This window comes from Sphingomonas cremea, assembly GCF_021502585.1.
Classification (GTDB): Bacteria; Pseudomonadota; Alphaproteobacteria; order Sphingomonadales; family Sphingomonadaceae; genus Sphingomicrobium; species Sphingomicrobium cremea.
Genome location: NZ_JAKFGM010000002.1, coordinates 164,375 through 365,000 on the forward strand (window position 1 = coordinate 164,375; position 200,626 = coordinate 365,000).

Genomic DNA, 200,626 nt, shown 5'->3' on the forward strand with positions numbered 1-200,626 from the left:
CCGCTGGTCTTCGGATTTGGCGTGATGACCTTGATGCCGGGACGGGCGAGATCGTCCCAATCCTTGATGCCTTTCGGGTTCCCCTTCCGAACCAGGAATACGATCGTCGAGTAATAAGGCGCGCTGTTGTTCGGCAGGCGGCTTTGCCAGTTGGGAGCAATCAGCTTCGCCCGCTGCGCGATTTCGTCGATGTCGTAGGCGAGGGCAAGGGTGACGACATCCGCCTGAAGGCCGTCAATCACCGAGCGGGCCTGCTTGCCGGAACCGCCATGGCTCTGGCGAATGACAATCTTCTGCTTGGTTTGGGCTTCCCATTGACGTGTGAAGTTCGCGTTGATGTCGCGATAGAGCTCACGGGTAGGGTCGTAGGAGACGTTGAGCAGTTGGACCGATTGAGCCGGAGCCCGGTTTGGAATGGCCAGTGAAAGAGCGAAAGCTAGGCCGAGGAGTGTGCGAACCTTGGTCATGACGTTGCCCCTGTCATTGCCCAGATTGGTTATACCCTAGTAATTAGATAGACAATATAATGAGCAGTCGAAATGTCGCAGCTTGCCCTCCGTTCGTCGCTGTTTTGTGGATCAGATTTGCCAGTCGGCGGCGAGCGGGTCGCCGCTATGGCTATTGTCGGCGTCAGAATCGGTGAGCCTAAGCTCCCATCGGGCGCCGTCCTCAAGGCTGACGGAATTGAGTACGTCGATGCTGCGGTCGCGGACCAGGACAAACAGCCGCCGGATGGCGCAAGTGGCTTCATCATGGCAGTCGCCGCAACGCTTGTAGAAATTGACGCTGGCACAAGGCACCAGCGCAATTGGCCCTTCAAGGCCGCGGATGACTTCACCGAACGAAATGCCTCTTGGATGACGGGTTAGTCGATAGCCGCCCTTGGGGCCACGCACGCTTTTGACGATGCCTAGTGCCTTTAGGTCCAGCATGATGAGCTCGAGGAACTTGCGAGGGATTTTCTGCGTCTCGGCTATCCGCGGCAGTTGGACCGCATCCCCATGACCTTCTTCGATCAGGTAGAGAAGGGCGCGAAGCGCATATCGCGTCTTCTGGGTAAGCATGGGGTAATCTTGGTCGGTAGGGATACGCGGCGCAAGCGCCGGCACTTTAATGACCGCAATGGGTCGAAAGCGGCCATAAGAGCCGAACACAATTTAGTGCTCCGCGATGGCATTTCGCGTGGCGCGAAAGCACCAACCGTTTCCGCCCAGCGAGTCCAAAGCCAACGATCCCCGATTGCAGCTTCCAGGGGCTTGGTTAGGTCGCCCGATCGGTCTTCGATGACTGATCGTCGAGCGCTTGTTTTAGGCGCTTTGCTTGCGCCTCCAGGTCCTGGACGGCCCAAATCAGTTCTCGCCGCTGGTACCCGTCGCAGTCGTTGGCAAGCTCGCGGTATCGGGCCGCCTGCTTCATCAGCCTGTCATACTCTTCCATTTCACAACTCCTTCCTCAGATTGGGATCGTCCAGCTTGCGATAGTGGGGCGAGCGCCGGGCAAAGGCCTCGGCCAGGTCAGTGAGGCAGATCCGGTGCTTCTGCTCGAACCGTGGTTCGCCGAGCCGATGCTGCTCGGCATGGTGGAAGCGGCACAGGCTGATGCACCAGCGGTCGGAGGGCTTGAGCGCGGTGCCGCCATCGGTGCGGGTGCGGACATGGGCGCACTCGATCGGCAGGCGCCTGCAGCCGGGTACACAGCAATGATGGCGGCGGACCCAGGCGCGGTGAGCCGGGCAGGAGCGTGACGGATCACGCCGCCTTTCGGTCCGCACCCGGTCGGGCAGGCGAAGACTAGCCATCGACCGGTTCCATGGCCTGCTTCGCGGCGGGTTTCGGCTTCGGCCTTGGCGCGGCCAGCTGCTGGCCGCGATCGGCAAAGCCCGCGCCGATCCGGGCATAAAGCTCGGGCCGCTCGCGCTTGAGCGCCGCCAGCAGCTGGCCCTGACGGGTTCGCACCCGGTCCAGCGCGTCGAGGCTCTCGCACACCTTGATCATGTCGAGGATATCGTCGCTCCACGCCGGCCAGCCCTGGACTGGCTCGACCGCGCGGGCAGCGGCCTTCACGCGATGGCTCGAGGCATCGGCATCCTCGCCGGCGACGGGGACGCAGAACAGCTCGAGCATGGCGCTCTTGTAGGCCGCCGACATCGCCTTGGCGGTGCCCTTGTCGCCCGCATCGAGCGCCTCGCCCCAGCTTTGCACCACGTGGCTGCTGCCATCACGCGCGCTGACCAGGTCGAACGCCACCTTGAGCCGCACGCTGACCAGCACGGCGTCATGGTCGCCGGCCCGGTCCTCGGCCTGGCGCCTGAGCACTCGGGGCAGCACGCACAGCCGGTGCCGGGCCAGCAGCGGCGCCAGCCGGTTGAGCACGTCGTCGATCGAGCGATACTGGTATTGCTCAATAAGATTGGTGTGGGCCTTGGCGATGCCGGCCCGGGCGAAGTCGGCGGTGATCGCGTTGATGGCGCGATAGACATGGGGGGCGGTGATGGCCCGGGTCATTGGCCAAGCTCGCGGATGGTGATCGCCCCGGCCTTGCTGCGCCTGGCCTCGATGCCATGGCCAAAGGCGCGGGCGACATCGGGCTCGACCAGCTGCTTGAGCTCGTTGGTGGCGCTGGCATGGAGCCGGGCCGCATCGCGGTTGGCGAGCCAGTCGGCCGCCGCCGCGGCCCAGGCGTTGTTGCCTTCAAGACAGACCTCGCGCACCCCGATCGGCTTCGGCGGGGTCGGCGGAACGGCAGGGACCGGTTCGCGCCCGGTCTGGACGCAGTCCCAGAAGTCGACCTCGGCCTGGAGCAGCTCGATCTGATAAACCCAGTCGGACGCCACCTCGAACAGCTCATATTTGTGGTTGCCGAAGATCACCGACAGGATCGCCCGCTCGACCCGGGCCAACGCCATGTTGTGCTGGAGCTGGGGCATGTAGCGCTCGAGCACCTCCTCGGCCTTGGCGAACGCGTTGCTGTGCTTGGCCTCCCAGATGGTGTCGCTATCGACGATGTAGCCGTCGAGCGTGCAGCGCCGCCACGGGTTGGTCGGGCAGGTGAGGGCGACCGCCAGCCGGTCGACCCGCTGGCCGGTGAGCTTCTCGTACCACAGCCGGTTGAACGGCTCGGTCCAGCAGCCGAGCATCACCGCCAGGTTGGCGCCAAGGTCAGGGCCCTCGGCCTCGCCGCGCTTCTCCCGCCACAGCGCGAGGATCCGGTCGCGGTCGCCCGACAGGATGATGTTGGCATCGCTGCCGCCGATCCCGGCCAGCCGTCCCGCCCGTTCCCCCTCGTCCAGTCCCAGCTGCTCGAGGCGTGGCCAGTCGAGCAACGGCCGCGAGGCCTGCTCGCGCCGCTCCCCGGCAAACAGGGCCTTGAGTTCGATAATATCGCCCATGCGTCCCTCCCGTCATCAGCCGCATGGCTCACCCGCGCTCCTCGAGGGCCTCGGCCAGCCGGCGCAGCTGCTCGACCAGCAGCTGGCCCCGGCAGGTCCGGTCCACCCCCGCCCGGCGAAGCTCGGCTTCCGCGTAACGGAGGCAGCTTTGGGCCAGGGCCACGACCCGCCTCAGCGACTCGGGTGCCATGCGTTCATGGCCGCTGTCTGCTCCTCATCGCGGCCGATTTGAAGTCGAAAGCGAACGGAGTTACGAGTAATTACAGCCACTTAGAACGTACCGTGGCCAAGGCCGGGACAATGTATGACCATCTAACCATGGCGGAGCTGAATGACGGCATAGTATCGGGCGAGATCAGCCTTGAAATGCTGCCCAAGCACTTGCAGACGGCATGGTATGCGTGGGAGCCCGAGCCCATCGACTTGACCGTCTATGCTCTGGCCAACGACGAGCACCGCCGCGAATTTCTCGCTCAATACTGCTGGCAGGGCGAATCGGTGCTGCTTGTCGCCGTCGCCCATATCTGGGGTTCGCTCGCCGAGCCCAGGCAAGCCCGCTGCACCCGAATGGGCCAAGCCTGTGGTGCCGGCGGCAAGGGCAAGATGGCGCTGGTGCGGATGCTGAGGCAGCTGCTGGCCGAGTGCCTCGAATATCCGCCGATGCCACGGCCCGACCAGTTCGACAGCCTCGAAGCCTGGCACCAGGCTTCAATGCAGGCCTTCGCCGCCGAGGCGCAGCGCGAGCAGGACCTCTATGCCCGCTATGCCGCGATCCTCGACGGTCGCCCGGACCCGGCGGAACCTGCCGCCACCGCCACGGTGATCACCGGGCCATGGCAGCAGCCATGAGCGGGTCACTCTCATACGCGCTTCCAGTAGGAATCGTCGGTGGGGCCCAACAGATCGTGGCGCGGGTCGGGGTCGGGCTAGGGCTTCGCGGCTACTGGAGCCGGAGCGGGCGCCGGTGGGTCGTCTGCCCACGACGGCCGCACAACTTTGACAAACTTGTCTCCGGCCTTTTCGTAGCCCGGGTGCACCATATGTTCGACCTTCGCGACTTCGAGCCACTCTGCTCGGATCACCTGGCGGTGGGCCTCCGAGACCTCGCAAAAGGGCCCGCGCTGCGCACGCAACGCAGCCTGCCGCTTTCGCAGTTCGCGAAAGGTGCGCCCATGCATGCCCCTGAGTCGCCTGCCCCCAGGAATCCTGGCATCGATCTCGGCGAGCTCTTCCCGAACACGCACTTGAGGATCGATCAGCTTGCTTCGGTAGCCCAGCCCATGACAATCGCAGCACCGCCAGACTCCCCGTTTAAAGGCAAGAATGGCGCGGCCTTGCTTGCAGTCGTCGCAGCCGAAGAGCTGCCGCGTCGGGTCGATCCCGTTTGGCGCCGCCACCAGGGACAGGGAAATAAGGTCTCTCCCCCGCAGATACTCCGGACCGTGAAACCAATAGTCGATTGCGACGGTGCTCTCGGTCCGCGCCAGGATCACCAACTCGCCTACGCATCTTCCTGGGCCCCAGAACCGGCATAGCCAGCGGTCGAATTCGACCTCGTTCACCCGGTTGCTGAGCCCGGCCTCGAACACGCTAAGCCGGGGGTATGCTTCCCGGTAAATCGGATCTTGCATGGCAGCCCTCCCACGCGCGCGCGTCTTTTTTTTATAGTCGGACATCCAACTATTGGAGAATTCCCGAAATACTTGGGGAATTTCCTCTCACTCTAACCGATTCTAGCCGCCCAAGGGCGTTTGCATAGTCAGCGCATTGCAAGGGGATGCGGGCAAATTTCCAAGGATTGTAAAAAGGGTTGGCGTTCAAAAACCCCTAGGCTGAACGCGCGCCGCCCGAATTTCGATCACATTAGCGGCGCAAACAGCTCCCTGAACCGCTCCCAACTGCCGCCAACGTCACTCTGAATCGCCGCAGAGGCTTGATTCCTTGTCGTGGCAATAATCGACGAACAGGAGCGTCGTGACTCCGATCGCGGCCAGGACTCCAATCCCAACCCACGCTCCAGTGGAAAGCCCCATCTTGTTATTGTCACCGGGCCGCCGCGATCCCGACATGCCCAATGCTCGATCGGCCCGAACGCCCGCCAGGGTTAGTGTCGGCTTGGAATTGGAGGTGAAGTCCAGGGCAATGCCCTCACCAATGTCGGTGCGGACCATGCCTCGGCTCGATACTCGGGTTGAGGTTGGAGCAAGCGCCAAAACGGCTCGCGGCTTGGCGGCCGTTCTGCCGCCCAGCGATAGCTTGAATTGCGCACCCACAAACAGGCCAGCCTGCGTTTCAGTAGCCTTATATTCGGCAAAACCGGCTTGCGCGGGCGCGGCTAACAGACCGCTGGCGACCAAGCCCGCAATGATCCTAGACAACACAGCGATACTCCCTTCCTCCCAGCGAGGCGGGCGCAGATTGTTCGAGGCAAATGGCGTGGGAAGCTGGTTGCAGATGAACGAGCGATTCGTGTGGGCGAACAGCTGATATGCCGACGCTGACTGAACAGAATAGAAGGTGGCGATTCTGGGTGAGAGGCGGCCAATTGGCCCTTGGGTGAGCTCACCCCTTCGGCTGGGCCGGCGGCGCCTGGGTTCCGATGGCCATCAGCTGGGCGAGCCGCGCCTTGAACCGCTCTAGCTGCTGGCCTTCGAGCAACGCCCGGCTGGCGAACCTCACACCGAGCGGATTGACCGCCGCTCCATTGCGAAGAACTTCATAGTGAAGATGCGGGCCGGTCGACAGGCCCGACGAGCCGACATAGCCGATCAGCTGGCCCTGGCGGACGAAGCTGCCGGGCGCGGCGATAATCCGGCTCATATGGCTATAGCTGGTTGAAATCCCGCCGGCGTGGGCAATGCGGACCTGCTGGCCGTAGCCGCCCGCCCAGCCCGCGCCCGTCACTCGTCCATCGGACGCGGCGACAATCGGGGCGCCATAATGGGCGCCGAAATCGATTCCGCGGTGGAAGCGGGCGAAACGCAGTATCGGGTGGATCCGAATTCCAAAGCCCGAAGTGATGCGCGCCGCCACCGGCCAGACCATCGCCGATACCTGGCGGCCCGCGTCATTGGCATCGACCCAGTCGGTGCGGCCATCGACGGTCCACTTCATCAGCTTGACGTCGCTGGCCCCGGCGCGCTCGATAGCGGCAAAAAGCAAGGGGCCTTCCTGGCTTTCCCCAGTCGCGGCGCGGCGGTTGGAGATGATCAGGTCGAAGCGGTCGTCAGGCCCGACCTGGCCGCCAACATCGATCTGGCTGGCCAGGGCGCGCAAATATTCGCCGGCAGCCTGCGGGGAGACCCCCGATGCCCGGAGCGCCCAATAGAGACCATCGCCAACCCGGCCGCGAATCCGAAGCGGGGTATTGTCGATCGCGATTCGGGTGGTAGTCAGCTTGAAGCCGTCTGCTCCGGCCGTCAGGGCAACATTTAGGTCGAGCCCGGCACGAAGCGCGATCCGCTCGATCGGGCGAACGCCGCTTGGACTTCGGCGGCCCAGCAGAATCGCAAAGCTGGTGCCGGGAATGACTCCGCCCGGAACGGCGGAGCCGATCAGCCGCGCAGCCTCACCGGCCTCGGCGTAGGATACGCCGGCGCGGGCGAGGAGGCCGGCGACGCTGTCGCCGCTTCCAAGCTTTGCGAACAATTCGATGTTGGGGCGGTCAGGTGCCTGGGACAGTGGCTCGACCAGCCCATTGGCCGCCATTCGCCCGCCGGTGCGGGATCCGGCACCCAGCGGCGATATGGCGATGTCGCGATATTGCATGGCGTCGGCGGCGCTGACCCGATCTGCGGGTGCAGCGGGCAGCGGCTCGAACGGAGCGGGGGCAATGAAAGCAACCGTCGCACACAACAGGGTAAGCGTGGCTACACCGCGCCACCAGCGGCGCGAAAGTACGTCCTCGCCTAGGTCGACGACAAGATCGATGTCGCGCCAGCGTCGACGGCGGCGGCCAAAGCCGGGCCCAGAGGATCGCACCGGCGCCAGGGCCGCGGCCCCGCCTACGTTCCTCCACTCAGCGCGCATGTCCAGCAAGGCACTGCCCCCGTCCAAGAAGTCGACCCCGCGCGACTCCTCCGCGACGGGTGCCATTGTCATGGTTAAAAAGGGTTAAAGTCAAATAAATGGGGCCGTTGATGCTTGCGCTTCCCGGCGCCTGTGCCAAATTGGCCCCATGTCCGCCCCGCGCGACAGCCTTGTACGGGCCATTCTCGGCCCAACCAACACCGGCAAGACCTATTTGGCGATCGAGCGCATGTGCGCCCACTCCTCGGGCGTCATCGGCTTCCCGCTGCGCCTGCTGGCCCGCGAAGTCTATGACCGGGTGGTCCAGATCAAGGGCGCCAACCATGTCGCGCTGATCACGGGCGAGGAGCGGATCGTGCCCCAGGGGGCACGCTACTTCCTCTGCACCGCCGAAAGCATGCCGGTTCAGGGAGACCCCAGTGACGACCGGGAGTCCGGCCGCGATTTCGCCTTTGCCGCAATCGACGAGGCACAGCTGGGCATCGACCCGGAGCGCGGCCATGTCTTCACCGATCGGATGCTCCGCGCCCGCGGCCGCGAGGAAACGTTGATCCTCGGTTCGGACACGCTCAAGCCACTGATCCGGAAACTTCTGCCAGAGGCCGAGATCGTCAGCCGCCCGCGCTTTTCGACTCTTCGCTACGCCGGCGCCACCAAGTTGTCGCGCTTGCCGCCGCGAAGCGCTGTCGTCGCCTTCTCCGCCGAGCAGGTCTACGCGTTGGCCGAGATGCTGCGCCGCTTCAAGGGCGGAGCGGCGGTGGTCATGGGCGCGCTGTCTCCGGCCACCCGCAACGCCCAGGTCGCCATGTTTCAGCGGGGAGAGGTCGATTACCTCGTCGCGACCGACGCGATTGGCATGGGCCTCAACATGGATGTTTCCCATGTAGCGTTCGCGGGCCTCGAAAAGTTCGACGGCCGCCGCGACCGGCGCCTGACCATCGCCGAGATGGCGCAAATTGCCGGTCGCGCCGGGCGCCACCAGCGCGACGGGAGTTTTGGCACGCTGGGATTGGGGGGCGAGACCGGCCCCGCCTTGTCTGACGAAGAAATCAATGCGATCGAGGAGCATCGCTTCCGCCCGCTGGACCATCTTTACTGGCGCAGCGCCGACCTCGATTTCACCAGCGTCAACGACCTGATCGCAAGCCTCGAGGCACGCAGTGACGACCCCTTGCTCCGACCCGCCCCGTTGGCGATCGACCTTGCGGTGCTGAAGCTGCTCGCCGAGGATCCGGCGATCGCCGCTACGCGAGGATCCAGGGCACGCAAGCTGTGGGCGGTGTGCGGGCTGCCCGATTTCCGCAAAGTCGGACCGATGCATCATGCGCGTATGGTGCGCCGGCTGTTCAGCTATATCGGCGAGGGCGGGCATATTCCGCACGAATGGTTCGCCGCCGAGGTCGCCCGGCTCGACAATGTCGCAGGGGATATCGAGGCGCTGGCCGACCGGCTCGCCGGAATCCGCAGCTGGGCCTATATCGCCCAGCGCTCCGACTGGCTCGCCGATCCGGCGAAATGGGCCGAGCGCACACGCGCGGTCGAAGCCCGGCTGTCGGACGCGCTTCATGAGCGGCTAACCCAGCGCTTCGTCGACCGCCGCACCGCGGTGCTGGTCCGCGACATCGGAGCGCGCGGTGCCGATGCGCTGCCCGTGACCGTTGCCGCCGATGGCGAGGTCAGCGTGGGTCCGGAGCCAATCGGACATCTGGCGGGCTTCGAATTCAGGGTCGACCCAACGGCGCGATTGGCCGACAAAAGGCTGTTATTGGCCGCTGCGGAGCGACGTCTGGGCGAGGAGCTCGACCGGCGGGCGGCGGCCTTGTGCCAGGCGCCCGACTCCGAATTCCGGCTTGTGGAAGAAGATGGCGGGCTCGCCATCGGCTGGGATGGGCATATTCTCGCCAGGCTTGCCCCAGGTCGCTCGCTGCTTGAGCCTGCGGTGCGAACTGCGCGCGCGCTCGACCGCCTGTCTGCGGGCCGCCGCACCCGGCTTCGCGCCCGATTGGAGCAATGGGTTGAGGCCCAGGTAGCACGCCATCTTCCGGCCCTGAAGGAATTGGCCAAGGCAGCAGCTGACCCTGCCGCAAGCCCGGGAGTCCGTGCACTCGCCGCAATGTTGGTCGACGCGGGCGGGCATTTGCCCCGTCGCGCCATTGCCGCGCAGCTGGCCGCGCTCGACAAGGCCGACCGTCACGCCGCGCATCGGCAACGCGTCCGCCTCGGCGCACTCGATGTCTATATCCAGTCACTACTCAAGCCCGCTGCCCAGCAATGGCGAGCGGCGCTGCTTGCAGTGCGTTCCGGCCAATCGATGCCACGCTTGCCGGCTCCGTCTGCTGCAACCCTAGACGGAAGCGCTGATCCGCGCGGCGCGGCACTGGCCTTTCGCCGCCTCGGCACCGAATGGCTGAGGATCGACCTGGCCGACCGGCTTGCGACCCACGCACATCATGTTCGCGCACATCGCGGAGAGGATCCCGTCGATCAAGCGTTGGCTACTAGCCTCGGCCTTGACGAGGCTACTGTCCGCCACTTGATGGCCGAAATCGGCTTCGTTCCCGCGGGTGAGGCGTGGGCCTGGCGCGGTCACCGTCGCCCGCGCCGCCGCGAGCCACAGGGGCCGCGCCCCGGCAACGCCTTCGCGGCGCTGGCTGGCCTGAAGCGCTGAATTGCGTCTCGACCGCTACCTGTTCTTCATCCGCCTGGTGAAGAGCCGGACGCTTGCGCAAGGGCTGATCGAGGCCGGGTATGCCCGCATCGACGGCAGGCGCGCCATCAAGACCGCCGACGAAGTGCATGTGGGTTCGGTCATTGCCCTGCCATTGCGAGGCCGGGTGCTCGTGCTGCGCGTTATGGCCCTGCCTGCCCGGCGTGGGCCCGCCAGCGAAGCACGCCTTGCGTATGAGGAGATTGACGAGGGCGGCGGCGCGACCTAGCGAACGGCAGGAAGAGGGAGCTTTTCACCATGACTTACGTCGTCACCGACGCCTGCATCCGCTGCAAATATATGGACTGCGTCGAGGTCTGTCCGGTCGACTGCTTCTATGAGGGCGAGAATATGCTCGCCATCAATCCCAACGAATGCATCGATTGCGGCGTTTGCGAACCCGAATGCCCGGCCGAAGCGATCCTGCCCGATACCGAAGGCGGGCTCGAAAAATGGCTCGAGCTCAACTCGACCTTCTCGGCCCAATGGCCCAACGTCACCCGCAAGAACGACCAGACTCCTGCGGATGCCGACGAGCACAAGGGCGAGGAAGGCAAGTACGACAAATATTTCTCGCCGGAGCCCGGCAAGGGCGATTGACGGGCGGCGCTTGGAGCTGGCCCAATCAAGAGCGCTGGTGATGTCACGCATCATCCTGGCACTGGCGATCCTCGCTATTCCTGCAATGACTAGAGCGCAAACCGGCGCCATCAAACCGATCCCGCGCGCGCAGTTCATTGCCGAAATGGACAGCCAGTTTCGAACGATAGACACCGACAAGAATGGACAACTGAGCCGAGCCGAGATCGAGCAATATCAGAAAGCTTCAGCCGACGCCGATGCAAAGGCACGCAACCGCGCCCTGTTCGCCGAGCTGGACGCGAACAATAATGGCCAGCTCAGCGCATCCGAATTCGCCAAGCTGACGGCGCCTGCCCCCGCCGCCGATGCGCAGCCGATGCTCATCCAAGAAGATAGCAATCGCGACGGTCAGATCAGCATGGTCGAGCATCGATCGGCCACGCTCGCCAATTTCGACCGGCTCGACACGGACAGGAACGGAGTGGTGACCCCTGCCGAAATGAAGGCCGCTGGAATCTCGCGCTAGCCGCGGGCCAGCAAAGTCTCGACGATTTTTTCCGCTGCCTGTTCGGCACTGAGTTGAGTCGTATCGATTCTCAACTCGGGATCCTCTGGCGCCTCATAAGGGCTGTCGATTCCGGTGAAATTGGGCAATTCGCCGGCGCGGGCCTTGGCATAGAGGCCCTTGACGTCGCGCCGCTCGGCTTCGCCCAACGGAGTGTCCACGAAGATTTCGAAGAACTCGCCATCAGGCACCATGTGCCGAACCATCTCCCGCTCGGCGCGGAATGGCGAGATGAAGGCGGTGAGAACGATCAGGCCGGCATCGGACATCAACTTCGCAACTTCGCCCACCCTGCGGATATTCTCGATCCGGTCGGTCTCGGTGAAGCCCAGATCCTTGTTGAGCCCGTGGCGAATATTATCGCCATCAAGCAGGAATGTATGGCGGCCAAGCGCCGCCAGCTTCTTTTCGACTAGGTTGGCAATCGTCGACTTGCCCGCGCCGGAAAGGCCGGTGAACCAAAGCACGGCCGGCCTCTGGCCTTTCAATCGCGCATGGGTTTCCCGGCCGACATCAAGCGCCTGCCAATGTACATTTTCCGCCCGCCTCAACGCGAAATGCAGCATTCCGGCGGCGACAGTCGCGTTGCTGAGCTTGTCGATCAGGATGAAGCCGCCAAGCGCGCGATTGGGCGCGCCGCCATGATCGTCGCGATAGGGCTCAAACACCAGTGCGCGGTCGGTAGTCACTTCGGCGACCCCGATCGCGTTCAGCTCGAGTGTCTTCGCGGCCAACTCCTCAAGCGTGTTGACGTTGAGTTGGTGCTTGGGGTGGGCCACCGTTGCCGTTGCGGTTTGCGTTCCGAGCTTCAGCCAATATCCGCGACCGGGAGTCAGCGGCTCGTCGGCCATCCAAACGATCGTCGCTTCGAACTGGTCGGCGGCGTGCGGAGGGTCCTTGGCGGCTGCGATCACGTCGCCGCGTGAACAATCGACCTCGTCGGCCAAGGTCAGGGTAACCGACTGGCCGGCGACCGCTTCCTGCAAATCCCCATCCATTGTCACGACCCGGGCCAATTTGGTCATGCGCCCGGACGGCAGAATCCTGATGGCATCGCCCGGCGCGATGCGCCCGCTTGCAACCTGACCGGCAAAGCCGCGGAAATTCTGGTCGGGCCGGTTGACCCATTGCACCGGCATTCGGAACGGTTTGACCTCGTCCGCCGCACTATCGATCGGCACCGTCTCTAGATGCTCGAGCAAGGTCGGACCTGAATACCATGCCATGGCGCTGCCCGGCGCGGCGACATTGTCCCCACCAAGGCCTGACACGGGGATGGCGATCCACTCCGCGATCCCGATCTTCTCCGCGAAGGCCCGGTAATCGGCAACGATCGCATCGAACAAGTCGCGGTCATAATCAACCAGGTCCATCTTGGTCACTGCCAACACCAGCCGGCGAATGCCGACCAGATTGGCCAGGATCGAATGGCGCCGGGTTTGCTCCAGCACGCCCTTGCGCGCGTCGACTAACAGCAGCGCGAGATCGGCCGTCGACGCGCCAGTGACCATGTTGCGCGTATATTGTTCGTGACCGGGGGTATCGGCGACGATGAACTTGCGCTTGTCGGTGGCGAAGAATCGATAGGCGACATCAATGGTGATGCCTTGCTCGCGCTCCGCGCTGAGACCGTCGACAAGCAGCGCAAAATCGATCTTCTGCCCCTGCGTCCCGACTTTGCGGCTGTCGGCTTCGAGCGCGGCCATCTGGTCGTCGAAAATCTGACGCGTCTCGTAGAGCAAGCGGCCGATCAAGGTCGACTTACCATCATCGACGCTGCCGCAGGTGATGAAGCGTAGCAACTCCTTGCTCTTCTGCCGCTCCAGATATGCAGCAATATCGCTGGCAATGAGGTCGCGCTCGGCGGCTAGGTGGAGGGTCATCAGAAATAGCCCTCCTGCTTCTTCTTCTCCATCGAGCCGTCGCCGGCGTCACGGTCGATGATCCGGCCCTGCCGCTCGCTGGTTGTCGCCAGCAGCATTTCCTGGACGACCTTCTCGATCGTATCCGCCTCGCTTTCGACCGCGCCTGAAAGCGGGTAGCAACCAAGCGTCCGGAACCGCACGGAACGGGTTTCGACCTTCTCTCCGTCGCGAAGGCGGAAGCGATCGTCGTCGACCATCAGTAACAAGCCGTCACGCTCAACCACCGGCCGCGGTGCCGACAGGTAGAGCGGAACAATCTCGATGCCTTCGCGCATTATATATTGCCAGACGTCGAGCTCGGTCCAATTGCTGAGTGGGAACACCCGCATTGACTCGCCCGGCGCCTTGCGAACATTGTAGAGCGACCAGAGTTCGGGCCGCTGACGCTTGGGATCCCAGCGGTGGCTGGCTGAGCGGAATGAGAAGATGCGTTCTTTCGCCCGGCTCTTTTCCTCGTCGCGCCGGGCGCCGCCGAACGCAGCGTCGAAGCCGAACATGTCGAGCGCCTGTTTCAGCCCTTCCGTCTTCCACAGATCCGTGTGCAGCGGGCCATGGTCGAACGGGTTGATCTCGCGAGCCTCGGCCTCCGGGTTTTTATGGACGATCAGCTCGATACCGTCCTCGCCCGCCACCTTGTCTCGGAGCGCGTACATGTCGCGAAACTTCCAGGTGGTGTCGACATGGAGCAGCGGGAACGGGAGCGGCGCTGGATAAAATGCCTTCTTCGCGAGGTGAAGCATCACCGCGCTATCCTTGCCGATCGAATACAGCATCACCGGACGCGCCGCCTCGGCGACGGTTTCACGCATGATGTGGATGCTCTCGGCCTCAAGCCGGTCGAGATGGGAAAGCGCTCGCATTCAGTTACCCAGACGGAAGACCGATTCCTCCGGTTGCCCTGCGCTTAGCCGTCCTTGCCCGCAATTGCATCCGCCAGCGGCTTCAGCCCGTCACCATATTTTTTCCAGCGCTTCACCGCGGTTTTGTAGATCGGCTTGCGCACCTGGGCGACGCTAGCGGTTTTCACCGGCCGGTCGGACTTGTGGAACTCAAGGCATTTGTCGTTCCAGTCGAGGCCGATGAAGTCGATCAGCGCCTTTGCCTCCTTCTCGGTGTCGGCAATGACATTCTCGTAGACGACGGTATGGATCGTCCCCTTGGGAAGAACCTTGTCCCAATATGCCATCAACTCGCGGTATTTCCGGTAATAGCGGCCCAGCTCGGCGAGGTTATAGCTGTGCGGCATGTCGTCCTTGAACAGCTTGGTGAAGCCGCTGAGGCACGTGTCCACCGGATCGCGGGCGGTGTGGATGAACTTCGCCTTCGGGTAGAGAAGGTGGATTAGCCCGACGAAGAAATAGTTAGTCAGAAGCTTGTCGGTGATGCGCTTGGCATCGCCGGCGCCGTTGCTCAGCGCCACCAGGTAATTCTTGGCGACGATGTCGAGCTGGGCCGGGGTGATCTTCTCCATCATCTGCGGATATTTTGGCAGCGAAGGGAAGCGATCGCGCAGCTGCCCAAGGGCGCGGCTCAAATACTTGACTTCCCCGGCGCCATAAACGTCCGGATGGCTGGACAATATCTGTTCGACCAGGGTCGACCCGGATCGCGGCATTCCGATGATGAAGACGGGACGCTCATCCTCGATTCCCGCAAACTTGCGATTGGCGAACGCTTCCTTCGGGAAGGCCGCGCGAATATTGTCGAAGAAACCGAAGGTCTCGGTCTCATTATAGTCGAGCTGGGCGCGCTTCATGCGTCCGCCGACGATGTAATGATCCAGCGCCTTGGCATGCTGGCCGCGGTCCTCAAGTGCCTTGGCATAGGCAAAATGCAGCGGAAGGAGGTGCTCGGCTTCAAGATTCGAAGACGCCTCGAAGATCGCATCCATGCGGTTGAACAGCTCGTCGCCAATGTCTTTCGAGAAATCGACCAGGTCGTTGAGGTTGGCGTAGGCGCCGTACATCGTGTCGTTGAGCTTGAGCGCCTTCAGGATGAATTCGCGCGCCTCGTCGAGGCGTCCGACCGACTTCAACGCCACGCCGTAGAAGTTGAGCGCCTCCGGATTGTCGGATTTCTGCTCGACCGCCTTGGCGAGCACCTGGATCGCCTCGTCGTAGCGGTCAGTCTCGTGTAGGACCTGACCAAGCAGGGTCAAAGCCTCGGCATTGTTCGGATCGCGCTTGAGTACGGCCCGCGTCGCCTGCTCGGCCGCCTGATGATTGTTGCGCCGGTTCTGGATGCGGGCGGTGATCAGCAATGTCTGGGGATTTTCGGGAGCGAACTTCAGCGCATCGCCAAGAATGCGTAGCGCATCGACCTCCTTCTTCTGCGCCGAATAGAGCAGGGCGAGATTGTTGTGTGCTTCGACATAGCGCGAGTTCTGCCCAATGGCCTTCTTCAGCGCATGCTCGGCTTCATCAAGTTTCTTATCCTGCTGCAACAGCGTGCCGAGGTTGTTATACGCCTCCGGATAAATTTCCCGGTGGGTCAGCGCTTCCTGATAGGCCTGCATCGCTCCATCAATGTCGCCCGTCATGCGCAACGCATTGCCAAGATTGTTCAGCGCTTCCGCCATCGTGGGGCGATTAGCGACCGCTCGGCGGTACAGTTCGACCGCTTCCTCATATTTCCCCTGATCGTATCGGATGATCCCTAGATTGTTCAGCGCCTGGGAATTGTTGGGATCGATCTTGATTGCGGCCTCAAGCGCCTTGGCGGCTTCCTTCTGGTCCCCGCTCTGGCGAAGAACTTCTCCCAAGTTGGCGTGAATGCTCGCCGCTTGAGGCGCCAGTTTCACGGCACGGCGAAGCGACGCGATTGCCTCCTTCGACTGCCCCAGGGCATTCAGGCAAACCCCGATGATATTATGGGCGTCGGCATTGGCCGGTCTCGCCTCGATAATCTGGCGGCATACCCGCTCCGCCTGGCGATATTTCCCGTCACTGAACAGCTTCCCAGCCATGGCGATGGCCTTGGCCGGGGTCACGTTCACCCGGCCTTGCTGGGCCTTGGCAATCGTCTGATCGAGGGGACTGCCGCCGGGGATGGCGGCTTTCGGGGTGGCTGGTGACGCGCCTTGCGGATTGCGCTGTGCCGTCTTGGTGTTGCTCATGGTTTTGAACTCTAATCAAAAATTCGCAGGCCCCAAGAAAAAAGAAGAGGGAATTGCTTCCCTCTTCTCTTTTCTGACTAACTGCCCTGCCTGTTGCCGATCAGTCCATTCGTCACTTCCCGATCGGCTTCAGACTGGCTGCTCGTTCGCTTAACCGCGTTCCGGCTCCGGCGGAGGCGGCGGAGGCGGCGGAGGCGGCGGCGGCGGCGGGCAGGTATCCGTCGCCAGGATCACCGAACCGTCCGGGCAAGTCTGCGTCGCCGGTGGAGGCGGCGGCGGCGGCGGCGGCGGAGGCGGAGGCGGAGGCGGAGGTGCGCCGAAGGCCAACGCTATCGACCCGTAAACCGCATGGTCCTTATACTCGCTGTTGAATTGTCCCAGGTAGCCGATCCGGCCAGAGACATTCGACCCAAGCGCTCCGGCAAGGCTGAGGCCCGCCATGAAGGCACCATTCTTGCGATTTTCTTCCTTGCGGAAGTCGCTTCCGGACGGGGCGTCCGCGAACTCGGCATCGACGCCGAGATCGCCGCCAAAGTTGTTGCGGTAAGCGATCTTCGCTTCCGGAATGATGCCGTTGTAGTTGCCGGTCCACTTGACGCCGATCACGCCGGACGTCTGGCTTTCGGTCTGACTGCCGAAGTGGAGATCCGCGCCGGTTCCGCCGTTTTCGGTGAACGACTGCAGCTTCATGCTGGTGTAGTCGATCGCCAAGTACGGCGTCACCCACGACGATGACCCGACATTGAAGCGGTATCCGCCCTCACCATAGAAGGACCAGACATTGACGTCCGGATCGCCCTTGGCCGAGCCTTCGATCGTCCCGATCGAAATGTCTCGGGTGCTGTTGCCGTCAAGGCTCGAGTAGCTGCCGATGCCGCGGACATACCAGGTGCCCACATCATAGGCGGCCGTCAGGCCAAGCTGCCAACCCTTGCCCTTGATCTTGCTGTCGACAAGGGCATCCGGGTAGTCGACATCCAGGTGGCGGTAACCGACGAACGCGCCGATCGTGAAGTGGCCCATCCGGTATTCACCGCCGAGCGTGCCCGCCCAGTGATTGCCGTCGTAGCCGATGGCGTTGTTGTTGCTGTCAAGCTTACCCCAGTTGTAATCGCCCATGAACCAGACACGACCCTGGTAGGTAGGATCGCTGCAATTCTCGATTCCGCGCAGGTCGATCGCGCAGTCGAGCTGGTCATTGACGAAGGTGTTCTGGACGAACGTGTTGTTCCGAACCGCGTGCAGGTAGTTCGGATACTCAACGCCGCTCAGCTGGTCATAGGCATCGAGCAGGTTGCCCAGATTGAGCGTGAACAGCTCGGCAACGAGATTGCCGAACGGACCGGTCAGACCGACACCGTATACATTCTCGATCGCAGCCGCGACGGCTTCCTCGTTGTCCGTCAGCCCGGCGACCGCGTCGAACGCAGTGCGCGTAAGGCCGAGGTCGACGTTCTCGGTTGCGTCGTAGGTGCAAGTCAGGCCGAGCAGCGGCGAACTGCCGTATGCTCCGCCCAGCGTGCAGCTGTCGAACGTGCCGTTGAGCGTGTTGGCGTCAATGACGTTGTTCCAGAAGTAGCTATTCGCGAACAAGCCATTCGGCGTCGTGATCCGTGCAACCAGGTTGCCGTCGATGTTCGCCGTGTTGGCGAATATCTGCGGATATGTGCCGATCGCCTGTGTTCCGCCAGCCGCTGGCTGCAGTTCGTAGATGATCGTTCCGCCGGCGGCCTGGTTATAGGTGTCGACGAACACATAGGACGGACCGTCATAGGTGTTGGCAGGGCCGGAGACCCGGCGATCGCGCAGGAACAGCGCACCGTCGCCGGTGATGTTCATCGTGCCCTGGCCACAGGAGCTGGCTGCTCCATCGAACACCGGCGGCATGCACTCTGGGTTGACGATGCCGTCGAAGCTTGTCTCGCCATTGTCGACGTTGATCACGTCGCCCGAGACGATGTCGATGTTACCGTAGATGTTGCCGCCGCCCAGCAGGTTGAGAACGCTGTTGTTCGGCGCGGATGCGACATCAACCGCCATCCCGCGATGCCACGTGGCGCCGCCGTCACCCGACACCCGGACGATGATGTCGCCCGAATTGTTGAGGGTGAAAAGGTTGGCACCGCCGTTGCTCGTGCCATTGTTGGTGACGAGGATGCCGTTGGCGGATGCGTAACCACCCGGCGAAAGCGGATCGGTGACCGAGTCGCCATTGGCCGTGATCGCATCGACGTTGATCGATCCCGAGTTGTTCACGGTCATCGTATTGCCGGCGGACTCGAGGTAGATGCCGGTAGCCGTCGCATTGCTCAAGGCACCGACAAGCGTCGTGGCCGTGGTTCCGACACCGACAACCGTCGTGTAAGTCCCGCCGGCTGCGCTGGCGATCGCTGAAATGCTGCCGCTGTTGTCGATGGTGCCGGTGAGGATCGCCCCTGCCGTGCCGTACGCCTGGCCCGAGACGGCGACCGCGAAGGCGTTTGCGGTGCCGGGCGAGACCGCAATCGCCGAGGCTGCGAAATCGCCGCTATTGTCGAACTCGATCTCGCCACCGACGCCGCTATTGAAGTCGATGTCGTCAGCGTAGACTACGGCACTGGCAAAACCGGTAGCTCCGCTCGCTACGGCCGTCGCTGCGGCGGTAAAGCTGCCGCTATTGTCAACGTTCACCAGCTGCGTCCCAAGACCGTTCATGTTCTGGTAGATGCCGGTGACCGTAGCGGTTGCCTGGCCATATTCATCGCCAGTCGCATTGGCGACCGCGTTCAACGAAACGCTGCCGCTGTTGGTGATGTTCGATACACCTGCGGCGGTGCTGTTTATGTTCTGCCCGAAGCCAGCAACATAGACCGTCGCCGTGGCGCTGTTCGCGGTGCCAACTGTGCCGGCCACGGCGGTGGCTGCGCCGGTCGCGGTGATCGAGCCGCTGTTGTCGATCGTAGCGGTCTGTGTCGCGCCATCCATGTCCTGCGAAACTACCGTGCCGCCTGCAGTTGCAATTGCATCGTCAGCCCCGCTCGCAAAAGCCGCCGCGTCAATCGTCAGCGTGCCGCTATTGTCGACCGAGGCAATCCCGACCGGTGCGGTGACATCCTGGGCAATCAACGAGAACGCCGAGGCGGAAGCCTGGGCATCATTTGTCGCCGCGATCGCGTTGGCTGCGACGTTGGCCGTGATGTCACCGCTGTTGGTGACAGAAGCCGTACCAGCCGCAGTCCCGCTAACGTCCTGGAGCAAGCCGTCGTTGACAGTCGCCTGCGCTACGGCCGATGAGCCGCTGGCATTGGCACTCGCGTCGAACGTGACCGTGCCGCTGTTGGTGAAGCTTGCGCTAGCAGTCGCGCCGGTTGCTGACTGGTAAATACCCGTAATCGCCGCCGTCGCCGAAGCGAAGGTCGATGCCGTCGCATTGGCAACCGCATCCATATTGATCGTGCCGCTGTTATCCAGCGTCACGGTCGAGCCATAGGCTCCCTGGAAAATACCAGAGTCGATATGTGCGTAGGCAAGGGCCGTCCCGCTCGCGCCGACTGCATCGGCGAAGGCGCCGATATTGATCGTGCCGCTATTGGTCAGAGTGACCGAGGCATCACCGCCGCCGGTTGCACTTGCCGTCTGGTAAATGGCGCTCTCAGCCTCTGCCGAAGCCGATGCTCCGGTGCCGCCGTGGGCAACCGCAGTCGCGGTATGGTCGAGGGTGCCGCTATTGGTCAGCGTTACCGTGGCATCACCGCCGCCGAAGGCTTGTGCCGTCTGCGACAGGCCGCTGTCGACTAGCGCTGAGGCGTCAGCATAGCCGAACGCCGCATTGGCGGACGCCACGGCATTCAGGGTGACAGTGCCGTTGTTGACTAGGTCTGCCGACGCGTTGCCGCCAGCCGATGCCGAGGCAAATTGCTGGATGCCTTCGCTAGCAGTAGCCACCGCAGTTGCGTTTCCTGCTGTCGTATTGGTGGCGTTGGCTACCGCCGATGCAGCAAGTGAGACCGAACCGTCGTTGGTGAGCGTAATGACCGCATCGCCGGTGTTTGCGGACGCATCTTGCGAAATACCGCCGGTGATGCTGGCTGCCGCGTTAGCGTTGCCCAAGGTAGCCGTCGCGCTTGCGACCGCGCTTATGTCGATTACACCGGTGTCGCTATTGGTGAAGGACGACGTCGCGTTGCCCGAGCCATTCGCGCTAGCCGATACTTCGACTGCGCTGAACACGGAAGCGTCTACGTCGGCGCTGGATCCGGCGCCGTGAGCGACTGCAGCCAGCGTGATCGTGCCGCTGTTGGTCAAGCTTGCCGACGCGTTTCCGCTGCCATTGGCCGTGGCGCTGAGGTCGAAGCCGTCATCAACTTCGACGCTGGCATCCGCAAAGGTGACGGCAGTTGCGTTACCAGTCGCCGACATGTTGATCGAGCCGCTATTAGCGAGCGCGACACTGGCATCGCCGGCGCCCGACGCGACAGCAACCATGTCAATCACATCGGAAACCGTGGCTTGGACGTCAGCCGAGCCTTGTGCATTTCCGGTTGCCAGAGCTGAGAAGGTCAACGTTCCGTCGTTGGTCAGGGCAACGCTGGCATTGCCGTCGGCCGCCGTCGCATTTTGGCTGATGCCGGTGTTGATCGAGGCGGATGCAAGTGCGTCGGCGGTGTTAAGGGTGGCATTAGCCAGCGCATGGACCGAGAAGTCCATCGTTCCGCTGTTGGTCAGTTCGACCGACGCGGCGCCCGTGCCGCCAGTCACCGAGGCAGTCTGATTGATCGCCGAACTGATCGTCGCTCGGGCACTGGCGCCGGCGCCGCCCTGGGCGGTCGCGTCGAGTGCGACATCGATCAAGCCGCTGTTGGTCAGGTCAACGGATGCCGATCCGCCGGCATCCGCGCTCGCATATTGGCTGATGGCCGCCTCAAGCGTGGCGCTGGCCGAAGCCGTTCCCGTGCTGACCGCGTTCGCGCCGAGCTCTACGGCGATCGTGCCCTGGTTGTCGATGCTGGCGCTCGCTGCCCCGCTCTGGGCGTTTGCGCTCTGGTCGAGCAGGACTGATGCGTACGCAGTTGCATTAGCAATGGTTACGCCATGGGCCGTAGCATTAACCTGCGCACTGAGTACGCCAGAGAAAGCGGCGGTTCCCGTTCCGCCGGCCGCATTGACGAGCGTTAGAGAGGCATTTCCAGTGCCAGTGGCATTTGCTTCCTGGACGATGATATTCGTCGCGGAAGCATAAGCATTCGCCGTGTCGCCTTCTGCTGAGGCAATGGCCGTCAGGCCGATGCTGCCGTTGTTGGTCAGCGACGCCGAGGCGTTACCATCAGCCGTCGCGGAAGCATATTGTGCAACGCCGTCGTAGGCGTAGCCGTTTGCGTTGGCCGATGATCCGTCGGCATTGGCGCTGCCGCCAACTGAGATGTCGCCATTGTTGGTGAGCGTCGCGGAGGCATTGCCGTCGTGCGCAACGGCCGACTGGTATACGCCGTAGGCTGTTGCCGTCGCATTGGCCGTGGCGCCGATTGCGCCGGCTACTGCGTCGACGTCGATCGCTCCGTCATTGGTAATCGACGCTGTGGCGTCGCCGCTTGTCGCGGTTACATCCTGGTCGATGGCCGAAGAGACCAAAGCATACGCATTTGCGGCCGAGGAGGCGACTGCGTTCGCGACTGCGTCGATATTGAGTGTACCGACATTGGAGATGCTCGCGCTCGCATTGCCATCTGCCGCAGTGACATTCTGGACAAGGCCATCGTTGACCGTCGCATTGGCGTTCGCGTTGGTGGCGGAAGTGCCGCTCTTGGTTCCATGGGCACTCGCATCGGCCAGCACGTTGATCGTACCGTCGTTGGTGATCCCAGCGACTGCATCGCCGATCCCCGTCGCGCTGGCATTCTGGCTGATCGCATAGCTTACGTACGCATTGGCGTTCGCCGTGGCGTAGGCGCCCGCGTCGGCAAGGGCTGAAACGTTGAGCGTGCCATTATTGTCATAGCTCGCGTCGGCAGACGTCACGCCTGTCACATTCTGCTGGACGCCGTCAGCATTGGCGTTCGCCGTTGCGACCCCGCCGATGCCAGTGGCGGAAGCATTCGCAGACGCGTCAAAGCTCACCGTGCCGTCGTTGACCAGGGAAGCGCTGGCAGAGATGCCGCTCGCGTTCTGCACGAGGCCCGGTACGCTGGCGCTCGCCAATGCAGCGAGGGTGCCGGCGGCGCTGGCGATCGCAGCGACGTCGATCGTGCCCGCGTTCGTCAGGCTGACGCTGGCCGAAGAGCCAACTGCAGTTTGCGCAATGACGAGACCGGCGTTGGCAATGGCGTGGGCAGTGGCCCCTGACTTGGCAAGTGCGACTGCGCTCTGATCGATTGAGCCGTTGTTGGTGAGCGAAGCGGCTGCTGTTGCACCAACCGCGCCGGATTTGATCCCCGTGGCAACATGCGCGGAGGCGGAAACAAACCCGGCAGTGCCGACTGCAGCCGCGAAAGCATCAATGCCAATGTCGCCATCGTTGGTTAGCGAGACGCTTGCGCTCGAACCCAGTGCGTAGTGGCCGATTCCGGTGCCGACGGTCCCATGCGCGAACACGGATGCACCGCCAACGGCGGTCGCACCCGCCGAAATATCGATAGTTCCTGCATTGTCGAGTGCCGCAGACGCGACGCTCCCCGACGCATTCTGCGAAATGCCGACTCCGACGCTTGCGGAGGCAAAGGTGCCGAAAGACGAGCCGTTTGCGGATGCGTCGGCGCCGATATTGATCACGCCGCCGGCCAGGTTGCTAAGCGTAATGGCTGCCGCGCTTCCGGCATTTGCGTCCTGGACAATACCGAAGTTTACGGTGGCGAAGGCATCAGGGGATGTGCCTATCGGAGCTGTCGCGAGGGCATGAATATCCAGGGAACCGGCGTTGGTTAGGTCTACCGACGCATTGCCTACTGCATTGCCTTGCTCGAACACACCGGTCTGCACAAGTGCGTTGGCGGTATTGGTTCCTGACGTCGCTTCGGCAGCAATCTGTACGGAGCCGTCGTTGATGAGGCTCATGCCGACGTCCCCGGCGAACGTTGGCTGCGGCCCGACTGCTGTCGCGACATATCGAACTTCGCCGGTCAGGACACTGTTGACAGTGGAGGCAGGGAAACCTCCGCCGCTATTGTAGACGCCAAAGTCGAAGTCGTCGCCAATGTTGCTGATGACGAGCGTATTGTTGGTGACATTCGGCCCGACAATTAACGCGCCGATGCCTGGTTGGGTCGCAGCTTGTGCCGGCAACGCCGCGCCAAGTGCTGAAATGGATGCGCCCGTGAAAAGTGCAATGCGGCGGTTGAAGCTCGTCATCTTTAATCCCCTGTTTGACCTGCCCTCGAAGGCCCACACAGCACGCGCTCCCAAAGGAATGCCGAGACGCACAGCAAACGATCGCAAACGCGATTCGCCGGCCGCAAGCCACAGCAGCCCCACCGAGCAGAGGGCGCTTGCCAATGATGTTTGATAATCACGCATGTGGGCAAACGTCAAACGAAACTTGCGGAAATAAACAATCCAGATTGCAATCAATCCTTAACTGTTGCTGTTAGGCGCCGCCTGCAGCATGGGTCGGCAGGGATTGCCGGAAGCATCCCCAAAAGCATCGACGTCTTGCCAAGGCTGCTCTATCCAAGGGCCTGCTCGACGCCATAGTTTCGGAGGTCAACGTGTTGCATCGTACCGCTTTTCTTCTCGTCATGAGCTGTTCGGCAGCCCTCGTTTCGGCCCCGGCGGTCGCCGCCTCGCAGGCCGCCCCGGCTACCGCAGCGCCGTCGACGCCTTCAAATTCAGGAGAGGCCAAGTCGGTCACCCGGAACCAGCTTTCGACCCAGCTCGACAACAGCTTCAAGACGCTTGATACCAATGGCGACAAGACGTTGAGCAAGTCGGAGGTCGAAGCAGCGCAGGCGCGCTCCGTCGCCCAGGTCCAGGCCGCCGCGGCCAAGCGCATCGAAACTGAATTTACCAGGCTGGACACCAACAAGGACGGGCAATTGAGCCTGGCGGAAGTCAAGGCGGGGGCACCGGCTCCACATCTGGCCGGATCGGCCGAGATGATCCAGAAGCTGGATGTGAACAAGGACGGGAAAGTGAGTCAGGACGAATTTCGCGCGACCCCGCTGGCAAACTTCGACCGGCTCGATACCGATAAGGACGGCGCCTTAAGCCCCGAGGAACAGCGAGCTGCGTCGACGCCCCGATGACAAATCTCGCCGCGGTTGCGCGGCGCATCGCCACCCATGCAATTTTGATGGAGAGTTAGTGTGAACAGACAATTGCTGATGATTGCGATCCTCGCCTCCGCCACGGGCCCCGCCTTTGCCCAGGCCGCAGCCAAACCGGCGGCGCCGCAGCCGATCACCAAGGCAGCCTATATCCAGCGCGTCGACCGTAGCTTTTCCGCGAACGACACCAACAAGGACGGGTTCATCGACAAGTCGGAGATCGAGGTTGCGGAAACCAAGGCCATCGGGACCCGCAAGGCCCAGATGATCAACCAGCGCGAGGCCGCCTTCCGTCAAATGGATACCAACAAGGATGGCTCGCTGTCCCTGAAGGAATACAATGCGCAGTTGGTCGCGCAGCCGCTGCCAAAGCCCAACGCCGCGCCGATGCTTGCTCGCCTCGACACCAACAAGGATGGGAAGATCAGCGCAGCCGAAAGCCGCGCACCCGCCGTCGCCCAGTTCGATCGCGCAGACACCAACAAGGACGGTACGCTGAGCGTCGAGGAGCAGCAGAAAGCCCGCGCCAAGAAATAGGCGCCGCCTCCAGTCGATTCTTCGAAAGCACCGCCCGTGGCGAACTATCAGACGATCATGCGCCTTCGCCCAGAAGTGCGGGAATTCATCCGCAACCGCCGATGGGTCCATCGCGGCGACGTGATTACGTACGGACCCAATATCCGCTGCGATTCCTTTTCGACGGACGCCGCGGGCTTTCGGCACAGCGTCTTCGGTGGCAAAGCGCTGTCGGCCCATGACTGCCTCCAGAGCGAACGCTATGGGCTCGTGCTCGGGCCGAGCAATGTTTACGGGTTCGGCCTTGCCGGCAACGAGAACACGATGCCCTCGTTGCTGGCCGAGCGCTTCGGCTTCCCGTTCGCGAACATCGGCCTGCCCGAAGGCAACAGCCGCAATCTCTTTGCGATCCTGACCGCCTTTATGGCGCGGGCGCCGCGCCCGCCCGCCGCTGTCGTCCATATCAGCGGCGGGGACTTTACCAACTTCTGCTACACCTCTGTCGCCGATCCGATCTTCGGCTCGCCCAACCTCCTGCAGATGCGGCAGGTGATCAAAGAGCGCGGCGGGCGGACCTCACCCGATGCGCAGATCAAGCCCCTGCTGGCGTTCACAGCCCTGTGGATCGGGGCGATCGCGCGGCTTTGTCGAATGAACAAGGTTCCGCTGGTGCTTGGCGACGACACGACCTTTTTCGAAAAGACCGAACCGAGCGCAACCGACCTTGAGTGTGAACTCGGCAAGGCGATCAACGCCGCGCAGGAGCGGCAGTTCGCCATCCACAAGAAGTTCGTCGGCGATTATTCCGATCGGCGGATTTCCGTCGCGAAGGCGCTCGGCGTCCCGCTGGCCGGCCCAGGCCGAACCAACAACATCGGCTTCATCGACGAATTCCACTACGATCGCGATGGCACCCGCGCGCTGTGCGACGACTTCGCCGAAGCGATCCAGACGCTGCTGTAGCTCCCGCTCGCGCTCTGGCGTTCCGGCGCCGCCTCGCCTATTGGGCAGTCATCCCCGGGGAGCCGATAGCGGCTGAGAGGCAGTTCATGACTGCGACCCGTCGAACCTGATCCGGATCAAACCGGCGTAGGGAGGGAAGTCGCCATCGGCGCCATCCCTCCGCTTATGGAGAAGACGATGGCCGACATTCCCGCCCGCACCGAACTCAAGGTCACCACCGGCCCGATCCGCGGCAGCCGCAAGATTTACGTCGGCCCGAACCGCGTCGCCATGCGTCAGGTCGATCTCGAGCCTTCCTCGGGCGAGCCTCCGGTCACCCTCTACGACACCAGCGGCCCCTACACCGACCCCGAAGCCCGCATCGACATCATGGCCGGCCTGCCCGAGCTTCGCCGCGACTGGATCCGCGCGCGCGGCGATGTCGAGGAAGTGACGCAGCGCGACGTCCGGCCGGAGGACAATGGCCTCTCCGGCCCCGACCGCTCCGGCGGGGTTCAGCCCTTCCCCAACGTCCGCCGCCGGGTCTTGCGCGCGCGCGCGGGGAACAATGTTAGTCAGATGCACTATGCCCGCCGCGGCATCGTCACCCCCGAAATGGAATATGTCGCCGCCCGCGAGAATCTCGGCCGCGAGGCCGCCCTGGCCGGTCCCCGCGACGGCAACGACTGGGGCGCGTCGATCCCCGATTTCGTCACCCCCGAATTCGTCCGCGACGAGGTCGCCCGCGGCCGCGCGATCATCCCCAACAACATCAACCACCCCGAGTCTGAGCCGATGGCGATCGGCCGCAACTTCCTGGTCAAGATCAACGCCAACATCGGCAACAGCGCGGTCGCCAGCGACGTCGCGCAGGAGGTCGAGAAGATGGTGTGGGCGATCCGCTGGGGCGCCGACACGGTCATGGATCTTTCGACCGGCCGCAACATCCACGACACGCGCGAATGGATCATCCGCAACTCGCCCGTGCCGATCGGCACGGTGCCGATCTACCAGGCGCTGGAGAAGGTCGGCGGCATCGCCGAGGACCTGACCTGGGAGATCTACCGCGACACGCTGATCGAACAGGCCGAGCAGGGCGTCGACTATTTCACCATCCACGCCGGGGTCCGCCTGCCTTACGTCCCGCTGACCGCCAAGCGGGTCACCGGCATCGTCAGCCGCGGCGGATCGATCATGGCCAAATGGTGCCTAGCCCATCACCGGGAGAGCTTCCTCTATGAGAAGTTCGACGAGATCAGCGAGATCATGAAGGCCTATGACATCGCCTATTCGCTGGGCGATGGCCTCCGCCCCGGAAGCATCGCCGACGCCAATGACGAGGCGCAATTCGCCGAGCTCTACACGCTGGGCGAGCTGACCAAGCGTGCCTGGGCGCAGGATGTGCAGGTGATGATCGAGGGCCCCGGCCATGTGCCGATGCACAAGATCAAGGAGAATATGGACAAGCAGCTGGAGGCATGCGGCGAGGCGCCCTTCTATACGCTTGGGCCGCTGGCGACCGACGTCGCGCCGGGTTACGACCATATCACCAGCGGCATCGGCGCGGCGATGATCGGCTGGTTCGGGACGGCGATGCTTTGCTACGTCACGCCCAAGGAGCACCTCGGCCTGCCCGACCGCGACGACGTCAAGGTCGGCGTCGTCACCTACAAGCTGGCCGCCCACGCCGCAGACCTGGCCAAGGGCCACCCGGCCGCGAAGCTGCGCGACGACGCCCTGAGCCGCGCCCGCTTCGACTTCCGCTGGCGCGATCAGTTCAACCTCTCGCTCGATCCCGATACCGCCGAGGAATATCACGACCAGACGCTGCCAGCCGAAGGTGCAAAGACCGCCCACTTCTGCTCCATGTGCGGCCCGAAATTCTGCTCAATGAAGATCAGCGCCGAAGTCAGGGAATTCGCACGGCTCCAGGAGCAAAACTCATCGGTCCGTCCTGAGCTTGTCGAAGGGCGCGTGCAGGAAGCCGAGGCCGGAATGGCTCAAATGAGCAAACGCTTCCATGACGAGGGCGGGGAGATTTACCTGCCGGCAGAATAACACCTATTGCGAGACTTGAATTTTATTTTCGCTCTGCAACGATGCTTATCTCATGATTGGTGTCGAAGAATTCAAACAACGCTTGCAAGCGGATAGCCTTCAAGAACTGGCCGATGAGTTCTTACTGGCGGATGGCGCAGCTCACGTAACTGAGGACCAATTCAACCTTATTCGTCAAAAGCTTGCAGATTCATATGGCTTAGACGACGAGGCCATCAAAATCATTGTAACTGGGTCTGCTAAGCTGGGGTTTTCGTTGATTGAGAAGCGCGACGAGGATGGCAATGTTCGTCCACGTTTCCGTCCGTTCAGCGTAGAATCTGACATAGATGTGGCCGTCCTCTCACCTCAAATTTTCGATTTAGTCTGGTTCGAACTGTCTGCATTTGCAGCGAACCGCCCTTGGTTTCCTTTGGCGCACAAGAAGCTCGGACCATATCTCGTGAGCGGATGGCTAAGGCCAGACCATTTTCCTAATTCGGGTGCACTGATGAACTGCCGCAAATGGTTCCCCATTTTCGCTGGCTTATCAGCGGATATTAGGTTCGGCAGGCGGAAGGTTAGAGCGGGTCTTTTTTACTCGCTTGAGCAACTTCGACAATATCAAATGCGTAGCCTACGCGATGCATTATCCGGAGCGGACTTATGAAAACGTCCCCAACCAATTGGAAAATTCGTCAGCTGATCACGATGGTTAAAGAGGAAAAACTAATCCCTCGACCTGAGTTTCAGCGGCGCCTTGTATGGAAGATTTCAGATAAAAATCACTTTTTGGATTCCATTATTGAGGGATATCCGTTTCCAGAAATTTACGTTGCTGATGGCGACGTCAACCTAGAAACGGGCGAAGGAACCCAACTGTTGGTTGATGGCCTGCAGCGGGTTAGCACTATTACTCAATATTTTGATGCAGACCCTGATTTGAAGTTGACAACAGTCCCTGCTTATAGGGATCTTTCCCCAGAGAAAAAGACTGCTTTCCTTCAATACGATGTTGCCGTTAGGGACCTGGGTGCGGTCAATGCTGATCAGCTCGTCGAAGTTTTCCGAAGAATTAACGCGACAAGCTACTCACTGAGAGACATCGAAATTCATAACGCACGTTTTCGCGGCGAACTTAAGGAATTTGCTGACCGTTTCTCTCAAATAAATTTCTTTTCAGATCATCGCGTCTTCAATGCAGCAGACTACCGCAGAATGGGAGATTTGCGGTTTGCTCTGTCAATTATAATAGCATGTATGGCGGGCTATTCTAATCGAGATGATCTATTTGAGAGGATGCTTGAGTTTTATAACGACGAACTTCCAAATTCGGCAGAATTAGGAAGTAATCTGGATAATGTTGCGTCTTTCATCGAGGAATGCGGATTCGATAAGCACAGTCGCGTCTGGCGCAAGGCGGATTTGTACACGCTATTCGTGGAGCTGTATTTGGCCCAGTGCAAAGAGGAGCTGGAACTCCAACCGAGTAACGTTATCAACGTACTGCAGCCGTTTTTTGAGACAGTTGACCGCGGCGACTTCGAGGGAAACCGGCTAGCGGCCACGTACTATAAGGCTGCTCTTCAGGCGTCGAACGATCGGGTAAACAGAGTGCGTCGTGGGGCTATTGTTGGCGGATTGATCCGAGGGGTTGGATCGGACGAATTGGAGGCGACGCTAATCCAAGCCGAAATGCTCTAGAAGATGACAGCTGTCCAAACTTGGCAACCTGTCATTGGGTACCTTCTGGGCATCGTGACGGTTCTGGTTGCCGCATTAGTGGGATTCCGCCTGAACCGGGCGCGCGACGAGCATTTGCGCTTGCAAGAGGTGAAGTCGATCGCTGCAGCCCTATACGCCGAGATCATCATGCTTCGCGTACAGGCAGCCAAGATGGCTAACGTAGTTGCCAAGAGATTTGTCCAACACGGAATGGGCCGTCGAGACAGGCCCTTTGACGAACATCTCTTTGAGATGATTCCAATGCCTTCTGCGCCCATTTATGAGGGCCTCTCATCTCAAATCGGGAAATTGCCCGCCCACCTATTACTTGGGATCGTGCAATTCTACTCGGCTTACGAGGACGCTCGCTATTGGCTGCCTCGACTTGAGGAAAAGGAAGAGCGCCCGTTCACGTATAGCGTTCTTACCGTCCTTCACCCGGCTCTTGATGCCGTTGAGGGAATCCAGGACACTCTCATTTCGATTGAAGCCCTTGTCGGCATTTCGCCGAACTCAGAACTTCCCGATCTCAAGCAAGCAAAAGAGGTTGCGGAGTGGGAAGAAGAGCAATGGGCCGAAATCCGTGAGCAGGGCGACTAGCCCCTGAAATCAGCTCGTCCTGAAACGGTTTGGTCTCCGGAGCCAACCTTCAAACGTACAGCAACAATGGAAGAGATGAAGGGCATCGCCCGGGTCAATTTCCTCCCCCGCAAGGCGGAAGAACGGAAGCGGCTGGCGGCTGGGGCGATGGAGACCTAGTTGCCGGCGGCTGAGTAGCGTCGGCTACCGACCTGCGATAAATCCCTGCCATCGCTGTTTCGCGATTAGAGGGAGTCCCATGAGATCGACGCTTGCAAATGCCGCTGCTTCCGCGCTGCTTGTCCTCGCTCCGGCCGCCGCCATGGCCGAGCCGCCGCCCGCGACCAGCGGTCCGGTTGATGGCCTCATTTCCTCCCCGGACAATTTCAAGCTCCTGCTCGAAAACGACCAGGTGCGGGTGCTGCAATATACGCTGCCGCCCGGCGCGTTGGACCATTGGCACACGCATCCGCCACGCGTCGGCCATGTCCTGTCAGGCGCGAAGATCCGCGTGACCGAGGCGGACGGCTCTCAGAAGGATTATGACGAGAAGGCCGGCGACACTTATTGGGGCGAGTTCTCCCCGCTCCACGACACGCTGAACATCGGCACCACGCCCTACATCGCGCTGCTGGTCGAGGTGAAAGGCGCGCCGGGTGCGACGGCGAAGAGCGCTGCAATGGAGGCAGCACATGCCATTGCGGCCCAGATGTCTGCGCCGGGGCTGGCGCAGCGGCCATGATCGATCGAAAAAACTTGTGGCTCACCCTGGGATTTGTGGCGGGCCTGCTGCTGACCGGCGTCCCTTATTGGCGGCTGCCCTACAACGCCGACTTTTTCTCGGACCCTTTGGTGCTGGCCGGCTTCGTGGGCCTTGGCGCGGTGACCGCGATGCTGGCGGCGTCGGGCATCGCGCGCCTGTCGCGGATTTTCTGGATAATGCTGGCGGCCTTCCCGGCGGCGGTGGCGATCCGCGTCGTGGTCGAAACGGCACAGGACCCAACGGATCATAATCTCTGGCCGTTCGAACTGATCCTTGCCGCGCTGTTTTCGTTGGTCGCGATCGTGCCCGGACTGCTGGTTGGCGCGCTTGTGCGGCGACTGGGGCGGTGATTTGGGGGGAAGAAGCGGGCCGCGCCTCCTGACAGGCGCGGCCCTCGTCAAATCAGCAAGCGCAATTCTTGCAGGTGCACGGCTTGCACTGGCAACCGCCGCGGGTGTCGCGCTTGGCGGCCTGGAGCTGCTGCTTGGTGAGGTGGGTCACGGAAATCATTGAAATTCTCCTTCTGTCCAAAAGCGGACTAAAGGCCTATTAGCTTCCGTACCATGGTACGGAATCAAGCGAAAAGTTCGGACAGGATCAGGCCGCCACGCCCCACAGGCGCCTCAGTTGCGCTTCGCTTCCGTTGAACTTGTCGCGATCGCAGCGACCGATGCCGCTGACCCGGTGCGGCACTGGCCCAGCGGCCCCATCCGTATATTGCCACATCGTCCATGTCGGCCAGTTGGGCGGCACCACCGGCGTCGGACCATATTGGGCAACCCAAAGCCAGCTCTTGGCAAGCACTGGATCGGAATGGGTCCCAAGTAGTTCCTTTAAATAATGACCGGCATAAAGCCCCGGCCATTGTTGGGTCTGTCCGAAAACGTGGGTATTGAATGCCCGCGCTTCCTCAAGTGACATTGATGGTCCCGACGGGTTCGGCTCGAAATCGAGCACCAGGAGCGTGTCGGTAATATCCCCCACGGTATTGAGGAAATGGACCGCCTGTTTCACGCCGTCGGAACCGGTCGCGAAATGATAGGCCCCCCACAACAGGCCGGCTGCGCGCGCCCGGTTGCGGTTCGTCCGGTACATGGGGTCGACGTTCGCCTGCCCCTGCGACGCCTTGTGGATGACGCCTATGATCCCTTCAGCCTTTGCCTTGGCGAAATCGAGGCGGGTGCCATTATGATGGGAAATATCGATGACCGCGTTAATCGCCATCGCGAGACTCCTCGGAGAATGCGATTCGGCGGCCATTTACTTAGCGGAAATCTGACGCACTGTTGAGTGGCGGGTTGGGCCCAACCGCTTGCAGTACAATGGATCCGCCGCTATGTTTTCCGTACCATGGTACGGCAAGAAGCGAGAAGTTCGGACACGATCGGGGGCCTCGCGAAAGCAGCGGGCGTTGGCGTCGAAACGGTCCGCTATTACCAGCGGCGCGGACTCCTTATCGAGCCCGCCCGCCCGCCGGGCGAGGTCCGGCGATACGGTGACGAAGATGTGCGCCGACTGCGGTTCATCCGCCGCGCTCAGGCGGCCGGCTTCACGCTCGAACAGATTGGCGAGCTGCTCGCACTAGACCGAACTGACGACCGCGTCCGCGTCCGAGCGCTGGCGACCGAGCGACTCGCCGCGCTCGACGATCGTATTGCCGAACTGGAGCAATCCCGCGCCGCGCTCGAACGGCTCCGCTCCACCTGTGCTTCCGGCAAAAAGGGGCCCTGCCCGATCCTCGACGCGTTCGACGGCACTTAACCGCCTAGCCGCACCAACGCCTCATCCAGCGCCTGCAGGAACCGCGACCGGTCCGCCTTTGCGAACGGCGCCGGGCCGCCGACCGCATCACCCCCCGCCCGCAGGTCCGCCATGATCGCCCGCGTCGCGATTGCAGTGCCGATCGACGCACCGGTGAACGGCTTTCCATTGTGGCCTATGACCGCCGCCCCGGCCTTCAGGCAGCGGTCGGCGAGCAATATGTCGCCGGTGATCACCACCGTTTTCGCGTCGGCCTGCTCGACGATCCAGTCGTCGGCGGCGTCGAACTTGTCGCTGACCACCACCCGCTCGATCAAGGGATGGGCGGGAAGGCGCAAATAGCTGTTGCTGACCACCCGCACCGGAACCTCGCGGCGATAGGCGACGCGATATACTTCATCCTTCACCGGGCAGGCGTCGGCGTCGACCAGGATGCGGATGGCGCTCATCGATTCTCGCATGGCATCGGCGGGGCATGACACGTCCCGGGCGAAAAAGCTGTCCTATCCAGTCGAAATTTGCTCCAACCTCGAGTGTATTCTTCGCGGTCCGACGGTTGGGGCACCAGCGCAATGACCGAATTCGAATTCGTCTTTCCCCTGTTCGCACTTCTCATCGGCCTTTCCGTAACCGAGATGCTGGCCGGCCTCGCCCAGGCGCTCAAGAGCAAGCGCGATATCCACATCGGATGGCTGACCCCGCTCCTCGGGACGCTGATCCTCATCAACCTGGCCATGTTCTGGCAGGGATCGTGGGAAATCCGCCATTCGATCACGGCGACCAGCGCGTCGTTGCTGCTCGTCCTGGTGGTCGGCGCAGCCTATTTCCTCGCTGCCTCGATGGTCTTTCCGTCGTGGGGCTCCCACGTCCGGGATCTCGACGATCATTTCATGGACAACCGGACGGTGGCGTTGCTGGCGATCGCGGCGTGCAACCTCGTCTATTTCATACGGGTCGCGCTGATAACCCATGTGGCGAGCGCCTGGTGGTGGGTAGCCAATGGCATATTCATCGGCCTGCTACTGGTCGCCGCCCTGGAACGGCGCCGACAGATCATCGTCGCCGCGCTATGGGCCCTGATCCTGGCGCACGGGGCACTGCTGGTGGCCGGCCGATGAGGCGGGCATCGGCCGAGGGCGGCTGCCTGTGCGGGGCAATCCGATATCGCGTTACGGGCGACCCCGTCGCGGCGACGCTGTGCCATTGCGGATCGTGCAGGCGGGCAAGCGGCGGGACCAATGTCGCCTGGGCGGTGTTCGAAAAGGACAAGTTCGAATGGCTGGCCGAGGAGGCCACGGCCTACTCCTCCTCTCCCGGTATCGACTGGATCTTCTGCGGCAAGTGCGGAAGCCTGGTCGGCTACCGCCGTTCCTCGCGCCCCGATCATATGGACATCACCACCGGCACGCTCGACGATGCCGACTTTTTCCCGCCCGGCGTCGAGATCTGGCTGGAACAGAAGATCGGCTGGGAAACGCTCCACCCCGACCTGCCCAAGCGCCAACAAAGCAGCCTAAACGCGCCCGAATGACCGGATAGCCGCCGACCGCCCTTGGTCGAGCCACCGCTTGCGTCCGTCGAAGGCGGCTCGCGAGAAGTGTATTACATGCGCAAGGCGGCGACCGATTATTTTGGAGCGCCCCTTCCATGCTTAGCCTGACCATCTTTGCTGCCGCGGCAAGCGCCGCCGCGCAGCCAGCACCCGCCGCCACCGCGCCGGCCGAGCCGCCGTTCGCTCGCCGGCCGGAAAATGTCGTCATGCCCGATCGGCCAGAGGTCCGGAAATTCTTCACCGAATGGGGTTTTGCCGAAGCGGTGATCGACGGCGACCGGGTGTGGCTGTCGGGCGTTGTCGCCGGATTGCGCAAGGGCGAAACCATGGCCGACGCCGAAGCCGCTTACGACAGGGCGTTCAAGATGCTCGGCGATGTGCTCGACCGCTCGGGCTCCAGCTTCGACGGAGTTGTCGACATGACCACCTTCCATACCGACCTGCCGGCGCAGTTCAACGGCTTCCGAAAGGTCAAGGACCGTTACATCCGTGAACCTTTCCCTGCCTGGACCGCGATCGACATCGACCGGCTGGTCCCTGACAACGGACTGGTCGAAATCAAGCTGGTCGCGCGCCGCAAGCCGTAGCGCGTCGAGAAGCTACCGCTTGCGGACGAACTCCGCGCGCAGCACCAGGCCCTTGATGCCTTCATATTTGCAGTCGATTTCCTGAGGATCGCCGGTCAGGCGGATCGACTTGATCAGCGTCCCGCGCTTCAACGTCTGGCCAGCGCCCTTGACGGTCAGGTCCTTGATCAGGGTTACCTGGTCGCCGTCGGCCAATATGTTGCCGACCGCATCGCGCACGACGACACCCTCGTCCGCGGCGGGCGGCGAGGCAAGCCGAGAGCGGGGAATCCATTCTCCGCTCGCCTCGTCATAAACATATTCCTCGTCGCTCATGCGGCGACGCCGTCAGTTCTTGAAATTCTCAAGGCCCCGGACGACGCCCTCTCGCGACGGGTTGGCGGCGATGGACTTCTTCTTCTCCGCCTTGGGTTTGCGGATTTCCTTGTTCGACTTTTTCTGACCCTTGGCCATGTCCGTCTCCCGGCAAGGGCGGTATGCCCTGACGTTGCCTTAGCCCTTCGCTACGCTGCCGGCATCAACTTTCGAACCGCCGGCCGAAGAGAGGACTGCAGCGAACAGCGGCTCGTCAGGAACCGCCTCCGCGAATATCGCCATCGACGAGCGCAGCTTGAGCGCGTCGACGGGGCCGAGAATCTCTTCCGGGCTCGACATCGAAAGATGCGGCAAGATCGCTTCGGCGCAAAGGCGCAGCCGCTCACCCAGTAGCGGATGGGCCGCATAGGCCCGCGCCTCCTCAATCCCGCTCAGCCCGTAGAATTTTGCGGTCGAGCTGCGGCCGAGGTCGCGGTGCTGGGGAAAGATGAACCACATCCAGTGGCTTCGCTTGCGGCCGTCCAGAAGCTCGGCCAGCGCCTGCTCAAAGACTCCGTCCGCCTGCGCGGCGCCAAACCGTTCGAGATCAAATGGATCGCCTGCCATGCCGGCGCCTATAGCGAGACGCAGCCCTTATTTCGCCCTGGGCTTCGTGTTCGCGCTGGCGACCCGCGTTCCAACCCGGCGGCCATGGATCCAGCTCATCCCCTGGCCAAGGGTCATGATTGGCGTGAAACGGCTATTCTGCGCCGGCGTCTGCACCCCATCGCGATCGTCAAGGGCGAACCAGCCGGCGGCCGTGCGCGCCAGGAGCAGGATGTGAGCTCCGCGCGTCGAATGGCGTCCGATGCTGATATAGAGGTCCTTGGGATCAAATCCGGCCGCCTTCAGCACCTGCATCTTGGCGATGGCGATGTCCTCGCTGTCGCCGGTCCCGCGGCGAAGTGTCTCGCCGGCGTTGGCCCAAAAATCGGCGACGCCCATATTATCGAGATCATGCGCCCAGTGAACGCGCTCGTTGATTTCCTGCTGGACCAGCCGGAGCTTGCCCAAAGAATCAAGGCTGGCGGCCCCCGCCGCCAGCTGCTGCACCAGCGGGTCCCTCGCATCGGTCGCTGCTACCCGCCGGAAACGCGCATCGTAAAAAGTCACCCCAGCATTTAGCGCGACCGTGCCGAACACATCCGGGCTAGCCGGGCGCGAAAGGATCAGTGGATGCGCAACTGCTTTTGCCGGCGCCGCCGTTCGGTCGAGAATCAGCGGACGATAGGCGTCGGACTTTGACGGGGTGGCCGCGGCCTCGACGCCAAACGCCGTCGCAGGCGCCGCGGCCGCCATACAGGCGCCGGCGACTGCAACTCCGAACCAGCTTCTTATCAAGGACATTCCCGTCATCCCCAAAAAAGAGTCGTTAGGGTGACTCTCTTTGTTCGTTAACGGAAGAGGTTAACGACAGGAGACTGAAATTAACCGAAAACTGTGCCTGCACAGTAACTTAGACGGTTAACTTTGAGTAGGGCTTGTGCTGAAAAAGGACAGAATTGCGCCACAAGCACAAATCCCGACTCGGCGGCATAACCGACGCCGGCAGGTCCGGAATCGCCGTATCGGTTAACCGAATTGGTCCTGCTCAGACATAAGTTTTCCGCAGGCCGATGAATTTCCGAAACGTGTTTAGCGCTGAAGCTCGCGTACCGCGGCCAGCGACTTTGCGACGTGGTCTTTCCAATCCAGTTCAGAATGAACCATTACAATCCGGCCGCCGCGGTCGATGACATAGCTGGTTCGATCGGAAAGTTCGGGCTTCTGCTTCAGCACCACATCATATGCTTTGATCGTGGCCGGGGAAGCACTGGCGACGGGAAAGGCGCTGCGGCAGGCCTCGGTCGAGAAGCGCTTCAAAGTGTCCAGGTCGTCGGCGCTCATGCCTATCACCCTGGCGCCTGCCTTGCGAAACTCCGGCATTGCGTCGGCGAACGCCTTGGCTTCGAGCGCGCATCCCTGAGTGAAGGCTTTGGGATAGAAATAGAGGACGACCGGGCCATGGCGAAGCTGTTCCTTCAGGTTGAGCTTGAAGGTTTTCCCGCCAAGCGCGCCCATCGTGCGGATCTCCGGCGCCTTCGCCCCGACCGGAAGCGCGGCCGAAAGCGGTTGAGCCAAAGCGGCCACGGCGAGCAAGAATAGGGAGCTGTAGGCACGCATCGGTCGTCTCCTGCGCTACGATGATTGTTACGCTAGCCCTTAGCAGCCGTCGGGGAAAGCGGCCCGTTCGGGATGGCGCGGGACAAGCGTTCGAAAGAAAGCGAAGGCAGGCTTCAAATCCTTCTCATAATCCCCGGTTGGGCGGATGACGGGGCCAAACACACCGTGCTTGGATGGATAATCGGGCCCCGCGCAGACGATCGGTACGCCCGCCTTCAGCGCGATCTGATAGAAGCCGGTCTTCCACTTTTTGGTCGCCGAGCGAGTGCCTTCGGGCGCGATTACAAGGATGAAGTCATCGTTCGCATTGAACTGGGCAACGATTTGGCTGACAAGGTCCTGGGGCGCCCTCCGGTCGACCGGAACGCCGCCCAGTGCGCGCATGAATCCCCCTATCGGCCATTTGAACAGGCTGTGCTTGCCGATGAAACGTATCTGTCGGCCGATCGCGTGCACCGCGCCGAGGAACACCAGGAAGTCCCAGTTGGAAGTGTGTGACGCGCCCATGATGACAAATTTGCGATCGGGCGGAAGGGAGCCGGAGATGGTCCAGCCGCTTCGGCGGAACCAGCCAATCAATAACCAGCGGATGAACCGTTCGAGCGGATTGAGCAAAGGAGGGGGGGCAGGAGCGGCCGCGACGGTCATGATGTTCGGAATGGACGATGCCGCGCATGCCTGTCCAGCGGCAGGTCTGCGGGCCTAGTGGAGAACCGAGCCGAGTATCCAGATAAGCGACATTGCAATCACGACCAGCAGCAACGAAAATCCAAGGACATAGCGAACGCCCTGAGCTTTCACGCCAGCGGTCGCTTCCGTTTCGTTGAGATGAACTTCGTCGCCTTGTCGTTCCATCGCGAAACTCCAGTCGCAGGCGATGTTGCCACAGCTGGGGTAAGAAAAACAGATGTTAAGGGTGGCTGGCCCGGCCGCTTAGCGGTCGTCGTTGGCCAGCCAACCCGTGAGAATGTAGATCAGAACCGCGACCGGGCCGGTCACCAGCGTGGCGATGATGACGCCGAGGCGAACGACGAGGACATCGACGCCCATCCAATCGGCGAGGCCGGCGCATACGCCCATGACCTTGGCGCGGGCGGGGTTGATCATAAAACGACCGTTCATGGCCTTGTCTTTCTTAAGGTATGGCACTTCAGGCGATCGGCAGCGAGGTTGCGGCGCTCACGAACAGAAGCGAAGTGATGAAGGCGCCGGCCAGGCTGACTGCGAGCTGGCGGCTGTCGACGAATGAGAAGGTCATTGCTGTTACTCCCTTTTTTGAACCCCCGATTGGGCTCGCAATCTTCATTGCAGGGAGTGTGCCAATTGACTTTTATCGTTATTTATCAATAATGCTGAGGCTGGATGCGCACGATCTGCCGGTGCGAAGCGCGAATAATTAGTGAATATTCCCAACTTGGCCGTCGGCAATTTCGCCGGAATCAGCCTTGGAGCGAGCCCTTTGGCGCGCGAGCTGGCAAGTGCTCGGCCGCAGGGGCCTTGGCAGGCCGGCATTGGGCAAGCAGGGTCGGGAAGTCGAAATCATTGTTCGCCGCCAGCGCCGGACCAGTCGCAGCGAGGCATGCGTCACGGCTTTCGTAGCGGGTTGGGATCGTCGCTACCGGAGCGCAGGCAGCCGAACCATCGGCGCACCCAAGAATGGCGATCACATAGAAACCCGGACCCATGTCATGTCTCCGTTAGGACGTGAGTCGATAACGGCGAGGAAACCGCCCTGTTCCAATCGGTTCGTCGCATCCGTTGCGGATGGGGGCGCCGGCCCCTACCTCATGACGCGATGAGAGACGCCCCGCCCCAAACTGAAAAGCCCAAGGGCGGTTTCGCGGTCTTGTGGCGCTTCCTGCCGATGCTCTGGCCTAAGAACGACATGGAGCTTCGCCTGCGGGTCGTCATCGCCGTCGTTCTGGTCCTGGCCGGCAAGGCGATTACGCTCGCAATGCCCTTCGCCTACAAGGCCGTAGTCGATGCAATGAGCGGTGAGCGCGCAGCCTGGATGGCGGCGCTGATGCTGGTAATAGCTTACGCCGGTGCCCGCTTCGGGGGCGTACTTGCCGACAATCTTCGCAACGCCCTGTTCGAAAAGGTCGGGCAAAATGCCGCACGGCGTTTGTCGGCTCGAGTGTTTCGCCATGTCCATTCGCTGTCACTTCGGTTCCACCTCGAACGGCGGACCGGAAGCCTGACCAAGATCGTCGAGCGCGGAACGAAGAGCATCGACATGATGCTTTATTTCCTGCTGTTCAATATAGCGCCGACGGTCATCGAGCTGGTCGCAATATGTGTCATCTTTTACCTGAAGTTCGGTGCCGGGCTGGTTGCCGCTACACTCCTGATCGTGGCGATCTATATTGCCTTCACCCGCAAAGTTACGGACTGGCGCACCCACTTGCAGCGCGAGATGAACGACGTCGACAATAAGGCGATCGGGCGGGCGGTCGACAGCCTGCTGAACTATGAGACGGTCAAATATTTCGGCGCCGAGGAACGAGAGGCACGGCGTTACGACCAGGCGATCGCGCAATTCACCCGCGCCGCTGTGCGCAACGAAGTAAGCCTCGCGTGGCTCAATATCGGCCAAAGCCTGATCACCAATTTGATGATGGCCGGCGCGATGGGCTTTACCGTCTGGGGCTGGAGCCAGGGCCGCTTTACGCCCGGCGATGTGGTGCTGGTGAATAGCTTGCTGATGCAACTGTTCCGGCCGCTCGACATGCTCGGCTGGGTCTATCGCTCGATCCGCCAGGGCCTGATCGACATGGAGGCGATGTTCGATTTGACCGACACGCCCGCCGAAGTGGTCGACGTGCCGGGGGCGCAGGCGCTCGTCGTCACTGACGGACATGTCCGGTTCGAGGACGTCGCCTTCGGCTATGAACCCGAGCGGATCATTTTGAAGGGCGTGACGCTCGACGTTCCGGCGGGAACCAGCATGGCGGTGGTAGGTCCGTCGGGCGCGGGTAAGTCGACACTCGCCCGGTTGCTCTACCGTTTCTACGACCCGACCGCCGGGCGGATCACCATCGACGGGCAAGACATAGCGAAGGTTCGGCAGGACAGCTTGCGCGGCGCGATCGGCATCGTTCCGCAGGACACGGTGCTGTTCAACGACACGATCGGCTACAACATCGGCTACGGCCGCGAAGGTTCGGATCAGGATGAGATCGAGGAGGCAGCACGCGGCGCCTCGATCGACCATTTTATCGCCGCACTTCCACAAGGCTATGAATCGATGGTTGGCGAACGAGGCCTGAAGCTGTCCGGTGGCGAGAAGCAGCGTGTCGCAATCGCCCGTACTTTGTTGAAAGATCCGCCGATCCTGATCCTCGATGAGGCCACGTCGGCTCTCGACAGCCGTACCGAAGAAGCGATCCAGTCGACGCTCGACGGGGTCGCCCGCAACCGCACTACCATCGTCATCGCCCATCGCCTGTCGACCGTCGTTGGCGCTGACCAGATCGTGGTTCTCGATGCCGGCCGCGTCGCCGAGCGCGGCACACACGCGGAACTGCTCGCCAAGGGAGGGCTTTACGCCGAACTGTGGACGCGGCAGGCGGCGGAGCGGGAGCTGGAAGAGGAAGAAGCAAAGTAACTCCTCTGTTCGCAACGAGTGGAAAGCGACGTGACCGAGGCTAGGATTGAAATATGGGTCGACCTTTATCCGTCGCACGATCAGCAATTTGGGCCGCCATCGCCACTGCTATTGCGCTTCTGGCCGTCATTGCGTTCCTGAGGGATCAATATCCGAAGGATTGGACGGCCTGGGCGGTGGCAGGAACGACCGTGGCCGGCGTGGCCGGTGCATTCATTGCCTTTAAGCGAGAGAGCCTCGGACGGGCTTTGGTGTGGCTCGCGTCACTGATCGTCGTGGCGTTTCTCGTCATCTTCGACCTGCTGGACGCCATCGTCGATCCATTCATCGACGCCGACTGGCCCGTCGCGGCCATGGCTGTTCTATTGGTCATTGGGCTGGGAACGTTTCTCAGCATATTGGTAGCTGACGACGAGTAGGGCGACATCCGGGGATGCTCGGCGGGGGAAATGGACGCAGCAGCCTACGCCGAGGCAGTGGCCCAACCCAAGCGGGGAATCGCTATCGATCGTTTGCCGGAAAGATCGACGCGGCTGACAATCAGCTCGCGGCTCTCGATATACTGCAGCAGGCGCCGGGCGCGGCCAAGCGAAGCCGTACCATAGCTTGCCGCAATCGCTTCGTCCGACGGGCAGGGTGCGCCTTCACGGGCGGCCCGAGCGACCAGCAGGAACGGACCCAGCATGTCGTCGGGAAGCGAGCGCGCGGCTTCGAGTGCAGGCGCCCAGCTTTCGTCACCTCCATCGAAAATGCCGGCGCGGGCCATCGACAGGCGGCGTGTGAAATCGGCGAGGTCGAGTGGCGGACGGGCGAGCCCAGCCATTCGGCAGCGGACGGTGAAATCCTGGAGCAGGACCGAAGCCGACCGGGCGGCGCTGTGGACATCCTCAACGATTGCACAAAGGACCTGGGCGATGATCGCCGCGGCTTCGTCGGCACTTTTCTCGGGCATTGGTTCGGCCCGTGTCGGCATACCGGATGCCATGGCCTGAAGCAGGGCCTCCGAAGGTAGTGGGCGCGGCTCCGATGCGACGATTGGCAGCGGTGGAGCCGGTTCGTCAGCGCTGGAAAACAATAGTTCCTGCAGATTTTCCACGGGAGCATTGAGCGGGGTCAATTTGGGGCTCATTGAGCGTGCCCTGGTTTCGACCTCGCCGATCGCCACCGCCACCGGGCGGCGGGCAATTGCGGGACCAAGGGCCAGGAACGTTCCGCGCGGGAGATCGCGGATCGCCTCGGCCTGGCGCCGCTCCATACCGAGCAGGTCAGCGGCCCGGGCCATGTCGATATCGAGGAAGGTGCGGCCCATCAGGAAGTTTGAAGCCTCTGCCGCGACATTCTTGGCCAGCTTGGCGAGCCGCTGCGTCGCGATCACGCCTGCCAGTCCGCGCTTGCGGCCGCGGCACATCAGGTTGGTCATGGCCGACAGTGAGGCGCGGCGGACTTCCTCCGCAACCTCCCCGCCACCCGACGGGGCGAATAGCTGCGCCTCGTCGACTACCACCAGCGCCGGATACCAATGGTCGCGCGGGGCATCGAACAGGCCGCCCAGAAATGCGGCGGCACAGCGCATCTGCCCTTCGGCTTCCAGCCCCTCCAGGCTGAGCACCACGGACGCCCGATGTTCGCGGATTCGGCCGGCGAGCCGGACGATGTCGCTCTCGCTATGGTCGGCGGCCTCGACCGGCACATGGCCATAGCGTTCGGCCAGCGTGACAAAGTCGCCTTCGGGGTCGATCACCACTTGCTGTACCTGACCCGCGCTTCGTTCGAGCAGCCGCCGCAGCAAGTGCGACTTGCCGCTTCCCGAATTACCCTGGACGAGCAGGCGGGTCGCGAGAAGCTCCTCCAAATCGATCGAGATGGCGTCGCCCTTCCCGTCGACGCCCATATTTACGCGCACCGTCACAATTTCGTCCATGGCAGGCGGAAGAGTCGCCGCGCAAGCTTGCGTGTCGCCTGATGCGCAGCAATGGTGTTTCTGTGACCAGCGTGCATCAGCTTCTCCACGACCGTTTCGGCTTTTCCCACTTTCGCGGCGTGCAGGAGGCGGTGATCGAGCGCGCGATCGGGGGGCAGCACACCCTGGCCGTGATGCCGACCGGCGCTGGCAAGTCACTCTGCTACCAGTTGCCGGCATTGGCCCGGCACGGCACCGCTGTCGTTATCTCCCCGCTGATCGCGCTGATGCAGGACCAGGTGCGAAGCGCCGACGGCTTCGGCTTTCGTGCCGCCGCGCTGACCAGCGCCAGCGAGGATCCGCGGGCCATCCGCGATGCGCTACGCGATGGCCAACTCGACCTGCTCTACGTCGCGCCCGAGCGAGCCACGACCGATGTTTTCCAACGGCTGTTGCAGGAAGCCGACATCGCTCTGTTTGCGATCGACGAGGCACATTGCGTTTCCGAATGGGGCCATGATTTCCGGCCTGATTATCGACTGCTGCTGCCCCTGCTCGACCAGCATCGCGACGTGCCTCGGCTGGCGCTCACTGCGACAGCCGACAAGCGCACTCGCGCCGACATTCTGGTGCAGCTCGGCATTCCCGAAGATGGGCTGATCGTCGCCGGCTTCGACCGGCCCAATATTCGTTATCATGTCCGTCCCCGCGACGGCGCGACCAAGCAGGTCAAGTCGCTGATGACCGCCCAGTCGGGACCAGGGATCGTCTATGTGCCGAGCCGCAATGCGGCGGACAAGCTGGCTGAACAGCTCGATTCACCGCATCGGCGCGTGCTTGCCTATCATGCCGGGCTCGATCCCCAGATTCGCCAGCGCAACCAGGCCGCCTTCGTCGACAGCGAGGAAATGGTGATGGCCGCGACGATCGCCTTCGGAATGGGCATCGACAAACCCGACGTCCGCTTCGTGGCCCATGCCGGCGTGCCGAAGTCGATCGAAGCTTATTACCAGGAAACGGGCCGTGCCGGGCGCGACGGCGACCCGGCCGAAGCCTGGCTCTTCTGGGGCGCGGAAGATTTCGCCCGCGCCCGCCGCCGCATCGAGACCGAGGTTGAACCCGAACGCCGACCGCAGGAGCGCGAGCGATTGAATGCGCTGGCCGCCTTCGTCGAAACCGCGACTTGCCGCCGTGCGATTCTGTTGCGTCACTTCGGCGAGGAGCCGCCCGAGCGCTGCGGCAATTGCGACAATTGCCTCGAGCCGCCGGCAACGATCGATGTGACCACCGTGGCGCAGAAGTTGCTCAGCGCCGCGTTTCGGACGGAAATGCGGTTCGGCGTCGCCCACCTAGCCGCGGTGCTTGGCGGCGATGACAATGAAAAGGTCCGCCAGTTCGGCCATGATCGCTTGTCGGTGTTCGGAATCATGGATGCGGACGAGCTGGCGCTGGTCCGGCCCGTGGCACGATCGTTAATGGCCCGCGATGCGCTGCGTGCAGACGAATATGGCGGGCTAAGCTTCGGTCCGGGGGCCAAGTCGATCCTGAAGGGTGACGAGCGGCTGGTAATCGCCGTCCCGCCAAAGCGGGTGCGGCGGGCTCGCTCGAGCAGCCCCGAGTTGCCGTACGATCCATTGTTCGAGGCACTGCGCGAATGGCGGCGCCACCGCGCCAAGGAGCAAGGCGTGCCGCCATATGTCATTTTTCACGATTCGACGCTGCGCGAAGCTGCAGCCCGAAAGCCGTCGTCGTTGAACGAGCTTTCCGCCATCGAAGGGATCGGCGATACAAAGCTGGAACGTCACGGCGAGTCGCTACTGGAAGCGATCGCTCTGGCGAAGGAGGTCGAACATGCACCGGCAGCTTGACGAAAAGACGCTGGTCAACGGGCAGATTAGCCCCGGGGATGTGCCTGCGCTCAAGCAGCTTGGCGTGACCTTGATTGTGAATAATCGTCCTGATGGGGAGGATGTCGGTCAGCCGTGTGGAGACGAGATCGAAGCCGCGGCAAAAGCGGCCGGGATCGAATATCGACATGTCCCGATCGCACGAGGAATGGGGCCGTCCGACGTCGAAGCGATGCGGGAGGCCATTCATTCAACCGGCGATGGCAAGCTGTTCGCCTTCTGCCGGTCTGGCAATCGCTCTGCGCTGGCGTGGGCTGTGGCCAAGAGCGAGGACGGCATGTCGCGCGATGAACTTAATCGCCTGGCCGGAGAGGCCGGGTTCGACCTGGGGCCGGTAGCGCATTTGCTACGGGACTAGGAGCGCCTGTCGTCGGCCAAAAGTGCCGTCGCGTCATCGAAGTCGTCTGCCAGCACCATCAACCGGACGCTGATCAGCCCGCCTCCGCCGAAAAAGCTGTTCGCCTCGGCATCGAAAATAACCGCGTCGATCCCTTCTGCTTCAAGCGCGAGCCGGGCAAGTTCCGCTTCCACGCGCGTGCCGTAGCGGGCGAGTTCGACCAGGCTCACGCGGCGGTGCCGCCGACCGTCAGTCCATCGATCAAAAGGGTTGGCTGTCCGACACCCGCCGGAACCGACTGCCCTGCCTTGCCGCAGATGCCGACGCCTTCGTCGAGCGCCATGTCGTTGGCGATGCCTTTGACGCGGGTCAGCACGCTTGGCCCGTCGCCGATCAAAGTTGCACCCTTGATCGGGGCGCCCAACTTACCGCCCTCGATCCGATAAGCCTCGGTGCAGGAAAAAACGAATTTGCCGCTGGTAATATCGACTTGCCCGCCGCCGAAGCTCTTGGCGTAAATGCCGTCCTTGACCCTCGTTATAAGCTCCGCAGGATCGTCCTTTCCGCCGAGCATGAAGGTGTTGGTCATTCGCGGCATCGGCGCATGGGCAAAGCTTTCGCGCCGGCCGTTTCCAGTCGGCTCCATGCCCATCAGCCGGGCGTTCAACCGATCCTGCAGATAGCCCTTGAGAATACCGCCTTCGATCAGAACGGTACGGCCCGTCGGCGTGCCTTCGTCATCGATGCTGAGCGAGCCGCGGCGATTTTCGATTGCGCCTTCGTCGACAACCGTGACCCCTGGAGCTGCGACCCGCTCGCCGATCCGGCCGGAGAAGGCCGACGTGCCCTTACGATTGAAGTCCCCCTCCAGGCCATGACCAACCGCTTCGTGCAGCAGCACACCGCACCAGCCAGGGCCTAGCACCACCGGCATCTCTCCCGCAGGCGCAGGCACGCTCTCAAGGTTGACCAGCGCCTGGGCGAGTGCCTCGTCGATCGCGCGGTTCCAGGTCGCTGGATCGAACAGCTGGTCATAAAGATGGCGCCCGCCGATCCCAAACGTGCCGGTTTCGCGACGGTCGCCCTGCTTGGCGACAATCGAAACGTTGAGCCGGACCAGCGGCCGGATGTCGGTCGCGGCGAATCCGCCGGCCCGGACGATCTCTACCACCGACCAGCTGCCCTGCAATGCCACGCTGACCTGCGCCACCCGTGGATCGCGGGCGCGTGCCGCTGCATCGATTGCCTGGCACAGCTCGACCTTCTTCGCGAACGGGATCGCCGATAGCGGATCGTCGTCGCCATACATTGCCCGATTGGTACGCGGCGGTGGTTCCGATGGTGCGCCCTTTGCCGGGTCGAGAAGCTTCAACGTTTGCGCTGCTCGCTCGATCGCCGCAGCGCTGATCTCATTGGCGTGGGCGAAAGCGGTGGTCTCTCCCGTTACTCCGCGCAGGCCGAAGCCCGATCCGGTGTGGAAGTCGGCAGTCTTTAGCCGGCTGTCGTCGAAACCAAATGCCTCGGTCACTCGATACTGAAGATACAGCTCGCCATCGTCGTGGCGCGACAAATGCCTGGTCGCAAGCGCCGCGGCCTCGGCGGGATCGATTCCGCGATAAAGAAGCTCGCGCGGGGCGCCGGTCACGAGGCCTGCGGCTCGTCTGCCGGGCCGCCCTCGAGGACGAATCGGCGGTCGCAATATCCGCAATCGACAAAGCCCAGAGCCTCGTCGATCACATAATAAACGCGTGGATGTCCCAGGGCAGGAGGAACCTGCCCGGAACCGTCGCAGGCGACGCGGTGGTGCTTGGTGCGAATGACCTCTGGCGGGGGAATGTCGGACATGATCCCGCCCTAGCAACGCCGGTGCGCGGCTTCAATTGGACTCAGAGATATTCGGCGGTGACGTCGAACTGCGCCGAGTAGAGGCCTTCTGCCTGGTTGGCGTTGATCTGCAGGATCCCACCGACGTGAAAGAAGTAGGCGCGGGTCGTCGGGTCAATCGTCCGGATCGGCGAGCCGTCTAGTGTCAGCGCCAGGATCGTGACCGTGTCGCCAAGCCCGTTGCTGAGCGTGCCGGGATTGGTCGCGTTGATGATCACCAGCCTGCCGGGCGAACCAGCTCCCGCAAACCGGGCGCGCAATCCGGGGTCCGAGGGTACCAGCGTCACGCCGCCGGCGGCGGAGCGTGCGCTTCCGTCCGCCGGAATCACGACCGTCCCTGAAATTGGCGACGAAATGACCGTTCCGAAATCAAGGTCGTCGACCTTGGTCAGGGTCAGCGGGACCAGGATCAGCGCCTGGGCCTGCGCCGACGGCGATGCCGCTACAGGGGCGGCCTGTGCGGGAGCGGCCAGTGCCATGACTGCGCCAATCGCCAATGGCGGGATGAATTGCTTCACGATTTCCGGTCCTTCCCCACGCCGCCGATTTTGCGGATCGTGCAGACAATGGCCCAAAGGAATGACCGTCGATTCAATGCATTGCGTTGCCTGGAAATTAACCAGCGAAATTTATCCTATTGGCCGTCAGGGATATTGGACCGTAACGTCGATCTGCCCCGTATAAAGCCCTTCCACCGTGCCCGCCGGCACCGCGATCTGCGCGCCCACCGCGAAAGTGAAACTCTGCTGCTGCGCCAATATCTTCTTGTCCTGGCCATCCAGGGTGAAATTGCTAACGCTGAGCGTCTCGGTGCCGCCGACTCTCCGGATCAGCACGGGTGCTTTGGGGACCTTAATATTGACCACCGTCTGTTTAGATGCAGCCCCGGAATAGCGCGCCGGTGAAGGCGTTCCGCCAAGGTGGATCAGGCCCCCGGTAACGGACATGGCGCCTGTCACAGGGTCGATCGTCGCGGTGCCGCCGGTCGTCACGCCCAGCAGCGCGAAATCCATGTCGGCTGTCCGCACCAGGGTAAGCGGCCGCACCAACACGACCTGGGCGCTGGCCGTCGGCGAAGCTTGCACGGGCGCAGCCGCCGCCGCTGCTGGAAGCGACACGGAAAAGAGGCTGATTAGCGCCGAAACTCGGGCCGCACGGAACATGCCCGGATGTTTATCAAGGTTAACTAAAAAAAGAGGATGATGAGTAAGGTAAATAAGTCATTCACCAGTTCGGCTTTCGCGCCCGCTCACGCGCGGCTATGCGAATCGCCATGACCGGCACGCCCGAACCCGCGATCCGCATCACGGAACTGTGCAAGACCTATCGGTCCAAGGGCAGCCCGCCGAAGCAGGCGCTCGACCAGGTCAGCTTCGATGTGCCGCGGGGTCAGATCTTTGGATTGCTCGGTCCCAATGGCGCGGGCAAGTCGACTTTGATCAACATCCTCGCCGGGCTGGTGGTGAAATCGGGCGGCAGCGCTACCGTCTGGGGCTTCGATATCGATGAACATCCACGCAACGCGAAGCGGTCGATCGGCATCGTGCCGCAGGAGATTTTGTTCGATCCTTTCTTCACCCCGCGCGAAGCGCTGGAAATCCAGGCGGGCCTGTACGGAGTTCCCAAGCCGGAACGGATCACCGATGCGCTGCTTGCCGCGGTCCATCTGACCGACAAGGCCAACGCATATGCCCGTACCCTTTCGGGCGGGATGAAACGCCGCCTGCTGGTGGCCAAGGCGATGGTCCATTCGCCGCCCATCCTGGTGCTCGACGAGCCAACCGCGGGAGTCGATATCGAGCTTCGCCAGCAGCTGTGGGATTATGTCCGGGGCCTCAACAAGCAAGGCGTCACGGTAGTTCTCACCACCCATTACCTCGAGGAGGCCGAGCAGCTGTGCGACCGGATCGCCATCATCAACCACGGCCGGTTGATCGCCAACGAACCGACCCGCGAGCTGATTGCCAAGGCGCAGGACAAGGCTGTGGTTGTCGAGGTCGATCGCGACCTTGACGGTCCTCCAGACGCCGCGTGCTTCGAACGGATCGACATTACCGGACCGCGGACGATTGAAATCACTTACCGCAAGGACAAGGTGAATGCCGGCGATGTGCTTGCCGCCCTGCAGCGTGAAGGGCTTGGAATCATCGACGTTTCAACCCGCGACCCGGACCTTGAGGATGTGTTCCTGAGCCTGACGCGGGAGGCCGCAGCTTGACCGCGCTTGCCTTTGACGTGCTCGTCGTCGGATCGGGCGCGGCGGGATTGACGGCGGCGATTAACCTTGCCCCCACGCTCAGGGTCGGAGTCATCGCCAAGGGCAAGCTCAACGAAGGCGCGACCGGCTGGGCCCAGGGCGGAATCGCCGCAGTACTGGAGGCAGGCGACAGCTTCGAAGCGCATGTTCGCGACACGATGATCGCCGGGGCGGGGCTCAACAACCTGGCGATCGTCGAACATGTCGTGGGCGAAGCGCCGGCGGCGATCGCCCGGTTGACCGAACTGGGCGTTCCCTTCGCCACCGAAAATGGCGGACTTCACCTTACCCGCGAGGGCGGACACAGCCACCGGCGGATCGTCCATGTCGCGGATGCGACCGGCTGGGCGGTTCAGCAGGCGCTGGAAAAGGCCGCCGCGGCCCATCCCAACATCACCCTCATTCCCGACATGGTCGCGATCGACCTCATTACCGGCCGGCACGCCGCCGATTTCACCACGAGCGGGGAGGTACATGGACTTTATGCGTTTAATCGGGGGACCGGGCGCGTTGATTCGCTGGTGGCACGTGCCACCGTGCTGGCGACCGGCGGAGCCGGCCGCACCTACCTCTATTCAACCGCGCCGAGGGGCGCGACCGGTGACGGAATCGCCATGGCGTGGCGTGCGGGCTGCCGCATCTCCAACATGGAATTCATGCAGTTCCACCCGACCTGCCTGTACAATCTTGAGGTCAAAAATTTCCTGATCACCGAGGCGGTGCGCGGCGAAGGCGGGATATTGAAGCATCCCGTAACCGGGCACCGCTTCATGCCCGACTATGATGAGCGCGGCGAACTGGCCCCGCGCGACGTCGTCGCCCGCGCCATCGATCATGAAATCAAGCGAGACGGCCTCGACTATGTCCATCTCGACATCAGTCATCGCGAACCGGAGTTCGTGAAGGGTCACTTCCCCAATATTTACGAAAAGCTGATCGGCCTCGGCATCGATATCACCAGTGAGCCAATCCCGGTCGTACCCGCGCAGCATTACACCTGCGGTGGCGTCGTCGTGGACATCGACGGAAAGACGGACGCGCCTGGGCTCTATGCAGCAGGCGAAGTTACCCAATCGGGCCTGCATGGCGCCAATCGCCTGGCCTCCAACTCGTTACTTGAATGCCTGGTGTTCGGCGAGGGTGCAGCGAAGCACATCCTCGCTCATTGGGACGAGTTGCATGAACCGCCGGCAATCAGGGCCTGGGATGAAAGCCGGGTAACCGACAGCGACGAGGAAGTGGTGATCCAGCAATGCTGGGGGGAAATCCGCCGCTTCATGTGGAACTTCGTGGGCATCGTCAGGACGACCAAGCGGCTGGAGCGGGCCAAGCGGCGGATCGACATGCTGCGCCTGGAAGTCACGGAATATTATAAACATTTCCGCGTGACTCCTGACCTGATCGAGCTCCGTAACTTGCTGGAGGTCGCTGACCTGATCGTCCGTTCCGCCCTGTCGCGCCATGAGAGCCGCGGGCTTCACTACACGCTCGATTATCCGGACATGGCCGCGGAGGCGGTCGATACTGTGCTGGTGCCTTAGGTCCCTACCGGCGACAGATTTGCGTTGAAGCCGGAGTTACAGGTAACAACCGGTCAGTCGCGTTCGAGTACTTCGAAAGGACGATGGATGGACTATTTCCTTGATCGCCGAGAGGACGCGGTCATCGTCGCCGTCCATGGCCGCGTTGACGAGGCCAGCTGGGAGTCATTCGGGGCCGGACTCAGCGAAGCCATCCAACAGGCTCAGCAGTCCGGCCTGGGCGACGTGATCATCGACCTTCAGAAGCTGGACTATATGTCATCGCGTGGCCTTCGCGTGCTGACGGTCGCAAAGCGCCAGGGCCAGGAAGCCAGCGTAACCATTTCGCTTGCTTCACCTAACGAAGTGATGCGGGAAATCCTCGCGATCAGCCGCTACGACAAATTGTTCACCATCACCGAGACGATAGAAATTCGACGATAGCCAAGGGGGCGGGTCCAAATGCTTGTGCGATTCTGGGGTACTCGCGGGTCGCTCCCGGTCGCGCCCACAGCGATGGCGATCAGGCACAAGATCGCCAACGCCTTGGTCGCCGCCGATGGACGTCGGTTCGAAAACAGCGCCGACGCGGAACGTTTCGTCGATCGGGAATTAAGCTTCGCGGCAGGCAGCCATTATGGCGGGGCAACGTCATGCGTCGAGCTGGAAGCCGGAAACGGATCCTATTTCATCTGCGACATGGGCAGCGGACTAAGGTCGTTCGGGCTGGATTCGATGCGGAGGAACGCGGCCGGGCACAAGAAGACCTACAACTTCTTCCTGTCCCATTTGCATTGGGACCATATCATGGGCTTCCCCTTTTTCGCGCCTTCGTTCGACCCCGAAGCGACGATCCGAATTCACGCCGCCCATCCTGACGCCGAGCAAGCGCTTCGACGCCAGCAGGAGGAAATCTCATTCCCGGTGCCGTTCGACTGGCTGCGCGCCAATATCGAATTCGAGCAGTTGACCCCTGGCAAAAGCCATGAGGTCGACGGCGTGCGGATCGAGACGAAGCTTCAGCAGCATTCGCACGACAGCTACGGATACCGCTTCACCGATGCCGATGGACGGGCCGTCATCTACAGTACCGATAGCGAGCATAAATTGGACAAGATGGACGTCGAGGCGGCGTTCATCGAATTTTTCCGCAATGCCGACCTGGTAGTTTTCGACACCATGTATTCGCTCGCCGAAAGCGTCTCGATGAAGGAGGACTGGGGCCATTCGAGCAACATGGTCGCCGTCGACCTGTGCCATGAGGCAGGGGCCAAGAAGCTTGCGCTGTTCCATCATGAGCCGACCTACGAGGATGAAGATATCCAGCGGATGCACGAGGAGAGCATCCGCTATGAGGAGCTGACCCGCGAAGGATCACCGCTGGAAGTTATTTGTTCCTATGACGGGCTTGAAGTCCGCGTCTAAGCGCAAACTGACGGGGCGCCGGGTCTTCCTGACCTGGTTGGCCATGAGCCTTATTGCGGTATTCATCACCCTTACGCTCGGCGAGCGCATGCAGCGCGGCGTCTTCGACAGCTGGCAGGAATTCCGGCCGCGCGACCTTTCGCAGTCCGACGTACGTGTCGTGCTCATCGACAACGAAAGCATCGAAATGGTCGGTTCCTGGCCCTGGTCCCGCTATTACCTTGCCCGGCTGACCGAAGAGCTTGCGGCCAGGAAGGCCAAGGTCATCGCCTTCGACATCTTTTTCCCGGAACATGACCAGCTAGGGCCAGCGAACTTCGTGTCGCTCTACCCGGAACTCAACCCGGACATCGCGGCCAAGGTCCGCGCTCTGGAACCGATGGACCAATTTTTCGGCAAGGTCATTGGCGCGGCGCCGGTCGTGCTCGGTCACGCCGGGGTAGACGAGGCGCCAGAGGGTCAAGCGCCCATTGCCGATGCCCCCATTGACGGCACGCTTCCCAAGGCCGTCGACAGCTGGCCGGCAGAGCTGGCCGCCATACCCGAGTTGGATGACGTCGCGCTTGGCCATGGCCTGGTGAACGTCAAGCCGGAGAGCGATGGAATAGTCCGCAGCATACCCCTGGTGATGCGCGCCGCCGGCAAGCCGCGGCCAGGGTTCGCCCTTGAAATTGCGCGCGATGCGTTGGATGCCGAGACCATCGCGGTGGCTGGGAGCAGTATCGGCTTGGATAGCCGTCGAATCCCCATGGACCACCGAGGCCGAATGCGCCTTCACTTCGGTGCCTTTCCGGCGGACAAGATCATCTCCGCCGCCGACGTTCTGGGGGATGCAAAGCACCTCAAGCCCGACACATTCGCTGGCAAGGCGGTGCTCATCGGCCTGTCCGCGGACGGCACTTCGGACATCGCAGCGACTCCGATCGGGGCCGAGGAATTTGGACCGCTGGTGCAGGCGCAGGCAGTGGATGCAATCCTGCGGGGAGGATGGCTTGAGCGACCGGCCTGGGCCGGCCCGGCGGAATGGGCGGCGGCGGCACTGCTCGCGCTGCTCGCCCTGGGAAGCGCGATTTTCGGCAGGGCATATCGAATCTTCGTTGCCGCCATATTCCTGTCCGTGCCGATCCTCAGTTGGTTTGCCTTTGCAAATGCCAAGCTCCTGCTCGATCCCGCACGCCCCCTGCTGGTTGGGGGCGGGGCGGTCGCCGGCGTTGCATTAGGCCTTTTCGCACTGGCACGGATCGACCGGGAGCGGCTGCGCGACACCCTGGTCCAGGAGCGGATTGTCGCGGCCGAGAACGAAGGCGAGCTGCACGCCGCCCGGGCCATCCAGATCGCCATGGTGCCGCCCCGCTCCCGGCTCAGGAACCTCGATCCGCGGGTCGATATCGATGCCTTGCTGGAACCCGCCAAGTCGGTTGGCGGCGATTTCTACGATGCCATGAAGATCGCCGACGACCGGATCGGCTTTGCCATCGCGGATGTCACGGGAAAGGGCGTTCCGGCAGCCTTGTTCATGGCCATGTCGAAAGCACTGACCAGTGCCGCGCTTTCGCGCATGGAAGCCGATCCGGTCACCATGGCGGAAGCTATCAATGCCGAGCTGCTCAAGGACAATAGCGAGGCAATGAGCGTCACCATGATCCTCGGCATCCTGGACCTGGCGACGGGAGAGGTGCGGATGGTTTGTGCGGGCCATGAAGACCCGCTGCTAATCTCTGCCACCGGGGAGGCGACCCGTGTGCGCCTGGATGGTGGGCCACCCTTCTCGATCACCGAATTCCCCTATCCCCGGGAGGCGTTGAAGCTGCGGCCCGGCGAGACGCTGGTGCTGGTGACCGACGGCGTGACCGAAGCACAAAATGCACAAGGTGCGCTATTCGGCAGCGACAGGATCCTGTCGGAAATCCGGGCGAAGACCGGCAGCGCGGTCGAGATTTGCGAGAATATCCGGGTGAAGGTTCGTGAGTTCGAGGATGGGACCGAAGCCACCGACGACCTGACGGTCATGGCGGTGCGTTACCTTGGCTAGCGGACGATAACCTCTACGCGGCGATTGATGGGGCTGTCGAAATTGTCGACGGACGGCTCCTTCAATTCGCGCTCGCCGCGGCCGACCGCGGACATGATCGAGCGGTCAAAGCCCTGGGAGGCCAGCCAGTTCAACACTTCTTCCGCCCGCCGCATCGACAATATGTCATTATCATCCGCGCTGCCGACCGTGTCGGTATGCCCGATAACCTCAACCTCCGGCCCCGACCGGCCCGCGATCTCGGCCCGGAGCGCGTTCAGCACGGTCGTCGACTGGGGCGTCAGCGTAACCGTGCCCAGTTCAAAGTAGAGCGTGAAGCTGCGCGCCGGCGGTGGCAGGCCGGTAAGCAAGGCGGCCTCCTGCTCCTTCAGTCCTTTGTTGCCGAGCGGCTTGGCGGTCGGCGACTTGTTGCCCAGCGCGGTGCGGCTGTTGCCGTCCGCGATGACGGCGTCAGTCGGCTGGCCTTTGACCTCCAGCACGGCAACCGACCCCTGGTGACCCTCATCGTCCGGAAGAAGGACGAGCGACGAAGTCGCGCATCCGCCGAGCAGCAGGCCGGCAAGGGCGATACCGGCGCGCATCAATCCGGAACCTCGACGATGAACTTGGTGCCCCGGACGCCGAGCAACGTATTGGGCGTCCGGACCTTCATCGCGTCGCGATTCGACTTGGCGACCTTGCCCGAAACGACGGCCAGGGAGCCACGGTCGACCTGGGTGACGAACGATCCCGTCTGGCGGGTTCGGTCATATTGAAAATCGCTGACCGAGACCTGGCTGTTGGGCCCGACCGCGAACCGCGTATTGTCGACAAAGGTAAGGCTCATCCGGCCATCCTTGCCGGTGACCAGCTTGTCGCCGGCCAGCAGCTGCAGTCCCGGCGACGCCTTCAATTGCTGGGCGCCCCGTTGGACGGAAGCGGCGCCGCTGCTCTGCTTGATGCGGGCGATTTCCGCCATGGCCGGCGTTGCGGCCATTATGGCGATCAGTCCAATCCCAATGGATGAGCGAAGCACAGTGGGCCTCCCAACCGTTTCGGTAACGTGACATAGCGAATCCGATGAACAAGCGCGAATCCAATTCGGGCCCGGTCAATTGCCGGCTGAAAGGCCGTAATGCGGTCCTGCAGGCGGTGGGAGCGGCGCGGGCCTTCGGCGAGGCGCAATCGTTGACGCACGACAATTGCGCCCGGCTCTGCATCGTAATCGAGGAACTGGTCGCCAACCTTTACGAACATGGCGGACTGACGGACGAGGACAGGGTGGAGTTGAGCATGGCTCGGGCGCCTGAAGGTACCCGAGTCACTATTGTCGATCCCGGCCACCCTTTCGACCCGCGTTCCGCGATACCTCGAGGGGAGCGGCCTGAAGGCGGTGGTGGCGCCGGACTAGACATCGTCCGGTCATGGGCGCGAATCTGCGATTATTCGGCGACGCCGGAGGGCAATCGACTGGAGCTGCTGCTGCCCGACCGGTGTCCCTGACTGCTGCTTCCCCGCGCCTTCGCTGCAGGTGGCAATGACTTAGCTTGTGTCCGCTTTGGGTGGAAAACGGCCATTAGCGTTTCGGCAGTTTCGTTCCGCACCAGGGACAAAAGGCTATTGAGATGACGGAGCAACCCCCGTCGTGAATGATTAAACCATACCCGCCCGTTCGCTGGCCGTAGTTTACGAGAGCGTCGGGACATTCAAATCTATCGGGATGCAGGTCGCACTCGTTCTCAACGTTGGACCGCATCATTTCGCAACAATGGTCTGCCATGGGGTCGTTTCACACGCCTTCTTAATGACCGCAATGGGTCGAAAGCGGACATTCGGCCTATGGCTGGAATGGGTCGAAAGCCTGCGTCCCGTCGTTCGCGCATACGACGGAGGAACGACCAATCGCTTTCGACGTTCGGTGGGGATGGAACGAACGTCAAAACTATTGGCCCTTGGTGGTATTGGGCTGGCAGCCATCGGCCTAGCGGCATGCTCGACCCTTGTTTCCCGGCACCCAGTCGGAAACCGTTCCGTTCCTCAGCCCAATAAGTCAGTCGATCTGCAGAAATATCTCGGCCGCTGGTACGAAATTGCCCGGTACGAGCAGAGCTTCCAGCAAGGGTGCGAAGGCGTCACCGCGGATTATTCGCTCCGGGCGGATGGCAAAATCGACGTGCTCAACCGGTGCCGGAAGCCTGGCGGCAAGTCGAGCGAGGCACGCGGTCGTGCCAAAGTGGTTGATGGCGAAACCAAGGCCAAGCTGAAAGTCAGCTTTTTCGGTCCCTTCTACGGAGACTATTGGGTGCTCGATCACGCCGACGACTACGGCTGGTCAATCGTGGGCGAGCCGTCCGGGCGTTATCTGTGGATACTGAACCGCGAAGCCACGCCGGAAGAAGCGGAAATCCAGAAGCTGATCGATCGTGCGAAGGGCCTAGGCTACGACACGTCGATGCTGCTTCGCACCAAGCAACCCTGAGGCGGCGTCTATTGAAGTTACCGGCGCACAAGCGTTTGCAGTGGCTAATGACCGGAATGGGTGGAAAGCGGTCGTTAGGCGATGAAGCAATCGACCGGTGCACGACTGGGTCCCATTGCCAACCCCTCGACATGGGGTACTGCTGAGAGCAATGGATAATCTCAACTGGGTCTTCTCGTTATATGCCGTCGTTCTTGGCCTAACGCTGGCTGAGATACTAACGGGTTTCGCCAGGTCGATCCGACGCCGACATAATGCCGCCCTGGACGGTTATAAGGACGTTCGGCTAGGCCTTCTGACTCCGCTCCTCGCCATTTGGCTCATGTTCGACATTTCCAGCTTCTGGCTCGTGGCCTGGACGCTGCAAGATGCGATGTCGGTCAATCCCCTGACGCTTGCATTCGGGCTGTTAGTATCCAGCTTTTACTATGTTGCAGGCAGTTGGATTTTTCCTGAGGGAGATGCGGCAAGGACCGATCTGGACAATCATTACTTCCGCCAGAAAAGCTTCGTCTTCGGTCTCGTGCTTGCGTCAAACCTACTCACATACCTGGGCCGAAGCTGGCTGATGGGAACCTTCGGCATTCGCGGCTTCGGGCAGTATGATTACTCGATGTTCGTCCTTTATTTTTTGCTGCAGTTGGCCGGGATTCTGATCAGGGGGAGAATGGCTAACCTTGCCGTCTTGGTCTGCCTGCTCCTGCTCACCATCGACTTCAACTTGGGACTTGGGATCAGGATCGTGAACGCGATATCCTAATGTCCGCAATGGGTCGAAAGCTGCCATTAGAACCCCAATAAGGCGAAAGCCCCTGTCCGCGCCCTTGGGGGCGAACTGGATGCAACTTCCGCGAACCATTTGTTCACTCTTCCTGCTTCACAATGGACGAGGAGTGAACTCGCCATGGCTCAACAGCTTGAAGGACGGACTGAACGCAGGCGCGCGGACAGGACTGCGCTGCACCTGAGCGCGACGATGCGCGACGGTGTTCGCAAGGCGCCGGCCCGGGTAATCGACATGTCCATCCATGGATGCCGCATCGAATGTTCGACCGTGGTCACCGACGACAAGATGGTATGGCTCGCCATCGCCGGCATCGAGGGCCAGCACTGCCGGGTCGCCTGGCACTGTGAGGAATTCATCGGCCTGGAATTCGAAACGCCCCTGTCCCAGGCGGTGTTCGATCGACTTGTGCAGGATCAGCAGCAGCTGCCCGACGCGGCTATTCGCGAGCTGCGCTCCATCGCGAGCCGGACCAATTGGCTGGCAAGGAAGGCCAGCGATGAGGATATCGCCATCCTCGCGGATATTTCGCGCCAATGCGCCGAAAATGCGGTCGTCGAGGGGCTGCGCCGAAGCGCGGCGCCAAAGGCGCGACCGGCCAACAAATAATTCAGGCCTCAAATCTTGGTCGCGGCCTCACGAAGGTCGCGACACTTGCTCCAGCAATTCCGAAATCCCGCCCGCCTGCTCGATCTGCGCGGCAAGCGAGCCGCGCGGCAGCTCTTCTTTTAACGCCCAGGCGAGGACGGCTTCGAGGTCCGCGGTGGTGGCGGCGTCGTATGAGTCGCCGAAGGTCAGCTTGACCACCGGCGCCATCGGGGCGCGAAGCTGAATCTTCAGGCCCTGCGCCTCGACCAGCCGCAGATATTCTTCCGGGCTGCTTTCGGCATCGATTGCGAAATCATAAGCGGCGCTAAGGCCTTCATGCATCGCGGCAATGGCGCGCAACCGGGCCATTCGAGCCTCGTCGGCCATGGCCCTGACTTCTGACAATTTGCTCTGCAACTGTCCCTCCAATGTTGGTGGCGCGGGTTCATGTTCCTGCGCCGGTTCCTCAACGTCCGCCGGTGCGGCTTCCTCTGGTTCGTCGAACGGCTGTTCGACGGCCGAAGGTTCGCTGGGCGGCAGGTCAGCCTCGACGACCGGGTCGATCTTTACTCCCTGGCCGTAGAAACCGGTCAGGTTGCCGAAGTCGTCGAGCAGTTTCGCGAACCCCGGCTTGGTTTTGGCTTCCGGAGGCTCGACAAACTCTTCCGCCACCGCTTCGTCACCGCCATCGACAGCCTCAACCGGCGCGGCGGTTTCTTCTGGCGGATCGATAGGTTCTTCGATCGCGAAGGGAATTACGCCGTCCGCCGCTTCGGGCTCTTCGACCGTGGCGTCCGCTTCGGGCTCCTCAACGGTGGCGTCCTCTGCGACCTCGGTTTCATCTGAAACTACCTCTGGTGCCGGCTCATCTACCGGCGGTGCTTCTTCGGCATCGGCGACTTCGACGGGCTCGATGTCCTCTCCGTCGATCGCCTCGACGCTGACGAAGGCATAAACATAGTCGACCCATGAACCGCAGGAGCTGAGGGGCAGCAGGGTCACCCAGCAGCGTGTCGTTCCGGCCGAGCTGCTGAAACTGTCCTCGAAGGCCAGGAAATCGCGTGAGATGGCAACGATTGGGAGCTTCCTGGCGATGCAGGACAGGAGCGAGGGGTTGGGAGCGTCGATGATTCGATCGACGGTGACATGCTCGCGCAATGCATCCCCGAGATGACGAATCTCGGCGTCCTGCCCGCCCCCGATGAGCTCGAGGAGAATCGAACAAGGCCCGGCATCGGTAATTTCCAGCGGGTCGAGATCGTGAAGCGGAGGAAATTCCTTGTCGCCGCGAATGGAAAGCCAATAGTCGAGCATGTTCTCATGCTTCAGCCGGTCGGCAGTGCCGATCGTCCTGAACGCGGTGAGCAGCGTTTCAGCCGTCGGCTGCTCGGCCGCTTGCATGCCAGAATCGGGCGCGCCCATATCAGTCTCCGTTCGTTGTCAACGAACAGGTCTGCGCTCGTCACTCTTAGAAAAGGTTAACTTGGCTGCCCGTGCGGTTGGAAGCTGCCGCGGGATGAGCGAATGCGGCGGTCAATGGAGCGTGCGCGCCTAGCGCAGCTTGCTCACCTTCAGCCCGTCCTGTTTGGCCCGCGCCTGGATCGATTCCTCGCTACGGGTCATTGCCTTGCTGATCGCCTTCAGGCTCATTCCCTTGCCGGCAAGCCGGTGGAGTTTCTGGATTTCGTCGCTGGTCCACGGCTGCCGGTGGCGTTCGAATTTCTCACCCATGGTCAATACTCCCGCACAGGCTGGCATCGCGCGTTTACCCTGCTAGAGCAGGCGCGCACATGGCAGACCAGAACCACCTCTATCTCGTCGACGGATCGAGCTATATTTTCCGCGCCTACCACCGCCTGCCGCCGCTGACCAACCGGCATGGCGTGCCGGCCGGCGCCGTCTACGGCTATACCGCAATGCTGTGGAAGCTCGCGGACGGGCTGCACAAGGCGGACGGCCCGACCCATATGGCGGTGATCCTAGACGCGTCGGAGGAAACCCACCGCAACAAGATGTACGACCAGTACAAGGCCAACCGGCCACCGGCGCCCGAAGACCTGGTCCCGCAGTTCCCGCTTATCCGGACCGCGACCCGCGCCTTTTCCATCCCTTGCATTGAGGAGAATGGGCTGGAAGCGGACGATATCATCGCCTGCTACACCTATGCCGCCGTTCGCGCCGGCTGGAAGGTGACCATCGTCAGCTCCGACAAGGATCTGATGCAGCTGATCGACGACGACCGCGTCGACATGCTCGACACGATGAATGACCGGCGCATCGGCCGCGACCAGGTGCTGGAGAAGTTCGGCGTGCCGCCGGAAAAGGTCGGCGACGTGCTGGCGCTGATGGGCGACAGCGTCGACAATGTGCCTGGCGTTCCCGGTATCGGCCCCAAGACCGCGTCGCAGCTGATCCAGCAATATGGCGACCTGGAAACGGTCCTCGCCTCGACCGACCAGATCACCAAGCCGAAGCTGAAGCAGAACCTTATCGAACATGCCGAATCCGCAAGGCTGTCCCGCAGGCTGGTCGAGCTGATTTGCGATAGCCCGTTGCCCGAACCGCTCGAGGACCTCGAACTGAAAGGAATTCCGCCGGAGCCGCTCAAGGAGTTCCTGGAGGATATGGGGTTCAAGTCGCTCTTGAACCGCGTCGGCGGCGGTGGCGCGTCGAGCGGCGGGGCGCGGCCAATTGACGTCATGGCGTCACGATCAGCGCCTTCAGCAAAGCCGTCCGAGACGGAGAAGATCGTCGTCGACCGAACTCAATATGAGTCCGTCGTCACCGAAGAAGCGCTGGATCGCTGGATCGCGGAGGCAAGGCACCAGGGCTATGTCGCGATCGATACCGAGACCGACAACCTCGACAATATCACCGCCAGGCTGGCGGGGATCAGCCTCGCCACCCAGCCGAACAGGGCCTGCTACATTCCGATCGGCCATGTCGGCGGCGACCTTTATTCGGATGCTCCCTCGCAGCTTTCGGCCGAGTTGGTCCTGGGCAAGCTGAAGCCGCTGTTCGAGGATCCGGCAGTGCTGAAGATCGCCCATAATCTGAAATATGACTGGGTCATGTTCGCCAAGGCTGGAATCAACGTGTCGCCCTATGATGACACGCTGGTGATGAGCTTCGACCTTGACGCCGGTAAGTCGAACCATGGGCTCGACGAACTCGCCCAGGCCCATTTCGAGCATGAGTGCATCAGCTTCAAATCGGTCTGCGGGGTTGGGGCCAAGCAGATCAGCTTCGATAAGGTACCGCTCGACGCGGCGACCGAATATGCCGCCGAAGATGCCGACATTTGCCTTCGACTGTGGCTGCGCCTGAAGCCGCGAATGACGACCGAGGGATCGACCCAGGTCTATGAGATGGTCGACCGCCCGTTGATCGCCACTGTCGGAAAGATGGAACGGCGCGGGGTCAAGGTTGATCGCGACTATCTGGCAAAGCTGTCGGGCACTTTCGCCACGGAAATCGCAGCTCTCGAACAGAGGGTCTATGAAGCGGCGGAGGGCCCTTTCACGATCGGATCGCCCCAGCAGCTTGGGCAGGTCCTGTTCGACCGGCTCGGCCTCAAGGGCGGGCGCAAGGGCAAGAGCGGCCAATATTCCACCGATGTCACCGAACTAGAGCGACTGGCTGCAGAGGGAGTGCCAGTGGCGCGGCTGGTGCTCGACTGGCGGCAGCTGACCAAGCTCAAGTCGACCTACACCGACGCGCTTCAGGCCCAGATCAACCGCGAAACCGGGCGGGTCCATACCAGTTACAGCCTGTCGGGCGCGCAGACCGGCCGGCTGGCGTCGACCGAGCCCAACCTTCAGAACATCCCGATCCGCACCGACATTGGCCGCCAGATCCGCGACGCGTTCGTCGCCGAGCCCGGTCATGTTCTGATGAGCGCCGACTATAGCCAGATCGAGCTGCGCCTAGCCGCTCACATGGCCGATGTTCCCCAGTTGAAGGATGCTTTCGCCAAGGGCGAGGACATCCATGCCCTGACCGCGCAGGAACTGTTCGGGTCCGTCGACCGCGACACCCGGGGCAAGGCCAAGACCGTCAATTTCGCCATCCTCTATGGTATTTCGAGCTGGGGCCTCGCCGGACGGCTCGGTGTTCCGCGGGAAGAGGGCAAAGCGATCATCGACCGCTATTTCACCCGCTTCCCGGGTATCCGTGATTACATCGACCAGACGCTGGCCTTTGTGCGCGAACAGGGTTTCACCCGCACCCTGTTCGGGCGGAAGACCCACTTCCCCAATATCCGGGCGCCGAACCCCCAGTTTCGTGCGGGTGCGGAGCGCGCGGCGATCAACGCACCGATCCAGGGGACCAGCGCGGACCTGATCAAGCGGGCGATGAACCGGATGGACGCGGCATTGGCAGACGCGGGCCTGAGCGACGTCAAAATGCTGCTCCAGGTCCACGACGAGCTGGTGTTCGAAGTGCCCGAAGGTAAGGAAGAGGTCGCGGCTGAAGTTGTCCGCCAGACGATGGCCCATGCCGCAGAGCCGGCGATCAAGCTTGACGTGCCTTTGGATGTGGAGGTTGGCTGGGGCCTCAACTGGGGCGCGGCGCATTGAGCCAGGCTACTGTGATCGACACGGCTCCGTCAGCCGACCTCGCCGCGCTGGCGAGAGGCGGGCGGATCAACTTCTTTGGGTTCGTCCTGCGCCTGATGGCGCGACTGCCATTCCTTTTTATCGCGGGCCGAATCTATGGCGCGGCAGCACTTGGCCGTTTCGCCTATGCCGTATTGATCGTCGAATTTGCCGCGCAACTGGCGACGCTTGGCCTTAAGCGCGGTCTCGCCCAGCAGCTGGCGAAGACCGACAAACCGCACGTCTGTGTCGTATGGGACGCCTTGATCGTCGCCGCAGTCGGATCGGCAATTGCCATGGCGATCCTGATGACTTTCCCGCAGGCAATGTTTCCCAATAGCGAGATAACGGGATTGGAATGGCTGCTTCCGGTGACCGTGATTGCACTGGCCTGGTCGGACATCAGTCTGGCCGCGCTAGCCTATCGCCATGACGTCGCTTCGACGGTCCGCGCCCGAGCGGTCGTCGAGCCATGGACCATTTCCATCGCCGCCTTCGTATGGTCGTTCATTTCAACGAGAGACGGCCTGATCATTTCCTATGTCCTGTCGATGGTCGGGGCTTCAATCGCGTCGATGATCCCGTTTCTTCGCAACTACGGCCTGCCCCGAGATTGGCACCCGGAGCCCGTCGCCCTGTGGCGCATGGCACGGCGAAACCTGCCGGTCGCCGCGGCCGACGCCGTCGAATGGGGTTCGCGCCGTGTCGATATTGCGGTGATGGGGCTGTTCTTTTCTCCGGCAGTGGTCGGCATTTATTACGTGGCCCAGCAAGTAACGTCGCTGCCGGCCAAGTTGAAGACGAGCTTTGACCCGATCCTTGGACCGGTAATCAGCCGCAACCTGGCTGAGGGCGACAAGGCGGCGGTCGCCAAGCAAATCCGGCAAGTCGGTTTCTGGGTTATCGCCGCCCAGAGTGCAGTAGCCTTGGCGTTGGGGATTCCCGGTGAAGCAGTGATGGGCCTGGTTGGCGCCGGCTTTGTCGCCGGAACCGCGGCCCTCGGCTTCCTGCTTGCGGCCGAAGTCGTCGCCGCCACGGCCGCAGTCAGTGAGGCTGCTTTGATCTACACCGCCCGCCATAGAAACATGATGATCAGCCTATCCATGATCCTGCTGGAGGCTGGTCTGGCGGCCGGGCTGATCCTGCTGATGCGCCACTGGGGTTGGCCGGTGATGTGGCAGGCCACGGGGCCGGCCGTTGCTCTCATGCTGTCGCTGGGTTTAGCTGCGATCATCAAGTCTCGACTCCTCAGCCACATACTCGGCCATCGAGTGTCCGGCTGGCGCTGGCCGCTGGTCTGGGCAGCCGCGGCGGCGGTGGCCGTCGGCGAGATTGCCATTCGACTTCCCGAGTGGGCCGAACTGATTTTCGGCATCCCCGCCATTCTCTCCGCTTTCGGCGCGGTGCTGTGGTTCAAGGGATTCGGCCCCGAGGATCGCGAGCTGTTCCGAATGAAGAAAGCAGATATCGAGAATCTTTCGCTGCCCGACCCATCGACCGGGGGCGACGCGCCCCTTTGAACGTGCCTTCCTGCGGGTAAGCAAAATCAGTGGCGAAAGTGACGCATTCCGGTGAACAGCATCGCAAGGCCCGCCTCATCGGCGGCAGCGATGACCTCGTCGTCGCGGATTGAGCCACCGGGTTGGATCACTGCCGTCGCTCCGGCTTCAACCGCCGCAAGTAGCCCGTCAGCGAAAGGGAAGAACGCGTCAGAGGCCACAGCCGAACCAACCGTGTGTGATTCAGGCCAGCCATGGGCTTCGGCGGCCTCTCGCGCCTTGATTGCCGCGATCCGCGCCGAATCTCGCCGGTTCATCTGCCCGGCCCCGATCCCCGCAGTCGCGCCATCCTTGGCGTAAACAATTGCGTTGGACTTGACGTGCTTGGCGACAGTCCAGGCGAAGAGGCAATCCTTCAGTTCCTGTTCGGTCGGCGCGCGCTTTGATGCTTGCCTCAACATGTCTGGCGTCAGCATGCCGTTGTCGCGATCCTGAACCAGGATCCCGCCGGCAATTACAGCCACTGTCTGCCCGGTACGAGCCGGGTCGGGCAAGCCACCGGTCAGAAGCAAGCGCAGGTTCTTCTTGCGGGCAAATGCGGCGATCGCCGCGTCATCCGCATCGGGCGCTACCACAACTTCGGTGAAAATCGAGCAGATCGCATCGGCCGTCGCTCCGTCGAGCCGCCGGTTGACCGCCACAATCCCGCCGAACGCTGAGACGTTGTCGCAGGCCAAGGCCTGGTTCCAGGCGTCAAGGAGGTTCTCGCCACTGGCGACCCCGCACGGGTTAGCATGCTTGACGATCACCACCGTCGGCGGGCCGTCGCGAAACTCTGCGACAAGCTCCAAGGCGGCATTGGCGTCGCTGAGATTGTTGTAGCTGAGGTCCTTGCCCTGGACTTGTCGCGCCTGCGCTATGCCGGGCCTGGTAGGCCCCATTGGCAGGTAAAGCGCCGCTTTCTGGTGCGGGTTCTCACCATATCGCAACTCCTGCACCTTCCTGCCGACGATGAAGCGCATATCGGGATAAGACTGTTGCTGGTCGGCGAATGCGAACCAGCTGGCGATCATCGAATCATATGCGCCGGTTAGCGCATAAGCCTTGGCAGCCAGCTTGCGGCGGAAGGCGAGGTCAGTACCGCCTTGGCGTTCGAGCTGATCGAGCAGCTCGGCATAGTCGGCCGGGTCAGTTACAATCGCCACCGAGTCATGGTTCTTGGCCGCCGAACGGACCATCGACGGGCCGCCTATGTCGATATTCTCGATGATCTCGTCGCGCGGCGCGCCCTTCGCCACGGTCACTTCGAACGGATAGAGGTTGACCACTACCAGGTCGATCGCACCGATGCCGTGCTTCGCCATGGCCGCAACATGTTCCGCATTGTCGCGTACCGCCAGCAGGCCGCCATGGACCTTGGGGTGAAGCGTCTTGACCCGTCCGTCCATCATCTCCGGAAAACCGGTAAGTTCACTAATTTCACGGACTGCGAAGCCATTTTCGCGAAGTTTAGCCGCCGTTCCTCCGGTCGAGACCAGTTCGACTCCGGCGTTGGCTAGGCCGGTTGCCAGTTGGTCGAGCCCGCTCTTGTCCGAAAGCGAAATGAGCGCCCTGCGGATGGGCACGATATCGGTCATTTGAAGATCCTTAGCTCGAGCGGCGGAACTGCCAGGCGATTTCGCCGCCAATAGCGGATACTTCCCCGACGACAACCAGTTGCAAGGTCGGGACCGGACGACCATGGCCATCGATGAACAGGCTGTCCTCGACCTGAAGCATCGCTCCACGGCAGCGGAAATTCCATGGTGGCGCGCCTGACGAACGCAAGATCGCACCCATTCCGTCGGCGGTGACGGTTGCTTCGACACCCGGCGCCAAATGGAAGCGAATGGCGAAGGGCGCTGCCTCGCGGATCTTGCGACGCCCCTTGGGCGTGAGCCGATCCTCACCGCGCACTTCCTTCCCGTCGTTGCCTAGGCTGAGGCGGCGCTGGTGGATCAGGCCGAAACCCTTCACATAGCCGTCATGACTGGCCTCGATGCGCGAACAATCATTGTCCTCGCTGCGCTCGATCACCACGTCGGCGACGCCCTTGCCGAGACTTCCATCCGAAAGGATCGCGGTCGAATTTGTGTCGTCGAGCACCAGCGTCGAATGCGCCGCAGTAGTCCTTAACGCCTCGACCAGTTCGGGGGGCAATTCCGTCGGCACAGGGCCGGGGCCACCACAATTGACCACCAGTCTCTGGGCGCCATCGCTCATCTCGATTGCCAGGGTGGAAGCGCACCCCGTGGCCGCCATCCGCGGCGGAGGCGGGGGTGCGGCGTCGACAACGATGATCGTGCCTAATGCGGATAGTCGCTGGTAGCCCCAGCCGCGCGCCTGCCGGAGCGGCCGTGCGCGGAGGCCGCAACCATCGACCAGTGCCGTGAGTCGCGCCGGATCGCCCGGGTTCCCGCCCTGCCAACTGGACAGTGCGTTATCGCCCATGGTGACCCCATGAAGCGCCGCCAGGGCCGCGGCCGCGGCATTCTCCAACGCGTCGGGCAGGGTCTGCTTGGCCGCGAAATAGGCCGCCCGGACAAGGCCCAGCCGATCGACGAGCAGCATTTGTTCCTGCGGGCTACGGCTCATCAGCCCGCCATCCTCGAACTGCGCCGCGGCGAGCGCTCGCATCAGCCCGGATTCCGAGTGCGAAAGGCGCTTTTGCGCGCCCTGTAAGGTCAGCGAAGCCGTCAGGGCCCCCGCCCAGGCGGTAATGCGTGGCAGGCCTGGAGGAGCCTTGTCGGCGCCAGCATCGAGGTGCTTTGCGCCGCGAGCCAGCGTGTTGAGTAACGCCGAACGATAGCCCGCATCACGGCTGGAGAGGATGTAAGGCGCATAGGCCGTCCAAAAGAGAATCCGCTCGCCCCACAGTTCAGGTGCCCAGGCCTCGTCGACGCGCGTCCCATGAGCGATGAGCCAGCGTCCGGCGATGGCCTCCGCCATGCGCGCGCCCTTGTCCCGGCTTGCCGAGGCAGCCAAATCGCGCAGCCAGGCAAAGCTCTGCATCTCCCGCGCTAGGGGGTCGCGAGTGCCTATGGCAGCAAAGTCGATGTCGGCCAGGGCCAATTCTTCGCTGCCGAGCACATGCCGGCCCGCGACCAGCGCATCGCCCCTCGCACGGTCTCCGAGCACATGGTCGCGCGGTACCGCAACTAGCCTCAGCGGCGCGCGGCCCGATCCGAACAGGCGGGAAAGAAGCGAGCCTTTGGCGAGCCGGCCGACGACGTCGTCGCTCATGCCCCTCCCCGAAGCGCGGCAATGTTTGCGGCGTAATTTTCGGGGCCGCCTCGAAAGGCCGCAGTGCCGGCGACCAGCACGGTCGCGCCAGCTTCGATCGCTTGCGGCGCAGTGGCGGCGTCAATCCCGCCGTCAACCTCGATGTCGACAACCAAATCCTTCTTGGCGACCTGATTTGCAATCGATTCGATCTTGCGGAGCTGGCTTGCGATGAACTTTTGGCCTCCAAAGCCGGGATTGACGGTCATCACCAGCACCAGGTCGATTTCTTCCAGGACATAATCGAGCATCTTGGCCGGTGTCGCAGGGTTAAGAGATACGCCCGCCTTCTTGCCCAGTGCCTTGATTCGCTGGATCGTGCGATGAAGGTGTGGCCCAGCTTCGGGATGGACCGTAATGATGTCGGCGCCGGCGTCTGCGAATGCATCGATGAAATTGTCGATCGGCGAAATCATCAAATGGACATCGAACGGCTTCGCACTGTGTGGGCGCAGCGCCTTCACTACGCCCGGGCCGATCGTGATATTGGGCACGAAATGCCCGTCCATCACGTCGATATGAATCCAGTCGGCGCCAGCCGCATCGATCGAGCGCACCTCATCGCCCAGCTTGGAGAAATCTGCGGAAAGGATCGAGGGCGAGATCAGGGTGCGGGCCATGGGCCCGATTAGACGGGATTAGGCGTGCCGGACAAGGTGCGCCGTAAAGAAGCCGTCGAGCCCGCCTGCCGATTCAATCATACCGGGTAGAACCCGAAGCCAGCCACGAGAATGTGGCGTCACGCCGTCGACCAATGTCGAGGCAGGTTCGATCCGGAAATCGGCATGGGCGGCGAGAAAAGCCTCGATCTGGTCCTCGCCTTCATGCGGCTCGAGGCTGCAAACGGCATAGACGAGGCTTCCGCCGCCGGGCCGAACCCAGCTTGCCGCTTGGCGGAGCAGTCGCGCCTGCATCGCTGCACATTGTTCGATGATAGCGGCGCGGGCCCGGTACAGCACTTCGGGATGGCGACGGAACGTGCCGGTGGCCGAGCAGGGTGCATCGAGCAGGACGGCGTCGAATTGAGCATCCACCGTCCATTCCAAGGCATCCGCTACTACCGTCACGGCCTTGAGATCGGTGCGCGTAAGATTGTCGGAAAGTCGGGCCAGACGACTTTCGGATCGATCCAGAGCGGTTACGTCGTGACCGGCGGCGGCCAATTGCATTGTTTTGCCACCCGGCGCGGCACAGGCATCCAATACACGCTTGGCGTTGGCTGGAACCAAACGCGCGGGAAGCGACGCCGCGAGATCCTGGACCCACCAGCCGCCCTCGCCAAAACCGGGCAGGCCGGCGACGGCCCCGGCATTTGCAATGCGTCGATGGCGCGGGGCAAGCGATACGCCTTCGGTAAAGGCGGCGCAGACCCCATCGCTCGCAAAGCTCAGGTCAAGTGGTGGGCGATGACCGATGGCACGTCGCGCGGCTAGGACGATTTCCTCACCCCAAGCGGCTCCCCAGCGAAGCTCGACGGAATCGGGCAGGCGGGGCGCATCCAGCGGCGGCAGGCCCTTCCGAAGCAGGGTTCCGAGGACCCCATGCACCAGTCGCCGCGGACCTCCGTCGACCAGCGGTAGCGCGGTCGCGACCAGCGCATGATCGGGCGTTCCAAGGCCAATCTTCTGCGCCAGCGCCAGCCTCAATACTGCCCGCGCCTTGCTGTCGTCGGGCAGAGGCTGGCGGGTCGCTCCGTCGATGAGCGCGTCGAGATCGGGCAAGCGGCGCAGCGTCTCCCCAGCGATGGCTGAGGCCAGGGCGGCGTCGGCAGGTGGCAGCCCGCGCCCTGCCTGTGCCGCATTCTCCATCGTCTGCCCACGCCGGAGCACCGCATCGAGGATGCGCAAAGCAGCTTGACGCGCGGGGAGGCCTTCAGGGCTTGGCATGGCGCCACTTAGGCATCATTTGCAAAGCATGAAACGGCCAAAGCATGTGAAGCCCCCGGCCTATCTCAGCAAATCGCCGCCTGTGCCGGCACCAATGGCGGTTGAATCCGACAAACCGGCCGGCGAAAACGAACGACTTGACCCCACCCGCTATGGTGACTGGGAGAAAAAGGGGATCGCCATCGATTTCTGAGCGGGCGATCAATCCTCCTCGTCGCCCGGCGGGCGGCTGAGCATCGTCTTCAACAATTCGTCGACGCTTACTTTGCCGCTGAGCAGTTCGACGACAGCCGCCACAAGCGGCATGTCGATATTCCGATCCATGGCAATTCGATGAAGCACCGGCGCCGTGTGCGCCCCTTCCGCGACCGTGCGGCGGTCCTTCATCAACTCCGCCGCGCTCTTCCCCTCTCCAATTGCCTTGCCAAGCGAAAAATTTCGGCTGCTGGTCGATGAGCAGGTGAGCACGAGGTCGCCCAGGCCGGACAGTCCCGCCAGCGTCTCGCGCCGCCCCCCCATCGACAGCCCGAATCTGGTCATTTCGGCAAAGCCGCGCGCGATCAGGGCGGCGCGGGCATTTTGGCCTAACCCCCGCCCTTCGGCCACGCCGCAGGCGATCGCCAACACATTTTTGACCGCTCCGCCTACCTCCGCTCCAGCAACGTCGTCGGTGCAATAGGTGCGGAAGGCGGGAAGGTTGATCCGGCTTCGCAGGGCTTCGCCCAAATCCCTGTCCTCGCACGCAAGAGTTACCGCAGTCGGAAGGCCAGCTGCCACCTCATGAGCGAAGGTCGGCCCGGACAGCACCGCCACAGGCGAGGTCGGGCATACTTCGCGCGCGACCTCGTGAAGCAATTTGCCCGAGCTTTCCTCAATTCCCTTGGAGCACAGCACCAACGGCATCTTCGGGCAGGGCGAGCGGCCAAGCACCGCGCGCATATGTTGGGCCGGGGTAACGACGATCCAGGCATCAGCCTGCTTCAGGTCGGAAAAATTGCTGGTCGCGCGGATTGCAGCGCTCAGTTTCAGTCCCTTGAGATAGATCGGATTCTCATGGATCTTGTTTACGGCGGCGACGACATCGTCCTCGAATGCCCACAGTAGCGTTTCGCGCCCGCCAGTCGCGGCGACCTGTGCCAGCGCGGTTCCCCAGGCTCCCCCGCCGACAATCGCCAGCTTTTCGATCGTCATGCCTTTACCCCCGCGCCCCGCACCTTTTCGCCTTCAGGATCGAGCGGCCAGCGCGCCCGCGCCGGAACGTCGAGCCCGTCGACCAGTCCTGCAGCGAACCGCTCCGCCCCGGCCCAGCCGATCATCGCCGCATTGTCCGTGCACAGCCAGCCGGGCGGTACGGAAAAGCGACGGCCATGGTCTTCCGCCAACTGCCGAAGCGCTGAGCGAACCGCGGCATTGGCCGCGACACCGCCAGCCACCACCAGGCTCGGCGCGTCCGAAGCATCGAGCGCTCGCTTGGTTCGGTCGACAAAGCAGTCGACAACCGCTTGCTGGAAACTGGCTGCAATATCCTCGGGTCGATGTTCGTTGCTGGCCACCGCACGCTGCACCGCGGATTTTAGCCCCGCAAAACTAAAGTGGGGTTCTTTTGTCCCCACAAGCGGCCGTGGCAGCGGCACCGCCTGCGGATCGCCATCTTTTGCCAAGGCTTCGATGGCCGGGCCACCCGGATATGCGAGACCAAGCAGCTTCGCAGCCTTGTCGAACGCTTCGCCCGCGGCATCGTCGATCGTCGTGGCGAGGCGGCGATAATCGCCCACCCCCCGCACTTCCAGCAGCTGACAATGGCCGCCGCTGGCTAGAAGCAGAAGATATGGAAATTCCAGCCCTTTATCGACCAGACGGGGGCTCAGGGCATGCCCTTCAAGGTGGTTGACGGCGATCAAGGGTTTGCCGGCCGACAGGGCCAGTCCCTTGCCCGCAAGCAATCCTACCATCACTCCACCGATCAGTCCCGGGCCGGCGGTCGCGGCGATCGCATCGACCTCTCCAATGGCGATGTCGGCTTCATGCAGTACCTGTCGAATAAGGCCGGGGAGTATCTCCACATGGGCTCGGGCAGCGATTTCGGGAACCACGCCCCCGAATGGACGATGGACATCATTTTGCCCCACTACCGCCTGGGCCAGGATCTGCCGGTCGCTGCCGACCAGAGCGGCAGCGCTATCGTCGCAGGAGGATTCTAGGGCGAGGATCAGTGCCATTCCGCCAAGCCTTTGCCTCAAACCCCCGCTTTGCGCTAGCGCGGCAAAGATGACCCAGCACACCCTTACCATCGGCACTCGCGGATCGCCGCTGGCATTGGCCCAAGCGCATATGGTCGCGGCAGCGCTGGAAAAGGTCCACGGCTGGCCGACCGGATCGGTGGTCATTATGCCGGTGAAGACCAGCGGCGATCGGCTTCAGGACCGGCCGCTGGCTGAGGTCGGCGGCAAGGCACTCTGGACCAAAGAACTCGATCTCACGCTGCTGGCTGGGGAAACCGACTGCTCGGTACATTCGATGAAGGATGTCGAAAGTGAGCGGCCGGAGACATTGGTAATTGCCGCCATGCTCGAGCGCGCCGATGTGCGCGATCGTCTGATCGGCGCGGGGTCCATCGGCGATTTGCCGGAAGGAGCGGTGGTCGGCACCAGCTCACCGCGACGAAGTGCCCAAGTCAGGCGACTTCGACCCGATATCCGCACCACGTCGATCCGCGGGAATGTCGATACCCGGCTGGCCAAGCAGGCGTCGGGCGACATTGACGCAACCCTGCTTGCGGCGGCTGGCCTCGACCGGCTGGGGCGCAGGGAAGTGGGAGCGGCGGTCGAGGTTTCGGACTTGTTGCCAGCGCCGGCGCAAGGAGCGATCGGCATCGAATGCCGTGCCAGTGACGCCATGACGGCAGCCTTGCTGAAGGCGATCGACCACCGCGACACTCATCTTGCGGTGCTGGCCGAGCGTGCCTTTTGCCGCGCGCTAGGCGGAACCTGCCACTCGCCTGTGGCCGCTTACGCCCAGGTCGAGGGGAATCAGATCAACTTTGGCTGCGAGATACTCAGCGTGGACGGCCGCCATCGAATTGCGGAAGCGGCCCATTTTGCGGTCGGCGACCTGGAATCGCCTGCATCGCTTGCGCAGGCGATGCTCGAACGGGCACCGCCTGAGATTCGCCGCTTGTTCGAGGGACAATGAGAACGTTACTCCTGCTACGTCCCGAGCCTGGCCTATCGGCCAGCGTGGAGCGGGCGAAAGCAATGGAGCTGGACGTCGTGCCCTGTCCACTGTTTCGCGTAGAGCCTGTCGATTGGATCGCGCCCAACCCAGCAGGCTATGATGGCCTACTTTTAACCAGTACGAACGCAGTCAGGTACGGCGGAACCGGCCTTGAAGCGCTAAGACATTTACCGATCCATGCCGTCGGCGCCGCGACCGCGGCCGCCGCCCGGGGCGCGGGCTTTCACGTCCGATCGATTGGGAGCGGAGATCTAACCGACTTGCTTGCCGGCCTTCCGACGTCGCTAAGGTTGCTGTGGCTGGCAGGCGAAGATCGGCGGGAGGTACAATCCCGGGAGGGGATTGCTATCCGAATTGTCTACAGATCGATCCCCATCCAGGCACCCGCCCTGCCTTCGCTCGAAGGAATGGTCGTGGCGGTGCATAGCCCTCGCGCCGGGTCCAGGCTTGCGGAGCTCGCAGGCAGGCGTGCTCGCACCGCAATCGCCGCAATCAGTGCCGCTGCCGCGGAGGCTTGCGGGACCGGCTGGGAGCGGATCGAAATTGCGGTGCAGCCAGACGATTCGGCAGTGCTGGCCCTCGCTGCAATGCTGTGTCACACAATGCCGCCACAATGACCTCTGCTCATCCTCGTCAAGCAACTTCCTGGACCGCGCGCTTCGCCTTGGGATTATTGTTGCTCATTGCCGGCGCCGCACTTGCGACCTGGGGCCTGTCGCGCTGGGAAGAAGGCGCGCGCTTTTTCGGGATCACACCGCGACAGCCGCTACAAGTGGTCCGTCAAACCCCGCCACCGCCCGCGACCGCGGTCGTCGCCGACCCGCTGGCGGCCGCGGACTCCGCCCGTATCGCGAGCATCGAGTCACGATTAGGTGCGATTGAAAGCCAAGCTCAGGCTGCGGCCGGATCAGCCGGCCGGGCCGATGCAATGCTCGTCGCTTTCGCCGCACGCCGGGCAATCGACCGCGGCGTGGCGCTCGGATATCTTGAGCCCCTGCTGGTCCAGCGCTTCGGAACAGCCCACCAGGCGGCAGTGGCTACCATCGTCACTGCTTCGCGCGACCCGGTTCGGCTCGACAGCCTGGTCGCGGAATATGAGGCATTGGAACCGGCGCTGCGCGGCGGCGGGCCAGAGGAGGGTTGGTGGGAAGCGTTTCGACGCGAATTGGGCACGATTGTTTCCATCCACCGCGCTGACACGCCATCACCCCAACCACAGGCTCGGGTCGATCGGGCTTTGGCGCGGCTCAAGGCTGGCGAAGTCGATGCCGCGCTGGCCGAGACGATGCGCTTGCCCGGGGCAGCCAATGCCGACAAATGGATCGTCCGTGCCCGCCGCTATATTACTGTTCACCGGGCGCTGGATGAGATTGAATCGGCGGCACTTTTGGGCAGCCCCTCCTTGCCGATTCCGCCAATTCCACCGCGTTAACGGGGTTGGCAAGCGGCCTTCTATTTGCGAATCTGCAGGCAAGCTTTGGTTCAGCCCGGTTGATCTAAAGCATTGGCGACATTGTCGAAGTTCAAGGGGGTTTTGAAGCCATGACGTCGCATTTGTGCCGCTTCCTGACCGGTGCGGGCCTGGTTGCCTTGACCGCCCTTGCGCATGGCCAGCCGTCCAATGGCGATCCACTTGCGCCCCTTCCTCCTGACACCTCCAAGCCGCAGTCGACGGTTCAGCAACCTGCCCTGCGGCAGCTTCCGCCCCGTATTGCACCCGCCGCGCTCCGCGACAGAATCACCAGCCTTGGCCGTTCGTTCAATGGCATCGCGGGGATTTCGGTCGTTTCGATGACCGATGGCTGGCAAGCCGATTATAATGCCACCACTCTCTTCCCCCAGCAAAGCTGTTCCAAACTTTGGGTGGCGATCACGGCGATGGATGCGGTCGATAAAGGACGGATCAGCCTGAACGACCGAGTTACCCTGCGTCGCGACGATCTCACTCTGTTCCACCAGCCCATCAGCACCAAGATTCTTGGCGGCGGCCACACCACGACGCTCGGCTCCCTATTGTTCACGGCCATTACAGAGAGCGACAACACTGCCAACGACAAGCTGATGCGGTCGGTCGGCGGACCCCAGGCGGTGCGCGATATGATCGCGGCAAAAGGTTTGGGTTCCATCCGTTTCTATGAAGGCGAAAGGGCGCTCCAATCGAAGATAGCGGGCCTGATCTGGAGCCAGAGCTATTCCATTGGCGACGCGTTCTACAAGGCGCGCGGCGCACTTCCAGCTTCGGTTCGGCGCGCTTCGTTCGAGCGATACATTGCCGATCCCTATGATGGTGCGGCACCGCATTCGGTCGCGTTGGCGCTGGCTCGCCTGAAGAAGGGTGAATTGCTATCGCCCGCATCCACCCAGCGACTGTTGGCTACGATGGGCTCGACCAAGACAGGCGCGCTCCGAGTGCGAGCTGCGCTCAAGCCGGGATGGAAATGGAGTCACAAGACCGGTACCGGCCAGGACTTCCAAGGGCGGGTCGGAGGCATCAACGATATCGGCATCCTCACTGCGCCGGATGGAACCACCTACACCATGGCGATCATGACGGTCCCCAATAAAGCCGATGGCGCGTCACAAGATCTGATGCAGGCAGTGACGCGAGCTGTGATGGCCAGTCACGAGGCGCGCCGTACCCTTTAAACTTCGTCGCAAAACACGTCAGCCAACGGAGCCTTCGGCGCCCATCGCGCCAACCCCCCGCATACGCGGCATTCGAAGGTCGTCTGCGATGCGGTCGGCGGTCCTTAGTGCGAGGGCGAGAATGGCCAGCGTCGGATTGGCCCATCCGCCCGTCGGAAAAAGCGAACTGCCGGCAATGTGCAGGTTGGGGATGCCATGCACCCGGCCCCAGCCATCGGTGACGCCACGGCGCGGGTCGGCCGCCATTCGGGTCGTGCCCATGTGGTGGAATCCACCGATTGGATGAGCGCTGATCAGTTCGTCACTGGCCCAGCGTTTTTCCGATGCGGCCAGCCAACTCGCGGGTTCGACAGTGCCGAGACCTAGCCGGCGCGACTCCCGACCGAGCGCAGATACCAAACCGGCGACGCTGTCGACATCGATTGCGGATAGCCGCCAATCAAGTGTCACCCGCGGCATGCCTGTCGCATCCTTGTCTCCGTTGAGCTTTACGCGACTGTCGGGATTGGGAGCCTGTTCGGCTCGTACTACCAGCGCCAAGTCCAGGTTGCTCAGCCGCTTCATCAGCCAAGGGTGCAGCGGTCCGGCAAGACCCGTATAATTTCGAACCAGTCGCTTCGTGGTGCGCCACAATGAGCGACCGCGACGATTTGGTGCGGTGCGATGCTTCACATGAAGATAAGCACGTTTGGCCATGGAGTGGCTGCCCGATTCGGGCTGACGGACCGCGACGGCAATCGAGCTATTGAGCAGCCCTTCTCGCTTCTGCAACGATTCCGACGGGGTTAGCGCGGGGGCAACTTCAATGCCGTTGATCCGCCGCTTGGCGAACGCGGACAACCAGTTCCAGTCGGCATGGCCGATGACGCGGCCGCCACGAGCGTGCGGGTGTTCCAAGAAATATCGACCGACCAGATCATAGGCATTGCCGATACCATTTGCCGTAACCGAGTTGGAGGCGAGCAATATGCGGGGGTTCTCGATACCGCCCGCCGCGAGGAGATAATGGCGAGCACGAATATCGATCGACCTCCCCGCGGCGGTGCGGACCTCCAGGCGCTCGACCGAGCTGGCATCGCCCGCCAGCATCACTTCCCTCACCGTAGCATGGACCAGGAGCGTGCAGCGCGGATCGGATTGCAGATCCCCGGCCCGATCGATCGTGAAGCGATCGAAGGCCGGGTCGAAACTCCACCAACGAACGTCCAGCTCTTCGTTTGACAGTCGCTGGAGCAGTGGCGGACGCGGCACCCGGGCGTTGTCGACATCCCTGACACCAAGCAGTGCGCGCGCTTCGACAAGGTAGCTTTGAATTTCGGCCGGACCGAATGGCCAACCGCTGTGCGGCACCCATTCGCGCCGCTGATAATCTATTGCATCCAACTGGGCGCAGCGCCCGCCCCAGATGGCGGTCGTGCCTCCGAAGAAGCGCAGGCGGCTATGTTCAAGCGGGTGGTAGGGCTGACCTGCAATGTCACCACGGTTAAGGTCGGCTGCTGCCTCGTCATGGTCGATTCCACCGCTCTCGATCAAAACGACGCTGCATCCCCGTGCCAGCAGGCGGCGCGCGGCGGCCTGCCCAGCGGCGCCCGATCCAACGATGGCGACGTCCGCGGTAACCGCCTCCGGCGCAACCCTGGCGCAATCGATCAGCATTTGCCCCTGCTCCGCATTGGTTGCGGCGTGCGAGGAAAACTACAGCTTTTTGTTATCTGTTGTTAGCATTTCGAGCGACGAATCTGGCTGATCAGATCTTGCAGTGCCGTTTCGGCCACAGCCTTTAGCCGAGATCGCTGGCGGGTAACCCTTCGCGAAGCTTTACTGGAATTCGCAAATAGCGCACGCCGCTGGTCTCCGCTGGTGGAAGCCGGCCCGCGCGCATGTTGACCTGTATCGATGGGATCAACAGCCGCGGCGTCGACAGGCCTTTATCCCTCTCCAGCCGCATGGCGACAAATTCATCCTCGCTGACGCCGTCATGAATATGCTTGTTGGCGAGGCGCTGGTCTCCGACGGTGGCCTCCCAAGCATATCGATCGCGGCCAGGCGCCTTGTAGTCGTGACACATGAACAGACGGGTTTCGGCCGGAAGCGACAATAGCTTGTGGATGGAACGGTAAAGCAGCCGTGCGTCTCCACCAGGGAAATCGGTCCGAGCGGTGCCGTAGTCAGGCATGAACAATGTGTCGCCGACGAACACGGCGTCGCCGATCTTGTAGCTCACGCAGGCCGGCGTATGGCCTGGCGTATAAAGCACGTCGATTGCGAGGCCGCCAACCTCGAGCCGGTCGCCGTCCTTCAGCAGCCGGTCGAAATCGCCACCTTCGGCCTTCACATCCTCGGCGCCGAAGATCGGGCGAAAGATATTCTGCACTTCGCGGACATGCTCGCCGATCGCGATCCTGGCCCCGGTCCGAGCCTTGATCAGCGGCGCGCCTGACAGGTGATCGGCGTGGACGTGGGTTTCGAGGATCCATTCGATGGCGATCCCCTGCTCCATTGCCGCCCGGAGCATTTCGTTGACGGAGCCGTCATCAACCACCCCGCTGGCCGGATCGAAGTCCAGAACCGGGTCGATCACCACTCCACGTAGCGTAGCTGGATCCCAGACGAGATAGCTTACCGTATTGGTCGGCTCGTCGAAGAAGGCCTGAATCTTGGCATCAGCCATTGCTTTTGAATCCCTTTGGCATTGACTTTATATTAGTCATATCTAAATTAGCAAACATGGAAATACAAGAAGCACCCCTACCTGTCGTGGATATCGAGGCGCTGGCCCTTCAGTCCACAAAGGCTGCAACTTTGCTGCGTGGACTGGCCAATGAGCAACGCCTCCTCATCCTATGCCATCTTGCGGCGGCAAGCGAACTGAGCGTGTCGGCGCTCGGCGAACGGATGACGCTGAGCCAATCGGCCCTGTCGCAACATCTCGCCCGCTTGCGTGAAGAGGGCATCGTCAACTTCCGCCGGGAAGCACAGACTTTGTTCTACCACATTGCCGACGAGAAGGCGGCCCGCCTGCTCGCGCTGCTCCATGACCTCTATTGCCCCGATTTATGAGGATCGAACTGCAATGACCATCAAGACAATTTCCCCCGCGGCAGCACATCGGCTGATTGATGCCGGCGCCTCGCTGATCGACGTCAGGGCGCCTGACGAACATGCGCGTGAACGCATATCGGGAGCGCTGAACGTCCCGCTGGACCGCCTTTCGCCGAACGCGGCGACAGGGGACGTGCTGATCTTTCACTGCCGTTCCGGTATGCGCACCGGGCAGGCCGCGCCGGTACTCGCTGAAGCGGCCGGCGGAAGGGACTGCTACATTCTTGAGGGCGGCATTTCCGCCTGGGGCAACGCCGGCCTTCCGGTCGAGAAAGCTCGCGGCGCGCCGATCGAGATGCAACGGCAAGTGATGATCGCGGCAGGTTTGCTCGTGCTGCTTGGTACGCTCTTATCGATTCTGGCCTCGCATGCCTGGATCGCACTCGCAATTTTCGTCGGCGCCGGGCTGACCTTCGCGGGGATCACCGGCTTCTGCGGCATGGCGCGCCTGCTCGCATTGATGCCCTGGAACCGGCGCACGGTGAATGGCTGATTCGATGCTGCTCCTAGCCGCCTTTGGCGGCGCGCTGGTCGGGTTCAGCCTGTCGCTAGTCGGCGGTGGCGGATCGATCCTGGCAGTTCCGATCCTGGTCTATCTGGTTGGCATCAAGGACCCACACCTTGCCATCGGCACAAGCGCCGTCGGAGTCGCGGCCAATGCGCTGATCGGGCTAGTTGGTAAGGCGCGGGCCGGGCTGGTCAAATGGCGCTGCGGGCTGGTCTTTGCCGCCGCCGGTGTTGCCGGCGCGGCGCTGGGATCGATCGCGGGCAAGGCATTCGATGGCCACGCCCTGCTGGCATTATTCGCCGGGCTGATGGTCGTGGTCGGCGTGATGATGCTCAGGCGAGGCGAAAGCCATGGTGACCCGCATGTCGCCTTGGGCCGTGAAAACGCCCCCAAACTGGTGATGTTCGGATTTGGCACCGGCCTGCTGTCAGGATTCTTCGGCATTGGCGGCGGCTTCCTGATTGTGCCCGGCCTCGTCGCCGCGACCGGAATGCCGATTTTCAACGCGATGGCGACGAGCCTGGCCGCGGTCACCAGCTTCGGCGTGACGACCGCCACAAGCTATGCGTTGTCGGGCCTGATCGACTGGCCGGTCGCGGGAGCCTTCATAGGCGGCGGATTGATCGGCGCGGTCGGCGGAGGGCGGCTCGCCGCGCACCTTTCAACCCGGCGCGGCGCACTGACCCGACTGTTTGCAGCCCTGATCTTTGCGGTAGCCGGCTACATGCTGTGGCAGTCGCTGCCCGCGACCGGCCTGTTTTAACGAATCATTCCGTCGCAGGAGCGCTGAGCGCGCCGATGGACCAAATATGGCCGAACGGATCGCGGAGCTGGCCATAGCGGTCGCCCCAGAACTGGTCGGCCAATTCGATGACAACACCGGCTCCGGCCTCGACCGCGCGATTCCACCACAGGTCGGGATCACCGACCTGCAGGTGGAGCATGACCCCGGCCGGGTCGGGCAATTGCTGACCGCCGTGATGCTCGGCGAAATGGTCGTGCATCATCAGCGAATGGCCGTTGACCTTCAAATGGGCGTGCATCAACCGGCCGTCATCGGCGGCGTGGCGCATCAACTCCTCGGCGCCGAACGCGCGCTTGTAAAAGTCGATCGCTGCAGCGGCTTTGCCGCCGCCAATGGCCAGATGGGGCGTCAGGCCGCTAGTCGGCTCCTGGAGCTCAAGATCGTCCATTCGACTCACTCCTTGCCTTCGCCGGGCCCTGCCCTTATAGGCGCCCGGCATTCCAGATTGTTGGAAAAACGAACGGCCCGGCCAGTTAGGGCTGCCGTGGCAGTTCGATAACGTCGCCCCCCCAGGGAAACTTGCGCGGGCAACAAGGAGACGAAAATGCCCAAGCTCAAGACCAAGAGCGGCGTAAAAAAGCGCTTCAAGCTCACGGCAACCGGCAAGCTCAAGCACGGCGTTGCCGGCAAGCGCCACCGGCTGATCAGCCACAACAGCAAATATATCCGCCAGAACCGCGGCACCGAAGTCTTGTCCGGCGCAGACACGCCCCGGGTGAAGCTCTGGGCCCCCTACGGCCTCAATTAAGGAGTAGCGGAACAATGGCACGCATCAAGCGCGGCGTTACCACGCGCGCCAAGCACAAGCGCATCCTGGAAAATGCGAAGGGCTATTACGGCCGTCGCAAGAACACGATTCGCATCGCCCGCCAAGCCGTCGAGAAGGCCGGGCAATACGCCTACCGCGATCGCAAGGTGAAGAAGCGGAGCTTCCGGGCTCTCTGGATCCAGCGCATCAACGCGGCGGTTCGCGCCGAGGGGCTGACCTATGGCCAGTTCATCCACGCGCTGAAGCTGGCCAATATCGACCTCGACCGGAAGGTCCTGGCCGACATTGCGATGCACGAAGCCGAAGCGTTCAGCGCGATCATCGCGCAGGCCAAGGCGGCGCTGCCCAAGGCGGCGTAAGCTTTAAGGCTACGAGAAAAGGAAGGGCGTCGGGAGTGATCCTGGCGCCCTTTTTTATTGAAGAGAATCGTAAGCGGGCAAGGTAATGAATTCCTCGAACTCGTCGGCCGTGACAAGCTCGTGCAAAAGGCGCGCGGCGGGTTTGACGTTGGGCGGGTCGCCGAGCGCGGCCAGCTCGTCGGCCAGCCAATCCTCGAACAGGTCGCGGCTGAAGCGGCTCCCGTCATCGAACGGCGCCTCAAATCGCAGCCATTGCCATATTTGAGCGCGGCAGATCTCGGCCGTCGCGGCATCCTCCATCAGATTATAGAGCGGAACTGCGCCGCGTCCGCCAAGCCAGGCGGCAATATATTGGACGGCGACGCGGATATTCTCGCGCGCGCCGGCCTCGGTTCGCGGGCCCTGATGGAGTTCGAGCATTTCGTCTCGGCCGGGGATGTGCGCAGGGATTTTCGACAGCTGGCTCGAGTCGGTCATCGCGGCAAAGGCTTCCATCGCCACCGACACTAGTGTCGGGTGAGCGACCCAGGTGCCGTCATGGCCGTTGATGACTTCACGCAGCTTGTCGGCGCGGACCTTGTCGAGCGCTGCCTGGTTTGCTGCCTCGTCGCCCTTGACCGGAATGAAGGCCGACATGCCGCCCATGGCGAAGGCTCCGCGGCGGTGACAGGTGGCGATCAGGCGCAGCGAGTAGGCGGCGAGGAAGGCCTTATCCATGGTCATCGCCGAGCGGTCCGGGGTCAGCCGGTCAGGCGAGCGGCCGAGCCGCTTGATGTATGAAAAAATATAGTCCCAGCGGCCGCAGTTGAGCCCGACGATGTTGTCGCGAAGCTCGTAGAGAATCTCGTCCATCTCGAACGCAGCGGGCAGCGTTTCGATCAGCACGGTCGCCTTGATGGTGCCGCGCTTCAGGCCGAGCCGTTCTTCCGAAAAGGCCAACACGCCGCCCCATAGCGCGGCCTCATGCCGGCTCTCGAGCTTGGGCAAATAGAAATAGGGACCGGAGCCCGCGTCGAGTGCCAACCTGGCGCAATGCCAGAGGTAGAGTCCGAAATCGAACAGCGCGCCGGCAACGGCCGAGCCATCGACGCTGACGTGCCGCTCAAGCAGATGCCAACCGCGCGGTCGGACCATCAGCACGGCGGGGGTAGGACCGACGCGATACTGCTTGCCGGTGTCGGGATCGGTGTAGTCGAGCTTGCCCAGCCAACGGTTGCGCAGGTTGATCTGGCCCTGGATGAGTTCGTCCCAAACCGGTGAGGTCGCGTCTTCGAAATCGGCCATGAAGACTTTGGCGCCGCAGTTCAGCGCATTGATCACCATCTTGGCATTGGTTGGCCCCGTGATCTCGACGCGGCGGTCCTGTAGATCAGCTGGGATCGGCGCGACGGTCCAATCGGATTCGCGGATGTCCCGCGTCGCTTCCGGGAAATCCGGCAGCTCGCCGGCATCGAACCTCTTTTGCCGCTCGATCCTCAGCGCCAGCAATTCCAGCCGCCGCGGATCGAACCGCTGGTGAAGTTCCGCGACGAAGCCAAGCGCCTCTTCAGTCAATATTTCGGCCGCGCCGTGGAGGGACGACGGCGCGGCCACGGCCTGCGGCCGATCGATCACCTCATTCACACGCGCGCTTCCTGCGTGATCACATAGCGCGTCGTGGCCTGGCTTCGGTCGCGGAAAGTCAGTCGCTGCCATTCGGTTCGTGCTCGAACGGCATCAGGGAACGGCCCGCTTATCTCTTCGGTGCCGGGTACGACTTCATCGAATTGGCAGTTGCGATATTCGCCGCCAATGACCCAGTAACGCTGTCCCATCTGCTCCTCCTCTATTCGGCCGCAATGAACTGCGCGGTTTCGGTCGATTCCTTGAGCGCCACGGTCGATGCCTGGCCGGCCGAGATGGCGGTGGCGATGGCGTCGAAATAGCCGGTGCCGACCTCGCGCTGATGACGGGTGGCGGTATAGCCTCGCTCTTCCGAAGCGAATTCGGCCTGCTGCAATTCGGAATAGGCCGCCATGCCATGGTCGCGGTAGCCCGACGCCAGTTCGAACATGCCATGGTTGAGGCTGTGGAAGCCCGCCAAGGTTACGAACTGGAACTTGTAGCCCATCGCCCCCAGCTCCCGCTGGAACTTGGCAATGGTGTCGGCGTCGAGCTTGGCCGCCCAGTTGAAGCTGGGGCTGCAATTATAGGCGAGCAGCTTGCCCGGATATTGGCGATGCACCGTCTCGGCGAAAATTCGCGCGTCGCCCAAGTCGGGATGGCTGGTTTCCCACCAAAGCACATCGGCGTGCGGTGCGAAGGCTAGCCCGCGGGCGATGCAATGGTCGAGGCCGCTTCCTTCCTTCAATCGGAAGAAACCTTCGGGCGTGCGCTCGCCGGTCAGGAATTGCCGGTCGCGCTCGTCGACGTCGCTGGTGATCAGCCTGGCGCTCTCGGCGTCGGTGCGGGCGACGAGGACCGTCGGCACGCCGCAGGTATCGGCTGCCAGCCGTGCGGCATCGAGGTTGCGGATCGCTGCCTGCGTCGGGATGAGCACCTTGCCGCCAAGGTGGCCGCACTTCTTTTCCGACGCGAGCTGGTCCTCGAAGTGAACGCCCGCGACGCCTGCCTCGATATAGGCCTTCATGATCTCGAAGCAGTTCAGCGGCCCGCCGAACCCTGCTTCGGCATCGGCGACGATCGGAGCGAACCAGTCGCGCTTCGCGCCGCCTTCCATATGTTCGATTTGGTCGGCCCGGCTCAGCGTGCGGTTGATCCGCCGCGCCAGCTCCGGCCCGGTATTGGCCGGATAGAGGGATTGGTCGGGGTACATGGCGCCAGCGGTGTTGGCGTCGGCCGCAGCCTGCCAGCCCGAAAGATATATGGCTTCAAGGCCGGCACGGACCATCTGCATCGCCTGGTTACCGGTCACTGCTCCCAAGGCACGGACCGGTTCATCGCGGTGCAGCAGCTCCCACAATCGCAAAGCACCCCTCCGCGCCAAACTATGCTCGACTGGCACCGATCCCCGAAGGCGAAGCACGTCGTCCGGGCTGTACGGGCGTTCGATCCCGTCGAAGCGGCCTGGAGGGGCCGGGACATATTGGTCAAAACTTGTCATCGTAGCTTCACTCCGGCGCGGTCGCGGTTCGATGGTGCAATGCAACACAGAAGCGCGCCGGGCACACCGGCAAAAAGCGTCGACTTGTCATAACTTGACTTGTGATGTTTGGGATAGATTGACAGACTCGGCCTTATGTCCACGTCGAAACTCTTTCTTGGGCCGCGCCTTCGCCGCCTCCGTCGCGACAGGGAAATGTCGCAAACCGACATGGCGATTAGCCTCGGGATTAGTCCAAGCTATCTCAACCATCTCGAGCGCAATCAGCGGCCGGTGACGGCGGCGCTGCTGCTGAAGCTGGCCGACAGTTACGAGATAGACGTACGCTCGTTCGCGTCCGGTGGTGGGGCACGAACCGGGCCTGACGAATTAGGCGAGATTTTTTCCGATGCGCTTCTCAATGATCTGGATGTCCCCCGCTATGAGCTTGCAGAGCTTGCGCACAACGTCCCCGCGGTGGCCGACGCCATTGCGCGCCTTTATGCCGCGCTGAAGGAAGCCGGGCGCAACCCTAGCATCGCCAGCGCCGGCGATGTCCGGGCGCTGGTGACGCCCGAGAATTGGGTGCGCGATTACATCCAGCAGCATCGCAATCATTATCCGGAACTGGAGGCGTGCGCCGAAACTTTGGGCGGCGCTCTTAGCGATCCTCTGTCGATGTCGGAGCCAATGCGGCGGCGGCTGAAAGAAGCTTGGGGAATCGCCGCCAGGGTGGTCCCGCAAGACGAGCTGGGCAACATCAGCCAGCTGTATGATTCTGACCGTCGGCAATTCCTGATCTCATCGCAACTGCGCGCCGAAAACCGTACATTCGCACTCGCCTATCAGCTGGCTCTCGTAGAGTTCGCGCAGGTTCTCGACCGAATGGTCGCCGAGGCGGCCCCGCCCGACGACGGCGTCGCCCAGTTGCTGCACATGAGCCTTGCCAACTATGCAGCCGGCGCAATCATGATGCCCTACGGCCGCTTCCTCAAAGCATGTGAGGAAATGCGCTATTCGATCGACCGGTTGTGCGGCGAATTCGGCGCGAATGTGGAGCAAGTGGCGCACCGCTTCACCACGATGGGCCGGCCCGGGGCGCGAGGCGTCCCCTTCTTTATGCTTCGAGTGGACCCCGCGGGTAATATCTCCAAGCGTTACGCCGGCGACCAATTTCCATTCTCTCGTTTCGGCGGCACTTGTCCGCGCTGGAATTTGCACGCCGCTTTCCAGGCCGCCGGGCAGGTCGTCACCCAGTTGATCGAGACGCCCGACGGACACCGCTATTTTACGGTGGCGCGGACAATCGAGCGGCCGATCAAGAGCGACTTGTCGGGCGGGCTGCTCGCGATCGGCTTGGGCTGCGATATTCGCCATGCGCATAAATTGTCCTGCGCCGAGGGCTATGACCTTACCAATGCGCCGGTAACTCCCGTCGGCCCAGCCTGCGCCATTTGCCCACGGCTCGACTGTGGCTATCGCGCGACCGCCCCGGCGGGGAGGATGCTTGCCGTCGACCGACTGAAGAAGACTATTTCGCCCTACCCGTTCGTGCCCGCCTAGCTTGCTCGCCCATCTTGCGCAGCTGCGCGGCCTGCTCAGACGCTCCCCCGGACGGAGCTGCGCCAGCTAGGGAGCGACCGGTTCCCGCTCCAGCGCAATTCGGTCCCAGCCGGCGAGATTGGCTGCGGCATCGTACGTCGACTGCAAGAACGAGGTGAGCGCCGCATCGGGATCAGCGGCAGCGCGGACCGCCTCATAGGGCAGAACGAACTCTCCGAGCGTTTCGTCGAACCGAGCAAGGGCCGGCGTGATGATCGCGCTCCGGAAGCCGTCTGGCTCAGGATAGGCATAGCTATAGAAGATTGGTTCGGCGGCGGTAACTCCGCCCGGCCAGAATCCCGCGCTAGACACCTCATGGCTATAGGCTTCTCGCGTGACCCGGTCAGGCAGGCCGGGGATGCCGCCGGGGTGGGGCGGCGCAGAGCGCCCCGAAAAGCGCGTTACAGCCAGGTCGAAGCTTCCCCAGAAGAAATGCACCGGGCTGGCCTTACCGGCAAAACCGGCGCGGAACCGTTCGAAGATTGGAACGATCCGCGCAAGCGCGTCGCGTAGCCGCTCAGCAGAATTGCGATCGTAAGAGCGCTGCAGATCGTCTTCGGCAAAGGGAATTGCATCGGCGACCTCGTTCGGACGGCCGTTGAAATTCGACGGAAGCCCGTGACGGTCGAGCATGTCGATAAGATCATGGTGCAAGGCGGCGATGCTCGTCGACTGAAGCGGAAGCTTGTCACGAACGCCCTTGCTGGTGCGAAGGGCAATGGCGTGCGCGCAAAGATCGATGATCAGTTCGAACCGTTGGCCCCCGGCGGCAATCGGCGGCATCGCCAGACCTTCGGCAACTGGCAGCAGTGTCACATGCCAGCCGTGGTTGGCCCACGGCGCATGGGCAACGCGCAGCTTGCCCAGCATCTGGCTGGCAAGGTGAAGCAGCGCAAAGGTCGGCGCATCGCGCTCGACATCGAAGGCAGGCCATTCGTCGCTCATCTCGCACCTCCTTGCGTTCAGGCCCCTTTCCCTGCTTAAGCCCGCCAACGCTTCAGCCCAAGGAATCTTACGTGTCCCTCCACCCGCTCCAGGCCCGTTTTAGCGAAGAAATCGCCGCAGCCACCGACCTTAACGCGCTGGATGCGGTGCGCGTTGCTGCGCTGGGAAAGTCGGGCGAGGTCACCGAGTTGCTGAAGTCTCTCGGAAAGATGGATGCCGATACTCGCATGGCCGAGGCACCGAAAATCCATGCCTTGCGCGAAGCTGTGACGGAAGCCATCGCGACGAAGAAAGCCGCATTGGAAAATGCGGAGCTTGATCGACGCCTGGCGACCGAGCGGCTCGACCTGTCGCTTCCGGCACGTGAAAATCCCAAAGGTTCAGTCCACCCCGTCAGCCAGGTAATGGACGAGCTTGCCGAGATTTTCGCCGACCTCGGCTTCGCAGTCGCCGAAGGTCCCGAGATTGAGGACGACTGGCACAATTTCACTGCGCTCAACATTCCCGAAACGCATCCGGCGCGGGCGATGCACGACACATTTTATGTGGCGGGCGAGCACGAATGGCCGATGGTGCTTCGCACCCATACTTCACCGGTTCAGATACGGACGATGCAGAATGGCAAGCCGCCGTTCCGGGTGATCGCTCCGGGCCGCGTCTATCGCAGCGACAGCGACGCCACCCATACCCCCATGTTCCACCAGATCGAGGGGCTGGTGATCGACAAGGCGATCACCATGGGCCACCTCAAATGGACGCTGGAGACATTCCTCAAGGCCTTCTTTGAACGCGACGACATCGTGCTCAGGATGCGGCCGAGCTACTTTCCCTTCACCGAGCCGTCAGCCGAGGTCGACGTCGGCTGGTCGATCGAGAAGGGCCGCCGCGTAGTCGGCGGCTGTGAGGGCTGGATGGAGGTGCTGGGCAGCGGCATGGTCCACCCTCGCGTCATCGCGGCGTGCGGGCTCGACCCCAATGAGTGGCAGGGCTTCGCATTTGGCACCGGCGTCGATCGGCTGGCAATGCTCAAATATGGAATGGACGACCTGCGCGCCTTCTTCGACGGCGACCTCCGTTGGATGAAGCACTACGGGTTCAGCTTCCTCGACGTGCCTACGCTCAGCGGCGGAGTAGGCGCATGAAATTCTCCCTCTCGTGGCTCAAGGATCATCTCGACACCGACGCCGATGCGGCGACGGTCGCCGAGACGCTGACTCGCATCGGGCTCGAAGTCGAAGGCGTCGAAAATCCCGCGGAAGCTCTGAAGCCGTTCCGTATCGTGCGCGTCGTCACCGCGGAGCGCCATCCGCAAGCCGACAAGCTGCAGGTTCTAACGGTCGATGCCGGCGATGGGGAAGCGCTGCAGGTCGTGTGCGGCGCACCCAACGCCCGCGCCGGCCTGGTCGGCGTGTTTGGCGGGCCGGGTACTTATGTTCCGGGCAGCGACTTCGTCCTGAAGAAGGCGTCGATCCGCGGGGTCGAAAGCAACGGCATGATGTGCTCGGCGCGCGAGCTCCAGCTGGGCGAGGATCATGATGGCATCATCGAACTGCCGTCCGATGCACCGGTGGGTATCAGCTTTGCCGATTATGCCGGGCTCGACGATGCGGTGTTCGACGTTGCGATCACCCCCAATCGCCAGGACTGCATGGGCGTTCGCGGTATCGCCCGCGACCTAGCCGCGGCGGGCCTGGGGAAGCTGAAACCACTCAATGTCCCAGCAATCGAAGGCAGCTTCGATAACCCGGTCGAAATCCGTATCGAGGACGCGGAAGGTTGCCCGGCCTTCTTCGGGCGCACGGTGCGTGGGCTGACCAACGGCGCGTCCCCGGAATGGATGCAGCGCCGGCTGAAGGCGGCCGGACAGCGGCCGATCTCCGCGCTGGTGGACATCACCAACTATGTGATGCTTGACCTCGGCCGGCCGAGCCACGCCTATGACCTCAAGGAACTCAAGGGTGCGATTGTCGCCCGCCGTGCCAAGGACGGCGAGAAGGTCATGGCGCTCAATGAGAAGGAGTATGAGCTCAATTCGTCGATGACCGTCATCGCCGACGAAGCCCAGGTCCACGACATCGGCGGAATCATGGGCGGCGAGCATTCGGGGGTCAGCGAGACGACCACCGCGACGCTTCTCGAAGTCGCTTATTTCACTCCCGAACCTATCGCCCGCACGGGCCAGAAGCTCGGCCTTACGAGCGACGCACGCAGCCGGTTCGAGCGCGGCGTCGACCCCGCCTTCCTCGACGATGGATTGGCGATTCTCACCAGCCTGATCCTCGACATCTGCGGCGGCGAAGCTAGCCGCGTGACCCGCGCGGGCCAACCGCCGGTCGAGGACAAGCAAGTCACCTTCGATCCCGAGCGCACCTCTGCGCTTGGTGGACTCGACGTACCGGCCGGCCGACAGGAAGAGATACTCGAGAGCCTTGGATTTCGGATCGATGGCGGCAAAGCGACGGTGCCCAGCTGGCGCCGCGACATCGACGGCCCCGCTGACCTGGTCGAGGAAGTGACCCGGATTGTAGGCTATGACGCCATTCCTTCGACTGCGCTTCCGCGCCAGGAAGGCGTCGCCAAACCGACCGCGACCCGATCGCAGCTGGTCGAGCGCCGGGTTCGCCGTGCGGCGGCGGCGCGCGGCCTCGACGAAGCAGTGACCTGGAGCTTCGTCAGCGAAAAGGAAGCGGCACTGTTCGGGGGTTCGGCCCACATCCTCGCCAACCCAATCAGCGAGGAAATGAAGCACATGCGGCCTTCGCTGATTCCCGGCCTAGCCGCCGCGGCAAGACGCAACGAGGATCGCGGCGCAACCAGCATTCGATTGTTCGAAGTCGGGCGTCGCTACCTTTCCGACGCCGAACGCCCGACCGTCGGCCTGCTGCTTGCCGGCGACAGTCAGCCGCGCAATTGGCAGTCCGGAAAGGCCAGGGGCTTCGATGCCTTCGATGCAAAGGCCGAAGTGATCGCTTTGCTGGAAGCGGCCGGCGCGCCGGTTGCCAACCTGCAGCTCGTAATGGGCGCGGGCGAGACATGGCACCCCGGCCGATCGGCGACGCTAGGACTTGGAAAGAATGTCCTCGCCGCTTTCGGAGAACTGCACCCGCGGGTCGCAAGGGAATTGGACACGCCAGCGGGAACGGTGGCGGCCGAAATCTATCTGGATGCGATTCCCGCGCCGCGCACCAGTGAGCATGCCCGCTCCGCCTTCACTCCGCCGGCACTGCAGGCGGTAACCCGCGATTTCGCGTTCATCGTTCCAGCCAGCCTAGCTGCGGATGCGCTGGTTCGCGCTGTCAAAGGTGCCGACAAGGCGCTGATCACCGATGCGCGTCTCTTCGACCGCTACGAAGGCGAACAGGGATTGAGCCTGGCGATCGAAGTCACTCTCCAGCCGGGCGAGAAGAGCTTCACCGATGCAGAAATCATCGAGGTTTCGCGGAGGATCGTCGCGTCGGCCGAAAAGCTCGGAGCGCAGCTTAGGGGGTGAGCGCGTTGATCGCGGCGTGAACCCGTGATTCGACATCATCGCGTTTGAGCCCCGGCGGAATCACATCGCCGACCTTGAAATGAACCGTGCCGCTGCGCTTGACGAAACCCCTGTGCCACAGGCGACCCACGTCATGCGCGACGGGCACGACGGGCAATCCAAGCGCTCGATAAAGACCGGCAAATCCGGGTCGAAGGGGAGGCGAAGTGCCGTAGGGGACGCGCGTGCCCTCGGGGAAGATGATCACTGGACGCCCGCCGGAAACGGCAGCCCTGGCTTCGGCCATCATTGTCCTTAACGCGCTGGCACCTGCTTCGCGGTCGACGCCGATTACGCCGTAACGACGGGTCACCCAGCCGAACAGGGGGATGACGGTCAGCTCGCGCTTCATCACGACCACCGGGCATTGGGCGAAATGGAGCGTATCGACCGCTTCCATCATCGATTGATGCTTGACCGCGATCAGAAAGGGGCCGTCGGGAATCGCGCCATCCCAGACGATGCGGATCCCAAGCACGTTTCGCACCAGCCAATGGTGAAACTGAGACCATGCATGCACCACGGCCTGCACCGGCGCGTCGCCGATCGGTGAAACGATGATCACCGTCAGCACGTAAAGTAACGTGCCGGGATAGAAGAGGAGCACGAACAACAGGGAGCGCAGCAAGTCCATCAGATGTCGAGCCAGACGCTAAGCCGGCGCAGCACATATTTATTATATTCGCCAAACAGGGTCATGAAATTGGGCTCCGTCCGGACCGCGTCAGGAATGATCTTGACGTCCCGATCAAGCTGTCGGTTAAACTCATAGCGCGCGCGCCGCATGTGCCAGTCGCTGGTCACCAGTCGAACGCTCTTGTAGTGCCGCCGTTCAATCCAGCGCTTTGCTTCCTCGGCATTGGAGCGCGTGTCGACCGATTCCGAGCCAAGGTCGACGCAACAATCGAACAATATCTGCTTGCCGCCGAGGCGCCTGACCAGGTCAGATTTGCGAACCGAGGGATCGGCTCCAGCAATCAGGAGACGTTTGCCCTTGCCGTCGGCAAGCAGGGCGGCAGCATATTCGATTCGGCCCTTTCCGCCGGTGATGACAACGATCGCGTCGACCTTTGGCGCGTCCTTGGGAGCAGGCCTGCCAAGGGTTACCCCAAACAGTGCGAAACCGAGGACGTAAAGGATAGCCAAGAAGGAAAGCAGGCGGGCAATCATAGGCGCTCGCGCAATGCCCTGAGCAACGCTGCCCTGGCAACCACCGTTGCAAGCAACGCCACGGCCAGGGGCAGCAAGGCGAGGAGCAACGCGTCTTTCCAACCGATCGGCGGCGCCCCCGCGAGCACGGTGGCGGTACTTGCTCCGCCGAGGATCAAGGCAATGATCAGCCCGGCCACAGCGGCCCCGGCGAGACCACCCAACAAGGCATCGATGGCGATCTGCCGTACGAAAAGGCGAGCGACCTGCCGGTCGGTGGCGCCAATTCCGTGCATGACTTCAATGGTCGCGCGATGATTGTCGAGTGCACCCCGCGCCGCCAAGATCGTCGCAGCAGCGCTAGCCATCGCGATCAGCATCACTAGCCCGAATGCCAGCAGGGTCAGTCCGGTCAAAGCCTGGAGCAATGGCGCCAGGCTGGCACGATGAGCGACAAAACGCGCCCCCGGAACGGCTCGTTCGATAATTTGCCCGATCCTGTTCGGGTCGGCGGCAGGTGCCACGTCGACATCGATGATCGCGGGCAATGGCAGGTCGGCCTCGGCGCCGGAAGGACCAAGCCAACGTTCGAGCGTCCGACGCAGATCATCGGGCGGGACCTGGTTGGCGCGTATCACGCCCGGTGCAGACCGTGCAGCGGCCATGGCCGCCGGAGCCTTGGCCGACCCGTCGGCGATCTGGATGGAATAGCGATGCTCCACGCCCGATTTGACCACCGCGGCGCTGTTGACGAGCGCCAACCCCGTAGCGGCGACGACGACCATGACAAATGTCATGATCGCGATAAGCAGCGGCACCGGTCCGCGTACGCCGCTTGACGGAATGAGCCGCCGCTCGGGCTCGGAGATGACCAGGAAACTCATCGGCCGAGTTCCCGCGTGGGTGCGCCCGGCGGATGCTTCAGTGCGCCGGTCGGATCGACCAGCAGGCCATTTTCCAGCCGAATCAATTGGGCGCCCGGGGTCGCGGCGATGAGGCCGAGGTCATGGGTCGCGACGATCACCGTGGTTCCCAGCCGATTCATCGCGGTCAGCAAATGCAGGATCCGCTCGGCCATCGCCGCGTCGACGTTACCGGTAGGCTCGTCAGCGATGATGATTTCCGGCCGGGCGATAACCGCTCGGGCGATTGCGACGCGCTGCTGCTCGCCGCCCGACAGGGTCGGCGGGCGGGCGCTGGCGCGATCCGCCAAACCTACCCATGCCAACATCTCGCGCACCGGCCCCTCGACTTGCTGCTCGTCATGACCGGCGATGCGTAGCGGAAGTGCGACATTGTCGAATGCGGACAGATGCCGGATCAGCCGGAAATCCTGGAACACCACCCCGATCCGGCGCCGATAGGCCGGCAGCGCGTCGCGAGGCGCGTCGGCCAGTTCGTCCCCGAACAAGGACATGCGGCCACGCGTCGGCCGTTGTGCCAGGTAAAGCAGCTTGAGCAACGACGTTTTGCCCGCGCCCGAGGGGCCAGTGAGAAAATAAAATGTGCCTTCGCGTAGCCGAAAGTCGAGATCGCGCAGCACCTCGGCACCCGTGCCGTAGCGCAGTCCAACCCGGTCGAATTCAACGATCGTGTTAGCCAAACGCCGCTCCCTTTGCCCCGACACCGATGTGGCACGGCGCGCCCCGCCTTGCCAAGGCACGAGCATTGCTGTTTATCCACGTTAACGCTTTCGGGAGGCACCAACCCCAAATGATCCTGACCTGCCCCGCCTGCGACACCAAATATGTGGTGAAGGATGACGCCATTCCGCCAGGCGGCCGCCAGGTGCGCTGCGCTTCATGCAAGCATAGTTGGCATCAGGAGCCGGAGGTGCTGGTCGCAGAACCGGCAACCGCCGCCGATATCGATTTCGGCGGAACGCCGCCGGAGGCCTTTGGTGAGCCGGTCGCCGAAACGCTGCAGGCAGCCGCGGAGGGAAGCCTGGTCGCCGAAGAGCCGCAATCCGACATTGATGATGGCGGACAATCGGCCTGGGGAGAAGTTGCGGAGGAGCCGGTCACCGAACCCCCGGTCCTCCATGGCGGTGACAATGTTGCAATGGAAGAAGCACCGGCGGTCGCGGATGAGTGGCGGGCGCCCGCGTCCGTCGAAGAGCCGTCCGTGGAAGAGGATTTTGTCGGCTATGCGCCCATCACAGAAGATGGCGAAGCGCCACGGCGGCGCTGGCCGCTTCTGCTTGCTATTTTGGCGGTGATCATCGCAGCTGCAGCGGCTTTCTGGTTTTTCGCGCCCTCCGAATGGAAGGCACGGGCGGGAATTGCCCAGGCCGGTGCCACGCCGCTTCAGTTGATGATCACGACCAGCGATCGCCAGCCGCTGGAAAGCGGGAATGAGTTGGTCGCGATCAGCGGACGGGTAATCAATCCTACCGACAAAGAGCAGAATGTGCCGCCGATCCGCGCCGAATTGCGGGACAAGGCGACCAGGACTCTCGTCCATCGCTGGACCATTGCACCGCCTGCGCGCGTGCTCGCCCCGCGCAGCAGCGCCAGCTTCAATAGCGCAGAGGTCGACGTTCCCAAGGGCGGTGACGAATTGACTGTCACGCTGGAGCAATGACGTCGTAAGCTATTGAAATTCCAGTAATTCTGCCTGGAATGCTTGGCCGGTACCGTCGGTCAGCGAGACTGGCCTGCGTATCGCTTCCGGGGGCAGCCCGCGGGTATAGTCGCGCCCAAACCTAATGCCTGAAACAATGCGAACACTGGCGGTGGCCTGTGCAGTTACATTGCTCGACGGCGTGAAGGTTGAAGAGCCAGCGTGGGCAGGCAGTGCCGGATCCGTTCCCCACGAAACCGCGACTGCCAGTAGAAGTGCAGGGCCGATCATGGGGGGGGCATAACCCAATCTGCATGACATGGTTACTAGCTTGTTTACCAATGTCCCGAATTGGGTCGGCCGTTGGCCGTTGCCAGCAAGTGTTCGCTTTGCTAGAGGCCGCGCCCTACCCAGGGCAGCGCCCCAATGCTGGTGCGCTGCCTTTTCACGAGTGCGGTCGTGGCGGAACTGGTAGACGCGCAACGTTGAGGTCGTTGTGGGCGAAAGCCCGTGGAAGTTCGAGTCTTCTCGACCGCACCATTTTTCTAATGAACAGAATGATTTGCCTTCGGGCATCTCGCACTTGCGAGACTGAAGTCGTCCCAGACGACTTTTGGTTAACGCGGGTTCAGGGTTGGCCCGCCGGCCGGTTCGGCGATAGCAATTCGCGCTGCCTTCTGGATCCGGATGGCGCCAAGCCGAACGACAGTCTTGGTCGCGCTGATTTCGACTGTCTTGGGGATGGAGGCATCGACTCCGGCGGCCTTCGCAGAGTCCGCCGTGAGGCGTAGGCGATAGGCTCCATAGGCAACCCGTTCGAACAGGAAGAATCCGTCATAGTCGCTGCGCGCGGTCGCGACCGCATGGCCACTGGCATCCAACAGCTCGACATCGAGCCCTTCGAAACCTCGGCCGTCATCCTGGACGAGCATTCCTTCGATATCGCCGGCGCCGACCAGGCCAATTTCGAGCATTGCGGCAACGCCGGGGCGAGGCACGACCACCTGCAATGCCTTTCTTGGCGTCAACGATGGATCGGGTAGGCTGGAGGTGTCGATACCGACTGCGATCGGCTGATATGGCTGCAGACCGCCGACGCGAACGACGCCTAGCTTGTTGGTCGCAACATCGGAGACGCGCTGACCGGTAGTGATAATCGCTCCCTCTTCCCATGGCTCCGCCTGATCGCGCCTGCCGTTGTCGTTGATGTCTCGATAGACACGCGCTTCGACGGTTCCGGTGGAAGCCAGTCGTTGGTTGCTGAGCTTGAAGCCCCCAGCAGCGGAATCGAGCGAGAAGTTCAGGTTGATCCCGGCTGCGAAGCTGCCATCGGTCCCGCCCTCGATCGACGCCGCCGCGGCGAGCGTACTGAAGCGCCGAATATATGAGACTCGCGCGCGACCGCGCTTGGCGGCCGCATCATAGGCAAGCACTCCTTCCCAATCGGCCCTGTCCGATGCCGACCAGTAGGCGCTGAGCTCGGCGCTTCGGAAACGATTATGGGGACTGACTTCCCAAGCGGTACCGCCGCGCAATCGGACTTCGCCGATATGTCCCGTGCCGATCAGCCCGACCTCCAGCCGGTCCTGTTGCGGCGGATCGCTGCTGCCCAGCCAGCGTTGCCAGTTGACCAGCGTCGACAGGTTGAAGCCGTTGAAATTAGTCGACAATCGACTTGATGCATTGAGGGTTTTGTTATCTTGGCCGCGGTCGACCAGGCGTACGTCGCCATGTGCGGCAAGGCTGCGATGGCCGATCTTAAGCGGGGCGTCGACGGATAGCCGGGCCTCGCGATAGCGCTTCTCCTTCTCCCCGTTGATGACAAAGTCGTTGGCCAGAAGCGCTTCGGCGCTGAAATTGACCGAGCCCATTTGCGCGACAGCCTGCGCCCGCGCCGCAATCCCGCCATTGCTATCGCGTGCAAGCGCCGTCTCGACCAAGGCCGAGCCGATCGAGCGGCGCACTGAGCCCTCGATGAATGTCATTTTCTCGTTGTCTGCCAGCAACATGGCAGCAAGCACCCCAATCGAGGTGCGCTTGTCTAGGCCATGTTCTATCTGGACCGCCGCCTGCAGGTCAGGTCTGGTGAAGTCCGCTGGTTCACTGTCGATCGGCGGGCCTCCGCCATCATCGCGGCCGACGAAATCGCTTAAAAGATTGCGGCCCGGCTGGCTTATTCCTGCCCAATACCAGGTCTTGCCCGCCGGAACCTGGCTTTGGCCGATATTGATCGATTCCAGCCGGCTTCGCTGCTGGCCCTGTGGTCCATAGAGAATAACTTCGAACCGATTGTCGCCGTAGACCAACGGAACGTCTGCGAAGACATAGCGCTGTGACCCGTCCGATTGGCTAAATGCAAGTAATTCTCCGTTGCGATAGAGCTCCGCGTCCCAACCGGCGGGCAGATCACCTTCGAACCGGGTGCGGTCGAAAGCGACAGGGTTGAACAAGGGCCGGTTGGTAACTTCCAGCCCACGTCCGGTGGCTCCCGGAATGAGCCGGCTCGACACGCCAGACACATCGCCGACCGCGAAATGGGTAGCATCGAGCGGGCCAAGAAGGCCGCCGTCGGGATCCGAGCGATAAGCGCGAAATCTGAGCGATTGCGGACGTCCGTTTTCGTCAGTCGACAACATGCTGTCATAGGACAGTCGCGCGATTTCCCCGGCAGCAACAACCGAGGCATGGCGATCGACCTGCATCCCGGTCGAGGCTTGATAAGTCACGCCTGCATTCACGATGAAATCCAGCGCTGGGGCGCGCCACAGTCGATAGGGCAGCCGGACCTTGGGCAGGCTTTCGATCGGCATCGCTGCCGGCCGAATCCGCGCCGCGCGCTCCTCACGCTCTCGGGCGAGTTCGACCGGCAGCTTGGCTTCGGATTCGAGCAACAATACGGACCCGGAGGTGATTGGCTTGACCCCCAGTTTGAACCAGCGGCCAAGTGCGGCGGTCTCTACGCACCAGCCTTCGGGCGTTTCGCGGATCGTTCCTTCGGCAAGTCTTTCCAGTTGGTCACCGTAACGAGCGGTGCCTGCCGCCTGGTCGATTTCAATCCGATGATTCTCGCGGAACGCCCATCCGGAAGCCCGCTTGGCCTGCAGGTCGATCTTCATCGGCAGATCCAGCGTCGTCAGGAAATCCCCGAAAATTACGCAGGTGCCTTCAGGAATCTGATATGCGCGTACGCCATCGCCGAGGCGCAGCTGCCGGATGTTGACGTCGAGCAGGAACTGCTCCTCGGGATCGGCCGTCCAGGCCGGACCGACCGGACTTGCGGCCCACGCGGCTGCCGCGCCCGCCGCAGCGAGAGCGGCGCAGGTGAAAACCCTGCGCAACCAGCGGGTTGGCCGCCGCATCGGAAAGTCCCGCTCGCCTTCCAGCCGGTCTTAGCGCAGCACCGCAGTGGTTTCGGCGATGGTCACCGGGCCGGTATCGGTCGGTTCGACATATTGGACGGTCACCTGGCCCGACGCCTGAGCGGCGTGGGCCGGATCGATGGCGATCGTCACGGATCGCTGACCGACCTCTGTATAGACGGCGACCCCGCGGACGAGGGCAATCGGGTCCGATACGCCGGCCTTGAGGACGCGGACCTCGCCAAAAGTCGAGCGATCGCCCGAACGGCTGATGTCGAGAGCAATGGCCGGCTTTCCATCCTCTGTGACTTTGCGAACGTTGGAGATCGCGGCCTTCGCTTCGAGGTTACCGAGGCGGACGATGACCGGGATGGTGACGCCGTAGATTGGGATGAGCCTGAAGGCGATCCCCTCGACTTTCTGCGGCGAAGCCACAGGTTCAGGTGGCGGGACGGCGCGGAACAGCAAATGAACTCGATATTCGCCATCTGCCAGTCCCTCGGGGGCACGCGCCGAAAGGCGGATAGACTGTGGCTGGTTGGGCGGAAGTGTCACTCGGCGGGGCGCAAAGAGGACCATTTCCTGCGCAGCCTGCTCCTTGGCGTTGGGCGTTTCGACGTCGATCAGCTTCCCATCGGGACCCATCCGGCGGAATTCGGCCGAGATCCGATAGGTGGCGACCTCGCTTCCGATATTGTTCAGGACCACTTCAGTCCCGCGGCGACCGTCCAGAACCACGCGTGTTGGAGCGACGAGCAAGTCGCCGCCGCCTGCCTGGGCTGGCGGCGCGGCGAAGATCAGCGCAGGCGCAACTAGCGCGATCCTAGCAAAGCGGCCGAGTGCGAAACGAGCCATGAAACTTCCTCCAAAACGGTTGGGAGGAGAATGGCTCCAAAATGGTTATTATTCGGCTAACCATCTGCAGAAACCGATGATGAAAAAAGGGGGCCGTCGAACTTGTCGAAGGCCCCCTCTTCCCTACCCGGCGTGCCGGGCGGTCTGGTCCGTCTTATTGATAATCGACGGTGACGTTCATCACGCCCGTATAGAGTCCCTCAGGTGTCGCGGCCGTAAGGCCGATCGAGCCGCCAACATTGAAGTTGTCGCCAGGAGCGCCCGAGCTGGTCAAGGTGACCGTCGCCGGTGCATTAGGCGTAAACAGCAGGTTGGTGGTGCCGTTGCTGAGGTTTGACGCAACCGCGCTGATGGTCACGACGGCATTGTTCGAGCCGCGCACGTTGTACTGGCCCGAAGCAACGGTGCCCGAGCAGGTCAGCTGGCCTCCGCTTCCGCAGGTCAGGACGCCGGCCTGGGTGATCGAAACGGTGTCGGTGCCGACAACTGCGCCAACGACGATCGTACCGAAGTCGAGGTTGCGGATACCGCGAAGCTCGAGCGGCTTCAGGATGCGGACATTGGCCGACGCAGTCGGGCTAGCGGATACCGGAGCGGCTACGGCCGGTGTCGCAACGACAGTGACAGCAGCGGCGAGCGCCGCCAGGCGAATGAGTTTAGTCATGATAAGATTCCCCACTAGTTCCGAGCATGGCGGCTGGCCGAACGATTAAGCCGTCCACCCGTGGGTCCCTCATTAACCTTGCCTGCTTACAGCTTTGCTCAATGATATGGTTATCGGACGATTAAGCTTTCCTTCGCAACGGACCAAGTTGCGTGAGGCAGCTAGAGATAGTCGACGTCGATCGGTATTTCGCCACGAAACAGGCCATCGACATCGCCCGAAACCCTCAAGACTCCTCCGAATCGGAAGCTTAGGCGCCCATTGCCGTCGAGTCTCGGCATTGGCGGGAGGTTGGACTTGATTGATTCGAGGCGGATCGTCCCGCCAGCAAGTCCGAACAATTCGACCCGGCTGGGCAGATCGATCCGAACCAGGCGCCCCGGCTCACCGCGGATAACCACCTCGCCAACCATCGCCCGGGCGCCAATCGCGGCGACCGATCCACCAACGCTCTGGGAACCGTCCGGAGCAAGCTCGAAACTGCCATCGCCCGAGCCCAATTGGATCAGCTTGTCGAAATCGAGGCTGGTTTCGACGTCCAGCCGGACCGGCACGGCTGGCTTGCTGGCAACAACGGCATCCCCCGGCGCGCACAGGCGACAAGGTGCAGTCACGTCCTGCGGCCAGGCAGGCGCTGTGAGGCCCGTGGAGCCAGCCAGCACCATGGCAACAAGGACAGAGGTCCGGCCCATCATTACACGACGCTAGGCGAGCAGCGTTGAAACAAGGTTAACGGTGGCTTCATCCTCCATTCTGGAGAAAGCGCTGATCTGGGCACCGGTCGAACCGGCGCTTGTCGGAAGTGGCGCAAGCCAATAGGAACCTATCGCCAATGGCCCGCTCCAATCCGTCCCGCGCCAAGGGAATCTTCGTCTCGGTCCTGAAATGGGCTCTCGCTATCGGCTTTCTCGGGCTGGTCAGCCTGGGCGTTGCCGTCGCGGTGGCGATGACCCAGCTACCTGACTACCAGCAATTGAGCCGGCGCTCCGACCTAGGCCAAATGGTTCGCGTGCGGGCTGCCGACGGGACCTTGCTCGTTTCGCTTGGCCCAAGCTTTGGCCGATGGCTGAACTATGACGAAATCCCTCCGACGATGCGGAGCGCGATGATCGCGGTGGAGGACAAGCGTTTTCGCAGCCATATTGGTGTCGATCCAATCGGCGTCGCCCGATCATTCAAGGTTCGGATCCAGTCGGGCAGTTGGAAGCAGGGTGGCTCCACCATTACGCAGCAGCTGGCGCGCAACATATTCCTGACCAACAGCCGGACTTTCGGCCGGAAGGTCAAGGAAGCGATCCTTGCGCTGGCGCTGGAACGAAAATTCTCAAAGAACCAAATTCTCGAACTCTATCTCAACCGTGTCTATTTCGGCGGCGGCGCTTACGGCATCGACGCCGCCAGCCGCACCTTCTTTGGCCATGGCGCCGAGCGGCTGAGCCTGGGCGAAGCGGCGATTATCGCCGGGCTGGTAAAGGCGCCCTCCAACTATTCGCCCACTGCCGATGTCGAAGCTGCGCGCGGGCGCGCCGGCGTGGTGCTGAATTCTATGGTCGAAAACGGTTTCCTTCCGGCCTCCGCGGCGGTCGGAGTGGATCCCGCCGAGATCAAAGTCCAGCCGGCAGCCAAGCAGAACAGCGTTCGCTATTTCACCGACTGGGCATTGCCGCAGCTCGACACGCTGATCGACGAAACCAGCGATCCAATTGATGTCTGGACCACTCTTGATCCCGGCATGCAGTCGGCAGCCGATCGGGCAATCAACGGCTATACTCCGCCGGGTGCACAGGGAGCGCTGGTAGCGATCGACCGCGACGGTGCGGTCAGGGCAATGGTCGGCGGTCGCGACTATGTCGATTCCATCTACAATCGCGCCACCCAGGCGGAGCGGCAACCAGGATCGGCGTTCAAATTGTTCGTTTATCTGGCCGCGCTCGAATCCGGAATGAAACCCGATGACACAATTGTCGACGAGCCCGTCACGATTGACGGCTGGACCCCTCGCAACTCCACCCGCACCTACGTCGGGCAGGTTACCCTGCGAGAGGCGTTTTCACGGTCGATCAATACCATCAGTGCCAAGATAGGAGATGCGCTCGGCTTCGGCACTATCGCCGACATGGCCCGGCGATTCGGCATTTCCGGCCGCATTTCGACCTTCCCATCGATGGTGCTCGGAACCAGCGACGTTCGGTTGATAGACATGACCCGTGCCTTTGCCGCCGTTCAGAACCGCGGCGTCAGTGTCATGCCTTACGCCATCCGCAAGGTGGTTACCGCCGATGGACGCCTGCTTTACCAGCACCAGGCAAATGAGGAGCGCGTCCTAGTCGCGCCATGGGTGGCTGCCGGGATGACCGACATGCTGCAATCTGCCGTTCTTTCCGGCACCGGGCGGGCGGCTCAAATCGGCCGGCCAGTTGCCGGGAAGACAGGCACCACCACATCAAACAAGGACGGCTGGTTCATCGGCTTTTCGAGCGGCTTGACCACGGGCGTTTGGATGGGTCGCGACGATGCGCGCCCAGTTGGCGGCCTGCAGGGCGGTGCGGCGCCAGCCCGCGCCTTCGCGGACTTTATGAAGGTTGCGGTTGCGAAACGGCCGGTCGAGCAATTCGAGACCAAGGCGCCGATGCCCGACTGGCAACTCGAGCCTGACGAGGAGGCTTGGGGAATGAATTATGTGGATTCAGCGCCGCTGGTCGATGCTGACGGCAACCCGATAGGGCGCCAGCCTGCCAATCCGCTGGCGCCGGAAGCTCAACCTCAACCTACGCAAGGCGGAAGTCAGGTCGATCAACAGTGGCTGGACGAGGTACTGCGGCGCAACCCGCAGAACCGCCCGCAACCGGCCCCCCGCAATCCGCCGCCAGAACAGCAGCCGTTAGAGCCCGCGCCCGATCCGCTTCAGCCGCGGCCCTAACGCTCGCAATTCGGCCCGAGCGGCGGCGACGTCGCCATCATAAAGCTCCGCCTCCAGCCGGCGGAACGCGGGGCCATGATCCATATGCCGGCGATGTGCCACTTCATGGGCCACGACCCACCGCAGCAAGCGCGGCGTGGCGAGAATAAGTCGCCAGCTGTAGCGGATCGCGCCACTAGCCGAGCAGCTTCCCCATCGGCTGGACGCATCCCCAACGGCCACGGATCGGATGCTGACCCCGGCGCGCGCCGCGACATTGGCCGTCTCGGCGCTTAGCCGAGCCAAAGCTTCGATTCGAAGAAAGCGCTCGATACGTAACGCAAAGCTGGCTTCTGGACCGCCAGAGCTCAACTGATTGCCCTCCAGACGCGGCGCTCGTGGCAGTCCCTCTTCCCAGTGCAGCCGAATTTCTCGGCCTTCGAACAATATTGTGGCGCCGGCGCGAAACGGCTCTCCAGGTCTGAGCTGAGCCAGCTGCGCATCGACCCATTCCTCTTGGCCGCGCGCCCATTCGAGTACAATGTGACGACTCAATTTCCGGGGGTAAGTCAGGGTCAATCGCTCGCGGACCTCGTCGAGCCGAAGCCGCATTGCCCGGGCCTTGGGGTGAGGCCGAAGCTCGACCGGCCAGGCAAGGCCAGCGAGGCTCAATGGTTCAGAGCGGGCGGTCAACCAAGTGCCATTCGAGCTCGCCTGCATCGACTTCGCTGACCGTCCAGCCCCGGGTCGACTGGCCAGCTTCATGCACCGTCTCACGGCTGCCTGAAATGAGATAGTGCCAGTCGGGGAGCGGCTTGCCTTCCCAGCGGAGGCGATAGGCACAGGTCGTGGGCAGCCATTCCAACTCATCCAGCTTGTTTCGATCGAGCTTTACGCAGTCATGAACCAACTTCTTGCGGTGCGCATAGTCGGTGCATTGGCCAGCGCGGCGATCGAGCAGCTTGCAGGCCACATTGGTCGGGAATAGCTCGCCGGTTTCATCATCCTCCAGCTTGTGCAGGCAGCAACGCCCACAGCCATCGCACAGAGCTTCCCACTCGCCACGGTCGAGCGACGACAAAGGCTTTTCCCAAAATGCTTTTGCGCTATTCATGTTGAACTCAGCCTTGGTCCGCCAAGGCGGCCAGATCAAGGCATGCTTCCTGGGGATTAGATGATGCGTCGGTGGGTCAAGGCAGGATTGGCAATGGCACTGGTGACGGCAGCCGTTCCCGGATTGGCCCAGTTCGGAAGTTCCTCCGAAGGTGAGACCTTTCTCAAGGCCATTGAAGATGGCGACAATTCCAAGGCCATCCCGCTTCTCGAGGATCCGGGTTTGAGAGTGGTGAATTATCGCGGCTTCAAGGGCGATACGGCGCTTCACATCGCAACTCGCAAGCGCGAGCTCGATTGGGTTGGCTATCTGCTAAAGAAGGGGGCCGACCCGAACATCGGTGATAATAAGGGCGACACGCCATTGATCGTTGCCGCGAGTATCGGATTCGAGGAAGCCGCCGACTATATGATCCGGCTTGGGGCGAAGGTCGACACGACCAATCGCCGTGGCGAAACCGCGTTGATCGTGGCGGTGCAGCAGAGGCAGCCGCGAGTGATGGAATTGCTGCTGAAAGCCGGTGCCAATCCCGACAAGGCCGATCACTCGGCGGGTTATAGTGCGCGCGACTACGCCAAACGCGACACGCGTAATCCGGGTCTGCTGAAGCTGATCGATACGGTCAAATCGACCAAGAAACCGGTCGCGGGACCCAAACTGAACTAAGAGGCGTCGCCGAGGGAGGGGTCGATCTGGGCGGACAATCGCCGCGCCGCCCGGCGAGCAAAGCGTAACGTTTCGGCCTTGCGCCTGGCCGGAGCAAGCGGTCGGGTCGAGGGCTCGCGAAGGACCACGGCATCGTAGCGATCGGCGACCATCAAGCCGGCATGATCGGGAAGGAAGCGAGCTTCATCGAGCAGATGCGCCAGCGCCTGCGGCACCGCCCAAAAGAATCGATCGCAATATTCCAGATAATCGGTCCACTTCTGATCTCCGAGAAGATCGGCCTTGCTGACCTTTATCTCAACGATCGTCAGTTCCCCCCGCGCCCCGATCGCCATCAAATCCGCGCGGCGTCCATTGGGCAACGGCACCTCGCACATTGCGAACAGGTCGTGTCGGCAAAGCAGCCGAGTCACGCCGCGCGCTACTTCCGCTGCAATTGGCGAAGCGTCTATGAAGCAGTCGGGAATCGGATTGGATGCCATTCCCGACTAGTAGAACAAAAGGTGGCCGCAGCCAATCCGGCGGATTGGCAAGGATGCCTTGGACCCGCTGGAAACCCTAGCGGTAAAAGACGTGATTGCCGAGCGTACCCACCCGTGTCAGCTTCCAGCCCGGAGATACTCGGCGGGCGTGGAAGAATAGCGCCTTGCCCATCGGCGACGGATGTAGCTGAAGGTCAACGATCTTGGCGACTGCAACCGCATCCCGCCAATCCTGGCTGGCGTGTGGAATATACGGCATCGAGTGGCCGCGGACGAAGCTGAACTGACTGCGTTGGTAGACAACGCCGCAATAGCTGGATGGGAATCGGCCCGAGGCAGCCCGATTGGCAATGACCTGGCCGACCGCGAGCTGCCCCTGCAGGCTCTCGCTCTTGGATTCGAAATAGATAGCGCCGGCGAGGCATTCGAGTTCGCGGCTTCCGGCATCGGAGCTGCGCAGCTTGGCAACCTTCTCCGCCAGAGTGGCGTCGGGTGAGATTTCGTCCGCCACTTGGTCCGCCACTTGCGGCTGACCGTCACCTGCCGTGGGAGCCAGCGGATCTGTCGCTTCCTCGGCGCCTAATTGCGCGGGTTCGACAGCGATTGAAACATCATTGGAGCCTTCGGCGATCAACGGCTCGGCGGCCGGATTGACTTGGGCCGGAGCGACCGAAGAGGCGGTCAGGGCGGCGATCACCGTGAAGGCGGAACGAAACGACACAAACATGCAAACCGTCACTTGGGCGGTGAGCCGACCGTTTGGCGTGCTGCTCTATACAGCTCTCGCCGAGGGTAGCTCCCCGACTGCGTGGCATCTCAATTACGACCTACTTGCCGATGTGCGGATGCCCCCGCATTGGTTGTTGCAGCACCTGATTTCGGATTGGTTCCGTCCGGTCAACCTTTAGACGTTGTTTCAGCGATGAAACGTTGCGGGTCCGGGATATCCAGTTCAATTAGCCATAGATCTTCATCAAACCGGACTCGTTTTTGGCTCCAATCCGCCAAAGCTTTTGTCTCTGCTCCGGCTGCGGGCCCAACTTGCTGCCAGCGGTACGAGCCGTCGGGACCTAAGGCGCGTTCCAAGAAGGCATGATGCTCTCCGCGGCAGGTTATAACCAGGACCAGCGCGCCGCGATCGGGATCACCTCGTTTGACAATGGTCCCGTACCCGCCCCCCGCCTCCGCCTGGCGGACCAAAGCCGATGCCTCGAGCTGTGCCGGAAGCCGTTCCGACATCAGCCCGGGCGGTAGCCGTCGAGACCGGACAAGGCGATATGCGAGCGCATGAAGGTCCCGGTTCCGCGGGCACATTCCTCGCCTTCGAAATCCACGATGCGGGCCTCGGCGACGAAAACCCTGCGCTTGCCCGAAATCCACCGACCCTCGGCGCGCGCTTCACCTGCGCGCATCGGCTTGGTGAAATGCAGGTTGAAGGCGGTAGTCAAAAGGAAACGATCGCTGACCAGGCTGTTGGCGGCATAGAAAGCGGCATCGTCGAGCATCTTGAAGTAGAGCGTGCCATGGGCCGCCCCCGCCGCATGAAAGGCTTCCGGCGAAACCGAAAAGCGTATTTCGCTCCGCCCAGCCTCGGGCAGCGAAAGCCGGGATTCGAAAAGGCGGTTGATTGGTGCCGAGGCATATAGCGCCTCGAGAGACCGCAAATGCGCCTCCTCCCCCGTGGGCGCCGTGTCAGGCGGCATCGCGTTCCTCTGCGCCGATCAGCACCGCGGCCATCGCGTCGCGACTGCGCGCGCCGCGCAGCTTTTCGACGATACCGGCATGCCGGACCAGCCGGCTGACCGCAGCTAGTGCCTTCAAATGCTCAGCCCCGGCATCGGGCGGCGACAGGAGCAGGAACACCAGGTCGACAGGCGCTCCGTCGATGGCTTTATAATCGATCGGGGCCGCCAGCCGCGCAACCAACGCATATACCCGGTCAAGCTTGTCGAGCTTGCCATGGGGAATCGCGACTCCGCCGCCGAACCCGGTAGAGCCGAGCCGCTCGCGATCGGCAATGGCGTCTGCGATCAGCAACGGATCTTGCGACAGGCGCGCAGCAGCGATCTGCGCGAGCTGGTTCAGAAGCTGGCGCTTGTTTCCTGCCGCTAGGTCGACGCGGATCGCTTCGAAGTCGAGAAATTGGGAAAGCTGCATTGAATAATACCCAGGACAGGCGAAAACGCGCGGACAGAGACTAGCTAGGCCGTTAGCCGACCATGGCCGTCATTGTCACTTCGACGATGGTTCGACCCAGCCGATTGTTCCATCGTCCCGGCGATAGACCATGTTGTATTGGCCACTGATGGGGTTGCGGAACATCAGTGCATTGGTGTTCCGTAGGTCAAGCATCATCACCGCATCGGAAACGCTGGCTTCGGGGATATCGACCTTTGTCTCGGCGATGATTGCGGGCGCCGGCGGGATCGGCTCCTCCTCGTCCATTGGCGCAGCGAAGACCGTATAGGCAGCGCTTTCCTCGATCACCGCGCCATCAATCTCTCCTCGCCGCTCGCGCAGCCGGCTCATATAGCGCTTCAACTGCCGCTCGATCTTGTCCGCGGCGCCATCGAACGCGACATGCGCATCATTGGCCCTGTTCGACGACTTGAGCACGACGCCCTGGTTGACCGGGGCGACGATGTCGCAGGTGAAGTCTTCATAAGGGCCACGCCCGAACGTAACGTTGGCGGCCACGGCGCGGGAAAAATAGCGGTCGGCGATCGCCGACAGCCGGTCGGAGACATGGGAACGCAGCGACTCTCCGGTAGCGACCTGATGACCCGCGACCCGAATGTCCATAATGGCTCTCCTTTCAACTCCAACGGCACTGGCGCCAACGGCGTCAAGCGGTGCCGCGTTCCGAAGTGGGAGCGAAAAACCGATCCCACAAGGGATTCACAATTTTGGCCAGGAAGGCGCGGTGCCGCGCCACTTCCTCCGGCCCCGCCATATGGGGGCGCGGCGGCCGGGGGACGCGCACTTCCGCGTCCGACGAAAGCTCCGCCGACACGACGCGTGGACTGTCGGCGATCAGGCCGAGCCCGATCTGCCGCCCGCCGGTCAGTTCGATATAGACCTGGGCGAGCAATTGGGCGTCGAGCAACGCTCCATGCTTGACCCGGTGCGAGCGGTCTACTCCGTAGCGTGTGCAAAGCGCATCGAGGCTGTGCTTTGCCCCTGGGTGGCGGGAGCGGGCGAGAATCAGCGTGTCGACCATCCGAGTGAGGCAGATCGATTCTTGGCCGCAGCGTTCCAACTCATGATTGAGAAAGCCGAAGTCGAAGCTGGCATTGTGCGCAACCAGAGGCGCGTCACCGATAAACTCCAATAGCTCTTGCGCCTTGTCGGAAAAGCGAGGCTTGTCCGATAGGAACATGTCACTGAGGCCATGCACGGCTTCGGCTTCGCTCGGCATCGGCCGTTCCGGATTGAAATAGCAATGGTAGTGGCGCCCGGTCTCTACCCGGCCGACCATTTCAATGCAGCCGATTTCAACAATGCGGTCGCCCCCCGCGGGGGAAAGGCCCGTGGTCTCCGTGTCAAAGACGATTTCGCGCATGACCCCCTTAAACACCCGCTGCGAGGCCGAGACAAGCTAGGATCGCATGGACCTGGGCGCGAGTTTGCTCGATGCTTCCGGACGTATCGATGATGAAGTCGGCTCGCGCCCGCTTCTCCTCGTCCGGAAGCTGCCTGGAGAGAATCTGCTCGAACTTCCGCTTCGTCATTCCGGGCCGGGAAAGCACTCTTTCGCGCTGTAATTGGGGTGAGGCGGAGACCACGATCACCTTGTCGAATGCTGCGTCGCCGCCAGTCTCGAACAGCAGTGGAATGTCGAACAGAAGTGCCGGAGCGTCGCTATTCTCTATGATAAAGCGGGTCCGCTCATGGTGCACCGCGGGGTGAACGATCGCTTCCAGCGCCGCCAACTCGTCCCGATCGCCGAGCACCGCCGCAGATAGAGCCTCCCGAACGACCGCACCCTCGCAGGTCGTTCCGGGAAAGCGCGCTTCGATCAAGGGCACCAGCCGACCGCCCGGTCCCTGCAAGTCGCGGACGGTGGCATCAGCATCGAAAGTCGGAATCCCAGCCTCGGCGAACATTGCGGCGACGGTCGACTTCCCCATGCCGATCGACCCGGTGAGGGCGAGCGTGATCATTGCCTCAGCCTTTGCCAGAGTTCGCCGTCACGGTCACGCGGGGGATCTTGGCCGAAGAACAGTTTGAAGCTGGTCGTCGCCTGCTCCACCAGCATTTCAAGGCCTGTGATCACCAACAGGCCGCGCACCCGCGCTGCCTCGACCAAAGGAGTGTCACCGGGGCTGGTCACCATGTCGAACACCCAGCCGCCGACCGGCATGCGCGACAAGTCGCAGTTGAGGCATTCCTGTCCCGCCATGCCAAGCGGAGTCGCGTTGATCAGGCCGTCACTGACGATCTGCTCCGTAAATGGCGTAGGCTCGGCCTCAAGCCCGAATTCGACCGCCAGCTTCACCGCCTCACCAAGGTCACGCGCCTGGATCCGCACGACAGACAATCCCAGCAGTTTCAGTGCCACCAGCGCCGCCCGGGCAGCGCCGCCATTGCCCAGCAATGTGATGCTTCCCATCCGCGCCTTGGCGTCGTTCAATCGGGCAACAAGCGCTGCAATGGCGCCGACGTCGGTGTTTGCTGCAACCAGGCGACCTTCGCGCATCATCAGCACATTGGCCGCCCCGGCTGCGACGGCTCGGTCGGCGGCAGCGTCGGCCAGCGCGACCGCGTCTAGCTTCAGCGGCATGGTCACGTTGGAGCCGCGCCAATCAGGATCGGTGCGTCTTTCGTTTAGATAGGTTGGGAACTCCGCTCGGGTGACTCGCTGTCTGCCGTATCGGGCGTCGATTCCCAGGGCTTCGAGCCAAAAGCCATGAATTGCCGGCGACAGGCTTTGATCTATGGGATCGCCGATAACTTCGGCAAAGGGGCCGGTACTCATGACTGGAGCACGCCCCGCGCACGAAGCGCACCAAGCAGCGGAAGCAGCGGCATGCCCAAAATGGTGAAGTGGCTGCCCTCGACACTTTCGAAAAGCGTGACCCCACGGCCTTCCATCCGAAACACGCCCACGCAAAGCCCAACCGCGGGCCACTCAGCATCCAGATAGGCCTGAATGAAATTTTCGCTCATCGGGCGGACCTCGAGCCGGGCGGTTTCCGCATGAGTCCAGTCGACATGGCCGCCTCCGGCAAGCGCCACAGCGCTCGACAACAGCATCGTTCGACTGGAAAAGGCACGAAGATGCGCGGCGGCCTCATCGCGATCGCGTGGCTTTGAATAGCGAACACCATCGACGATGACGATGCTGTCGCTGCCAATCACCCAGTCGTTCGGCCCGACCGTGACCGATGCAGCCTTCCCCTCGGCGAGCAGCCGAGCCAGCTTCTCGCCGTCAAGGGAGTGGGCTTGTTTGGCCTGATTCTCATCGAAATCGGGTGCGCGGACGGCAAACTCTACTCCGGCCTGCTCTAGCATCGTCCGGCGAATTTGGCTGTTACTGGCCAATATCAAAGACATAAGGCTCCGGGGGAAAAGTCTGTGGAAAAGTCGCTCATCTTTCTAGCGCGAAGCCGGGGATGACCCAATGGCTTCAATCTGTCCGATTCCGCCCGCGACGGATTCAGGACTCCGCCCACAGGGGAAAAACATCGTCCACAGCCTGTGAATCATGGGAGAGTCTTGTGGCGACTCGCCAACAGCTGGCGATTCGCGCCGAATCGGCGCCTGTTGGCAAAGTCGGGAGGCGCGCTTAAATCCCACTCCCAACGCCCCATCTACTCCATCAATCTTCTAATCTTATATATAAGGAAGAATAGAGGTTGGCCTCGCCCTTGCCCGACCCATCCAAGCAAGCGACCGGTCGCCCCGACAAGCCCTTGCTTGCCGTGCTCCGTGGCGAACGTCGTGATCCTCCACCTATGTGGCTTATGCGTCAGGCGGGCCGCTACTTGCCCGAGTATCGCGCGCTGCGTGCGACCAAGGGCGGGTTTCTCGACCTGGCTTATGATCCCGAGGCGGCGGCCGAGATCACGCTACAGCCCTTACGGCGATTCCCGTTCGACGGTGCGATCCTGTTTTCCGATATTCTGGTTGTTCCGCATGCGATGGGCATGGATTTGACCTTCGTCGCCGGCGAGGGGCCGCGGCTTTCCCCTCCGCTGGTCCATGCGCCCATTTGCGACCTTTCGCCGCAAATGGAACGGCTTAATCCGATTTATGAGACTGTGCGGCGAGTTAAGGCCGAATTGGCGCCCGAGACCACATTCCTCGGTTTTGCCGGAAGCCCCTGGACTGTCGCAACTTACATGATTGCGGGCCAAGGTAGCCGGGACCAGGCCGAAGCGCGCCAATTAGGCTATTCCGACCCGGGCAAGTTGGATGCCATCCTCGACGTCATTTCCTGTATCACGGTTGATTATCTTTCGCGGCAGATCGAAACGGGCGTGGATGCGGTGCAACTGTTCGACAGCTGGGCGGGAAGCTTGTCGCCGGCGCAGTTCGAGCGCCATGTGATTGCCCGTACCGCCTGGATCGTCGATCAATTGAAGCGCCGGCATCCAGGCACTCCGATCATCGGATTTCCCAAGGGCGCCGGAGGCAAGTTGCGGGCATATGCCGCGGAGACGAGGGTCGACGCAATCGGACTCGACGAAACGGTCGATCCTGCTTGGGCTCATCGCGAGCTTCCGGTCGGACTGCCGGTCCAGGGCAATCTTGATCCATTGGCGTTGGTCGCCGGGGGCGAACCACTGATTACGTCCGTGGAGCGGATCCTTGACGCGCTTGCCGACCGGCCCCACATCTTCAACCTGGGCCATGGGATCCAGCAGACGACGCCGATCGAGCATGTCGAGGAGCTGGTTGCGCTGGTGAAGGGCTAGGGATGGGGCTTTCTGAATATCAGGGTTTCCTGGGCGCCGCCTATCTTTGGGTGAAGGCAGCTCACGTCACTTTCGTGATTTTCTGGATCGCTGGCCTGTTTATCGTTCCGCGCTATTACGTCCATCATCAGGCTGCGACGCCAGGATCGGCCGAGGACAGGGCTTGGATCGAGCGGGAGGACAAGGCTCGGACCATCATTCTCAATCCGGCGATGCTGATCGTCTGGGTGTTGGGTTTGATGCTCGCGATACACCTCAACCTGTTCGGGACGCCATGGTTTCTGGCCAAGTTGTTCCTGGTGCTGATCCTCACGGCTTATCAGGGCTGGATCGGAAGCTACGGTCGCAAGCTGGCGAACGGCCACCGCGAGTTGGACGACAAAAAGCTTCGGTTGATGAACGAGGTGCCGGGCATCATCACCGCCCTGATCGTTGTTTTAGTAATCGTTCGCCCCTTCTAAGCCGTTGACTTCGCCCCTCTCGGCGACTTAAGCGCTAGATCAAGACGGCTGTATCGGCCCGATTTCCCATTCTCGCCGGTACGACCATTTGCCCTGTCGTCCCCATTCACGGCGTCCTGCCGTTCGAGTTTCAAATTCCAAAATATTTTCGTTCGAAAGTTAATTTTCATGCATCTCAAGGACCTCAAGCAGAAAACCCCCGCTGATCTCGTCGCAATGGCAGAGGAGATGGGGATCGAGGGCGCATCGACCATGCGCAAGCAGGACCTGATGTTCTCGATTCTCAAGGTGCGCGCGGAAAGCGGCGCCGAGATCAACGGCATGGGCACGATTGAAGTGCTCAACGACGGGTTCGGTTTCCTTCGCAGCCCGGAGGCAAACTATCTTGCCGGACCCGACGACATTTACGTCGCTCCCAACGTCGTTCGCCGCTTCGGTTTGAGGACGGGTGACACGATCGAGGGAGAGATTCGCGCGCCGAAGGATGGCGAGCGCTATTTCGCATTGACCAAGGTCAGTCAGATCAATTTCGACGATCCGGAGGCGGTTCGCCACCGGGTCAACTTCGACAACCTCACCCCGCTATATCCGAACAGCAAGCTTCGGCTCGACACGCTGGATCCGACAGTCAAGGACAAGTCGGCCCGCGTGATCGACATTGTCTCGCCGCTGGGCAAAGGCCAGCGTGCGCTGATCGTGGCCCCGCCGCGGACCGGTAAGACCGTGCTGCTGCAGAATATTGCCAAGGCGATCACCGACAATCATCCCGAGGTGTTCCTGATCGTGCTGCTGATCGATGAGCGGCCGGAGGAAGTCACCGACATGCAGCGCAGCGTCAACGGGGAGGTGATCAGCTCAACCTTCGACGAGCCGGCCTCGCGTCACGTCCAGGTCGCCGAAATGGTGATAGAAAAGGCCAAGCGCCTGGTCGAACATAAAAAGGATGTCGTGATCCTGCTCGACTCCATCACTCGTCTCGGTCGCGCCTACAACACCGTCGTTCCTTCGTCTGGCAAGGTGCTCACCGGCGGCGTCGACGCCAATGCCCTGCAGCGCCCGAAGCGCTTCTTCGGCGCCGCGCGCAACATCGAGGAAGGCGGTTCGCTGTCAATTATCGCTACGGCGCTGATCGATACCGGATCCAAGATGGACGAAGTCATCTTCGAAGAGTTCAAGGGCACCGGCAACAGCGAAATCGTGCTCGACCGCAAGGTTGCCGATAAGCGCATTTTCCCCTCGCTGGACGTCGGCAAGTCCGGCACCCGCAAGGAAGAGCTGCTGGTCGAGCAGGGCACATTGTCGAAGATGTGGGTGCTTCGCCGCATCCTGATGCAGATGGGTACGGTCGATGCGATGCAGTTCCTGCTCGACAAGATGAAGGACGCCAAATCCAACGAGGACTTTTTCGCCTCGATGAACCAGTAACCGGACGCGGGCGTTCACCCGGTCGTGCTCTCCAGCCTCAACTTTTCCGCGGTATTCACTGCCTCCGGCCTTGCAAAGCTAGGCCAGATCATCGTCGGCGATCTGACGATGGCCGGCGACAATGTGGTCATCATGGGGTCGCTCGCTTCCGGCTTGCCGGACAAGGACCGTCGAAGAGTGTTGATGCTCGGCGTCGGCATGGCGCTGGCTTTCCTCGTCACCTTTGCCTTGCTCGCCACGCAACTGTTGAAGATTACCGGCCTGGTGTTCGCTGGCGGCCTGCTGTTGCTGTGGGTTGCCTACAATATGTGGCAGGAGCTGCATCCGCGCCAACTCGTGGCAATCGATGATCCTTCGACCGTGGAAGTCGAGGGTATACCCGCAACGAAAACCTTCCTTCAGGCGGCGATCCAGATCACCATAGCCGACCTAAGCATGAGCCTCGACAACGTACTGCTGGTGGCGTCGATCGCGCGCGATAATCCCGCGCTGCTGGTCATCGGTCTCTGCTTTTCGGTGTTGTTCATGGGGCTGGCTGCCAATTATGTAGCCCGGCTGATCCAGCGCCACCACTGGATCAACTATATCGGGCTTGCCGTAATCCTCTATGTCGCGATCAACATGATTTTCGAGGGTTGGGTCGGCGGCGAGCATGTACTCGGCTTGAGAAACGCGCTCGGGTTCGCCTAAGCGGGAACAAATTCCGACGGACCGGCTTGGACCGGTAATCGCCACCGAGGACAGGGGGACAAATTGTTCGAACTGATGTTGACGACGCTTTCCGCCGTGTCGACGGGATTTGGCAGCCCGGCCGATATCTGGGCCGCGATAGTCAAGGATTTCGCCAACATTACCGAGCCGACGGCATTTTCGGCTTTTGTGCAAGTGTTGATGATCGACCTGGTGCTGGCGGGGGACAACGCCATCGTGGTTGGCGCGCTTGCCGCCGGCCTGTCCGTCGAACAGCGGCGCAAGGTTATCCTGATCGGCGTTCTGGCGGCGCTGGTTCTGCGCATCATCTTCGCGCTGATTGTGACGCAACTCCTGCAGATCATCGGCCTGATCCTGGTCGGTGGCTTGTTGCTGCTTTGGGTCGCCTGGCGCATGTGGCGCGATCTTCGCCACGCAGGGGAATCGCCGGGGTCAGAGGAAATTGTTGGCGACGAGCATTCGGGACTGCGGCCGGCTAAGAGCTTTGCCGGAGCGGTCTGGGCGGTTGCAGTTGCCGATGTGTCGATGAGCCTCGACAATGTTTTGGCGGTTGCCGGTGCGGCGCGCGATCATCCCGGGATCTTGATTGTCGGCCTGATCTTCGCGGTCGCCCTGATGGGCTTGGCCGCGAATCTGATTGCCCGCTACATCGAGCGCTATCGCTGGATCGCCTATGTGGGGCTGCTGGTGATCGTCTATGTAGCGTTCAAGATGATCTATGACGGCTGGATCCACCCCGAAGTCGGACTGGGCAGGCTCTTCGCCTGAACGGTTGCGGATTACTCTAGCGACTGCGATTGCAGGCGGCGTGAGTTCAATTGATACGATTGTAGCCTTGTCGAGCGGCCGACCGCCTGCGGCCATTGCCATCGTGCGCACCAGCGGGCCCGCGGCCTTCGCCGCCGCGGAAGCTATTGCCGGGAGTCTACCCGAACCACGTCAAGCCTCGCTACGGCGGCTCATCGATCCACGGGACGGTTCGCTCATCGATGAGGCCTTGATACTTCGCTTCGATGGTGTTTTTAGCGCGACGGGCGAAAATACCGTGGAATATCAATGTCATGGAGGTAGAGCGACGGTCGATGCGTTGATAAAAACATTGCTTTCCCACACCGGGGTCCGGATGGCGGAGCCCGGGGAGTTCACCCGCCGAGCGATGTCCAACGGCCGCATCGACTTAACCGAAGCAGAGGGGCTTGCCGACTTGCTTGCGGCTGAGACCGAGCTGCAGAGGCGCTCGGCCATGGCGCGCGCTGGCGGCGCGCTACGGGCACGTCTGGAGGATTGGCGTGACCGGTTGCTTGCTTTGTCGGCACGGACAGAAGTTGCGATCGATTACGCCGACGAGGAAGACGGAGAGTTCGATCTTGGGCTCATGCCCGATATCAAGCGACTTTCGGCCGAGATGGCCGAGCTCGTCGTTGCCCCCCGCGTCGAGCCAATGAGGGAAGGCGTACGGGTTGTCGTCGCAGGCCCGCCTAACGCCGGAAAATCTAGTTTGGTCAACGCTTTAGCACAATCTGAAAGAGCCATTGTCACGCCGATAGCTGGGACGACGCGTGATGTAATCGAGGTGCCGATTGCGATCGGGGGCGTACCATTCGTACTGGTGGACACAGCTGGACTGCGTGATTCGGACGATACCGTCGAAGCAATTGGAATTGACCGGGCGCGACATGAGGCGGGGCGAGCGGACTTACTGCTTTGGCTCGGCTCTCCAGGCGAGGCGCCGACCCACGATGAATTGATCCTCGTCTCGGCCAAGTCCGACCTGGCCGCCGACGGAGGTGAAGGCGTCCAAGTATCGGCGGTAACCGGAGAGGGTCTGGACGCCCTTACGGATTGCCTCATGAATCGCGCTCGTCACCTTCTCCCTAAGGGAGATGAACTAGCTCTCGATCGGCGCCAACATGACCTTCTGGCCGACGGGCAAGCTGCGTTGGGCCGGGCAGTCGCGCTCAACGATGCGGTTTTGATCGCTGAAGAATTGCGAAATGCGCGCCTGGCTATTGATCGGATTTCGGGCAGGGCCGGTGTCGAGGATTTGCTTGACGCGTTGTTTGGCCGATTCTGCCTCGGCAAATAGATAGACAGTTTCACGTGAAACATCTCTGCGTTGAATGGGCAATGCACTGCCTGTAATGGCAGGCGATGTTCGACGTATTGGTCATCGGCGGCGGTCATGCCGGATGCGAAGCGGCTTGCGCGGCCGCGCGCCGGGGCGCGCGCGTCGCGTTGCTGACGTTCCGCGCCGACGATCTCGGCCAAATGTCCTGTAATCCGTCGATCGGAGGCGTGGGCAAGGGACATTTGGTGCGCGAAGTGGACGCGATGGGCGGAATCATGGCGCGCGCCGCCGACTGCGCCGCGATACACCGCCGGATGCTCAACGCCAGCAAGGGTAGCGCAGTGCGCGGACCCCGCGTTCAGGCCGATCGGCGTCTCTATCGCCGCGCGGTTGCCGACTTGGTCGTAAGGTCAAACGTAACGCTCATTGAGGGCGAAGCGGTGGCGCTGCGGCAGGTTGGAAGCGTTGTTGGCGGCATCGAAATTGCCGACGGGACGACGATTGGAGCCAAGGCAGTCGTGCTGACCACCGGGACATTTCTCGGAGCGACGATGTTTCGAGGCGAAGAGCGTTGGACCGGTGGCCGGCAGGGCGGCCAAGCAGCGACAGCTTTGGGCGCGCAGATCCGAGAGCTTGGTCTTGCTCAGGGGCGCCTCAAGACTGGGACGCCACCGCGGTTGGACGGGCGCACGATAGATTGGTCGCGAACCGTTGCGCAGCCAAGCGATCGCATGCCCTGGACGATGGGCCTGCGAGCGAACCCGACTGCCCAGCCGCAACTCAGTTGTGCGATAACACGCACAAATCAGCGAAGTCATGACGTCATTCGTAAGAGTTTGGGTCGATCGCCGTTGTTCGCGGGGGCAATCGAAGGCCGAGGACCTCGCTATTGCCCATCGATAGAGGACAAGGTCCATCGGTTTGGCGATCGCGATGGCCACCAGATTTTCCTGGAACCTGAGGGCCTCGATACGTCGCTTGTCTATCCAAACGGAATTTCAACTTCGCTACCGGGCGACGTCCAAATAGAGTTGGTGCGCAGCATAGAGGGCCTTGAGCGAGCTGAGATCGTTCAACCGGGCTATGCGGTCGAATATGAATATGCCGACCCACGCCGGCTTGAACCGACGTTTCAACACCGGGAAATGTCTGGATTATTCTTCGCCGGTCAGCTCAATGGGACGACCGGCTACGAGGAAGCGGCCGCTCAAGGGTTAGTTGCAGGGCTTAACGCAGCTGCGGTTGCACTCAGCGTTGCCGCGGTCCGTTTCGATCGGGGCGCTAGCTATATTGGAGTGTTGGCCGATGACCTTACATTGCAGGGCGTCAGCGAACCGTATCGCATGCTAACGGCGCGTTCTGAGTATCGCCTGCATCTTCGCGCCGACAACGCAGTTTCTCGCTTGGGCCCATTGGCATTGGAGCTGGGTGTCCTCGACTCAGAACAGGAAGCATTGGTTCGCCACCGCCTTGAAGCGAAGGTTCAGGCGGCGGGCGAGCTAGAGGTTCGGGTGATCGGAAGCGAGCTCGGACTCGACGATACCGCGCGCAAGCCGCTGTCCGAGTGGGTAAGGCGTGAAGATGCAAGCGCGTCCGTCCGTGCGATGCTTGGCCACATCGCGGCAATCGATGAAGCAATCGATGACGCCATTTACGCGCCCTACCTGACGCGTCAAAAGGACGAGCTAGCGGCGCGCTCCCGCGATTGTGAGCTCGCGATCCCTATTAGTTTCGAGTTCGACCGGGTCCCGGGGCTTTCGACTGAAATGCGCGAAAGGCTTGAGCAAGCTGGGCCTGCGGATATCGACCAGGCGTCCCGCGTCCCCGGTATCACGCCTGCGGCCTTGTCTGCCTTGCATTTCGCTTTGATGCGAAACGCCGCATGATCGAAGTGCTGAGCGCGGCGGCGAACCGCGACGTTTCACGTGAAACATTTGAACGTCTCCGAGCTTATGCGGACCTTTTGCTTGCCGAGAATAATAGGCAAAATCTGATCGCACCGAAGAGCATTCCCGACCTTTGGAACCGCCATATCCTCGATGGCGCCCAGCTTCTCGGCGTGGCGCAAGGGGGAGGGAGTTGGTGCGATATCGGATCTGGCCCCGGGCTGCCCGGCTTGGTGATCGCCATCCTCGGCGGGACGCCCATGACCCTTGTCGAGCCGCGCCGGCTTCGTGCCGACTTTCTTCGCGGCGCAATCGAGCATCTTGGTCTGGAACACGTGGCGGTGGAGGAGCGCAGGGTCGAACGACTCTCGGGCCAGTTCGACTTTATCACCGCTCGAGCCGTGGCGCGGCTGGAACGACTGTTCGGCATGGCGTGTCATTTGGCCCACGCTGAAACGAAATGGATCCTGCCTAAGGGCGAATCGGCAAAATCGGAACTGGATGAGGCGCGCGCGACGTGGCAGGGTGAGTTCTGCCTGGTACCGAGCCAGACACATAGTGGAGCGGCAATAGTCGTTGCCAAAAATGTCCAGCGGAGGGGGAAGCAATGATCCGCGTCGCAGTGGCCAATCAGAAGGGCGGGGTCGGCAAGACCACTACCGCTATAAACCTGGCGACGGCGTTGGCGGCAATCGGCTGGAAAGTGGTCCTGATCGACCTTGACCCGCAGGGCAATGCCTCCACCGGTCTTGGCGTTGGCCAGGCAGCTCGCGAACATTCGAGCTATGACGTTCTCCTGGGCGAGACCAGCATCGTCGAGGCTGCGGTCGCGACCAAGGTTCCGCGACTCGATCTTGTGCCAGCGACGGTCGACTTGTCGGGTGCCGAAGTCGAGTTGGTGGGGATGGACGACCGCACTCATCGACTGGCGCAGGCTTTCGACGAAGTGCCGGAGGGGCGCTGGGACATTTGTCTGCTCGACTGCCCGCCATCACTCGGTTTGTTGACGGTCAACGCGCTGGTGGCGTCACGTCAGTTACTCGTGCCGTTACAGTGTGAATTCTTTGCGCTTGAGGGTCTAAGCCAGCTCCTGCAGACGGTGGAGCGCATTCGATTGGCCTTCAATCCTGAGCTATCGATCCTTGGCGTTGCGCTTACGATGTTCGATCGGCGCAACAACCTGTCGCAGCAGGTATCCGAAGACGTGCGATCCTGTCTCGGAAGTGCCGTGTTCGACACGGTTGTGCCGCGCAACGTGCGGCTGTCAGAAGCGCCAAGCCATGGCTTGCCGGCATTGATCTATGACCTGAAGTGCCCGGGATCCGAGGCCTATATCAAGCTCGCCCGTGAAATCATTACGCGCTTGCCGCGTTTCGCACTGGAGGCCGCATGAAGAAAGCCACCGGATTGGGGCGGGGCCTAAGCGCGTTGATCGATGAGGCGGTTCGGCCGGCGAAGGCGAGCACATCGCCTTCGGCTGACGGTGTAAGGGCGATTGAAATCGGCCGAATTCGGCCGAATCCATCGCAACCTCGCCAACATTTTGATAAGCAGGCGATCGACGAACTCGCGGCTTCTATAGCCGAACGTGGCGTGCTTCAGCCGATCCTCGTCCGCGTAAGTGGCGATGGTTTTGAACTCATTGCCGGTGAGCGGCGATGGCGCGCGGCGCAAAAAGCACGTTTGCATGAGATTCCTGCGCTAATCCGCGAGGTAAATGAGGAATCGAGCGCTGAGATAGCTCTAATCGAGAATATCCAGCGCGAAGATCTCAATGCGATCGAGGAAGCCGAGGCATACCGGCAGTTGATCGGTCGATATGGCCACAGCCAGGAGGTGATCGGGAAACTTGTCGGAAAGTCGCGCAGTCACGTCGCGAATCTTTTGCGGCTGCTCGATCTGCCCGAAGCAGTGCGCTTAATGCTGCTGCGAGGCGATATCAGTATGGGGCACGCTCGCGCCGTCGCGACTGCGCCGGATCCCGAAGCCTTGGCGCTGCAGATCGTAGATGGCGATTTGTCGGTCCGCCAGGCGGAACATTTGGCAAAGAAAGTCCGGCCTGGCCCAGGTCATGACATTGGCCGTGCATCGGCCCGCAACGCCGCTCGCCCCATGGACGCCGACCTTTCGGCCCTCGAGCGCCAGTTGAGCGATCTCCTGGGATTAAGGGTCAAGGTTAGCCATGGAAAGAGCGGTGGCTCGGTATCATTACACTATAGCACGCTCGATCAACTCGACCTGATCTGCCAGCGCCTGAGCGGCGAACCAATTTAGCCTTTCTGTCGCGCCGCTCGAGCCAGGGTCACCAGCATCTCACCAAGCGCCGCCTCGTCGGATAGCGGGCGCAGCATGATCTGGCGTTCGAGCGCCGACACCCGCGCCGCAGCTTCTGTGAGCCGCTCCGCCGACCAAACCGACAAAAGCCGCTGAATTAGCGGTTTATCTTTCCAGAACAGAGACTTGCCCATTGACGTCATGACGCTATCGACGCTCTGACCCTGCTCCACGCGAGCGCGCAACGGAGCCAGCATCAGCAAACGACGCTGAAGCGAGCGAAGCACGGGAATCGCCTCGCTTCCACCGCTTGGCAATCGACCTAGCTCGTCGATCAACTCGTTCATCCGCCCGGCCAACGCCAGATCGCCCAGTCGCATAACATCGGCTTCAGCAGAATCGGCGCCCAGCAAGTCAAGCGTCTCTTGGTCGAGATCGCAGGGATTTGCCGTATCCGCGCCAAGATAAAGCGCGAACTTGCCCAACTCCTGAGCCGCAATAGCCTGGTTATTGGAAGTGGCCCCGGCGATCCGCTGGGCAATGGCCGGCATGATCCGCAGACCATTCTTCCGTCCCAGTTCAATCACGACTCTCTCCATGTCGCGCCCCTCCGGAACATAAGAGCAATGAGCCAGCGCAGCCGGATGAGCTTCGGCTAGCTTCAGCAACGCAGAGGTCTTTCGGATAGAGCCGGCCAGCGCCACCACCGCGCTTTCGCTGGCCGGTGCATCGAGCAAGGCGCCAACACCTTCGGCAATTTCGTCGCCAGCGGGCTCGACCCATATGGCGCGCTTTCCGCCGAACAGCGCCATTGCACCGGCCTCATCGGCCAGGGCGGCCGGGTCCGCCTTGATCGATTGACCAAGGACGATGAATTTCTCTGCGTCACCGAGCCCCTTCAGCAGCTGCATAGCAAGAGCGCGCGATCCGGCCTCGTCGGGGCCATGGAATAAATAAAAGCGAATCTTTGGATCGGGTCGCTCCAGCGCGCTCGCTAGGCTGGCCTTGACGGCTTTCATTGCCCCGAAGCGCGGTTGCGGACGTAAAGTGAGATACGCGAAACCATCTGGTCGGCGATCACCGTCGCAAGCCTTTCCTGCGCTGTCTGCTCAGCCGCTACCGTCGCATATTCTGAGCTCACCACATCAATGCCGGCGTCAGAACCGGCGGTAGCATCCAGCACGACTTCCCCGGTCCCAATCTCCACCAGCCGATAGCGTGCACGCAACGTGCGGCGTTCGCGGGTGGTGGTGCTGTCCCCGCGAATTCCGAATGCGATCAAATTGTCGTCAAGCTCCACTTCGAGCCGAAAGACGGGATTGGTGGCTTCGCCGCCCATCCGGTCGACCAGCGCGTTTCGCACCAGCCATCCCGCTCGCTCCGGGATCGGCGCCACCTGAACGGCGCTAAGCCCGCTTGCCACCTGCCCCGACGATCCACCGGCATACATTGGCTTAAGCCCGCAGGCCCCGAGAGCTAGCATCATCGCCAAGGCAAGCGCGCGGATCATGCGACGATATTGACCAGCCTGTCGGGAACCACAATCACCTTGCGCGGCGTCCCGCCGCCCAATTGCGCTTGCACCTTGGGCAAGGCAAGCGCGAGCACTTCGGCATCCTCGCGGCTAAGGCCCCGCGCCGCCGTCATCGTGTCGCGCAGCTTGCCGTTAATTTGCACGGCAATCGTCACCTCGTCATCGACCAGCAGGCCAGGTTCGAAAGCGGGCCAAGAGGCGTCAGCGATCATTCCGGTTTCGCCCCGTGCGGCCCAGGCTTCCTCGGCCAAATGCGGCGCGCCTGGCGCAATCAACAGCAGCAGCGTCCTGATGGCTTCATCGCGGGTAGCCGAAGGTTTCGCCTTTTCGATCGCACTGGCCAGCTCGTAGAGAGCGGCGACCGACTTGTTGAACTGCAGCCCTTCGATCGCTTCGCCGACCGCGGCAATGGCGCGGTGAAGCTTGCGCAACAGCGCCGCATCATGACCGTCATTTCCTTTAGGTGCCAAGGCCAGCCGCCAAACTCGCTGCACGAAACGGGCAGCGCCTTCGATTCCGCTTTCAGACCATTCGAGATCGCGCTCCGGCGGGGAATCGGAAAGCATGAACCAGCGCACGGCATCGGCACCATAACGGTCGAGAATAGGCTCGGGGTCGACCGTATTCTTTTTCGATTTGGACATCTTCTCGACCCGGCCGAGCCGGACCGCGGTGCCGGTCGCACGTTCGACCAAAGCACCATTTTCGGCCACTGCAACCTCATCCGGGTTGAGCCACCGGCCGTCGAGGCTCTCGTAGGTTTCGTGGGTGACCATGCCTTGGGTGAATAGGCCTTTAAACGGCTCCTTGATGCCGATTTTGCCTATCCGCTCGAGCGCACGGGTCCAGAATCGGGCGTAAAGCAGGTGCAGAATCGCATGCTCCACCCCGCCGATATACTGTCCGACCGGAAGCCATTTCTCGGCTTCCGCGCGGTCGAATGGGCGGTTGTCAGGCTGGCTGGCGAAACGAATGAAATACCAGCTGGAATCGACGAAGGTGTCGAGCGTGTCGGTCTCGCGACGCGCGGCTGCCCCGCATTTGGGGCAATCGACCGTTGTCCAAGTCGGATGGCGATCGAGCGGATTGCCCGGAAGCTCGAAGCTGACATCCTCGGGCAGCACAACCGGCAACTGGTCGCGCGGCACTCCTACCGGCCCGCATTCTTCGCAATGGACCACCGGGATTGGCGTGCCCCAATAGCGCTGGCGGGATACTCCCCAGTCGCGCAGGCGATATTGGGTTTTGCCCTCGCCCCATCCGGCGGCTTCCGCGCGCTTAATGACTTCAGCCGTCGCCTGATCGCTCGCAAGACCGTCCAGGAATCGCGAATTGACCGCGATCCCGGCCCCCGGCTCCGCCTCCACGACCGGCTCGTCGGCCCCCCTTGGACTATCCGCGACGACTCGCCGGATTGGCAGGTGATATTTCTTCGCAAATTCAAAATCGCGCACGTCATGCGCAGGCACGCCGAACAATGCGCCGGTGCCATAGTCCATCAACACGAAGTTCGCGATCCACACAGGCAGGCGCCAGTCGGGATCGAGCGGGTGTAATACTTCAAGGCCAGTATCGAAGCCGAGCTTTTCGGCGGTTTCGATCTCGGCGGCGCTGGTCCCTCCAGCCCTGGCCCTGGCAATGAACTCAGCGACTTCTGGCCGTTCGGCCGCCAGAGCCTCGCCGATCGGGTGGCTTGGGGAAATGGCGACGAAGCTGGCCCCGAAGATGGTGTCGGGGCGCGTCGTGAACACTTCGATGTCGCAGGCGCCGCCAGGAGCGGTTCCTGCAAGCCGAAAGCAAAATTGCAGGCCGCGGCTCTTGCCAATCCAATTTTGTTGCATCAGCCGAACCTTGTCCGGCCATTGGTCAAGGGTTCCGAGACCCTCAAGCAGATCCTCGGCGAAGTCGGTGATCTTCAGGAACCATTGGCTCAATTTCTTGCGCTCGACCGGCGCGCCGGAACGCCAGCCCTTGCCGTCGATGACCTGCTCGTTGGCAAGCACGGTCATGTCCACAGGGTCCCAATTGACCTCGCTTTCCTTACGGAAAACGAGTCCCGCTTCCATCAGGTCGAGGAACAGCGACTGCTCGTGGCCGTAATAATTGGGCTCGCAGGTCGCGAGCTCACGGCTCCAGTCGAGAGCGAAGCCGATGCGCTGCAGCTGTTCGCGCATGGTGGCGATGTTCTGGCGAGTCCAGGTGCCCGGATGGACCTTCTTTTCCATCGCCGCATTCTCGGCAGGCATGCCGAACGCGTCCCAACCCATCGGGTGAAGAACCTCATAGCCCTGCATGCGGCGGAATCGGGCAAGGACGTCGCCCATGGTATAGTTGCGGACATGGCCCATGTGGATGCGCCCTGAAGGATAGGGGAACATCTCCAGCACATAGGACTTGGGCTTGGCCGAATTGCTGTCGGCTTGAAAGCTTCGGGCTTCCGCCCAGCGCTTCTGCCAGCGCCGGTCGGCAACCGCCGGGTCGAAGCGGTCGGTCATGAGGCGATAACCTTAGCCGCCGACTGTGGTGCGGCGAAGATCGCGGGCGCGGGTGAGGATGATATCCTCAAGCTTCTGGACGGTGGCGGCGGCCACCGGCGCATCGACCCAGACTCCATTCTGGTTGACCTGGCGGCTGGCCGCGACGCGGAGCGCATCGGCCCGAAGATCCTGGTCGATGATCGATACCGTCAGCTTTACTCGTTCGCCCGGCGTGGTGGGATTGGCATACCAATCGGTGACAATCACCCCGCCATTGCTGTCCGCGGTAATCAGCGGGGCGAATGACAAGGTATCAACGGCCGCGCGCCACAGATAGGCGTTGACGCCGATCGACGTCATCCGCGAAGGCGCAAGCTCCGTCGGAAGCTCCCTATTCCTGGTGCACCCCGGCAGGGCGACGCCGGCGACGATCAGGGCGGCAAGTGAAAGGGTCAGACGGGACATAAACTCTCTCTTCGAGCAAAAAGGGCGTCGTTCAAGGGGCGTTATAGATGCTGCCACCGTCCCGGCAAGCGACAGAATTTGGGACAGGCTCAGCGAATCTTGTGGACTCTGCGCAACAGGGGGCGTCTGAATCAAATTGAGTCATGGAACCGACAGGTTCGGAAGACTATATCCATGATGAACAGGAGTCTTTTTCGTGACCAACAGGGAAACCATGGCAGGAGGAAAACTGGCGCTCGCGCTGGCCGCTGCCGCTATGGTGATGACCCCTGCGATCGGGCTGGCCGCCGCGGCCAAGCAGCGTCCGCCCGCTATATCCTTGAGTTTCGACAAGATTTCTACCTTTACTCCGGCGTCCGCGGATCCCCGGCTGGCGGCGATGTTCGCCGGTCGCAATACTTCGATTGCCGATTTCAAGTTTACACCGGCTGCGGCCAAGGGGCGTCCATCGCAGCTTCGAGTCGCGGTTCGTGCCAGCGGCGTTGCGACTCCGGCGCGGCCGGTCGAGGTCGCGGTTGCTTCGTCCCCAACGGGATTGGCGCCGGCTCAATATGACCTTGGCCTTGCGGTAGGCTGGAAGCGTTTTGCGATTGCCGGCGACGTTGCCCGCTCGAGCAGCCCCGATCCGGTGATCGGCACGCGTGAAACCGCGGTGGTCGGTGTCAGCTACAATCTGAAGAAATTTACCGGTCGAGTCGCGGTCGGCGGCGAGCGCAATGATAGCCGCGTCGCCCCGCTGGCACGCCCGGACAGCATGTCGGTTGACGTCGGGGCTTCCTACAGCATCAGCCGAAATATCGCGCTGACCGGCGGCGTTCGATACAAGGTCGAGCGCGATCAGATCCCGGCGCTGGCCGAGGACCATCGCGACAGCAAGGCCGTCTACGTCGGAACCGCTTTCAAATTCTAATCGCCTAAAGGCCTAAGATTCCAGCCAGGCGTCGATCCCGGCCCATCCGTGAAATGCGGGTCCAAGCTCCCAGAATTTGCCAAACGTCATCCCACCCAGTGCGATTGCTGGGCAATTGGCGAGCCTTGCCAATCTGGCGGCGCGATCGACTCCCAGCGCAGCCCCACCCGGATGTGAACGTGTCGGATAAATCGGGGAGATAAAGACTAGATGCGCCCCTTCCTTACCGGCCGCTCGCGCCTCGCACTCGTCGTGAACCGAGCGGGAAAAAGGTAAATCGCCTGCTTCTGACGGATTGTGAACCAGGCTGGCACCGAGCCGCCCTGCCAAAGTGGGATCGCGGGCCACCGCCAGCATCAGTTTTCGAGCGCGGGCCAATTCTGCGACTCTTTCGCCAAGCTCAAGGCGTTCCGCGGGGACAAGGCTGCAATGGCGGAAGACAATTCCGCCCGTCCCTTGTGGAACCCGGCCGATTGCCTCCCACAATCCATCACCCATCCGCTCATCGGTCATCAGCCAGTCGCGCGGCCATTGGGGCTGGTTCACTGTCATGCGGCTTCCTATAGCGCGCCGCATGACCGATGCCGCAACCCGCCTCGCCAACATTCGATCGTCCATCGTGCGCTCCGCCAAGGCAGCTCGGCGCGATCCGGGCGATGTGACCTTGGTTGCCGTGACCAAGCAGCGTAATCCGGAGGAAATTCAGCCGCTAATCACCGCCGGCGTCACCGATTTCGGTGAAAACCGCGTCGCTGAGGCAGCGAACAAATGGCCATTACTCCGGTCCGTGCATCCCACCATCAAGCTGCACATGATTGGCCGGCTTCAATCGAATAAGGCGGCCGAAGCGGTCGAGCTGTTCGACGTCATCCATTCGCTCGACCGTCAATCGTTGCTCAAGGGGCTGGTGGCGGCCGGCGAACATGCGCGGCGGTTTCCCGAGGTCTATGTTCAGGTAAACATCGGCGCTGAGGAGCAAAAAGGGGGCCTCCCAATCGCCGACTTGCCCGTATTTCTTGATGAGGTCCGAGCTTCGCCCCTGCCGCTGGCCGGGTTGATGGCGATGCCCCCGTTAGGGGTTGAGCCAGGCCCCTATTTCGCGCTGCTCGCAGAATTGGCGCGGCGTCATGGCGTCAAGGGTCTAAGTATGGGCATGTCCAGCGACTATGCCACCGCGGTCATGCTCGGCGCGACGGTCGTCCGCGTGGGATCGGCCTTGTTCGAAGACTGATCCAATCTGCGCCAGTCGGTCCGCCGCTTGGACAATTAGTCGAGGTGACCGCTGCGCTTGCGCTTGGTGGCCAGGTAATCAGCATTGTGCGGATTGGCGGGCATATGATGTGCCACCCGCTCGACGACCTCGATCCCCTCATGCTCGAGGCCAGCGATCTTGTTAGGATTATTGGTCAGCACCCGCACCCGGTCGATACCCAATGCACGGAGCATCGCCGCAGCCATGGCATAATTGCGCTCATCGTCGGCGAACCCTAGCCGGCGATTGGCATCGACCGTGTCAAGGCCACGGTCCTGGAGCGCATAGGCTCGCAATTTGTTGGCAAGGCCAATTCCGCGGCCTTCCTGGCGAAGATAAAGCAGTATGCCCCCACCGGTGGCACCCAGGATGCGCAGCGCTTCCTTGAGCTGTGGGCCGCAGTCGCATTTGAGGCTGCCGAACACGTCGCCGGTGAGGCACTCGCTGTGCAAGCGGACGAGCGGCGGTTTCCCGCCGAACGCGCCGATCACCAGTGCGACATGCTCTTCGCCGCTGGCGGGATCGCGGAAGGCGACCATCTGGCTTGGCGGCAAATCGTCCAACGGCAGCTTGGCCCGGGCAACGATCGTCGCCACCGGCGCATCGGTGGCTTCGGCAATCGACGCCGGATCGATCCGGATATTGGCATCGGAATCAACGAGCCAAAGCGCCGGTAGCAACCCGGCCAACCGCGCCAGCGTCAATGCCGCCCGGGCGCAGTCGGGATTGTCGACGGGAATGGCTTCCAGCGGTCCGATTGGCCCGCGGTCAAAATCAAGCGCCGGATCGGCCAGCGCCCGCGCCGCGTCACGATCGAGCCATTCGCAATGGCGAACCTCCACCGGTCCAATTTGACCAGCGGCGTCATGGGCATTGCCTAGACCAAGGGCCATGGCACGGGAACCACTGAGAAGCATTGGAGCACACCCATCCGGGTCGACCAAATCAAGCATCGCCTCACCGGCAGTCTCGACCGACAACATGCTGGCCTGCCCTACCCTTACTGGCCGTCCCGCTTGCAGCGCAGCGATTGCCTGCTCGATCGATGAAGGCTTGCTCACACCTCAAGCTCTAGAATCAGCGGGACGTGATCGGAAGGCCGGTCCCACCCGCGGCAGGACTCCAGCACGCGGTGGGAGATCGCTTGCGGCGCAAGCTGGGGTGAAGCCCACATATGGTCGAGGCGGCGGCCGCGGTCGCTCGCCGCCCAATCCTGGGCGCGGTAACTCCACCAGGTAAAGTTGCGATCTGGTGCCGGGATGAACCGGCGGCCGAGGTCAACCCAATCATGCGCCTGCCGCAGACTGCCAAGCGTCTCGACTTCGATCGGCGTGTGGCTGACGACGTCGAGCAGCGCCTTATGGTTCCAGACATCGCATTCCAGCGGCGCTATGTTGAAATCGCCGACGACCAAGGTCGGCTCAGCCAACTTCTCCGACCAGCGGGTCATTCGCTCGATGAAGTCGAGTTTCTGGCCGAACTTGGGGTTGAGGTTGCGGTCGGGAATATCTCCTCCAGCGGGGATATATACATTCTCAAGCCGGATGCCGCACTCGAGCCGAACACCGACATGCCGCGCCTCGCCATTGTCCTGCCAGTCGTGACGACCGGGGTCGCCTAGCGGGACCCGCGACAGGATCGCGACGCCGTGATGCATTTTCTGGCCGTTGAGCTCGTGATGCACATAGCCGCGTGAGTGAAACAAGGACGCGGGAAAGACATGGTCCTGGGCCTTGGTTTCCTGCAGGCAAAGGATATCGGGCCGCTCCTCGTCGAGCAGGCGTTCGACGATGGCCGCGCGGGCGCGCACCGAATTGATGTTCCAGCAAGCGATCTTGAGCGTAGTCACGGAAAGTCCTGTAGCGCCCTATACAGCCGTGTGAAGGAGGACCTTTTCATGCCAGTCCCCCGGACTGGCATGAAAAGGCCCTTGCTCCGGGGGCATGGAGCAAGGGCCGACCAAGCGTTCGTCACGCAAGGTAATCGCCGATTGACCCGGGTAACAGGGGGAAACCCCGGTTAGCGACGATCACGCTCCTATATAAACCGGCAAAACTGTCGCCAGCATTAACCGTTTTCGATTGCTACGCTTTTTTGCGCTTCGGCTCGGCATAATTGAAGGCGCTGTCAGGCACTGCGACGTTGTAGCGCTGGTTCGAAAGTCGAACGGTTGTCTTCTTGTTCTGAGCGTCGATCGCTGTCCAGCCTTCAAGGCGCAGGCCGCCCGGAGCATCCGGCGCTCGCTGGAAGGCCATCACCAGCGTGCCGAATTCGGGCCGGCGGGCGTCGCGCGCGCGAACCACGATGATGTTTGGGCTCTCGGCCGGCATGATTCGCGCGATCCGACCTAGGTCGGGGTTGGGCGAGAGCAATACTGCCAACGGAGACTTGGCGATAGGCCAGCTCGACTTCTGGCCAACGTCATAGTCGATGAAGCTTAGAGTCTTGCCGTTGGCCACCAGCAACATGTTGACGCCGCCGCCATAAGCAAAGCGAATCCTTCCTGGCCGCTTGAGACTAAGCGTTCCGGCCAACTGCCGGCCCTTTCCGTCGGTTTGCAGAAAGTCCGCGGTCATGGACTGGGTCGAGGCAAGGCTTGCTTCGACCGTTTTAAGCTCTCCGGAAGTTGCCGCCGGTGCCGGGGCTACTACCGTCGCGACCAGTGCAGCCGGAACGACGGCGCGCGCGATACTGTTGGCGAAACTCATTTCAAACTCCTGATTATTTGCCGCCAGTGATGGCCATTGCGCATTGAATGCGCCCTGAACCTGCCGGTTCCCTGTGGTTCAGGGTCGAAAGTGGTCAGATTGGATGACCGTCGGTGTCAATCAGCACCTCGCGGCGGCCCACATGATCGGGCTGGCCGACCAGCCCGTCCTTCTCCATTCGCTCGATCAACCGGGCGGCACTGTTGTAACCAACACGGAGCTGGCGCTGCAGATAGCTGGTGGAGGCCTTCTGGCTTTCGGCGACGATCTGGATCGCCTTTCGATAAAGCTGGGTTTCTGGATCGTCATCGCCGACCGGCTGGCCATCGAACATATAGCCGCCGTCCTCGGGCTCTTCGGTCACCGCCTGGTTATAGTCGGGGCTTCCTTGCTTGCGCCAATGGTCGGCGACCGCCCGAACTTCTTCGTCACTGACGAACGGGCCATGGACGCGGATGATCTGCTTGCCGCCGGGCATGTACAGCATGTCGCCCTTGCCCAGCAATTGCTCGGCGCCCTGCTCGCCGAGGATCGTCCGGCTGTCTATCTTGCTCGTCACCTGGAAGCTGATGCGGGTTGGTAAATTCGCCTTGATCACGCCCGTAATGACATCGACTGAGGGACGCTGGGTGGCCATGATCAAATGGATGCCGGCGGCGCGCGCTTTCTGAGCCAACCGCTGGATCAGGAACTCGACTTCCTTGCCGGCCGTCATCATCAGGTCGGCCAACTCGTCGACCACGACGACGATCTGCGGCAATACCTCATATTCCAGCTCTTCGGTCTCGTAGACGGGCTGGCCGGTGTCGGCGTCGTAGCCCGTCTGGACTCGCCTTCCGAGCCTTGATCCCTTTGCCTTGGTATCACGCACCTTGGCGTTGAAGCTGGCCAGCTGGCGAACGCCCAGGCTGGCCATCATCCGATAGCGCTCCTCCATTTGCTCGACCGTCCATTTCAGGGCGCGGATCGCCTTGCCCGGCTCGGTGACGACAGGAGAGAGGAGGTGGGGGATGTCATCGTAGATGCTGAGCTCGAGCATCTTCGGATCGATCATGATCAGCCGGCACTCATCGGGACTCATTCGATAGAGCAGGGACAAGATCATGCAGTTGAGGCCGACCGACTTGCCCGATCCGGTAGTGCCGGCGACGAGCAGGTGGGGCATCGGCGCGAGGTCGGCAATCACCGGATCGCCCGAGATATTCTTTCCCAGGATCAGCGGTAGCGACATGTTCTGATCTTCGAACGCCTGGCTGCCGATCAGTTCCGACAGGCTCACGGTTTCTCGCTTCTGGTTGGGAAGCTCGATTCCAATCACGCTCCGTCCTGGGATTGTGGCAACGCGCGCTGACAGTGCCGACATGTTGCGGGCGATGTCGTCGGCCAGCTGGATTACCCGGCTGGCCTTGATCCCGCTGGCCGGCTCCAGCTCGTACATCGTTACAACCGGCCCTGGCCTGACCTCGACGATGTCACCGCGAACATGGAAATCCTCCAGCACGCTTTCGAGCAGGCGGGCGTTTCGCTCGAGGCCGGCACGGTCGATATGGCCCTTGGGCTTCTCTGGCGGCTTTGCCAGCAATTCGAGCGAAGGCAGCTGGTAATTGTCGCCGAGCGCGAGGCTCGCCTGGCCGGGAAGCGCGCCCGCCTTACCCCGCTTCGGCCCCAACTTGGCAGCCGCCGCGATCGGTCGGGCAGGGTCGGCAACCGCGACTGCTGGGCGCGAACGAGGTGGAATAGCGATGCCCTCCTCGTCGTCGGCTGGCGCTTCGCGGCTTCGGCGAGGTCGCGGCGCCGGACTGGTGTCGCGGCGCAGCTTGTCCGCCGCCCATTGCTTCTCCTCGGGCCGAATACCGAGCGCGAGCCAGCCAATCACGAAGCCGCTCAATATCAGTATCGCCATCAGTGCCAGCCGCAGTGGGCCTTCGATCGACGGATTGCCGACCAGCCGCACGGCGGAATCGACGCCGTAGGCGCCGGCCAGGCCAAGCGCGCCGCCATATCCCGCCGGAAGGCCGGAAACCGCGGATCCGGCGTAGAGACCGAGCGCGACCCCGATCAGTGCCACCCCCAGCGCCGCCACCAGCAGCGCCCGTCGCATTGAGCCGATATCGACCCCGCGCACCATCCTCAGCCCGATCAAACCGACCAGCGGCAGGAACAGCGCAGAGGCAGGCCCAAACAGGAATAGGAGAGCGTCGCTGGCATAGGCTCCGAATGGGCCAAGCCAATTGGTTGGAGGTCCTGCGGCCGCGGTCGTAAAGCTTGGGTCGACACTTGAATGAGTGACCAGCGCCACGCCTAGCGCGATCGACAGTCCAATCAGCACAAGCCCGACCGTGCGCCGCACAAATCGCCGGATCGAGGCCGCCAACGTTTCGCGCCAGTCGGGTCCCAAATCTTTCTTCTGTGCCCGCTGTGCGGCGGTCGCCATGACGTCACTTCCCCCAGCATTATTGCGCATCCCATAGTGCCTGTCGCCGGACTCGGGGGCAAGACTTCCCTCGTCACGATGCGACGACTAGGGAAGGCGCATGGACAGGGCGGACGTAATCATCTTGGGCGGTGGCCTGGTTGGCCTTGCACTGGCGGCGGCGCTGGATTCCAGCGGCCTTTCCTCGATCGTCGTCGACCCGGCCGATCCCGAACTGCGCAAGGATGCTGCGTTCGATGGGCGCACCAGTGCGCTTAGCTCATCTTCGAAGCGCATGTTCGACACGATTGGTATCAGCGATCATTTTCCCGTGCCGGGCTGTCCTATTCGACGGATCGAGGTCGCCGACGGGCTCGAACCAGGCGGGCTGGCATTCGATCCGGGCGACGATGAAGAGCCCTTGGGCTGGATGAATGAGAACCGCCATTTGCGTGCCGCGCTGCTGGCCCGCGCCGAGAAGGGCAAGAATATCTGGCTGATGTGGAAGGCCAAGGCTGCAGCCGTGGAGCGGGGTGATTTCGGCGTAACGGTTCGACTGGAAGACGGGCGAGTGATCGGGGCGCCGCTGCTCGTCGCCGCCGAAGGCCGCAATTCGCCGATGCGCGAGGCCGCCGGCATCCGGGTTGCTCGCTGGAAATATGACCATTCGGCCATCGTCTCGACGCTTCGGCATGAACGGCCGCACGACCATGTCGCCTATGAAATTTTTTATCCGCAAGGGCCGTTCGCGCTTCTGCCGATGACCGATGACGACGGGGGTCACCGGTCGGCGATCGTTTGGTCGGTGGCTGGAGTTGACGCACCGGGGCTCCTATCGTTGAGCGATGCAGATTTCTCGTACGAGGCGGAAGCCGCGATGGGCGGTTTCCTCGGGAAGATATCGCTGCTCGCGCCGCGCTCGACTTATCCGCTCGGTTTTCATCACGCAGCTCGGATCACTGACCATCGGCTGGCGCTGGTCGGCGACGCGGCCCACGGGATCCATCCGATTGCGGGCCAGGGCGTCAATCTCGGCTACCGCGATGCCGCCGCCCTGGCGCAGGTGTTGGTGGAAGGGGCACGGCTGGGGCTCGACCTGGGCGACCATCAGATTCTGGATCGCTTCCAACGCTGGCGTGGGCTGGACACTTTCATGGTCAGCCTGGCGACCGACAGCCTGACGCGCATTTATGGGGTTCCCGGCAAGACCGCGTCAAAGGTCCGCCGCTTCGGCATGAGCCTTATCAACCGGATCGGCCCCGTAAAGGACCGGTTGATGGCAGAGGCGAGGGGCACCAGCGGAGATTTGCCGCTGCTTCTTCGCGGCCTTCCGATCTAACCTTATTGTAAAGTCTGACCGACATCCGCGCCGCCCGGAGCCAGGCGCTGGAACTGCATCAACTGGACGACAAGGTCGGCGCGGCCGGCAAGCGTCGGCTCCTCGAGCAGGGCCTGCTTGGCGCCGGCATCGAATGGCGCGACCTGGGCGATGGCGTTGACCAGCATCTCATCGTCAAGCTGTCCGACCGCCGACCAGTCTACTGCAAGGCCCAACGCGTCGCCGAACCTTTTGGCTTCTCGCTCGACATCCGCGCGCTGCGCCAGCGCCAACGGCGGCGGTTCCGAATCGTCGAACGCAGCCAGATCCACATCGGCCTGGCGATAGGCGGTACCGAGGTCGCGCTCCGCGATCAGCCGGAAACGGTTTGACCCATGAAGGACAATGTTGAACCGTCCGTCATCGAGCTCTTCCACTGCAACAATCTCTCCGAGGCAACCTGCGTGAAACAGGGGCACGGGTTCGGGCTGCGACGAATCCCCGTCGCCCAACGTCGGGATCGGTTGAATCATTCCAATCCGTCCCGGCCCGGCTAGCGCGTCACGCACCATTTCGCGGTATCGCGGTTCGAAAATATGCAGCGGCAGCTGGGAACGCGGAAGCAGGATCGCTCCGGCCAACGGGAACAAGGGGATTCGCGCTGGCTTGGTTCCCATCATGTGAATAGCAAGGCCGATAGCCGACGACGCTGCGCCCTGGCCCATGGGTCTTCCAGACCGCTCGCCTCCAATATTTGCAGCAACCGAATGCGAGCCGCGCCTTCATTCCAATCCCGGTCGCGTGCGATAATCTCCAGCAATCCATCCGCTGCGGCATCACGGTCGCCAGCCGCCATACGTGCCTGGGCGACGGCAAAGCGCGCTTCATGATCATCCGGATTGGCGCTAACTCGCGCTTCCTCGGCAGTCACATCGGCCGGAGGAGTAGCCGCAACTTCCAGCGCTGCCCGTGCTCGACCAATCGCCGGGTGCTTGAATTCATCCTCCGACAGGGAATCGAGCAATGTTCGCGCCTCGTCAATTTTGTCGGCAGCTATCATTGCCCGGGCAAGGCCGCCGATAACCGAGGGATTCTTGGGATCCATTTCGAGAATCTGGCTGAAGATCGATTCGGCCCGGTGTGCGTCGCCCTCACCGAGCACCTGCTCGCCCATCGCGATTAGCGGCTCGACCTGGGCGGCAAGGTCTTGCGCCGCGCCCTTGACGGGCAACTGGCCCAGTAACTGATCGAGAATGCGCTTCAGCTGCGCCTCGGTGCGGTAATTGGTGAGGTCCGCAATCGGCTGGCCTTGGAAGATCGCGTAGACTGTCGGGATCGACTGGACCCGGAATTGGGCCGCGATCAGCTTGTCCCGGTCGACGTCGACCTTCGCCAGGACAACGCCTTTTTCAGCATAATCCGCCGCGACCTTTTCCAGCACCGGACCGAGTTGCTTGCAAGGGCCGCACCATTCGGCCCAGAAATCGAGGATGACGAGGCTGGCCATCGACGGCTCGACGACTTCGCGCTCGAACCGCTCGATCGCCGCGCGCTCATCTTCGCTCACGCCCAATGTCGCCACGCCTTGCTCCTCGTTCGATGGCCTTGCGATATGGGCCCAGGCCAAGCAGTGGGCAAGGCCGGGCGGTTAGGGGTTGCATGGGTCCGGCGGAGTTGCTAGCTGCCCGCTCCACCCGACCGGACTTCATCCGGTCCGCCATGTCGAGCGGGCGTAGCTCAGGGGTAGAGCACAACCTTGCCAAGGTTGGGGTCGAGGGTTCGAATCCCTTCGCCCGCTCCATTTTCTTGCGCTGCAGGCTTTGAAGGTCGGTCATGTTCCGGCGCCAACTGTGCGCCCAAAAGCAATGGGGCGGCCCGGATTACCGGACCGCCCCGAATGATTGAGCTTCGATCCCCGCAAGGGCGAGGGTAACCTAGGGGGTTACTTGATCTTGGCTTCCTTGAACTCGACGTGCTTGCGCGCGACCGGGTCGTACTTGCGGAACGACATCTTCTCGGTCTGGTTGCGCGGGTTCTTCTTGGTCACATAGAAGAAGCCAGTGTCAGCGGAGCTGACCAGCTTGATCTTGACGGTTGCCGGCTTGGCCATCGCGAGAATCCTGTAGCGCTAGAAAAAATGAAGGCGGGCCGTAAGGCACCGCCCGAACCGCGGCTCCATGGCGAGCACGGCATCCTTTGTCAAGTTTCACGGAGCCGTCACAGGACTTTGACTCACCGTTAACCAATTTGGGCGAGGCTTCACGGGTGAACGGAGAATCATCCATGGCCGCGCTCGATTCGCTGAACATTGTCCGCATCCGCATTGGCGAGCGGATCGCCGAGATCGAGGAGCGCGTCGCTCGACTGAAGCCGGTCGATATTTGTGCGAAAATGGAGGCCATCCGGGCGCTGGCAACGGAGCATGGCCTCGCTGCGCTTGAAGGCCTTGCCGATTATGGCGCACACCACGCGTTGATGCCCGGCCATGTCGCGGCGACGCGAGCTTGCCTTGAGCATATGGATGAGGCCCTGATGAGCGAGGATGCCGCGCACGATCGCGAATCGATCCTCGCCGCCCTGGCTGTACGGATTCACTAGGCATCCACATTGCGCCTCGCGCATTGTCGCGGGGTAATGCGCGCATTTTCCCAGCTGCTCGATGACCTCGTCTACACCCGCTCGCGTAACAGCAAGCTCAAGCTGATCGGCGACTATCTTAAGGGAACGCCAGATCCCGACCGCGGCGTCGCGCTCTCCGCACTGACCGGAACGCTCGACATTCCGGCGGTTAAGCCGGCTCAAGTTCGGGCGCTAGGCGAAGAACGGGTCGACCCGGTGCTGCTAGCAATGAGCCGCGACTATGTTGGCGATATGGCCGAAACGGTATCGTTGCTGTGGCCGGCACCGGAGGGGCAAGTCGGCGAGCTGGACGACGGCACTATCCGCATCTCGGACGCTGTCGATCGGCTGCGGCTTGCAAGCCGATCGGATGCTTCTGCGACGCTTGCCTCAATGCTCGACCATCTCGATGCATCGGGGCGATTCGCGCTTCTCAAGCTGGCCACTGGGGCATTGCGGGTGGGTATATCCGCTCGGCTTGCAAAGCAGGCGTTGGCCGACGCTTTCGGTCTCAATGTCGATGAGGTCGAGGAGGTGTGGCACGGATTGCGCCCACCTTATCGGGAGCTATTCGAATGGGGCGAGGGCAGGGGGCCGCAGCCCACTACCATGGATGTGCCGACGTTTCGGCCGTTCATGCTCGCCCATCCGCTCGACGAGACGCGCGTCTCTCTCGAGGAATATGCTGCCGAATGGAAATGGGACGGCATCAGAGTTCAACTCGTTCACACCGGAGGACAGACTCGGCTTTTTAGTCGGACCGGCGACGACATCAGCGCCAGCTTCCCGGACGTCGCGTCCGCCTTCGCGGTGCCAGCAGTTGTTGACGGCGAGTTGCTGGTGCGTGGCGAAGAACAAGGGGCGGCAATGCACGGTGGGGCGGCCGCGAGCTTTAATGCGTTGCAGCAGCGGCTGGGTCGGAAGAGTGTCAGCGCCAAACTGCAGGGCCAATATCCAGCCTTTGTTCGCCTTTATGACATGCTGTTTGACGGCGGCATGGACCTGCGCTCCCTCGCCTGGAGTGAGCGGCGGGCCCGTCTGGAGGCCTTCGTCCCAAGGCTCGACCCGTCACGTTTCGACCTGTCTCAATTGATCGACGCCGCCAATTTTGAGGCGTTAGAGGACCTGCGTACCGGCGTGCGTGGCGAGGGGGTCGAAGGAATGATGCTCAAGCGCCGCGATTCGCCCTATGTCGCGGGTCGCCGGACGGGTCTCTGGTATAAATGGAAGCGCGATCCGCTGACCGCCGACTGCGTGCTGATGTATGCTCAGCGAGGCTCCGGCAAGCGGTCGAGTTATTATAGCGACTATACCTTTGGCTGCTGGGCAGGCGACGATGAGTTGCTGCCAGTGGGCAAAGCCTATTTCGGCTTCACGGATGAGGAATTGAAGTGGCTCGACCGTTTCGTCCGGCAAAATACCGTCAACCGCTTTGGGCCGGTGCGGGAAGTTGAGCGGACCCTTGTGCTGGAAGTCGCATTCGATTCGATCCACCGGTCGACGCGACATAAATCCGGGCTTGCGATGCGCTTTCCGAGGATAAGCCGAATCCGGACCGATAAGCCAGCGCATGAGGCGGACCGCATTGATACGCTGCTGGCAATGGCGACCTGACCGGCTACGAAAAAGCCCGCCCGGCTCGGCGCCGGACGGGCCTTTATCCCCGCTCAGAAGTGAGCGTTAAGCCAGCGGCTGAAGATTCACCGCTGCATATTTGCCTCGACGATCGACTTCGATGTCGAATTCGAACCGATCGCCTTCATTGATTGTCGGCAGGCCGGCGCGTTCGACTGCTGAGATGTGAACGAATGCATCCGGCTGGCCGTCATCGCGGCTAATGAAGCCAAAACCCTTCATGGAGTTGAAGAATTTGACGGTGCCCTGAGCCTTTTCGCCGGTCAGCTGCCGTTGCGGGCCGCCAGCGGCTCCGCCCTCGCGGCCGCCTTCGCGCGGAGCGGCGGAGCGAACGACTTCCATCGGCTCACCATCGATCTTGAGGTTGGTCGCCGAGACGCGCCCCCCGCGATCGACCAGCGTGAACTCAAGCGGCTGGCCATCGGCGAGATCGGTCAGACCTGCCTGCTCCACCGCCGAAATGTGCACGAACACGTCCTCGCCGCCGTCGTCGCGGACAATGAATCCAAATCCCTTCTGCGGATTGAAGAATTTGACGACGCCTTTGCCCTCGCCAACGACCTGGGGAGGCATTCCGCCACCCGCACCGCCGCCGCGGAAACCGCCGCCACCGGCGCCGCCTCCACGGAAACCGCCGCCGCCACCGCCGCCATAGCCGCCACCGCCGCCGCCGCGATAGCCACCGCCACCACGGTCGCCAAAGCCGCCGCCGCCGGGACCGGCAAAGCCGCCGCGGTCACCGAAGCCACGGTCAAAGCCTGCGCCTGCGAACTCTTCACCACCACCGAAACTGTCGCGCTTGTCACGGCCGCGACCACCGCGGTCACCCTTACGCCCTCGATCGAAACCCATGAAATCTAAACTCTCTCGTGCCCCAAATCGAAAAAACCAACGCGCTGGGCCAATGGCGCAACCGGCCGTGCCCGCGAGGTAGGTCCGCACGCACGGTGCGAGTCTCTACAGGAAAATTGGCGCTTATCCTAGAGACTCCATGGTTAAGGCTGGCAAGCGCTACCCTGATGCGACTAGAGAAGTAGAAAATCGAAGCCGTCACCGCCAGTTCAGGCGGCGGCGGCCAGTAGAAGACCGGGACTGTTATGGCGATCCATTTCCACGAAGAAGACCTTCCGTCCGACGATCTGTTCGCCCCGGGTGCGACGATTGCGGTGGATACCGAGGCGATGGGTCTCATCCCGGGCCGTGACCGACTGTGCCTGGTTCAATTGAGCGATGGATCGCCGCACGAGCATTTGGTTCGATTTGGCCCGGATAGCGACTATTCTGCGCCCAACCTCCGGGCGCTGCTGACCGACCCGGACCGGCTCAAGCTCTATCATTTCGCACGCTTCGACGTAGCGATCATCCGCGCCTATCTCGGCGTCATGGCTACTCCGCTCTATTGCACCCGGACCGCATCGAAGCTGATCCGGACATATACCGACCGTCACGGACTAAAAGAGCTGGTGAAGGAGCTCCTTGGCACGGACCTGTCGAAGCAACAGCAAACCAGCGATTGGGGCGCCTCCGAGATCAACGACGCGCAGCGCGAATATGCCGCCAGCGATGTGCGCTACCTTCACCGGTTGAAGGAGCAGCTCGACCAGCGGCTCCACCGTGAGAATCGCATGGAATTGGCCCAAGCCTGCTTCGATTTCCTGCCCGCGCGGGCACTGCTCGACCTCGCCGGCTGGGCGGAAGACGATATTTTCGCTCATGGATAAGCCGAACCACCTTGTCTGAAGCCGCTCATCGAAAGCAGGAGATCAAGCGCTACTGGGCCGAACCTGGGAGCCGCCACGACATGGTGATCCGTGCGATGAAGTACGGTTTGCCCATAATCATCGTCGTGCTTGTCTTCATGCTTGCCATCGCCCCATTCGAGAAGCGCGGGGACGTCAGCTTCATTCTGGACAAGAATAAAGTGGATGAGGCGCGAGAGCGGATGAGGGTCGAGCAGGCGAGCTATGTCGGCGAGGACAATAAGGGTCAGAAATTCCAAATCGTCGCCGATCGCGCGGTACAGCAGTCAAGCAATGTGCCGATCGTGATGATCGAAGGGATGCGGGCGCGACTGAACCTGGCGCGGGGACCACTGAGTATCGCGGCGATGAAAGGCAGCTACGATATCGAACAGGAAAAGGTACAGGTCGTAGGGCCAGTCGCGGTGGTCGGGCCGGACGGTTATCGACTGCTGACGCGTGACGTGCGGGTCGATCTGGACAAGCGTACGATGCAATCGAGCGGTCCGGTCAGCGGGACTATGAAGCTTGGGCAGTTTCAGGCGGGCCAGCTGAGTGCCGACCTGGACGAGCGCATAGTGCGGCTCGATCGCGGAGTCCGCTTGAAAATCGAGCAGGGGGCAGTCAGATGATCTTCATGAAGTCGAAGCGGATCATCGCATGCAGCCTGATTGCTGCCGGCCTCCTGGGCGCAGGGATGGCCCAAGCCCAAGAAGGTATTTCGGCGCTCAAAGGGCATGACAGTAAGGCGCCGGTCGACGTGACCGCTGACCGGATGGAGGTGCAAGACAGGGTGGATCGAGCTATCTTCGCGGGCAATGTACTTGCGCGCCAAGGCGAGCTTTCGCTTCGCACGGCACGGCTGACGGTGGCCTATGCAAGCCAGGACGGAATCGACATTAATCGGATCGATGCCAGTGGCGGCGTGACCGTAACCAGCCCAAGTGAAACGGCGCGCGGCGATTTCGCGGTATACGACCTTAACGAGGGAATGATCACCATGGTCGGCAATGTCCGGCTCGAACGTGGCGGCTCTTATTTGAGCGGCGGGCGGTTGACGATCGATCTCGATACGGGTCGCGCGGTAATGGACGGCGGACTGCGCGGCGTGAATCAGGGTGGAGGACGGGTAAGCGGCCGCTTTACCGTCCCGAAGGGCAATTCGAAGCAATGAACGAAGCCGCGCTCTTCGAGGCACCCGCCGCCGCCGTTGGAACGGCGATGCGCGGACTTGAAGTGCGCTCGATTGCCAAAAGTTATGACAAGCGGGCGGTACTGCATGATGTCTCGCTCCACGTTGAGCGCGGCGAGGTCGTTGGCCTTCTCGGTCCCAACGGCGCGGGCAAGACCACCTGCTTTTACTCCGTGATGGGCCTGGCACGTCCAGATGCCGGGCGTATCTTCCTGGACGGGCGCGACATTACGCATTTGCCTATGTACCGGCGATCCATCCTCGGGCTTGGCTATCTGCCGCAGGAAACCTCGATCTTCCGGGGATTGACTGTCGAACAGAATATTCTGTCGGTGCTCGAAATATCCGAGCCCGACAGCAACGCGCGTGAGGCTCGGCTTGAGCAACTGCTCGGGGAATTCGGCCTCGCCCACCTTCGCGACGCCCCGGCAATGGCGCTTTCAGGCGGCGAACGGCGGCGATGTGAAATCGCGCGGTCGTTGGCCGCCGAGCCGTCGATCATGCTGCTCGACGAGCCCTTCGCCGGGATCGATCCGATTTCCATCGCCGATATCCGCGACCTCGTCTGCGAGCTCAAGCAGCGCGATATTGGCGTCCTCATCACCGACCATAATGTTCGTGAAACGCTCGACATCGTCGACCGCGCCTGCATCATCTATGATGGGCAGGTCCTTTTCGAAGGCACCCCGCAGGCCCTGGTCGCGGATGAGAATGTGCGGAGGCTCTACCTTGGCGAAAGCTTCGCGCTCTAGCGCGGGAGTGTAGCAGCCATGGGGCTAGGCCCGCGTATCGATATTCGCGTTTCACAGTCGCTGGTGATGACCCAGCAGCTGCAGCAGGCAATCAAGCTGCTTGCCTTGTCCAACCTCGAAATCGAGGCCGTCATCGCCGAGGAATTGGCCAAGAATCCGTTGCTTGAGGCTCGACCGGGCGAGGGAGGCGCCGGGGAAGGAGTCATTCTTCGAGAGGACCGCGAGATTGGTGAGGAAGCCGCCGATCCAACTGGATCGGACGAGCTGATCGGCAGACTCGGTGGCGCCGACGATAGCCCGGTCGATGTCGACTGGCGCGAGGCCGCGCTGGAGACCGACAGTTTCGCCGACGTCGGCGGCGTGTCCGGCGGAGAGGAAGCGTTCGATTTTGATCGGCTCGAAGGCGGCGAGGCAGGGCTTGCCGAGCATCTCATGAGCCAGCTGCACGGGGTAGGTGGGACTGTGGGGCGGCTGGCCGAAGCAATCGTCCATGAGCTTGAGGAAACCGGCTATCTTGAAACGCCGCTCCGGGTGATCGCGGGGGAACTGGAGGCCAGCCTTAAGGAGGCCGAGGACGCACTGGCCATCGTTCAGTCACTGGATCCGCCGGGGATCGCTGCACGAAATTTGGAAGAATGCATCGCGCTCCAGGCGAAGTCCGCCGACCGCTACGACCCGGCGATGGCTAGGCTGATCGCCAACCTCGACATGCTCGCCAAAGGGCGAATGGCGGACCTTCGCCGCATCTGTGGTGTCGACGAAGAGGATCTTGCCGACATGGTGCGCGAACTTCGCGCCTACGACCCCAAGCCCGGTTGCCGCTTCGTCACCAAGGAGCCGGAGGCGATCACGCCCGACGTTTTCGTCCGGCAAACCAAGACGGGCTGGCTGGTAGAGCTCAACAATAGCGCGCTGCCGCAAGTCCTGGTCAACCGCCGCTACCACGCCGAGTTGAAGCGAGGGCCGCAGGACAAGGCGTCGAAGGCCTGGCTGGGAGATTGCCTGGCCAGCGCCAACTGGTTGGTTAAAGCTCTCGACCAGCGCGCCCGGACCATCGTCAAGGTGGCGACTGAAATATTGAAACAGCAGCAGGGCTTTTTCGAGCACGGCGTATCCGCACTCCGCCCGCTGACCCTCGCCAAGGTGGCCGAGGCGATCGAAATGCATGAATCGACCGTCAGCCGAGTGACGTCGAACAAGTTTCTTGCCTGTGATCGGGGCATGTTCGAGCTCAAATATTTCTTCGGCTCGGGCGTCGCAAGCGAAGGCGGCGAGGGCGCCGCCGCCGAGGCGGTCAAGGCCGCCATCGGCAAGCTGATTGCCGAAGAACGCGAAATATTGAGTGATGACACGCTGGTCGAGTTGCTCAAGGAACAGGGCTTCGACCTCGCCCGCCGCACCGTAGCAAAATATCGTGAGGCGATGGGCATCGGCTCATCGATTCAGAGACGGCGCCAGCGGAAAATGGTGGGCGGATAGGGCTAGTGTTTGCGTGCGCGGCCGTAAGTTGCCGGCCTCGCACCTTTAATCCAGTCTGCCAACAGTCGGAAATAGCCATCAGTTATACGCGTGTAAGTTCGTGTGCCGTCCGCCGCTTCGACGAACTCGGCCATGCCATGGTCGGTGTCCGGAAAGCTATAGATCGTAAGATCGGCTCCCGCACCGCGGATCTTCAGCAGGCTGGCAAGGGTGGTTTCTGAAGGTGCTTCACGGTCCGCTTCGGCTAGCACCCACAACTGCGGCGCCTTCACCCGGCGAATCACGGTCGGTCCGTCGTAGTTCCAAATCAACTCTAGGTTATCGAATAGTGGCCGTCCGATTCGATGCAGATCTGCCTCGCTCTCCCGAAGGACATCACCAGTGAATTCCCCTTGAATCTCGGTAAACCAGGGCCTCGATCCATATCGACGCCTTACCGCAGCCAAGCGGTCAAAGCCGGTTGTGAAATTGGATCCGACCAGCAACCCCGTGGCTTCAGCTACCTCCGCAGCTGCGGCTAGGTCAGCAGCGCCATAACCTTTTGCCCGCATTTCGCTTAGCACTTGTTCGTGATCTTCTCCGATCGGGCTTTCGATTAGGCCGAAACCAACTGCGACAAAGTCGACAGGAGTGCGTGTAGCAGCCAACGGCGCGACCCAGCCGCCTTGGCTACCGCCAAAATACCCTGCTCTGTCAAATCGACCTTCGGCAAGCCGTCGTGCAGCTTTCATCGCCGCCGCCGCATCGTCGGCAAGCAATTCGAAGTTCTGAGTATATTCGCCTGCGGACTTGGCGGTGCCGCGCTTGTCATAGGCAAACACGGTTAGGCCATAAGACGCGAAAATATATGGATATGGGCTGGTGAGGGGAGAGGTTCGCTCCGAACCGTGAACCAGCACTACCAGGGGATGGGGCCCGCCCGGCGGCTCGATCAATGTGCCACTTAGCTTGGTTCCATGACTGGTGAACTCTGCTGCTTCCATGCGAAGGGCGACCATCGACCATGGTGGGCTGGCAGCATTGTCGCCGGCGACCCATTTCCCGGATGTGCATTTCAGTGGACTATCGTCGGCGGCCAGGCTTCCCCGCCGACCATCCCCAAACATGAAGCGAAGATTGCCCGCTTGGGGCTGCGTGATCACTACATATTCATGCGATGTGGGGGAATGGAACAAGCCTGTGGGACAGATCGAGCCAGTCGAAGTCATGGCGAGTGCGGCGGCAATCCAGTTGGTAATCATCTACGCAACCCTAGCTTTGGCGTCGGCTGCGCTAGTTAATGAACAAGCGCTCGAAGGCAAGCGGGCTTAAAGGACTATTCGCGCCCAGATCGGCAGGTGGTCGCTTGCCTTGCGCGCCTCCGAGCTGGCGTGGACTCCGGCCGCCTCAATCGCCAGTTCGTGGCCGACGATGATCCGGTCGAGCGCCGCGACTGGTCGGCGAGCGTGGAAGCTCGGCCCGGTCGGGGCGACGCGATAAGTGCCATTCAATTCCTTGAGGCAGCCGCCGGCCTCACGCCACTCGTTGGTATCGCCCATCAGGATGGTCGGCATTTTCTGCGGGCGCCTGGCGATTGCTTCGAGGATCGCCCGCATTTGGCGCCGCCGCCAAAGGCCGCTGAGATCGAGATGCATTCCGACGATGCGAACTGGCCGGTCGCCAAACAGTAGCTCCGCCATGACTGCTCCGCGAGGCTCGAGCGTCGGCAAATCGAGCGCAGCGACATCGATCACACCGACATGCTTCTTCACCAACAGGGCGTTGCCGTGCCAGCCCAGGTTTCGGGTGTTCACGTTGAGCAGCCGCTCCGCATGTTTGACGCCCGGAAAATTCTCCAGCGTACGGCGGTGGCGCACTCGGAATGGCACCGGCTTGTACAGGCCATGATCGTCGATCAACTCGTGCGGTACTGCCGCCCCGCGCCCGCCGATACGTTTATCCGCCTCCTGAAGCGCGACGACATCGGCGTCGATTTCCTGGAGGACGTGGAGCACCCGCTCGGGCCGCCGCCGCCGGTCGGTCCCGATCGCCTTGCGCATATTATAGCTGGCGACGGTGATAGTTTGGGCAGCAATCATTGCTTCGCCAACCATCGCCGCATGGCCGGGTTCCTCAGACGTCGAGGTTCGCCACCGAAAGCGCATTCTCCTGGATGAACTCGCGGCGCGGTTCGACCACGTCGCCCATCAGGCGAGTGAAAATTTCGTCGGCGACATCCGCCTGAGCAACTTCCACTCGAAGCAGAGATCGGTTTGCCGGGTCGAGCGTGGTTTCCCACAATTGCTCGGCATTCATTTCACCCAGACCTTTATAACGCTGGATTGAAAGGCCGCGACGGCCGGCTGCCAGCACCGCGTCGAGCAGCTCGGACGGGCGGGTGACCGGAACGGTTTTACCCTTGGTCTCCTGCTCCTCTGCTTCGTCGCCTTCCACCGGCTCGGCCTGCGCTGACTTCTTGAGGGTGCGCAGAACAAGCGGGTGGGCATAGGTCTCGACCTGTTCGGCGGCGAGGGCATGCAACTTGCGCGCTTCAGCCGACGCGAGGAAGGTCGGTTCGATGATGAAGGCGTCGGTGACGCCGCGCCACAGCCGCTTGAGCAGATAACCGCCCTCTGCGGCCACCTCTCCCGACCAGACCGCTTCCAGATCGCCCCGGCCGAGCCATTCGGCGACCTTGCCGATATTCGCAGCGCGCTTGGCCTTGTCGATGTTGGGATCGAGCGCGCCGCGCAGCGCAAGCGCCTCGAGCATCGCCGGATCATATTTCTTCGGCGCATATCGCATCAGCGTACGCACCCTCCGGGCATGATCGACCAAGCCGCGCAGGTCGGCGCCGGAACGCTGGCCACCGCCGCCGTCGAGCACCAGACCCTCGAGCCCTGCGTCGACAAGATATTCGTCGAGCGCTGCGTCGTCTTTCAGATAGACCTCAGACCGGCCACGTCCCACCTTGTAGAGCGGCGGCTGGGCGATCATCAGGTGACCGGCCTCGATGAGCTCGGGCATCTGCCGATAAAAGAAGGTAAGCAACAGCGTGCGGATGTGCGCGCCGTCGACATCGGCGTCGGTCATGATCACGATCTTGTGGTAGCGCAGCTTCTCGAGGTTAAATTCCTCGCGCCCGATCCCGGTGCCGAGCGCCTGGATGATCGTGCCGATCTCGCGGCTCGACAGCATCCGGTCGAAGCGCGCGCGCTCGACGTTCAAGAGCTTACCTCGCAGCGGAAGAATCGCCTGGTTGTGACGGTTGCGACCCTGCTTGGCCGAGCCGCCGGCCGAGTCACCCTCGACCAGGAACAGTTCGCTCAATGCCGGGTCGCGTTCCTGACAGTCGGCAAGCTTGCCCGGTAGAGAAGCGATGTCCATCACACCCTTGCGCCGGGTCAGTTCGCGCGCCTTCTTGGCGGCTTCGCGCGCCGCAGCGGCATCGATTACTTTCTGGATGATCGAGCGGGCGTTGGCCGGATTTTCCTCCAGCCATTCGCTCATCTTGTCGCTCATCAGGCTCTCGAGCGGCTGGCGAACTTCGGAGCTGACCAGCTTGTCCTTGGTCTGGCTGCTGAACTTGGGGTCGGGCAGCTTGACGGAGACGATCGCGGTCAAGCCTTCGCGCATGTCGTCACCGGTGAGGGTGACCTTTTCCTTCTTCAGCATCCCCGACTTGTCGGCATAGCCGTTGATCGTGCGGGTCAGCGCGGCGCGGAAGGCGGCCATGTGGGTGCCGCCGTCGCGCTGCGGGATGTTGTTGGTGAAGGGAAGGACGTTCTCGTAATAGCTGTCGTTCCATTCGAGCGCGACGTCGATTCCGATGCCGTCGCGAACCGCCGAAATGGCGATCGGGTCGGGGAACAGTGGAGTCTTGGTGCGATCGAGGTAGCGCACGAACGCTCCGATCCCGCCTTCATAATAAAGCTCATGCTCGACCCGCTCCTCATGGCGCGCGTCGGCGAGGACAATGCGCACGCCCGAATTCAGAAAGGCGAGCTCGCGATAGCGATGTTCCAGATTTTCGAAATCGAACTCGGTGATCTTGAACGTCGCCGGGCTGGGGAGGAAGGTAACTTTCGTGCCCTTCTTGCCGGCCGGTGCCGGGCCGACGACCTTGAGCGGCGCCTCGGCATCGCCATTGCGGAAGCGCATGAAATGCTCTTCGCCGTCGCGCCAGATTGTCAGTTCCAGCCATTCGCTGAGCGCGTTGACGACGCTGACGCCGACGCCGTGGAGTCCACCCGACACCTTATAGGCATTGTCATCGCTGGTGTTTTCGAACTTACCGCCAGCGTGAAGCTGGGTCATGATAACCTCGGCCGCCGATACGCCTTCCTCGGCATGAATGCCGGTGGGGATTCCGCGACCGTTATCTTCAACGGTAACTGAACCATCGGGATTCAGCTGGATCAGGATTCGATCGCAATGGCCCGCCAGCGCCTCGTCGATAGCGTTGTCACTGACCTCGAACACCATATGGTGGAGGCCAGAGCCATCGTCAGTATCGCCGATATACATGCCGGGGCGCTTGCGCACCGCGTCGAGGCCCTTGAGGACCTTGATGCTCTCGGCGCCATATTCATTCTGGTTGGGATCGGTTGCCATGGTTCTCAGATAGGGCGGAAAGTCGGAAAAGTCTCACTCAATCGCGCGCGCGTATGCGCACGCGCGTAAAGCGCGAGCCGTCCCACAATCGAAGGACGGCTCGCGGCAAGGGTCAAGCTTGCAGGTTTAGCCCTGCGCGCGGTTCGGCCGGCCCTGGCCCCCTCCGCCGCCACGACGGCCGCGGAACGGGCGCTTGCCGGCGCCACCCTCGGGACGATGGGCGGGATGACTGCCGATGCGCTGCGGATGGCGCTGGCCATCACTGCGCACCGCGCCGTCACGACGCTGCCCCTGATCCGAACGCTGCTCGCCATGGCGACGATCGCCAATCGGCTGAATTGCAACGCGCGGACCCGAGGGACGGCCATGACGATGGCCGCCGTCGCGGCGCCCGCCGCCACGTTCGCCACGCTCACCGCGAGCGGGGGTCGGCAGTTTGAGTGCCTTGAGCGCCTGGACAGCCGCCATAAAGCCGTCGGGCAGCGGGGCTGTGGGAAGCTTCTGGCGCGTAGTCCGCTCGATATCGCGCAGGTTTATGCGCTCATCGTCCGAGCAAAAAGCAATGGCGATGCCGTCGGCCCCGGCGCGCGCTGTGCGGCCGATGCGATGGACATATTGTTCGGGCACGTCGGGCAGGTCGAAGTTGCAGACATGGCTGACGCCCGGGATGTCGATCCCGCGCGCGGCGATGTCGGTCGCGACAAGCACTGGCATCTGGCCGGACTTGAAGGCGGCCAGCGCCCGCTCGCGCTGCGGCTGCGACTTGTTGCCGTGAATGGCATTGGCGCCGATGCCCGCGGCGGTCAGCTGGCGGACGATCTTGTCGGCGCCATGCTTGGTGCGGCTGAAGACCAGCGCGCGCTCGATCTCTTTGGTCTGGAGATAGAGCGTCAGCAGGGCTGCCTTTTCCGCCTGATTGACGAAGGTAACGCTCTGGTCGATCCGCTCGACCGTGGTCGCGGCGGGAGTGACCGACACTTCAGCCGGGTTGGTCAGATAGGCGTCGGCCAGCTGCTTGATCGCCTTCGGCATGGTTGCCGAGAAGAACAGGGTCTGGCGCGTCTTGGGGACGAGCTGGACGATCCGCTTCAACGCATGAATAAAGCCGAGGTCAAGCATCTGGTCGGCCTCGTCGAGGACGAGAATTTCGAGACGGCTGAGGTCGATCGCGCGCTGGTCGACCAGGTCGAGCAGGCGGCCGGGGGTGGCGACGAGTACGTCGAGACCACGAGCCACTTCGCGAACGCTCTTCATCGGCGGGGTGCCGCCGAAGATGACGCCGGTAGTAAGGTTGATGTTGCGCGCATAGGTGCGGGCGCTTTCGGCGATCTGCGAGGCGAGCTCGCGGGTCGGAGCGAGCACAAGCATCCGAATGCGCTTGGCAATGGGGTGAACTCGAGGGTTTGCGAGCCGGTCGAGCGAAGGCAGCATGAACGCCGCGGTCTTGCCAGTGCCGGTCTGGGCGATGCCCAGAAGATCGCGGCCGGTAAGCACGGTCGGAATGGCTTGCGCCTGGATCGGCGTCGGTACGGCGTAATTTTTAGCCGCCAGCGCGTCGAGTAGGGGCTTCGAAAGCCCGAGGTCGGTAAATTTGGTCAAGAAATGAGTCCAATATGCAAGGCGAACGTCCGCGCCTTGATTGGCACGGACTCGCCGGGGTTTGGTTGAGCACCCCGCGTGAAAGGAGAGCATGAAAGCTGGGTCGAGACGCGGGCCGGGACCTCCATTGGAGACCGATCACGCCGCTTTCTAGGCGTCTCGTGTTGCGGTGCAATATAGGGGCAAAGTTAAAAAAGTCCAGTCAGGCGGGCGAAATCGTTCCGGCGTCGACATGAAAGCGGCTCGCCGTATCGCCAATCGCGTCAAACAATGCTGGCTCGGTGGCGGTCATCCACACTTGGCCACGGCCATCCAGGCGGGCGAACAGTGCGGCACGGCGAGTGGGATCGAGATGAGCCGCGACCTCGTCAAGCAGCAGGATCGGCGGCTGGCCGCGGCGTCTCGCGACCAGCTCGCCATGGGCCAGGACCAAGCCAAGCAGCAACGCTTTCTGCTCTCCGGTAGAGCCACGGGCAGCGGGTTGATCCTTGGCCACATGCGTGACGATCAGGTCCTGGCGGTGGGGGCCCTCTATCGCCCGCCCGGCTGTCGCGTCGCGGGTGCGGTTGGCCCGGAGTGCAACGGCAAGGTCGCCTTCCTGCCAGCCTTCAAGTGTCAGTGCGGCGCGCGGAAAATCGTCGTCGGGCAGGTTCGCCATCGCCTCGCTTAAGGCAGTAACTGTATGACTCCGTGCCTCGCCAAGCGCCGCTCCATGCTCGGCCATCTGCATCTCGAGCGCGGTTAGCCAAGATGCGTCCGCTGTTTCAGAATCGACAAGCAGCTTGTTGCGTGCGCGCATTGCGGTCTCATATCGAGCTGCGTGACTGGCGTGGCCGGGGTCGAGCGCCAGCGTCAGACGGTCGAGAAACCGCCTTCGGCCGCCGGCGCTGTCGGTAAACAGTCGGTCCATTGCGGGCGTTAGCCACAGCACGGATAGCCATTCGCTTAGCGAATTAACTGCAGATGCCGCACCATTGATCCGTACCAGGCGGCGGTCTGGCGCGGCGGGGATTGTCCCGGTGCCAAGCTCGGTACCGCTTTCCAGCCTCCCAGCCACCGCAAACCCGCCGGCACCATTGCTACGCGCCATTTCCGAGATCGGCACCTGCCGCAACCCGCGTCCGGGGGTCAGCAGCGACACCGCCTCCAGCACGTTGGTCTTGCCCGCGCCATTGGGTCCGGAGAGAAGCACAAACCCCGGCCCGGTCTCCAACGACGCGTCGCGATGATTGCGAAAGTCGGTCAGCGAAAGGCGGGTCAGCGCGGTCACGAACCGCTCACTGGCCGGTCTGCGGCCTCCGGTCCAGCACTTCGAAATGGGCGGCGTGGCTATCGAAACGCTTGAGTACTTCCTGTGCGGCCGCCGGCACATGGCTCACGGCATAATCCTCACCCATGAACGCCTTGATCGAATCCAGGCTGTCGAACCACATCAGGGTCTGGAACTCGACCTCGTCGTCAAGGTCGCGGCGCATAAGGTCGATGTGGCGGAAGCCGGGAATTTTCCGTGCCTCGATGCCAGGGATCACCTCACCCCGCACGATGCGTTCATAGGCGCCGGCATTTTCGCGGGTGGCCCAACCGCGCCACAGACGGCAGACCGTCACACCCGCATCGGCATCAGCACGTAAAGCGCCGAGCTCTTGTCATTCTCTCTGAGCAGGGTCGGAGCGGCAGCGTCGGCTAAGTGGACTTCGACCGTGTCGCCCTCAATCTCATGGAGGATGTCCATCAAGTAGCGGGCGTTGAAACCGATCTCGAGCCCGTCCGAGCCATAGTCGGCGGCGAGCTCCTCGACGGCTAACCCGTTCTCGGGACTGGTCACGGAAAGAGTCACCTTGTCGCGATCTAGTGCGATCTTGACGGCACGGGTCTTTTCGCTGGCGATGGTCGAAACGCGGTCGACGCCCGCCATGAAGCTCTTTGGATCGAGCTTCAGCAGCTTGTCGTTGGCGGTCGGGATGACGCGGTTATAATCGGGGAAGGTGCCGTCGATCAGCTTGCTGGTCAGCACCGCATTGCCGAGCCCGAAGCGAATTTTCGTGGGCGAGAGCGACACTTCGACCGTGCCCTCGACCTCGTCGAGCAGCTTCCTCAATTCGCCGACGCATTTCTTGGGAACGATCACGTCGGGCATCCCGTCGGCGCCCTCGGGCTTGTCGACGGTGACTCGGGCGAGACGGTGACCGTCGGTCGCCGCAGCCTTCAATTTCTCGTCCGCGACGTGGAGGAAGATGCCCATCAGGTAATAGCGAGTTTCCTCGCTCGATATGGCAAAGCGCGTCTTGTCGATGATCTGTCGAAGCGTCTGGGCGGGAAGTTCGAAGCGGGTTGGAAGTTCGCCCTCGGCAATCACCGGGAAATCGTCGCGCGGAAGTGTCGAAAGATTGAAGCGGGCGCGTCCGGCAACGACCTGCATCTTGCCTTCGGCGGCCGAGAGTTCGACCTGGCTGCCTTCGGGAAGCTTTCGGACGATGTCGAAGAATGTGTGGGCGGACACCGTCGTTGCGCCGGCCTGGCTGACCTGGGCGGGAACGCTTTCGTCGACCTGTAGGTCGAGGTCGGTCGCCATCAGGCGGATCGACCCGTCTTCCCTCGCTTCGACCAGCACGTTGCTGAGAATAGGGATGGTGTTGCGCCGCTCGACCACCGACTGGACATGGCCCAGGCTCTTCAGGAGGGTCGCCCGTTCGATCGTCGCCTTCATTGCGGATAAGCCCCTTCACGCGTGATTGGCACTCGTTATAGCGAGGCTCGGGCTACGCGGAAGGGGAAAATGGGGGACGGGGGCGGAACCTTGGGGGGCGCAAGGATCCGCTCCCTAACTCAGCTCGGCATCAGCACCGCGTCGATGCGGTGAATCACCCCGTTGGACTTCTTCTCGTCGGCCCCGATGAGCCGCGCTTTGGTTCCTGCGCTGTCTGACAGCACGATCGCGTCGCCGTCCTTGGTCGCCGTTAACGTGCCGCCGCCCATCGTCTGCAATTGTGTCTTGCCACCTCCGGCTTCGACAGCCTTTGCGATGTCGGCGGTGAGGATCGCGCCGGGCAGGACGTGGTAGCTCAGGACGCCGGTCAGCTCGGCCCGGGCGTCGGGCTTCATCAATCCATCGAGTGCGCCCGCCGGCATCTTGTCGAAAGCGGCATCGGTCGGAACGAGCACCGTGTAGGGCCCCGGCCCCCCCAGAGTCAGGTCCACGCCCGCGGCTTTGGCTGCGGCGGCGAATTTGATTGCGTCGCCAAGACCCTGGGCGATCGTAGAGTCGCCGGCGGCTTCCTTGGCTGCCTTGGTGGGGGCAGCTTCTTCCTTAGCGGCCTTCTCGCAAGCGCCAAGTCCAAGCAGCGCGGCCATGGCGACGCCAGTCGTGAATTTGTGCAGGGTCATGCCCTATTCTCCCTGATTTAGTCGAAGCTGCGCCGCGCGACGAAGCTCGTCGCGCGGCGCTTACACGTTAAACGATCGCGCTGACGATGGCGGTGATCAGCTGCGTCGCCGGGTCGACCCTGTAGATGTAGCCGTCGTTGTAACGGTACCAGTCATTCGGCGTATCGTAATATTGGTCGCGATAGGCGAAGGGTACATTGTAGACGCCGTAAGACGGCGGCAATGGTTGACCGACACCCAGCGGAACTCCGGTGAGCAACGCCGCAATACCTTGAATCAGCCCGGTTCCCGGGTTGACCTGGTAGATCGCTCCGTCACCATAGCGGTACCAATAGTCGCCATTGTCCGGATAGTAGGTCTGATACTGGTAGGGGACGTTGTAGTAATTATAGTCGGCCGGATACTGCACCCCCATCGGGTAGTAATAATAATCCCGGTTGGCATAAGGGAACAGCCCAGCGATCAGGCCGTCGCCGCGGTTGACGCGATAAATATAGTCATTGTCCCAACGATACAGGTAGCGATCGTCGTCGCGATACCATTCGCGGTACGGCCAGCCGAGCGTGTTGGCGCGAAGTGCCGCATTCAGCGGCGTTCCGACATACTTCCTTGCCTGGCCCGGGGGAAGGCAACCATTGCCCTTCTTGGCCAAGCCCGGGGGGCAGCCGTCGATGAAGCCGCGGGAGAGGCCATGGTCGTTCCAGCGCGGAACGAAGCGAACTCCGTCGAAATCGCGGTCGACGCGCATAACGTGAACGTCGCGGTCGACATGCGCGACACGGATGTCGTTGTCGCGACCCTTATGGCCGTTGACCCTTACATTGTTGTCGACGCGCCCGGTCCGCACGCGATCGCCGCCGTGGTCTTCCTGTCTCACGGCATTCTTGCCGCGGTTGCCACCATGGCCCTCAAGCCTCGCATTCTTAGCGTGACTGCCGCGATCGGCGGTCTGGACCTTGCCGTGGCCGCCGCCATGTTGCCTTTCGTCACGCTGGGCGAACTGAGTGCGTTCGGCGCGTTGCGAACTATGGGCTTGATGGTTTCCGCCGCGATCATTGCCGCGATCGACTCGCTGACCGCCCCCGCTGCTGCTTTGAGCCTTGGCGACATGGCCGGCATGGTTCTGATTGCCGCCTCCCCTGCCGCCCTTCGGGTCGGCCTGGGCCGGTGAAGTAATGGCCAGCGCTGCCGCGCCGGCGGCTAGCATCCATTTCAACATCGAATATCTCCTTCGGACCCCTGAACGGCCAACAAAGGCACCCGTTCCCCCGTTTACCTGGCGTTCAGCTTCGCGGAAGCTTTCAAGCGGAGTCCTCCTCGACCCAGTCTTGCCGGAGGCGCTTGATTGCAAGCAGCATGAGCAACGCCGCCACCAAATAGAAGCCGACGACGCTGACCGCGGCATAGCGCAGTGCCTCGGTCCCGAAACGATCCTTGAACAATACCGATAGGCCACCGATCAGCGTGGGCCCAATCCCAAGCCCGATCAGATTGTTGATCAGAAGGAAGCTGGCCGATGCCGTCGAACGCATGGGCCGCGAAACCAAATGCTGTACCGCCGTCGTCACTGGTCCTAGCCAAAGGATGTTGAGCGCATTGGGAATAAGCAGCAATGGCCAGGCCACCCAGGGATCAGGGACCAATAAACCGACCGCGAAGGTCGGGGCGGTGATCAACCAGGCAATCGCCGGAAGGCGCGCGTACCAGCGGCGATCCGCCTGGCCTAGGCGGTCGGCAAGCCAGCCTCCGGCGAATACGCCGGCGGTCCCGCCAATGAGGAAGATGGATGCCAGGAACTGGCCGCGCTCTATCAGCCCAAAGCCGAAGCTCCGCTCCAGCACCGACGGCGTCCATAGGGCAAGGCCGTAACCGGCGAGCGAACTGCACGAGGCGGCAGCCGCCATCAGCCAGAAAGTCGGCTTGCGGGCGATGATCGGGAAGGCGCGCGACAGGGGAACCTGCTCGTCCGGCGCTGGCTTTGCGCGCGGAAGGTCGCGCACGAATAGCAGCATGATCGGGGCCAGCACGAGGCCGGCAACACCCATCGTAAGGAAAGCGGCCCGCCAGTCGATCCACGCCGCCAGATACGCGCCGATCAACGTGCCTCCAGCGAGCCCCAACGGAATGCCGAGGGAGAATATCGCCAGGGCCCGGGCACGCCGCGCGGGCGGGAAATAGTCCGCGATCAGTGCATATGCCGGTGCGACGCCGCCTGCTTCGCCGATCCCGACACCGAGCCGAAATAGGAACAGTTGCCCGAAGCTGGCCGCTGTCCCGCACAGTGCAGTAAAGGCGCTCCAGACTGCCAGCGCTCCGGCAATGACCCGGCTTCGGCTGGTGCGATCCGCAAGCATCGCCAGCGGAACTCCCAACACTGAGTAAAGCAGCGCAAAGGCCAATCCGCCGATAGCTCCAAACTGGGCGTCGTTGAGCTTGAGATCGCTCATGATCGGCCCGGCAAGGATGCCAAGGATCTGCCGGTCGAGGAAGTTGAAAATGTAAGCGAGCAGCAGGAGTGCGAGAATGCGAGCCTGGACCGAACGACTTGGCTGCTTCTGCTGATCCATATGCTTCACCCTCTCAGCGTTGGCAGTGCGGTCGATTTCGATCCGTTAGGGAACCGTTCGCAGGAACTTGCGGATGGCGTCAACCGCTTCCGGCTCATTGAGCATCGGCGCATGGCCGACCCCGGGGACATCCACACGTTGCATCCTGGGCGCGATGCTTTGCATCGACTGAGCGATTTCGGGCGATATGAGATCGGACATTCCACCGCGGATCAGCAAGGTCGGACGACTTCGTGCCAGCCGCCGGAACAGTAGGCCTGTGAGCCACAGCGCCAGTCTGGACGGCGGCTTGCTGATCGGCCCTTTGATGGCCGGATCATAATCGAGTTCGGGTCCCGAAATCCCTTGCCGGAAGGTTCGCTCGGTAAAGCGACGCCAGTCGTCATCGCCATAGTGGGGGAAGATCACGGCATTGGTCTGCCGGATGTAATTGACCGCTTGATCCCAGTCGCGGATGTCGACGCTCTGGCCGGCGTAGCCCAGGATCCGGGCGACACCTTCCGGTGCAATTTTCGGACCCACGTCGTTCAGGATCGCCGCAGCAACCGCCTTTGGCCGGATGCCCATCAGCATCATGGTGATAATCCCGCCCATTGACGTACCGATGAAGACCGCTTTGGGAATGCCCAGGGCCGACATCATGTCGACGACATCACGCGCGTAGATTTTGGGCTGGTAGTTGCTTGGTTTGGGGTCACGGTCCGACTGGCCGCGACCACGAACGTCAGCAGCGATCAACCTTCGACCCAATCCGGCTATGATGGGTGCTATGTCCTCGAAATCCTTCGAATTTCGAGTCAATCCATGGAGGCAGATAACAGGCAGCAGCGATTCTCCACTAGCTGCAGGATATTCGCGAGCGAACAGGCTCAGCCCGTCGCGGGACGCCCAGCGTCGTTCGATGTAATCGGTAGGCATGGATGTGGCTCCAAGTTGCCCGGGGCGCTGGTCAGAACCAGCACCCCGGGCATCCCCGCTCAAAGCTTGTAGCCGACGGTGAAGATGATTTGCCGAGGGTTGCCATAGAAGGCTGTCAAAATGCCTTCGCGGCCGAGCGCCGGGTCAAGACCGGGCTGGCCCAATGGGAATCCCGGAGCGATGCCGTTGCCGATGAACTCTCCGGTGTAGGGATTCTGGAACATGAAGTTGTAGCCTGACGTCTTGTACCGGGTGTTGGTCAGGTTCTTGCCGTGCAGAGCCATCGTCCAATGGTCCCCGGGAAGCTCATAGACAATGCTGGCATCGAGCAGCGCAAAGCCCTTCTGGTCGATTCCGGGCGTGCGGATTTCGAACTGTTGGCTCTTGCTGCGATAGCTCAGCGTCGAATTGAGGTTCAGTGTGCCGTCGGCGAGCGGCGCCGTGTAGTTGAGCGTGCCGCTGGCGGTCCATGCCGGCGTATTTTGAATCTTGCGGAAGTCGGCGACGTCCACTTCCTGCAGCGGGACCGGATTGTTGTCCTCGTCGACATTGACGAAGGTCATGAACTCCTTGAAGTCGGCGTTGAGATAGCCCAGCGACCAGGAGAAATTGAGGCGTGACGCGCCCGGGTCGCCGAATAGCCGCGCGCTGCCTTCAAATTCGACGCCTTGAATTCGCGCTTTGCCGGCGTTGCTGGTCAGGCCGCAGAAATTGGGAAACCCGCTTACGATGCAGCCTACCGACGCCGGGATTTGCATGTCCTTATATTTGGCATGGAACAGGGCGACGCTTGTGTACACTCGCTTGTCAAAGAAGCTGCCCTTCCAGCCCAGTTCATAGCTGGTCACCTGCTCGGGCTCGAAGGCCATATATTCGTAGATGTCGTCGGCATCGACACCATCGCCATCAAGGTCGGGCGCCTGGGTCGACTGCCCACGCGGGTCGAAGCCGCCGCCTTTGAAGCCCTGCGAATAGCTGGCGTAGAAATGATGATTCTCGTTCGGCTTGTAACTGACCGATGCGCGGGGCGTGAAATCCGTGTCTTTGCGCCTTCCGTCGAAATTGGATGTCGGCAGGCCGAACGGAATCCCCGCACCGCCGAACACTGTGGAGCCACCGCCGAGATAGGATTGGCGGAGCACCGTCGCGTGGCGTTTGTCGCTGGTGTATCGGCCTCCAAGCGAGATCGAGATCTGATCGGTGATGTCGTAGGTAAAGTCGCCGAAGATCGCCCATGTCTTGGTGTTGACGTCGCTGTCGGTGAAGGCAGTGAACCCATTGAAGGTGGTGAACAGGCGCACATCAAAAATCGTTTGCGCGTCGGCGTCGAGATAATAGGCGCCAACCACGCCCGACAGCGCGCCGCGCTCGACCTCAAGCTGCACTTCCTGGCTGAACTGCTTGTTCTTGTAGATACCGGGCACATCGACGTCGACCGACGGCAGTGCGTCGAAATCTATCGGCGTTGTGCTTTTGTCCTTCCGGAAAGCGGTGATCGACTTCAGCGTGAACCCATCGGCAACCTCAAGTTGGCCATGGGCGGCGACGCCTTTATTGGTCACTTCTTGGTTAAGGTCATCCAGTCCGCCGCGCGTGTCGTATACATTGTCGAGCACCGGCGCGCCGGTGAGCAGGCTGGTGATCAGCCGGTGGCCGCCGCGAGCGTCGCTCTTGTCCTTTGTGTAATCGCCGCTGAGACGTAGCATTGCGCTATCGTCCCGGCCGATCTCGGCGGAGATGCGGCCCGCGAGCACGTCCTTGTTGTAATTTTCCTTGCCGGTCGTGAAGTTGACGCCAAAGCCGTCGCGAGTCAGCCGCGCACCTGCCACGCCCACCCTGAATATATCGGCGATGGGATAGGACAGGCTGGCCGTCGCATCCAGCTGGCCATAGTTCCCGACTGTTCCGCGAAGGTTTAGCTCGGGCTGGTCGGAAAGGCGGCGGGTAACATATTTTACCGCACCGCCGATCGTGTTGCGGCCGTAAAGCGTCCCTTGCGGTCCGCGCAGAATTTCGATTCGCTCGACGTCGTAAATGTCGAGCACAGTGCCCTGGGGGCGGTTGAGATAAACGTCATCGAGATAAATGCCGACGCCCTGCTCGAAACCGGCGACCGGGTCTTGCTGGCCGATACCGCGGATGAAGGCGGTCAGCGTCGAATTGGTGCCGCGTGAAACTTCGAGCGTGACGTTGGGGGTGGTGTCGCCAACATCAGTGATGTCGATGGCGCCCTCTCGTTCAAGCTGGGCACCGGAATAGGCAGTGACCGCGATCGGCACGTCCTGGAGTGTTTCCAGGCGCCGTCGTGCAGTGACCACGATATCGCCCGATTCTTCCGGAGCTTCACCTGCGATAGGCTGGTCGGCCTGGGCAGCGTCGTCGGCTGCGGCCTGTTCCTGGACTTGAGCCAATGCCGCGTGCGGCAAAGCGGTTAAGGCAGCCACGGAAGTCAAAAGCAACGCACGTGCAGTTATAACAGTCCGGAATGACATCGATTTCCTCCCCAATCAGTGGCCCGCCGGGCATCCCGGTCTTTAAGCCTTGATTGAAACCATAATGAAAGTTGAACCGAGTTTCAACTTGGAGAATAAAGTGACGCTATGGGAGCGGTTGTGGACAAGGCAGGGCATGGGGCGGTAGCGATCGTAACCGTGGATCAACCATCCTCACAGGCAAGCAGGGGTAAGGCCCCGCGCACCGCTCGCGGGGAGAAGACCCTTCGCAAGATTCTCGATGCGGCACTGGCCGAGTTCGGGCAACGGGGTTTTCACGAAAGCTCAATCGTTGGAATCACCAGTCGGGCAAAGGTCGCGCTGGGAACTTTCTACACTTATTTCGACAGCAAGGAGGCGGTGTTCGCGGCGCTGGTCCAGGACATGTCCAGGCAGGTGCGCGACTATGTCTATCCCCTCCTCGAAGGGTCGACTGACGGCATTGACCGAGAGCGGCGGGGGCTGGCCGCTTACCTGCGCTTCGTTGTCGATAATAAGGAGGTTTACCGGATCATCGACGAAGCGGAGTTCGTCGACCCGTCAGGATTTCGGACCCACTATGAAACTGCTGCCTCGCGAATCGCCTCGCGGCTGGCGGATGCAACGGCCAAGGGAGAAATCCGGGACGATGGTGAACTGGCCAATGAGGTGCGCGCCTGGGCGATCATGGGAATAAATGTTTTCCTCGGTCTGCGATTCGGCGTGTGGGCCGCCGAGGATCCCGACCAGGTTGCCGCTCACGCCAATGCGCTGCTCCGCAAAGGACTGGAGCCTTAGCTTAGTTGGCGCACCGCCACGGCCAGCGCGTCGACATCTTTCTCGTCCTGGTAAAAGCCGAAACCGATTCGAAGCACATCGCCGCGAACGTCGGTCACGATGTGTTGAGCATCCAATTCGCTGCACCAACGCTGCGCATCGGGGCTGCGAAATGCGAGAAAGCGTGCATGCGGTCCTCCGTCCAACGGATTGAGCAAATCGCATTCGCCAAAGGCGCTTCCTGCTATCCGGTCGAGCAAACGGGACTGGAGATTGGCAACCCGAGCCGCGATTCTGGCGGTGGTAAGATCATTTTCCTTCAGCATCCGTTGGATCGCGTTGAACCGGTACAATGCCGACGGATCGAATGTCGCACCCATGAAGCGCATCGCATCCCGGGTATAGCCGACACTGCTTCCAGGAGGAGCCGTCAGCTCGCCGAATTCCGCATACCAGCCGGTAATCGGCGGCCGCTCGCCGAAGCCCGGCGGGCAATGCATGAAACCCATGCCTTCGCCCGCCATTGCATATTTATACCCGCCGCCGAGAACGAAGGCCGATCCGGCAATCGTCTGAGTGATCGGAGCCTCGATCGCCATAAAGGCATGATAAGCATCGATGACGACCCACGGCCCCTCGGGTCGAGCTAGCGTGGCCAAGTCCTCGACATCGCCAAAAATGCGGCCGCTGTTGAAAAGCACCTGGCTCACCAGGATCAGGTCGAACTCTTCGACCTGTGCGGCGTCCAGGAAGCGGGCGGAAAAATCACCGAACGGATCGGCGGCCACTTTCGTCAGCCGGATATCGCCACCTTCCGCCCAGCGCGCCATTTGCCGCCGGGCCGAATGGAATTCGCCGTCGCTCATTAATACACGCAACGGGCTCCCGGTACGGCGTGGGCACGCTGCCGCGAGGCGGATCAGGAAGTCGTGAGTGTTGGAAGCAAAAACTATTGCAGATGGATCACCGCTGCCCAGCTCCGCGGCCACATTGGCCTGCGCTTCGGGCCAGACCTCGCCCATAATCTTGTCCCACTTGTGATCGGCCTGAGCTGCCGCATCTTCCCAACTTTGGACCTGGCCTTCGAACGAGGCGTCAGGCCACAAATGATGGCTGTGGGAGGCGAAGTGCAGCCGTCCTGGCGCACTTCCCAGGCTCTTGCTGAACAATGGCTTGAAGCTCAAAGCTCAGTCCTCAAGGCCCAAAGCTCGGGAAAAGCGCGCTTAGATAATGTCGTCGCCAAATAGGCCGCACCGGCCGAACCCCCGGTCCCGGTCTTCATGCCGATGATGCGTTCGACGGTCAGCATGTGCTTGTGCCGCCATGCCGCGAGCGAATCGTCGAGATCGACCAGTTTTTCCGCGAGCTGGTAGAGCCCGAAATATTCGTCAGGGCGGCGATAGATTTCGAGCCATGCCGCCTTCAGCGCGCCTTCGCCTTTTATGTCGAATCCAGCGCGAACCAGCGCCGCATTGGCCTCATCCCATAACGACGGATCGGCCAGCGCCCTTTCCAGCCGCGCATGACCTTCGCTTCCACCTTCGTAGAAGCCGAGAAATTTGGGATCTTTGATCCCCAGTCGATATTCGAGCTCGCGGAACTGGGCCGACTGAAATCCCGAAGAGGTCCCAAGCACGTCGCGGAACGCGCTGTAATCCACTGGCGTCAGGGTCGCCAATACGTCCCACGACAGCGTCATTACCGTCCAGATGCGGCTTACGCGCGACAGCGCCTTATAGGCCTCGGCAAACTTATCCTCGGCAACCAGGCGGCATGCGAATCCGACCTCGTGGAGCATCTGCTTCAGCCAAAGCTCCTTTGTCTGATGGATAATGACGAACAGCATCTCGTCGTGCAGGTCGCTGATCGGGTGCTGGGCTGACAGCAAAGTGTCGAGCTTCAGATATTCGGCATAGGTCATGCCGGCTGGGGTCGCGGTCATGCGCGACGGCTTAGGCGGCAGGCTGCGCGGCGGCAAGCCGCGCCTTGCTATTGGCGCTGGGAGCCGGGCAGCCCGGGCTGAGCAATCGTTCCGATGTTGCCGAACAGCTCGTCGAAAAAGCTGCGCTTGCGGCCCAGCGTCGGGGTCTTGTCGCCCGTCGGCTCGACCTTGGCGATCAATTCCTTTCCGGTCTTTTCTACCGAAGTGACGTTGCCGGCCTGGTCGAACCTGACCCGGAGAACCTTCTGGTCGGTGACCTTGGGGTCGCGGAACGCAAGCTGGACCGTGTCGCGCGAAACATAATACCATTCGTTGGGATCAAACTGCCCGGTGAAGGTCGGCCGGCCGAGCGTTTTGGCGACAGAGTCCTTGTTGTCGACGCCTACCTGGATCCCTTCGGCCAGCGTCGGGTCGATCACGAAGCCACGATGATCGCGGGTTCCGGCGGAACAGGCGCTGAGCGCGAGTCCGGTTGCGATGATCGCTGCTGTGCTGCGCTTGGCCATTCAAATTCTCTCCGTCGGATCGCGCTTGTCCACTGGCGCGCCGAGGCCCAATATGCGGACCCGCGCGGCTCGCGCAAGCCAGACGCGGCGAAAGGAGAATGGCGATGCGCTCATTAATGGCGATGCTGCGTCCGAAAGGGGCCGATGCCGGAGCGCTTTATGGCGCAGTGGTGGCGGAGGCGCGCCGCCCGGCCTGGTATCGAGAAGGTTCGGTTGCCGACACGATGGACGGTCGATTCGCGGTCCTGTCGAGCTTAACAGCTTTGACGATTCTGCGGCTTGAAGATGGCGATGAAGATGCGGTGCGCCAATCGGTTGCACTCACCGAAAGCTTCATTGCGGACATGGATGCTCAGATGCGCGAGGAAGGATTCGGCGATCCTTCGATCGGCAAGCAGGTGCGATCCATGGTCGGTGCGCTCGCCGCGCGAGTCGATCAGTGGCGCCGGGCCCGCGAGGGCCAATTGGATTGGAACGATACCGTTCGCTTCAGCATCTATCGCGACAACCCGCCCGATGCGGAGGCCGCGCTGACCTTTTCGACCGAAGCGCTAAGGCGATTCAACGAAGGGCTGAGCGGAATCGGAGATCGAGAGCTGCTCGAGGGGCGGATCGGATGAGCGATTTCGCGCATCGTCTTTCACTCGACCGGATTCGAGACGGAGACCGGCTGGATCTGGCCGCCGATGCCGAGGAGTGTAGCGCGATTGCAAGCCGGCTTGGGCTGCTGTCGCTCGATCGGCTGGAGGCGCACACAGTGCTCTCGCGCGATGGAGAGAAAGTTCGGGCCACCGGCCGGCTAAAGGCCGCGCTTGAACAAGCCTGTGTCGCCACGGGCGATTCGGTGCCTGCCCATGTCGACGAACCGTTCGAGCTGCTTTTCCTGCCCGAGCCCAAGGTTGGATCTGCCGACGAGGAGATCGAGCTTGGCGCGGCCGATCTCGATACGATGTTCCACGATGGCGCCGCGATCGACCTTGGCACAGCGATTGCCGATTCGCTTGCACTCGCGCTCGATCCTTACCCCCGCAGCCCGAGCGCGGAAGCGGCGCTAAAGGAGGCAGGGGTGATCAGCGAAGAAGAAGCCGGCCCATTTGCCGCTTTGGCGGCGCTGAAGGCCAAGCTTGGAGGCAGCGGCGCCTAAAAGGGGACATCGTCGTCAAGATCGGTGTCGAACGCCGCCGGCTGGGGCCGCGACTGGGGCTTTGCACCGCCGCCGCTGAAGTTCGAACTGCCATAATCGTCGCCGCCAAAGCTGCCGCCCGAACCGCCTTCGCGGCTGTCGAGCAGTACCAGTTCGCCGCGGAAGCGCTGCAGAACGATCTCGGTCGTGTAGCGATCGTTACCCGACTGGTCCTGCCATTTGCGGGTCTGGATCTGGCCTTCGACGTAAACCTTGGAGCCTTTGCGCAAATAGCTTTTGGCGACTCGGCCAAGGTTCTCGTTGAAAATCACGACATTGTGCCACTCGGTCCGCTCCTGCCGCTGGCCGTCGCGGTCTTTCCAGCTTTCCGATGTGGCGATGCGCATATTTACGACCTCGCCACCATTGTTAAGCGAGCGCGCCTCGGGATCGGCACCCAGATTGCCGACCAGGATCACCTTGTTCACGCCCGCCATGCCACTCTCCTAAATGCTTGTTTGAAGAGAGCGTTAAGCCGCACGGCGGCTTGGCACAAGCGTCAGCCAAGCCCGAATGCGACGGCAGTCCAGTAAGTTGCGCCCGCTGCAATATAGGCGAGCACAAACAGGTAGGAGACCATGAATATCGGCCACTTCCAGCCGTTAGTTTCGCGGCGGGTAACGGCGATCGTCGAGATGCATTGCGGCGCAAACACGAACCAGGCGAGGAAGGCGAGCGCGGTTGCCAGGCTCCAGCGGCCGGAGAGTCGCTGCTCGAGCGTCTGCAGCCCCTGGTCATTTCCCGCATCGAGAGAATAGACGGTGCCGATCGCCGCTACCGCCACTTCCCTGGCTGCCATGGCGGGTAGCAGCGCCATGCTGATATCCTTGTTGAATCCGATCGGCGCAACGACCGTGTGAATGCCGTCGGCGATGTGCCCGGCGATCGACACGTCAGACTGTTTTTCGCCCGGCCCGGCTTGGGGGAAGCTTGCAAGCGCCCACAGAATGATGGTGGTCGAAAGGATGATGGTTCCGGCGCGCTTGAGAAAGATCATCGCCCGCTGCCACAGGCCGATCGCAACGTCTGACACCCGCGGTAACTGGTACTTTGGCAGTTCCATCATGAACGCCCCGCCGCCCCCCTTAACTGCGGTTTTGCTGAGGACAATTGCAGCGAGCAGCGCACCGAAAATGCCCGAGAGATAAAGGCCGAACATCACGACCCCCTGGAGGCCTATGCCGGGGGCAAGCGATCGAGCAGGGATGAAGGCGCCAATGATGAGGGTATAGACCGGAAGGCGAGCCGAGCAGGTCATTAGCGGGGCGACGAGAATTGTCGTCAGCCGGTCCTTGGGATCGTCAATGGTCCTCGTCGCCATGATCCCCGGGACGGCGCAGGCGAAGCTCGACAGCAATGGGATGAAGGCGCGGCCCGACAGGCCCGCGTGGCTCATCAGCCGGTCCATGATGAATGCGGCGCGGACCATGTATCCGGACGATTCAAGGACGAGGATGAACAGGAACAGGATCAATATCTGCGGCAGGAAGACGATCACGGCGCCGACGCCGGCAAACACTCCGTCGACCAGCATCGAGCGAAAGACACCATGCGGCAACACGTCGCCGATGGCCTGACCCAAGGACAAAGTAGCGGCCTCAAGCGCATCGGCGGGGATCACGGACCAGGAGAAGACTGCCTGGAACATAAGGAACAGGACGGCCGCGAGGATGATGGGGCCGGCTATCGGGTGAAGCAGAAGACCATCGAGCCGATGAGTGATTCGTCGTACCGGCGTCTCGCGAATAATCGCGGCCATCGCGATTTCGCGTGCACGCCGCTGGAGCGCGAGCGGGTCATGACTGGGCCCTTCGCCAGCGCGGATCTTGCGCGGTGCGATCAGCATTTCGTTGAGCTGAGCCATGATTTCGGCAAGCCCACGTTTGCGGACTGCGACTGTTTCGACGACGGGCACGCCCAGCTCTGCCTCAAGCCTGCCGACGTCGAGTTCCAGCCCATCCCGCTTGGCCAGATCGATCATGTTGAGCGCTACGACCGTCGGCAATCCGAGGTCGATCAACTGGAGCGCGAAGCGAAGGTGATTGTCGAGGTTGGATGCATCAACGACGATCAGCAGCGCGTTGGGCAGTCTCTCGCCCTTTTGCTTGCCCAGCAGGACGTCGCGAGTCACCGCCTCGTCCGGGCTGGTCGGGTCAAGGCCATAGGCGCCCGGAAGGTCAACCAGCTCGACCGGAGCGCCGTCGGGCAAGGTCGTGCGGCCGACATGGCGTTCGACCGTCACTCCGGGATAATTGCCGACCTTCTGCCTGGCGCCAGTCAGCGCATTGAACAGCGCGCTCTTGCCGGCATTGGGATTGCCGGCGACCGCGACCAGCGGAACTGGATTCATGGTGCCTCGGTAGTGACGCGTACCGCGCGGGCCTGGGCGCGACGGATGGCGACGGTCATCCGGCCGACTCGCACGGCCAGCGGGTCACGGCCGAACGGCCCAAGGTGGAGCGGCTCGATCAATACGCCCTCGTCAAAGCCGAAATGCCTCAGCCGGCAAGCCTCGCTTTCCCCGAGCGCCGACCAGTCGACGGCCGCGATTCGAGCGCGGACGCCTAGCTTCAGCTGATCAAGCGAGAGAAGCGGAACGGCCATTTGCAAGCGATTATCAATAACAGGAGTGCAAGGGAAGCCCCGGGAATCTACTTAGCCGGATAGCGCAGACGGCCAAGGAAGCGGGTAATGCTCGGCCGATGAAGCTCATTGCCGCTCCACGACGCCTTCCATTTCTCGAACTTCATTACGCCGGCCAGGCGCCGATCGAGGAAGGCACTGGTTTCGGTCCACCCCTCGGTCTGGTCGTCCAGCCAGGCGAGCAGCGTGGATCCATAGACGCCGGACAGGATCAGCCGCTTCGAATAATGATTATAATCCGTCGCCGTGTCGCCGGCGAGGCGCCACATGATGTCGGCCGAACGCCATCCAATACGCAGCGCCAGCGGGATATTCTGCGGCATGGCCAAAATCGACAGGGCGGAACGCGCCGCCTCCCGGGCCGGGGCCATTGTTTCCAGCCGGTACCAAATCAACGCCCGGATTCGCTCGCGAACCTTGAGCGATGCGATCCGCTCGGGCGTGAAATGCGCCTCCATTGCCGCATCGACGCCTTCGATCCACGCATCGATCATGTGCGGCGCATCCTTGGGGAAGGCGATCTGCGCCTGGGCCGGGTCGATTCCAAGATCGGCCGCGGCACTGGTCACCGCCTTATGGTTCCAGCCGTCAAATGCGGCATTCTGGCCCACGGCAAGGGCAAGCTTCAGTCGCAGCGTTTCCAGCGGAGTCGGCATTTAGCCTAATTGGGCGCGACAATCGGCTCGCGCAAGCGGGTCACTGCGACGCCTTTCATTCGTACGAGGATGAGGGCGATCACGATCATTGCCGCACCGGTCCAGTCACGCGCGGTGAAGGCCTCGCCATAATAGATCCAACCGAGCAGCGCCGACAGCGCGGGCTGGGTTAGCATGGCGATGCCGACCACCAAGGGAGGCACATGGCCGAGAGCATAGACCAGAAGGCCCTGGCCGATGACCTGGCTGCATAGGGCCAGTGCGACCAGGCCGGTCCAGTCGGCCGGGACAATCGTCTCCCCGGCGGCAATTGCGAAAGGGAGAAGGACCATCGCGCCGAACAGGCTGGCAAGGAACAGCAGGGGCAATGGCTGGAGTTCGCCGCGGGTCCGCTCAACCAGGATCAGATATCCGGTGTAGAGCAGGCCGGCGAGCATCGCGAGCAGGTCGCCACGCAAATTGGCGGCCGACAATTCGGCGCTGCCCCACATCAAGAGGCCGCAGCCGGCCGCGGCAAGGGTCAAGGCGAGCGCTTGCAGCGCTGACGGCCATTTGCGGACCAGCCACAGGCCCCAGGCCGCGAAGAAGAAGCTGGAGATATTGCCGAATAAGGTGGCGTTGCCGAGCTTTGTCAGCAGGATCCCGGCATGCCAGGCGGCCAGGTCGGCCGCGAAGAAGAAGGCCGCGAAGGCGATTGCGACGGTTAGCGCCTTGCGCGGCAGGTGTACCGGCTGCCGAACCATCCAGGCGATCGTCCACAGGAAAGGAAGCGCCAGCGCCAGCCGCCAGAATCCCGCCGCAATCGGCCCGACCCCGCTTTGACGAACGAGGAACGGCCCGCCCGCCAGCGCGAGATTGCCGACGAGCAGCGCTACGAAGGCCCAGCCATGGTCTCTTGGCAAGTTGCGAATCGCCACTTATCTCTGCCGTTCAGCTATTAGGAAGCCGCCTTATGCCGACGCTCTTCGACCCGGTCGAGATGGGTCTCCTTATGCTTGCCAATCGGATTTTAATGGCTCCGCTGACCCGAGGCCGTGCCACCAAGGAAGCGGTACCGACCCCGGTCATGGCCGAATATTATGCTCAGCGCGCCGAGGCCGGGCTGATCATCAGCGAAGCGACCGGGATCAGTCGCATCGGCCTTGGCTGGCCCTACGCACCGGGCCTTTGGAACGAGGCCCAGGTTGAAGGTTGGAAACCGGTGGTCAACGCGGTGCATGAGGCGGGCGGAAGGATCGTCGCCCAGCTGTGGCACATGGGCCGGGTGGTCCATCCCAGTGTCGGCGGCGGCCATCCGGTCAGTTCTTCGGCAACCACGGCGCCACCCTATGCACATACTTATGAGGGCAAGCAGCCTTATGTCGAAGCGCGGGCACTAACCCGGGACGAAATCAAGTCGACGCTCTCCGACTATGCCAACGCCGCGCGCAATGCGATCCGCGCCGGCTTCGACGGGGTGCAGATCCATGGCGCCAACGGCTACCTGGTAGATCAATTCCTCCGGGACGGAACCAACCTTCGCGGCGACGAATATGGCGGGCCGGTAGAGAATCGGTTGCGCTTCATGCGCGAGGTCGTCGACGCGGTCTCGTCCGAAGCGGGAATCGGCCGCACCGGAATCCGCCTTTCGCCCAATGGCGAAGTGCAAGGCTGTAACGACAGTGACAATCATGGGCTGTTTACCGCCGCTGCCGCAGAGCTCGAGCGGCTCGGCGTGCCTTGGCTGGAGCTGCGAGAACCTGGTCCCCAATCGACCTTCCGGGCGACCGACGATGCCGCGGTCAGCCCATCGATCCGCAAGGTCTTCAAAGGAAAGCTGGTCTTGAATAGCGACTATGACGGGACCAGCGCCCAGGCCAAGCTCGACCAAGGCATTGCCGACGCCATCAGCTTTGGCAGGCCATTCATCGCCAATCCCGACCTGGTGGATCGGATGCGCGCGGGCGCCGCGCTCAATCGGTGGGATGTCGCTACTTTCTACACCCAGGGACGCGAGGGCTACGCCGATTATCCAACGCTTGGGGAACAGGAGGCCGCCTGACCGGTTCCACTTGCCGATAGCAGGAGGACCAACATGCGTAAGGATGTGCTTGCCGGCCTGGGCGTCGGAGCGGCGCTGCTCGGCGGCGCCGCCCTTTATTACTTCCGCGAAAAATCGACGGAGGAGCCCGGCTATCGCCCGCTTGTCACCGACGGTGATCATCAGATTCGCGACTATCCCCCGCTGACCGTCGCCGAGACGGTGGTCGAGGGTTCTCGACGCGATGCGCTCGACAGGGGTTTTTCGCTTCTTGCTGACTATATCTTCGCAAAGTCCCGCGACGGCGAGAAACTCGAGATGACAGTCCCTGTGGTTCAGGACGGAGGGGACCCAATGGCAAGCGACCCTCCGCTATTCGACGACGACCTGGAAGGAGCCGCCTGGCGGACCCGGTTCGTCATGCCCGCGGGACGGAGCGCCGAGGAACTCCCCGAACCGCCCGATGGCATCCAGCTGGTCGAGCTTCCGCCGCGCAAGGTGGCGGTGGTCAGCTTCTCGGGCCGGGCAACCGACAATTTGCTGAGGGAACAGGAGGATCGCCTCCGCGGCTGGCTCGCCAAGCGGGGCGAGAGGAGCAGCGGCGAACCCGAATATGCCTTTTACAATTCGCCGATGATTCCCGGCCCGCTCCGCCGCAACGAAGTGTGGCTTGCTCTCAGCTAAAGCTGTTCTTGAGGGTGAGGAGTGCGAGCGCAGCTTCAGCTGCGCCTCCGCCCTTGTTGGCATGTCTGGGGTTGGCACGCGCAATTGCCTGGGCTTCATTCTCGATCGTCAAAATCCCATTGCCGACTGCCAGTCCGTCCATCGTCAAGGCCATCAGTCCGCGCGCGCTTTCGCCGGCAACAATCTCGAAATGCCAGGTCTCGCCGCGGATCACCGCGCCAAGCGCGACATAGGCGTCGAACCGGCCGCTTTCCGCCGCCAGGGCGATCGCGCCCGGAAGTTCCAGGGCACCGGGGACGGTGATCGTTTCGTGGCTGTGACCGGCGACCTCAATCGCCGTCCGCGCCCCCTCCAGCAGCATGTCATTGAGGTGCGCGTAAAAGCGCGCCTCGGCGATCAGGACATGGGCCAATCTATTTCTCCGGAACCGTGATACAGCGCTCTTCGATGATGGCCAGCCCATAGGCGCTTAAGCCGACCGGCGCGTGGCGCGTGTTCGACAGCAAGATCATGTCGTGGATTCCCAGCGCAGCCAGAATCTGGGCGCCGATGCCATAGGCGCGCAGCGCCGTACCGCCGCCTTCCGGCGTCTTGCCGGAGCGAAGGTCGGTTGCAATCGTCAGCGATCCCGGCGCCGCGGCGTGCAGCGCGACGATCACGCCCGCCCCCTCCTGCTCGATCATCGCCATCGCCCCGTGGAGCAGGCCAGCGCGCTGCGTATGTTCGCCCAACAGGTCGGCGAACAGGTCGATCGAATGCATTCGTACCAAAGTCGGCGTGGCCGGATCGATATGGCCATGGACCAGCGCCAATTGCTCTTCCCCGCTGGCCTTGTCGCGGAACACCTGCGCGGTCCAGTTTGCACCGGTTTGGCTGGTGAAGCGGGTCTCCGCGACCCGGTTGACCATATGGTCCTTCTTCAGACGGTAAGCGATGAGGTCACGGATCGTACCGATTTTCAGGCCATGGACCTTGGCGAAATCCATCAGGTCGTCGAGCCGGGCCATCGTCCCGTCCTCGCGCATGATCTCGCATATTACTCCACTTGGATTGAGCCCGGCCAGCCGCGCAACGTCGACCGCCGCCTCGGTGTGCCCGGCGCGAACCAACACGCCACCAGGTCGCGCCACCAGCGGGAAAACATGGCCGGGGGAAACAATCGCATCCGGCCCATTCGAGGCGTCGATCGCCACCGCGATGGTCCGCGCGCGGTCGGCCGCACTGATTCCTGTGGTCACGCCGTCGCGCGCTTCGATCGACACGGTGAAGGCGGTTTCCATGCTGGTGCGATTGATCCGCGCCATCGGCTCCAGGCCAAGCTGGTCGACCCGTTCCTTGCCGAGCGCCAGGCAGATTAGCCCGCGGCCGTGGCGCGCCATGAAGTTGATCGCGTCGGGCGTCGCCATCTGCGCCGGGATAACGAGGTCGCCCTCATTCTCCCGGTCGTCGTCGTCGACCAGGATGAACATGCGCCCGTTGCGCGCCTCGTCGATGATCGCTTCCGCGCCGACCAGTACCTCCTGGACCCCGCCATCGAGCAGCTTCTCCAGCCGCACAAGTGTGTCGGCCGTAGGATTCCAGTCGGAAGCGCCGAGCTTGCGAAGGGAGTTGGGATGAAGGCCGGCGGCCCGCGCCAGTCCGCTGCGGCTCGCTTCGCCGGAGTCGACGAGGGCGGTCAGCTTATCGATTAGGGTTGTGGACATGGCCGCGCCGCTATCACACCAGAATGTGATAATCTAGAAGGAATGCATCATAACTTAGGGAGAAATCACATTATGCGCTGGTAGTCGCTGCCTGATTTGTGAAAACCGCGAGTTGAGCTTCGAATGCGCGCTTGAATGCCGGCCGCGCCTCGCCCCGGGCGACGTAGGCGGCCAGGTTCGGAAATTCGTCCAGCAGCGCAAACGCGCCAGGACGGCGCAATACGTTAATCATCAAAAGGTCGCCGGCGCTGAACGGCCCGTCGAGCCATTCGGCATCGCCCAGCCGGCTGGACAGCCGGCGCAGCCGGTCGCGGATACGGTCGATGATCATCGGCAGCCTCTCTGCCGTCCACTTCTTGTCACCTTCCATCAGCTTGGCGACCTCGCACTCGACGATGACGGGCTCGATCGTACTCTTGGCGGCGAACATCCAGGCGATCGCGCGCGCCCGGCCATCGGCTCCTCCGGGAAGAAGGCCGGGATGGCCCTCGGCGATATGCAGCACGATCGCGCCGGACTCGAACAGGGCCAGATCGCCTTCCTGATAGGTCGGAATCTGCCCGAACGGCTGGAGCGCGAGATGCGCCGGCGCTTTCATCTCTTTGAACGAAACCAGCCGAACGCCGTAAGGCTGTCCGACTTCCTCCAAGGCCCAGCGAACCGCCATGTCCCGCGCCAGTCCCCGTCCTCGGTCAGGGGAGCTTTCGAACGCGGTAATTGTGGGGGTCATCCTCGCGCCTCAGCCATTCGCTGAAGATATCGCGCCAGCACGTCGATTTCGAAATTGAGCTTCCGACCCACTGCGATGTCACCCAATGTGGTGTGGTTGGCTGTGTGTGGGATGAGGTTGACGGTGAAGCGCGTTGCGTCTCCTGCGTCTTCAACCTGATTGACGGTAAGCGAGACGCCATCGAGCGCGATCGAGCCCTTGGGGGCGATGGCGCTGCCCAGCGCGCGTGGCACTTCGATTGTGACGTTAAGGCTTCCGCCCACTTCCTCGACTTTGGTGACAGTCGCCACCGCGTCGACATGGCCGGTGACGATATGGCCGCCGAGCTCGTCGCCGACGCGCAGTGCACGTTCGAGGTTGAGCCGCGATCCCTTGGTCCACAGCCCCGGCGCGGTACGCGATGCGCTTTCCTGGCTAAGATCGACCGCAAACCAGTCATCGCCCTTGTCCACTACTGTCAGGCAGGCGCCAGAGCAAGCGATCGAGGCGCCGAGGTCGACCGTGTCCATGTCGTAGGAACAGCCGATGATCAGGCGGAGGTCGCCGCGCTGTTCGACCGAGCGAACCGTGCCGACATCGGTAATGATTCCCGTGAACACTAGCCCGCCTCCTCGTCGCGGACGCGCTCGTAGACTTCGAGCCGGTCGATGCCAAGGCCGGTGCCGTCGGCCGCCTTCCACCGCCCATGAGCGTCGGCAATGGCGTCCAGGCCGATGTACCCAACGCTGGACTTGCCTTCTCCGACAAGGATCGGAGCACGGTAGATCAGGATACGGTCGACCAGGTCAGCGGAAAGGAATGCCGTCGCGGTGGCCGATCCGCCCTCGACCAACAGGTCGTTGACGTCATGAAGTCGATGAACATCCTGCGGAGAAGAAAGGATTTCCCACCCTTCAACAGTATCGCCGTGAGTCAACAGCGCCCGACGTGGAGACCAGTCTTCGAGGCCCGGTAGGCGCACGTCAAGCTTCGGCCGGTCGGCATTATAGGTGCCGCGCCCGACCAGGATCATGTCGCTATGGGCACGCTCCAGATGGACATGGGCGCGCGCATCTTCCCCCGTGATCCATTTGGATTCCCCTGAAGGGAGTGCGATCTTGCCATCGATCGACAGCGCCAGTTTTAGCGTGATGCGCGGCCGGCCTCGCTCAATCCGGCTCAGATAGCCGGACAGACTGGCGCGCGCGGCGTCTTTCGCTACCCCGCACTTCACGTCTATCCCGGCTTTTCTCAGCATCTTGATGCCCTGGCCGGCGGTGCGCGGATCGGGATCCTTGATGCCGATCACGACCCGGGCGATTCCGGCCGAAATGATCAGCGCCGAGCAGGTCGGGCCGCGGTCGCTGGCATGGGCGCAGGGTTCCAGCGTGGTGTAAAGCGTCGCGCCCTTGGCCTTCTTACCCGCCTGTTTCAGTGCCACCGCCTCGGCATGAGGCCGTCCGCCTGGCGCAGTTTCTCCCTGGCCGACAATCTTGCCGCTTTGCACGATGAGGCAGCCGACATTGGGGTTGGGGGCGGTTCGGCCGCGGGCCGCTTCGCCCAGCCGTGCCGCCTCACGCATCAGCGACGCGTCACTCAATGCCGAATTTCTTCTCGAGCTCTTGGAACTGCTTGCGCTTCGCTTCCTCAGCCTTGCGCCGCTCCTCGGAAGCCTTCTTCTGGTCGGCCTTGATTTCGGCGTCCGTCCGAGTGGCCGGATAATTCTCGACGAAGACAACGGTCGGCGGGGCCGCGGTGTTGATCTTCGAATCGACGAAGAAAATGATGAGGATGATGATTGTCACCAGCACCGCCAGCGCCGCGGCGATCACCTGCTCTCGGCTGCGCTGGCGAAGAAACGCCTTTAGGTCGGCCAAAGCCGCACGCGGGCCGAACATCGGGGGAAAGACTGCCATGTCCGCGAAGATAGGGCGGGGAGGCGGATACTGCCAGCCCCGCGCTACCGCGATGCTCACACGTCCTCCAACCGGAAGCTGAGATTGATGACCGTGGACGAGGGAACGGCCACGCCATCTTCCAATGCCGGCTTGTAGCGCCAGGCACGAAGGATGTGACGTCGTGCCGCCTCAAGGAAGCCGGGGTCGGCCGGGCCGATCGATTCGACCACGGTCACCCGGCCGCGCGTGTCGATCGACAGCCTGAGTTGAAGCGTGGCTTCCTCCTCGGAAGGATGTGCCCCGCTTTCAGCTAGTTGGCGGCAGCCACTAGCCGATCGATGCTCCGCTGCTGGCCGATAAGCTTGATAAGCGGTCCCATCTCAGGACCCGAATCACGCCCGGTGAGCGCGCTACGCAATGGGTGGAACAGCCCACGGCCCTTGCGCCCGGTCGAAGCCTTCAATGCATCGGTCAACTCCCGCCACGGATCGCCGGCCCAATCGAGTTCCCCGGCAAGGCGAGCCGCTTCGGCCAGAAGCGGCTTGTCGTCTTGCACGACTTCCGGAGGATCAATCGCGCCATTGAGGACCGCCAGCCAATCGGCCGCCTCTCCCAAGTGCGCGAGGTTGCCGCGCAGCGCGAGCCACTCGGCCTCGCCCACTTCTTCAGGCAGGCGGTTCGCTACTTCGCAATAGTCGAGATGATGGAGCAGCTTGGCGTTGAGCTGCTCGACTTCATTCAGGTCGAAATGGGCGGGCGCTCGGCCGAAGGTAGCAAAGTCGAAGCCCTCCGCAAGCACGGCGAGGCCGGTCTTTGGTTCGACCGGCTGGGAGGTACCCAATCGGGCTAACAGCGACAGCAGGGCCATCGGCTCGATCCCCGCATCACGAAGCGCATCGACTCCGGTCGAGCCGAGCCGCTTGGACAGCTTTCCTTCGGCCGCAACCAATAGTGCTTCGTGCGCGAAATGGGGGTGCCGCGCGCCGAGCGCGTCAAACATCTGCAACTGCACGGCGCTGTTCGACACATGATCCTCGCCGCGGACGATATGGGTAATGCCAAGGTCGATGTCGTCGATCACGCTCGGCAACAGGTAGAGCCAGCTGCCGTCGGCGCGGCGAATTACAGGGTCGCTGATCAGCCTCGGATCAAACTTCTGGTGGCCGCGTACCAAATCGTCCCACTCGATCGGCGCATCGTGATCGAGCTTGAACCGCCAGTGCGGGGCAATGCCTTCAGGCACCGGAGACCCCTCGGCCTTTCGCTCATAAACGGGGGGCAGGCCACGGCCCAGCAAGACCTTGCGTCTGAGGTCGAGCTCCTCAGAGGTTTCATAGCAAGCATAGACTCGGCCGGCCGCCCTCAGTCGGTCGAACTCGCGCTCATAAAGTGCGAAGCGCTCCGACTGGCGGACCATGGCATGAGCCTTGAGGCCGAGCCAATTGAGATCGGTTACAATCGCTTCGACATATTCTTCCTTCGATCGTTCCAGGTCGGTGTCGTCGATCCGAAGAAGGAAACGGCCGTCATGCTTGAGCGCGAACAGCGAATTATGAAGCGCCGTACGGATATTGCCGACGTGAAGCCGGCCGGTTGGCGATGGCGCGAAACGTGTAACGACGGTCATGGCCCGCCTATAGGCGATCCAGCGTTTGACGCTAGCTGGTGTGGAAGGCGTTGGTGATCGGGTAGCGCCGGTCGCGGCCGAAATTGCGGCTACCGAGCTTGACCCCGGGTGGGGCCTGGCGGCGCTTATATTCGGCGCGGAGCAGTTTCCGCTCGATATCGGCGACGATGTCGGGGTCTGCCCCGGTGAGTGCGACGGCCTCCGTGACGGACATCTCCCTTTCAACCAACGCTTCGAGGATCCGGTCGAGCAGGTGATAGGGCGGCAGGCTGTCTTCGTCCTTCTGGTTGGGACGGAGCTCCGCAGTTGGCGGCTTGTCGATCACCCGCTGCGGCATCACCGCCCCCGCCGGACCGAGCGCACCCTTCGGACGATTGGCATTGCGCCACCGCGACAGGGCGAAGCAGGTCGTCTTGTAGGCGTCCTTCAACACCGAATAGCCGCCAGCCATGTCGCCGTAGAGCGTTGCATAGCCGACTGACATTTCGCTCTTGTTGCCAGTGGTCAGCAGCATGTGGCCGAAGCGATTCGAAAGCGCCATCAACGTCACCATCCTGAGGCGCGACTGGATATTCTCCTCAGCCAGGCCCGGCGGCGTGTTCGCAAAGGCCTGGTCGAGCATCTCATCGAGCGCTTGAACCCCGGGGACAATCGGGATGACGTCATGGCGCACGCCGAGCAGCCGGGCACATTCGGCTGCATCCTCAAGGCTCTCGCCGCCGGTGTATTTCGACGGCAGCATCACACACCACACCTTGTCGGCGCCCAACGCGTCGACGGCCACCGCGGCCGACAGCGCGCTGTCGATGCCGCCCGACAGGCCGAGGATAACTCCGGGAAAGCCATTGGCCGCGACATAATCGCGAAGGGCGACCATCATCGCCCGGTACATATCCTCTGGGTAGGGCGAGAGACTGGCCTTAACGCCCGGTTCGCAGTGCCAGCCATTGGGGGTGCGAACCCAATCGGTGAGCTCCATCGCCTCCTCGAAATCCGGCATTTGAACCGCGATACTTCCGTCATCGTTGGTGACGAAGCTCGACCCGTCGAACACCAATTCGTCCTGACCGCCGACCCGATTGAGGTAGATTATTGGGAGACCGGTCTCGACTACCCGGCTGCGGACCAGGCGCTGCCGCTGATCGTCCTTGTCATTCTCATAGGGGCTGCCGTTGGGGACCAGCAGCAATTCCGCACCCGCCTGGACCAGATGCGCACAAACGGCCTCACGCCAAATGTCCTCGCAAATCGGAATGCCCAGCTTCACGCCCCGGAACAGGATGGGCTCCGGCAGCGGCCCATTGGCGAAGATGCGCTTCTCGTCGAAGGTGCCGTAGTTGGGCAGCTCGTGCTTCAGCGTTCGTCCGATCATCTGGCCGTCCTCGGTCAGGATCACGGCATTGAAATTCATTCCGTCCTCAGCGTGGACGGTGCCGAACAGCAGCGCCGGACCGCCATCGCCCGTGGAATCGATGAGTCGCTCGGCCTGTTCCATCGTCTGGCGGACAAATTCAGGCTTCAGCACCAGGTCTTCGGGCGGATATCCGATCAGTTGCAATTCGGGCACCATGACCAGGTCGGCACCCTCCGCGGCGGCCTTTTCCCGCCACTCCAGAATCGCTTCGGCATTTCCCGCCAGGTCGCCAACGCGCTGACTCAATTGGCAGAGGGCGATGCGCAGGCGATCGGTCACAGGACCGATTTAGTGATTGAGCCTGCCATGGCAACCTTGCCCTATCGCCCGCCCCTTTCTAAGGGGCGCTGGGGCCACCGACACGGGATCGTCACAAATGAAATTGCTCGCCGGGAATTCGAACCTGCCGCTCGCGCGGGCGATCGCCGACTATCTCGAGCTTCCGCTGACCGAGGCCAGCGTCCGGCGCTTTGCCGACGAGGAAGTGTTCGTCGAGATCCAGGAGAATGTCCGCGGTGAGGACGTGTTCGTGGTCCAGTCGACCAGCTTCCCAACCAACGACAATCTGATGGAATTGTTGATTTGCATCGACGCGCTGAAGCGCGCCTCGGCCAAGCGGATCACTGCCGTCATCCCCTATTTCGGCTATGCCCGGCAGGACCGGAAGCCGGGTCCGCGCACCCCGATTTCGGCAAAACTGGTCGCCAACATCATCACCGTCGCCGGCGCCGACCGGGTACTGACGATGGATCTCCACGCCGGGCAGATCCAGGGCTTCTTCGACATCCCGACCGACAATCTCTGGGCCGCGCCGGTTATGGCTGCCGACATCCAGGCCCGTTACGCCAACAAGAATCTGATGGTCGTGTCGCCTGACGTCGGCGGCGTGGTCCGGGCGCGCAGCCTGGCGAAGCGGCTCGATAATGCGCCGCTGGCGATCGTCGACAAGCGCCGCGAGCGCGTTGGCGAATCCGAAGTCATGAACATCATCGGCGACGTAGAGGGCCACTGCTGCGTGCTGGTCGACGACATTGTCGATTCGGCGGGAACGCTATGCAACGCCGCGGCAGCGCTGAAGGAGCAAGGGGCAACTGAGGTCATCGCCTATTGCAGCCATGGCGTCCTGTCGGGAGCAGCCGAGGCCCGCGTTGGCGCCAGCGTGCTGACCGAACTGGTCGTCACCGACACGATTTACCGCGAGGGGCTGAGTGAGGGCGACAGGATCCGCCGATTGACGATCGCGCCGCTGTTCGGTGAGGCGATCCACCGCATTGCCGACGAAAGTAGCGTTTCAAGCCTGTTCGACTAGGCGAAGGGGCGGCAGGCTATGTGCAATCTCTATCGTTTGCACAAAGGGGCCGACGCCATACGCCGGCTGTTTGCCGACATGGGGCTGCAGCTGAGCTTCCCTGAAGGCATTCCCAATCTTGAGCCGCGTGACATCCGAATCACCGATCGCGCACCGATCGTGAAAATGAGTGAAGACGGGCTGATGATGGTCGAGCGGCGCTGGAGCTGGCCTGGCCAGCAGGGCAAGCCGGTGTTCAATCTCCGCTCGGAAGGGCGCAGCTTTTCCAATCGCTGCCTGGCAATCGCCGATGGCTTTTACGAGTTTACCGCGCCCGAGGATCCGAAGGCAAAGCGCAAGGACCGATGGCTATTCTCATCGGTGGAGGGCGGTCTGCTGGGGATCGCAGCGGTGACACGCAATTCGCCCGACGTTGGAGAAGCATTCAGCCTGCTTACCGCCGAGCCGAGCCCGGAAGTGGCGCCGATCCACAACCGGCAGATCATCCTGCCCAGCCCGGCTCACTGGCTGGAGTGGCTCGATCCTTCGACAACCCTGCCGTCTTCGAGCAGCTGGTCGACGGTCTCGGCGAAGCGAATGACCGAAATGGGCTTGGACACATAAGCCTGCGCGCCTGCCGCCCGGATCCGCTCATCGTCGCCAACCGCGGCATAGGCTGTTACGGCCATGATCGGCACGTCTTTCAGTTCCCGGTCAGCGCGAAGCATCTCCATCAGCTCGATCCCGCTGACATAGGGCAACTGGATATCGGTGATGACCAAATCGGGCTTGAACGCGCGCGCGGCTTCCAGCGCGTCGCGGCTGTCGGTGACCGGCTCCGTCTCATGGCCATGCGCGGAGAGCAGGTCGCAGAACAACTTGATGTTGAGGGCGTTGTCCTCGACAACAAGGATCTTAGCCACTCGATTACCCCCCGATTTCCAGTTTCCGAAGATAGGCGATGTTGAGCCCCCACACAAATGAAGCGCCGAATGACGCCGAGGCGCTCGCCCTCGCCGCACTAGCCGCGACGCTGACCGACGAACGACGCGCGCTGCGGTTCCTCGACCTCACCGGGCTGGATGCTGACGAACTTCGCGCCCGCGCAGGAGAACGGAGTTTGCTTGCTGCGACGCTGGCCTTCCTCGAAGCGCATGAACCGGATCTCGTCGAAGTTGCTCAAATTATTGGAACAACACCGGAATTAATGGTCATGGCACGGATGAGGCTGGAGCAATGAAGCGGCCGCTTCTGATCACTGATTGTGACGAAGTATTGCTTCACATGGTGTCCCATTTTGACGCCTGGCTTGGCGAGGTGCACGGGATCCGCTTTGCGTTCGAGACAGGCAGTTTCGGCGGGGCGATGACCGACAATTCTACGGGTGAGGCCGTCGCCGAAGACCGTGTCTGGCCATTGCTCGAGCAGTTCTTCAGGGGCGAAATGCATCGCCAGACGCTCGTTCCGGGAGCGGTCGATGCGCTGGGGCGGATCGGCGAAGTTGCTGACATCGTAATCCTCACCAATTTGGGCGACGAGGCTCATCCCTGGCGGGTCGACCAGCTTGCCCGCCACGGCATCCGACATGAGGTGGTGTGCAATCGCGGCGGGAAGGGCGTGCCGGCGCGCGCAATTATCGAGCGATATGGAGCGGGTGCGACCGCCTTCGTTGACGATTTGCCAGTGCATCATGCCTCGGTCGCGAAGCATGCGCCCGAGGTGCATCGGCTGCACATGGTAGCAGAGCCGAGGCTGGCTCCTGCCGTGCCCACCGCCGAGCATGCCCATGCGCGGATTGACGACTGGCAGACCGCGTCGGAATGGATCATCGAACGACTAGGTGCGAAATGAACAAAACGGTCTTCATCACCGGAGTTACTGCAGGAATCGGGGCGGCCACAGCGCGCAAATTCGTTTCCGAAGGCTGGCAGGTCGTCGGCACTGGTCGCCGCCGCGACCGGCTCGACGAACTAGCCACCGAATTGGGCGATTTTTTCTACCCGATGATGCTCGACATGCGCTGCCCCGACGATTTCGGGCCGGCACGCGATGCTTTGCCGGAGCGTTATCGCGGCATCGATCTGTTGCTCAACAATGCCGGGCTCGCGCCGCCAATGAGCAATTTGCAGGATGCCGGCCAGGAACCGCTTGATGTCGTGATCGATACGAATGTCACCGGATTGGTGGCTCTTACTCGTACGCTGCTGCCACGGCTGATTGAGCGTAAGGGCGCGATCATCAACCTTTCATCGGTAGCCGCCACCTATCCCTATCGGGGCGGCGCGGTTTACGCGGGCTCCAAGGCCTTCGTCCGCCAGTTCGGGCTGGGCCTGCGCTGCGATCTCGCCGGCACCGGAGTGCGCGTCACATCGATCGAGCCCGGCATGGTCGAAACCGAGTTCACCTTGGTTCGCACCGGTGGCGATCAATCGGCGAGCGACGCGCTTTACGCAAACATGGACCCGATGACCGCGCAGGACATTGCCGAGACCATCTGGTGGGTCGCGACCTTGCCGCCTCACCTCAACATCAACGCGATCGAGCTGATGCCGACCACGCAAAGCTGGGCGGGCTTCGCAGTCCACCGGCACGAGGGTTGACGAGCGCCAGCGACGGGGCCAAGCGCGCGCCATGAGCATCGAACAACGCCTTGCCGAACTCGGCATCACGCTTCCCGAGCCAGCCGCTCCGGTCGCCGCCTATGTCCCTGCAGTCGAAGCCAACGGCCTGCTGCACATCTCCGGCCAGATCAGCTTCGCCGAGGACGGCAGCCTCATCAAAGGCCGGCTGGGCGAGAATATGGAGCTGGAGGCCGGACAGGCTGCCGCGCGCCGCTGCGGCATCATGCTGCTTGCCCAAATCAAGGCCGCGCTTGGCTCGCTCGACCGGGTCGAGCGCATCGTCAAACTGGGCGTGTTCGTTAACAGTCACGGCGACTTTATCGACCAGCCCAAGGTCGCCAACGGTGCATCCGAGTTGATGCAAGAGGTGTTCGGCGAGGTTGGGCGTCATGCGCGGTCCGCGGTAGGCGTGCCGGTTCTGCCGCTCGGCGTCGCGGTCGAGGTGGATGCGGTCGTCCAAATTCGGCCCTGACCCACTGGACCCAGGTCCGATGGGGTTCGCGCATCGCGGGCTCCACGGGGCGGGAGTTCCCGAGAATAGCCTCGCGGCCTTCCGCGCCGCGATCGAGGCGGGCGCCGGGATCGAGTGCGACGTGCGGCTGTCGAGCGACGGCAAGGTCGTGGTTTTTCACGATCATGATCTCCGCCGGCTTTGCGCTTCGGCCCTCGCGGTGGAGTCGACCACCGCTGCGGTTCTGGCCGGCCAGAAACTTTACGACAGCGGCGAGCATATACCGCTGCTCAGTGAACTGCTCGAGCTGACTGCGGGCCGGGTCCCAATCTTGATCGAAATTAAATGCCGTGGCGGCAATTCGGCCCGGATTTCATCCGCCGTTTCCGACGAACTGGCCAATTACGCCGGACAGGTCGGCGTGATGAGTTTCGAACCGGGGGTAGGCAAATGGTTCGCCCGTCACGCGCCTCATGCCAGGCGCGGCCTGATCATTTCCTCAAGAGCGTCGGCGCTCGATCGGTGGCGGTCGACCCTCAAGGCGTCGCCACATTTTCTCGCTATCGATTGCGCCGTGCTTGGCCGAACATGGGTTGCAAAAGCTCGCCGCCAGCGATGGATTTACAGCTGGACGATCCGCACGCCTTCCGACCGCGAGACAGGTGAAGTTCACGCCGACGCACTTATCTGGGAAAGCGATGGCAGACCGCGAATCTGAAATCGTCGCGACGATTGCGAACGGCGTCTCGGCGATCCCGGCATTACAATGGGATGCGTTGGCGGGCCGGGACGACCCATTCGTCGGCCATGCTTTCCTATCTTTACTTGAAGAATCCGGAAGCGTTGGAACCGGCACCGGCTGGAGCCCATTGCCGATCCTCGTTGAACGCGACGGGCGCACCGTTGCGGCCGCGGCGGCATATCTGAAGACCCACAGCCAGGGCGAATATGTGTTCGACCATGGCTGGGCCGATGCCTGGGAGCGCGCAGGGCGTAGCTATTATCCCAAGCTGCAGGTTGCGGTACCGTTCACGCCATGTGTTGGTCCGCGCCTGCTTGGGGACGACCGTTTCGCGTTACTCGGCGCCCTGGAAACGATCACGGTGCAGAACGGACTGTCATCCGCTCACATCACATTCCTCACTGACGATGATTTAAGGGCCGCAGAGGCGCGCGGTTGGCTGCGGCGCGACGGGCTGCAATATCATTGGTTCAACCGTGGCTATTCCAGCTTCGGCGATTTCCTGGGCCGACTTTCCAGCCGCAAGCGCAAGGCAATCCGCAAGGAACGGAAAGCGGCGATCGAAGGTCTGGAAATCGTCGAACTGCGAGGCTCCGATATTGGCGCCGATCATTGGGCGTCCATGTGGCGCTTCTATCAGCATACCGGCGCGCGCAAGTGGGGACGACCTTATCTAACAAGGGAATTCTTTGAGCGGATCGGCGAATCAATGAGTGAAGCGGCGTTGATGTTTCTGGCCCTTGACGATGGAAGGCCAGTAGCCGGAGCGCTCAATTTTATCGGCGCCGATACACTCTATGGACGCTACTGGGGCGCCACAGAAGAACGTCCCTTCCTCCATTTCGAGCTAAGCTATTATCGGGCGATAGAATGGGTGATCAGGCATGGCCTGGCCGCCATTCAGGCCGGCGCGCAAGGAGAGCATAAGCTGACGCGCGGCTATGAGCCGGTAGTGACGCCATCGGCCCATTTCCTTCCGGACCCCAATTTCCGGCGAGCAGTCGCCGACTTCCTTGCGCGGGAACGTGAAGCGGTTCGGATGGAGCTCGAGTGGGCGCGAGAGGCTTTGCCTTATCGTTCCGACTCCTCGTCGTAAATTGCGACGCAGCGGCCTTCGGGCCCAACCATGCCTCGGTACATTCCTGGAGTCGTGAAGCCCCAGGCAGCCTCCCCCTCAGGCGACACGGCAATCAATCCTCCATTGCCGCCGAGCGCCTGGATATCGGCGAGCACCCCATCCAACGCTTCTTTGAGTTCCGCACCGCTCATTCGGACGCGCGCGCACAGCTCATGGGCGGCGGCGGCACGGATGAATATCTCGCCGAGGCCGGTGGCACTGACCGCAGCAGCGCGATCGTCAGCATAGGTGCCGGCTCCAATCAGCGGCGAGTCCCCGATGCGGCCCCAACGCTTGGCGGTCAGTCCTCCGGTTGAGGTGGCCGCGGCAACATGGCCATTTGCGTCGACGGCAACCGCGCCAATCGTTCCATATTTGATGTCGGCATCGAACGCTTCGCTGCCGCGCGCGAGCAATTCGTCCAATTGGCGACGCCGCTCGGCCGTGACGAACCAACGGTTGGGAACCTGCTCCAATCCCACCTCGCAGGCGAAATCATCGGCGCCTTCATAGCTCATCAGGACATGCGGGCTTTGCTCCATTACCGCGCGGGCAGCGCTGATCGGTGCACGGGTCGAGCGCAGGCCTGCCACAGCGCCGCAGCGGCGGTCTCGGCCGTCCATGATCGATGCGTCCAGCTCCACATGGCCGTCAAATGCCAACACGCTGCCACGCCCGGCGTTGAAGCAGGGATCTTCCTCGAGAACGCGTGACGCTGCTTCGACCGCGTCAAGCGCGGTGCCGCCTGCCGAAAGGATCGCTTCGCCGGCATCGAGCGATGCGCTGAGGCCAATGCGTCCCGCTTCATCCAGCTCGGCCGCCAACGCGCCGCGACGCATCGATCCCGATCCGCCATGGATAACCAGTTTCCAGCTCATCGGCAGGCCCTAGCGCGGGGACGATTGCAATTCCAGTTGACCGGTGAGTAATACGATATTAATTTGATATCAAATAAAGGGAGAGACTGATGACCGAGTCGAATGTGATTGCGCTGAACAGCAGTCGGGAGCGCTCGGCCTCGACGGCAAGCGGTTACCTGATGCTCTTTGTACTGCTGCTGGCGCTCATCGCGCAGGTTTGGGCCATCCTCGAACTAGCAAGCGACAACAAAGGCCCTCTTCAATTGGCGACAGTCATCGTAGCGCCCTTCGTTCTGATCTTTGTCGCCAGCGGCTTTTACATGCTCCAACCCAACCAGGCAGCGGCAATCACCCTGTTCGGTGACTATAAGGGCACCGACCGCGCGACCGGCCTGCGCTGGGTGCTCCCTTGGCTGATGCGCAAAAAGGTATCGGTCCGCGCCAACAATTTCATCAGCGACAAGATCAAGGTCAACGACCTGCGCGGCAATCCGATCGAGATGGCAGCGCAGATCGTCTGGCGCGTGGTCGACACCGCACAGGCACTGTTCGACGTCGACGATTATAGGGAGTTCGTCCGGGTCCAGGTCGAAGCTGCAATTCGTACGATCGGCTCGCGCTATCCGTATGACGATTTCGAACATCTCGAGGTGACCCTTCGCGGTCACCATGACGAGGTTGGCGGCGAGCTGAGGAAGGAATTGATCGCCCGCCTCGCGGTAGCCGGAATTACAATCGACGAATGCGGCTTCACCCATCTGGCCTATGCCACGGAAATCGCCGGTGCGATGCTGCGCCGACAGCAGGCGCAGGCAATCGTGGCGGCCCGCCGCACTTTGGTTGACGGCGCGGTAGGCATGGTTGAGATGGCGCTCGATGCATTGAGTGAGAAGAATGTCGTGCATCTGGACGATGAGCGACGCGCGGCGATGGTGTCGAACCTTATGGTGGTCCTCTGCGGCGAGCGCGACACCCAGCCTGTCGTAAATACTGGCACGCTCTACCAGTAGGGACGGGCCGGTGGGCGATGAGCGCAAAGCCTACCCATTGAGGGTCGATCCTGCATTGTGGGTGGCGGTTGAGCGCGCCGCCGCCGCGGAGCTTCGAAGCGTCAATGCCCAAGTGGAGTGCTTGTTGCGCGAGGCGCTAAGAGCCAGGGGCATCAAGCTCGATGCGCCGACACCAGCTCGTCGCGGCCGGCCCCCAAAATCGCCCAGCAGCGCCGGCTAAGGCCATTGCTTCGCCGAGTTGGACCCTTGCTTAAATTTGGCGCCGCCATTCGGTCAGGTCGGAAAACATCGCTCGCGCGGCCTGCTCGCCCAAGTCGGCAGCACGCATCAGGCCGATCTTGTCGGACCGCAACTCCCGCGCCAGCCCGGCGAGCGATGCGGAGGTCGAATTCGAACGGAGCGCGCTGCCGCCAAAATCACCTTGGAAGCGAATCCCGAAAATTGCCGCGCCGATCGCCGGCAGTCCGGCCGAAACCAGGGTCAGCCAATATTGCAAGCGCTCGACCCAGTCAGGTGCAAGCAGCAACGCGACAATTGTCGCAGCAGAGGTTAGCAAGATCGTCCAAAATATGGCCGAGCTGATCTTCCCCAACCGGTGGTCGAGCAGCATGATCTGATGACTTTGTGCCTGATGATATTCGACCTGCGGGTCGACTTCGTGCGCCGCGATCGATTCGGCTAGGGCCGGTACGGCTTCCGGAGCAATCCTGCCGGCTGGGCATCCGCTTGCCCGCCATACCGCGGCAGCATACCAATCGATCCAGCGACGGGCGACCGGGTTAGTCGGGCTTCCGGGAGGATCGGGCGCGGCGATGCCAAGCAACTTCAAACTTCTTAGCGGCCGAAGCCGTTCGGCCAGCTGGCGATAATCGAGCCAGCGACGGTGCCATTCGTGGCGGATTCCGAAGCGCGTGTTGAGGATGATGATCAGCGCCAGCACGCATTCGATCGCTGCCAGCGGCAGCTTCGATCCGGACAGCATGAACCCGGCGAATCCGATAACGACCGCAAGCGCAGCCAGGCTGAAATTGAGCACATGGCCACTATGGTAATTTTGGGCGAAATGGTTGGCCAGCTGGTCGCTCCAGCTATTGGCGTCGCCAATCAGGTCGAGCGGCAAATTCACGCCGTGGCGATCCGCGCACGCCTCGCAATATCGCTCCCATTCTGCTTCACGCAGTTCGGCGGTTCGGGTCGCTCGGAAATCCTTCGCCCCGAAGCTTGAGACCCCGGCCGTCGCCAGCAGAAGTGGATATTCAACCCTTGCCCGGAATTGACGTGAACGTTCGTTGTAGAATGTTGCCAGATAAGCTCGCTCGCGCATGTCCCGGGGCGGCGCCAGCAGCAGTTCGAGCAGGGCAGCCATATGATCGCTGTCGAATGGACGGCGGTCGACATAGTCGCTGTGCAAAGTAAGCACTGCCGGATCGTAAGCGCTCCAAAGCAGGGACACCGGCTTGCGCGGGTCGACCGGTACGTGGACGATCGGAGTTCCACGAGACAGCGCTAACTCAACAACTTCGCCGGTACCGCCACGGCCGCGCGGCACTTCGCCATCCCAGACTGCTATCAGCAGGTCAGATTGAGCAACTATGGCCCTGCCGGCCATGACATAGGCATCGAGCGGATCGGTCGCGTCGCCGGGCAATTCGAGGAAGCGCGACGCGGAGTCGGCAAGCCGGTCGAAGTCGGCACGATATGCTTCAGGGACATCGCGCCGAGTCTGCTCACGCGGGAACGGAAGCACGACCTGCAACCCATAGCCGTTGGCGGTGGCGGCATTGGCCGCAATCTGATCGGCACCGTCGGCCAACGGCGATACTATTGAAAACCGGGGCGCCCCCTCGGCGAACCAGTCGGCATTGGCAGCGAACAACTCGCTTGCCGTCGCGGTAATCTCACGCACCACCTCGTCAATGCGCGACGCCACGTCGGCCATGTTTTCACCGAGTGACGCTGATCGGTGGCCGGTGACCCCAAGGCTCAAGGCAAACGGCGGACGCGGCGGCGCGCTCGATTGCACGCCTGCTCTTGGTACGCGGGCTATCTCGCCTGCTCGCTTAACGTTCGTCACGATGCAATGAGGCTGCCCCCAAATGCCCGGAATGACCAGAGGCCTCGCGCGCCAAGTTCGCCGCTCTACTCTCTTTGACCGTTCTGGTTGTTGCCGATCGGGTCATAGTCGACGGACTTCCCACCCGGCCACTCAAACCAAAATGTGAATGCAAATTGCTTTTGCGCCTTGTTGCGATTGTAGACGATAAGCTGCTTGCCGCTCCGCTCGACACTCAGGGGGACGAACTGATTCCATGTGGAAGGCGACGTAGGGCATGCCGGTGGCGTACCCTGAGACTCAACCCACAACGCATTGGACGGGGTCGGCTTGAACACTAGGCCGGTTTCATCGGGGTCGACGATGTTGAAGTAGATTATGATCCCGGGATGCTTGTCGTTTTTGAAATCCAGGCTTTGCGTTTTTCCGTTTCCGTCATCCAGTTCGAACGTGACTCCTTTTGGATTGCTGGCCTTGGTCACGATCACGTCGATGTCCATGTCTTTTACTTTTGGCATGATGCACCCCCTGCTCCTTGCTGGTTAAAGTTTGGCGCGGTCGCTGAGCGATTGGCGATAACCCATTGATGCCAACTGCGATGCAATCCGCATTCCTTCTGCACGCCGTCCGATACCGCGCAGCATTTCACCGCGTTCAGCAAGCTGGCGCGGCGTCTCGGCAAGGTTCTTTGGCCAGACGGAGAGACCGGCTGTCCATGATGCCCTTGCACCTGACCGGTCGCCAGCCAGCCACTGCAGGTCGCCCATCAATTTTAGCGCCTGCGCCGGAGCGAACCGTTCCTTTGGACTTTGCGGGTTGTCGGCACGAATCGAATTTAGAAGTTGACGAGCAATAGCCAGGGATTCGGCGCGAGATCCCCCGCGCATGGCCATCTCTGCACGCAGCCGAAGGCATTCGCGATCCCCGTCGCGCCATGCGATAATGCTTGGGTCGCGTACCATCAACGAGTCTGTTTTGGCGCACCCCGCTTCGGCTAATTGCCCGGCGTCGCCAATTCGGCCGGAGCGAAGCAAAAGAAGAGCCTGGTTCAGCTGCGTATCCGCGCTTCTGCCTTTCCAGTCGGCATTAGCGGGTTCGAGTTCCACCAGTTGCCGGCCGACTTCCACTGCAGCAGCTGCATTCTGTACTGCCGACTGGGTTTCGCCCCGCGCAAATCGTAGCAGCGACAAATGCATGTTCGCGATCATGGCATGCTGCCGCAAGTTCGCGTCTGGTCGATCCTGGGCCAGGTAGGGCGCGAGCAAGGAAAGCTGGTGTTCCCGCTGTTGGATAGCGAGGTCGAGCTTTCCCGCGCGGTCAAGCGCATCGGCATAATAGGCGAGCGCATTCTCCATGAGCTGCAGATATTCGACATTGTTCGGCTCGGCGGCCAGCAACCGATCCATCGCCCTTACAGAGGTCTGGAAGGTTTCGACCGCGGCAACATATTTCGCTTGTTGAAGCTCAACGATCCCCAGGTTGCTTGCCGAATAGACCCCCTCAAGCTGCCATTTGGGATTGTCGGGCTGCAGGGCCATCATCCGTTGCGCAAGACGCCGATATTCGCGAAATTGGACCGCGGCTTCATCGATTTGGCCGCGCAAGCGGGCAGTCTCGCCGACAAAGAATACGCTCTGGGCATGGTCGTACATGCGCTGCGGGTCATTGGGGAAGCGGCGCAATTCCTCTGCAGTGCCGGCCAGCGCCTCGCGATAGCGGCGCAACGCCCCGTCAAGATCGCCGCGCGATGCGGCAATCTGGCCGATCAGCGTAAGGGCCTTCGATCGTTGCGCCAGCGCTTCGTCCGACAAGCTGGTCTTGTCCTGCTTCTCATAATAGGCCAGCGCCCGCGCCCCCACAGCGTCGAGCACGTCGAGGCGTCCGACAGGCTCCAGCTTGTCGCGCAGGTCGCCAAGCATGAAGCCGATCAATCCTTCGGCCTCCCGCCGCTGATCACGCGCTTCGTCACGTGCATCGATTGCGGTGTAGGCCAGGCCGCTGGCCACCAGCATTCCGGCAACCGAGGCCGCGGTAATGGCGTAGAGCCTGCGATGTCGCCGCTGCGCCTCGCGCTGGGCGAGATCGTCGAGGCCAACGCCCATCATTCCCGCGGCAATCTTTAGCAGCCCCATCTTCCGTCCGTCGCCGCCATCTCGAAGGTCTGCGGCGATCGGCTCCGCGCGCTGTGCGGTAGGTCTTCCGCGACGGTCGAAATGGACGCGCAGTGCCGCCGGGAAACATTCTTCCGCCTCGTGGCCAGGATCATCACTGGCGAACGGTTCCCCGTCGATAATTGCCGCGAGGATGCGGTCTTCGCGGTGTAGGCGCTTGAAGCAGGCAATTTCCTCGTCGATCCAGCGTGATTTCGCTGCCGACATCGAACAAAGCACGATCAGGAAGCGCGACCCTGCGATAGCTTCCTCAATTTCTTCGCCCAGATCACTGGCTGCAGCCAGCTCGTGGCGGTCGCGAAAGATGGGCGCGAGTTGCTTTGGGATTGGCCCGTGGTCCGTCAACTTGCCGACCAGCCGAGGCGGAACGTGAAATTCCTCAAGCGCTTCGTGAAGCCAGTCGGCCATCTCGGCGTCGTCGTGGCTGTAACTAAGGAATGCCATGTAGCGGTGCTGGGGCGCAGGACGCCGCGAGCGGAAAGCAGCCCCCCGAATGGATCGCGTCAATTGGGCAAGCTCGGCCATTCAGCCACCCCGCCTCTAGTTTCGTAAACCTCCCATAACATGTGCCGTTTACCACGGCGAATCGGGGCTTGGGTTGGCCGCAATGAGGTCAGCGACTATATGCGCCTGCATGTCTTCAATTCGTCCTTGGCGTGACATCGACCGCCGTCAATCGCGCCGGATCATGGTCGGTAACGTCGCCGTCGGCGGTGATGCGCCGGTGACGGTGCAGACCATGACCAACACTCCGACTTCGGACGCCAGGGCGACGATCGATCAGATCCGGCGCTGCGAGGAAGCGGGAGTCGATATAATCCGGGTGTCATGTCCGGACGTCGAATCGACCGCAGCGTTGCGACAGATTGTTCGCGCCGCCAACGTACCGATCGTCGCCGATATTCATTTTCACTATAAGCGCGCGCTAGAGGCCGCGGATGCCGGCGCGGCGTGCCTGCGCATCAATCCAGGCAATATCGGCTCGGCCGAGCGGGTGCGTGAAGTGATCAGTGCCGCGAAGGCGAACGGTTGCGCGATCCGTATTGGGGTCAATGCCGGCAGCCTCGAAAAGGACCTGCTCGAAAAATATGGAGAGCCCTGTCCTGAGGCTTTGGTCGAAAGCGCGCTCGATCATATCCGCATCCTCGAGGATCATGATTTCCGCGAATATAAGGTCGCGGTGAAGGCCAGCGATCTGTTCCTGGCAGTCGCCGCCTATCAGCAACTGGCAGGCCAGGTTGATTGTCCGCTCCATCTGGGCATTACCGAGGCGGGCGGCTTTGTCGGCGGAACGGTCAAGTCGGCGATCGGGATCGGTTCGCTGCTCTGGGCCGGGATCGGCGACACGATCCGGGTTTCGCTGTCCGCCGAACCAGAGGAGGAAGTGAGGGTCGGCTACGAGATCCTCAAAAGCCTTGGCATCCGCAGTCGGGGCGTACGGGTCGTCTCCTGCCCAAGCTGCGCCCGGCAAGGTTTCGACGTGATCCGCACGGTCGAGAAGCTGGAGGAACGGCTGCAGCATATCCGCACGCCGATGTCTCTTTCGGTGCTGGGCTGCGTCGTCAACGGTCCGGGCGAGGCCCGCGAAACCGATATCGGCATCACCGGCGGCGGCCAGGGCAAGCATATGGTCTATCTTTCGGGCGTCACCGATCACCATGTCCAAGACGCGGAGATGATCGACCATATCGTTCGTCTTGTCGAACAAAAGGCAGCCGAGATCGAGGCAGCGCAGGCCGCGTTCGAGGCAGCGGAATGAAGACTGTCGTCCGTTCGTCGGCGACGGGCGCTGCCGCGACCGGAGTTTCCGCCTCCGGATCAAGTTTAGTGGGAGCGGCGGCGCTTGGGGCGCTCGCGATGGGTGCAGTGGCACTCGGCGCACTTGCGATCGGACGCCTGTGGATCGGCAAGGCGCATATTCGCAAGCTTCGCGTCGACGAGTTGGAGATCGGGCGAGTGAGCCGCATCGGTGAAGCCGCCGAATAGACGGTCAAATGCTCGTTACATGTTTCCGCTGATCGTCCGGACGCCAGGGCTGGCGCGGGAGCGCGCTTCGGCTAAATGGCGTGGATGAGCGCGCCGCATACCCCCCTACCCGCCTATGCCGCAGCGGTCGCGGGAATCGCGCTGTTTTCGATCATGGACATGGTGATGAAGGGGCTGACGCTGGCGATCGGAACCTATCCGACGTTGCTGTGGCGATGCCTGATTGGCATCGCGATGGCAGCTGTCCCCTACTTTGCCACCCGCAATCCTTGGCCGCGGGGCACTGCCCTGCGCCTGCACCTGTTACGCGGCACGATGATGGTGCCGATGGCCATCCTGTTCTTCTGGGGCCTAGCGAGAGTGCCAATGGCGCAGGCCGTCGCGTTGACATTCATCGCCCCGCTGATCGCTTTGGTGCTGGCCGCGCTGATTCTGCACGAGCCGATCGGCAAGCGGACCGTAGGCGGCTCGCTGGCTGCCTTCGCCGGGGTCGTCATTATCTTCATTGGCCAGGCACAGGCCGATCTCGGCCCGGCGGCGCTTCTCGGTAGCTTTGCAATTCTTGGATCAGCGCTGATCTATGCCTTCAACATCATCGTTATGCGCCAGCAGGCGCAGCATGCCGGACCGATCGAGATTGCCTTCTTCCAGAACCTTGTGATTGGCGGCGTCCTGCTGGCCTCCATTCCAATAATGGGAGCGCCACCGATACCTTCCGGCCATTGGGGAGAGTTGGTCCTTGCAGCCGCCCTTGCGATCGGGTCGTTGATGCTGCTCGGATGGGGCTATGCACGTGCCGGCGCCGCCTATCTTTCGACCACGGAATATAGTGCGTTCCTTTGGGCCATGCTGCTCGGCTGGTTGCGGTTCAACGAGACGGTGTCACCGTTCACCCTGTCGGGTGCGGCGCTGATTGTCGCTGGATGTCTTGTCGCGGCACGGACGCGCAAGGTTGAACATCCCGCACTGGAAGCGACAGCCTGAAGCATCAGTGCGTTGCGAGGATGTTGATTGCCAGTGCGAGCACGCCAAGATTGTAAACGAACGCAGCTACGCAATGACCCGTCACGATCCGTCGGATCCGAGGCGAGCTGATGCAGACATCTGACGTCTGCAGTGCGATGCCCAGCGTGAACGAAAAATAGACGAAGTCGGAATAGTCGGGCTCATCCCGATCGCCGGGGAAATCAAGCCCGCGCATGTCGCCGGCCTTCCCGCAGCTGTAATAGAGATGGGCGTAGTGGAGTGCGTAGACGGTATTGGCAAACGTCCATGCAAGTACCAGAGTCGCCGCCACCAGCAGCTTCTCGACCGGTGAGGGGTGCCCTTCTCCAGCCAATTCTCCGGCGACCGTGACCAGGATCACCAGCGACAGGACCACGGTCAGTATCAGCATCACCACACGATTGGCATCGTTCTCACGAGCGGCCTTGCGCATTGCCGCGGCTTCATGGCGCAGCAATGGCAAGCAGATCAGCAGGAAAATCCCCGCGGCGAGATCGAAGGCAACCATTGCCGCATGTGCCGGCGCCAGCACCGACCTAACCAGCGCACCGCCCGCCGCCAGCACGACGAAGAAGATGATGAATTTGGGCGGGGCGAGGCGATTGCCGATGGTTCGCGTGGCTGCCATGAGGCATGAAGATAAACGAAAGTCGCTGCCCGTCCAGCGGTTCGGGAAGGAGTGCAAATGGCTTGGTTCTGGCTGATCCTCGGCGGCATGTTCGAGGTTGGGTTCACCACGTCGCTGCGCTTCGTCGAAGGTTTTCGCAACGTTCCTTGGACGCTGGCCTTTCTTGTTTCGGTCGGGATCAGCATGGGGCTGCTGGAACTTGCTGCGCGCTCGATCCCGATGGGCACGGCTTATGCCGTATGGGGCGGGATCGGCGCGGTCGGAACGGTGATGGTCGGAATGGCGTTTTTCGACGAGCCGACGACAACGCTTCGCCTGCTGCTCATCCTTGGGATTGTCGCCTGTATCGCCGCGCTCAAGCTTACGGCCTGATCGGCTCCAGCAGGGGAGTGGTCCCGGGCGGCGAAAGCCGTCCCAACGGCTAGGCCTTTACGGCGTCGGCCTTGGCAATCGAATCGAGCACGACCTGGCGCGCGGCCGCCGCGTCACCCCATTTACCGACGCGCACCCACTTCTCGGCTTCAAGGTCTTTATAGTGGGTGAAGAAGTGCTCGATCTGCTCGACCACGATCGGCGGCAGGTGGGTATAGTCCTCGACGTCCTTGTAATAGGGCGACACGCTGGTGATCGGCACTGCCAGGATCTTTTCGTCCCCGCCGGCTTCATCTTCCAGATAGAGTACTCCGACCGGACGGCACGCAATCACCGAACCGGGCTGGAGCGTCCAGCGGGTCATCACCAGGCAGTCGAGGGGATCGCCGTCGTCGCAAAGAGTCTGCGGGATGAAGCCGTAATTGCACGGATAGCGCATCGGCGTGTGGAGGATGCGGTCCACGAAGATCGCTCCGCTCTTCTTGTCGAACTCATATTTTACCGGCTCGCCGCCGATCGGCACTTCGATGAGCACGTTGATGCTGTGCGGGGGATTGGGCCCCACGGGAATCAGGTCGATATTCATGATGGGCGGGCCTCTAAAGCGGTAGCGCTTCCCTGCAAACGCAAAAATGCTACAGGCCCTTTCGATGAGTTCGACGCCGCAGCCCGTCAGGGGCACCCAGAGCCTACTCGGCGAAGAGGCCGACCGCTTCCATGAAGTGGTCGCCGCCTTCGATCGCGTGCGCCGCCTATTCGGCTTCAAGCGGGTCGAAGTGCCGCTGATCGAGCCGACCCAGGTGTTTGCCCGCACGATGGGCGAGACGACGGACGTCGTGTCCAAGGAAATGTATTCGTTCAATGACCGTTCGGGTGATTCGATCACGCTGAGGCCCGAATTCACCGCCGGAATCGCGCGCGCCTATTTGAGCGAGGGCTGGCAACAATTTGCACCGCTAAGGGTCGCAACCCATGGCGCAGCATTCCGCTACGAGCGCCCACAGAAGGGACGCTACCGCCAGTTTCATCAGCTCGACGCAGAGATCATCGGCGCTGCCGAGGCCCAGGCGGATGTCGAGCTGCTGGCGTTTGGATCGCAGCTGCTGGCGGAGCTTGGCATCGATGGTGTGACCCTAAAGCTCAACACGTTGGGCGACGCCGCCAGCCGTGAAGCGTGGCGCTCGGCCCTGATCGAGCATTTCTCTGCTCATCGTTCGGAACTCAGTGAGGACAGCCAGGAACGGCTCGAAAGGAATCCGCTTCGGATCCTCGATAGCAAGGACCCCCGTGATCGGCCTCTCGCTGACTCCGCGCCGACGATTGCGCTGTCGCCAGAAGCAGAAGATTTCTTTGGCGAAGTCCGTGCCGGATTGGATGCGGCGGGAGTAGCTTATCAACTGGACCCGCATCTGGTGCGCGGTCTCGATTATTACCGCCATACCGCCTTCGAATTCGTCACCGACCGCCTTGGCGCGCAGGGCACTGTCATCGCCGGCGGGCGCTACGATGGCCTGGTTGAGCAGCTTGGCGGACCGCACACGCCGGCGATTGGCTGGGCGGCGGGGATCGAGCGGCTGGCGATGCTGATCGATGCTCCGGCACCCGAGGTCATGGATGTCGCCATCGTCGTTGAGGATGATGCAGCGCTTGGCATTGCGATGGCCTCGGCATCCCGGCTTCGGACCTCCGGCCTGTCGGTCGAACTGTTCTCAACTGGCTCGCCGCGCAAACGGTTCGATCGGGCGGTGAAGAAGGGCGCACGGGAAATTATCGTGCTCGGCATTGCCGACGGCATCGTCACCCGCCGGGTCAAATCCAGCGACCAGCCTCGGGCCGAAGCACTTCTGGCTGGGCTGTAGGCGTCATGAAAATTTCCCTCGACAGAATCGTCTCGATCGAGACCAAGAAGCACGAATTGGCCGAGGCGATGGCCGCGCCGAACCTCGCGCCGGAAGACTTCGTCCGCCTTTCGAAGGAATATGCGCAGATCGAACCAGTCGCTGCCGCAGCCCGCGAAGTGCGCAGACTGCGTGCCGAGCTGGAAGTGCTCAATGGGCTCGCCGCCGATTCAACGTCGGAAGCGGAGCTGAAGGAACTTGCGGTTTCCGAGGCCGAGGAAATCCGAGAGAAGCTGCCTCAGGCCGAGCGCGCACTGGCGGTCAAGCTGTTGCCCAAGGATGCCGCTGACGAGCGCGCCGCGATGCTCGAGGTTCGCGCCGGTACCGGCGGCGATGAGGCCGCGCTGTTCGCCGGCGACCTGATGCGCATGTACCAGCGTTTCGCCGAGGAGCAGGGCTGGAAGTTCGAGTTGATCAGCGCATCGGCCTCCGACGTTGGCGGCTACAAGGAGGCAGTCGCATCGATCAACGGTGCGGGCGTTTTCGCCAAGCTGAAGTTCGAAAGCGGAGTCCATCGCGTCCAACGCGTTCCGGCGACGGAGAGCGGCGGGCGGATCCACACTTCGGCGGCGACGGTCGCGGTGCTACCGGAAGCGGAAGAAGTCGATGTGCAGATCGATGACAAGGATTTGCGGATCGACGTATATCGATCGTCTGGCCCGGGCGGCCAATCCGTCAACACCACCGACAGCGCGGTTCGGATCACCCATCTTCCGAGCGGCCTGGTTGTCATCCAGCAGGATGAGAAGTCGCAGCATAAGAACAAGGCCAAGGCGCTTAAGGTTTTGCGCACCCGTTTGTTCGAACTGGAGCGGGAGCGACTTGCCTCGGAACGTGCCGGCGCCCGCAAATCGATGGTCGGGTCCGGCGACCGAAGCGAACGTATCCGCACCTATAATTTCCCGCAGGGCCGAGTGACCGATCACCGGATCAACCTGACGCTGCACAAGCTAGACGCCATCCTGGAAGGCCCGGGCCTTGGCGAACTGGTCGAAGCGTTGGTCGCCGAGGACGAGGCCGAGCGGCTGGCGGGTCTCGAGGAGGCGTGACCGCCATACCGCGCGCGCTGTCGCGAGCGACCGAGCAGCTTGGCCGAACCAGCGACACCCCCCGCCTCGACGCTGAACTGTTGATGGCGGCGGCTCTCGGGATCGGCCGCGACCGGTTGATCCTCGACAGTCCCAGGGGAGAAGCTCCCGCGGATTTCTACGGCTTCGTCGAGCGGCGGCAGGCAGGCGAGCCAGTTGCCTATATCACCGGCCAGCGCGCCTTTTGGACGATCGACCTTGAAGTCGGCCCCGGCGCGCTTGTTCCCCGTCCTGACAGCGAAACCCTTATCGCCGCAGCGGTCGAGCATTTTTCCGGAACGACCGGACCGAATCGGGTCCTCGATTTGGGTACCGGGCCGGGAACCTTGCTACTTGCGGCGCTGGACGAATGGGCCGGCGCCACGGGTGTCGGGATCGACGCATCGGATGTGGCGCTGGATTATGCACGTCGCAATGCGGCCAGGCTTGGCGTGCAGGATCGAGCCGAGTTTCGAATCGGCGATTGGGCGAAAGGGGTCGACGAGCGCTTCGATCTCATCCTGTGCAATCCGCCTTATGTAGCGGAGGGGGGCCCCGTAGGACCCGGAGTAGCTGCCTATGAGCCCGCCGAGGCCTTGTTTGCCGGGCCGGAGGGACTCGATGAGTATCGACGCCTGGCACCCGAGATTGGCCGCCTGCTTGCGCCCGGGGGACTGGCGGCGATCGAGATCGGGTACGACCAGGCGGACAGCGCTACAAAATTGTTCGAGAAACACGGGCCGCATCCCACGCTGGCCCGCGACCTCGGCGGCCGGCCTCGCGCCCTGTTGATCGAGGCATAGGTCGAAATCGCTTGGAATTTCCGTCCACCATCATTACATCAGTGTGCAGGGACGGGGCCGCTCCCTTAAAAACCGATGCGCCCCCGCCACCGACCCCCGACGACATCGCCGCGCTCTCGCATATGCGTTTGACGGCAAAGGGAGGGTCGACTTGCGCAATCGCGCGGGCCGGTCCGCCGCGACGGGAACACACTTCCGCTGAAGGGAAGATTTAGGCGACCGGTTGAGGCCGGCGCCAGTGCGACAGGGAACCAAAACTTGATCAACAATCGTCAAGGCGGCCGTCGTCGTGGCCGCGGTGGACAGCGTCCGCAGGGTATGACCGGCAATAGCGGCGGCAACCGCCAGGATAACCGCCAGCGCGGTAATGCCGCCCAATTACTGGAAAAATATAAGAGCCTTGCGCGCGATTCGCAGCTCGCCGGCGACCGCGTCCAGACCGAATATTATCTCCAATATGCCGATCACTATTTCCGTGTGCTCGAGGACAGCCGCTCGCGTTTCGAGCAGCAGGAGGCGCAGCGCCGCCCGCGCCACGATGATGGGTATGAAGCCGATGGCGACGAGGAGATGACCGTAGAAGCCGAGTCGGACGAGGAGGAAGGCGAGGTCGAAGCCCGTCAGCGTCCTCGCCGTGACCGCGGTCGCGATCGTTTCGAGCGCGATGACCGGACCGACCGACCTGATCGGGGCGACCGACAGGCTCGCGCCAACGGCGCCCGCCGGGACGAAGAGCCGGAAGGCGAAGAGCGGATATCGCTTGGCGTCCTGCCGCCAGCCATCGGCGCGTCAGTCCCCGAAGCCGAGGATGAAGCGCCCAAGCCCCGCCGCCGGACGCGCAAACCGCGCGTCGACGACGACGGCAACGAGATTGCGCCTGCGGCCTGATCGGACAGCCTTTAAGTGACATATCAGGGCGGCAGGAGCGATCCAGCCGCCCTTTTTTCATGCCCAAGAGCCACAGTTCCGGTCGTCACCAAAGTGAAACAATTAAGTCACGAATGCGTCGTGGCCTGCTCCTAATTGGGTCCCGTCGGCGGCCGCGTTTGTCCGCCCTTAGGGACGTGAACCATGACCTCGAAGATTTCACTCTATGCCGCAGCTGCGGCGACGATGTTCTCCATCCCGGCAATGGCCGACGCGCGCAGCCTGCGCGCCGTCGGTTCGTCGACCGTCTACCCCTTCGCCAAAATGGGTGCTGAGCGTGTCGCTCGCGCCAATCCCCGGCTCGGCACGCCGATCATCGAGTCGACCGGCACGGGCGCGGGCATGAAGCTGTTCTGCGCTGGCGTTGGTGAGCGCTTCCCCGACATCGAAAATGCATCGCGCCGGATGAAGGCATCGGAGGCCAAGCTTTGCGCCGCCAACGGTGTCAAGGATGTGACCGAAATCCAGATCGGTCTGGATGGCGTCGCCATCGCCACTGCCAAGGGCACTCCGATCGCAGGCATTACCCAGCGCGATCTATATCTTGCGATCGCCAAGACGCCCTTCGGCAAGCCCAACAAGGCCAAGACGTGGAAGGACGTCAATGGCAAGCTGCCTGCCATCCCGATCCGGGTCTACGGGCCGCCCACGACGTCGGGCACTCGGGACGCGCTTGGAGAGTTGCTGCTGACCCCGCCGTGCGAAGCAAATCCATCAATGGCGGCGCTCAAGAAATCAGACGAAACCAAGTTCAAGGCGATCTGCACAGGCCTGCGCACAGACGGCGCCTATATTGAGGCTGGTGAAAACGATAACCTCATCGTCCAGAAGCTGGGCGCCAATCCGGGCACGCTGGGGATTTTCGGCTATAGCTTCCTCGAAGAGAATGCCGGCAGCATCAAGGGCGTTTCGATCAATGGTGTCCAGCCGACCTATGCGACGATCAGCTCGTTCCAATATCCTGGCGCCCGTCCGCTATATATCTACGTAAAAAATGCGCACGTTCGGGCAATTCCGGCTATTCGTGCCTTTGTCGCGGAGATGACCAAGGAAAGCGCGATCGGACCCAAGGGCTACATGCTGGCCGGTGGTCTGGTCGCGGCGCCGGCGCCGGTCCGGGCACGAGCTCAGCTTGCAGCGCGCAACCTGACTCCGGTGAAGTTCGCCGAGTTGAAGTAGGCCTAACGTTCGACACGCAACTGTAATGCGCGCCTTCCACGAGATGGCCTGCAACCGCCTCACCCAGTCGGTGAGGTTGGGGGGAAAGGGAATAAAATGAAGCGTACTACCATCGTTCGCGGGCTGCTTGCTGGCAGCGCTCTCTTCATCGGCACTGCCGCACTGGCACAGGAGCCTGAGCCGCAGCCCGACCAGTCGGATGCGACGGCCGAAGCAGCCATTGCAGAGGCGCATGACCTCGACGAAGCCCAGGCGAAGATCGAATTGCTTCAGGCGCAGGTAGAAGCGCTCCAGGAATCGATTGCCCAGATTCAGGCCGCGCAGGCCAAGGCCGCGCCGTCATGGAAGGGCGCGCCGGAACTCGCCGACAAGGATAGCGGTTTCAGCTTCAAGCCGACGGCACTGATTCAGTATGATGCCGGCTATACGGGCTTTCCCGACGGGAATGAACTGAACGGCACGGTTGGTACGATCAATTACAACAACCTTGGCTTCAACACCCGGGCGCGGCGCCTGGTGATTGGCGCCCAGGGGTCGCTGCCCGGCGGCTTTGGCTACAAGGCCGAATTCAATCTAGCCCAGGGCACGGTCGACTATGAGGATATCGTGCTGACCTACCAGCCGCCCGAGAGCCCGTTCCAGGTGACCATCGGCAATTTCTATCCGCTATCGAGCCTCGAAACGATGACCAGCTCAAAGGTGACGAGCATGCTCGAACGGGCTTCGTTCACCGATGCATTCAACTATAATCGCCGCCTAGGTATCGGCCTGGCACTGCTCGACCCCAAGACCGACAAATATACGCTGACCGCCGGTATATTCAGCCAGCCCATCAACAACACATCATTTACCCGCACCGGCTGGCAGGTCGCGGTTCGCGGAACCTATTCGCCAATGCTTGGCGATACCCGCCTGCACCTTGGCGCCAATTTCCAATACCGCGCCAATCAACGCGACCAGCAACAGGGGCTCTATCGTGCGCGCCCGCTAACCCAGCTGACCGACCAGCGCTTTGTAAGCACCGGCGCGATCGCATCCGGCAGCGACTATGTTGCCGGCTTGGAACTTGGGGCGATCCACAAGAGCCTGCATGCCGCGGCTGAAGTGCAGAAATTGTGGGTCAATGGCTATAACCCTGGCCATACATTCGGCGACAACAACGGTACCGGCGGAGCCACCTTCTACAATGGCGATCCCAGCTTCTGGGGCGGCTATTTCGAAATGGGGTATTTCCTGACCGGCGAAACCCGCGGCTACAAGGGCGGCAAGTGGGACCGCACCAAGGTGCTAAAGCCGTTCGACAAGGGCGGCTGGGGCGCGATCCAGCTCAACGGCCGGCTCGATTATGTCGACCTCAGCGATCGGGTCGACGATGCCAGTTCGTCGGTGGCCGCGCCTTACTATGTCAATGGCGGCAAGCAGCTTGGCTATCAGCTCAGCCTGATCTGGAGTCCGATGGATTATATCCGCTTCATGGCCCAATACGGTCACGTCTCGGTCACCGGCGGCCCGGCCGCTGCCACGGTCGATCCGAACTCGAACGACGCTGTCAACAATCGAAAATATGGCGTCGATACGGCTGCGGTCCGCGCCCAGCTCGAATTCTAAGGCTTCTTTCCCGAAGCAGCCGAAAGGCCCTCGTCCTCGGACGGGGGCCTTTCATCATTTCGATTGAGGTTCGACCGGCCGGGGGCGTGCTTCCTCGTCGATCGCGACGAAAGTGAACAAGCCCTCTGTCACCTTGACGTGGACCGAACCGCTATCGCGCCAGGCCATCACCTCGATCCGCACCTTCATCGACGTTCGACCGACGCTTTCAACCTCGGCATAAACGGAGATCAGGTCTCGCAAATGGATTGGTGCGATGAACTCCATCCGGTCGATCGCGACAGTCGCCACGGGTCCCCCCGATCGGAGGCGTGCAACGATGCCCGCGGCGATGTCCATTTGGCTGAGCACCCAGCCGCCGAATATATGGCCGTTGGCGTTGATGTCGCTTGGCCCGGGGACGACTCGAAGGACGGGATTCTTAGGGTCGTGGGTCATTCTCGTCTCTCTGCTTGTGATCGGCGGCGTCGGCATCGTGGCCGGCGCGGTTGCTGAGGAAGACCAGGGTCATCAATGCGATGCCGAGCATGACGGTGAGGCCGACCCCAAGCGCGGTCGCGATCAGCATATGAATGTGAACGGACGAATCGCCGCGCGCAACCAGCACCACGGCCAAGGCGGCGATCGCCAACGAAAAGAGCGCAGCCCATCGCATGATCCTAAGGAATTGCTGCTTGAGCGGGGCGAGCGGCGGCGCCTGGTCATGAACGGACATATCTTCCCTTTGGCGGTTGAAAGTGAGACTTTCAACGCGCACATGCAGTCTTAAGGTCTCGTAGGAAGGCGGCAGCGATGACCATCGCGACGATTCTTTCATCCAAGGGCAACGAAGTGGCGACCGTGAGAGCGGGTACGCCGGTCAAGGACGCGGTAGGGTTGCTGGCTGAAAAGCGTATTGGAGCGGTGCCTGTGTTGGACGAAGGCGGGATCTGCGGCATTTTTTCCGAACGCGACCTGGTTCGCTGCGTGTCCGACCATGGTCCCGATGCGCTAGACTGGCCCGTCGACCGGGTGATGAGCTCGCCGGCGGTGACAGTTGAACCGGGCACCCCGATCCTCGCCGCTCTGTCGACCATGACCCAGCGCCGGATGCGCCATTTGCCGGTGGTTGAATCGGGTGAGATTCGCGGAATCGTGTCGATCGGCGACCTGGTGAAGCATAGAATCGAGCGGATCGAAGCCGAGGCGGACGCCCTACGGACTTATATCCAAACCGCGTGACCGGATCGGAACCCGCGGATTTCCGAGGTTTTTCCGAACCCAGACCGATCGGTATCGGATTTTTGAAAAAAAGGCTGTTGACGGTCCGTGGCACCCCCCATATATGCCCCCTCACAGCAGCGGCGGCGGCCTTCACGGACCGCCACCGTGTTCGTGTCTCTCTTTGTCGGCTACCGACGCCCGGAACCAACGACCCGGGGGCAGAGACGCGTCGGCTCTTTGACATTGT

The 200,626-nt window shown here is 62.2% G+C and carries 215 protein-coding genes, 2 tRNA genes, 1 pseudogene and 1 riboswitch (1 of these 219 only partly in view); of the genes and pseudogenes, 98 read left to right on the forward strand and 120 right to left on the reverse strand.

Annotation, left to right across the window (positions count from 1 at the left end; translation table 11 throughout):
- The 7 genes from LVY65_RS07200 to LVY65_RS07230 all read right to left on the reverse strand — a co-directional run.
- On the reverse strand, positions 1–467 hold the 5' end (the start) of the coding sequence (locus tag LVY65_RS07200) for a sulfate ABC transporter substrate-binding protein (protein WP_235067345.1). Its footprint begins 547 nt before the window's first position; 467 of the gene's 1,014 nt are visible here — the first part of the coding sequence; it begins with the start codon at positions 465–467; its stop codon lies off the left edge, out of view.
- 111 nt (positions 468–578) lie between these two features.
- Complete coding sequence (locus LVY65_RS07205) at positions 579–1,064, reverse strand: RrF2 family transcriptional regulator (RefSeq protein WP_235067346.1); 486 nt, start codon at positions 1,062–1,064, stop codon at positions 579–581.
- Between the two features lie 196 nt (positions 1,065–1,260).
- Complete coding sequence (locus tag LVY65_RS07210) at positions 1,261–1,437, reverse strand: hypothetical protein (protein ID WP_235067347.1); 177 nt, start codon at positions 1,435–1,437, stop codon at positions 1,261–1,263.
- Position 1,438: 1 nt separating this feature from the next.
- Complete coding sequence (locus tag LVY65_RS07215) at positions 1,439–1,798, reverse strand: HNH endonuclease signature motif containing protein (RefSeq protein ID WP_235067348.1); 360 nt, start codon at positions 1,796–1,798, stop codon at positions 1,439–1,441.
- On the reverse strand, positions 1,791–2,504 hold the full coding sequence (locus LVY65_RS07220; protein WP_235067349.1) for an ERF family protein: 714 nt from the start codon (positions 2,502–2,504) through the stop codon (positions 1,791–1,793). The genes LVY65_RS07215 and LVY65_RS07220 overlap by 8 nt, the downstream gene beginning before the upstream one ends.
- Positions 2,501–3,388: a YqaJ viral recombinase family protein gene (locus tag LVY65_RS07225; RefSeq protein WP_235067350.1), complete on the reverse strand. Its 888-nt coding sequence runs from the start codon at positions 3,386–3,388 to the stop codon at positions 2,501–2,503. Before LVY65_RS07225 ends, LVY65_RS07220 begins: the two co-directional genes overlap by 4 nt.
- 28 nt (positions 3,389–3,416) lie before the next feature.
- Positions 3,417–3,578 (reverse strand): hypothetical protein, encoded by a 162-nt coding sequence (locus LVY65_RS07230; protein WP_235067351.1) that lies wholly within the window; start codon positions 3,576–3,578, stop codon positions 3,417–3,419.
- A gap of 110 nt (positions 3,579–3,688) precedes the next feature.
- On the opposite strand from LVY65_RS07230, the gene LVY65_RS07235 reads away from it, so the two are divergent.
- Positions 3,689–4,237, forward strand: a complete 549-nt coding sequence (locus LVY65_RS07235) for a hypothetical protein (RefSeq protein ID WP_235067352.1) — start codon at positions 3,689–3,691, stop codon at positions 4,235–4,237.
- A gap of 77 nt (positions 4,238–4,314) precedes the next feature.
- Here the strand turns inward: LVY65_RS07235 and LVY65_RS07240 are convergent, their stop codons facing one another.
- The 3 genes from LVY65_RS07240 to LVY65_RS07250 all read right to left on the reverse strand — a co-directional run bounded on the left by LVY65_RS07240 (position 4,315) and on the right by LVY65_RS07250 (position 7,489).
- Positions 4,315–5,019 (reverse strand): hypothetical protein, encoded by a 705-nt coding sequence (locus LVY65_RS07240; protein WP_235067353.1) that lies wholly within the window; start codon positions 5,017–5,019, stop codon positions 4,315–4,317.
- Between the two features lie 279 nt (positions 5,020–5,298).
- Complete coding sequence (locus LVY65_RS07245; RefSeq protein ID WP_235067354.1) at positions 5,299–5,769, reverse strand: hypothetical protein; 471 nt, start codon at positions 5,767–5,769, stop codon at positions 5,299–5,301.
- A 181-nt stretch (positions 5,770–5,950) separates the two neighbouring features.
- Complete coding sequence (locus LVY65_RS07250) at positions 5,951–7,489, reverse strand: M23 family metallopeptidase (RefSeq protein ID WP_235067355.1); 1,539 nt, start codon at positions 7,487–7,489, stop codon at positions 5,951–5,953.
- Positions 7,490–7,565: 76 nt separating this feature from the next.
- On the opposite strand from LVY65_RS07250, the gene LVY65_RS07255 reads away from it, so the two are divergent.
- Genes LVY65_RS07255 through LVY65_RS07270 form a run of 4 tightly spaced genes read left to right on the forward strand, consistent with a single transcriptional unit; the run spans position 7,566 to position 11,232 of the window.
- Positions 7,566–10,085 carry a helicase-related protein gene (locus LVY65_RS07255; RefSeq protein ID WP_235067356.1) on the forward strand — a complete coding sequence of 840 codons (2,520 nt, stop codon included), beginning with the start codon at positions 7,566–7,568 and terminating at the stop codon, positions 10,083–10,085.
- A 1-nt stretch (position 10,086) separates the two neighbouring features.
- Complete coding sequence (locus tag LVY65_RS07260; RefSeq protein ID WP_235067357.1) at positions 10,087–10,353, forward strand: RNA-binding S4 domain-containing protein; 267 nt, start codon at positions 10,087–10,089, stop codon at positions 10,351–10,353.
- 29 nt (positions 10,354–10,382) lie between these two features.
- A complete protein-coding gene (fdxA, locus tag LVY65_RS07265) occupies positions 10,383–10,724 on the forward strand; it encodes a ferredoxin FdxA (RefSeq protein WP_235067358.1) in 342 nt (113 codons plus the stop codon).
- 40 nt (positions 10,725–10,764) lie between these two features.
- A complete protein-coding gene (locus tag LVY65_RS07270; RefSeq protein ID WP_235067359.1) occupies positions 10,765–11,232 on the forward strand; it encodes an EF-hand domain-containing protein in 468 nt (155 codons plus the stop codon).
- On the opposite strand, the gene cysN is transcribed toward LVY65_RS07270, so the two are convergent.
- From cysN to LVY65_RS07290, 4 genes are all read right to left on the reverse strand, one after another.
- Entirely contained in the window at positions 11,229–13,154 is a 1,926-nt protein-coding gene (gene cysN / locus LVY65_RS07275) for a sulfate adenylyltransferase subunit CysN (protein ID WP_235067360.1), read from the reverse strand. The two genes, LVY65_RS07270 and cysN, sit on opposite strands and share 4 nt — an antisense overlap.
- Complete coding sequence (cysD, locus tag LVY65_RS07280) at positions 13,154–14,056, reverse strand: sulfate adenylyltransferase subunit CysD (protein WP_235067361.1); 903 nt, start codon at positions 14,054–14,056, stop codon at positions 13,154–13,156. The genes cysN and cysD overlap by 1 nt, the downstream gene beginning before the upstream one ends.
- A gap of 44 nt (positions 14,057–14,100) precedes the next feature.
- On the reverse strand, positions 14,101–16,311 hold the full coding sequence (locus LVY65_RS07285) for a tetratricopeptide repeat-containing sulfotransferase family protein (protein ID WP_235067362.1): 2,211 nt from the start codon (positions 16,309–16,311) through the stop codon (positions 14,101–14,103).
- Between the two features lie 150 nt (positions 16,312–16,461).
- On the reverse strand, positions 16,462–23,631 hold the full coding sequence (locus LVY65_RS07290; protein WP_235067995.1) for an autotransporter domain-containing protein: 7,170 nt from the start codon (positions 23,629–23,631) through the stop codon (positions 16,462–16,464).
- A 386-nt stretch (positions 23,632–24,017) separates the two neighbouring features.
- On the opposite strand from LVY65_RS07290, the gene LVY65_RS07295 reads away from it, so the two are divergent.
- The 9 genes from LVY65_RS07295 to LVY65_RS07335 all read left to right on the forward strand — a co-directional run bounded on the left by LVY65_RS07295 (position 24,018) and on the right by LVY65_RS07335 (position 31,457).
- A complete protein-coding gene (locus tag LVY65_RS07295; RefSeq protein ID WP_235067363.1) occupies positions 24,018–24,524 on the forward strand; it encodes an EF-hand domain-containing protein in 507 nt (168 codons plus the stop codon).
- Between the two features lie 60 nt (positions 24,525–24,584).
- Positions 24,585–25,082 (forward strand): EF-hand domain-containing protein, encoded by a 498-nt coding sequence (locus tag LVY65_RS07300; RefSeq protein ID WP_235067364.1) that lies wholly within the window; start codon positions 24,585–24,587, stop codon positions 25,080–25,082.
- A 57-nt stretch (positions 25,083–25,139) separates the two neighbouring features.
- Complete coding sequence (locus tag LVY65_RS07305; RefSeq protein WP_235067365.1) at positions 25,140–26,024, forward strand: hypothetical protein; 885 nt, start codon at positions 25,140–25,142, stop codon at positions 26,022–26,024.
- Positions 26,025–26,069: 45 nt separating this feature from the next.
- A riboswitch (TPP riboswitch) is annotated at positions 26,070–26,174 on the forward strand.
- A 27-nt stretch (positions 26,175–26,201) separates the two neighbouring features.
- Entirely contained in the window at positions 26,202–28,061 is a 1,860-nt protein-coding gene (gene thiC, locus LVY65_RS07310; protein WP_235067366.1) for a phosphomethylpyrimidine synthase ThiC, read from the forward strand.
- A gap of 52 nt (positions 28,062–28,113) precedes the next feature.
- Entirely contained in the window at positions 28,114–28,710 is a 597-nt protein-coding gene (locus tag LVY65_RS07315) for a hypothetical protein (RefSeq protein ID WP_235067367.1), read from the forward strand.
- Positions 28,707–29,744 (forward strand): DUF262 domain-containing protein, encoded by a 1,038-nt coding sequence (locus LVY65_RS07320; protein ID WP_235067368.1) that lies wholly within the window; start codon positions 28,707–28,709, stop codon positions 29,742–29,744. The genes LVY65_RS07315 and LVY65_RS07320 overlap by 4 nt, the downstream gene beginning before the upstream one ends.
- Positions 29,745–29,747: 3 nt before the next feature.
- A complete protein-coding gene (locus tag LVY65_RS07325; protein WP_235067369.1) occupies positions 29,748–30,365 on the forward strand; it encodes a hypothetical protein in 618 nt (205 codons plus the stop codon).
- 238 nt (positions 30,366–30,603) lie between these two features.
- Entirely contained in the window at positions 30,604–31,086 is a 483-nt protein-coding gene (locus LVY65_RS07330) for a cupin domain-containing protein (protein ID WP_235067370.1), read from the forward strand.
- Positions 31,083–31,457, forward strand: a complete 375-nt coding sequence (locus tag LVY65_RS07335; RefSeq protein ID WP_235067371.1) for a hypothetical protein — start codon at positions 31,083–31,085, stop codon at positions 31,455–31,457. The genes LVY65_RS07330 and LVY65_RS07335 overlap by 4 nt, the downstream gene beginning before the upstream one ends.
- 247 nt (positions 31,458–31,704) lie before the next feature.
- Here LVY65_RS07335 and LVY65_RS07340 read toward each other — a convergent pair whose 3' ends face one another.
- On the reverse strand, positions 31,705–32,331 hold the full coding sequence (locus LVY65_RS07340; protein ID WP_235067372.1) for a glycoside hydrolase family 25 protein: 627 nt from the start codon (positions 32,329–32,331) through the stop codon (positions 31,705–31,707).
- A gap of 126 nt (positions 32,332–32,457) precedes the next feature.
- Here LVY65_RS07340 and LVY65_RS07345 point away from each other — a divergent pair, with 126 nt between their 5' ends.
- The gene (locus tag LVY65_RS07345) at positions 32,458–32,868 is read left to right on the forward strand and encodes a MerR family transcriptional regulator (RefSeq protein WP_235067373.1); all 411 of its coding nucleotides are present in this window, start codon (positions 32,458–32,460) and stop codon (positions 32,866–32,868) included.
- Here LVY65_RS07345 and LVY65_RS07350 read toward each other — a convergent pair.
- Positions 32,865–33,317: a YaiI/YqxD family protein gene (locus tag LVY65_RS07350; protein ID WP_235067374.1), complete on the reverse strand. Its 453-nt coding sequence runs from the start codon at positions 33,315–33,317 to the stop codon at positions 32,865–32,867. The two genes, LVY65_RS07345 and LVY65_RS07350, sit on opposite strands and share 4 nt — an antisense overlap.
- Before the next feature lie 123 nt (positions 33,318–33,440).
- Here LVY65_RS07350 and LVY65_RS07355 point away from each other — a divergent pair, with 123 nt between their 5' ends.
- The 3 genes from LVY65_RS07355 to LVY65_RS07365 all read left to right on the forward strand — a co-directional run bounded on the left by LVY65_RS07355 (position 33,441) and on the right by LVY65_RS07365 (position 35,007).
- The gene (locus tag LVY65_RS07355; protein WP_235067375.1) at positions 33,441–33,986 is read left to right on the forward strand and encodes a hypothetical protein; all 546 of its coding nucleotides are present in this window, start codon (positions 33,441–33,443) and stop codon (positions 33,984–33,986) included.
- A complete protein-coding gene (locus LVY65_RS07360; protein ID WP_235067376.1) occupies positions 33,983–34,399 on the forward strand; it encodes a GFA family protein in 417 nt (138 codons plus the stop codon). Before LVY65_RS07355 ends, LVY65_RS07360 begins: the two co-directional genes overlap by 4 nt.
- A 116-nt stretch (positions 34,400–34,515) precedes the next feature.
- Positions 34,516–35,007: a RidA family protein gene (locus LVY65_RS07365; RefSeq protein WP_235067377.1), complete on the forward strand. Its 492-nt coding sequence runs from the start codon at positions 34,516–34,518 to the stop codon at positions 35,005–35,007.
- A 12-nt stretch (positions 35,008–35,019) separates the two neighbouring features.
- Here LVY65_RS07365 and LVY65_RS07370 read toward each other — a convergent pair whose 3' ends face one another.
- The 9 genes from LVY65_RS07370 to LVY65_RS07405 form a co-directional block, all read right to left on the reverse strand.
- On the reverse strand, positions 35,020–35,322 hold the full coding sequence (locus LVY65_RS07370; protein WP_235067378.1) for an alkylphosphonate utilization protein: 303 nt from the start codon (positions 35,320–35,322) through the stop codon (positions 35,020–35,022).
- A 12-nt stretch (positions 35,323–35,334) separates the two neighbouring features.
- Entirely contained in the window at positions 35,335–35,460 is a 126-nt protein-coding gene (locus LVY65_RS13215; RefSeq protein ID WP_268828678.1) for a hypothetical protein, read from the reverse strand.
- 39 nt (positions 35,461–35,499) lie between these two features.
- Positions 35,500–35,928 (reverse strand): DUF1810 domain-containing protein, encoded by a 429-nt coding sequence (locus tag LVY65_RS07375; RefSeq protein WP_235067379.1) that lies wholly within the window; start codon positions 35,926–35,928, stop codon positions 35,500–35,502.
- Between the two features lie 27 nt (positions 35,929–35,955).
- Positions 35,956–36,708, reverse strand: coding sequence for a transglutaminase-like cysteine peptidase (locus LVY65_RS07380; protein WP_235067380.1), 753 nt, complete (start codon positions 36,706–36,708; stop codon positions 35,956–35,958).
- Positions 36,709–36,996: 288 nt separating this feature from the next.
- On the reverse strand, positions 36,997–37,524 hold the full coding sequence (locus LVY65_RS07385; RefSeq protein WP_235067381.1) for a peroxiredoxin: 528 nt from the start codon (positions 37,522–37,524) through the stop codon (positions 36,997–36,999).
- A gap of 39 nt (positions 37,525–37,563) precedes the next feature.
- The gene (locus LVY65_RS07390; RefSeq protein WP_235067382.1) at positions 37,564–38,172 is read right to left on the reverse strand and encodes a lysophospholipid acyltransferase family protein; all 609 of its coding nucleotides are present in this window, start codon (positions 38,170–38,172) and stop codon (positions 37,564–37,566) included.
- A 54-nt stretch (positions 38,173–38,226) separates the two neighbouring features.
- Entirely contained in the window at positions 38,227–38,379 is a 153-nt protein-coding gene (locus LVY65_RS07395; RefSeq protein ID WP_235067383.1) for a hypothetical protein, read from the reverse strand.
- Positions 38,380–38,457: 78 nt separating this feature from the next.
- Positions 38,458–38,646 (reverse strand): PspC domain-containing protein, encoded by a 189-nt coding sequence (locus LVY65_RS07400; protein WP_235067384.1) that lies wholly within the window; start codon positions 38,644–38,646, stop codon positions 38,458–38,460.
- A 317-nt stretch (positions 38,647–38,963) separates the two neighbouring features.
- A complete protein-coding gene (locus LVY65_RS07405) occupies positions 38,964–39,209 on the reverse strand; it encodes a hypothetical protein (protein ID WP_235067385.1) in 246 nt (81 codons plus the stop codon).
- 110 nt (positions 39,210–39,319) lie between these two features.
- On the opposite strand from LVY65_RS07405, the gene LVY65_RS07410 reads away from it, so the two are divergent.
- Positions 39,320–41,131: an ABCB family ABC transporter ATP-binding protein/permease gene (locus tag LVY65_RS07410; protein WP_235067386.1), complete on the forward strand. Its 1,812-nt coding sequence runs from the start codon at positions 39,320–39,322 to the stop codon at positions 41,129–41,131.
- 53 nt (positions 41,132–41,184) lie between these two features.
- Complete coding sequence (locus LVY65_RS07415; RefSeq protein WP_235067387.1) at positions 41,185–41,550, forward strand: hypothetical protein; 366 nt, start codon at positions 41,185–41,187, stop codon at positions 41,548–41,550.
- Positions 41,551–41,594: 44 nt separating this feature from the next.
- On the opposite strand, the gene LVY65_RS07420 is transcribed toward LVY65_RS07415, so the two are convergent.
- A complete protein-coding gene (locus tag LVY65_RS07420; protein ID WP_235067966.1) occupies positions 41,595–43,040 on the reverse strand; it encodes a helicase HerA domain-containing protein in 1,446 nt (481 codons plus the stop codon).
- Between the two features lie 53 nt (positions 43,041–43,093).
- Between LVY65_RS07420 and recQ the strand changes: the two genes are divergently transcribed.
- Complete coding sequence (gene recQ / locus LVY65_RS07425) at positions 43,094–44,899, forward strand: DNA helicase RecQ (RefSeq protein ID WP_456242940.1); 1,806 nt, start codon at positions 43,094–43,096, stop codon at positions 44,897–44,899.
- Positions 44,883–45,296, forward strand: coding sequence for a TIGR01244 family sulfur transferase (locus LVY65_RS07430; RefSeq protein ID WP_235067389.1), 414 nt, complete (start codon positions 44,883–44,885; stop codon positions 45,294–45,296). The genes recQ and LVY65_RS07430 overlap by 17 nt, the downstream gene beginning before the upstream one ends.
- Here the strand turns inward: LVY65_RS07430 and LVY65_RS07435 are convergent.
- From LVY65_RS07435 to LVY65_RS07455, 5 genes are all read right to left on the reverse strand, one after another.
- Entirely contained in the window at positions 45,293–45,505 is a 213-nt protein-coding gene (locus tag LVY65_RS07435) for a putative signal transducing protein (RefSeq protein WP_235067390.1), read from the reverse strand. The genes LVY65_RS07430 and LVY65_RS07435 overlap by 4 nt on opposite strands.
- A complete protein-coding gene (gene tldD / locus LVY65_RS07440) occupies positions 45,502–46,920 on the reverse strand; it encodes a metalloprotease TldD (protein ID WP_408021979.1) in 1,419 nt (472 codons plus the stop codon). The genes LVY65_RS07435 and tldD overlap by 4 nt, the downstream gene beginning before the upstream one ends.
- A complete protein-coding gene (locus LVY65_RS07445; protein ID WP_235067391.1) occupies positions 46,917–47,120 on the reverse strand; it encodes a zinc-finger domain-containing protein in 204 nt (67 codons plus the stop codon). Before LVY65_RS07445 ends, tldD begins: the two co-directional genes overlap by 4 nt.
- A 41-nt stretch (positions 47,121–47,161) precedes the next feature.
- Entirely contained in the window at positions 47,162–47,677 is a 516-nt protein-coding gene (locus tag LVY65_RS07450) for a DUF4402 domain-containing protein (protein WP_235067392.1), read from the reverse strand.
- 126 nt (positions 47,678–47,803) lie between these two features.
- Positions 47,804–48,322 (reverse strand): DUF4402 domain-containing protein, encoded by a 519-nt coding sequence (locus LVY65_RS07455; protein WP_235067394.1) that lies wholly within the window; start codon positions 48,320–48,322, stop codon positions 47,804–47,806.
- 110 nt (positions 48,323–48,432) lie between these two features.
- Between LVY65_RS07455 and LVY65_RS07460 the strand changes: the two genes are divergently transcribed.
- From LVY65_RS07460 to LVY65_RS07480, 5 genes are all read left to right on the forward strand, one after another.
- Complete coding sequence (locus LVY65_RS07460) at positions 48,433–49,377, forward strand: ABC transporter ATP-binding protein (RefSeq protein WP_235067396.1); 945 nt, start codon at positions 48,433–48,435, stop codon at positions 49,375–49,377.
- Positions 49,374–50,957: an L-aspartate oxidase gene (gene nadB, locus LVY65_RS07465; RefSeq protein WP_235067397.1), complete on the forward strand. Its 1,584-nt coding sequence runs from the start codon at positions 49,374–49,376 to the stop codon at positions 50,955–50,957. Before LVY65_RS07460 ends, nadB begins: the two co-directional genes overlap by 4 nt.
- Positions 50,958–51,044: 87 nt before the next feature.
- A complete protein-coding gene (locus LVY65_RS07470; RefSeq protein ID WP_235067398.1) occupies positions 51,045–51,380 on the forward strand; it encodes an STAS domain-containing protein in 336 nt (111 codons plus the stop codon).
- Between the two features lie 18 nt (positions 51,381–51,398).
- Positions 51,399–52,361: an MBL fold metallo-hydrolase gene (locus LVY65_RS07475; RefSeq protein ID WP_235067399.1), complete on the forward strand. Its 963-nt coding sequence runs from the start codon at positions 51,399–51,401 to the stop codon at positions 52,359–52,361.
- A gap of 43 nt (positions 52,362–52,404) precedes the next feature.
- Entirely contained in the window at positions 52,405–54,393 is a 1,989-nt protein-coding gene (locus LVY65_RS07480) for a CHASE2 domain-containing protein (protein WP_235067400.1), read from the forward strand.
- Here LVY65_RS07480 and LVY65_RS07485 read toward each other — a convergent pair.
- Positions 54,390–54,974, reverse strand: coding sequence for an OmpA family protein (locus LVY65_RS07485; protein WP_235067401.1), 585 nt, complete (start codon positions 54,972–54,974; stop codon positions 54,390–54,392). The genes LVY65_RS07480 and LVY65_RS07485 overlap by 4 nt on opposite strands.
- The gene (locus LVY65_RS07490; RefSeq protein ID WP_235067402.1) at positions 54,974–55,369 is read right to left on the reverse strand and encodes a FecR family protein; all 396 of its coding nucleotides are present in this window, start codon (positions 55,367–55,369) and stop codon (positions 54,974–54,976) included. The genes LVY65_RS07485 and LVY65_RS07490 overlap by 1 nt, the downstream gene beginning before the upstream one ends.
- Before the next feature lie 83 nt (positions 55,370–55,452).
- Here LVY65_RS07490 and LVY65_RS07495 point away from each other — a divergent pair, with 83 nt between their 5' ends.
- Positions 55,453–55,875 (forward strand): ATP-binding protein, encoded by a 423-nt coding sequence (locus LVY65_RS07495; RefSeq protein WP_235067403.1) that lies wholly within the window; start codon positions 55,453–55,455, stop codon positions 55,873–55,875.
- A gap of 73 nt (positions 55,876–55,948) precedes the next feature.
- Here LVY65_RS07495 and LVY65_RS13440 read toward each other — a convergent pair whose 3' ends face one another.
- Positions 55,949–56,152, reverse strand: coding sequence for a DUF6980 family protein (locus LVY65_RS13440; protein ID WP_408021980.1), 204 nt, complete (start codon positions 56,150–56,152; stop codon positions 55,949–55,951).
- 24 nt (positions 56,153–56,176) lie between these two features.
- On the opposite strand from LVY65_RS13440, the gene LVY65_RS07500 reads away from it, so the two are divergent.
- From LVY65_RS07500 to LVY65_RS07510, 3 genes are all read left to right on the forward strand, one after another.
- Positions 56,177–56,851: a lipocalin family protein gene (locus LVY65_RS07500; protein ID WP_235067404.1), complete on the forward strand. Its 675-nt coding sequence runs from the start codon at positions 56,177–56,179 to the stop codon at positions 56,849–56,851.
- A gap of 151 nt (positions 56,852–57,002) precedes the next feature.
- A complete protein-coding gene (locus tag LVY65_RS07505; protein ID WP_235067406.1) occupies positions 57,003–57,611 on the forward strand; it encodes a hypothetical protein in 609 nt (202 codons plus the stop codon).
- 144 nt (positions 57,612–57,755) lie between these two features.
- Positions 57,756–58,244 carry a PilZ domain-containing protein gene (locus tag LVY65_RS07510; protein ID WP_235067408.1) on the forward strand — a complete coding sequence of 163 codons (489 nt, stop codon included), beginning with the start codon at positions 57,756–57,758 and terminating at the stop codon, positions 58,242–58,244.
- A 27-nt stretch (positions 58,245–58,271) separates the two neighbouring features.
- Here LVY65_RS07510 and LVY65_RS07515 read toward each other — a convergent pair whose 3' ends face one another.
- Together LVY65_RS07515 and LVY65_RS07520 are read right to left on the reverse strand one after the other, a co-directional pair.
- Positions 58,272–59,645, reverse strand: a complete 1,374-nt coding sequence (locus tag LVY65_RS07515; protein WP_235067409.1) for a PAS domain-containing protein — start codon at positions 59,643–59,645, stop codon at positions 58,272–58,274.
- Between the two features lie 129 nt (positions 59,646–59,774).
- On the reverse strand, positions 59,775–59,954 hold the full coding sequence (locus LVY65_RS07520) for a hypothetical protein (RefSeq protein ID WP_235067411.1): 180 nt from the start codon (positions 59,952–59,954) through the stop codon (positions 59,775–59,777).
- Between the two features lie 59 nt (positions 59,955–60,013).
- Between LVY65_RS07520 and polA the strand changes: the two genes are divergently transcribed.
- Together polA and LVY65_RS07530 are read left to right on the forward strand one after the other, a co-directional pair.
- Positions 60,014–62,803, forward strand: coding sequence for a DNA polymerase I (polA, locus tag LVY65_RS07525; RefSeq protein WP_235067413.1), 2,790 nt, complete (start codon positions 60,014–60,016; stop codon positions 62,801–62,803).
- Positions 62,800–64,341: a lipopolysaccharide biosynthesis protein gene (locus LVY65_RS07530; protein WP_235067415.1), complete on the forward strand. Its 1,542-nt coding sequence runs from the start codon at positions 62,800–62,802 to the stop codon at positions 64,339–64,341. The genes polA and LVY65_RS07530 overlap by 4 nt, the downstream gene beginning before the upstream one ends.
- 26 nt (positions 64,342–64,367) lie before the next feature.
- On the opposite strand, the gene purH is transcribed toward LVY65_RS07530, so the two are convergent.
- From purH to LVY65_RS07550, 4 genes are read right to left on the reverse strand one after another with little or no spacing between them, the layout of a single operon-like run.
- Positions 64,368–65,957, reverse strand: coding sequence for a bifunctional phosphoribosylaminoimidazolecarboxamide formyltransferase/IMP cyclohydrolase (purH, locus tag LVY65_RS07535; protein WP_235067417.1), 1,590 nt, complete (start codon positions 65,955–65,957; stop codon positions 64,368–64,370).
- A 10-nt stretch (positions 65,958–65,967) separates the two neighbouring features.
- Positions 65,968–67,602 (reverse strand): heparinase II/III family protein, encoded by a 1,635-nt coding sequence (locus tag LVY65_RS07540; RefSeq protein ID WP_235067418.1) that lies wholly within the window; start codon positions 67,600–67,602, stop codon positions 65,968–65,970.
- Positions 67,599–68,261 (reverse strand): ribulose-phosphate 3-epimerase, encoded by a 663-nt coding sequence (rpe, locus tag LVY65_RS07545; RefSeq protein ID WP_235067420.1) that lies wholly within the window; start codon positions 68,259–68,261, stop codon positions 67,599–67,601. Before rpe ends, LVY65_RS07540 begins: the two co-directional genes overlap by 4 nt.
- Positions 68,262–68,279: 18 nt before the next feature.
- Complete coding sequence (locus LVY65_RS07550; RefSeq protein WP_235067421.1) at positions 68,280–69,527, reverse strand: RsmB/NOP family class I SAM-dependent RNA methyltransferase; 1,248 nt, start codon at positions 69,525–69,527, stop codon at positions 68,280–68,282.
- A 28-nt stretch (positions 69,528–69,555) separates the two neighbouring features.
- Between LVY65_RS07550 and LVY65_RS07555 the strand changes: the two genes are divergently transcribed.
- Positions 69,556–69,720, forward strand: a complete 165-nt coding sequence (locus LVY65_RS07555; RefSeq protein WP_235067422.1) for a DUF1674 domain-containing protein — start codon at positions 69,556–69,558, stop codon at positions 69,718–69,720.
- 8 nt (positions 69,721–69,728) lie between these two features.
- Here LVY65_RS07555 and LVY65_RS07560 read toward each other — a convergent pair whose 3' ends face one another.
- Entirely contained in the window at positions 69,729–70,718 is a 990-nt protein-coding gene (locus LVY65_RS07560; protein WP_235067423.1) for an NAD(P)H-dependent glycerol-3-phosphate dehydrogenase, read from the reverse strand.
- Complete coding sequence (gene tsaD / locus LVY65_RS07565) at positions 70,715–71,746, reverse strand: tRNA (adenosine(37)-N6)-threonylcarbamoyltransferase complex transferase subunit TsaD (RefSeq protein WP_235067424.1); 1,032 nt, start codon at positions 71,744–71,746, stop codon at positions 70,715–70,717. Before tsaD ends, LVY65_RS07560 begins: the two co-directional genes overlap by 4 nt.
- Before the next feature lie 49 nt (positions 71,747–71,795).
- On the opposite strand from tsaD, the gene hemC reads away from it, so the two are divergent.
- The 4 genes from hemC (at position 71,796) to LVY65_RS07585 (ending at position 75,407) form a co-directional block, all read left to right on the forward strand.
- A complete protein-coding gene (gene hemC / locus LVY65_RS07570; protein ID WP_235067425.1) occupies positions 71,796–72,719 on the forward strand; it encodes a hydroxymethylbilane synthase in 924 nt (307 codons plus the stop codon).
- Positions 72,716–73,378, forward strand: a complete 663-nt coding sequence (locus tag LVY65_RS07575) for a uroporphyrinogen-III synthase (protein WP_235067427.1) — start codon at positions 72,716–72,718, stop codon at positions 73,376–73,378. The genes hemC and LVY65_RS07575 overlap by 4 nt, the downstream gene beginning before the upstream one ends.
- Complete coding sequence (locus tag LVY65_RS07580; RefSeq protein WP_235067429.1) at positions 73,375–74,193, forward strand: hypothetical protein; 819 nt, start codon at positions 73,375–73,377, stop codon at positions 74,191–74,193. Before LVY65_RS07575 ends, LVY65_RS07580 begins: the two co-directional genes overlap by 4 nt.
- 110 nt (positions 74,194–74,303) lie before the next feature.
- On the forward strand, positions 74,304–75,407 hold the full coding sequence (locus LVY65_RS07585; protein WP_235067431.1) for a serine hydrolase: 1,104 nt from the start codon (positions 74,304–74,306) through the stop codon (positions 75,405–75,407).
- A gap of 18 nt (positions 75,408–75,425) precedes the next feature.
- On the opposite strand, the gene LVY65_RS07590 is transcribed toward LVY65_RS07585, so the two are convergent.
- Both LVY65_RS07590 and LVY65_RS07595 read right to left on the reverse strand, forming a co-directional pair.
- Positions 75,426–77,063 (reverse strand): FAD-dependent oxidoreductase, encoded by a 1,638-nt coding sequence (locus LVY65_RS07590; protein WP_235067433.1) that lies wholly within the window; start codon positions 77,061–77,063, stop codon positions 75,426–75,428.
- A gap of 124 nt (positions 77,064–77,187) precedes the next feature.
- Positions 77,188–78,078, reverse strand: coding sequence for an MBL fold metallo-hydrolase (locus tag LVY65_RS07595; RefSeq protein ID WP_235067434.1), 891 nt, complete (start codon positions 78,076–78,078; stop codon positions 77,188–77,190).
- A gap of 56 nt (positions 78,079–78,134) precedes the next feature.
- On the opposite strand from LVY65_RS07595, the gene LVY65_RS07600 reads away from it, so the two are divergent.
- Genes LVY65_RS07600 through LVY65_RS07610 form a run of 3 tightly spaced genes read left to right on the forward strand, consistent with a single transcriptional unit; the run spans position 78,135 to position 79,780 of the window.
- On the forward strand, positions 78,135–78,467 hold the full coding sequence (locus LVY65_RS07600) for an ArsR/SmtB family transcription factor (RefSeq protein ID WP_235067435.1): 333 nt from the start codon (positions 78,135–78,137) through the stop codon (positions 78,465–78,467).
- Positions 78,468–78,480: 13 nt separating this feature from the next.
- On the forward strand, positions 78,481–79,002 hold the full coding sequence (locus LVY65_RS07605) for a rhodanese family protein (RefSeq protein ID WP_235067436.1): 522 nt from the start codon (positions 78,481–78,483) through the stop codon (positions 79,000–79,002).
- Positions 78,995–79,780 carry a sulfite exporter TauE/SafE family protein gene (locus tag LVY65_RS07610; protein WP_235067437.1) on the forward strand — a complete coding sequence of 262 codons (786 nt, stop codon included), beginning with the start codon at positions 78,995–78,997 and terminating at the stop codon, positions 79,778–79,780. The genes LVY65_RS07605 and LVY65_RS07610 overlap by 8 nt, the downstream gene beginning before the upstream one ends.
- A gap of 4 nt (positions 79,781–79,784) precedes the next feature.
- Here the strand turns inward: LVY65_RS07610 and LVY65_RS07615 are convergent, their stop codons facing one another.
- Positions 79,785–80,210 carry a VOC family protein gene (locus LVY65_RS07615; protein WP_235067438.1) on the reverse strand — a complete coding sequence of 142 codons (426 nt, stop codon included), beginning with the start codon at positions 80,208–80,210 and terminating at the stop codon, positions 79,785–79,787.
- 156 nt (positions 80,211–80,366) lie between these two features.
- On the opposite strand from LVY65_RS07615, the gene rpmI reads away from it, so the two are divergent.
- Complete coding sequence (rpmI, locus tag LVY65_RS07620) at positions 80,367–80,570, forward strand: 50S ribosomal protein L35 (RefSeq protein ID WP_235067439.1); 204 nt, start codon at positions 80,367–80,369, stop codon at positions 80,568–80,570.
- A 14-nt stretch (positions 80,571–80,584) separates the two neighbouring features.
- Positions 80,585–80,950, forward strand: a complete 366-nt coding sequence (gene rplT, locus LVY65_RS07625; RefSeq protein WP_235067440.1) for a 50S ribosomal protein L20 — start codon at positions 80,585–80,587, stop codon at positions 80,948–80,950.
- A gap of 54 nt (positions 80,951–81,004) precedes the next feature.
- On the opposite strand, the gene aceB is transcribed toward rplT, so the two are convergent.
- From aceB to aceA, 3 genes are read right to left on the reverse strand one after another with little or no spacing between them, the layout of a single operon-like run.
- Positions 81,005–82,573: a malate synthase A gene (aceB, locus tag LVY65_RS07630; protein ID WP_235067441.1), complete on the reverse strand. Its 1,569-nt coding sequence runs from the start codon at positions 82,571–82,573 to the stop codon at positions 81,005–81,007.
- Positions 82,570–82,764 carry a DUF4170 domain-containing protein gene (locus tag LVY65_RS07635; protein ID WP_235067442.1) on the reverse strand — a complete coding sequence of 65 codons (195 nt, stop codon included), beginning with the start codon at positions 82,762–82,764 and terminating at the stop codon, positions 82,570–82,572. The genes aceB and LVY65_RS07635 overlap by 4 nt, the downstream gene beginning before the upstream one ends.
- 11 nt (positions 82,765–82,775) lie before the next feature.
- The gene (gene aceA / locus LVY65_RS07640; protein WP_235067443.1) at positions 82,776–84,053 is read right to left on the reverse strand and encodes an isocitrate lyase; all 1,278 of its coding nucleotides are present in this window, start codon (positions 84,051–84,053) and stop codon (positions 82,776–82,778) included.
- A gap of 135 nt (positions 84,054–84,188) precedes the next feature.
- Between aceA and LVY65_RS07645 the strand changes: the two genes are divergently transcribed.
- The gene (locus tag LVY65_RS07645; RefSeq protein WP_235067444.1) at positions 84,189–85,595 is read left to right on the forward strand and encodes a helix-turn-helix domain-containing protein; all 1,407 of its coding nucleotides are present in this window, start codon (positions 84,189–84,191) and stop codon (positions 85,593–85,595) included.
- Between the two features lie 66 nt (positions 85,596–85,661).
- Here the strand turns inward: LVY65_RS07645 and LVY65_RS07650 are convergent, their stop codons facing one another.
- Entirely contained in the window at positions 85,662–86,579 is a 918-nt protein-coding gene (locus tag LVY65_RS07650) for a DUF5996 family protein (RefSeq protein WP_235067445.1), read from the reverse strand.
- 110 nt (positions 86,580–86,689) lie between these two features.
- Between LVY65_RS07650 and pheS the strand changes: the two genes are divergently transcribed.
- On the forward strand, positions 86,690–87,721 hold the full coding sequence (gene pheS, locus LVY65_RS07655) for a phenylalanine--tRNA ligase subunit alpha (protein ID WP_408021985.1): 1,032 nt from the start codon (positions 86,690–86,692) through the stop codon (positions 87,719–87,721).
- On the forward strand, positions 87,718–90,069 hold the full coding sequence (pheT, locus tag LVY65_RS07660; protein ID WP_235067447.1) for a phenylalanine--tRNA ligase subunit beta: 2,352 nt from the start codon (positions 87,718–87,720) through the stop codon (positions 90,067–90,069). Before pheS ends, pheT begins: the two co-directional genes overlap by 4 nt.
- On the opposite strand, the gene LVY65_RS07665 is transcribed toward pheT, so the two are convergent.
- From LVY65_RS07665 to ftsE, 4 genes are read right to left on the reverse strand one after another with little or no spacing between them, the layout of a single operon-like run.
- The gene (locus tag LVY65_RS07665) at positions 90,059–90,742 is read right to left on the reverse strand and encodes a lysophospholipid acyltransferase family protein (protein ID WP_328282498.1); all 684 of its coding nucleotides are present in this window, start codon (positions 90,740–90,742) and stop codon (positions 90,059–90,061) included. The two genes, pheT and LVY65_RS07665, sit on opposite strands and share 11 nt — an antisense overlap.
- Positions 90,742–91,254, reverse strand: a complete 513-nt coding sequence (locus tag LVY65_RS07670) for a YdcF family protein (protein WP_235067448.1) — start codon at positions 91,252–91,254, stop codon at positions 90,742–90,744. Before LVY65_RS07670 ends, LVY65_RS07665 begins: the two co-directional genes overlap by 1 nt.
- Positions 91,255–91,274: 20 nt before the next feature.
- A complete protein-coding gene (locus LVY65_RS07675) occupies positions 91,275–92,141 on the reverse strand; it encodes a cell division protein FtsX (RefSeq protein ID WP_235067449.1) in 867 nt (288 codons plus the stop codon).
- Entirely contained in the window at positions 92,138–92,860 is a 723-nt protein-coding gene (ftsE, locus tag LVY65_RS07680; RefSeq protein ID WP_235067450.1) for a cell division ATP-binding protein FtsE, read from the reverse strand. Before ftsE ends, LVY65_RS07675 begins: the two co-directional genes overlap by 4 nt.
- Positions 92,861–92,970: 110 nt before the next feature.
- Between ftsE and LVY65_RS07685 the strand changes: the two genes are divergently transcribed.
- Both LVY65_RS07685 and LVY65_RS07690 read left to right on the forward strand, forming a co-directional pair.
- Positions 92,971–93,840, forward strand: coding sequence for a zinc-ribbon domain-containing protein (locus LVY65_RS07685; protein ID WP_235067451.1), 870 nt, complete (start codon positions 92,971–92,973; stop codon positions 93,838–93,840).
- A gap of 432 nt (positions 93,841–94,272) precedes the next feature.
- A tRNA-Leu gene (locus LVY65_RS07690) sits at positions 94,273–94,359 on the forward strand.
- A gap of 77 nt (positions 94,360–94,436) precedes the next feature.
- Here the strand turns inward: LVY65_RS07690 and LVY65_RS07695 are convergent.
- From LVY65_RS07695 to LVY65_RS07710, 4 genes are all read right to left on the reverse strand, one after another.
- Positions 94,437–97,178, reverse strand: coding sequence for a carboxypeptidase-like regulatory domain-containing protein (locus tag LVY65_RS07695; protein ID WP_235067452.1), 2,742 nt, complete (start codon positions 97,176–97,178; stop codon positions 94,437–94,439).
- Between the two features lie 30 nt (positions 97,179–97,208).
- Positions 97,209–98,033 carry a fimbrial biogenesis chaperone gene (locus LVY65_RS07700; protein WP_235067453.1) on the reverse strand — a complete coding sequence of 275 codons (825 nt, stop codon included), beginning with the start codon at positions 98,031–98,033 and terminating at the stop codon, positions 97,209–97,211.
- Positions 98,034–98,187: 154 nt separating this feature from the next.
- A complete protein-coding gene (locus tag LVY65_RS07705) occupies positions 98,188–98,697 on the reverse strand; it encodes a DUF4402 domain-containing protein (protein ID WP_235067454.1) in 510 nt (169 codons plus the stop codon).
- Between the two features lie 161 nt (positions 98,698–98,858).
- The gene (locus LVY65_RS07710; protein ID WP_235067455.1) at positions 98,859–99,392 is read right to left on the reverse strand and encodes a DUF4402 domain-containing protein; all 534 of its coding nucleotides are present in this window, start codon (positions 99,390–99,392) and stop codon (positions 98,859–98,861) included.
- A 137-nt stretch (positions 99,393–99,529) separates the two neighbouring features.
- On the opposite strand from LVY65_RS07710, the gene LVY65_RS07715 reads away from it, so the two are divergent.
- Positions 99,530–101,617 (forward strand): transglycosylase domain-containing protein, encoded by a 2,088-nt coding sequence (locus LVY65_RS07715; RefSeq protein ID WP_235067456.1) that lies wholly within the window; start codon positions 99,530–99,532, stop codon positions 101,615–101,617.
- Here the strand turns inward: LVY65_RS07715 and LVY65_RS07720 are convergent.
- Positions 101,579–102,268, reverse strand: coding sequence for a M48 family metallopeptidase (locus LVY65_RS07720; protein ID WP_235067457.1), 690 nt, complete (start codon positions 102,266–102,268; stop codon positions 101,579–101,581). The genes LVY65_RS07715 and LVY65_RS07720 overlap by 39 nt on opposite strands.
- Before the next feature lie 4 nt (positions 102,269–102,272).
- Positions 102,273–102,710 carry a YcgN family cysteine cluster protein gene (locus LVY65_RS07725; protein WP_235067972.1) on the reverse strand — a complete coding sequence of 146 codons (438 nt, stop codon included), beginning with the start codon at positions 102,708–102,710 and terminating at the stop codon, positions 102,273–102,275.
- Positions 102,711–102,803: 93 nt separating this feature from the next.
- Here LVY65_RS07725 and LVY65_RS07730 point away from each other — a divergent pair, with 93 nt between their 5' ends.
- Positions 102,804–103,376, forward strand: coding sequence for an ankyrin repeat domain-containing protein (locus LVY65_RS07730; RefSeq protein ID WP_235067458.1), 573 nt, complete (start codon positions 102,804–102,806; stop codon positions 103,374–103,376).
- On the opposite strand, the gene LVY65_RS07735 is transcribed toward LVY65_RS07730, so the two are convergent.
- A complete protein-coding gene (locus tag LVY65_RS07735) occupies positions 103,373–103,858 on the reverse strand; it encodes an MmcB family DNA repair protein (RefSeq protein ID WP_235067459.1) in 486 nt (161 codons plus the stop codon). The genes LVY65_RS07730 and LVY65_RS07735 overlap by 4 nt on opposite strands.
- 76 nt (positions 103,859–103,934) lie before the next feature.
- Positions 103,935–104,555 (reverse strand): cell wall hydrolase, encoded by a 621-nt coding sequence (locus LVY65_RS07740; RefSeq protein ID WP_235067460.1) that lies wholly within the window; start codon positions 104,553–104,555, stop codon positions 103,935–103,937.
- Positions 104,556–104,583: 28 nt separating this feature from the next.
- Here LVY65_RS07740 and LVY65_RS07745 point away from each other — a divergent pair, with 28 nt between their 5' ends.
- Positions 104,584–104,766, forward strand: a complete 183-nt coding sequence (locus LVY65_RS07745) for a hypothetical protein (protein ID WP_235067461.1) — start codon at positions 104,584–104,586, stop codon at positions 104,764–104,766.
- On the opposite strand, the gene LVY65_RS07750 is transcribed toward LVY65_RS07745, so the two are convergent.
- The 8 genes from LVY65_RS07750 to LVY65_RS07785 form a co-directional block, all read right to left on the reverse strand.
- Positions 104,756–105,097 carry a DUF1491 family protein gene (locus tag LVY65_RS07750; protein WP_235067462.1) on the reverse strand — a complete coding sequence of 114 codons (342 nt, stop codon included), beginning with the start codon at positions 105,095–105,097 and terminating at the stop codon, positions 104,756–104,758. The two genes, LVY65_RS07745 and LVY65_RS07750, sit on opposite strands and share 11 nt — an antisense overlap.
- Positions 105,097–105,561: a PaaI family thioesterase gene (locus LVY65_RS07755; protein WP_235067463.1), complete on the reverse strand. Its 465-nt coding sequence runs from the start codon at positions 105,559–105,561 to the stop codon at positions 105,097–105,099. Before LVY65_RS07755 ends, LVY65_RS07750 begins: the two co-directional genes overlap by 1 nt.
- Complete coding sequence (locus tag LVY65_RS07760; protein WP_235067464.1) at positions 105,551–106,015, reverse strand: PTS sugar transporter subunit IIA; 465 nt, start codon at positions 106,013–106,015, stop codon at positions 105,551–105,553. The genes LVY65_RS07755 and LVY65_RS07760 overlap by 11 nt, the downstream gene beginning before the upstream one ends.
- Before the next feature lie 75 nt (positions 106,016–106,090).
- Entirely contained in the window at positions 106,091–106,660 is a 570-nt protein-coding gene (hpf, locus tag LVY65_RS07765) for a ribosome hibernation-promoting factor, HPF/YfiA family (RefSeq protein WP_235067465.1), read from the reverse strand.
- 43 nt (positions 106,661–106,703) lie between these two features.
- Positions 106,704–107,420 carry a DNA polymerase III subunit epsilon gene (gene dnaQ, locus LVY65_RS07770; RefSeq protein ID WP_235067466.1) on the reverse strand — a complete coding sequence of 239 codons (717 nt, stop codon included), beginning with the start codon at positions 107,418–107,420 and terminating at the stop codon, positions 106,704–106,706.
- Between the two features lie 7 nt (positions 107,421–107,427).
- A complete protein-coding gene (gene coaE, locus LVY65_RS07775) occupies positions 107,428–108,021 on the reverse strand; it encodes a dephospho-CoA kinase (RefSeq protein ID WP_235067467.1) in 594 nt (197 codons plus the stop codon).
- Entirely contained in the window at positions 108,018–108,836 is an 819-nt protein-coding gene (locus LVY65_RS07780; protein WP_235067468.1) for a shikimate dehydrogenase family protein, read from the reverse strand. Before LVY65_RS07780 ends, coaE begins: the two co-directional genes overlap by 4 nt.
- The gene (locus LVY65_RS07785; RefSeq protein WP_268828682.1) at positions 108,833–109,414 is read right to left on the reverse strand and encodes a Maf family protein; all 582 of its coding nucleotides are present in this window, start codon (positions 109,412–109,414) and stop codon (positions 108,833–108,835) included. The genes LVY65_RS07780 and LVY65_RS07785 overlap by 4 nt, the downstream gene beginning before the upstream one ends.
- 314 nt (positions 109,415–109,728) lie before the next feature.
- On the opposite strand from LVY65_RS07785, the gene hemE reads away from it, so the two are divergent.
- The 10 genes from hemE to LVY65_RS07835 all read left to right on the forward strand — a co-directional run bounded on the left by hemE (position 109,729) and on the right by LVY65_RS07835 (position 119,603).
- A complete protein-coding gene (gene hemE, locus LVY65_RS07790) occupies positions 109,729–110,778 on the forward strand; it encodes a uroporphyrinogen decarboxylase (RefSeq protein ID WP_268828704.1) in 1,050 nt (349 codons plus the stop codon).
- Positions 110,779–110,780: 2 nt separating this feature from the next.
- Positions 110,781–111,239, forward strand: a complete 459-nt coding sequence (locus tag LVY65_RS07795; protein ID WP_235067471.1) for a CopD family protein — start codon at positions 110,781–110,783, stop codon at positions 111,237–111,239.
- A 168-nt stretch (positions 111,240–111,407) separates the two neighbouring features.
- Positions 111,408–112,664, forward strand: coding sequence for a transcription termination factor Rho (gene rho / locus LVY65_RS07800; protein ID WP_235067472.1), 1,257 nt, complete (start codon positions 111,408–111,410; stop codon positions 112,662–112,664).
- 24 nt (positions 112,665–112,688) lie between these two features.
- Complete coding sequence (locus LVY65_RS07805; RefSeq protein WP_235067473.1) at positions 112,689–113,354, forward strand: YjbE family putative metal transport protein; 666 nt, start codon at positions 112,689–112,691, stop codon at positions 113,352–113,354.
- A 75-nt stretch (positions 113,355–113,429) separates the two neighbouring features.
- Positions 113,430–114,143, forward strand: coding sequence for a YjbE family putative metal transport protein (locus tag LVY65_RS07810; RefSeq protein ID WP_235067474.1), 714 nt, complete (start codon positions 113,430–113,432; stop codon positions 114,141–114,143).
- Positions 114,094–115,461, forward strand: a complete 1,368-nt coding sequence (gene mnmE, locus LVY65_RS07815) for a tRNA uridine-5-carboxymethylaminomethyl(34) synthesis GTPase MnmE (RefSeq protein ID WP_328282499.1) — start codon at positions 114,094–114,096, stop codon at positions 115,459–115,461. The genes LVY65_RS07810 and mnmE overlap by 50 nt, the downstream gene beginning before the upstream one ends.
- A gap of 65 nt (positions 115,462–115,526) precedes the next feature.
- The gene (gene mnmG, locus LVY65_RS07820; RefSeq protein WP_235067476.1) at positions 115,527–117,329 is read left to right on the forward strand and encodes a tRNA uridine-5-carboxymethylaminomethyl(34) synthesis enzyme MnmG; all 1,803 of its coding nucleotides are present in this window, start codon (positions 115,527–115,529) and stop codon (positions 117,327–117,329) included.
- A complete protein-coding gene (rsmG, locus tag LVY65_RS07825) occupies positions 117,326–117,940 on the forward strand; it encodes a 16S rRNA (guanine(527)-N(7))-methyltransferase RsmG (RefSeq protein WP_235067477.1) in 615 nt (204 codons plus the stop codon). Before mnmG ends, rsmG begins: the two co-directional genes overlap by 4 nt.
- On the forward strand, positions 117,937–118,722 hold the full coding sequence (locus tag LVY65_RS07830) for a ParA family protein (protein WP_235067478.1): 786 nt from the start codon (positions 117,937–117,939) through the stop codon (positions 118,720–118,722). The genes rsmG and LVY65_RS07830 overlap by 4 nt, the downstream gene beginning before the upstream one ends.
- A complete protein-coding gene (locus tag LVY65_RS07835) occupies positions 118,719–119,603 on the forward strand; it encodes a ParB/RepB/Spo0J family partition protein (RefSeq protein WP_235067479.1) in 885 nt (294 codons plus the stop codon). Before LVY65_RS07830 ends, LVY65_RS07835 begins: the two co-directional genes overlap by 4 nt.
- On the opposite strand, the gene holA is transcribed toward LVY65_RS07835, so the two are convergent.
- From holA to LVY65_RS07855, 4 genes are read right to left on the reverse strand one after another with little or no spacing between them, the layout of a single operon-like run.
- On the reverse strand, positions 119,600–120,622 hold the full coding sequence (holA, locus tag LVY65_RS07840; protein ID WP_235067480.1) for a DNA polymerase III subunit delta: 1,023 nt from the start codon (positions 120,620–120,622) through the stop codon (positions 119,600–119,602). The genes LVY65_RS07835 and holA overlap by 4 nt on opposite strands.
- Positions 120,619–121,113, reverse strand: a complete 495-nt coding sequence (gene lptE, locus LVY65_RS07845; RefSeq protein WP_235067481.1) for an LPS assembly lipoprotein LptE — start codon at positions 121,111–121,113, stop codon at positions 120,619–120,621. Before lptE ends, holA begins: the two co-directional genes overlap by 4 nt.
- Complete coding sequence (gene leuS, locus LVY65_RS07850) at positions 121,110–123,632, reverse strand: leucine--tRNA ligase (RefSeq protein ID WP_235067482.1); 2,523 nt, start codon at positions 123,630–123,632, stop codon at positions 121,110–121,112. The genes lptE and leuS overlap by 4 nt, the downstream gene beginning before the upstream one ends.
- A 12-nt stretch (positions 123,633–123,644) precedes the next feature.
- Positions 123,645–124,079: a DUF3576 domain-containing protein gene (locus LVY65_RS07855; RefSeq protein ID WP_235067483.1), complete on the reverse strand. Its 435-nt coding sequence runs from the start codon at positions 124,077–124,079 to the stop codon at positions 123,645–123,647.
- A gap of 196 nt (positions 124,080–124,275) precedes the next feature.
- Between LVY65_RS07855 and LVY65_RS07860 the strand changes: the two genes are divergently transcribed.
- On the forward strand, positions 124,276–124,989 hold the full coding sequence (locus LVY65_RS07860) for a porin (protein WP_235067484.1): 714 nt from the start codon (positions 124,276–124,278) through the stop codon (positions 124,987–124,989).
- 12 nt (positions 124,990–125,001) lie between these two features.
- On the opposite strand, the gene LVY65_RS07865 is transcribed toward LVY65_RS07860, so the two are convergent.
- Positions 125,002–125,541, reverse strand: a complete 540-nt coding sequence (locus tag LVY65_RS07865) for a thiamine phosphate synthase (RefSeq protein WP_235067485.1) — start codon at positions 125,539–125,541, stop codon at positions 125,002–125,004.
- Between the two features lie 22 nt (positions 125,542–125,563).
- Here LVY65_RS07865 and LVY65_RS07870 point away from each other — a divergent pair, with 22 nt between their 5' ends.
- The gene (locus LVY65_RS07870; RefSeq protein ID WP_235067486.1) at positions 125,564–126,220 is read left to right on the forward strand and encodes a YggS family pyridoxal phosphate-dependent enzyme; all 657 of its coding nucleotides are present in this window, start codon (positions 125,564–125,566) and stop codon (positions 126,218–126,220) included.
- Between the two features lie 35 nt (positions 126,221–126,255).
- On the opposite strand, the gene ribA is transcribed toward LVY65_RS07870, so the two are convergent.
- The 4 genes from ribA to LVY65_RS07890 form a co-directional block, all read right to left on the reverse strand.
- A complete protein-coding gene (gene ribA, locus LVY65_RS07875; RefSeq protein WP_235067487.1) occupies positions 126,256–127,302 on the reverse strand; it encodes a GTP cyclohydrolase II in 1,047 nt (348 codons plus the stop codon).
- Entirely contained in the window at positions 127,299–128,090 is a 792-nt protein-coding gene (locus LVY65_RS07880) for an exodeoxyribonuclease III (protein ID WP_235067488.1), read from the reverse strand. Before LVY65_RS07880 ends, ribA begins: the two co-directional genes overlap by 4 nt.
- 235 nt (positions 128,091–128,325) lie before the next feature.
- On the reverse strand, positions 128,326–128,949 hold the full coding sequence (locus LVY65_RS07885; protein ID WP_235067489.1) for a LolA family protein: 624 nt from the start codon (positions 128,947–128,949) through the stop codon (positions 128,326–128,328).
- 94 nt (positions 128,950–129,043) lie between these two features.
- Positions 129,044–131,383 (reverse strand): DNA translocase FtsK, encoded by a 2,340-nt coding sequence (locus tag LVY65_RS07890; protein WP_235067490.1) that lies wholly within the window; start codon positions 131,381–131,383, stop codon positions 129,044–129,046.
- A 100-nt stretch (positions 131,384–131,483) separates the two neighbouring features.
- Between LVY65_RS07890 and LVY65_RS07895 the strand changes: the two genes are divergently transcribed.
- Positions 131,484–132,701, forward strand: a complete 1,218-nt coding sequence (locus LVY65_RS07895) for a UbiH/UbiF/VisC/COQ6 family ubiquinone biosynthesis hydroxylase (protein WP_235067491.1) — start codon at positions 131,484–131,486, stop codon at positions 132,699–132,701.
- 2 nt (positions 132,702–132,703) lie between these two features.
- Here LVY65_RS07895 and LVY65_RS07900 read toward each other — a convergent pair whose 3' ends face one another.
- Together LVY65_RS07900 and LVY65_RS07905 are read right to left on the reverse strand one after the other, a co-directional pair.
- Positions 132,704–133,360: an LON peptidase substrate-binding domain-containing protein gene (locus LVY65_RS07900; RefSeq protein ID WP_408021981.1), complete on the reverse strand. Its 657-nt coding sequence runs from the start codon at positions 133,358–133,360 to the stop codon at positions 132,704–132,706.
- On the reverse strand, positions 133,357–134,262 hold the full coding sequence (locus LVY65_RS07905; RefSeq protein ID WP_235067492.1) for a tetratricopeptide repeat protein: 906 nt from the start codon (positions 134,260–134,262) through the stop codon (positions 133,357–133,359). The genes LVY65_RS07900 and LVY65_RS07905 overlap by 4 nt, the downstream gene beginning before the upstream one ends.
- A 144-nt stretch (positions 134,263–134,406) precedes the next feature.
- Between LVY65_RS07905 and LVY65_RS07910 the strand changes: the two genes are divergently transcribed.
- Positions 134,407–134,481: transfer RNA gene (locus LVY65_RS07910), tRNA-Gly, on the forward strand.
- A 141-nt stretch (positions 134,482–134,622) separates the two neighbouring features.
- Here the strand turns inward: LVY65_RS07910 and rpmG are convergent.
- Positions 134,623–134,790, reverse strand: coding sequence for a 50S ribosomal protein L33 (gene rpmG, locus LVY65_RS07915; RefSeq protein WP_235067493.1), 168 nt, complete (start codon positions 134,788–134,790; stop codon positions 134,623–134,625).
- A gap of 173 nt (positions 134,791–134,963) precedes the next feature.
- Here rpmG and LVY65_RS07920 point away from each other — a divergent pair, with 173 nt between their 5' ends.
- Both LVY65_RS07920 and LVY65_RS07925 read left to right on the forward strand, forming a co-directional pair.
- Positions 134,964–135,278: a hypothetical protein gene (locus LVY65_RS07920; protein WP_235067494.1), complete on the forward strand. Its 315-nt coding sequence runs from the start codon at positions 134,964–134,966 to the stop codon at positions 135,276–135,278.
- A 36-nt stretch (positions 135,279–135,314) separates the two neighbouring features.
- On the forward strand, positions 135,315–136,913 hold the full coding sequence (locus LVY65_RS07925) for a cisplatin damage response ATP-dependent DNA ligase (RefSeq protein ID WP_235067495.1): 1,599 nt from the start codon (positions 135,315–135,317) through the stop codon (positions 136,911–136,913).
- Between the two features lie 66 nt (positions 136,914–136,979).
- Here the strand turns inward: LVY65_RS07925 and LVY65_RS13320 are convergent, their stop codons facing one another.
- Positions 136,980–137,786: a cold-shock protein gene (locus tag LVY65_RS13320; RefSeq protein WP_328282500.1), complete on the reverse strand. Its 807-nt coding sequence runs from the start codon at positions 137,784–137,786 to the stop codon at positions 136,980–136,982.
- 245 nt (positions 137,787–138,031) lie between these two features.
- Here LVY65_RS13320 and LVY65_RS07940 point away from each other — a divergent pair, with 245 nt between their 5' ends.
- From LVY65_RS07940 to rpoN, 5 genes are read left to right on the forward strand one after another with little or no spacing between them, the layout of a single operon-like run.
- Positions 138,032–138,655: a ribonuclease D gene (locus tag LVY65_RS07940; protein WP_235067496.1), complete on the forward strand. Its 624-nt coding sequence runs from the start codon at positions 138,032–138,034 to the stop codon at positions 138,653–138,655.
- A gap of 11 nt (positions 138,656–138,666) precedes the next feature.
- The gene (gene lptC / locus LVY65_RS07945) at positions 138,667–139,305 is read left to right on the forward strand and encodes an LPS export ABC transporter periplasmic protein LptC (protein WP_235067497.1); all 639 of its coding nucleotides are present in this window, start codon (positions 138,667–138,669) and stop codon (positions 139,303–139,305) included.
- The gene (locus LVY65_RS07950) at positions 139,302–139,847 is read left to right on the forward strand and encodes an LptA/OstA family protein (protein WP_235067498.1); all 546 of its coding nucleotides are present in this window, start codon (positions 139,302–139,304) and stop codon (positions 139,845–139,847) included. Before lptC ends, LVY65_RS07950 begins: the two co-directional genes overlap by 4 nt.
- The gene (gene lptB, locus LVY65_RS07955; RefSeq protein WP_235067499.1) at positions 139,844–140,617 is read left to right on the forward strand and encodes an LPS export ABC transporter ATP-binding protein; all 774 of its coding nucleotides are present in this window, start codon (positions 139,844–139,846) and stop codon (positions 140,615–140,617) included. Before LVY65_RS07950 ends, lptB begins: the two co-directional genes overlap by 4 nt.
- Positions 140,618–140,635: 18 nt before the next feature.
- Positions 140,636–142,096: an RNA polymerase factor sigma-54 gene (gene rpoN / locus LVY65_RS07960; RefSeq protein WP_235067500.1), complete on the forward strand. Its 1,461-nt coding sequence runs from the start codon at positions 140,636–140,638 to the stop codon at positions 142,094–142,096.
- A 2-nt stretch (positions 142,097–142,098) separates the two neighbouring features.
- Here rpoN and LVY65_RS07965 read toward each other — a convergent pair whose 3' ends face one another.
- The 12 genes from LVY65_RS07965 to LVY65_RS08020 all read right to left on the reverse strand — a co-directional run bounded on the left by LVY65_RS07965 (position 142,099) and on the right by LVY65_RS08020 (position 157,649).
- Complete coding sequence (locus LVY65_RS07965) at positions 142,099–143,337, reverse strand: alpha/beta hydrolase family protein (RefSeq protein WP_235067501.1); 1,239 nt, start codon at positions 143,335–143,337, stop codon at positions 142,099–142,101.
- Between the two features lie 66 nt (positions 143,338–143,403).
- The gene (locus LVY65_RS07970) at positions 143,404–144,174 is read right to left on the reverse strand and encodes an endonuclease/exonuclease/phosphatase family protein (RefSeq protein WP_235067975.1); all 771 of its coding nucleotides are present in this window, start codon (positions 144,172–144,174) and stop codon (positions 143,404–143,406) included.
- 34 nt (positions 144,175–144,208) lie between these two features.
- The gene (gyrB, locus tag LVY65_RS07975; protein WP_235067502.1) at positions 144,209–146,689 is read right to left on the reverse strand and encodes a DNA topoisomerase (ATP-hydrolyzing) subunit B; all 2,481 of its coding nucleotides are present in this window, start codon (positions 146,687–146,689) and stop codon (positions 144,209–144,211) included.
- 126 nt (positions 146,690–146,815) lie between these two features.
- Entirely contained in the window at positions 146,816–148,288 is a 1,473-nt protein-coding gene (locus LVY65_RS07980; protein ID WP_235067503.1) for a DEAD/DEAH box helicase, read from the reverse strand.
- A 202-nt stretch (positions 148,289–148,490) separates the two neighbouring features.
- Complete coding sequence (recF, locus tag LVY65_RS07985; protein ID WP_235067504.1) at positions 148,491–149,558, reverse strand: DNA replication/repair protein RecF; 1,068 nt, start codon at positions 149,556–149,558, stop codon at positions 148,491–148,493.
- Between the two features lie 7 nt (positions 149,559–149,565).
- Positions 149,566–149,895, reverse strand: a complete 330-nt coding sequence (locus LVY65_RS07990) for a hypothetical protein (protein WP_235067505.1) — start codon at positions 149,893–149,895, stop codon at positions 149,566–149,568.
- Positions 149,892–150,995, reverse strand: coding sequence for a DNA polymerase III subunit beta (dnaN, locus tag LVY65_RS07995; RefSeq protein ID WP_235067506.1), 1,104 nt, complete (start codon positions 150,993–150,995; stop codon positions 149,892–149,894). The genes LVY65_RS07990 and dnaN overlap by 4 nt, the downstream gene beginning before the upstream one ends.
- Before the next feature lie 119 nt (positions 150,996–151,114).
- Positions 151,115–151,672: a fasciclin domain-containing protein gene (locus tag LVY65_RS08000; RefSeq protein WP_235067507.1), complete on the reverse strand. Its 558-nt coding sequence runs from the start codon at positions 151,670–151,672 to the stop codon at positions 151,115–151,117.
- A gap of 67 nt (positions 151,673–151,739) precedes the next feature.
- Entirely contained in the window at positions 151,740–152,891 is a 1,152-nt protein-coding gene (locus tag LVY65_RS08005; RefSeq protein WP_235067508.1) for a hypothetical protein, read from the reverse strand.
- A gap of 82 nt (positions 152,892–152,973) precedes the next feature.
- Positions 152,974–154,239 (reverse strand): spinster family MFS transporter, encoded by a 1,266-nt coding sequence (locus tag LVY65_RS08010; RefSeq protein WP_235067509.1) that lies wholly within the window; start codon positions 154,237–154,239, stop codon positions 152,974–152,976.
- 45 nt (positions 154,240–154,284) lie between these two features.
- Positions 154,285–155,157: an alpha/beta fold hydrolase gene (locus LVY65_RS08015; protein WP_235067510.1), complete on the reverse strand. Its 873-nt coding sequence runs from the start codon at positions 155,155–155,157 to the stop codon at positions 154,285–154,287.
- Between the two features lie 59 nt (positions 155,158–155,216).
- A complete protein-coding gene (locus LVY65_RS08020) occupies positions 155,217–157,649 on the reverse strand; it encodes a TonB-dependent receptor (RefSeq protein ID WP_235067511.1) in 2,433 nt (810 codons plus the stop codon).
- 108 nt (positions 157,650–157,757) lie between these two features.
- Between LVY65_RS08020 and LVY65_RS08025 the strand changes: the two genes are divergently transcribed.
- Positions 157,758–158,426 carry a TetR/AcrR family transcriptional regulator gene (locus tag LVY65_RS08025; RefSeq protein ID WP_235067512.1) on the forward strand — a complete coding sequence of 223 codons (669 nt, stop codon included), beginning with the start codon at positions 157,758–157,760 and terminating at the stop codon, positions 158,424–158,426.
- On the opposite strand, the gene LVY65_RS08030 is transcribed toward LVY65_RS08025, so the two are convergent.
- The 3 genes from LVY65_RS08030 to LVY65_RS08040 are packed head-to-tail and all read right to left on the reverse strand — an operon-like array spanning position 158,423 to position 160,853.
- The gene (locus tag LVY65_RS08030; RefSeq protein WP_235067513.1) at positions 158,423–159,589 is read right to left on the reverse strand and encodes an aminotransferase class V-fold PLP-dependent enzyme; all 1,167 of its coding nucleotides are present in this window, start codon (positions 159,587–159,589) and stop codon (positions 158,423–158,425) included. The two genes, LVY65_RS08025 and LVY65_RS08030, sit on opposite strands and share 4 nt — an antisense overlap.
- Positions 159,586–160,347 (reverse strand): tryptophan 2,3-dioxygenase, encoded by a 762-nt coding sequence (locus LVY65_RS08035; RefSeq protein WP_235067514.1) that lies wholly within the window; start codon positions 160,345–160,347, stop codon positions 159,586–159,588. The genes LVY65_RS08030 and LVY65_RS08035 overlap by 4 nt, the downstream gene beginning before the upstream one ends.
- Before the next feature lie 47 nt (positions 160,348–160,394).
- Entirely contained in the window at positions 160,395–160,853 is a 459-nt protein-coding gene (locus tag LVY65_RS08040; protein WP_235067515.1) for an outer membrane protein assembly factor BamE, read from the reverse strand.
- A gap of 104 nt (positions 160,854–160,957) precedes the next feature.
- Here LVY65_RS08040 and LVY65_RS08045 point away from each other — a divergent pair, with 104 nt between their 5' ends.
- Positions 160,958–161,473, forward strand: coding sequence for a ubiquinol-cytochrome C chaperone family protein (locus tag LVY65_RS08045; RefSeq protein ID WP_235067516.1), 516 nt, complete (start codon positions 160,958–160,960; stop codon positions 161,471–161,473).
- Positions 161,470–161,997, forward strand: coding sequence for a YceD family protein (locus LVY65_RS08050; protein ID WP_235067517.1), 528 nt, complete (start codon positions 161,470–161,472; stop codon positions 161,995–161,997). Before LVY65_RS08045 ends, LVY65_RS08050 begins: the two co-directional genes overlap by 4 nt.
- Here LVY65_RS08050 and ssb read toward each other — a convergent pair.
- The 5 genes from ssb to LVY65_RS08075 all read right to left on the reverse strand — a co-directional run bounded on the left by ssb (position 161,994) and on the right by LVY65_RS08075 (position 166,252).
- On the reverse strand, positions 161,994–162,473 hold the full coding sequence (ssb, locus tag LVY65_RS08055) for a single-stranded DNA-binding protein (RefSeq protein WP_235067518.1): 480 nt from the start codon (positions 162,471–162,473) through the stop codon (positions 161,994–161,996). The genes LVY65_RS08050 and ssb overlap by 4 nt on opposite strands.
- A 62-nt stretch (positions 162,474–162,535) precedes the next feature.
- The gene (feoB, locus tag LVY65_RS08060) at positions 162,536–164,386 is read right to left on the reverse strand and encodes a ferrous iron transporter B (protein WP_235067519.1); all 1,851 of its coding nucleotides are present in this window, start codon (positions 164,384–164,386) and stop codon (positions 162,536–162,538) included.
- Entirely contained in the window at positions 164,383–164,640 is a 258-nt protein-coding gene (locus LVY65_RS08065; protein WP_235067520.1) for a FeoA family protein, read from the reverse strand. The genes feoB and LVY65_RS08065 overlap by 4 nt, the downstream gene beginning before the upstream one ends.
- Before the next feature lie 47 nt (positions 164,641–164,687).
- Entirely contained in the window at positions 164,688–165,335 is a 648-nt protein-coding gene (locus LVY65_RS08070) for a COQ9 family protein (RefSeq protein WP_235067521.1), read from the reverse strand.
- A 5-nt stretch (positions 165,336–165,340) separates the two neighbouring features.
- Positions 165,341–166,252, reverse strand: a complete 912-nt coding sequence (locus LVY65_RS08075) for a DMT family transporter (protein WP_235067522.1) — start codon at positions 166,250–166,252, stop codon at positions 165,341–165,343.
- Between the two features lie 35 nt (positions 166,253–166,287).
- Between LVY65_RS08075 and LVY65_RS08080 the strand changes: the two genes are divergently transcribed.
- A complete protein-coding gene (locus tag LVY65_RS08080) occupies positions 166,288–167,376 on the forward strand; it encodes an alkene reductase (RefSeq protein WP_235067523.1) in 1,089 nt (362 codons plus the stop codon).
- A 33-nt stretch (positions 167,377–167,409) separates the two neighbouring features.
- Positions 167,410–168,039, forward strand: coding sequence for an SOUL family heme-binding protein (locus tag LVY65_RS08085; protein WP_235067524.1), 630 nt, complete (start codon positions 167,410–167,412; stop codon positions 168,037–168,039).
- Here LVY65_RS08085 and ribH read toward each other — a convergent pair.
- From ribH to LVY65_RS08130, 9 genes and pseudogenes are all read right to left on the reverse strand, one after another.
- The gene (gene ribH, locus LVY65_RS08090) at positions 168,032–168,451 is read right to left on the reverse strand and encodes a 6,7-dimethyl-8-ribityllumazine synthase (protein WP_235067526.1); all 420 of its coding nucleotides are present in this window, start codon (positions 168,449–168,451) and stop codon (positions 168,032–168,034) included. The genes LVY65_RS08085 and ribH overlap by 8 nt on opposite strands.
- A 1-nt stretch (position 168,452) precedes the next feature.
- Positions 168,453–169,742 (reverse strand): 3,4-dihydroxy-2-butanone-4-phosphate synthase, encoded by a 1,290-nt coding sequence (gene ribB / locus LVY65_RS08095; protein ID WP_235067527.1) that lies wholly within the window; start codon positions 169,740–169,742, stop codon positions 168,453–168,455.
- Positions 169,743–169,812: 70 nt separating this feature from the next.
- Entirely contained in the window at positions 169,813–170,472 is a 660-nt protein-coding gene (locus LVY65_RS08100) for a glutathione S-transferase family protein (protein WP_235067528.1), read from the reverse strand.
- Positions 170,469–171,071: a riboflavin synthase gene (locus LVY65_RS08105; protein WP_235067529.1), complete on the reverse strand. Its 603-nt coding sequence runs from the start codon at positions 171,069–171,071 to the stop codon at positions 170,469–170,471. Before LVY65_RS08105 ends, LVY65_RS08100 begins: the two co-directional genes overlap by 4 nt.
- Positions 171,071–172,033 carry a bifunctional diaminohydroxyphosphoribosylaminopyrimidine deaminase/5-amino-6-(5-phosphoribosylamino)uracil reductase RibD gene (gene ribD, locus LVY65_RS08110; protein ID WP_235067976.1) on the reverse strand — a complete coding sequence of 321 codons (963 nt, stop codon included), beginning with the start codon at positions 172,031–172,033 and terminating at the stop codon, positions 171,071–171,073. The genes LVY65_RS08105 and ribD overlap by 1 nt, the downstream gene beginning before the upstream one ends.
- 10 nt (positions 172,034–172,043) lie before the next feature.
- Positions 172,044–172,367, reverse strand: coding sequence for a hypothetical protein (locus LVY65_RS08115; protein ID WP_235067530.1), 324 nt, complete (start codon positions 172,365–172,367; stop codon positions 172,044–172,046).
- A gap of 56 nt (positions 172,368–172,423) precedes the next feature.
- A pseudogene (locus LVY65_RS08120) lies at positions 172,424–172,624 on the reverse strand (energy transducer TonB); the annotation flags it as partial.
- A gap of 35 nt (positions 172,625–172,659) precedes the next feature.
- A complete protein-coding gene (locus LVY65_RS08125; RefSeq protein ID WP_235067532.1) occupies positions 172,660–173,976 on the reverse strand; it encodes a glutamate--tRNA ligase in 1,317 nt (438 codons plus the stop codon).
- A gap of 31 nt (positions 173,977–174,007) precedes the next feature.
- The gene (locus tag LVY65_RS08130; protein ID WP_235067533.1) at positions 174,008–175,669 is read right to left on the reverse strand and encodes an NAD+ synthase; all 1,662 of its coding nucleotides are present in this window, start codon (positions 175,667–175,669) and stop codon (positions 174,008–174,010) included.
- Positions 175,670–175,766: 97 nt separating this feature from the next.
- Here LVY65_RS08130 and LVY65_RS08135 point away from each other — a divergent pair, with 97 nt between their 5' ends.
- Both LVY65_RS08135 and LVY65_RS08140 read left to right on the forward strand, forming a co-directional pair.
- Positions 175,767–176,699: a ribose-phosphate pyrophosphokinase gene (locus LVY65_RS08135; RefSeq protein WP_235067534.1), complete on the forward strand. Its 933-nt coding sequence runs from the start codon at positions 175,767–175,769 to the stop codon at positions 176,697–176,699.
- 18 nt (positions 176,700–176,717) lie between these two features.
- On the forward strand, positions 176,718–177,302 hold the full coding sequence (locus tag LVY65_RS08140) for an SOS response-associated peptidase family protein (RefSeq protein WP_235067535.1): 585 nt from the start codon (positions 176,718–176,720) through the stop codon (positions 177,300–177,302).
- On the opposite strand, the gene LVY65_RS08145 is transcribed toward LVY65_RS08140, so the two are convergent.
- Positions 177,200–177,592: a response regulator gene (locus LVY65_RS08145; protein ID WP_328282511.1), complete on the reverse strand. Its 393-nt coding sequence runs from the start codon at positions 177,590–177,592 to the stop codon at positions 177,200–177,202. The two genes, LVY65_RS08140 and LVY65_RS08145, sit on opposite strands and share 103 nt — an antisense overlap.
- Positions 177,593–177,639: 47 nt before the next feature.
- Between LVY65_RS08145 and LVY65_RS08150 the strand changes: the two genes are divergently transcribed.
- The 6 genes from LVY65_RS08150 to LVY65_RS08175 are packed head-to-tail and all read left to right on the forward strand — an operon-like array spanning position 177,640 to position 181,588.
- Positions 177,640–177,918, forward strand: coding sequence for a DUF3572 family protein (locus LVY65_RS08150; protein ID WP_235067537.1), 279 nt, complete (start codon positions 177,640–177,642; stop codon positions 177,916–177,918).
- Complete coding sequence (locus LVY65_RS08155; protein ID WP_235067538.1) at positions 177,915–178,529, forward strand: HAD family hydrolase; 615 nt, start codon at positions 177,915–177,917, stop codon at positions 178,527–178,529. Before LVY65_RS08150 ends, LVY65_RS08155 begins: the two co-directional genes overlap by 4 nt.
- Complete coding sequence (locus LVY65_RS08160; RefSeq protein WP_235067539.1) at positions 178,526–179,278, forward strand: SDR family NAD(P)-dependent oxidoreductase; 753 nt, start codon at positions 178,526–178,528, stop codon at positions 179,276–179,278. The genes LVY65_RS08155 and LVY65_RS08160 overlap by 4 nt, the downstream gene beginning before the upstream one ends.
- Before the next feature lie 31 nt (positions 179,279–179,309).
- Positions 179,310–179,771, forward strand: coding sequence for a RidA family protein (locus LVY65_RS08165; RefSeq protein ID WP_235067540.1), 462 nt, complete (start codon positions 179,310–179,312; stop codon positions 179,769–179,771).
- 19 nt (positions 179,772–179,790) lie between these two features.
- Complete coding sequence (locus LVY65_RS08170) at positions 179,791–180,468, forward strand: glycerophosphodiester phosphodiesterase family protein (RefSeq protein ID WP_235067541.1); 678 nt, start codon at positions 179,791–179,793, stop codon at positions 180,466–180,468.
- Positions 180,449–181,588: a GNAT family N-acetyltransferase gene (locus LVY65_RS08175; RefSeq protein WP_235067542.1), complete on the forward strand. Its 1,140-nt coding sequence runs from the start codon at positions 180,449–180,451 to the stop codon at positions 181,586–181,588. The genes LVY65_RS08170 and LVY65_RS08175 overlap by 20 nt, the downstream gene beginning before the upstream one ends.
- Here LVY65_RS08175 and LVY65_RS08180 read toward each other — a convergent pair.
- Positions 181,564–182,487, reverse strand: coding sequence for an isoaspartyl peptidase/L-asparaginase family protein (locus LVY65_RS08180; RefSeq protein WP_235067543.1), 924 nt, complete (start codon positions 182,485–182,487; stop codon positions 181,564–181,566). The genes LVY65_RS08175 and LVY65_RS08180 overlap by 25 nt on opposite strands.
- An 89-nt stretch (positions 182,488–182,576) precedes the next feature.
- Between LVY65_RS08180 and LVY65_RS08185 the strand changes: the two genes are divergently transcribed.
- Together LVY65_RS08185 and LVY65_RS08190 are read left to right on the forward strand one after the other, a co-directional pair.
- Entirely contained in the window at positions 182,577–183,479 is a 903-nt protein-coding gene (locus LVY65_RS08185; protein ID WP_235067544.1) for an SPFH domain-containing protein, read from the forward strand.
- A gap of 10 nt (positions 183,480–183,489) precedes the next feature.
- Entirely contained in the window at positions 183,490–183,699 is a 210-nt protein-coding gene (locus tag LVY65_RS08190) for a toxin-antitoxin system HicB family antitoxin (protein ID WP_235067546.1), read from the forward strand.
- Positions 183,700–183,729: 30 nt separating this feature from the next.
- On the opposite strand, the gene LVY65_RS08195 is transcribed toward LVY65_RS08190, so the two are convergent.
- The 3 genes from LVY65_RS08195 to LVY65_RS08205 all read right to left on the reverse strand — a co-directional run bounded on the left by LVY65_RS08195 (position 183,730) and on the right by LVY65_RS08205 (position 188,147).
- Positions 183,730–185,418 (reverse strand): DUF4231 domain-containing protein, encoded by a 1,689-nt coding sequence (locus tag LVY65_RS08195; RefSeq protein WP_235067547.1) that lies wholly within the window; start codon positions 185,416–185,418, stop codon positions 183,730–183,732.
- 200 nt (positions 185,419–185,618) lie between these two features.
- Positions 185,619–186,032 carry a hypothetical protein gene (locus LVY65_RS08200; protein WP_235067549.1) on the reverse strand — a complete coding sequence of 138 codons (414 nt, stop codon included), beginning with the start codon at positions 186,030–186,032 and terminating at the stop codon, positions 185,619–185,621.
- A gap of 42 nt (positions 186,033–186,074) precedes the next feature.
- Positions 186,075–188,147, reverse strand: coding sequence for a TIR domain-containing protein (locus LVY65_RS08205; RefSeq protein WP_235067551.1), 2,073 nt, complete (start codon positions 188,145–188,147; stop codon positions 186,075–186,077).
- Between the two features lie 190 nt (positions 188,148–188,337).
- Between LVY65_RS08205 and ispG the strand changes: the two genes are divergently transcribed.
- The 3 genes from ispG to LVY65_RS08220 all read left to right on the forward strand — a co-directional run bounded on the left by ispG (position 188,338) and on the right by LVY65_RS08220 (position 190,673).
- Complete coding sequence (ispG, locus tag LVY65_RS08210; protein WP_235067552.1) at positions 188,338–189,462, forward strand: flavodoxin-dependent (E)-4-hydroxy-3-methylbut-2-enyl-diphosphate synthase; 1,125 nt, start codon at positions 188,338–188,340, stop codon at positions 189,460–189,462.
- Positions 189,459–189,689, forward strand: coding sequence for a hypothetical protein (locus LVY65_RS08215; RefSeq protein WP_235067553.1), 231 nt, complete (start codon positions 189,459–189,461; stop codon positions 189,687–189,689). The genes ispG and LVY65_RS08215 overlap by 4 nt, the downstream gene beginning before the upstream one ends.
- Before the next feature lie 84 nt (positions 189,690–189,773).
- Positions 189,774–190,673, forward strand: coding sequence for a DMT family transporter (locus LVY65_RS08220; protein WP_235067554.1), 900 nt, complete (start codon positions 189,774–189,776; stop codon positions 190,671–190,673).
- Between the two features lie 4 nt (positions 190,674–190,677).
- On the opposite strand, the gene LVY65_RS08225 is transcribed toward LVY65_RS08220, so the two are convergent.
- Complete coding sequence (locus LVY65_RS08225; protein WP_235067555.1) at positions 190,678–191,322, reverse strand: DUF1345 domain-containing protein; 645 nt, start codon at positions 191,320–191,322, stop codon at positions 190,678–190,680.
- Positions 191,323–191,379: 57 nt separating this feature from the next.
- Here LVY65_RS08225 and LVY65_RS08230 point away from each other — a divergent pair, with 57 nt between their 5' ends.
- A complete protein-coding gene (locus tag LVY65_RS08230; RefSeq protein ID WP_235067556.1) occupies positions 191,380–191,694 on the forward strand; it encodes a DMT family transporter in 315 nt (104 codons plus the stop codon).
- Positions 191,695–191,743: 49 nt separating this feature from the next.
- Here LVY65_RS08230 and ppa read toward each other — a convergent pair whose 3' ends face one another.
- On the reverse strand, positions 191,744–192,280 hold the full coding sequence (gene ppa / locus LVY65_RS08235; protein WP_235067557.1) for an inorganic diphosphatase: 537 nt from the start codon (positions 192,278–192,280) through the stop codon (positions 191,744–191,746).
- A 64-nt stretch (positions 192,281–192,344) separates the two neighbouring features.
- Here ppa and hisS point away from each other — a divergent pair, with 64 nt between their 5' ends.
- From hisS to LVY65_RS08265, 6 genes are all read left to right on the forward strand, one after another.
- The gene (gene hisS / locus LVY65_RS08240; protein WP_235067558.1) at positions 192,345–193,553 is read left to right on the forward strand and encodes a histidine--tRNA ligase; all 1,209 of its coding nucleotides are present in this window, start codon (positions 192,345–192,347) and stop codon (positions 193,551–193,553) included.
- 5 nt (positions 193,554–193,558) lie between these two features.
- Entirely contained in the window at positions 193,559–194,641 is a 1,083-nt protein-coding gene (gene prfA, locus LVY65_RS08245) for a peptide chain release factor 1 (protein ID WP_235067559.1), read from the forward strand.
- A complete protein-coding gene (prmC, locus tag LVY65_RS08250) occupies positions 194,638–195,462 on the forward strand; it encodes a peptide chain release factor N(5)-glutamine methyltransferase (protein ID WP_235067560.1) in 825 nt (274 codons plus the stop codon). The genes prfA and prmC overlap by 4 nt, the downstream gene beginning before the upstream one ends.
- A 258-nt stretch (positions 195,463–195,720) precedes the next feature.
- Positions 195,721–196,350 (forward strand): DUF4167 domain-containing protein, encoded by a 630-nt coding sequence (locus LVY65_RS08255; RefSeq protein ID WP_235067561.1) that lies wholly within the window; start codon positions 195,721–195,723, stop codon positions 196,348–196,350.
- Between the two features lie 183 nt (positions 196,351–196,533).
- Complete coding sequence (locus tag LVY65_RS08260) at positions 196,534–197,568, forward strand: substrate-binding domain-containing protein (RefSeq protein WP_235067562.1); 1,035 nt, start codon at positions 196,534–196,536, stop codon at positions 197,566–197,568.
- A 96-nt stretch (positions 197,569–197,664) separates the two neighbouring features.
- Positions 197,665–199,176 carry an OprO/OprP family phosphate-selective porin gene (locus LVY65_RS08265; RefSeq protein ID WP_235067563.1) on the forward strand — a complete coding sequence of 504 codons (1,512 nt, stop codon included), beginning with the start codon at positions 197,665–197,667 and terminating at the stop codon, positions 199,174–199,176.
- Between the two features lie 54 nt (positions 199,177–199,230).
- Here the strand turns inward: LVY65_RS08265 and LVY65_RS08270 are convergent, their stop codons facing one another.
- Complete coding sequence (locus LVY65_RS08270) at positions 199,231–199,614, reverse strand: acyl-CoA thioesterase (RefSeq protein WP_235067564.1); 384 nt, start codon at positions 199,612–199,614, stop codon at positions 199,231–199,233.
- A complete protein-coding gene (locus LVY65_RS08275; protein ID WP_235067566.1) occupies positions 199,598–199,891 on the reverse strand; it encodes a hypothetical protein in 294 nt (97 codons plus the stop codon). The genes LVY65_RS08270 and LVY65_RS08275 overlap by 17 nt, the downstream gene beginning before the upstream one ends.
- Before the next feature lie 77 nt (positions 199,892–199,968).
- On the opposite strand from LVY65_RS08275, the gene LVY65_RS08280 reads away from it, so the two are divergent.
- Entirely contained in the window at positions 199,969–200,397 is a 429-nt protein-coding gene (locus tag LVY65_RS08280) for a CBS domain-containing protein (protein ID WP_235067567.1), read from the forward strand.
- Positions 200,398–200,626: the final 229 nt, after the last annotated feature.

Coding starts and splice junctions, on each gene's coding strand:
- LVY65_RS08065 (WP_235067520.1), bottom strand. CDS start 164,640: ATGGCCGTTCCGCTTCTCTCGCTTGATCAGCTGAAGCTAGGCGTCCGC.
- LVY65_RS07885 (WP_235067489.1), bottom strand. CDS start 128,949: ATGAGTTTCGCCAACAGTATCGCGCGCGCCGTCGTTCCGGCTGCACTG.
- LVY65_RS07405 (WP_235067385.1), bottom strand. CDS start 39,209: ATGGGTCCGGGTTTCTATGTGATCGCCATTCTTGGGTGCGCCGATGGT.
- LVY65_RS07725 (WP_235067972.1), bottom strand. CDS start 102,710: ATGAATAGCGCAAAAGCATTTTGGGAAAAGCCTTTGTCGTCGCTCGAC.
- LVY65_RS07415 (WP_235067387.1), top strand. CDS start 41,185: ATGGGTCGACCTTTATCCGTCGCACGATCAGCAATTTGGGCCGCCATC.
- LVY65_RS07855 (WP_235067483.1), bottom strand. CDS start 124,079: ATGTCCCGTCTGACCCTTTCACTTGCCGCCCTGATCGTCGCCGGCGTC.
- LVY65_RS08165 (WP_235067540.1), top strand. CDS start 179,310: ATGAGCATCGAACAACGCCTTGCCGAACTCGGCATCACGCTTCCCGAG.
- LVY65_RS08225 (WP_235067555.1), bottom strand. CDS start 191,322: ATGGCAGCCACGCGAACCATCGGCAATCGCCTCGCCCCGCCCAAATTC.
- LVY65_RS07835 (WP_235067479.1), top strand. CDS start 118,719: ATGAAGAAAGCCACCGGATTGGGGCGGGGCCTAAGCGCGTTGATCGAT.
- LVY65_RS07580 (WP_235067429.1), top strand. CDS start 73,375: ATGACCTCTGCTCATCCTCGTCAAGCAACTTCCTGGACCGCGCGCTTC.
- LVY65_RS07920 (WP_235067494.1), top strand. CDS start 134,964: ATGGCCGCGCTCGATTCGCTGAACATTGTCCGCATCCGCATTGGCGAG.
- LVY65_RS08175 (WP_235067542.1), top strand. CDS start 180,449: ATGGCAGACCGCGAATCTGAAATCGTCGCGACGATTGCGAACGGCGTC.
- LVY65_RS07495 (WP_235067403.1), top strand. CDS start 55,453: ATGAACAAGCGCGAATCCAATTCGGGCCCGGTCAATTGCCGGCTGAAA.
- LVY65_RS13215 (WP_268828678.1), bottom strand. CDS start 35,460: ATGGCCAAGGGTCAGAAAAAGTCGAACAAGGAAATCCGCAAACCCAAG.
- purH (WP_235067417.1), bottom strand. CDS start 65,957: ATGACCGATATCGTGCCCATCCGCAGGGCGCTCATTTCGCTTTCGGAC.
- ssb (WP_235067518.1), bottom strand. CDS start 162,473: ATGGCGGGCGTGAACAAGGTGATCCTGGTCGGCAATCTGGGTGCCGAT.
- LVY65_RS08150 (WP_235067537.1), top strand. CDS start 177,640: ATGTTGAGCCCCCACACAAATGAAGCGCCGAATGACGCCGAGGCGCTC.
- LVY65_RS07645 (WP_235067444.1), top strand. CDS start 84,189: ATGTCCACGTCGAAACTCTTTCTTGGGCCGCGCCTTCGCCGCCTCCGT.
- LVY65_RS07370 (WP_235067378.1), bottom strand. CDS start 35,322: ATGAGCGACGAGGAATATGTTTATGACGAGGCGAGCGGAGAATGGATT.
- LVY65_RS07215 (WP_235067348.1), bottom strand. CDS start 1,798: ATGGCTAGTCTTCGCCTGCCCGACCGGGTGCGGACCGAAAGGCGGCGT.
- LVY65_RS07550 (WP_235067421.1), bottom strand. CDS start 69,527: ATGCCAAGCCCTGAAGGCCTCCCCGCGCGTCAAGCTGCTTTGCGCATC.
- LVY65_RS07705 (WP_235067454.1), bottom strand. CDS start 98,697: ATGACTAAACTCATTCGCCTGGCGGCGCTCGCCGCTGCTGTCACTGTC.
- hemC (WP_235067425.1), top strand. CDS start 71,796: ATGACCCAGCACACCCTTACCATCGGCACTCGCGGATCGCCGCTGGCA.
- LVY65_RS08200 (WP_235067549.1), bottom strand. CDS start 186,032: ATGGACATCGACGTGATCGTGACCAAGGCCAGCAATCCAAAAGGAGTC.
- cysN (WP_235067360.1), bottom strand. CDS start 13,154: ATGACCCTCCACCTAGCCGCCGAGCGCGACCTCATTGCCAGCGATATT.
- LVY65_RS08155 (WP_235067538.1), top strand. CDS start 177,915: ATGAAGCGGCCGCTTCTGATCACTGATTGTGACGAAGTATTGCTTCAC.
- dnaN (WP_235067506.1), bottom strand. CDS start 150,995: ATGAAGGCGACGATCGAACGGGCGACCCTCCTGAAGAGCCTGGGCCAT.
- LVY65_RS07600 (WP_235067435.1), top strand. CDS start 78,135: ATGGAAATACAAGAAGCACCCCTACCTGTCGTGGATATCGAGGCGCTG.
- LVY65_RS07785 (WP_268828682.1), bottom strand. CDS start 109,414: ATGTCTTTGATATTGGCCAGTAACAGCCAAATTCGCCGGACGATGCTA.
- LVY65_RS07900 (WP_408021981.1), bottom strand. CDS start 133,360: ATGATGGGAACCAAGCCAGCGCGAATCCCCTTGTTCCCGTTGGCCGGA.
- LVY65_RS07365 (WP_235067377.1), top strand. CDS start 34,516: ATGCTTAGCCTGACCATCTTTGCTGCCGCGGCAAGCGCCGCCGCGCAG.
- rpoN (WP_235067500.1), top strand. CDS start 140,636: ATGGGGCTAGGCCCGCGTATCGATATTCGCGTTTCACAGTCGCTGGTG.
- LVY65_RS07715 (WP_235067456.1), top strand. CDS start 99,530: ATGGCCCGCTCCAATCCGTCCCGCGCCAAGGGAATCTTCGTCTCGGTC.
- fdxA (WP_235067358.1), top strand. CDS start 10,383: ATGACTTACGTCGTCACCGACGCCTGCATCCGCTGCAAATATATGGAC.
- LVY65_RS07270 (WP_235067359.1), top strand. CDS start 10,765: ATGTCACGCATCATCCTGGCACTGGCGATCCTCGCTATTCCTGCAATG.
- LVY65_RS07710 (WP_235067455.1), bottom strand. CDS start 99,392: ATGATGGGCCGGACCTCTGTCCTTGTTGCCATGGTGCTGGCTGGCTCC.
- rpmI (WP_235067439.1), top strand. CDS start 80,367: ATGCCCAAGCTCAAGACCAAGAGCGGCGTAAAAAAGCGCTTCAAGCTC.
- LVY65_RS07410 (WP_235067386.1), top strand. CDS start 39,320: ATGAGAGACGCCCCGCCCCAAACTGAAAAGCCCAAGGGCGGTTTCGCG.
- LVY65_RS07355 (WP_235067375.1), top strand. CDS start 33,441: ATGACCGAATTCGAATTCGTCTTTCCCCTGTTCGCACTTCTCATCGGC.
- LVY65_RS07695 (WP_235067452.1), bottom strand. CDS start 97,178: ATGCGGCGGCCAACCCGCTGGTTGCGCAGGGTTTTCACCTGCGCCGCT.
- aceA (WP_235067443.1), bottom strand. CDS start 84,053: ATGACAAGTTTTGACCAATATGTCCCGGCCCCTCCAGGCCGCTTCGAC.
- LVY65_RS07490 (WP_235067402.1), bottom strand. CDS start 55,369: ATGGCCGCAACGCCGGCCATGGCGGAAATCGCCCGCATCAAGCAGAGC.
- LVY65_RS07950 (WP_235067498.1), top strand. CDS start 139,302: ATGATCTTCATGAAGTCGAAGCGGATCATCGCATGCAGCCTGATTGCT.
- LVY65_RS08045 (WP_235067516.1), top strand. CDS start 160,958: ATGCGCTCATTAATGGCGATGCTGCGTCCGAAAGGGGCCGATGCCGGA.
- LVY65_RS07250 (WP_235067355.1), bottom strand. CDS start 7,489: ATGACAATGGCACCCGTCGCGGAGGAGTCGCGCGGGGTCGACTTCTTG.
- LVY65_RS07675 (WP_235067449.1), bottom strand. CDS start 92,141: ATGAGTTTCCTGGTCATCTCCGAGCCCGAGCGGCGGCTCATTCCGTCA.
- LVY65_RS07810 (WP_235067474.1), top strand. CDS start 113,430: ATGTTGACGACGCTTTCCGCCGTGTCGACGGGATTTGGCAGCCCGGCC.
- cysD (WP_235067361.1), bottom strand. CDS start 14,056: ATGCGAGCGCTTTCCCATCTCGACCGGCTTGAGGCCGAGAGCATCCAC.
- LVY65_RS07540 (WP_235067418.1), bottom strand. CDS start 67,602: ATGAGCGACGACGTCGTCGGCCGGCTCGCCAAAGGCTCGCTTCTTTCC.
- LVY65_RS08220 (WP_235067554.1), top strand. CDS start 189,774: ATGAGCGCGCCGCATACCCCCCTACCCGCCTATGCCGCAGCGGTCGCG.
- LVY65_RS07575 (WP_235067427.1), top strand. CDS start 72,716: ATGAGAACGTTACTCCTGCTACGTCCCGAGCCTGGCCTATCGGCCAGC.
- LVY65_RS07335 (WP_235067371.1), top strand. CDS start 31,083: ATGATCGATCGAAAAAACTTGTGGCTCACCCTGGGATTTGTGGCGGGC.
- LVY65_RS08010 (WP_235067509.1), bottom strand. CDS start 154,239: ATGGATCAGCAGAAGCAGCCAAGTCGTTCGGTCCAGGCTCGCATTCTC.
- LVY65_RS07230 (WP_235067351.1), bottom strand. CDS start 3,578: ATGGCACCCGAGTCGCTGAGGCGGGTCGTGGCCCTGGCCCAAAGCTGC.
- LVY65_RS07315 (WP_235067367.1), top strand. CDS start 28,114: ATGATTGGTGTCGAAGAATTCAAACAACGCTTGCAAGCGGATAGCCTT.
- LVY65_RS07610 (WP_235067437.1), top strand. CDS start 78,995: ATGGCTGATTCGATGCTGCTCCTAGCCGCCTTTGGCGGCGCGCTGGTC.
- LVY65_RS08040 (WP_235067515.1), bottom strand. CDS start 160,853: ATGGCCAAGCGCAGCACAGCAGCGATCATCGCAACCGGACTCGCGCTC.
- LVY65_RS08070 (WP_235067521.1), bottom strand. CDS start 165,335: ATGCCGACTCCGCTGGAAACGCTGCGACTGAAGCTTGCCCTTGCCGTG.
- mnmG (WP_235067476.1), top strand. CDS start 115,527: ATGTTCGACGTATTGGTCATCGGCGGCGGTCATGCCGGATGCGAAGCG.
- LVY65_RS07520 (WP_235067411.1), bottom strand. CDS start 59,954: ATGGGTGAGAAATTCGAACGCCACCGGCAGCCGTGGACCAGCGACGAA.
- LVY65_RS07555 (WP_235067422.1), top strand. CDS start 69,556: ATGAAACGGCCAAAGCATGTGAAGCCCCCGGCCTATCTCAGCAAATCG.
- LVY65_RS07430 (WP_235067389.1), top strand. CDS start 44,883: ATGCACCGGCAGCTTGACGAAAAGACGCTGGTCAACGGGCAGATTAGC.
- LVY65_RS08020 (WP_235067511.1), bottom strand. CDS start 157,649: ATGTCATTCCGGACTGTTATAACTGCACGTGCGTTGCTTTTGACTTCC.
- LVY65_RS08275 (WP_235067566.1), bottom strand. CDS start 199,891: ATGTCCGTTCATGACCAGGCGCCGCCGCTCGCCCCGCTCAAGCAGCAA.
- LVY65_RS07830 (WP_235067478.1), top strand. CDS start 117,937: ATGATCCGCGTCGCAGTGGCCAATCAGAAGGGCGGGGTCGGCAAGACC.
- LVY65_RS07590 (WP_235067433.1), bottom strand. CDS start 77,063: ATGCTGATCGATTGCGCCAGGGTTGCGCCGGAGGCGGTTACCGCGGAC.
- LVY65_RS07225 (WP_235067350.1), bottom strand. CDS start 3,388: ATGGGCGATATTATCGAACTCAAGGCCCTGTTTGCCGGGGAGCGGCGC.
- rpmG (WP_235067493.1), bottom strand. CDS start 134,790: ATGGCCAAGCCGGCAACCGTCAAGATCAAGCTGGTCAGCTCCGCTGAC.
- LVY65_RS07745 (WP_235067461.1), top strand. CDS start 104,584: ATGCAAACCGTCACTTGGGCGGTGAGCCGACCGTTTGGCGTGCTGCTC.
- LVY65_RS07375 (WP_235067379.1), bottom strand. CDS start 35,928: ATGGCAGGCGATCCATTTGATCTCGAACGGTTTGGCGCCGCGCAGGCG.
- LVY65_RS07890 (WP_235067490.1), bottom strand. CDS start 131,383: ATGGCGACCGCCGCACAGCGGGCACAGAAGAAAGATTTGGGACCCGAC.
- LVY65_RS07605 (WP_235067436.1), top strand. CDS start 78,481: ATGACCATCAAGACAATTTCCCCCGCGGCAGCACATCGGCTGATTGAT.
- holA (WP_235067480.1), bottom strand. CDS start 120,622: ATGAAAGCCGTCAAGGCCAGCCTAGCGAGCGCGCTGGAGCGACCCGAT.
- LVY65_RS07665 (WP_328282498.1), bottom strand. CDS start 90,742: ATGGACTTGCTGCGCTCCCTGTTGTTCGTGCTCCTCTTCTATCCCGGC.
- LVY65_RS07285 (WP_235067362.1), bottom strand. CDS start 16,311: ATGAGCAACACCAAGACGGCACAGCGCAATCCGCAAGGCGCGTCACCA.
- LVY65_RS07400 (WP_235067384.1), bottom strand. CDS start 38,646: ATGAACGGTCGTTTTATGATCAACCCCGCCCGCGCCAAGGTCATGGGC.
- LVY65_RS08270 (WP_235067564.1), bottom strand. CDS start 199,614: ATGACCCACGACCCTAAGAATCCCGTCCTTCGAGTCGTCCCCGGGCCA.
- gyrB (WP_235067502.1), bottom strand. CDS start 146,689: ATGGCAACCGATCCCAACCAGAATGAATATGGCGCCGAGAGCATCAAG.
- LVY65_RS08085 (WP_235067524.1), top strand. CDS start 167,410: ATGCGTAAGGATGTGCTTGCCGGCCTGGGCGTCGGAGCGGCGCTGCTC.
- pheT (WP_235067447.1), top strand. CDS start 87,718: ATGAAATTCTCCCTCTCGTGGCTCAAGGATCATCTCGACACCGACGCC.
- ispG (WP_235067552.1), top strand. CDS start 188,338: ATGTCTTCAATTCGTCCTTGGCGTGACATCGACCGCCGTCAATCGCGC.
- LVY65_RS08000 (WP_235067507.1), bottom strand. CDS start 151,672: ATGACCCTGCACAAATTCACGACTGGCGTCGCCATGGCCGCGCTGCTT.
- LVY65_RS07940 (WP_235067496.1), top strand. CDS start 138,032: ATGGCGATCCATTTCCACGAAGAAGACCTTCCGTCCGACGATCTGTTC.
- LVY65_RS08280 (WP_235067567.1), top strand. CDS start 199,969: ATGACCATCGCGACGATTCTTTCATCCAAGGGCAACGAAGTGGCGACC.
- LVY65_RS08125 (WP_235067532.1), bottom strand. CDS start 173,976: ATGACCGTCGTTACACGTTTCGCGCCATCGCCAACCGGCCGGCTTCAC.
- LVY65_RS07455 (WP_235067394.1), bottom strand. CDS start 48,322: ATGTTCCGTGCGGCCCGAGTTTCGGCGCTAATCAGCCTCTTTTCCGTG.
- LVY65_RS07595 (WP_235067434.1), bottom strand. CDS start 78,078: ATGGCTGATGCCAAGATTCAGGCCTTCTTCGACGAGCCGACCAATACG.
- LVY65_RS08135 (WP_235067534.1), top strand. CDS start 175,767: ATGAAATTGCTCGCCGGGAATTCGAACCTGCCGCTCGCGCGGGCGATC.
- LVY65_RS13320 (WP_328282500.1), bottom strand. CDS start 137,786: ATGGGTTTCGATCGAGGGCGTAAGGGTGACCGCGGTGGTCGCGGCCGT.
- LVY65_RS07735 (WP_235067459.1), bottom strand. CDS start 103,858: ATGGCATCCAATCCGATTCCCGACTGCTTCATAGACGCTTCGCCAATT.
- LVY65_RS08015 (WP_235067510.1), bottom strand. CDS start 155,157: ATGCCTACCGATTACATCGAACGACGCTGGGCGTCCCGCGACGGGCTG.
- hisS (WP_235067558.1), top strand. CDS start 192,345: ATGAGTTCGACGCCGCAGCCCGTCAGGGGCACCCAGAGCCTACTCGGC.
- thiC (WP_235067366.1), top strand. CDS start 26,202: ATGGCCGACATTCCCGCCCGCACCGAACTCAAGGTCACCACCGGCCCG.
- LVY65_RS07970 (WP_235067975.1), bottom strand. CDS start 144,174: ATGATTGCTGCCCAAACTATCACCGTCGCCAGCTATAATATGCGCAAG.
- LVY65_RS08170 (WP_235067541.1), top strand. CDS start 179,791: ATGGGGTTCGCGCATCGCGGGCTCCACGGGGCGGGAGTTCCCGAGAAT.
- LVY65_RS07210 (WP_235067347.1), bottom strand. CDS start 1,437: ATGGAAGAGTATGACAGGCTGATGAAGCAGGCGGCCCGATACCGCGAG.
- LVY65_RS07870 (WP_235067486.1), top strand. CDS start 125,564: ATGACCGATGCCGCAACCCGCCTCGCCAACATTCGATCGTCCATCGTG.
- LVY65_RS07445 (WP_235067391.1), bottom strand. CDS start 47,120: ATGTCCGACATTCCCCCGCCAGAGGTCATTCGCACCAAGCACCACCGC.
- LVY65_RS07350 (WP_235067374.1), bottom strand. CDS start 33,317: ATGAGCGCCATCCGCATCCTGGTCGACGCCGACGCCTGCCCGGTGAAG.
- LVY65_RS07295 (WP_235067363.1), top strand. CDS start 24,018: ATGAGCTGTTCGGCAGCCCTCGTTTCGGCCCCGGCGGTCGCCGCCTCG.
- LVY65_RS08140 (WP_235067535.1), top strand. CDS start 176,718: ATGTGCAATCTCTATCGTTTGCACAAAGGGGCCGACGCCATACGCCGG.
- rpe (WP_235067420.1), bottom strand. CDS start 68,261: ATGGCCCGCACCCTGATCTCGCCCTCGATCCTTTCCGCAGATTTCTCC.
- LVY65_RS07385 (WP_235067381.1), bottom strand. CDS start 37,524: ATGCGTGCCTACAGCTCCCTATTCTTGCTCGCCGTGGCCGCTTTGGCT.
- LVY65_RS07480 (WP_235067400.1), top strand. CDS start 52,405: ATGAGCCTTATTGCGGTATTCATCACCCTTACGCTCGGCGAGCGCATG.
- LVY65_RS07475 (WP_235067399.1), top strand. CDS start 51,399: ATGCTTGTGCGATTCTGGGGTACTCGCGGGTCGCTCCCGGTCGCGCCC.
- LVY65_RS07730 (WP_235067458.1), top strand. CDS start 102,804: ATGGCACTGGTGACGGCAGCCGTTCCCGGATTGGCCCAGTTCGGAAGT.
- prfA (WP_235067559.1), top strand. CDS start 193,559: ATGAAAATTTCCCTCGACAGAATCGTCTCGATCGAGACCAAGAAGCAC.
- LVY65_RS08100 (WP_235067528.1), bottom strand. CDS start 170,472: ATGACCCCCACAATTACCGCGTTCGAAAGCTCCCCTGACCGAGGACGG.
- LVY65_RS08035 (WP_235067514.1), bottom strand. CDS start 160,347: ATGACCGCGACCCCAGCCGGCATGACCTATGCCGAATATCTGAAGCTC.
- LVY65_RS08025 (WP_235067512.1), top strand. CDS start 157,758: ATGGGAGCGGTTGTGGACAAGGCAGGGCATGGGGCGGTAGCGATCGTA.
- LVY65_RS07395 (WP_235067383.1), bottom strand. CDS start 38,379: ATGGAACGACAAGGCGACGAAGTTCATCTCAACGAAACGGAAGCGACC.
- coaE (WP_235067467.1), bottom strand. CDS start 108,021: ATGATCACGCTCGCCCTCACCGGGTCGATCGGCATGGGGAAGTCGACC.
- LVY65_RS08160 (WP_235067539.1), top strand. CDS start 178,526: ATGAACAAAACGGTCTTCATCACCGGAGTTACTGCAGGAATCGGGGCG.
- ribD (WP_235067976.1), bottom strand. CDS start 172,033: ATGCGTGAGGCGGCACGGCTGGGCGAAGCGGCCCGCGGCCGAACCGCC.
- dnaQ (WP_235067466.1), bottom strand. CDS start 107,420: ATGCGCGAAATCGTCTTTGACACGGAGACCACGGGCCTTTCCCCCGCG.
- LVY65_RS07235 (WP_235067352.1), top strand. CDS start 3,689: ATGTATGACCATCTAACCATGGCGGAGCTGAATGACGGCATAGTATCG.
- LVY65_RS07305 (WP_235067365.1), top strand. CDS start 25,140: ATGCGCCTTCGCCCAGAAGTGCGGGAATTCATCCGCAACCGCCGATGG.
- ribB (WP_235067527.1), bottom strand. CDS start 169,742: ATGTCCACAACCCTAATCGATAAGCTGACCGCCCTCGTCGACTCCGGC.
- LVY65_RS07290 (WP_235067995.1), bottom strand. CDS start 23,631: ATGACGAGCTTCAACCGCCGCATTGCACTTTTCACGGGCGCATCCATT.
- LVY65_RS08230 (WP_235067556.1), top strand. CDS start 191,380: ATGGCTTGGTTCTGGCTGATCCTCGGCGGCATGTTCGAGGTTGGGTTC.
- LVY65_RS08050 (WP_235067517.1), top strand. CDS start 161,470: ATGAGCGATTTCGCGCATCGTCTTTCACTCGACCGGATTCGAGACGGA.
- LVY65_RS07330 (WP_235067370.1), top strand. CDS start 30,604: ATGAGATCGACGCTTGCAAATGCCGCTGCTTCCGCGCTGCTTGTCCTC.
- LVY65_RS07470 (WP_235067398.1), top strand. CDS start 51,045: ATGGACTATTTCCTTGATCGCCGAGAGGACGCGGTCATCGTCGCCGTC.
- LVY65_RS08115 (WP_235067530.1), bottom strand. CDS start 172,367: ATGGCAGTCTTTCCCCCGATGTTCGGCCCGCGTGCGGCTTTGGCCGAC.
- LVY65_RS07515 (WP_235067409.1), bottom strand. CDS start 59,645: ATGGGCGCGCCCGATTCTGGCATGCAAGCGGCCGAGCAGCCGACGGCT.
- LVY65_RS08185 (WP_235067544.1), top strand. CDS start 182,577: ATGACCGAGTCGAATGTGATTGCGCTGAACAGCAGTCGGGAGCGCTCG.
- LVY65_RS07760 (WP_235067464.1), bottom strand. CDS start 106,015: ATGCAGCTTTCCCAATTTCTCGACTTCGAAGCGATCCGCGTCGACCTA.
- hpf (WP_235067465.1), bottom strand. CDS start 106,660: ATGGACATTCGGGTCGCGGGTCATCAGGTCGCTACCGGAGAGTCGCTG.
- lptB (WP_235067499.1), top strand. CDS start 139,844: ATGAACGAAGCCGCGCTCTTCGAGGCACCCGCCGCCGCCGTTGGAACG.
- LVY65_RS07500 (WP_235067404.1), top strand. CDS start 56,177: ATGACCGCAATGGGTCGAAAGCGGACATTCGGCCTATGGCTGGAATGG.
- LVY65_RS08195 (WP_235067547.1), bottom strand. CDS start 185,418: ATGGCCGACGTGGCGTCGCGCATTGACGAGGTGGTGCGTGAGATTACC.
- LVY65_RS07685 (WP_235067451.1), top strand. CDS start 92,971: ATGATCCTGACCTGCCCCGCCTGCGACACCAAATATGTGGTGAAGGAT.
- LVY65_RS07320 (WP_235067368.1), top strand. CDS start 28,707: ATGAAAACGTCCCCAACCAATTGGAAAATTCGTCAGCTGATCACGATG.
- LVY65_RS07390 (WP_235067382.1), bottom strand. CDS start 38,172: ATGACCGTCGCGGCCGCTCCTGCCCCCCCTCCTTTGCTCAATCCGCTC.
- LVY65_RS07635 (WP_235067442.1), bottom strand. CDS start 82,764: ATGGGACAGCGTTACTGGGTCATTGGCGGCGAATATCGCAACTGCCAA.
- LVY65_RS08265 (WP_235067563.1), top strand. CDS start 197,665: ATGAAGCGTACTACCATCGTTCGCGGGCTGCTTGCTGGCAGCGCTCTC.
- LVY65_RS08260 (WP_235067562.1), top strand. CDS start 196,534: ATGACCTCGAAGATTTCACTCTATGCCGCAGCTGCGGCGACGATGTTC.
- LVY65_RS07895 (WP_235067491.1), top strand. CDS start 131,484: ATGGACAGGGCGGACGTAATCATCTTGGGCGGTGGCCTGGTTGGCCTT.
- rho (WP_235067472.1), top strand. CDS start 111,408: ATGCATCTCAAGGACCTCAAGCAGAAAACCCCCGCTGATCTCGTCGCA.
- LVY65_RS07505 (WP_235067406.1), top strand. CDS start 57,003: ATGGATAATCTCAACTGGGTCTTCTCGTTATATGCCGTCGTTCTTGGC.
- LVY65_RS07345 (WP_235067373.1), top strand. CDS start 32,458: ATGGTACGGCAAGAAGCGAGAAGTTCGGACACGATCGGGGGCCTCGCG.
- lptE (WP_235067481.1), bottom strand. CDS start 121,113: ATGATCCGCGCGCTTGCCTTGGCGATGATGCTAGCTCTCGGGGCCTGC.
- LVY65_RS07560 (WP_235067423.1), bottom strand. CDS start 70,718: ATGACGATCGAAAAGCTGGCGATTGTCGGCGGGGGAGCCTGGGGAACC.
- leuS (WP_235067482.1), bottom strand. CDS start 123,632: ATGACCGACCGCTTCGACCCGGCGGTTGCCGACCGGCGCTGGCAGAAG.
- LVY65_RS08205 (WP_235067551.1), bottom strand. CDS start 188,147: ATGGCATTCCTTAGTTACAGCCACGACGACGCCGAGATGGCCGACTGG.
- LVY65_RS13440 (WP_408021980.1), bottom strand. CDS start 56,152: ATGGCAGACCATTGTTGCGAAATGATGCGGTCCAACGTTGAGAACGAG.
- LVY65_RS07925 (WP_235067495.1), top strand. CDS start 135,315: ATGCGCGCATTTTCCCAGCTGCTCGATGACCTCGTCTACACCCGCTCG.
- LVY65_RS07615 (WP_235067438.1), bottom strand. CDS start 80,210: ATGGACGATCTTGAGCTCCAGGAGCCGACTAGCGGCCTGACGCCCCAT.
- LVY65_RS08080 (WP_235067523.1), top strand. CDS start 166,288: ATGCCGACGCTCTTCGACCCGGTCGAGATGGGTCTCCTTATGCTTGCC.
- LVY65_RS08215 (WP_235067553.1), top strand. CDS start 189,459: ATGAAGACTGTCGTCCGTTCGTCGGCGACGGGCGCTGCCGCGACCGGA.
- ppa (WP_235067557.1), bottom strand. CDS start 192,280: ATGAATATCGACCTGATTCCCGTGGGGCCCAATCCCCCGCACAGCATC.
- LVY65_RS08180 (WP_235067543.1), bottom strand. CDS start 182,487: ATGAGCTGGAAACTGGTTATCCATGGCGGATCGGGATCGATGCGTCGC.
- recQ (WP_456242940.1), top strand. CDS start 43,094: ATGCGCAGCAATGGTGTTTCTGTGACCAGCGTGCATCAGCTTCTCCAC.
- LVY65_RS07205 (WP_235067346.1), bottom strand. CDS start 1,064: ATGCTTACCCAGAAGACGCGATATGCGCTTCGCGCCCTTCTCTACCTG.
- LVY65_RS07585 (WP_235067431.1), top strand. CDS start 74,304: ATGACGTCGCATTTGTGCCGCTTCCTGACCGGTGCGGGCCTGGTTGCC.
- LVY65_RS07380 (WP_235067380.1), bottom strand. CDS start 36,708: ATGTCCTTGATAAGAAGCTGGTTCGGAGTTGCAGTCGCCGGCGCCTGT.
- LVY65_RS07865 (WP_235067485.1), bottom strand. CDS start 125,541: ATGACAGTGAACCAGCCCCAATGGCCGCGCGACTGGCTGATGACCGAT.
- polA (WP_235067413.1), top strand. CDS start 60,014: ATGGCAGACCAGAACCACCTCTATCTCGTCGACGGATCGAGCTATATT.
- LVY65_RS07795 (WP_235067471.1), top strand. CDS start 110,781: ATGGGGCTTTCTGAATATCAGGGTTTCCTGGGCGCCGCCTATCTTTGG.
- LVY65_RS07360 (WP_235067376.1), top strand. CDS start 33,983: ATGAGGCGGGCATCGGCCGAGGGCGGCTGCCTGTGCGGGGCAATCCGA.
- LVY65_RS07965 (WP_235067501.1), bottom strand. CDS start 143,337: ATGATTACCAACTGGATTGCCGCCGCACTCGCCATGACTTCGACTGGC.
- LVY65_RS07650 (WP_235067445.1), bottom strand. CDS start 86,579: ATGAGCGACGAATGGCCTGCCTTCGATGTCGAGCGCGATGCGCCGACC.
- LVY65_RS07755 (WP_235067463.1), bottom strand. CDS start 105,561: ATGCCGCCTGACACGGCGCCCACGGGGGAGGAGGCGCATTTGCGGTCT.
- feoB (WP_235067519.1), bottom strand. CDS start 164,386: ATGAATCCAGTTCCGCTGGTCGCGGTCGCCGGCAATCCCAATGCCGGC.
- rsmG (WP_235067477.1), top strand. CDS start 117,326: ATGATCGAAGTGCTGAGCGCGGCGGCGAACCGCGACGTTTCACGTGAA.
- LVY65_RS07750 (WP_235067462.1), bottom strand. CDS start 105,097: ATGTCGGAACGGCTTCCGGCACAGCTCGAGGCATCGGCTTTGGTCCGC.
- LVY65_RS07510 (WP_235067408.1), top strand. CDS start 57,756: ATGGCTCAACAGCTTGAAGGACGGACTGAACGCAGGCGCGCGGACAGG.
- LVY65_RS07240 (WP_235067353.1), bottom strand. CDS start 5,019: ATGCAAGATCCGATTTACCGGGAAGCATACCCCCGGCTTAGCGTGTTC.
- LVY65_RS07485 (WP_235067401.1), bottom strand. CDS start 54,974: ATGCGCGCCGGTATCGCCCTTGCCGGCCTGCTGCTCGGCGGATGCGCG.
- LVY65_RS07220 (WP_235067349.1), bottom strand. CDS start 2,504: ATGACCCGGGCCATCACCGCCCCCCATGTCTATCGCGCCATCAACGCG.
- LVY65_RS07325 (WP_235067369.1), top strand. CDS start 29,748: ATGACAGCTGTCCAAACTTGGCAACCTGTCATTGGGTACCTTCTGGGC.
- mnmE (WP_328282499.1), top strand. CDS start 114,094: ATGACGGCTGGATCCACCCCGAAGTCGGACTGGGCAGGCTCTTCGCCT.
- LVY65_RS08005 (WP_235067508.1), bottom strand. CDS start 152,891: ATGTTGAAATGGATGCTAGCCGCCGGCGCGGCAGCGCTGGCCATTACT.
- LVY65_RS07255 (WP_235067356.1), top strand. CDS start 7,566: ATGTCCGCCCCGCGCGACAGCCTTGTACGGGCCATTCTCGGCCCAACC.
- tsaD (WP_235067424.1), bottom strand. CDS start 71,746: ATGGCACTGATCCTCGCCCTAGAATCCTCCTGCGACGATAGCGCTGCC.
- LVY65_RS07340 (WP_235067372.1), bottom strand. CDS start 32,331: ATGGCGATTAACGCGGTCATCGATATTTCCCATCATAATGGCACCCGC.
- rplT (WP_235067440.1), top strand. CDS start 80,585: ATGGCACGCATCAAGCGCGGCGTTACCACGCGCGCCAAGCACAAGCGC.
- LVY65_RS07780 (WP_235067468.1), bottom strand. CDS start 108,836: ATGAGTACCGGCCCCTTTGCCGAAGTTATCGGCGATCCCATAGATCAA.
- LVY65_RS07460 (WP_235067396.1), top strand. CDS start 48,433: ATGACCGGCACGCCCGAACCCGCGATCCGCATCACGGAACTGTGCAAG.
- LVY65_RS07700 (WP_235067453.1), bottom strand. CDS start 98,033: ATGGCTCGTTTCGCACTCGGCCGCTTTGCTAGGATCGCGCTAGTTGCG.